We start from the raw sequence: 230,686 nt of genomic DNA on the forward strand, positions 1-230,686 counted from the left end.
ACCCGACGGAGTACTGGAATCTGCGAAGATGTAGTTCGCCGCCGCGTACTGATTGGTGAAGCCGAGAAATCCCGCCGCCGGGCGCGCCGCCACCACCGCCTCCGCCGCCGGGCGCGCCGCCACCGCCTCCGCCGCCCTAGATGCGCGCCGGCCGGTACATTCGGTCCGATGACCGCCAACGAGTGGAGCTTGGACGCCTCCGACGGTGAGCTGCTCGTGAAGACCGGCGTCGCGGGCAGGGCGGCCAAGATGGGCCACCGGTTGACGATCGCGATGACCGAATGGCAGGCCACGGTGCGGTGGAGCGGAGGCGAGCCCGTCGAGGCGGAGTTGACGGTCGAGGTGGGATCGCTTCAAGTGCGCAAGGGCGAGGGCGGTGTGAAGGGGCTGTCCGCGCCGGAGAAAGCGCTGGCGCGGTCGAACGCGTTGAATTCGCTTGATGCGCAACACTTCCCGCAGATCCGCTTTCACACCGATGACATCGACAAGTCGGATGATGGCTATCTGTTGACCGGCACGCTGGAGATCCACGGCGTGAGCAACGAACACGCGGTCAACCTGCGTGTCGATGATCTCGGCGAGACATGGCGACTGTCGTGTGAAGCCGACGTTGTGCAATCGGACTTCGACATCAAGCCCTACTCGATGCTGATGGGGTCTATGAAAGTCGTTGACTCCGTGACGGTGTCGTTCACCGCTGAGCGGGCGAAAGAGGGCTAGACCGCGACGTTGTCCAGCGCACGACGCGCGTAGATCTCGGCGAGGAATTGCTCGACGGCAACAGCTGCGTGCGCGGCGCGGGCCGAACCGAAAATATCGAAAGCATGCTGGGTGAACGGCAGTTCGGCGTACACGACCGGCGCTGTGCTGACTTCTCGCAGCCTTTCGACGAAGCCTCGCCCCTGCTCGACGGGAACAAGCGAGTCGTTTCGGCCGTGCAAGACGAAGAACGGCGGAGCGTCTGCGGAGACATAGGTCACCGGCGATGCGTCGACATAGGGCTGCCGGTTCGTCGTGAGCCGTTGTTTGACGACCATCTGCTCGAGCAGTTCGGGCATCGACGGATGCATCGCGTCCTCGAAGCGGGTGAAGTCGTAGACGCCGTAGAACGGGACTGCGGCCTGGACACGGGTGTCGGCGTCTTCGAACCCAGGCTGGAACCGCGGGTCGTTGGGCGTCAGCGCGGCCAGCGAGGACAGATGGCCACCGGCCGACCCACCGGTGATGGCGACGAAATCGGGGTCGCCGCCGTACTCGGCGATGTGTGTCTTCACCCATGCCAGGGCGCGCTTGACGTCGATGATGTGGTCGGGCCACGTGTTGCGTGGGCTGTGCCGGTAGTTGATCGCCACGCATACCCAGCCGAGTTCGGCAAGGTGGCTCATCAACGGATGCGCCTGTCCACGTTTGTTGCCGGTGGTCCACGCACCTCCGGGGATCTGGAACAGCACCGGCGCCTTGCCGTTTCGGTCGAGATCGGGCCGTCGCCAGATATCGAGATGATTGGCGCCGCCGTATTCGCCGTAGCTGATGTCGCCGTCGTGGGCGTAATCGCGAAAGATCCGCAGCATCCGCAGGGCGCCGGGCCTCTTGGCGGTGCCGTCGCCTGCCGGCCGACGCCACAAGCCTGCCGAGTCGGTGCGGCGATGAGTCCCAAGGCCGTTGTCCAATGCCATGGTCAGTGGGGCGGAGGCCTGGTGGCCGGCGCGGTTGAAGTTCAGCAGACCCAACGCGGACAGGCCAGCCACGATCCACGCCGTCCTTCGCACCGGATGCGTGAGGCGACGCGCGGTCAGTAGCAGTCCGGCGAGCTGGCTCACCAGTGTCTGCAGCGGGAACTCGGTTACTACGAGACCGAACGCCCACGAAAAGATCGACGGGTATCCCTTTCGCGCCAGTGGGCGATATCCGTTCAGGGTCGAAGCGGCGGTCAGTGCCGCGACAGCCAACGCCCCGACCTGCCGGGCGATGTGGGCGGCTCGGTTCTTCTGCATTCGGTCACGATACGAGGCGGCAATTGCATCCCGGATGGGGCTTCGCCCCTTCCCCGGCCGTGGTCGAGTTGCGATGTTTCGAAACACCGCCACCTCGTCGCGGGTTTTCGTTACGTTGGCCAGAGATGCTGCGAACGTGACTCATTTCGCACGGGGGTGTGGCAATGACAGAGCAGTCCTTTCTGCCAGTTCCGACCAAAGCCGAGCTTGCAATCTCGAAAGGATGGGTTCAGGGCGTCGCACTGGTCATGGTCTTCGGCTTCATGGTCATGGGCATACTGGCCGCCAGGACCTACACGGACTCGATGCCGCTGCCGCAGCGGGTGGTCGGCCCGGACGGTCAGACCCTGTTCACCGAGCAACAGGTCACCGCTGGACAGCAGATCTTCCTGCGCCGCGGCCTGCAGCAGTACGGCTCGATCATGGGCCACGGCGGCTACCTCGGTCCGGACTACACCGCGGAGTACCTGCGCTTGTCCGCCGACGACGTCGGCCAGCAGCTGCGCGACTCCGGATCGCCGGACCCGACGGCCGACCTCGTCACAATGATGCGGACCAACCGCTACGACAAGGACACCGGCACCCTGCAGTTCACCGCCGAGCAAGTGGCCGCCTTCGACAGGGTCCGTGCTCACTACGCCGACGTCTTCGGCACCGACTCGACCGAATACGGGCTGATCCCCCAGCTCATCACCGACCCCCAGGAAATCCACGATCTCACGGCGTTTTTCTGCTGGACGGCCTGGGCCGCCGCAGCCGAGCGTGAGGGTCACGCCTACTCCTACACCAACAACTGGCCACCCGAACAACGCGTCAACAACACCCCGACGGCCGACATCCTGGTCTGGTCGGCGATGTCGCTGATCGCCCTGCTGGCCGGGCTCGGCGCACTGTTCGCCCTCTACGGCCGGTGGAGCCGCAAAATCGGTTGGCACGCAACGGAAACCCCCTCGCTGGCCTTCCGCCAACCAGGCGAAGTGGAGATCACCCCGTCGCAGAAAGCCACCGCCTGGTTCTTCCTCGTCGTCGCGGTGCTCTTCCTCGGGCAGGCTGTGCTCGGCGGCGCCATCGAGCACTACCGCGCCGAGCTGAGCAACTTCTTCGGCTTCGACCTGGCCCAGATCCTGCCGTTCAACCTGGCGCGGACCTGGCACGTGCAACTGTCGCTGCTATGGACGGCGGCATCCTTCCTCGCCGCAGGCATCTTCCTCGCGCCCATCATCTCCGGCCGCGAACCACGGCGACAGTCGTGGCTGACGTACGGGCTGCTCGGTGCGCTGTTCGTCGTCGTGGCCGGCACCCTGGTGGGAACGGCGTTGAGCACCTTCGGCGTCGACTGGGCCAAGGGCTCCATCTTCTTCGACCAGCAGTGGGAATACCTCGACCTTCCGAGGTTCTGGCAGATCCTGTTGGTCGTCGGGCTGTTCTTGTGGATGGCGATCATCTTCCGGGCGATCCGCGCGCGTCTGAAGACCGAGAGCAAGCTCAACATGCCGTGGCTGTTCTTCTACGCCGGCCTGGCCATCCCCGCGTTCTACGCCGTCGGGATGCTCGCCGGTACCCAGACCCACCTGACCGTCGCCGAGTTCTGGCGCTTCTGGGTGGTGCACCTGTGGGTCGAGGACTTCCTCGAACTGTTCACGACGGTGATGGTCGCCTACATCTTCGTGATGCTCGGCGTGGTGCGCCGCCGGATCGCCATCCAGCTGATCTTCCTCGACGTCATCCTGTACTCGGTGGGCGGCGTGATCGGCACGATGCACCATCTGTACTTCTCCGGCACGCCAGTGGAACACATGGCCTTGGGCGCGTTCTTCTCCGCAATGGAAGTAATCCCGCTGACCTTCCTCACCGTCGAGGCGTGGACGTTCCTGCAATTGGGCTCGCGACAGCAGTCGCGCAGCAGCGCACCGTTCCCGCACCGCTGGGCGGTGATGTTCCTTGTCGCCGTGGGCTTCTGGAACTTCGTCGGTGCGGGCATCTTCGGCTTCCTGATCAACCTGCCCATCGTGTCCTACTACCAGATCGGGACGGCGCTGACCGCCAACCATGCCCACGGCGCGATGATGGGCGTCTACGGGATGCTCGCCGTCGGCCTGGCGCTGTTCGCGCTGCGCTACATCATCCCGTCGAAACGATGGCCGGACAAACTGGCCAAGCTGTCGTTCTGGTCGCTCAACATCGGCCTGGCGTGGATGGTCTTCGCCACCCTGCTGCCGCTGGGCGTGCTGCAGTTGTGGCACTCCGTCAACGACGGCTACTACGAGGCGCGCACTCTGGGCTACATCACCCAGTCGGGCAACGTCGTGCTCGAATGGTTGCGGATGCCCGGTGACTTTCTGTTCATCCTCGGTGGTGTGCTGCCGTTCGTCTGGATCGCCTGGCTCGGTGTGCGATACGGCATCAAGGCGACCACGCACACGATGCCCGCCGAGACCCTGTTCGTCGAGGAACACGCGCAGGCGGAGGAAGACCGCACCGGCCTGGCGGCGACGGGCGGCGGGTCGTCGCGCTATGCGTCGGATCGCCGGTTGCCTGACGACCACGACACCCTCGGAGGTAGTCCGTGACCGCGGGCATCGCGATCGAGACCTGGCTGTCGATCGGATACGCCGCCCTGCTCGTCGTGATCGCCTACGGCATCGACACGTTCGCGCGCCGCGCGGCGGCCAAGGTGGAACAACATCGGTCGGGCCCGTTCGTCTACCACGAGGACCACGACGCGTGGCTGTGCCCGCAGGATCAGTGGTTGTGGCCCAAGTCATTTGACCCCGACAACCGGGTCATGCGCTACCGGGGCAGCCCGACGGTGTGCAACGCCTGCCCGGTCAAGCACTCCTGCACCACCTCCAACGACGGTCGCGAGGTGAGCCGCGCGATCGACAGCTGGCCGGCCTCGGAGGCGGCACGCTTTCACCGCGGGATCGCCTGTGCCGTCAGCGCTATCGCCGTCATCTGGCCGCTGGCCATGGCGCTGGCGGCCGCCACCGTGCTGGAGACGGGGATGCTACTGGGGTGCGCCGTCGCGGTGGGTGTGCTTTCGCTGCCGCTGTGGTCGCACCTGCGCCGCACCCCGGCCGTCCCGCCGGGCGTGCTGTTCCAGTCACTCGACGACAACATCGAGGAGCGAAAGCGGTTGGCCGAAGCGGAAATCCGTCGTCGCACCTCCTACGCATCCGACCGCCGGGAGAAACGCTGATGAGTGGTCCGTTGACTGTCGCCGTCGTTGTCCTCGTCGCGCTGCTCGTCGCCGCGGTGTTCGCGTCCCTGCGCATCGTCAAGGAGTACGAACGCGGTGTGGCCTTCCGCCTCGGCCGGTTACGTGGATTGCTGGGTCCGGGAATCGTCGTCGTGCTGCCCGGCGTCGACAAGCTCGTGCGCGTCGACCTGCGCACGGTGACGCTGACCATCCCGCCCCAAGAGGTCATCACCCGCGACAACGTCACGGCGCGCGTCAATGCCGTCGTCCTGTTCCGGGTGACCGATCCGACGAAATCCGTGATGGCCGTGGAGAATTTCGCGGTCGCCACGTCTCAGATCGCCCAGACCACGCTGCGTTCGGTGGTCGGACGCGCCGACCTCGACACGCTGCTGGCCCACCGCGCCGATCTCAACGAGGACCTGGCCGCGTCCATCGCGAGCCAGACCGAACCCTGGGGGGTCAAGGTCGAGGTCGTCGAGATCAAGGACGTCGAGATCCCCGAGATGATGCAGCGGGCGATGGCCCGCGAGGCCGAGGCCGAGCGCGAGCGTCGCGCCAAGGTCATCAGCGCGCACGGCGAATTGCAGGCATCCGCGGAATTACGCGATGCCGCAATAACACTCAGTGAGAGTCCGGCGTCGCTGCAGTTACGCTATCTGCAGACCCTGCTGGAACTCGGCGCCGACCAGAACTCGACTGTCGTTTTCCCGATTCCGATGGATATCGTCCGCCCGTTCCTCGAGGGCGGCCGGACCAATTCGACGAACGACGCGAGCGGCGCCGACGCCGTCCCCCACATCAGGAGGGTGAGATCCGATGACTAGCGCAGCACCTGATCCTGGCATCACCGCGCCGGACGGTGACGACGTCGACGCTCCCGAGGTCGGCCGCCCCGTCGTCCTCGAACCCACGCCGCCGGGAATGTGGCGGGCGCTGCTGGGGATGGCGGTCGCCGTACTGGCGCCGATGTTGGGTTTCCTCGTCGGCGGCGTCTTCGGTGCCGGCACGATAGGCGAATCGGTCGATCCGATGTTCATCTCGCTGTTCGTCGGCATCGTGATCGGCGGGATCGGACTGCTGGTCGCGCTGTCCGGTGGGGCCCGGTTGTGGCGGCACTTCCATCGAGAGGATGAGGCCGAGTTCTGATCCGTCGGTCAGGCGCTGCGCTGCGCCGTGGATGTGGCCGATTCGTCGCTCAGGCGCCAACTTGTCGAATGTCACACCATTAGCTGATCGTTGACGCAGGCCACTATCTAGGGTGGTGCCACCTGATCGGGCGTGCTGAAGAATTCGCCGGTCTGGCCCTCGTGAACTGCGATTTCACGGGTAGGAGGGCGCAGCGGCGCATCTCGGCCATCAGGACGACGAGCGATCTGGGTGGTTGCTCAACGCGCTCGGGCGTGTCGGTAGGGTGCGCGTCCGATGGGAAGACACGCATTACCCAAAACGCGGCAACGGTCGCTGGCGTCCGTAGCTGTGGGCGCCGTCTCTGCCGCGACGTTGTTGGCTGTCGGGGCAGACAGTTATCCGCAGGTCAGTAGCGACGCCTCGTGCTTCAGAGAAGTCGCGACGTCGACACCGGCGCCGGTAGCGGTTCACCCGATCGGTCCCGAACCGGCCCGCTTGATCGTGTCGCCCACGTTGCCCCCCAGCGTTGCGCGGGAGACCGGACTCCAGGTCAAAACCATTTTGGCGGCACGTTCGGTCAGCGCAGAGTTTCCCGAGATTCTTGACATCGGCGGAGTCCGGTCGGATCCCTTGAAATGGCATCCGCACGGATTGGCGATCGACGTGATGATCCCCAACGCTCGCTCGGCAGCCGGGAAAGCGCTCGGGGACAGTGTGCTCGCGTACGTCCTGAAGAACGCAGAGCGCTTCGGCGTGAATCACGCCATCTGGAGGCAGACCATCTACCGGCCCAACGGCTCGAAAAGAGCGATGTCGGACGGCGGCTCGGACACGGCCAACCATTACGACCATGTTCACATCGCCACGGACGGCGGCGGGTATCCGCGGGATGGCCAGACCTACCTCCGCTGATACGCGGTCTGATCATTCACTCAGAGTGCTTGGCGATGTAGTCGTCGGCGTCCTTGTCGCGGTTGTCGACGTTGATCGTCGTCTCGCGTTCGGCATAGAACCGCAGCCACTGCATCGCCAACTCGTGGCGGAGCTCCAGGGAGGCGCTCTTGATGAAGTCCGGCATCGCCTCGCGCTCTTCCTCGTCGAGGTGTTCGCCGTTCTGCTTGCGGGCTTCGAAAACGGCGTCGAACCATTCCTCGGTTCCCGGCTTGTGTTGGCGTGAGCGACGAATCGCATCGCGGATCGCGTTGTGGTCGGTGATGGCGTCCTCGGTTTCGTCTTCCGGGTCGCCCTCGGGATTGCCGCGGTCCTCGCTACCGCCGTGCTTGAGCAGCGCCGGGTAGAACACGGCCTCCTCGGCTTCGGCGTGGACGTCGAGGCGGTCGCCGAGGGCGTCCCAGATCGCGGCGAGTTCGGCGTCGGACTTCGCGTCGTCCAGCAGGAAGAACTGACGACGAAACCAGTCGTGGTCGGCGTAGACGAGCTCGATGATGTCTGCCATGCAACAGCCTCCTCAGTCCGACGAGAGTGACACTAATTCGAACGTGCGCACCGCGCCCGGCACCGTGGCGCGGCACATGGACAGCAGCGGCTCCGACATCTTCTCCGCGAGAACGACATTCACCGAGCCCGAGTCTGTGCGGAGCGCGACGCGGATCTGGTGCTCCGCGTGCTCGACCTTCAGCGGTGACAGGGCGTGGATGCGGTCCTCGCCCAGGGACTCGCGGGCGAAGTACTGCGCGGCTTGCACCGGGTGGGGCAGGGATGTGCGTCCGCGTAGATATCTGTGGTCCAGCCGACCGTCGAGGTATTTGGCCACCAGGCCGGCGGAGTCGGTCGAGTCGACGCGCCCGTAGCACAGGCCCTCGGGCAGGATCAGCATGGTGGCGGCGAACCGGTCGCCGCCCAAATGCGAACATTCCCAGGTGAATTCGGGGTATTCGGCCGCGATGGCCGACGCCGCGCTGCGCCCGCGCACGGCGCAACACTGGTCGTGCTTGCCATGCGCGCAGACCGCGACAAGTGGGCCGTCGACGAGTTCGCCGTCCGAGCCGTCCAGGGCGATGTCGAGGTATCCGCGGGGGTCGTCGACCTCTCCGCCGTAGAGCGCCTCGCTGCCCTCCTCGCAATGCGCGATGAACCATCGCCAGCGCGGCGTCTCTGTCCGGCGTCCCGGCCGGCGTATCGCGGTGACCCGCAGGCCGTCGGTTTCGATGCGGCGGCAGACGCTGCGTCCCAGTTCGCGGTCGAGGAGCGAGGGAGAGTCGAGGAAGGCCGATGGCCCCCAGCCACCGGACAATTCGAGCATCGCCCAGGATCGTCCGGCGCCGGCCGTGCCGTAGATGGGGTCGTCACGCATCAGCGATTGGTCGCTGCACGGCGTGCGTTTGGGACTCATCCTTGAGTCGTACCATCCGCCACCACGACAGCCTCGCGCAACAACCGTCGAATGAGGACTTCTGAGTCGGCGTGGTCGAGGCCCGGCAGTGTTTCCGCGTCCGCGACGAGTCCGTGTTGCAGCGCCTCGAGCGCCGTAGCGCACGACTCCGGAAAGGTAATGGTCTTGTTTGGCAGTCGCAGGCGCACCTGGTCACCGAGGTGCTCGAGCGTGCCGATCAGCCCGTGGCGCCAGCGAACTCGCAGCGCACCGGCGGCGTCCATGGCGTCCAGGGTGGCCAGGGGCCGTACGGCGACGGGCCGGGTCCTTTGCGAGTGACGATCCGACAACTTCGCGGCCGTCTTGTCGCTGAGGTCGGCGGTCCGGTCCCGTACGGCGTCGGCGAGCTGTGCCATCACTTTGCTTGTCGTCGCAGCCATTTCACTGCGATCGGTGGCATCGATGCCCATGGGTAGAGATTTTCGGAACTCTTCGTCGTCGGCGAGCGTGTCGACGACGGCGCGTACCACGTCGAGGTACGTCAGCGCCGACACTCCGATCGTCAGGTGGATGGACGTGGTGTCCAGGGATCGGGCGGAATGCACCCACCCGCGGGGCAGATACAGTGCGTCGCCCGCCGACAGGACGGTGTCGATGATCGGGGCATCGGCGACGCGTGCGGTGATGGCGTCGCGGTGCTCGGTCCACGGCTGCGAGTCCAGTGGGTGCTGGTGCACGGGTTCGTGGACCGTCCAGCGTTTCTCGCCGGCGACCTGCAGGACGAAGACGTCGTGGACGTCGTAGTGGTGCTCGAATCCCTGGGCGTCCGGCGGGGTGATGTAGGCGTTGGCCTGGACGGGATGACCGAGGTCGTCGGTGAGGCCTCGGACGAAGTTGATCAGCGGGGGCCACAGCCGGTGCAGCCCCTGAAGGACGATCGTCGCGCCGGTCGCGAATTCGGCCAGCACCTTGGCCGAGTCGACCTGATCGGGCATCTCGGCGCCGAAGCCGGCCGATCCGGTGTAGCAGCTGCGGGCCAGCACGTCGCCGGTCTTGGCCATCCGGATGAAGGGCGCGCGTACCCCGCGCTCGGCGATCAGCTCGTCAACCGCAGTGGGTGACAGCAGATCGCTGAAGTCGCGGGGCAGCGCGGTGGCGCGGCTGAGCAGGGGTTTGCGGCCCCAGTATTCGGTGGCGAATGCACCGGTATCAGTTGCCACACACCGGCTCAGCATGCTGGCCTTAGGCGGTTCCGTCGGCACCGCCGTCGTGACCCTCGGGGTTGGAGCCGCCGTCGGCCGTGCCCTCGCCACTCTTTTCCTCGTCCGCGGTTCCGTCGGCGCCGCCGTCGTGGCCTTCGGGGTTGGAGCCGCCGTCGGCCGTACCTTCTCCGCCGCCGCCTGCTGTCGTCATATCGTCATCGTCGAGTGCCATGATCATTCCTTTCGTGGGCTGCAATCATGCTCTTCGGGTGTTCACCCGCCAAGCGCAGCCCAAACGCGGTAACGAGGGCAATTTCGCCGTCGATATCGGGCAGGCTAGATGGTGTCCCGCGCTTCGTCTGCGGCAGAAGTGTGAGTGAGCTGGCCATCAGGTTCGACGTGCACGGTGCCGTCCTCATGGGCCCCCGGCAGGTCCGGCATCTCATGACGATTACCTGTCGAGCGTCGGCGGAGGAACCACATCAGCACACCCGCCGACGTCGCCCCAGCCGCGATCACCGTCGGCCACGCCAAGGCCTGAGCGAGCCAGACGCGCCGCTGCACCTTGACGATCCGCTGTTCTGCATGCCGAAGCCGGTTCAGCTTGTTCATGCCTGCCGGGATGCCCAGGACGAACCCGCAGAAAACCAGCAGGGGTCGAGATCCGCAACGAGGGGTTGGGCGCTGCGACGCGGACCGGGGGCACTATCCGAGTTGCCAAGCTCACAGCGACTGTGTCGCTCAAGTACTACGGCTCGTCCCACCATTAGCGACTGTGTCGCTCTGAGCTTGGCAACTCGATAGTCGACCGGACTCCGCCAGCGCGGCCAGGTACCGGATGTCCGGAAGAGCAGATCGCCGCCCGGCTGTGGAAGCCGAAGTAGATACGGCAGCCGGGAATTCTCATCCGGATTGAGCGCGATGACCAACTCCGCCACACGTCGAGTGTGCCCGCCGACACCGCCTCCATGAGCTTGGCGTGCTCGTTGCGAAGTTCTCGCTGCGGAATGGTCCTGGCCATGGATTGAGTGTCGCTAAATGTGCTGGAGAGCGCTACGCATTTGCCAGTGCTGCCGTTGCAAGGTGGCTCTGGAGAGGACCGACTCACTGTCACTGGACGGCACGACATGATGAGAGCCATGGACGGAACACGGGTGAAGCGGACGATGCGTGCCCTCGGAGCAGTGCTCGGCGTGATCGCGGCATTGCTGATGTGCGGACCGACCGCAGGAGTTGCGCAGGCGGCCGTCGCGGCGCCGGCGGGGGATGCCATCGCGATCGGCGACCCGCACGCACTCGGGGTGGTCGATCTGTACGTGGATCCGATGTGCCCGTTCAGCGGGCAGATGGTCCAAGAGCAGGGCGACGAAATCAGTCAACGCATCGAGAACGGCATGCTTCGCGTCAACCTTCGATTCGTGAACTTCCTCGACAAGTACTCGGCCAGCAAGACTTACGACATTCGCGCGACCTATGCGACCTTCGTAGTGGCTGACCAATCGCGATTGAGCGACACCACGTGGCGCTTCGTGCAGCAGATCTTTTCGGCTGAGCAGCAGCCGCAAGAGGGAGGGCCGACGGATCTTGATAACAATCAGCTCGCCGAGCTGGCCAACCGCGTCGGGGCACCCCCACCGGCCCGAGATCTCATCAGGCTCGGCCTGCCGATCGGGTACGACGCCCGTGCCATCGCCGCCAACAACCTCGCGCTCCTGCGCGAGTTCCCCGAGCCCGGTGTCCCGACCGTCGTGATCGATGGCGCACCCATCGACGGGAATACGGACTGGCTCGACCAACTCCCGGGCTGAGACGCCCTGACCGCCACCTCGGGGTCCGCTTGTGGCCAGGCGCTGTGGACCGCCTTAAACCCCTTTTGCTGGAGTGATAGCGGGCTTAGTCAATCAGCTGCAATATGACGGCTTCACCCCGAGCGAGGCTCAGTACGGTGCTGAAGCGGCGTCCCGCTGACCAGGTTGGCGTTATTGGTCCTGGTTCATCACGTACACCAGTCGAACGGTTCTTCCGCCACCAGCATCCCCGGCCCGTGGATGGCCAATCCGTCACGACTAGACCGCAGTGTGTGCCGGTACCTTCGGGGTCTTTTTTTCCCATCTCTTGACGCAGTGAGGTGAACTCCGAGATGGTTCTGGTGGCGACGGTCGCGACGGGGCGGACGTTGCGACCGGTGGCCTCGGTCTTGGACACCATGACCACGCTGTCGATTCCGAGTTCGGTTGGCAATCAACCGGCACGGAGCGCGGCTGCGGTCATGGTAAGGGCCATTCGTGCACCGGGGCACCCGTGTGCGCGTGCTCGACATACCGCCGAGTCATCTCATGCAGCGCCCCGACCCGCTCGAGCCCGCGCTCCTGCAGACCGCGCACCGTTTCTATCTGCCAGGCGGCACCGGTACGGCCGCTGCGAACCCGCGCTTCGATGACTCCGAGGTACCGATCGCGGTCGTCGGTGTCCACGCCCCAGGCGTCCAGGCCGGCTGCGGCGGCCGGCAGCAGGACCTCGAGGGTGAGTCGATCGGCCGGGTGATCGGTGCCCCGCCAAAACAATTGCGCCGCCAAGCCGTCGCGGGCCGCGCGGTGCAGGTCCCGCTCGGCGACGTCGAACGACATCTGCTCCCACGGCGCGGGGTCGCTGTCGGCGACCGTGCGGACCAGCCCGTAATAGAACGCGGCGTTGGCGATCATGTCGACGGCGGTCGGCCCGCTGGGCAGGACCCGGTTTTCGATGCGCAGCTGCGGATGCCCGGCCTGCACGTCGTAGACCGGACGGTTCCAGCGCCACACCGTGCCGTTGTGCAGCCGGAGCTCCCGCAGCCCCGGGGTATGCCCGGCCGCGAGCGCGGCATCGGGATCCTCGGCCTCCAGTGTCGGGACCAGCGGCGCAAAGTCGCGGACGACTTCGTCGAACAGCTCTACCGGGTCGTCGATCCACCGGTCGCCCAGGCGAACCCGCGCCGGAGCGCCCGCGCGGACCTCTTTGGGACGGCGGGTGTCAAGCAGCTGCTCCAACAACGTGATTCGGGTTTCCTGCCACGCCTGGTACCCGAGCAGGTATGGCGCGTTGGCGCCCACCGCCACCTGAGCGCCGGCGATCGTCTGGGCGGCGTTGTAGTAGGCGGCGAACCGGTCCGGTGGCACCCGCAGGTGCAGCTGCAGGCTGGTGGTGGCGGCGTCGGGGGCGACGGAGTCGGTGCTGAACTCCACGGGCTCGCATCCGTCGTCGATGCGCACCGAGAAGGGACGGTGGCGAGCGGCGCGTATCCGGCGCGACAGCAGCTCGTAACGCGGGTTGTGTGAGATGCGCTCGACGGTCAGCTGGTCGGCGCTCAGGGTGGGCAGCATGCCGACGGCGATCATCCGAACGCCGAGCCCCTCGATCGCGGCCCTGCACCTGTCGAGCACGTCGGCGAGGGCGGATTCGGACTCGCGCAAGACCGTGCCCCGTAAGGGGAGGGGAGCCAGGTTCAGCTCGACGTTGAACTGGCCGAGCTCGTGCTGCATGTCCGCCCGGCCCAGGCGTGTCAGGACCGCGTCGTTGATCAGCCGCGGCCGGCCCAATGGGTCCACGAGATCGAACTCCACCTCCATGCCGATGGTGTCCTCGTGGGCGCTGAACCAACCGCCGTCGACCATGCGTCGCAACGCGGCGACACACTGCTCAAGCCGGCGCCGTACCGCGTGGTCGTCACCGACAGCAAGGGCGGATGGCTCGACCCGCTCACCCATGGCGCCCTCCCTTGCGGTACTCCTCGGCTGTCGTATCAGCGCCAACAGGCCGACACCACGCTGAGGTGAGCTTTCCGCCGATGGTCGCCAGCCGCAAGGGCGCGTACGCGGCGCCTCAGACCGCGGCGGGCACTTTGGCAGCCGACTTACGCATCTCCTGCTTGATCGACGTGAACTCCGAGATGGTCCTGGTGGCCACCGTCGCGACGGGGCGGACATTGCGACCGGTGGCCTCGGTCTTGGACACCATCACCACGCTGTCGATGTAGGGCTGGATCGTGGTGGCGTTCTGCACGGTCGCCACAATCACCAGCTGGAAGCCGAACTTCCGGAACGCCGACAGTGCCTGCTGGGCGAACTGCGGGTCCGACTTGGAGAACGCCTCGTCGAGCATCAGCTGCGCGAACACCGGTGTGTTGTCGGCACTTTCGGGGCTGGCCAGATTGAAGCTCAGCGCGCCTGCGAGGCAGAACGCCATCAGCTTCTCCTGCTCGCCGCCGGAGTTGTCACCCGCGTTGCTGTGCGTGCGGATGAGTTCGTCACCCGCCCACTCCGCGCAGTCGAACGTGAACCGGTTGCGCACGTCGAGCGCGTCGCGGGTCCAGGCTTTGTCCTCCGGCGCAGTGGACGCCAACCGGTTACGCAGCCGCAGGATGTCGGCGTACTGGTCGAGGATCGCCTGCTTGTCGCCCAGACCCACCTCGGCGATGCGCCGCGAGATGGATCGCACGACCTCGGTGAGCTCCGCGACCGCGGGCAGCTGCCGCGGAGTGGCGCGCAGCGTGAGCCGGGTGCCGCGGTTGAACTCCACTGCACCCAGTCCGGTGTTGACGCGGTCGATCTGCTCGGCGATGCGCCTCGCCTCCTGCTCGGCAACGCGATGCAGCGTGAGGATCGCGTCCGGCGCCTGCTCGGTGACGAGGCGCATCATCCGTTCGTAGGCCTCGGGCAGCTCGCGCTCGTCGATGTGGCGGCACAGCGCGACGTAGTCGTGCACCCGCTCGTCGAAATCCTCGCTGTCGTTGGGGATCGCGTCGGGGAACGACGTGTCGAACGTGTTGAGGATGCGGGCCAATTCATCGTAGGAGCGGCGCCGGCTCTCGCGCAGCTGCTCGCGTTCCTTCTTGATCGACGTGAACAGCGCGTCGCGGTGCGGCTCGGGGTCGAGCAGCTCCAGGCTGACCGGCAGCGCGGCGGCGTAGCGGTGCAGCAGCTCGGTCAGCGGCTCGGACACGAACGCCGGCGACAGCCGCTCGGCCAGCTCCATCAGCCGGGTGCGGCGGTCGTCGAGGCCGTCGCGCCGGGTCTGGATCGCGCCGCGGCGCGTCATGAATTTCTGGATCTGCGACCAGCATTCGTCGGCGCGGGCGTTCAGCGCATCGAGATCGGGGTTCTCGGCGAGTAGCAGTTCGTACTGTTCGCGCAGCCGGTCGGCGTGCCCGTCGGCGGTCTCGGTGTCGATCTGGCTCCACTGCGGGTACTGCTCGCAGATCGCTTTGCACGCCGCGGCGCGGTCGCGCCATTCCTGACGCTGGGCGGCGGTGTCGTCGGCTTTACGACGCGCGTGTTGGTAGGCCTCTTCCGCGGTGGCGAGTTCCAGTGTCAGCGCGTTGATCTTGGCGGTGACGTCACCCTGGTACAGGTACTCGGACTGCCTGATCGCGCCGCGGTCGTCTTTGATGGCGAGCCGGTCGGAGTCCTTGTACAGCCCCGTGTCGGTGACCGCGCGGCGGAAGCGGGCGAACACGTCGGGGGTGTCGACGCAGATGTGGTCGCCGGCGTTGGCAATGACATCGACCGCCTCGGCTGCGCACGGATGCTTGGGATCGACGGCGAACAGCTTGCCCGCCAACGTGTTCGGCTCCGGTTCTTCCGGCTCGGCGCCCAGGAACTTGACGCGGACATGGTGCAGCTGCAGCCGTCCGCGCATGTCGGTCTCGTTGACGAACCGCAGGACCTTTTCCCAGTGCTGGTCGGGCACGAGCAACCGCAGGCCCGCGCCTCTGAGGACCTTTTCGACGGCGGTGCGCCAGCGGGTCTGGTCGGGTTTGAGGTCGAGGAGCTCGGCGATGTAGGGCAGGTCGGTGGGGTCGAGTTTGAGCGCGGCGCAGATGTGGTCGCGCATCGCGATGGCGAACTCGGGCAGCGCCGAGCCGACGTGCTCGACGCGCTTGAGTTCCTTGGCGGCGGCGTCGCGGGCAATGCGGGCGGACTTCTGCGCGTACTCGGCGTCGGTCGACGCCTCGCGGTGGCGTTCGACCTTGGCGAGCAGGTCGGTGGCCTGGGTGAGCAGTTCCTCGCGCAGGTTCCAGAACTCGTCGGCGGTGTCGGGGACCTCGATGTCCTGGGCGGCCAGCAGATCGTCGTACGCGGCGCGGCGGCGCTCGATCTGCTCGGCTTCGGTTTCGGCGGCGGTCACCTGGGACTGCAGCGGGGCGAGGTTCGCACTGGAGCCGCTGATCTGGGCGTTGAGCGAATCCGCTTCGGCCTTGGCCAGATTCAGGCTGCGGGTGACGTCCTCGTATTCGTTCTCGAGCTGGTCGATGGTGCCGTCTAACGTGGTGATCTGGGTGGGGCATTGCGCGAGGCGGACGTGGTCGGTGAAGGCGCGCACCATGGGGGCGTCGACGAGGTCGATGATGCCGAGGTCTGAGGACTCGGAGGCGTAGCGGTGGTGGATCTGCTCGATGTCGCCGAGGATCTTGCGCTTCTTCTGTGCGACGGCCAGCAGTTCGCGGGCCTCGACCAGCGGGTCGATCTGCTTGAGCGCCTCTGGCAGCCGGGCGAGGCTGTCGGGTTCGTCGAGCATGAACTCGCGGACGAACTGTTCCAGTCCGCCAACGCTTTTCAGCGACTTGGCCTTGCCGAGCAGCTGCTGGGCGGCGTCGGACGCGCGGATACCGATGGTGGCGTACAGCTGGGCCAGGTACTGGGACTCGACCTTGGTGGAGAAGCGCCATTGGTCAGTGAAGACCTTGGCGTCGAAGCGGCCAGATGCCCATCGGTTGCAGACGTCTTCGATGTCGAGGTCGCCGTCGCCGAGGACGAAGCGGCTCGACGAGTCGTTGCGGGACTCGCCGGTGAGCCATTTGAGGACGAGGCCGGTGACGGTGCGCCCGGAGTCGCTGGCGTAGGTGACGGCGACGGCGGACCAGGCGGTGCCGTCGCCGCGCAGGTACATGACGCGGCTGGTGCCGCCGTCGCTGCGCTGCCCCCAGGCGCCGCGGACGTACTTGTCGACGGTGCGGCGGCCGGCGCTGGATCCGGCGGCGGTGTTGTCGCCGGAGGCGTTGAAGTTGCGGCGGTTGAACGGCAGGAAACCGAGCGAAATCGCGTCGAGCAGTGAGGATTTGCCGCTTCCGGAGGCGCCGGCGATGAGGGCGCCGCCGCTGCTGAACGGGATGGAGTGGTAGCCGTCGAAGACGCCCCAGTTGATGACCTGCAACCGGGACAGGTGGAACTGCTCAGTCATCCTCGTCCTCAACGTCGTCGTCGGCGGGTGCGTCGCCGTTGAGTAGCTGCTCGAACTGCTGCTGCAACTCGGTGATGACCGAGGCGGTCATGATGGCGGTGATGACGGGGGAGATGGTGTAGCTGTCCTCGTCGTCGCGGCTCTTGCGCAGGATCTCCAGACCGGTGAGCCGGGCGATGGCGCCGTCGATGCGGGCGGCAAAGGTGACGGCGTCGCGGTCGGTGTCGTTGAGGATGGCGGAGAACAGGCCGTGCATCTCCTCGCGGCTGATGAGCACGCTCTGTCCGGCGGCGGCGCGCATCATCTGGGCGAGGTGCAACGCGAGGATGGAGTCGTAGGTGCCGAGCGGCTCGCGGCGCAGAACCTTGATGCCCCTGGCAGATTCGTAGCGGGCTTGTTCGATGAACGCGATGTCGGTGCCATCGACGATGCGCAGGATCAGGTCGAGTTCGGAGAGCCGGACGGCAAGCTCCTTCCGATACTCGATGACCCAGCTGTAGACGTCGGCGTCGGCCTCGGCGCTGAGGTAGCGGCGGGTGAGCAGGTGCTGCAGGGCCCAGCAGGCGCGGTCGGGGAGTTCGGAGACGTCGCCGTCGAAGCGTGGACGGCGGATGCCGGGTGGGCGGGCGGTCTGTTGGTCGACCTGGGGGAGTTCGGAAAATGCGGCGAAGTCGGCGTCTTGCTCGGTCGTGGTCACCTGCGTTCCTCGCTCTGCAATTGGTCGGACGCCTCAACATAGGTCACGGGCCCGACATGTTCGGCGCGGGACGGCGTCGTGTCGGCGGAGAAATCTGGGAGGCGCGAGTTTGCCGACGTCAGCGTCGGCGTGCCGGGTTCGGGCGTCCTAGCCGCCGTATCGCCTCTCACCACGGGCGGTGGTTATGGGCGGAGTGGGCTCCACATGCCGGATGCCCCGGGGCCGCCCGGATCGCACCCATAGCGCGTACAACCCCGCGGCGATCAGTAAGGCCGCGCCGATGGAGATGATGGGCTCCCCGCGCGAGACATTGATCACGAGGGTGAAACTGACCGCGGCCGCGCCCGTCAAATTGATTGCAAGATAGCCGAACTGCCTCTGCTGCCAGGAAAACCGGCACATGGAGACTAGGCCGGCGTGGAAGGCCACAAACACCGCCGCGGCGTAGAAAAGCACGAGTTCCTGGTCGCGCCCGCGTGCTGCCAGGATGATCACGCCCGCAGCGAGCGTGAACACGGCGACGCCCCAGCGTGTATCGGCTGTTCGTGCGGCCCAACACCGCCGGCAGGATTCCGGTGCTGGTTCCGTCGATGTCTCGTTTCCGCGCAAGCGCTTTCAAGAGGCCGGGGCCGGCTTGGAAGGAGGAGCTGGCCGCCGACAGCAGCAGCAGCGCGGTGGCGAGCTGAAAGGCGGCGAACAACGGTGGGGCGGTGGCGACGCGGGCGAGTTCTGCGATCTGGGTCGAGTCGTCGGGCGGGACGCCGATGCGCAGATGCACAAGCTCTGCGGTCAGGCCCAGGGTGAGCGTGCCGACCACGAGCAGGGTGAGCCACAGCGTAATTCGGCCGAATTTGCGGCGGGCGGCATCATCGAGCTGCCCAAGCTGCGCGATCGCCGACGACGGAGCCTCGATGCCCGTGGCAAGCGCCATGGCTACCGGGAAAGCGAGTGCGACCGCCAAGGGTGGGGCGTGGCCTGCGGCGATCTCCGCGGGCGCACCTGTGCGCGGCGTGACAAAGAGTCCGCAGACGAGCACCACCACGGCCAAGACGACGAATGCAGCGGTCATGACGGCGAACACGGTCCGGCCCCGGTGGCCGAACCAGGTGCCGGCGGCGACCCCGGCGACCAGCAGCAGCGCAATGGGGGCTCGTAGGCCGGCGAGGCTGGGAAAGAACGCGATGATCGCAGAGGCGGCGGCCGCGGTGCTGATGGCGATGGTGAGGGCGAAGTCGACGATCAGTGCTGCGATGGGAATGAATGCGCTGGCTTCCCCGAATGCCTCCGCGGCCGCGGCGGGGGCGCCCCCACCTTGGGGATAGCGGCCGACCAACTGGTGATAGTTGACGACCAAGACGGCGATGATAGCGACGACAAGACCCATCGTGGGTAGCAGCAGCGCGATGTCTCCGCGCAATGCACGAAGAGCGGCTTCGATAGCGTAGGCGACCGAGGACACTGGGTCGGCCATCACTGCGAAGGAGAACGCGAATAGCAGCACGGCCCGGTTGGTCATGTTCCTGGCGGGGCTAGTGGGCCTGTTTTCACGTGGCGGCTCCGGCGAGGGCGGTGATGGGTTCGGTGAAGGTCAAACGGGGGACGGCGATTTCGCGGTCGCGGCCGTCGAGGGAGCGGAAGCGGACGGTGGTGGATTCGGCGTCCTGCGGGTTGGGCTGGGTGAGGGCCCAGGACCAGAGGACGATGACGTGGCCGAGGTAGGCGGTGTCGAGCATGGCGACGGCGTCGGGGAGATCGACGGGGCCGTTGCGGAGGGCGTGGTTGAGCATATCGGACATGGCGGGGGCGTCGACCTGGGTGGTGAGGGCGGCGAAGCTGGTGAGGTCGACGTCGCTCGCGGCGTGTTCGGCGGGCTTGGGGTTGGACAGGTCGCCGATCTTGAAGCTAAGCGCCCCAACGGAACTGATGGCGTGGCGGGTGAGCGGGACGTCGATGTCGAGGCGGGAGTCGGTGAAGCTCGACTTGAGCAGGGCGCGGGCGGCGCCGATGGCCTCGTTGAGCTGGCGAGCGACACCGCGGCTCTGCTCCATGGTGCCGAAGGCGGTGAATCGCTTGACGCGCTGAGCGCAGCGCTGCTGGATGCGTTCGACTTCGTCGATCTGGTGGCCGACGAGTTCGAAGAAGCCGGCCATGACCTTGCGCAGAGCGGGGTCGAGGGCGGGCAGGGCTTCGGCGACGGCGGCGACGTCGGCCTCGAACTCGGCGCGCTGGTCGGGGTCGTTGATCATGCGCAGGAAGGCGCGGTGGGAGTCGCGGCCCTGGGAGTCCCAGGCGGTCTGGTAGTCGGTGTACATCTGGCGCTGGCGGTCGCGGTACTGCGTGTTGGAGTCGATCGGTTCGTCGAGGGCGGCGGTGGCCTGTTCGATCATGGTGCCGTACTGGCCGATGTCGGTGATGAGGCGTTCCATCTGCAGGGCGATGGCGCGGGCCTCGTCGTAGCAGTCGGTCACGTCGGGTTGGGGTCGTTGGCCGGCATCGAGTTGATCGAGTTCCTCATGAAGGGCGGCGATTTCGGCTTCGATGTGCTTACGGATGCGGGCAGGGTCATTGTCGACCTTGACGGCGACTTGCTTGAGGCGGGAGGCGATGCCGGTGATGGAGCCGCCGGTGGCGATGGTGTCCCGGCGGCGCATGCCGCGCAGGAAGTCGAGGGCGCGACGGGTGTCCTGGGTGAGGTAGCAGACGTTCTGGTCGTGGCGTTCGTCGACGATGCGGTGGAGCCAGCCCTGGGCGGCCCAGGACTTGATGAGGGCGAGGCCGGGCTGGGGGTCGTCGAGTTCCTGCAGGTCGCGTTCGAGGCGGACGACGAGCTCGGTCTCGGGGAGGGTGCCGTCGCTGAGGTGGCGCTCCATCAAGGTCGCGTAGAGGCTGAGGTTGGTGGCGGCGAGCAGGCGGATGGCGCGGGAACCTTGCAGGTCGCGGTTGAGCTCGAGGAGGTCCGCTGCTCCTGCGTTGTTGTCCACCCATTCCTCTATCTAGTTGAGTTCGTCCGGAGGCCCCAACATAGGGCACGGGGGCGACATGTCCGGTGCGGCGACGGGCCGTGTCGACGAGGAAATTCGTCGCGCCGGCGTTTGCCGACGTCAGCGGAATCGCTTTGCGCTCAACGACTTGTGCTGTGTGTCGGCGCCCTGGTGCCAGTGTGAATCTTGTTGCTTGTGGTGCTCGCCGCGAGCCCTTCGACCACCGCCGAATACCTCTAACTGGATGGCACGACATGAAGGGAATCATGGACGGAATACGGGTAAGCCGAATGATGGGTGCCCTCGGAGCCGTCTTCGTGGCACTGCTGGTGTGGGGGCCGACCGCAGGGGTCGCCCGAGCGGCCGTTGCAGCGACGGCCGGGGACGTCATCGCGATCGGCGACCCGCACGCACTGGGGTGGTCGAGCTGTACCTAGACCCGATGTGCCCGTTCAGCGGGAAGATGGTCCGCGAGCAGGGCGACGAAATCGCCGAGCGCATCGAGGAGGCAGGCTTCGTGTCAACCTTAGATTCGTGAACATCCTCGACAAGTACTCGGCGAGTAAGACGTACGACATTCGAGCGATCTACGCGGCTTTCGTGGTTGCGGATCAGTCGCGGTCAAGCGACATCGCGTGGCGCTTCGTCCAGCAAATCTTCGACTGAGAATCAGCCGGAAGAGCAGGGGCCGACGGATCTCGACAACGATCAGCTCGCCGGGCTTGCCAATCGCGTCGGTGCACCCCCACCGGCCGAGAATCTCATCAGACTCGGCCTGCCGATTGCTTACGACGCCCGCGCTATCGCAGCCAACACCTCGCAGCCCTCCGCCAGTTTCCAGAGCCCGGTGTTCCGCTCGAGGTCATCGATGGCGGGCCCATTAAAGGAGAATCGGACTGACTCGACCAGCCGCTGGGCTGAGCGCTAGATCAGACGCCTTCGGCGGCGGCGACGCTGCGTGCTGAGGCTTGCTCGACGACTTTGCCCGGACGATGCGACAACCGTGCGTTACGTCTCCTCTGAGAGCACGTCGATTGGCCTCATGCACCGCGTCGTTGGTGGCAACTCAACGGACCCAGGCTCGCATTGTGCAGCGAGATCCCAAAGCTGATCGACAGTTTGAGCCAAAGCGCCGATTGCGGCAGCAGCCCTTGCGCCGCGCGAGTTTACTCCTGTGGCGGTCGACCGGCCTCCATCCGCCATCACTTCGGCGGCGGAAAGCGTTCGCCATCGGCTGTGTCCGGAGCTGTAGATGATGTTCGAGTGCCAGCCCGATGGTTGCGTCGTCCAGCTGGCCGGGCGCAGCTTGGGCTTCGGGCAACGCAGGCCAATGGATGATCACTATCGATCCCAAATTTCCGGGAAGAACGTGTTGGCTAGGTGGTGACTTTCGCCCACTGGCAAGTCGCGCAGTCGTCGCGACACTTCCGTCGTCTGTCCGACGTAAATGAGACCCCAACTTAGCCACACGCCGTAAACGACAGGCCCAACAGAGCCGCCGTGAGTTCCTGTCTCGGATACCAACCTCTGGCCAAGACGATAGGCGAATGCGTAACGACGCTCCCGCCATCGTCTCGCCTCGTCTGGCGAGTTGGTGAGCTCTTGCAAACTAGCTAACCAACGCGTATAGGCGAGTTCCTGATCATCGACAGCCACCTCAGTAACGCTAGCCAGCGCGCTTCCCTAATCTGGAGATTCTTCAATCTACGGAACATTGGACCTCAATGTCCCCGCGGCCACGACGCCCCTTAAAGTCTGGCGTCGCCTTCGAAGGACGTGTGGAGGGGGCATTGTCCCTCGACCATGTGAGCAGTCCGCTGGGATCAGCGATCTGACACAGCGTCGCTTTCGCGAAACTGTCGTCCGCTAGGGATATCGTGACGATGTGACCACGGCCCCGTCAGCAAAGTTGCGAAAAGCTCAGAGCTACGGCGTCAAGCTTGTACGAGGTCCGTTCGTCAATCTTCCGCCGCACCGCGAACACACCGAAGACTCGGCTGAGTTCCTGGCGTTCGCAGCTCGGATGAAATCCGATGGGGCGCGGCTAGCCGCTGACTTCTTTAGCGGCGCCGGCGGCTTGAGTTTGGGCTTGGAACGAGCCGGCTTCCGAGTCGTGCTGGGCGCCGATCATGAGCCTTTCGCGATCCGCACGCACGCCCATCATTTTGGAGGGCTGTCCGTTGATTGGGATCTGTCGGATCCCGAGGCGATAGCTCGCGTATCTGACCTCTGCACTCAAGCGGGCGTCGAATTAATCGCCGGAGGCCCCCCCTGCCAGCCGTTCTCGCGGGCCGGCCGTTCGATGATTAGGCACCGAGTTGAGACCGGGCTCCGCGAACCGCGCGACGAGCGTCGAGACTTGTGGCGCTCCTTTTTGGAGATAGTCCAGAACGTGCGCCCGAAGGCCGTCGTGATGGAAAACGTTCCCGATATGGCGCTGGACCGTGAGATGTTCATCCTTCGCAGCGTGGTGGAAGCGCTGGAGCAAGTCGACTACAGCGTTGAAGAACGCGTCGTTGATACTTGGCGTTACGGGGTCCCGCAGTTCCGTCAGCGCCTCGTGCTAATCGCGCTGCGGGACAATATCAAGTTCACATGGCCCGCGGAGTCAGCACGAAAGGTAACCGTCTGGAACGCTATTGGCGACCTTCCAGAAGTGGAGGGCGGCTGGAGACCAGAGGGCGGTGAACATGGTTGGGCCGATTATTCAGGCCCGATCACCGAGTATCAACGCGAAATGCGTTCGAAAGTGAGAAATTCCGACGCCGCCAAGGTGTTTGACCACATTACTCGACCCGTCAGAGAAGACGATCGGCAAGCATTCGAGCGGATGACTCACGCGACGAAGTACACCGACTTGGACCAAGAGCATCAGCGTTACCGAGGCGACATTTTCGACGACAAGTACAACCGGTTGAACGAGAATGACTTGTCGAGGACCATCACTGCCCACATCGCGAAAGATGGTTACTGGTACATCCATCCGCGCCAGAGCAGGACACTTACAGTGCGCGAAGCGGCACGGTTGCAGACGTTCCCAGATGACTTTCGTTTTGACGGACCTCCGTCGGCGGCGTTCCGTCAGATAGGAAATGCCGTTCCACCGCAGCTCGGATTTGTCCTTGGTCGTGCTGTGCTTGCTTCACTCGACTCAGGGCATCCTGCGAGCATAAGTACCCGCGAAACCGCGAAGCTACTTTCCAAGTGGATGGCTCGGCGGTCGAAGACTGTTTCGATGCCGTGGCTTCGGGCGAAGACACGGTGGGAGTCGATCATCGGCGAAATACTGCTGGATAGAGCGTCGCCGTCTGTTTCAAAAACGATGTGGCGCTTCCTTGAGAAAAACTGCGCGCATCCGGCAGCGCTGAACTCTAGCGCAGGCGGTGAGGTGGCTGAACAGCTGATTGACCTAGCGGCCGGTGTCGGCCGTCGAGCGCGCGCAGAGAAAGTAGTTGCTCTCGCCGAGCGACTGAATTTCGACACGAGGGCGCTCGCTGGCTCCGCTGAAGAGATCAAGAAAGCAACCGGACTGACTGACGGGGTCGCCGATCTTGCTGAGCTATCTGTGGAAGTCGACGCAACTGCTTCAGCCGACGATGAAATGATGTCGGGTGAGCCCGTTCTCGTCACGAAAGGCATCCTCCGTGTGGCCAGGCGGTTTCAAGCCAACACGGCGGACCGCAAGAACAAGATGACGGACGGCAGGCTAGCGGTCGCCCGCATGATTGGATTCGGCCCAATATCGCGCGAAGCACACCTCGCGCTGATAGAAATCGCGAACAGCATCTGCCGGCCAGAGATACCACTGTGCGATCAATGTCCGCTCGTCAAACACTGCGCACGCGACGGACTTAGCGATATTGAATTAGCAGGTGGCGAGGCCTAGATCCCCAGCGCTGTAGCAATATTCGGATCATCTTTCCGTAATATTTTGGCGATCTTCTTGAAGGCTGCGTATTCGTCGGCTTGAATCGCTGCCGCCTTCAACGCCAGTCCGAGCTCTGCGCTGGCCGTGATGTCACCTCCACCCCCACGGCCCTCCACAGGAGGCTTGCTGTTGGAGGACTTACGATAACGGTCATCCGCAGTGGCACACATCTCGTTGATGGGCCGCTCAATCATCTGTCGCAACTGCGCAGGCAACGCTACGCGCATCTTCGCGACATTGATGTTGAACGCGGCGTCCAAGTCGGTATCGAAATCGACACTCGCCCTTGCGAGCTTGGTGTGCTCATCGATGCCCCGGACCCCCGCCCACCCACCCCACTGAATTAGGCGGTGCGCTCGATACGTGTACAGCCCTTGCTGTCGATTCCACTTGAGTGGACCAGAAAGGCGCTCGAACGCGTTATGGGAACTGAATTGGTCGCGACCAGGTAGAACGAAACGACGTAGTCTAACTATGCCTGCGGCTTCGCCATGCTGAATCTCGAAAACTTCCTCCGAAAGTTCCAGTGTGGCTTTTTCGTTGCGGGCGAAGGGATCCCAAGGAAGAATTTTGGACCCGTTGACAGTGATCGCGACGGTCTCAGTGCCGGATTCGCCGGCGAGGAAACGGTGAAAGACCATTGCGAGGTGCTCGGCGGTCTTCTCAGCGAGGGTCTCAAAACGCCGCCGCGCCCATCCGCCGGTTGCGTTCTTGGCGGGTACGACTCGGTCGAGCTTCTCCCAGATGACGACTGTTCCCTGGCCGTCCTGGAGCAGATTCCGTGCTCGCTGGATCGTCGACGTACGTTCAGGGTCAATGATCAGCCAGTCGTCAAACTCAGCGACCAGATCCAAATCGAGTTGACGAGTTTGAATGACTTGTCTGCCAGTCGCTCGACGTGTGACAACTGTGAACGCTCGGCCCTGTGACAGCGATGCTGTCTTCAGGCCGAGGCCATACCTTCCCAAGTCGCCACGGCCGTAGCTCCGTCGGCTACCGAAGCGCATGGCCTCTGTAAGGCCATTTGTGGTCATCCCTTCGCCGTTGTCGGCTATGAACACACGCGAATCTTCGCCCTCGAATTCGATGAATATATCCACCTGGGTTGCACGGGCAGTGATGCTGTTATCGACTAAGTCCGCAATGGCGGAACTGAAGTCGTAGCCAATATCGCGAAGCGAGTCCGTCAGCCGCGCAGCGGACGGTGTTACGCAAGCCGTGCGTTGTGCCACCACAATCTCACTTTCGTCTCGATCACCATCTCACCTGCGTCCTGTCGATTGTCGGTGCCCCGCCGGTTGGTCGTTCCTCTCCCGCCATAGCGTCTTGATTGTCTCGGCAGACTCCACGGGATCCTCGTGCTCCCAGACGTGAACAGGAACCCATCCCAGATCCAGCAGTTTGTCGTCGTTTCGGCGGTCGCGAGCGACGTTCTCGTTCAACTTCGCCAGCCACCACTCGCCGTTGTTCTTTGGCGCGGTGCCGTGCAAAGGACACTTGTGCCAGAAGCACCCATCGACGAATACGGCGATACGCGCACGAGTAAGAACGACGTCCGGTCTTCCTGGTAGAGATCGGTCTTGGACGCGGAACCGTAGGCCGATGTGATGCAGCGCGCGCCTGAGCGCCAATTCGGTGCCCGTTCCCTGCGTGGGCATCGCGCTCATCTGACTGCGGACCACCTCATTCAGCGGTGCAGGGGTACGTCGTCCCGTTCGGCGGCGCGCAGCGTTACTCACGGTAGCGATCTTCCTAGAACCCTCTGACAGCGGCGTTAGCCGACGCGATGCGCCGCGCGAAATTGCAGGTCAACGAAGTATTCAACATAGTCGAGCCCAAGCAAGAAAACCTCATCTGATACGAAAGAGTCAAGCCTGTGTGCCTTCCTCAGACGACGCTTCAGCCAATACGTAGTAAGTTCCTCGGCGGACGCCGCGTCGTGCTAAGGCACCATCCCGTACCAAAGCCTGAAGCACATCTCGCGCCTCACCCGAGGTGATCGAAACCATCTCGCGAAGGTTCGTATTTGTGACACGACCTGTCGTTCGCGCAATCTGCAGAGCTTTCGCGGCTGCGCCTTCGAAATCTTGATCGACGACCGCGTCAGTGGCTGGCCTCGGCGGGAAGGCTATATCGCCAATCGTCACTCGTGGAATTCGCACGACGCCCTCGCTGGGCTCCAGCGCAACGAGCGGTGTCGTCCGCAGGGCGTCATCCTGCGCACGGTGTCGCCCGGCGGTCTCCGCTGGCTGGTCCGACAAGCCGGCCGCAGCTGCGTTGAAAATTTCCTCAATCGTCGAATTCAGCTCGTTGTCATCGAGCGCAGCAAAAGAGACCATGGGCGTAAGCCGGAGTAGCCGCTTCATGGCCTCACGCATTAATTGCATGCGGGATTCCGCCGCGCCGCGGTCGACCCGTGACAGGAACTCTCGGGCCACGCCGCGTGCTAGACGCAGGTCAGCGGCAATCGTAGGCCGCTCCATGATGTTGACCAGTTCGTCTTCTCCGAGCTGAGTAAGTTCTATCTCCGGTCCTAAAACTTCTGCACGCCACCACAAGCGTCGGAAAGTGTTGCGGTTGATGTTGCCGACAAAACGCCTGCGGTCCGCTTGGGCGCCGAACCGCCACACGGCGACATCGAGAAGCCAGCAACAGGTCAGATAGGTCCATACCTCCTCGTGCGAAGCCTCATTGGGACTGATATCCAAGCGTTGACGGAGTAAGCGGGCAGCGCGGCCTTCAAACTCCGACGGGTTCTGTATCGAGGACGGCATGCCGTATTCACGAGCCAACGCGAGGATCTCATCTCGCAGGGCGTGGAGCTCGCTGTCTGAGATTCTCGTGCCGCCGACGGGCGTATACGTCACCGATTGGCTCATGTCGGGCATCGCCGCAGCGAGTAGCCGGATATCTGAGACCGGCAAAGATGTGAGGAGCTGAAGCGCGGGCTCCCTGGCGAGGCGAGGAAGGACGATCATCTAACCGATTACTCCAAATCGCGCTTGCAACTCGGCGTTGAAGCGCGGAGATTCGTCGAGGCTACGCGAACGCAGCGTCGCCACTGGCACGCCCGGCCAACATGTCGCTATCAGGTCGGACAACATACGGCCGACGGAATCCTCTTCAAACGCGCCGGGACTCTCGACGAACCGGTCGTTGCCGAGAGCCCCCAGAACCAGAGCGCGGGCGACGTCGAACATCACAAACGAGCGCACGGCATGGGTCCGCGAATCCGCACTGCCGGATCGGAGGAGATCAGGAAGTACGTCATGACAGGAGTTGACGATCAAACGTAGGCCGCCCAGGACTGGGGCCTCAAGATCGTCAGGGTTCCAATCGAGCGCCCATGCTGCATTGTCGGGATAATGGAGAGTTTGCGAAAAGTCCACCGCGGTAATTGGAAATCGTGACGCACCACCTTCGAGCGCGACCTGCGAAGTTTCGACCCAGAGTATTGTTCCGGGCCGTCGCGGCGAAATCGGTGAGGCATCGTCGCCGGTACTTCGCAGTACAAGCCGAGTACCCAGATTGAGGCGGCCGCCAATCATGGCTCCCGGAATTGCAAGCTCCAAGGTGACCCGGACGGCCCCTTCCTCGGTCCCAAGTTCGACGACACGACCACTTCCGCCCAATCTCGTTGTGGTGCTGCTCCATGCCGCAGTGATCGCGAAAGATGCGTCCCTCCCGAGCGAACAGGCTTCGCGGACTACGTCCAAGTCAACCTCTACCGTCCGGATCAGTTCGAGATCTGTAAAGGGATCCCAGTGATCGAGTCGGTCGCCCACTTCTGACCCGTCGGAGGTGCACCAAGGGAGCCCGGCCATCGCCCCTTCCGGGGGAAGGAGGTATGGAGTCGCCGCGGGGGTCCTCATGCGGTCTCTACTTCGATGTTCAATTGCATCATCTCTTCGCGGAGCTCAACCTCCGCTGTCCAGAGCCCATCGACTCCCTCCGGACCTGCCATGATCTCCATCGTTGGATGACGCTCGCCCGCGGGATCGACCCAAGCCAGCACACTTGGTGCGATGTATCCCGCGGGTGCCTCGGATTCAACTTGGCCTCCGTCATTTGTCATGATCTCTACAGTTGCGGAGAGCCGGATACGGTTTCCCCGGGAACGCACCTCAAACGGGTACTTCACCACTGGTGTGCCATCCGGAGCGATTGCCGGTGAAGGGTCGCCACCAGGCCGAGTCTGAGGTGGTCGCTGAGAATGGGAAGCGCTTCCAGCGGCTACCTCGGATCCGTTGTCTCCTAGCCGCTTTCCTGATGCGGTGGGATTGTCCCTGCCATCAACCCAAGTCTCTGCAGCAACCTGATCTGCGTCGCGACTTCCCGGCGCACGTCGACGCCGGCGCTTCGGTTCAGGTCGTTTTCCGGCCGACGGTCGTCGAGCCCCGGGTCCCTCATGGCCTGGCATGAGAGCGGCGAGTGCATCAGCAAACTCGCCCAACGGGATACCGTCTGATTCATGAACAGTCTTCAGCGAGGTGTCGTATCCAGCGGCACTCCGGCAGTACGTCTGCACTCGTTCGAGTGCGATCTTTACGAATGACCGCCAACGCGGATCGTGTACGAACCGATAAATCCAGTCATCGTGGGTCGGTGGCTCGGCAGCCTTGAACATGTCATCAACATCGAGTGCGCATTTGAAAACGCCTGAATAACCGATCTTGCCAATAACCGGCGTCGCACCGGGCAGGTAGCGGACAACCAACTCTGGCGTTCGCATTAGTGCGATGTGATGGACGGAGGCGGCTGTGATCCGCGCACCCTGGGGAACAGGACGATCCGGCAAATCGGATGGGGCGACCGGACCCTTCTGGATCGTCAATCGTCCGAGTGTCTTCGCGGGCCGAAGTGCCTTGATTGGTTTGTCGATAATCAGTTCGTCCTCATCCCCGGGTTCAAGGCGCATTACGTCCATCGCCTCAACGAATCCGCGGAGTCGCGGATGGTGTCTGGGATTCGGAATCCGAACCGCTGCACCGTTATCGACGACCCCAAACTCCATCGAGCGCCGCGCACCACTCGGTGTGTCGATCATGCGTGGCCAGAAATTCCATGCCAATGCCTCTGCGATGAAGTCCATGGTGGCGTCGATACCGTCCGAACTTTGGACGGTGACTGCAGGGGCAACGACAACGACTGTGGTGCCCATTGAGTCAGCGCCATCGCGCTCGGGAAGACCAAGTTCGCGCGCAATCTGCGCGGCATCCTCGCCAAGGAGCGGTTCTGGCACACCTTCGCTGATGCGTCCCCACCAGTGACGCCCAGTGTACGGGCGGCCGTCGACGTCAAAAGTATCTCCGAGGCCGCACGCGAGCAATCGTCGCTCGAGTTCACCGCCCCCCGCGTCGCACAGCGTGTCAACAATGATTGTCTGTGCCCGACTCGCAATGTAGAACGCTGCTTTGCCGTAGCCGAATGAACCGCCACCAAATTCCTTATCGGGCGGTTGGCCGATGTTTCTGAGAAAGTCGACGAAATCGCGTGGTTCCCCGTGGCCATCTGCCCGGGTGGGCCCTCCTAGTCCGTGGGTTCCGAAGTCGGCGATGTAGAGCGTCTGCATGCCGTCCGCAAGTTCTTCTGCGAGGCGAAGACCTGGCGGCGGATCTACGAGGATCCGTTCCCGAAGAACGCGAACCTGCGCTGGGTCGAGGACGCGGCGTCCGATCTCGATTCGAATCTTGTTGACATCCGGGCGTTTCGCGTCCCAGCAGTTCTGAACTGCTTCTCGGACGAGAACCTCCAACGGCTCAGTGTCGGGCCTTCCCAGTTGGTTGAGTACTCCAACGGCAGCCAATCCGCCCGTGGCGTTGTACGGTTCGGAATACCTCTCCAGTGCGATCATTGTGCTCCACCCGATCCCATCACTTCGAGTAGGTCACTGTATTCTGCCGGCGTCAGGGCGTCGTTAACTCGGCTCTGGAGGTCGACAACGTAGCTCAGGTCGAGAACCCCTGATGGGCGTTTGCCTCCGACGAATGTCGTGGGCACGATGCGTGGCATATCATCGTCCACCCGGAAGGTAATTCGTTCTCGAACTTCGAAAGTGACATCAGCAGTGGCCGGTAGGTCAGTTGCGAGAATCTTCGCGTCGGCAAGAGCCTTGAATAGCTTCTGCGCTGAGATTCCCCTGCTGAGTAGATGATTGACCAACGATGCGACTGAATATCCACTGCCTGGAACATATTCGAGCCGCACGAGGTGCAGGAGAAGCCGCCCACCGTCCGGCGGCACCAGCTGATCCTCACCGTGAACTGTGATCCGGTAGCCGGTGTGAGACTTGGTTGTTTTGACTTCGATCGCGTCTGGGCCTTGCCTGAAATCATGCCGCGCGCCCGATGGCCCAACCCAAGAATTAAAAGCCGTTGCGCCACCGACATCGACCGCATCCGCGACAAGGAGCAATTCGCCTATCAGAGTCGCGATCTTGTCGTGGCTGGGTGGGCCTGGTGATGCGGTCAGGAATTGGCGCCACTCCTGCAGCACCGCCTCCACCGCTTCTGTGGGGCCTTCATCGAAGCGCTCTAATCTGTCAATGACGGCGACGATAAAGTAGTCGAAGACTTCGGCGAGGGAGGGGAATAGGCAAACAACATCGACAAGGTCGCGGCGGACGTTATTGATGATGAGGTTGCGTGTTGATACCGCTAGAGTGGCAATATCGGTCGTCGGCGGTGTGTCGTTCTCGTGGGTCAGAAGTAAGTGCTGGCGTGATTGCCCATCAAGTCCGACATAGACTCTCTCGGTCGCGAGGATCGGCAGTACGGCCAAACCCGTTCCCGGTGGGGGATTCTGGGAACGAAGTGCAGTGAAAGCGATTCTGATGTCGTCGATCATTGCGCCACCTGGATCTCGGGTTCATCCGGAACGTCGTTGTCGTCGGGCGCTTCGACCTCTACTCCAGTCATCGCAGCGACATCCGCAGTCACGTATTCGACATCAGCTCTGGCAGAGCCACTTTCGGGAAAGACGATTCCGACGCCAATTGCGTGCGTGACGGCCCCTAGGGCGGCGCGTGTACTCGCTGATCCGCGGACCGGTTTGCTGTCTTTCGAGACAGGGTAGAGCAGGAGGAGTCCGGATCCGTCACCGAAACCTCCGCCCTCTCCCCCTGGGGCATTGCGCAGCTGAACCAATCGGGCGTTCGAAGTCTTGTCCGTCAACTCACCCTCGGGCAGATCGAGATCGATTACTCGATCATTGCGGCTCATCAATGCCTTGATATCTGCGTATGTTTGGCCGCCCACTACATCAAGCCTGGCGCGATTGATACACCCGACTTTCTCTGGGAGTCCAAGGTCGACTTCACCGAGGTAGTCCGAGCCACTGGTGCGACCCATGATAACGATGTTGAACTTGTGCAATTCGTTCTCGTCTCGGCGGCTGAGGATGTATCGGCTGATTAGCTCACCGTCGAGATCGCGGCTGTTTTCGTGGAAATTGTATGCCGACAGAAAACTGATGACGTGCTGGCTGTCGACGCCGCGGAGTGTGATTATGCCGCCTCTAGTTTTGCGTTCGGCATCTTCGGCTGATCGCAGGAGTTGTTGTGCTGCTTCGATATTGGACGATAGCCAGTCCCGGTCTTTATGGTTAAATAGAATCGTCTGCAACCGTCGGCCGGCGTAGGACACCTGTGCGCGTCGTGCATGTTGCATTTTCGCCGCCGCGGTGATGGCGAGTTTGGGATGCGTTCGTATCCGAATTCCGAACTCCTCGGGCGTAAGGTGTTCGACCTCGAGACGTTCAATGTCGTATCGGATCTCTTGTTCAACGGTCGCGAGATGGTGGAACCACTCACGCATCTCGTCGGTCATCCATATGCGGGTTAGGTCCGCGTACCCATTTCGATAGCCGAACCACCTACCCATTTGCAGAAGTGTGTCGTACGCGGATGCGGTACGAACGAAGAAGGAGACGGCCAAGCCTTCGAGTGTCAGTCCTCGGGAGAGTGTGTTGCCACCGACAGCAATGATGACTCTCGGATTCTCGTCATCGAAGTTCAGGCGTTCAATGCTGCGGGAGTTGTCGGTGATGACCTCCGCCGCTTGGGCAACCGTTGGTAACACCTCATTAATGTCCGTCCAGTCAATCGGATCGACGCCGAAAGCATCCGCACGGACCAACTCGCATTCCGCGAGCCACTGTTGTTCGAGCGCACTTAACAGATCCGGATCGCGGCGCGCGAGACGTGTTGCCAACGCCCTGAGATAACCCTTGATCTGTTCGGCAGTTCGTTCGTGTACGTCGATGTGCTGCGATGAATGCACAAGGGCGGTCGCGTGGCGGTTGCCCTTGCGCCGGATCCGCCTAGCGGCGGTGCTCATAAGGAAATATCTGAGTGCCGCGTCCAAGCTCTCGGTTATCTGGGGTTCGAAAACGTGGCGTTTGGCGGCGCCTTTAGGTCGAAGGTCGTCGATCTCGTCTTCGGGCACCGACCGCACGAAGTTGTTGCCGTCGTCGCCGACGTCAATGTCGTCGAAGTTCAGTGGTTCGCGACCGAAGATCGCTTCCGGTCCTATATAAACTCCCGGACGGGGAAGATCAACTATGAAATCCCGCGGGTACAGGTCCTCGTAGTCTTTGGGGTCGATCAGCACGTTAGCGAAAGGTGTTGCGGTATAACCGACGTACGCGGATTTGGGTACCCCGTTGACAATTTTGCGTATCAAACCGTTGATACGGGTCGGTTGACGGTCGGGCTTGGAAGTGTTGACAGTCGCTTGGTCCGCCTCATCGTCGATTATCAGAACGGGACAGGCGGCGAGCACCTCAGGTCTCGCGGCGAAGAGCCAGTTCTTGAGGGCTCGAAGCCGCGGGCCATTCTTTTTCACTACTGCCAGCACCCTCTGATCGCGGGTTGACAGCAGTGCATCTACATTGTCTGTTGGTCGGAAATCTTGCTCGTTGGTCAAGCGATGCCACTTATCCGACAACGGCTCCCAGAGTTGTTCGTTAAGGCGGTCCTGGGTCTGCTGTCGTAGGGCATCGTGAATGCCCGAGAGCACGATGAACATCCGGTATCCGGCGTCGGCGGCCTTTGCGATGACTGCGGTGAAGTTGGTGGTCTTGCCGCTTTGGACGTATCCCAAGACGAGACCGCGGCACTGATACTCGCCTTCGCCGGCAGGATTAGGCAGGTTTGCCACGACCTTGGTAGATGACTGATTGAGGTCGTGAAGCATCTCGTCGTTCCACCCCTCGGTCCGAAGAATGTCGACCAGCGCAGACCAGTTTCGATCCTCTTCCCGGGGTCCTGGATACCAAGACTCGATATTGCCGGCGACGACGTTCGTCGGCGTCTGCGCCTGTTGAATCATTTCATTTAGTTCGCGGATCCGGGCCGCGGCCGCTTGGACCCTGGCGGGGTCGACGAGTTGAGACAACTCCGCGACGGCCTCATCGAGCGTCGAAGGCTGCCCGTCTCGCATGATCCGTGCGAGCTGGCGGACCACTGGGTCTTCGGCCGTCAGCTGGTCAAGATCAGTCACAGTGGCGCACTCCTCTAATCAACTGCCCATGTTGACGACCGCCCTGTGGCGGGCGCGGGTTCTTCTGGCTGGGCGGGCACAGGCCAGCACAGAGATTGAGCTGCGAATCGCTAATCATCTGACGAGGTCAGGAAATACCTCTCGGATGATTGCGAGCAGATCTTCAGCGCGCGATTTGTCCAGCTGAAGCACTTGGCTGGTTGTGCCGTCGGATGCATAGGTTTCCAGTTGAAGAATCCTTGGTTCATTCCCGGATCGGTCGTAGGTCCAACCGCACTCCACCTGCGTCCTGAAATGAACTGTTCGGTCGTTCCTGAAACGGAAGGCGGTGATCAAAGCCATCGATCCTTGAGCACCTTCCATGCGCGGTTGGTTGTTTGCTCGATATTAAGCGGGCTTAGCACCGTGCGTAGCGGAAGTCGGCAAAAGAGGAGCGGTTGTCGATGCACGTAGGAGGGTCGCGGAGATGCCGAGATACCTGAAAGTCCTCTATGCTCGCTAATTGTCGAAAGTGGATAGCGCCTCCGCATCATCCGGCGGGATTGACGTTGGCGATGCCGGTTACGCTGTCACAGGGTCTGGGTAACCTCGTCATATGGTTGCCAGCCGTCAAGCCGAAATGTCCGACTACGAGCAAAAGGCATGGGCTGCGCTTCTAGATGAGGTCATGGCCAAGGGGACGGGATCTGGCCGCTTCGCTAGGTTCACCGGCGAGGCGAAGACACAGGTCAAGGTAGGCGTCGCCAAGGCGCGGAATCATCTCGTCGATAACGTGCCCCGCGCCGATAAGGCTCTCGACGCCGTCGATGTGTCAATACAAAAAGCTCTGGCCGGTCTGCACGCAGCGTTCGTGGAGCGCGGTTTGAACTCGGTTAGCCCCGCGGTGATCTTCGCGACTTTTGCCGCGGACAGCGTGGACGTGAGTTCGTACGATGCGGTCCGCGAACTCGACCTCAGACTGTGTGACCGGTCAGTCCCAAGGCGCAAGGAGAAGTACATCGCCCTCGCGGCGGGGCAGGGCGCGGCGACCTCGTTAGCCGTCACGGGCGCGACTGTTTCTTCTACTGTCTCGGGCGGCACGACTCTGGGTGTCGCGGCCGGAGCGATCGTGGTCGACGTAACCGCTGTGATGGTCGGGATGGGGCGCATCGTCGCGCTGGTCGCCGCTCACTATGGGTATGAGGTCCGCGACCCAGAAGAACAAGTTTTCGCAACTGGTGTACTTAGCTACTCATCGGCCGGCAACGCGGCAGAGAAGGCGGCCTCGTTGGCCGCGCTTTCCCGTCTGACACAAGACATGATGCGTCGGGCCACTTGGAAGCAGCTTCAACGACACCAAATGGTCAACGTCATTCAGCGAGTGGTGACTTCACTTGGCTTCAACCTGACGAAAAAGAAATTGGCTCAGATTGTTCCGGTCGCGGGCGCGGTGATCAATGGAGGTCTGAACGCGCGTCTGGCACAGAACACATTCAACCGAGCCCAGTCCGCCTATCGCCTACGCTTCCTCACTGAGAAGTACAACCTCGATCCGAAGATGTGGGCACCCAATGTCGTTGATGCTGAGTTTACAGATATGCCATTGGTCGATGAGATACTCGAAGCTGAGCTCGCAGGGAGTCCAGACGTTGGCTCGGAGAAGCAAGAATAACCCGCGTACCGCGAATACCGCACCGGATGGAAATTGGTGGCCAGGATAGTATCGGCTGCGAACCACACCCTATAGAGCCGCAGCGCACGCCGCGGTCTCGCGGGCGCTGGCCCCGTCCGCCGGACAGGGATGCAAGGCCTTACTTAGCTCGGTCCTGAAAGGTGCCTCTGGTTACATAGCGGCGTAACACATTCAGAATCCTCCGAGCATGCGCGACATGCCAAGCTGATCCCGAGGCTCTACTCGTTAGTTTCGAACTGCGATCGTCCCGGAATCCAAACGGTGCCGTAATCATCGTCTGCGAGGTAGTCGTCGCCGTCCACCTCTAAGTCGTCGACTGGCCCGGGTCCGTCTCGTCCGAAGCATCTATGTAGTGGTAATCATTCCGCTTGACCCACGCATTGAACACAACCAACATTGCGCTGACCTATAGGCTTATTCGCTTGTACTGACACCGGTTCCGCCCATGAAAGCGCGCTCCGCTCTGCGTCGAAAACAATCCCGGATCCCCAGCGCGAACAGCGTAGGACTACTAGCGTGAATTCTCCGTAACAGCTGACGCTGGGAGGCGACGATGCGAGCCGAGTACGTGACCGACAGAAGTGGCCCACATCGATTGGCGGTCCTGTTTGCAGCAATCCTCATAGCGTTCCTGAGCATCGGGCTGCTCAATCCTGCGCCCGCTCACGCACAGGACGACGAGACCTACGTCATCGCCACCGATACCACGTTCGCGCCGTTCGAATTCCAGGACGAGGACGGCGAATTCGTTGGCATCGACATGGACCTTCTCCGCGACATCGCCAAGGACCAGGGCTTCCAGGTCGACATCAAGCCGCTGGGCTTCGACGCCGCACTGCAAGCGGTGCAGGCAAACCAGGTCGACGGCGTCATCGCGGGCATGTCCATCACCGACGAACGCAAGAAGGTCTTCGACTTCTCCGACCCGTACTTCGAGTCCGGCGTCCAAATGGCCGTGCTGGACACCAACAACGACATCAACGACTACGAAGACCTCCGGCGCCAGCGGGTGGCCGTGAAAAACGGCACCGAAGGCGCGACGTTCGCCGAATCCATCAAGGCCAAGTACGGCTTCGAGACCGTCTACTTCGCCGACTCCTCGTCGATGTACGACGAGGTGAAGACCGGCAACTCCGTCGCCGTCTTCGACGACTACCCCGTCCTCGCCTACGGCATCACCCAGGGCAACGGCCTCAAGACCGTGACACCCAAGGAGAAAGGGGCCAGCTACGGCTTCGCGGTCAACAAGGGCCAAAACGCCGAACTCCTGTCCAAGTTCAACGCCGGCCTGAAGAACCTCAAAGAGTCCGGCCGCTACCAGGAAGTGCTCGACACCTACCTCGGCGAAGATGCTGTCGCTGCGGACAACTCGTTCTTCGGCCTGCTGAAGAGCACCTTCCCGCTGTTAATGGAAGGCCTGAAGATGACCGTCATCCTGACGATCATCTCCATCGCGTGCGCGTTGGTGCTCGGCGTGATCTTCGGACTGATGCGGGTATCCCGGTCGATCTGGCTGCGCGCGATCGGCACCACCTTCGTCGACATCTTCCGCGGCACTCCGCTTCTCGTGCAGGCGTTCTTTATCTACTTCGGTATCCCCGCCGCGCTGGGCTTCGAGATGTCAGCCTTCACCGCGGGCATCATCACCCTCTCGCTCAACGCAGGCGCGTACATGACCGAGATCGTGCGCGGCGGCATCCTGTCCGTAGACAAGGGTCAGATGGAAGCCTCCCGCAGCTTGGGCGTCGGATATCTGCCGACGATGCGCAAAGTGATTCTGCCGCAGGCGGTCCGAACGATGATCCCGTCCTACATCAACCAATTCGTCATCACCTTGAAGGACACCTCGATCCTGTCGGTCATCGGGATCGCCGAGCTGACCCAGACGGGCCGGATCATCATCGCCCGCAACTTCCAGTCGTTCCAGATGTGGCTGATCATCGGCATCGTCTACTTCATCGTCATCATGGCGTTGACAAAGCTCTCGGATCGCGTCGAGAAGAGGATCAACAAATGAGCCAGCTCGTCCCGGAGGCTGCGGTCGCCGAACCCGAAGGGGCCGTGAAGGTCCGCATCGAGGGACTCAAGAAGTCCTTCGGCGATCTCGAGGTGCTCAAGGGCATCGACACGACGATCAGGAAGGGCGAGGTGGTCTGCGTCATCGGCCCGTCGGGATCGGGCAAGTCGACGTTCCTGCGGTGCCTGAACAAGCTGGAGGACATCACCGAGGGCACGGTCACGGTCGACGAGTACGACCTGACCGACAAGAAGGTCGACCTCGACAAGGTCCGTCAGCGCATCGGTATGGTGTTCCAGCACTTCAACCTCTTCCCGCACATGACGGTGATCGACAACGTGATGATGGCGCCGCTGCTGACCAAGAAGATGGACAAGGCCGCCGCGGAGAAGAAGGCGCTCGAACTTCTCGAGCAGGTGGGGCTCAAGGAGAAGGCTCATGTGAAGCCGTCGACGTTGTCGGGCGGTCAGAAGCAGCGCGTGGCGATCGCCAGAGCGTTGGCGATGAACCCGTCAATCATGTTGTTCGACGAAGCCACTAGTGCGCTGGACCCCGAGATGGTCGGTGACGTGCTCGAGGTGCTGCGTGAACTCGCCGCGGGCGGCATGACGATGGTCGTCGTCACCCACGAGATGGGATTCGCGCGGGAAGTCGCCTCACGGGTGCTGTTCATGGATGGCGGCAACATCGTCGAGGACGCCCCGCCGGCTGAACTCTTCGACAACCCCAAACATCCACGGCTGCAGGAGTTTCTGTCGAAGGTGTTGTAGGTGGGCACTGGGAGAGCGTAACGGTGCGCAACCTATGGAGTTAAGCGCTGCATGACGCATCCGGTCGCGGGTCGACCGGCCAGCTGTACAGGAGGTTTCGTGGGTCATTTCAATCAGCAGCCCGAGCCAGCTCTCTCTGAGACCAAGGTTTACTACTCCACGCCATTCGGCGACACCAACGACGGTAAACAGAAGTTGTTCTTGCTCGAGCGTGACGGTGTGCCGTACATGCCGGTTTTTCGGAGCGTGGAGTCGATGAAGCAGTTTTATGAGCGAATGAACCGCGCCGCGTACATGATTCTTGAAGGAGACGTCAAGCGCGTCCTGGATACGAATCGGTCAATTGAGCAGATGAAACGCGTCGGCATCGTGATTGAACCTCTGAGCGAAGATCCGGTTGCGATCATGCCGGACTCGGATGGAGGCTGAGCGCGCCCGCGCCGCCGCTACCAGACCCGTCCGCAGCCACCACCGACCCCACTTTGCCATCGCCTCAATCCGCTGATCGTCCGCTAGCGCAAACCTTCATGGATCATCTGCTCAATCTCGTCCATCGATTTCGATAGCAAGTGAGAAAATATCGTCGCGATTGACCTAGGTACTATGGCCGAACCAGTGGATCCGTGTAGCTCAACAGCACCTTCTCGTTCTGTCGGTATGATTTCAACGCCTGGCGCCGTACCTAGAGACTGAAGCTGTGCGCCAAGTGATTTCGCACCGATAGCACTACGCGTTATCGACGACCATCGCCAGACGAGGTACTTTTCTACTAGGTCGAATGTGGAAAATCTGGCCAAGTTATTACGCCGCTGATTGCGGTCATCGATCTTATCGACTACCCACCAGTCGCCCTCTTGTCGCAGGTGAAACGATTCGTTGTCCGATTGGAAGGCGATCTGGCAGTCTTCGCAGTCCTCGGAGACCGCGACACTGCCCATTTGGGCGAGACCTGTCCATTCAACCCAATTGGCGGACAGGCGCGAGAAATCCACCATTACTTACCTCCCCTTCTCAAGAAGCCCCACTCGACCAGTGCATCAACCGAAGCCTCGTCTCCGTCTGGTGCAATGATTCGGTATTGCGTTCCACCGCCGGGTTGGTGAAACCACGGCGCCGCTTGTGATTGTTCTATGCGCCATCCCGGCGGCAGTTTCGAGGGGTCGTCTACGACATATTGGTAATACGGCTTGAAAGCGCTGTCCGGCGGTAACGCGCGTTCGGCGAAGGGGACGCCCTCGGGCGACAAGTAGGCACCGCTGGGATAGCCGAAGCGGTCGATGACAGTACCTTGCGGTATCTGGGCGCTGTCGACGACCGTGCCGGGTATCGCATATGGCTTCTCGGGCAAGCTGTCGTCGGGATAGGTCAACCTGCCATCAGCATTCGTGAACTCCGGGCCTGGAGGTGTCGGGTCGTAGCCGTCGAACAGCGGAGAGTCTGGTGGTAGGGGAGGCGGTATGTCAGCCGCTGGTGCGTGGGCCTGCGGGCTACCCGGCGCGTCGCTGAGCGGGGAGGGGTGATCGATGTCCGGGGACGGCCCCGCATCGGGACCGTCGACGACGTCATGCGGAATGCCCGGCTGTACAACGTCATCGGTGTGGCGGCCCGCGGTGAAGGCGTCGAGTCCATATTGCAGCGCTTCGCCGAGCGGCTTGGCACCGGGTAGAGGCAGTGAGCCGGCGGTGTCGAGCACGGCTCCGAGCTGCTCGGCTCCGGAGTGCTCACCCCAGTTCGCGTACACATCGGCGATCTCAGCGACATCCGGCACGATTCCGAATGTCTTTTCGCTGATGTCGTGGCTGAACTCTGTGAGCCCTTCAGCGGCTTGCTCGGCCACGCTGGGCGGTGCGGGGAACGCTTGCACGTCGGCGTTGGGCGGAAGCGCAGGCACATCGACCCGCCGGCCCCCTGTTTCGGCTGCGGCCTCATTGAGGTTTTCGAGGATCTCGGTCTGCGTGGTCAGGTCAGCGCGAGCGTCGAACAGCGCCTGGGTCAACGGCTCGGTGACGTCGCGACCGGGACCAGCGCCGGGCCCCTGCATCACCGTCTGCGCGGCGGCGGCATCCAGATCGGCCTGGGCGGCGGCCACCGCTTGCTGGGCGGTCTCCACCCGCGCCAGCTGTTGATCCACGATCGCCGGGTCCGCCGCAGCGATCGGGCCTTCCAACGGGGACCGCATGTAGGGCGCGTCGGTGGGAGTCTTTTCCCCGCGTGCTTGGGCGGCCAGCCGATCCAGCACGCTCGGCGGCGTGGCGGCGCCGGGCCCGAACAGTGCCTCATCCACGTTGGCGGGTGTGTCAGGGTCGGCGCTCGATCCCTCTCCGGCCAACGCGTCCAGTGGGTTTGGCGGCCCGTCGTCGACGTGGTCGGCGTCCTCACCTGCGGCCGCGTCCGGCCCGCCCTTCGATCTCTCGGCGTCGGGGCCGTCTGGTTCTTCTGGTGGCAGCAGCATGTCTTGCCAGGTGCGGTCGCCGGATTGCTCCTCCTTCGTGCCTTCTGGGTTGTCCTCGGTATCGGTTCCGGTCTTGTTGTCCACCAGCTGGACTGAGCTGTCAGACCGGTCATCGCGTTCACCGTCGAACCGAATACCCTCCAGCTCAACAGCTTTGTCCTGCAGACGCTTACCGACGAACTCATCCGTTTGCGAAAGTCGCTCGGCGAACCAGCGGATGTCCTCGGCGTGCTCGCGCGCCGCCATCGTCCGCGCAGCGATCTCGGTCTCATCTACCTCGCGGGTATCGGTAACCGACAGATCTTCGCCGACCTCGAACCCGTCTGCCTCGGCCGCGGCGATAGCACCCAGAGCTTCCCGCTTGGCCGCCTGAATGTCGCGGCTCCCGTCCTCGGCGATCTGAGTGCCCGCACGTTGCACGGCGGTCTGGCTGGCGACCACGACGGCATCGGTGGTCACCCGGTTCAGCGCGGCGTCTTTGGCATCGCCCGCCCAGGCGGTGTTGACGATGTTCGCGCGATGCTGGGCGAAAGCTTCGTCGGACTGGGTCGCGGACGCGCGCCACCGTCCCGCCGCCGCATCGAGGTCGCGGGTCGACCATTCCTCGATCTCCGAACGTGACGGCACCCCGAGTGCCGCGCCGGCAGGACTCACACCGTCGCCGAAACTTCTTCCGCGTTAACGCTGTCGGTGTGGTCGTAGCGAGCCGCAGCCACCGTCAGGTCGTCGACTTGGCCCGACACCCGCGCGGACTGGCGAGCGCGCATCGCACTGATTGCGGCATCCAGGGCCGCAACGCCCGCAGCGCTGGACTGTGCGCCAGTCGGGCCGCCCACGGCCGCGCCCGCCAACGTCCCGGCCGCGGCGTCACTGCCGGCAGCTGCCGCCCGAAGATCGCCCGAATCCACTTCCAGTTCGTTCCCCACGTCAACCTCCCATCGGCCTCACACGCCGCAATCGAGACTAACTCAGCTGCGCTGTAGCTCTGCGCAGAAGTTTTCCGCGGTCTGCGCCGGGCTGGGTCCGGCGTCTCCCGAGCGGTGACTGCCGTCGACGGCCTGAGTTGTCAGTAGGTGCCGATAGCGTCGAATCAAGTCAACAGATGCCGCAGCCTCAGCCTGGCCCGGCATCTCACCTGCTGAGGGGAGCTCGTCATGATTCGACCCCACAACGCCACCGAAACCGTGGTCATCGTGCTCGGCGACGACGAAACCGTCCGCCGCTGTGAACAATTGACGGCTCGCGCCGCGCTGCGATCGACGACCGTCGTCGCGATGTTCGCATTCCCGGCGGGCGCGCCTGCCTCGCACGACGACTTGACCGAGGTCGAAGGAGTCGTCGCCGCACTGGCCCGGGCGATCTCGCTCCGGCTGCCGATATGGATGCCAGAGCCGATGGCGGACCTGAGGCGCGAGCAGCACTATCGCCGGCTGAGTCTGGTGCTGCAGCGGCATGGACTCGACCTGCTCGTGGGCCACGATCTCTGGCCGATGCCGGACACGGGCGGTATGAACGAAATTGACTACGCGTTGCGGCGTGAGGTGCAGACGGTCGACGACCTCGATCGCGCGGCCCTGGCCGCCGCCGGGGTGGACAGTCTTGAGAGGTTCGTCGAACAGGCAGCCAACGCTTCACTGGCGGCCGCTCACGAAAATGATTGGCCACCAGTGCTTCCGCAGGCGGGCTTGCAGTGGGCCCAGCGTAGCCAGGCCGTCCTAGGCTATGTGCGCTGGCTGGTAGACGGTTGCGGTGTGACTCGTGCGGCGGCCGCGAGGGTGCTGAACTCGTCGGGTCAACGCACCCCTGACGGCCGTGCATGGCAATCGCGAAACGTGTCGGCGTTGCTCGACGGATACTACGACCGACAAGCAGCGGCATAGCTCATGGCCCGGGGGCTTATGTGCTACATAAATGCTACAGTCGTAGCATGTCTACGGTCGCCTCCCGCGAACTGCGAAACGACACGGCCGGCGTGCTTCGTCGGGTCCAAGCCGGCGAAGAGGTGACGATCACGGTGAATGGGCGAGCCGTCGCGATGATCACCGCGGTGCAGCCCAGGCGTCGGCGGTGGGTGTCGAAGGGTGAATTGGTCAAGCGGCTCGAGACCAGCCAGGCGGATCCCGGTTTGCGCGACGACCTCGCGGAGCTCGCCGGTGAAACCACCGACGAACTCGACGAGTTGTGACGACCGATCAGCCCGCCGCCGGCATCCTCGACACCTCGGTCTTCATCGCCAACGAGAGCGGGCGCCAACTCGAGACATCGCTGCTTCCAGAGGAACTCGCCACGACTGTGGTGACCCTCGCCGAACTGAACGCGGGCGTGCTCGCGGCGCAGACCTCCGAGATCCGCGCACGTCGACTCCGCACGTTGGATGCCGTCGCCGACATGACCGCGTTACCGGTCGACGAGGATGCGGCTCAAATGCGGGCGCTGCTACGAGTCCACCTGGCCGAGGCCGGCCGGCGGGTCCGAGTCAATGACCTGTGGATCGCGGCAATCGCAGCCGCTAAGCAGCTGCCCGTCGTCACGCAGGATGGGGACTTCGACGCGCTCGAGGGTGTCGCGGGTCTCGCAATAGTCCACGTCTGATTCCGCCTACCATTGCGCGCTGACATTGGCGGCGATCTGGTCGGCGATCCTCACCGCCGAGTCGCCAGGGTTGGCGCTGCACGTGTTGATGTCGATGATGACGTTGTTCCGCAGCGCCAGTGCGCGTCCACAGGCCCAGCCGGGAGCACCGGCGTCGCGTTGCGCCGCAACGGTTCTCAGCGTGTCGTTCGCGACGGAGATCGGCCCGACCGACCACTGCGACCCGCTCTGCGTGTGGATGTACTCGCTGCAAACTTGCCACTGCTGGGCGGAGGCATCCAGGAACGCACGGGCCATTTCCACCGTGGGAAACAACACCACCGCCTGCTTGAGATAGTGCGTGAAGTCATCGCCGTTGTTGAGGCTCTGATCGCGCTCGGCCCGAAAGCCGCTCTCGGCATACACCGGCGCCTCCGCCGCGCCGTCGACGGCCAGGCATTCCGCAGGCGCCATGGTGGCGCTGTTGTCGGACATCGAGGTCTGGGTGTTAGTGATCGTCATCCCGACTGTGCCCATCGCGACGTTCACCTGTTCGGGGTGCAGCAGCAACTTGACCAACTCACGCTCGACGAGCGGACGCGGAATCATCGTTCGGGTGGTGGTCACCGACTCGGCGTTGCCGACATTGCTGACGCAGCCGGTGATCAGAACGGAGATGACTGCAACCGCCAGTGCGGCCGTGGGTCGGCGCATATGTTCCCTCCCGTCAAGGCGTGCGCAACCGATTCGTCGCGTGTCATCCCCCTATAACGCGCACTGAGGAAATGATGCAGCAGCACCGATGAGGCCTCAGCGAGGTCGATCGGTGTTTCCTGGTCACGATGAACAGTGCTTTTGATAACGGGTCGAGCACAGCGCGCAATAACACTCGAGGAGAGTCCGGTGACGCTGCAGTTGCGCAATCTGCAGAACGCGGCGCCCTAACCCTCCGCCGCCACCAGCGACCCCAACTTCACGTCGGGATTGTCCCGTTGGAACCCTTCCAGTCGCCACGGGGTGGAGAACAGCACGAGCATGACGCCGTCCGTGCGCGTCAGCACCTCCGCTGACACCTGCCGGTTCATGAACTCGGCGTCCGCTGGATCCACCACCCGCGCAACCTGATACGGCAGCGACTCCAACGAAATCGGCGCACCGATCTCCGTGGCCATCCGGTGGGTCGCCACCTCGAACTGCATCGGTCCGACCGCGGCCAGCACCGGTGCCTGCTCCCCGCGACGGTCCGAGCGCAGCACCTGAACGACACCCTCCTGCTCCAGCTGCTCGATCCCGCGCCGAAACTGCTTGTGCTTACTCGGATCTGCGCCGCGCGCCACCGCGAAATGCTCGGGCGAGAAGCTCGGTATCGGCGGATACTGCACGGGCACATCGACATACAGCGTGTCACCTGGCCGCAACGCAGCCGCGTTCGCCAACCCGATCACATCACCGGGCCACGCCGTGTCCAACGTCGCGCGCTGCTGACCGAACACCGACTGCGCGTACTTCGTCACGAACGGTTTCCCCGTCGCGGCATGCGTCAGCACATCCCCACGCTCGAACGTCCCCGACACCACCCGCGCGTACGCGATGCGATCGCGATGCGAGGAGTCCATCCCGGCCTGCACCTTGAAAACGAAAGCGCTGAAGGGAGATTCGACCTCGCGAAGCGCCCCGTCGACCGAAGCTGCCCCGCTCGGCGCCGGCGCCAGCTCGGCGAGCACATCGAGCAGCTGATTCACCCCGAAGTTCAACGCCGCCGAGGTGAATAGCGTCGGTGTCGACTCACCGCCCAAGAACGTCGAACGGTCGTAATCGGAGCCGTCCATCGACAGCAGTTCGGACTCCTCGACCGCTGTCTCCCAATCAACGCCGGCAGCAGCGAAAGCGTCGGCCGCCGCAATGTGTTCTTCCGGCGCCGCGGTCGCACCGCCGGCGGTACGGGTAAACCGGATAAAACCACCCGTGCGGCGGTCCAACACCCCCTTGAAATCTCCGGCGATGCCGACCGGCCACGTCAGGGGAGTGGGCCGCAAGCCGATCCGCGACTGGATCTCGTCGATCAATTCCAGCGCGTGGCGCCCGGGCCGGTCCCACTTGTTGATCACCGTGATGATCGGGATCCCTCGGTGCTTACACACCTGGAACAACTTCAACGTCTGCGGCTCGAGGCCCTTCGCCGCGTCGATGAGCATCACCGCGCAGTCCACCGCCGTCAGCACCCGGTAGGTGTCCTCGGAGAAATCCGCGTGGCCCGGGGTGTCGAGCAGATTGATGACGCACTCGCGATACGGGAACTGCAGCGCCGTCGAGGTGATCGAGATGCCCCTGGCCTTCTCCATGTCCATCCAGTCCGACACCGTCGAGCGGCGGCCCGCCTTACCGTGAACCGCGCCGGCTTCGGTGATCGCCCGGGCGTGCAGCGCCAGCGCCTCGGTCAGCGTGGACTTGCCGGCGTCGGGATGGCTGATGACCGCGAAGGTTCGCCGACGGCCGGCCTCTGCGGAGATGCGGCCGGCGGGCGGCGCGGCGGCCAGGGCGTTTTCGGTCATAGCACCCGCGATGGTATTGGCCCCGGAGGGCAAACCGTTAATCGAGCCAGGTCAGGCGAGGATCGATGCGAGCTCGGTGCGGGGTATCGAGACCGTTCGCGGGCCAGCGGCCGAGATGGTCCACTGCCCCTGGCTGAGGAAGAACAGCACCGCGTCATCGGTGAGTGCGAAGTTCTTGTACATCCGCGCGCCGATGGGGTTGTCACCGACGGTCACGCTCGGCAATTGCTTCTCCAAATCGGCCGCCACGAGACGGTCGAGCATCGCGACGGGGTCGGCTTCTGGTTTGAACAACTCGTCGAACGTGATCGGCGCCTTCTTGCCGAGGTCGTAATTGAGGGCGTCGTAGTTCGTCACCGGATGAGCGCCACCGAAGTTGACGTACTCCTCGAAGACCAGGCTTTCGGTGCCCGAGCCCGGCGCACCCGATCGGAATGTCCGCGACTTGATGTCGAGCGCCTTGGGCACATCGCGGGCTGGCTGCTCCTCGACCAAGTCGATGAACTCGTCGCGTTGGTCGGTCAGGACGTCCTCCACCGCGTCCTGGTCGGGGTAGTCGACGGGGAAGCTCATGTCGATCGTGTAGTCGGGCGTCTCGGTGTGGACCGTGCAGAGGCCGGCATCACCGACCGTTCCCTCGAGCTCGGTGCACGCGGAGGACCCCGCAGCCGTGGCGGTCGGCGCCGCGGACGTGGTGGCCGTCCCGGACGTCGAGGTTGTCGGCGGCGTCGTGACGGCCTCCGAGGGCGCCGGTTCGGTGGAGCTGTCGCACGCCGCCACAGTGAGGATCACCGCGACCGCAATCACCAGGTGCCGCTTCTTCATGTATGGAGCATGCCTCACTCGACATCAGCGGTCACTGCAATCACCAGGGTCAGCCGACGGCAGACGCCGACGGCGGGGCCGAACCACCCTCCGGCTCGCGGTCCGTCATCAACGCGACGATCTCGTCGCGGTCGGCCGCCGAGGGAAGGCCCATCCCGCGCGCATACCCGTAGACCTCATGCAGCGGGGTCGAGCCAGTCCGGCCCTGAAGGATGTCCACCGACTCCGTCCTGATCAGGCCGGGGTGCTCCACGCCGCAGGCCTCGGCCACCTTAACCAAATCACGGCGCAGCGTCTTGATGTAGTTCGCCATCCGCTCGGCCTTGACCTCCGGCACCACGCCGCGGGCCAGCCACGCGTTTTGAGTGGCGACGCCGGTGGGACACGTGTCGGTGTGGCACTTCTGCGCTTGAATGCAGCCGATCGCCAGCATGGCCTCCCGTGCGACATTGACCATGTCGCAGCCGAGCGCGAAGCCGATGATCGCGTTGTCGGGCAGGCCGAGCTTGCCGCCACCGATGAAGACGACCTGCTCATGCAGACCCCGCTCGGCGAAGATTTGGTACACCTGAGCGAAACCGAGTTGAAAGGGCAGCGAAACGGTGTCGGTGAAGATCATCGGCGCCGCGCCCGTGCCGCCCTCGCCGCCGTCGATGGTCACGAAGTCGACCCCGCGCCCGGTCTCGCGCATGAGATCGGTTAGCTCGCACCAGAATTCGAGATCCCCGACGGCCGACTTGATCCCGACCGGCAAACCCGTCTCGGCGGCGAGCAGTTCAACCCAGTCCAGCAAGCTGTCAGTGTCGCTGAACTCCGCATGTCGCGACGGGCTGATGCAGTCGCGGCCCTCCGGCACCCCGCGCGCCTCGGCGATCTCGGCCGACACCTTCGGCGCGGGCAGCAGCCCGCCGAGGCTCGGCTTGGCGCCCTGACTGAGCTTGATTTCGAGAGCACGGACCGGAGCGCCGGCCACCACGGCCTTGAGCTTGTCGAGATCGAAACGACCCTCGTCGTCCCGGCAGCCGAAATACGCTGTGCCGATCTGGAAGACGAGCTCGCCGCCGTGCCGGTGATATCGCGAAATGCCGCCCTCGCCGGTGTTGTGTAGACAGTCCGCCAGCGCCGCGCCGCGGTTCAGTGCCTCGACCGCGTTGCCTGACAGCGAGCCGAAACTCATTGCCGAAATGTTCACAATCGACTTGGGCCGGAATGCCTTGGGGCGGTTGCGTGCTGCGCCCATCACTTTGGCGCAGGGCACCTCGAGTTCGTGCCCGGCCTTGGGCGCCGACGGCGGGTCGGCTCTGCTGAACGTGCGGTGCTTGATCACCGGGTAGCCGGCGGTGTACTCGAGATCGTTGTCCGTGCCGAAGCCGAAGTAGTTGTTCTCCTTCTTCGCCGAGGCGTACACCCAGCGACGCTGATCGCGAGTGAACGGGCGCTCCTCGTCGTTGGCCGCCACGATGTACTGCCGAAGCTCGGGGCCGATCGCTTCGATCAGATAGCGAGCGTGTCCGAGCAGCGGATAGTTGCGCAGCAGCGCGTGCTTGCGCTGGAACAGGTCGCGCGCGACGACAGCCCCCACCGTCGAGGCGGCCGCGGCCGCGAGCGCGCGAACAGCCCTGCCCATGCGGGCAGTGTTTCCGCGCTGGCGGGGCGTAAACCCCGCTTCCCGTTTCTGCCCGCGGCGTGTCCACGCACCGTGCGATGATGCCCGCACGCCATACGCGAAGGAGATTCCGATGGGGTTCGAACGAATCGACGACCTACTCAACGGCGTAACGGCCGACGGGTCCCTGCACGGCATCGCCGCCACGGTCGTCTGCCGCGACGGCGTCCTCTACGAGGGCGCGGCCGGAGACGCCCGGCCCGACACCATCTTCCGCAACGCATCGATGACCAAGGCCGTGGCGACCACCGCGGCGCTGCAGCTCGTCGAGGAGGGCCGCCTCGACCTCGACGCGACGGTGGCCTCGATCGTCCCCGAGTTCGGCGAGCTCCAGGTGCTCGACGGGTTCGAGGACGGGCAACCGGTCCTTCGCGCGCCCAAGACCCAGGCCACCGTCCGCCAGCTGATGAACCACACGTCCGGCTGCGGCTACTTCTTCCTCAACGAGAAGCTCCACAAGTACTGCATGGACCACGGATTCCCCCACGTGCTCACCGGGCTCAAACAGAGCATCAGCTCGCCGCTGGTCCACGATCCCGGCACGGTCTGGGAGTACGGCGTCAGCACCGACTGGGTCGGCCAGGTCGTCGAGGCCGTCAGCGGCCAGACGCTGGGCGACTACCTCGCCGAGAATGTCTACGGCCCGCTCGGCATGACGGACTCGACGTTCACCCCCACCGACGAACAGCGCGCGCGCTTCCTGCCCGTCCTCACCCGGGCGGCGGACGGCAGCCTGGTGCCGACCGAGATCGACCTCGATGTCGAGCAGGAATGGCATTCAGGCGGCCACGGGTCCTACGGGACGATTCGCGACTACGGGCGGTTTGTCCGCGCGTGGGTCAACGGCGGCGAACTCGACGGCAGGCGCATCCTCAACGAGGCGACGGTGGAGCTCGCGCTGCGGGACCACCTCGACGGGGCACCGCTGCCGAAGAAACTGGAGCCGACTGTTCCCGAACTGGCCAACCCGGTCGAGCTGCTCGACGTCCCGCAGGGGTGGGGCCTGGGGTTCCACGTGTACTCGATCGATCTGCCCGGTATGCGCAGCGCCGGCTCCGGCGACTGGTCGGGCCTGTTCAACACCTACTTCTGGGTCGACCGCAAGGCAGGGATCGGCGCCGTCATCGCGACGCAACTGCTGCCGTTCTTCGACGCCAAGATGGTCGAGACCGCCCTCGGCTTCGAGGCCACCGTCTACGCCGAGCTCCGCGCGGCGGTGTCCTGAGCACTGGGCGCCGCGCGGCGCCGACCGCTGTGGGAAGATTCAACGCATTCGTATCGGCGTGATGATGCGATGCGCGGGGGTTCCGCCTGGTTCCACACCCTCGACAGGGTTGTCGGTCGGCGCATCTGTCACGTCTGGAAAAGCCCGGAAGATGTTTGGAGTTTCCATGTCCGCCCATAGGGTTTCTCAGCACGATCCTGCCCCGATTGTGGTGCTGATCGCCGCGATGCTGGCGTGGCTGGTGTCGGCCGTAGCCCTGACCGAGTCGACGACGTGGCCGACAGCGGCCGTCGTCGCCGTGACGGCAGGGTTCGGGCTGCTGGTTGGTGCGGTGAGCCGCGCGATCGCCTCCGGTGCGATTCGTCGGGGCGCCGGTGTCGCGGGTCGGGCTGCTGTCCTGATTGCCATCGGGCTCGTCGTCGGCGAACTCGCCGCTGTCGTCGTGTTCTCCGGATCGATTGATCGGCTGCTCGGCGAGCAGGCGGCGCGCACCGCCGAGTCCACCCCGGCCGCATCGCAAGCCGCGGCCGACCTCGACCGGAATCGCACGGCGCGCCGCGGGCTCGACGACGCGGTGGAGCAGGCCGTGCAACGCCGTCAGGAGGCCCTGGTGGTGGCCCGTTGTGAGTTCAACCCTCGGCCCGACTGCCCGCAAATCACCATCACCGGTGTGCCCGGTGCCGGCCCGGAAACCCGCACGGCGAACGACTTTCTCGCCGACGCCCAGCGCACGCTCGACGCCGCGTTGGCCGAGCGGGACCGTCAGGCACCCGTGCTTGATGCCCAGATCGCCGATGGCGAGCAGGCGCTGACGCAGGCCCGGCAGGCCGCGATCGCCGACACGGATCGCGGGCTGGGCGCTCGGTGGGTCGCGATGAACGATCACACGTTGGCCGATGCGGGTGCTCTCGTCATGCGACTGCTCGTCGACGGATTCTTCGTCCTGCTCAGCTTGCTGCCCCTGATCCTCAAGCTGTGGCGGGGCGAGACGTCGCAGGATCGCGTTGTTGCCGCCGATGTCGAGCGGGATACAGCGGAACTTCACGCCGACACCGCGATCGCGGTGAAGCGGGCCGAGGTACGCGCAGCCATCGACACCATGTGGGCCGAACAGCAACTGGCCAGTGCCCGCATGGCCGTCGAGGCCCAGCTCGAGATCGATCGCGAGGAGCAACGCCGCCGGGTGATCGAGGCGACCGAGCCGGCGGTGACCGCACGATCTGAGCGCATACCTCAGGCCGCGATTGAGGATGTGTTCCTGCCGATCGCCGCCGAGGCCGAAGCGGCCAGCCTCTTACCGGCCGAGTTGCCCGCGGTGGTGGACGACGCATCGGAGGACGACGACCGCTCGGTGGAGCGGTCCGGGCGTCCGCTGATCCCGGCCATTCCGGACGTCACCCGGGCCGCTGCGCGCTGGATTCGTCCCCTGGTGCCGCCGATCCTCGCCAACGCGATCGACACCACCACCAAGCCGCTGCGGGGCATGCGGCAGATCTTCGAGGAGACCGAAGAGATCCACATCTCGATGCGACGCACCCACAGGGTGAGTTCTCACATCGAGGAGGCCGAGGAGGCTGGGCAAGCCACCGAGCATGTGTCACCCGCAGTGTCGAGGGGCGACGATCAGGCCGAACTTGCCGGGAGCAGCGCGCGTGAACTGCGCGGGCAGCGCGGCCCCCGGGAACTCCCTCCGGGGCGCTAGCGCTTCACCGCATAGCGCAGATGTGCCACACCCGGCGCATGCAGGACGCGCACCAGTTCCAGCTCGGGGACGCCGGCCTCGAAGCCGTCGAACAAGCGCTCGCCCGAGCCGAGGATCACCGGCGACACCTGCAGGTCGATCTCGTCGACAAGGCCGGCCTTGATCGCCTGCCGCGCGCACGAAGCACCGCCGGCGATGGAGATGTCGCGGTCGCCGGCGGCGGCCCGGGCTTGTGCGTAGGCGGCTTCGATGCCGTCGGTCACGAAATGGAAGGTGGTTCCCCCCTCCATCTCGATGGGCTCGTGCGGGTAGTGCGTGAGGACAAACACCGGGCAGTGATACGGCGGGGTGTCGCCCCACCAGCCTTTCCAGTCCGAATCGGCCCAGTCGCCGCGGATGGGGCCGAACATGTTGCGGCCCATGATGGTTGCGCCCATGCCGTCGAGCATCTCCGATATCACCTGCTGGTTGACCGGATGCTCACTGGCCGGCCCGATATGCCAGCCATGCACATTGATCCCACCCACGCCGAGAGGATTCTCCTCACTTTGGTCGGGTCCGGCGACGTAGCCGTCCGCTGACATCGACATCGACAGGTTGGTTCGCGTCATGCCCAAGGAGACCACCCGGCCCCCCAAACCTCATCGCCGGGCGGGCGAATCGGGCGCGCAAACCCACCGTTTACGGTGCGTCAGCGCGCCGAATTCGTTTCAGCTGTCCACGCCGAGGGTAAGAAGTGCCGGCATGGCGAGCGTCAAGGGTGCGGTCAACGAAGCCACCCAGACGCGCGTCGTCGAATGGATCGCGCGGGCGGGCTATCCGGTCAGCGGGGTACTGCATCTGCTCATCGCGTACCTGATCGTCCGGGTCGCGCTGGGCTTCGGTGGTGACGCCGACCAGACCGGCGCGCTGGCGACGCTTGCCCGCAGTGGTGGCGGCGCGCTGCCGCTGTGGATCGTCGCCGCCGGACTCATCGCACTGGCGATGTGGCGGTTCGCGGAAGCGGTACTGGGCCTGCATCCTGGCGAAAGCACCCACGCCCACCACCGCGATTCGCCAATCAGCGACCGGCTCAGGGCCTTCGGACTGGGTCTCCTCTACTGCGCCGTCGCATTCACCGCCATCCAGTTCGCGCTGAACGTGTCGCGCTGGGGCAAGGACGCGACCGAAGGACTGAGCGCACGGTTGATGCAGTCCGGCGGCGGCAAGACCGTACTGGTCATCGTCGGATTCGTCGTCGCCGCAATCGGCGCCTATTACGTGCACAAAGGAGCGACCCGGAAATTCCTCAACGACCTGACGGTTCCGGGCGGCCGGCTGATCACGGTGCTCGGCATCTGCGGTCATGTCGGGGAAGGGTTCGTGCTGTTCTCGGCGGGCTTGTCCGTCATCGCGGCGACATACATGAGCGATCCGGCCAAGGCGACCGGTCTGGACGCAGCGGTCAAATCGCTGGGGCACGCGCAGTTCGGAACGGCGATCTTGATCGCTGCCGCAACGGGTTTCGCGGCATACGGCTTGTACAGCTTTGCGTTGGCACGCTACTCGCGGATGTGAGCAGCCGCTCTTGGCCTTCTCGTGTAGCGCGATAGCTCTGCAGATACCGGTCGATCTGCTCACGCCGCAGTGGCCGCGCCCAGATGTTCGAACCCTCGATCTCGATGCCGCTGTCGTTGGACGCCGCGCGCTTGCGGGCACCGACGCGGAACCCTGCGACCGTCACGACCATCAAGACGACCAATCCGGCGCCGATGATCCCGGCCAGCGGACTCCTGGCCGCCAGCGAGTAGACGAACGTCCCGAGTGCGACGAACGTCAAAAGGAACAACACATACGCCACATTCGTCGGAGAAATTCGTCCCAGTACCTTTCTCATCCCTCTCACCTCTACCGTCTATCAAAACGCTACGCGTATCGTAGCGCTACGCCTAGTGTAGCGTTTGGTCGGCTCCGGGTATTCCCGGTGAGAAGAAGGGGGAGTCGATGGCGCAACGGCCAACCACCGACGAACGCATCGCCGACGCCACCCTGGCGTTGCTGCGCACCAAAGGTGCCGGCGCGGTGACGGTCGAAGCGGTGGCGGCGCGCTCGGGTATAGCCAAGACGACGATCTATCGACGGCACCGCGACCGCCGCGCCATGCTCTCCGCCGCGTTGACGGGAATCGCCAATCCGGAACCGCTCGCAGACGACGCGACGGCGCCCGATCGGTTGCGGTGGGTCATCCAGGAAGCCGTCAAGGCCATCGACGACGGAATCGGCTTCGGTGGCCTGGCGTCGCTGCTCACCGATGACGACCCCGACTTCACGAAGCTCTTCCGCCGTATCCTCGCCCGCCAGCGAGCGAAACTGGAGTCAGTGATCGACGACGCCAAAGGCGACGGGTCCTTTCGCGCCGATGTCGACGGCGCGACCTTGATCGACGCGATCGTCGGTGCGCACATCGCCGAACGTTCCCGCACCGGTCGGATCACAGCGGCATGGGAGCGACGGCTGTTCGACCTCTTCCGGCCCAGCGTGCTCACACGAGTGCAAAGCTGTTCATCGTGAGTGGTGCAGTGTCGACGTGTACGGAGTGTGGAACGCATGCAGGTCCCGCGGAGGGAGTCTGTGAGAACTGCGGTGCCGCGTTGACGGCGATCCGACAGCTCGCGGTGCCCAGGTCAGCTCCGGACCCCGATGGCCAGGAGCCGGATCGCGATGAGAATCAGATCGGCGCGATCGTGCTGATCACCGACCGCGGTATCGAGCACGCGCGCAACGAAGACGCCGGCGCAGCGGGAATCGTGGTCAACAGCGCGGGGGACCGGCCGCGTGCGATCGCCGCCGTGGTCTGCGACGGCGTCTCCACCTCCGCTGACGCACAGGAAGCGTCGAGGGCCGCGTCGGCGGCAGGCCTCGACGCAATGCTGAAGGCACTGGCCGCATCCCGCGACATCCCGTCGGTGATGGTGGCCGGACTCGCTGATGGGGCAAAGGCGGCCGCGGAATCCACGTCGCCCGAAGGATTCAGCGCTGCGTCGTGCACCTACACAGCTGCGGTCGTCGTTCCGGCCGAGGGCGGACAGGTGCAGATCGCGATCGCCAACGTGGGGGACAGCAGGGTGTACTGGCTGCCCGAGCCGCCCGCGCAGCCGCAACGGCTGACCGTCGACGACACCGTTGCGCAGCAACTGATCTCCGCGGGCATACCGGCGGACTCGCCCGCCGTGCTGCGAGGGGAGCACACTCTGACCCGGTGGTTCGGTCGCGATGCCGATCGGGAGTGGGACGAATCAAGCGTCCATACGATGACCACCGCCGACCGAGGCGTCCTGGTGTTGTGCTCGGACGGACTGCACAACTACCTGCCCGAGGCCGCCGACATCGCTCGGTTCTGCACCGGAACCGCACCGGACGAGGCCGCTCGCGCGCTGGTCGATCATGCATTGCGTGCCGGCGGTCACGACAACATCACCGTGATCGTCATTCCGATCGGGCCTCACGAGTTTGGTTGAGCGGCGGCGACTTTGCCAGTGACGGAGGTCTCTCGGTCTCACTGACCAATATGACTGTGTGCCAACCTCACAGCGACTTTGTCGCTCAACTACTACCGCAACACCAATGTCAGCGACTTTGTCGCTGAGAGCTTGGCACCAACCACATATGGTCCCGCTGAACCGCGAAGTCCTCGACACAAGAGTCAGGCGGTCGTCATCGCCTTGTCGTGCTCCATCACTTCGACCGCCGCACGCTCACCCGAGCGCACCGCACCATCGATGAACCCGTACATGCGCGCCGAGCTCTCCGTGCCCGCCCAGTGGATCCGCCCGCACGGCTCCCGAAGCGCCGGCCCGAACTCCGTCAACACCCCCGGCGGAGTGTGCGCGATCATGCCGCCGCCCGAATACCGCTCGAGCGTCCAGTTCTGCTCGACGTAGTCGATCGGCGTCAGCGCCTTGTCGCCGAACCGCTCGGCCACCGCCGCGAGCACCGCTTGCCGACGTTCTACCTCACTGAGTTTCGTCATCTCGCGTGCGACGGGTCCTTCGGTGATGACCGTCAGGCTGCCGGGTGTCCCCTTGTCCGTGCAGGAGTCGATCGTCAGGTTGGCCATCGACCCGGGCGCGAACGACTGACCCGACAGGCCATCGGCCCGCCAGAACGGTTGGTCGTAGATCAACGCGATCTTGTACACCGCGCCCGACGGCATCCGCTGCTGCAGGAACGCTCGATCCACGGGAAGCATTGGCTCGAAGAGGATTTGGGACACGATGCTCACCGGCACGGCCACGATCGCTCGGCGCGCCCGGACCACCATGTCGTCGGACCGGACCGTGACGCCGCGGTCGTCCTGGGTGACACTGCGCACCGGCTGCGACAGATGGATCACGTCACCCAGCTCGGCAGCGATCGCGCGATGGATCGCCCCCATCCCGCCGACCGGGCGCTCGTCCTCGGCCGCATCCTTGACGCCGAGCACAAAGCTCGGCCCACCGGCCGAGGCCATCTGATACAGCACGAACAGCAGCGAAATCTCCGATGCCGCAGAGGTATACAGCCCGGAGACCGAGTAGTCGAGTAACTGGTGAGCGGGCTTGGACAGCGTATTGCGGTCCAGCCACTCCGCCCATGTGGTCTGATCCCACTTCTTCGCCTTCGGCGCATCCCACGGGGCCTCCGGCGGAATCGACTTGCACATCGAGGTGAGCTCGAGGAAGACCTTGCCGATGTTCGCCACCGCCCACGGGCTCATCGACAACGGGATCGTGCCCTTGTACTTGTACGCCTTCCCGTCGACGAACATCATCGCCTCGCCGTCGGTGTACTGCTTGTAGCTCGGGATGCCGAACTCCTTCATCAGCGCATAGATGGCGTCCTGGCCCGGCCCGATCCACGCGCCGCCCCGATCGATCCACAACCCGTCGTCCCGAGTCTCGGTCCACGTGCGACCGCCCACCCGGTCGCGCGCCTCCAGCAGCGCGACCGAATGCCCCGCCTGCTTCAAGCGCAACGCCGCGGTCAGTCCGCCGAACCCGGCACCCACCACGCAGTAATCAACATCCATGGCACACCCCCAGTTGTCCGTTGCGCCGGCCCGAACCAACGCGCCTCGACTATTAGACATACGCCTAATTAGACGCGGTGTCAATAGTCCTGCGCAGACCGACAGCAAATTCAGAGCAACGACCGTCAATAGATACAAACACGTGTTGACGTGCTAGTTAGTACGAAGACGGCCTAGTAATTGCGAAGTGCAGTAACTACCGCGCCGGCACGACTGCCGGCACCGCCGCGACGCCTGGGACCGCACCCGGCACCGCAGGCAACGGCGCCGGCGGTGGGGGAGGCGGGGTGTTGATGATGCGCAGGATGTCCGGCTTCATCTGCTGCAGCTGCGCACCCCAATAGCCCCAGCTGTGCGTGCCGTTCGGCGGGAAGTTGAACACCGCATTGCGGCCGCCCGCGGCCTGGTACTTCTCCTGGAACTCCTTGTTCGTGCTCAGCGTGATGTTCTCCAGGTACGACGCGCTGAACTGCGTTCCGAAACCACCACCGCCGGCGTCCAGGTCGGAGCTCGTGCCGTTGCCGCAGTACACCCAAATGGCCGTGCGGTTGGCCACCAGTCGATTGATGTTGAGCATCGGGTCATTTCGCTGCCACGCCGGATTGTTCGGCGGCCCCCACATGTCGGCAGCCTTGAACCCGCCGGCGTCCATCATCGCGAAGCCAATCAGCGTCGGCCACATACCCTTCGACGGGTTCAGGTATCCCGACAGCGACGCGGCGAAGAAGAACTGCTGCGGATGCCACGCCGCCAGCGTCAGCGCCGCTCCACCGGACATCGACAGTCCCACAACCGCATTGCCGCGTGGATCCTGTCCCTTGTTGGCCATCAGCCAGCTCGGCAGCTCGTTGGTCAGGAACGTCTCCCACTTGTAGGTGACCGTTCCGTTGAAGCCTCGCGCCGGCGCGTACCAGTCGCTGTAGAAACTCGACTGGCCGCCGACGGGCATCACGACCGACACGCCGGACTCGTAGAACCACTCGAACGCCGCGGTGTTGATGTCCCAGCCGTTGAAGTCCTCCTGCGCGCGAAGGCCGTCGAGCAGATACACCGAATGCGGCCCACCGCCCTGGAACTGGACCTTGATGTCGCGGCCCATCGACGGCGACGGCACCATGAGCGTCTCGACCGGCAGGCCCTCCCGCGAGTAGGCCGAGGCCTGCGGCGACGGAACAACCACCACAGCCGCAGCCATCATCAGGGCACAGACGACCAGCCTGCCGACACCACGCGCGATTCCCTCCACCACGGCGCGAAACTAACAACGCCGGTGCATACTCTTGCGCTCCCGCGCTCGGCAGTGACCAGTCTGTTATCGGGATGAGATCCGTCGTGACACTTCGCCGTAGCGCTCGATGCGCTCGGGGTCGGCCAACGCGTTGTACAACACGATGCGCGTCGCGAGCTCTCCATACTTCGAGACCAGGGCGTCGGCCAACCCCTCCCACGTCGACTCCGTCGCGAACTGAGCGATGTGCTCGTCGGTGATCTGCGCGGCCATGCCCTTGTAATCGCCGGCCTTCTGCTTCTCGCGGATCCGTGCCGTCGTGCCCTCGAACCCGGCCTCGTCCCAGATGAACGCGTAGTTCGGTGTGCTCCCATAGAAGCTCATGCTCGTGCGGACCAGTTCGCGCTCGCGGTCCCGTTCCTCGTCGCTGTCCCCGACGATCGTCATGACCGGCACGATGACCGCGACATCCGATGCCGACCGGCCCGACTTCGTCGCTCCCTCAGCGATATTCGGCACCACATGCCGCGTGATGTAGCCCGGCTCGCCCAGCGGATGCACGTGCACCCCGTCGGCGACCTCGCCGGCCATGCGCAGCATCCACGGATTGACCGCCGCGATGTCGACTTTCGGATCCGGCGCGTCGATCGGGCCCGCGCTCCACTGCGGGGTGATGAAGTCCATGTCGTAGAAGTCGCCGTGATGATCCAGCCTGCCCGTCCGGAATGCCTTGAAGCACGCCTTGACGGCCCGGACGTAATCGCGCAGCCGCGGACCCGGGCGCTCGAAGTCCACGCCGTAGCGCCGCACCACATGCGTGCGCACCTGCGTGCCGAGGCCGAGCCGGAACTTGCCGTCCGTCGCCTCCTGCAGTTCCCACGCCGCCGCCGCCGTGACGAAGGGACTGCGCGGGAACGCCACCGCCACACCCGTCGACAGGTCGAGGCCCGGCGCGGCCTGCGAAGCGACGGCCGCATTCAGGTACGCGGTCCGGCCGGTCTCGGTGAACAACAGTCCAGAGAACCCCGCCGCTGCTGTCCGGGCCGCGAGCGCCCCGATCGTCTTCAACGGCTGCGGCGTGATCATCGCGTCGACATACACAGGGGCACGGTACGCCCGACGTGTCGTACGCTGAGTCGATGGAGCTACTACGCGACGTAGTTGTACTGCTGCACATCGTCGGCTTCGCCGTCACCTTCGGCGCGTGGGTCACCGAGGCAGTCGCCAAGCGGTTCACCTTCACCCGCGTCATGGACTACGGGCTGCTGCTCTCGTTACTCACCGGCTTGGCGTTGGCCGCGCCGTGGCCCGCGGGCATCGAATTGAACTACCCGAAGATCGGCATCAAGCTCGTCATCCTCATCGTGATCGGCGGCGTGCTCGGTATGGGCAGTGCTCGGCAGAAGCGCACCGGAGTGCCCGTGCCGCGTGCGCTGTTCGTCACCGTCGGAGTCTTGTCCTTCGTCGCGGCCGCCATCGCCGTGCTGTGGTAGCTGAGGATTCACCGCACAGCCGCGATAGCGGCTAGCAGGAATTACGACCGGCCGGGTGGGCCCCCGACGGCCACCCGATGGCAAACGCTCTACCGCCGGTTCCTGGCGCTGGTGGTACGGCCGACCGCGCCGCCGCTCTGGCTCGGCGTGCTCGTGGTGTCCGCCGGCTGGGGCTTCGGCCTTGCCGTCGCGGAGCTGGCGCGCGGTCTCGGCGTCGAGCACGTGACGCTCGTGGGCTACGAGGAGGACGGCGTCGGCATCGTGCTCGCCACCCGTGACAGCCCGGACCGCGCGGCAATGACTGTGGGCGAACGGTTTCCGCTCGACGGGCACAGCCTGAGCGCGCAGATCGTCGACACCGGCGCAGCGGCGCGCATCGACGACTACAGCACCGCGGAAGGTCCTATCGCCGACCGGATGCGCGGACTGAACGTGTGCTCCGGTGTTGGTGCTCCCGTGTTGGTCGACGGCGAGGTGCGCGCCGCCCTGATGGTGGGTTCGATTGTCGCGCAATCATTACCGACTGGAACCGAAGACCAGGTGTCCGACTTCGCCGATCTGATCGCGACGGCGATCTACAACGCGGAGAACACGCATCGTCAGACGATGTCGAGCTTCGGATGACGATCAGTGACGACGGCGTCGGAGGAGCGACCACCGGCGGCGGGTCGGGGTTGATCGGACTGAAGGACCGGGTCGAGGCGGTGTCGGGCCGGTTGGAGATCGTCAGTGCCGCAGGGGCGGGCACGACGTTGCAGGTGACGATCCCGCTGAACGGTTGACGGTCGCGGGGGGCTTTTGGCGTCGTAGCGCGTCTTCAGCGACCAGATCGTCGATCGAAATACTCTCTCCGCGGCAATGCGACTTCCACGTCTTGGCGATCACGATCATGAATGCACCGGCGACGATGAGCAGTGCCACTGCCGTGACTACCATCAAAATAATTGCGTTGGTTGCGATGTCGACCCCTTGGTTCGCTAGCGCCAGACGGCGCCTCTCATCGCGAGTAGGCTCTCAGTAGACGCCTGATCAGCACCGATGTCAACAGCGCCTGGCCTAGACGTCAGAGGCGAGGCGGAAAATGATTGCGCCCCAAATAAATTAAGAGCGTATGCTGGGGGGATCGGCGGTACTTCGTCATATGGTCGTTCAAGATCGTGTCGTCGTCGATTCGCAGTATCTGGCCGATTCACGGTCAAGACGGGAGCGTCGTAATGACGCTGAACCAACCTTCCTCCACCGATACCAATAGTGCGCCTCGCTCTTCTCCGGAACACACGCCTCGATTGCGCCTGAAGCCCAAGGGCCGCATAAGCGGATCTGTAGACGGCGCGTGGTGGCCGCACAGTGACGACCTCGCCACACAGCTGCCTGATCTGCTGGCAGTGCTCTCCGTTCGGCTCGGCCCCATTGACCGCGTGTTGTTCAACGTCAATGAATGGGCGACGCCGCCCAGGAAACTCTCCACCGGCGGGCGAGCGGTTCGACTAGACGGCTACCAACGTCAGCCGGTCCACACGATCGAAGTTCTCGGCTTCAGCGGCGGGGGCAGAATTGCCTTACTCGTCGTGCCCGCGGACTCCGACCCGGACGAGGCGCACGCCACGTTGATGGCCGCCGCGACACCGCACGACACCTCCACCGTCGACGGGCTTCTCCTCATGACCGCGCGTCATGCAGAACAGACAAGGAAGATGTGATGACTTCACCGATAATGTTTCGCACGCCCTACGACATTCGTGTCGACCTCGTCAAAGACACCATCATGGCTCGCGCCAAGCTCGACGACAAAGATGCCGCTGACCTGGCTGTCGACATCCTCAAGGCGTTGACCTCGATTCCCGAGAAGATGCGCTGACGCAGGCCGTTTCTGGGGGTGAGCACCGCAGCGGTCGATCCGACGGACAGGTGTACCGTCGAGGGCGTTGGGAACCCAGCCACTCCGGAATGGGACGGCCGTCATCCGCTGATCTCACCGAGCAATCGCTCACGCCCGGCTACACAGTTACCAACCGCACGTCTGGATCAACTTGAAACTCTTACCGATTCTTCCTTCTTTGACCAATTCCGTTGTCGAGCGATCACTTTCCGATCCGGCGCGCTTCGGAATCCTCACTACGTATCCCCCGACTGCGTGCGGACTCGCTACCTTCAGCGCCGCACTGGCCAAAGGATTGACCGCCGATGGCGCAGAGGTCAGCGTGGTGCGAGTGGCCGATGGGTCGTCGTCCTCGAGCGCCCGCGTCGTCGGGGAGCTCATCGCCGACTCACCGGCATCTGTTTCCGCGGCTTCGGAATTGCTCAACCAAAGCGACGTCGCGATCATTCAGCATGAGTACGGCATCTACGGCGGTGTCGACGGTGACGATGTCGTCGATGTCATCGAGGGACTGCGCGTGCCGTCGATCGTGGTCGCTCACACTGTCCTGAAAGAGCCTACGGCACACCAGCGTTCGGTTCTCGAGGCCGTCACGGCGGCAGCGGATCGCGTGGTGGTGATGTCGGAGGCGGCCAGTGAACGACTGTGCCTGACCTTCAACGTCGACCGGCGGAAGATCGTCACCATTCCGCACGGCGCGGCTGTCCCGAACACCGCTGCGGTGAAGCAGGCGGGTAGACCCACCTTGCTGACCTGGGGTCTCTTGGGTCCGGGTAAGGGTATCGAGAGGGTGATCGGCGCTATGGCTTCGCTTGCGCACCTTTCCGGTCGCCCGCGGTACCTCGTCGCCGGGCAGACGCATCCCAAAGTGCTTGTCGCACAGGGCGAGGCGTACCGCAACGGCTGTATCGAGCAGGCGCGTCGCAGCGGTCTGGCCGACTCCGTCTTCTTCGACCCCGATTATCGCGACGTCGCGTCCCTGAGCGCTCTCGCTCAGTCCGCAAGCGTGGTGGTCCTTCCGTACGACTCCACCGATCAGGTCACGTCCGGCGTACTGGTGGACGCCATCGCCAGTGGCCGGCCGGTCGTCGCCACGGCCTTCCCGCACGCCAACGAGCTGCTGGCCAGCGGGGCGGGCATCGTTGTCGACCACAGTGATCCCGAGGCCCTCGCGCTGGCGCTTCGCCAGGTCATCACCGACCCGCGTGTGGCGGGCTCCATGGCCGCCGAGGCCCGCCGACTCGCGCCGACGATGTCGTGGCGAGTGGTGGCCGATGCGTATCTGCGCCTGGCGCACCGCGTGATGGGCGAACGGCCGGCATTCGTATGACCGCCGCCATCCCCACCCCGGTGTTCGACCACCTGCAGCGAATGACAGACCATCGCGGCACGTTCGAGCACGCGCGGTTGACCGAGCCCGACCCGGAGCACGGCTACTGCACCGACGACGTGGCGCGGGTGCTGGTGGTCACGACGCGACAGCCCGGACTGGATCGCACCCTCAACGGTGTCGCCGGAACAGCACTGCGGTTTCTCGGCGAAGCGCAGGCTCTCACCGGCGCCTGCCGCAACCGGATGGACAGCAAGGGCAAGTGGACCGACGAGCCCGCCGTGGAGGACGCCTGGGGACGCTGCCTGTGGGGTCTGGGAACCGCAGCCGCGCACAGTGACGTCGCCTGGGCCCGACAATCGGCGATCATGCAGTTCGAGCGCGGCGCGCAGGAGCGGTCGCCGTGGCCGCGGGCAATGGCGTTCGCGGCGCTGGGCGCCGCCGAGATGCTTGCGTTCGATCCCGAGAATCGGGCGGCGCGGCTACTGATCATCGACTACGCGGCCTCGCTCGCCGAACCGAACGGTGACCCGGCGTGGCCGTGGCCCGAGCCGCGACTCACCTACGCGAACGCGGTCCTGCCGGAGGCGATGATCGCCGCGGGCGCCGTGCTCGAGGACGGGTCACTGCGACAACGCGGCCTGGATCTGTTGGCCTGGCTTCTCGACGTGGAGACGACAGACGGTCAGCTCTCGGTCACCCCGGCGACAGGCAGAGGGCCCGGTGAGAAAGGGCCCGCGTTCGATCAGCAACCGATCGAGGTGTCCACGCTCGCCGATGCCTGCGCCCGCGCGGCCACCGTCGACGACGACGCGATGTGGCCGGATGCCCTCCGTACCGCGGCGGCATGGTTCCAGGGTGCCAACGACGCAGGACAGCTGATGTGGGACCCGGCCACGGGTGGCGGGTTCGACGGCTTGCACGCCGACTCGGTGAATTGCAACCAGGGCGCGGAGTCGACGCTTGCCGTGCTTTCGACGCTGCAACACGCGCAACGCTTTTCTGCAGTGCCGCAATGACTTCGGTGAAGGCCGGGCTCGTCACACGCAGCCCGCTCCGACTCGCCGCCGATTCCTCGCGGGTCATCACCCGATTGTTCGTCCCAGGGCAGGAGGGTTTCGAGCATGAGGACTCCCGCGCGGGCGCGGTGCTGCAGCGCATCCTGGCGCTGGACGAGAACGACGTCCGCGTGTCGCTGGACGATATCGTCACGCGCTTCGGTTGGCGGCACCGCGACCTGATCGGCGTATTTCATGCGCATGCTCGTGAACTTGCCGACCGGCTGGACGCGGGACGCGAACTGTCCGAAGCACGAATGATGTTGCTGGGCGCGACGTTCACAAGCGAGTACGCCATCGAAGGGGCGGCCCTGTGCAATCCCAGCATGGTGGCACACCCGGACCAGGCGGGCACACCGGCCGGCAGCCTGAGATTCGTGATGAGCGTGCGCGGCATCGGGGAGGGGCACGTATCGTCGATCGGTTTCCGTACCGGCCTCATCGATGCCACAGGTGCGGTGACGATCGATGCTGCGACTCCGTTCGCCACCGCGGGCAAGGCGGTGCAGACGCTGCTGGACGCTGCGGTCCTGCGTACTGAGCTCTCTCGTCTGCACGATGCCGGAGAAGGCGCTGATTACGTCCTCAACGCGCTCGGCGACCGGTTCACGCGGAACGACCTCGAAGAGCAGCTCGACAGGCTTCAGAAGCATCGGAGGACGCGTGGTCATGCGTCCGAGACGATTTCGCGGATTCGGACGATCGCCGACCGCACCTACGGCATCGAATTCGCCGAGGGCATTCCGCTCGGCGAGCGGATTCTGTGGCCCGCAATGGGTGCAGAGGCCGGCGGTATGGAGGACGCGCGCTTCGTCCGGTTCGTTGATGACGACGGGTCGGTCACCTTCTACGCGAGCTACACGGCGTACAGCGGAACGGAGATCAGCCAGCAGTTGCTCGCGACGAAGGATTTCGCATCGTTCACCACCTCGCCATTGGTCGGCTGTGCCGCCGCCAACAAGGGTCTGGCGTTGTTCCCCCGCCGCTTCCGTGGTCAATTCGCTGCCATGTCGAGGTCTGACCGCGAATCGAATTCGTTTGCGTACTCGGACTCCCCGCTCATCTGGACCGAAGCCGTGCCCTGTCAGCACCCGACTCGGCCGTGGGAGGCCCTGCAGCTCGGAAACTGCGGGCCGCCCATCGAAACCGACGCGGGGTGGTTGGTGCTCACGCACGGTGTCGGACCGATGCGGACATACCGGATCGGAGCGATACTGCTCGATCTGGAGAATCCCTCGCGCATAGTCGCTTCGCTGCAAGATCCGCTGGTGAGTCCGAGTGCCGACGAGCAGGACGGCTACGTTCCGAATGTCGTCTACTCGTGTGGCGCGCTTGTGCACGCCGGAATCCTGGTCGTGCCCTACGGAATCGGGGATGCAGCTATCGGTTTCGCGACCGTCCCGCTGTCAGAACTTCTCCACGAAATGGAGATGGCTCGACACTGAGGTCACTCACCTCAACTGCGCGACGAGTGCCTCGGTCACCTCGACCGTCGACGCGCTGCCGCCCAGATCGCCGGTCCGGGTCTCCGGCTTCGCCAGCGTCGCCTCGATCGCCGCCATCACATCAGCGGCCGCGTCCATATGTCCCAAATGCTCGAGCATCAACGCCGCCGACCACACCGCGCCGACGGGGTTGGCGATCCCGCGGCCCGCGATGTCGGGGGCCGAACCGTGCACCGGTTCGAACATCGACGGGTACTCCTTGGTCGGATCCAGATTGCCCGACGGCGCAATCCCGATCGACCCGGCGACGGCTGCAGCGAGGTCAGACAGGATGTCGCCGAACAGGTTTGATCCCACCACGACGTCGAAGCGTTGCGGCTGCAACACGAACTTCGCGGCCAACGCGTCGATGTGCTCGCTGTCCATCCGAACGTCCGGAAACTGCGCCGCGCGCTCGGCGACCACCTCATCCCAGAACGGCAGCGTGTGCACGATCCCGTTCGACTTCGTCGCCGACGTGACGTATCCGCGCCGCGACCGCGCCAACTCGAAGGCATAGTCGGCGATCCGGCTGACCCCGAGACGCGTGAAAACCGATTCCTGGACAGCCATCTCCTCGGGGAAACCGCGGTTGAGCCGTCCGCCGATCTCGCTGTACTCGCCCTCGACGTTCTCCCGCACCACCACGAAGTCGACGTCACCCGGTGCCCGCAGCGGACTTTCGACGCCGTCGAACACCTTGATCGGGCGCAGGTTGACGTACTGGCGGAACGCCCGCCGGATCGGGATCAGCAGGCCCCACAGCGACACGTGGTCCGGTACTCCCGGCCAGCCGACCGCGCCGAGCAGGATAGCGTCGAAGCCGCGCAGCGTGTCGATGGCATCCTCGGGCATCATCGCCCCGGTCTGGGTGTAGCGCTCACATGACCAGTCGAAGTCCGTGTAGGACAGCTCGATTCCGTGCTTGGTACCGACAGCGTCGAGCACCGCGCGGGCCGACGTGATGACCTCGGGTCCGATTCCGTCGCCCGGGATCACGGCGACGGTGTGCATGGCCGGCTCGGCCGGCGTGGTCATCCGCCGAGTCCCAGCAGGCCGACCATGATCGGTAACAGGATGATGATGAGGATCGCGCCCGCGATGTCGAATGTGATGCCGGATCTGATCATCGTGGTGATCTTCACGACGCCGGAGCCGTAGACGATCGCATTCTGCGGCGTCGACACCGGCAGCATGAACCCGAACGACGCTGCGAACGTCGCCGCCAACGCAGGCACGAACGGGTTCACGCCCGCGGCGATCGCCACCGGGATGATGATCGGCACCACCACCGCAGCCGACGCCGTGTTGCTCGTCGTCTCGGACACGATGATCGCCAGAATCACCGCGAAGATAGTGATCGGGACGATGCTCGACAGGCCCAGCGCGTCGTTGACCGAGTTGCCGATGGTCTCGGCCAGTCCGGTCGAGCTGATCAGCGACCCGAAGATGATGCCGCAGCCGAAGAGAATGATGGTGCCCCAGTCGATTTCGGCGGCATCGCTCCAGCGCAGCGTGAACTCGCGGTCTTTCCAGTCGGTGGGCAGCAGGAACAGCAGCGCGGCGCCGAACACGGCGACCACGCCCTCGTCGAGACGGTCGCTGATGAACTCGTAGGCACTGGAGTCGGTGCCGGTGATCAGTGCGACGATGCCGGGCAGTATCCACAGGGTGACGGTGATGCCGAACGCGATGAGCGTGTTCTTCTCCGCGCGCGACAACGAACCCAGCTTCTCGCGCTCTTCTGCGACGTACTCGGCCACGCCGTCGATCCGCTTGATCTCGGGCTTGTTCAGCCGCAACAAGATGAGCGCCAGCAGCGCGAACATGATCAGGCAGATCGGTACGGCCATCACTATCCACTGCGCGAAGCTGATCCGCTCCCCGGTGGCCTCCTCGATCAAGCCGCGCCCGATCAGGTTGGGTGGGCTGCCGACCGGGGTCAACAAGCCGCCGACACTGGCGCCGTAGGCGAGCATGAGCATGATCGCCGCGCCGACCCGCAGCCGTTGCGGATCGAAGTCGGGTTCGACGTCACCGCGCTTCTGCAGAAGTTTGGCGATGACCGCGAGGATGCCGATGGCCGTCGGCAGCAACATCGCCACGGTCGCGGTGTTGGACACGAAAGCCGACAGCAGGCAGGTGATCGCGCCGAACGCGAGGATTACGCCGGTGGTGGAGCGACCGACACCCGGCAGCGACAGAATCCGGAACGCGAACCGCCGGGCGAGACCGTGTTTGAGCATTGCCTGCGCCAGGATGAACGCGCCGATGAAGGTGAAGATTGTCGACGACCCGAACGGGCCGAGGACGTCGTCGACCGGGGCCACGCCGAGGAACACGGCGACGGCGACGCCGAGCAGACCGCCGACGGGAATCGGGATCGCTTCGCTGATCCACAGGGCGATGACCCCCAGCAACACCGCCCCGAGAACCTGCTGCTCGCGCGGGATATCGATGGGGAGAACGAGAAAACCGACCGTCAGCAGCGGAGCAAGAAAAAGGCCGACGGTCCGTCGACCCTTCTCGAACCGTTCCTCCTTGGGGGAGAGTTTCTGCTCACCGAGGCTTCGATACGTTGCGCTGCCGAGGAGCGCTTTGTCGACATCGGTCTGTTTGGCCGGGCTGTCCGTGGTCATGGGGCGGCTCCATCGCTGCAGCTGTGTTCTACACCACACTCGTGACGGGGGGTGTTCCTGTAAACCGCGCACCTTAAACATGCCGGGGCCGGACACGGTCGTCGGCGACCGCGTAATTCGCCGCCCGCGGCCGCTCCGGCCATCCCTCTGACCTGCGATGTCGTCGAGGAATGCCGAATCATCGCCGGTCACGGTGTAGCGTCGAGGTGTTGGGAGCCCAGCCAGTCCGGGAATGTTTCAGCCGATCCTCGCTGATCCGCCGAGCAGACCGCTCACGCCGGACATGCCGGTACTGACCGCAAAGTCTGGACTGCCCTTGACTGCTCTACCCGACTACGAGCCGATCCTTCCTTACGCTGCGCCGCAACAGATCTCGCGCACCGTCCGATTCGGTATCTTCGACACCCACACGCCCCCACCGTGCGGCCTTGCGCGGTTCGCCGCCGGTCTAGCCGCCGCCCTGAGCACCGATGGAACCAGCGCCAGCTGGGTGGCTGACGGCACGCTCCAGGGTCAGGTCGACGTCGCGATCCTGCAGTACCAAGACGGCACGACTCACGATGTGGTCGACATCGTCGACGCCCTGCGCGTCCCGTCGATCGTCGTCATCCACACGGTTCCGAAAGCCCCCACTTCGCAACAACGTTCGGTGCTCGAGGCGATCACCGCCGCCGCGGACCACGTGGTCGTGATGTCCGAAGCGGCGCGACAGCGGCTCAGTCTCGTATATGCGGTCGACCGCCAAAAGGTCAGCATGATCCCGCACGGCGCGACCTTGCCGACTGCCCCCCGGGTCAAGCGCCCGAGTAGACCCACCATCCTGACGTGGGGACTCCTGGGTCCGGGCAAGGGCGTCGAAAGGGTCATCGACGCCATGCCGTCGCTGGGCGATGTCCCCGGCCGGCCGCGTTATGTCATCGCCGGCCCCCTGGATCCCGGCGTCCCGGAGACCGAAGCCGAGGCATATCGGGCTGCGCGCATCGAGCAGGCCAGGCGGCTGGGTGTGGCCGATTCGGTGTCGTTCGACCCCCGCTATTACGACAAGTCGAGCCTGGCCGAACTGATTCAGCAGGCCTCGGTGGTCGTGTTGCCCTACGACTCCACGGAACAGGTGAGCTCGGGTGTGCTCGTCGACGCGGTCGCGAATGGCAGACCCATTGTGGCGACGGCGTTTCCGCATGCGATCGAGCTGCTGAGCAGCGGGGCGGGCATCGTCGTGGAGCACAACGACGGCGTCGCACTCGCGGCGGCGCTGCGCCAGATCATCACGCAGCCGCGGCTCGCCGGTGCCATGGCGGCCGAGGTTCGTCAACGGGCGCCGGAGGTGGCGTGGCCGGTGGTCGCCGCCGCCTATCTGAAACTGGCGCTACGACTCACGGCCGGATCACCCGTGTTGGCCTGACCGCCCATCACGTCGCGGCGCGGGCTTCGCGTATCGCGTGCGGATAGGTGTCGCAGCGGTGCTGGAACGACAGAATCGCGGGGTTGAGGACGACACCGTCGCGGATTTCGATCGCGCGAGCGATCGTCGGAGACTCCTCCCACGCCGCCGGCCCTGCCAGCAACGCGTCGAGGTGAGGCAACAACGCCTCGCTGATCTCCCAGGTCGCCGAGTTCCACAGATACGACGGGCTGTGGTCGACGGCGTAATAGTGGATGCGGTTCGCCACCTCGATCATCGGCTCGGCGAACGACGTGGGCTGTGCCCAGCTGAAACCCATGCCCACGTCGCAGGAGACGTCGACGATGAGACTGCCCGCAGTGAAGGAAGCCAGGTCCTCCTCGGTGACGAAGACCAGGGGTGCGTTGGGATCCTGGAGGACACAGTTGACGACGATGTCGTTGTCGGCCAGCAGTTCGGTCACCGGCACGAGCCCCTCCGGCGTGTCCGCGAGTATCTGATCGGGTGCGTCCGGATCGGGCCCCATCTGGATGATCTGGGTGGAGTGGATCGGCGATCCGACGGCGGCGACGTCCCGGTTGGTCAACACGCGCACGTCGTCGACACCGTGGGAGTTCAGCGCGGTGACGGCGCCGCGGGCGGTGGCGCCGAACCCGATGACGGTTGCGCGCAGCCGCCGGCCGTAGATGCCGGTGACCCCCACGGATTGCATCGCGTGCAGGACCGAGCAGTAGCCCGCCAGCTCGTTGTTCTTGTGAAAGACGTGCAGCCCGAACCCGCCGTCGGATTGCCAGTGGTTCATTGCTTCGAAGGCGATCAGCGTCAACCGCGAATCGATGGCGATCTGAGTAGCCTCCGCGTCCTGCACACAGTGCGGCCAGCCCCAAACAACTTGGCCCGGACGGAATTCGGCGAGGTCCTGTGCCTGAACTTTGGGCAGCAGAATGACGTCGCAATCGGCGATCAGTTTCTCGCGGGGTCCAACCCCGCCGACGAGAGCGCCCAGCTCGTCGTCCGTGGCGCCGAAATCGGAGCCATAGCCGTGCTCCAGAAAGATGCGCTGCGCCAGCGGGCGATCTATCCGGTCGAAATGTGCCGGGTGAATCGGCAGTCGGCGCTCGTTCGGTTTACGCGAGCGAGCGAAAATGCCAATCGAAAGCGGTTGACCTTCAGCGCTTCTTGTCATGGAACAGGGCCTCGGCAGACGAGGCCTTGGCCGCCGCCTTCTGGTGCTTTGCCGCGCGCTTCTCTTTCAATGACTTGCCGGACTTCTTTGCCATGGCTTGTCGAGGAGATTTATCAGACATCGATGGCCCCTTGATTGTGGGGGCCTGATTGGTCCCGATCTCCCTGACCTTACCCCTTGAACGCCGCGATTACCCGACCTCCCGACGGGGTAGGCTGTCAGTACGCCGACGCGCAACCGCCGTCCTTTTTCGATCACGACCGCTCGTCCGCTTTATCTTCGGGTTCGCTCAGGAGCCCAGACCTGACACACCACCGGCTCCACGGGGACTCTCAAATGGCCATTGCCGATGTTGCCGCGTTCGCGCACCTAAGCGACGCGGATGTCGAGGCGCTCGGTCGCGAGCTCGACGCCATCCGCAGCGACGTCGAGGAGTCCCTCGGCGAGCGCGACGCGGCCTACATCCGGCGCACCATCAAATTCCAACGGACGCTGGACGTCGCCGCGCGCCTGATCATCGCCTGCTCGCGGTCCAGGGCGGGTTGGCTGCTGGGCACCGCATCGCTGGCTTTCGCGAAGAGCGTCGAGAACATGGAGATCGCCCACAACGTCGGCCATGGTCAATGGGATTGGATGAATGACCCGGAGATCCACTCGAGCACGTGGGAGTGGGACATGGTCGGCGTGTCGTCGCAGTGGAGGTACTCGCACAACTACCGCCACCACGTGTTCAGCAATGTCGTCGGGGTGGACGACGACCTCGGCTTCGGCGTGATACGGATGACCCGCGACCAGCCCTGGAAACGCGAACATCTCGTGCAGCCACTTCGTAATCTGTTGCTGGCCAGTATCTTCGAGTGGGGGATCGGGCTGCACGGTATCCACTCTGAGCGCGATCGTCTGGCCCCGGACGCCGCCAGGGTCGGTGCGGCCAGGCGCGCATTCGCCGGCAAGATCGCCCGGCAATCACTCAAGGACTACGTTTTCTTCCCGGCATTGAGCCGGTCCCGCTGGCGCCGAACCTTGGCTGCCAACACGACGGCCAACCTACTGCGCAATCTGTGGGCGTATGTGGTGATCTTCTGCGGTCACTTTCCTGATGGCGCGGAGAAATTCACCGCCGACGTACTGGACAAGGAAACCAAGGGCGAGTGGTACCTGCGGCAGATGCTGGGTGCCGCGAATTTCAGGGCCGGCCCGCTGCTTGCCTTCTCGAGCGGGAATCTGTGCTACCAGATCGAGCACCATCTGTTCCCCGACCTGCCCAGCAACCGCCTTGCACAAATCGCGGTGCGCGTGCAGGGACTGTGCCAAAAGTACGATTTGCCCTACACCACCGGATCCATTGTGCGCCAGTATTTTCAGGTGCTACGTACGATTCACACGCTGGCGTTCCCCGACCGACTTCCGCGGACCGCTGCCGGCGACGCGTCCGCCTACGGCGACCCCGCTGCTTGCACGATTTCCTCTGGAGAGGACGCTGGAGATATGACGACCTCGCCACGATCCGCGGGCAACACTGTCGCCCCGCACCGGTTCGGCTAGATGTGGCGATTCAGGATCAGTTGCTCGCCGCGATTGACGGTCGCCGCGGGACCGATGCCGCCGACCGACTGTGTGAGGCGTGCGTAGTGCTCTTCGACGTCGATGCGGCGGCGATCTCGCTGGTGTTCGACGGCGCCAACAATGGAACCCTCGGCTGCAGCGGTGAGCCCGCGCGGACATACGACGAGCTTCAGTTTCTCATCGGTGAGGGGCCTTGCCTCGACTCGGTCAGCAGCCGTGCGCCCGTCGAGGTCATCGATCTCGCCGATCCCGACGAAGGACGCTGGCCGCTCTACGGCCCCGCGATGCTCGATCTACACGTCCGCGGGGTATTCGCGATGCCCGTCTTGGTCGCCGGCGAATACGTCGGCGCACTCGACCTGTTCCGCGTTCAGCCCGGCCAGCTGGACCGCGAGCAGTTGTCGGGTGCCGTCGTCGCCGCAGAACTGGCAGGCGCTCCCGTGCTGGACCTCCTGGACGGAGACCTTTCCGCGGCCGCTTCCGACCCGCTCAGCAACGCCTGGGCGGAACTGAACTCACTGTCGCGCGCCGAGGTCAGCCAGGCGACCGGCATGCTGGTCGCCCAACTCGACGTCGAGCCTGCCGAGGCTCTGGTCCGCCTGCGCGCGCACGCCTACGCGACGGGACGCACCTCGACCGAGGTCGCCCGGGACATCCTGGAACGTCGACTGCGCCTCGAGGCCGACTGATGCATACCGAGGAAAGGAGTGTGGCATGACCGAAGCCTCCCGCGAGACCCGTGTCCTGGACGCGGTCGTATCCCTCGTCGACACCCTCCTGGAGGACTTCGACGTGGTCGATCTGCTGACCGAACTGACCGAGCGCTGCGCCCAGCTGCTCGACGTCGAGGCCGCCGGCTTCCTGCTCGTCGACCCGCTCAACCAACTGCGACTGTTGGCCGCCACCACCGAGCAAGCCCACGAACTGGAGCTCTTCCAACTGCAGGCCGACGAAGGCCCCTGCGTCGACTGCTACTCCACCGGCCAACCCGTGTCGGTCGCTGACCTGACCGTCGCGGCCGAGCGCTGGCCCCGGTTCGTACCGGCCGCGCTCGACGCCGGCTTCGCCTCCGTGCACGCCGTGCCGATGCGCGCGGCAGGCATCGTGCTGGGCGCACTCGGGCTGTTCGGCTCCGGCTCGGGCGAACTCAACGACGCGGACCGCCTCGTCGCGCAGACGCTCGCGCACATCGCCTGCGTGGCGATCTTGCAGGAGCACGCGCCAACGCCATCGACAGTGATCCCGCAGCTGCGCTCCGCGCTCGCGAGCCGCGTCATCGTCGAGCAGGCCAAGGGATATCTGCGCGAGGCTCTCGACGTCTCCGTCGAGGAGGCCTTCAGACTGGTGCGCGCCTACGCCCGCGCCAATGGTGAGCATCTGACCGAAGTCGCGCAGCGCCTGATGACCGACCGGCACGCGCGTCCGGTGCTGGTCTCCGCCATCGGCGAATTCGTCACGCCGGCAACGTAACTCACTCGCGCTGGCGGGCCTTGGCGCGTCGTACCGCTTCTTCGACCAGCCGCTCCGCCACGACGTGGAGCTTCATGTTTTCGGTCTGGCTCATTCGAACGAGCCGATCGAACGCCACCTGGGCGCCGACCCCCGAGCGGGCACGGATGATTCCGATCGCCTGGTCGATCGTCGCGCGGGTGCCCAGCGCGCTCTGCAACTGCCTCGTGCGGGCCTGGGCATGGTCGAGCAGTTGGGCATTGAGGACCGACACCGCCGCAGGTCCGGCGAACTGCGAGCCCAACTCCACCGCGTGGTCGCCGAATGCATCGCGGCTTTTGGCATAGGTGTTGATCGCACCGACCAATTGATCGCCGACCATCATCGGCAACGCCAGCGCGGAATGCACACCCATCCGCGCCACACGTCCGCCGAAATGCGGCCACCGGCTGTCGCTCCCCAGCGACCCGCTGACCGTGGACCGGCGCGTGTCCATACACGTGACGCACGGCCCCTCTTTGATTTCGGCGTACTGCAGCCTGTCGATGTCTTCGACGAACGCCACGGTGACCGCCCAGGCTTTGACCCCCCCGCACACATCGATCAAGGTGACGCCCGCGCCGTCGACACCGGGAATGGCACGAGCCGCGAACTCTGCCACGTCGCGCAGGAGGTCGGTGACCCCGCGCCCCCCGGCCACCAGTCCCGCCACGCCTCGCAGGCCGGCATACAGGTCGACGTCGTCCGCCTCGCGCTGGGCGGCAGACAGATCGGGCTCCGGAGCCGATGATCGGCCGGGCTGTGGGTCGTAATCAGCCATGTGCCTAAGCAATGTACCCGCAGTTGCGGGCCAGATAACCCGTCCCGTCAGTCCACGAGTGACAGCGCGTGCGCGCGACGCAACTTGCCCGACGGTGTCTTCGGAATCATCCCGGGTTCGAGTACCACCACGTTGCGCGGGCGGACATCCACCTCGGCGAACACCTCGTGGGCGACCTGTCGCTCGACCCGGCGCACCTGCTCGGGATCGGCGAAATCCTTGCACTCCACCGCGACGGCGAAGGTCTCCCGAGACAGCCCCGCGTCGAGTCGGACCGCGACGGCGCAGCCTGGCCGCACGCCGTTGACCCGGCTGGCCGCACGTTCGATGTCGGTCGGATAGATGTTGCGCCCGGCCATGATGATCACGTCCTTGATGCGCCCACACACGACCACCTCACCGGTCTCGGTGAGATAGCCCAGATCACCGGTGTCGTACCAGCCGCGCTCGTCCTGGGCCGGGATGAATCCGGCCACCGTGGTGTAGCCCCTCGTCACCGGCTCGCCGCGGACCTCGATGACACCGACGCCCCGTGGGGCCAGCACGCTGCCGTCTTCGTCGACGATGCGGACCTCCAGGCCCTCCAGCGGCTTGCCCAGCGATACCAGCCGCCGGGTGTTCCCCCTGGTCGCCGGGACCGCGCGGTGCAGGACCGAGAGCAGATCCGCGTCGATCTCGTCGACGACCATGCCTCCGCCGCACTCGGAGAAGGAGACGGCCACCGTGGTCTCGGCCATGCCGTACGCGGGGATGATGGCCTCGGGCTTGAGCCCGAAGGGTGCGCCCGCATCGCAGAGATCCTCGACGTCGAGTGGGTCGACCTGCTCGGCGCCGGACAGCGCCCACCGCAGCGAGGACAGGTCGAATTCTCCGGGCGTCGCCTGCCTGCGCAATCGCTTGGCGAACAGGTTGTAGGCAAAGTTCGGCGCGGCGGTCATCGTGCCCTTGTACTTGTCGATGAGCTTGGCCCACAACAACGTATCGCTGAGAAAGTCCATCGGCGTCACCTTGACCAGCTCGGCTCCGATGTACATCGGCACCGTCAGGTAACCCGTCATGCCCATGTCGTGGAAGCACGGCAGCCAGCTCACGATCACATCCGTGTCGAGATCGAAGTCGCAGCCCACGACCATCGCCTCGGCATTGGCGACGATGTTGGCGTGGGTGATCTGGACGGCCTTCGGCGAGCCCGTCGAGCCCGACGTCAGCTGCATCAGGGCCACATCGTGGTCGAAGGTCTCCAGCGGCTCGATGGGGTCATTGGCCAGCAGCGATTCGATCGTCACCACCGTCATCCCGAGTCCCTCGAGCACCGGCGCCGCGGCCATGAACGGGTCGGAGATGACGACGGCTTTCGCCGAGATCATCTCGATCACGGCGGTGGTCTCTTCGGCCCATCGCACCAGGTCGGTGCGGGGAGTGGGCTGGTGAACCATGGTCGCGCTGGCACCGCGCATCCAGATGCCCTGAGCGGTCGGCGCGATCTCGACCGGGGCGCCGGCGAGAACGGCGACGGCGTCACCAGGGCCGATGCCCGTTTTTGCCAGGCCACCCGCCACGCGGCGGGCCCGTTCGTGCACCTGAGCCCAGGTATGGCGCACAGGTGCGCCGGGCTCCCCGGTGACCATGCCCTTGCGACTCGACTGGGCGTTGCTGTACATCGTCTCGGTGAATCGGCTCACGACAATCCCTTTGGCCTTGGCGCGCAACGACGCCGCGTATTGGCTGTTTTGGTAGACCTGGCGCGAAATTGCTGATGCGCCAGGTGATGTGGAAGCCGCTGGGGTTCGGCCGTCGCCCAGCCCGGTTCAGGGCCGACGATGACTGTGGAGGTGCGTGTCTCCTCTGTGTTCAACCCAGATGGTTCGCCGCACCGGTCGGAGCGACGTGCCTTGCATGTCGGACGCACTGACGATACAGACCCAGCCGTTGCGGGGCACCTTCGCACGCCGACACCGCCCCGAGTCGTTATCAACTCTGTACCTTCAGGCAACCAAGCCCCCCGGCCCGATCGTTCGCACCAATGATTTTTCGGCTGACGTCCGAGGTCAGGGACCTGATCGGCGGGGAGGAGAAGTCGCCGCCGAGACGTTTCCGTAAGGCTGGGCAATCAACCTGCACAAACTGTAGCGCGTCGATCGGCCAGATTCACAAATACGACGCTGACTTTGCGGGCCGCTATCCGGCGGGACGCGGCCTACCCAGTCGCTGCACGCGGGCGACGATTTTGGTCACCGCGGACGGCTTGGCGGCCGGTGGCCGGCGAGAAACATACGGCCACGGGTTGTTGCGCTCCGGAACGGCGTCGGTCCGTGCCTGCTTCAACTCCATCCGAAGGTGCCGGCGCAGGTCGTCGAGATCGGGGTCGTCCCACCGGTTGACGGCCTCGGTCGGGTCGACGGTGAGGTCGTAGAGCTCCCACTGATCATCCAGCGGCGACGTCCGATACGCCTCTCCGCCAAGCCCGTTGGCCGCGAGGTGCCGTACCCCGGGCTCTGTCCAGGTCGCCGGATCGTCGAACGTGCGCACCAGCTTCCACAAGTGGTCGTCGACTCGCACGACCAGTCCTTCGAAATTGGATCCGACATGCGCGGGTATCTGAATGCGCAGCGGCATAGGGGGATTGACCGTCAGCTTCAATTGACGCGCCACGCCCGACGCGCCGGTGTCGCCTTCGAGCATGTTGTCGCGCGTCATCAAGTACACCGGACGTGACTCGTCGGCAGGCGCACCGTCGACGACGGGCATCAGATCGCGGCCCGGCAGGTCGTGCACCTCGGAGAACGAATCACGTAGCGCCGCCGCCACCGCCGCGACGTCGATACCGGCCGCACCCAACAGCGTCGGCACCAGATCGACGTGCGACGTCGGCGCCGTCACCGTGCGGGCGGATGTTGCGCCCGCGCCGGTGCGTGCGACGACGAACGGAACGCGGGTGGCCTCGTCGTACAGGTTGAACCATTTCTGATGCAGGCCGCCGTGTGCACCCAGCAGATCGCCGTGGTCGGAGGTGCGCACCAGCACCGCGTTGTCCGAGCCGTCGGTGACCATTCGACGCACCCGGTCGAGGGGCCCGTCGACCTCGGCATGCAACCGGTAGTAGAGGTCGCGATAGCGCTGGGCGTTGCGGTTGTAGGTCCGGTTCACCGCGGGCGCCACGCCGTAGCCGGTGTAGTACGCCTCGCGGAACGCGATCTGCGCGGCGGGCTTGGTCGACAGGTCCTCGTCCGCGGTCGGAGGGGCGGGCACGTGCGGCGGATCCAGCGGCGACGGCTGCAGCGGACTCCTGCGCGACCACGCCGGGAACAGCACGATGTCATGCGGATTCACGAAGCTGGCCACCAGTAGGAACGGTGTCAGTGCGTCCGCGTCACCCGCGCGCCGCCGGGCATACCGGTCGTCGAGCCAGGCGACGACGCGGTCGGCGATCAGCCCGTCGCGCCGAACTCCGGCGTTCGCCAGCAGCGCGCCGTGCGGTTCGGGGCCCACCCAACCCGAAAACCCGAACGGCGCAAGGGGATCGGCGTCGAGGTAGGCCTGCACCGCGTCGTGGTCGACCACGCCGTCGTCGTCGTTGGTCGCGAGCGGCTTGCCGGTGGCCGGGTCGGTGAGATCCGCGTGGGTGATGTGCCATTTGCCGTCGTAATGGGTGTCGTATCCGGCGGCGCGAAACCAATTTCCAAGCGTGGGCACCTCGCCCTGACGCAGCCAGCGCATGCGGGAGTCGTTGTACACCTTGCCGATGCCGTCGGTCTGTGTGACGCCGTGCAGGTCGGGATACTGGCCGGTGAAAATCGTTGGGCGACTTGGCACGCAGGCCAGCGAGCCGGTGTAGTGGCGGCCGAAGCTGACCCCGTGCTCGTCGAACCACTTGCGGCCGGCAAGCGTGTGGTCACGCCAGGCGAGCACCTCGGGTGACTCGTAGGGCGGTATCGCGCGTTCCTCGTCGGTCATCAGGATGACGATGTCGGGACGCTCAGACAGCTCAGACACGTGTGTTCTCCAATCGCTTGGCCAGCCCATCGAGCAGGCCGTCGGACTCTCGGGTCATCAGACGGCACACGGCGCGTTCGGCGAGCTTCCGTATTCGGCCGGAACCGACCTCGACGGTGCTTGTCAGGGTGACGACGGTCGACTGCCCCGACGGCCGTAACGTCCAGCGGTTGTTGACCCTGTCGAGCTGCTTGGGCAGGCCCTCGATGTCGTAGGCGAGCGCGTGCGGCGGGTCGAACTCGACAATGCGCTCGACAAGGGTCTGGCGCCCCAGCTGAACCCGTCGCGTCGTGCCGATGGGACCGTCGGCGCCGTGCACCAGGATGCAGGAGTGGTCGACGCGGTCGACCCACGTACTGAGCGCGCCGAAATTCGCAAGAACTTCCCAGACGTCCTGCGGGGCAGCTGCGATGGTGCGCGAGCGGTCGATCCGGGCCACCGCCCCACGCTACGCGTTTCGGCTCGCCTGATCCGTGCAAGTGCCACGATGGGAGCATGTCCGACGACGCAATGGCCGAAGAACGCGAATTCAACAAGCGCAACATCGACGAGTTCCGCCGCAACGGCGGAAAGGTCGGCGGGCAGTTCGAAGGCTTTCCGCTGCTGATTCTGACCTCCTCGGGCGCCAAGAGCGGCGCTGAGCGGGTCAATCTCATCGCCTACTTCGACATCGACGACAAGATCTACGTCGTCGGTTCCGCGGCGGGCCGCGAGGAGAGTCCGGCCTGGGTGTTCAACTTGCGCGCCCACGCTCACGTCCAGGTCGAGATCGGCGCGGAACCCAAACGCCCGGTGGTCGCCCGAGAACTGACGCGGGAGGACCGCGACCGCATCTACCAGATCATCGTGGAGCGGGCGCCGGGGTTCGCCGAGTACGAGAAGCGGACCGACCGCGTGATTCCTGTTTTCGAGCTGGTGCGCGACAACTGAGTCGTCAGGCGCGGAGTCGTTGTGCCAGGCCCGACGCTCGGACCGCCCGCCGCTGCACCGCGGCGCGCACCGAATCCTCCGATCCGATGACGCGGATCTTCTCCTTGGCCCGCGTCACCGCCGTGTAGAACAGCTCGCGGGTCAGCAACCGCGAATCCTCGGGCGGCATCAGCACGGTCACCTCGTCGGCCTGGCTGCCCTGCGACTTGTGGATCGTCATGGCGTGCATGGTCTCGACATCGGAGAGCCGGCTGGTCGCGAACTCCACCTCATCGGAGCCCGCGATGGCCACCCGCATCGCGCCGTCGCGCAGCAGCGTCACACCGGCGTCACCGTTGTAGAGGCCCAGTCCGTAGTCGTTGGCCGTCACCAACACCGGACGCCCCGGATACCACTCCGACCAGATCGGGTCGCCGGTGATCTCCGCCAGCCATCGCTCGATCTGGTGGTTCCAGTACCGCACGCCATACGGGCCCCGGCGATGCGCACACAACAGCCGATGCTCGTCGAGTGATGCCAAGGCTGCATTCCGATTGTCGAGCACGGCTGCCTGGCGCAGCGCATTCGCCTGCGGCAGAACGACTCTCCGCAGATGCCCGGCCGGCTCTTCGGTGTCGATCCACTCGATGTGCTTGCCGCCCGCGCGCAGCACCTCGATGACCTGATCGGCATCGCCGGTCCGGATGGCCGACGCCAGCTTGCCGATCGACTCGCCGAACCGGTGCGATGTCGTCAACTCGGCGATGCGAGCACCGCCCAGTCCGTCGACGAGATCCGCGAGCACCGCACCTGCCTCCACCGACGCCAACTGGTCCGGATCACCGACCAGGATCAAACGCGCGTCGGGACGGACCGCCTCGAGCAATCGCGCCATCATCGTCATCGACACCATGGACGTCTCGTCGACAACGATCACGTCATGAGGTAACCGGTTGGCCCGGTTGTGCCGGAACCTCGCCGAGGTGTCCGGCTTGCTGCCGAGCAGGCGATGCAACGTCGTCGAGTGCAGGCCCGACAGCGCCTCCCGGTCCGTGGCATCCTCCAGCTTGTCGACCTGGAGTTGCACCGCCTCCTGCAGTCGGGCGGCGGCCTTGCCTGTCGGTGCCGCCAGCGCGATCCGCAGCTGTGTCCCGCTGGCCAGCAGCGCGAGCAGTCGCGCCACCGTCGTCGTCTTGCCTGTGCCCGGGCCGCCGGTGAGCACCGTCAACCCTTGTGCCAGAGCCACTTCCGCGGCGGCGCGCTGCTCCTCGAAGCCCCTCGGGAAGAGGCGGTCGATGTCGGTGGTGGCCTTTGCCGGTTTGGTGGCGATCAGGGTGAGGATGTCGTCGCACACCTGCTGCTCTTCGAGCCAGTACCGGTCGAGGTACAGCAGGTTGCCTTCGACCCGGAGCACAGGTGGCTGCCCGCTCAGCGGACTCTCCCGAATCGCCGCCAGCCAGGCGTCCACAGCAGGCCACGGCAGCCCCTCGACGCTGACCTGCTCCTCGACCGAGCGCACATCGAGGCACACCGATCCGTTCCGCAGCGCGCGCACCACCAGCGCCAGGGCAAGTGCCACCACGTCGTTGGTCTCGGACGCCATCGCGCTGAGGCGCTGTGCCACATGCACATCCGATGCATCGATGACCTCGGCATCGGAGAACGTCTGCAAGAGTCCGGTCGCGCTGACCGCCCGTCGCCACTCCACGCTCGTCATGCCACCACCCCGCCCGCGTCGAGAAGGTCGGACATCGAGGTGATGAGTGACGTGGGCGGCTGCCAACTGAACACCCCCGCCGGGTGTCCGTCGACCACCGGGGTGTCCGGTCCGCACATGCCGCGCAGGAACAGGTACATCACGCCGCCCAGATGTGTGTCCGGCAGGTATCGCGGCAACCGCCATCGCAGGAATCTGTGCAGCACAACGCTGTACAGCAGGGCCTGCAACGGGTAGTCGGAATGCAGCATCGCCTCGGTCAGCCTGGGGCGCGCGTAGTCCGCGGCAGTGAGCGGATGCTGATTCTGGTCGCCCAGCCAGTTGGTCTTGTAGTCGACGACGATGTACCGCTCACCGATCCGTAGCACCGCGTCGACCGAACCCGACAGATAGCCCTTGAGGGACTGCCCGCCCAGTGTCGCCCCCTTCAGTCGGTCCGCATACGGCGCGAGCGGGTCGTCCGTGGCGAGGTACTGCCCCACGAGCTCGCCGACGTCGGCGAGTCGGATCTGCGGTGCCGATCCCCGCAGATCCCCTCCCGCGAGCGGGAACTCGAAGTCCATCTCCCGCATCCGGTCGTGCAGACCAATCTGTCGCAGCGTCTGGCCGGCGGCGAGCGGACCCAGGGGAGTGTCGTGCATGGGCAGCATCGCGGCGGCCAGGTCGGCCGCCGCGACGTCGACCGGCCACCAGAGCGCGTGTTCGCGGATCTGCGCTTCCAACTCCGCCGCGAGATCGGGCGCGAACGGATCCGCGGTCTCCAGCACGGCGTGCACCAAGGTGCCGAACTTCGCGCCGCTCGGCAGGTCAGCCATCGGGGACGGCACATCCGTCCCCACCGCGGCGGTCACCAGTGGGATCTCGGCGGCCTCGTCGTCCAGCTCGACCACCTCGGGTTCACTACTCACCGGCGTCGACTCGCTCGCCCGGATCAGGCCGCTGTAGGAGGTGCGCCGCCACGCGGTGTCGATCGACCGGTGAAAGTGCCGGGCCTGCAGGGTGATCGACGTGTCATCCGACGGTGGCGACGGCAGGGGCTGCACGATCGACTCCTCGATCGCCGGCCCGTTGACCGCCTCCCACTCCTTGAATCTCGCCATCGCCTGGTCATCGGTGACCTTCACCGGCGAAACGATGTCCGGTATGACGGGCTCGCCGGGTGCACGGCCGCGGAGCAGACGCGACAGCCCGCCGGTGGGTTCGTCTCTCGACGGTGCCCACCACGCGACCACCTGCGCCTGCGCCCGTGTCATCGCCACGTACATCAGGCGGCTGTCGTCGCTGGCGTCTTCTTCGCGGCCCTGTTTCGCGACGGCGTTGAAGTCCGAGCTGTCCGGCCCACCGACATGCAGGCATCTGGTGTCACCCTCGTGGTACAGCACCAATTCGGGCTCGAACACGTTGTTGTTGAACGCGAACGGCAGATACACGACCGGGAACTGCAGGCCCTTCGCGACGAAGACCGTCATGACCTGGACGGCGGCCGCGTCGTTGTCGAGGCGGCGGGCGCGTTCGGCCGCACCGGTGCGATCCTCCCGCTGCGCGCGCAACCAGTCCCTCAGGGCCGGGAGCGTGAAGTGTTCGCGATGGGCGGCTTCCTGCAACAGCTGGGTCATGTGTGCGAGATCGGTCATCATCCTGTCGCCGTTCTGCCACGACAGCACCCGGTCGCCCATACCGTTGAGTTGGGCGGCTTCGAAGATCGCCGAGACACCGCGTTCGCGTGCATGACTTGCCCACTCCCGCAACGTCTCCGCGATGCGGTCGGTCAAACCGTCGCCGCCCCCGACGAGCGATTCGGCCGTTTCGCCGAAGAACATGGTCGCCGCGGCGGCCCGGACGATGCCGGGGCGGTGCGGCTGGTCGAAGGCTTCCAGCAGCGCCAGCCAGTCCTCGGCGGCGTCGGAGGTGAAGACGTCGGAGTCGCCGGTGTAGACCGCGGGGATGCCCGCCTCGCACAACGCGTGGTAGCAGACCCGGGCGTCGCGGTGCTTCTCCACGATCACCGCGATGTCGCCCGCGTGCAGCTTCTCACCGCCGAAAGTCGCGCCCGAGTCGAGCAGGACACCGATGTCGGCGGCCAGGTCCTTGGCGATGTGGTCGCGCAGTTGGTCGATGAGGATGACGTTGGTTCCGCTGCGGCCGAACGCATCCCGGCGCACCACCCGCAGCCGGAAGGGATCGGGGTTGGGCGCACCTGCCAGTCGGGTGCCCTGATGGTGGGCGGCGACGTCGTGCACGACGATCCGCTCGTGTCCGAGTTGGGCACCGCGCAGCACCGCCTGGAGACGATCGACCAGCGCGGCGTCGCTACGCCAGTTCGTGCCGAGCGTCATCTGCGTACCCGCGGTCGCGGATGCGGACAGGTAGGTGACGATGTCGCCGCCGCGGAACGCGTAGATGGCCTGTTTGGGATCGCCGATCAGGATCAGCGTGGATTGGCCGCTGAATGCCCGATCGATGACCTGCCACTGCACCGGATCGGTGTCCTGGAATTCGTCGACCATGACGATCGGCCAGCGGTTACGCATTCGCGAGCGGGCCGCCGAATCGCTGTCCTCCAGTGCGTCGGCGAGCCGGGTGAGCAGATCGTCGTACCCGAGAATTCCCCGCTGCCGCTTCCGCTTCTCGAGCTCGGCCTGGACGTCCGCGGCGAACCGGAGACACACGGCGGCCCGTGAATCGGGGTCGGGATCCTTCGGGCGCAGTTCGGTCGCCGGATGATTGACCACCTCACGGGCCAGTCGCAGGGCGTCGGGGTGAGCCAGCAGCGGGTTGTCCTTCTCGCGGCCGAAGTGCCGGAGGTAGAGGTCATCGGCGATCTCGGTGATCAACTCGTCGAGGCTTTCCACCAGTGTCACACCGCTGTCGGTGTCACCGGCCACGCCGAGCGATTTGAGCACCAGCTGGCAGAACTGATGTGTGGTCGCAATGGTCGCGGCGTCGAAAGCGGCAAGCGCGTCGCGCAGGCGACGCTGCCGCTCCTTTCGCTCGTCAGCGCTCGCGTCGAGCAGGTGCGCGATCACCTCGTTGTTGCCGGTCACCTCATGATCGTCGAAAGCGCGTACTGCGTCGACGATTTGACGGCGCACGCGGTCGCGCAGCTCCTGCGTTGCTGCGCGGCTGAACGTGATCAGCAGCATCTGGTCCAGCGTCGCCACGCCCTCGGCGATGTACCGAGTGACCAGACCCGCCAGTGCGAACGTCTTCCCCGTCCCCGCGCTGGCCTCCAGCACAGTGGTCGACCGCCGGGCGGGTAGATCCCCGACGTGATCGAACGGTTGCATGGTCATTCCAGCGCTCCGAGCATCGGTAGCCACAGCCGGCAGGCGTAGGCGTCGAGGCCGCGCTCGACGAGGTGCTTCAGCCACGTGCCTTTCCCGAAGGCCAACTGGTAGGCGGGCTCGTCCTCCTCACCCGGGTACCTCCCCGAACGCCACTTGAAGCCGGCCCGCTGTTCGGGATCTCGGTGGCCGTGTTTGGCCTCCGCCCACGCATAAGAGGTCTTGACGGGCAACGGCAGCGGTGCGCGGCGACCCTCGTCATACATCGCGACGAGATCGGCCAATAGCTCCACCGCGGGTCGCTCTGCCTTGGACAAGATCTCCACGCGCGGTGTGGTTCCCCTTGGCGGTCGTCCGATCGTGATGGCGCGCCACTCGCGTTGGGGTCGGTGAGCGATCAACGCCAGCAACGGAATCCACGGCTGAAGCAGATGGCGACCGTCGAGCTTGGAATAGGTCACCGACACGAGGCGGTCACCGTAGACCGGCGAGACGGTGCCGGTGAGCCTGCGCCCGCGGCCCAGGTCGATGTCAACGTCGACGGCGTCGGGTTGGGCGTCACGGTAGGGCCTGGCGGCGTCGGCGATCTCGGTGACCTGGTCGCGTATCTCGTTGGCCTTGCGCCACCCCAGGTTTCCCGGCGGAAGGGTGCCTCGACGCCATTCGGCCTGGCGCGCCTGGTCGGCATCCATGCCGCGCAACATGTCCTGAAGCATGCGGTCGCCGACGGTCCACTCCTCGAGGGCGTTGATGTCGACGGGCATTGCGTCCTCGACGCCGTCGACCTCCCAGGGCAGCGTGTAGTCCAGCGCGCGGAAGAACCCCTTGACCGGATCGCGGAAGAACGCAACGAGATCGGCGAGGACGACATCCTCGGCCGGGGGAGCGGGCAGCAGACCGGAGATGAACAACGGCCGTTCGGCGCGCTCGCCCGCGCGGGCCAGTGCGGCACGTTTCACGGTGGAGTCGAAGGTGAATGGTTCGCGGGGTATCAGCTTGCCGGGGATGACATTTCGAGTGTCGAAGGGCTGCAGCGGATGTTTGACGACAACCTCGCGTTCCTTGGTCTCGGTGGTCAGGTCGAGGGCGTCGAGGAGTTCGGCGAGCGGGACCGCGGGTGGACGCTCTTGGCCGGAGTATTCGTTGGCGCCGGTGTAGGTGATCACGAGCGATTCCGTGGCGGCGCCGATCGCGTCGAGCAGCAATTGCCGGTCCTCGGAACGGATATCGCGCTCACCGGTCATCGGAGCGCGGGCCAGGACGTCGTCGCCGTCGACCACTCCGAGCCTGGGGAACACCCCGTCGTCGAGTCCGACCAGGCACACCACCCGATGCGGTACGGACCGCATCGGCACCATCGTGCACACCGTCAGCGTGCCGGTGCGGAAGTTTGCGCGCGTCGGCCTGCCGGCGAGGTGGCGGTCGAGCAGCGCCTTGATGTCGGGGAGTCGCATGAGGCTGTCGGCGCGGGCGCCGGCGGTGGAGAGCACGTCGCCGAACTCGCGTTGCAGCTGGCTGGTCTGCCAGGCGTCATCGTCGCCGACCTTGGCGAGCAGATCGATGCCGTCGGCCAGTGACGTCAGCCAGTCACTGAGTGGCCTTGCACCGGTGAGTGATTCGACAGCGCGGTGTAACCGGTCGACGTACTCGGCGAGCTGTCCGGCGAGCTCGACGCGGTTGCTGCTGACGTCGTCGAGCGGGAGGGTGGTGTCGATCCAGGCGTGTGAGTCGTCGGACATCGCGACACCGGCGAGGACGCGGTCGACGCCGAAGCGCCAGGTGTTCTGGATGAAGTCGACACCGTAGGGCTTGCGGTGTTCGGTGTCGAAGCCCCAGCGGATGTTCGCCTGGCGGACCCAGCGGGTGATGTCCTCGAGGTTGTCGTCGGTGAAGCCGAAGCGGGCACGCACCGGCGCGGTCTGGGCGAGGTTGAGCACCTCGCTCGCGGTCGCCCGCCCCCCTGCGAGGGTGAGCAACTGCGACGCGACGCCGAGCAGTGGGTTGGTCTGCACGAGCGACCGGTCGGCCAGTCGCACCCGCAGTTGGTGGGCGGGGTGCACGCCCTTGATCATGTCGCCGAGGCCGAAGCCCGCGACGATCAGCGGCGCGTACGTCTCGATGTCCGGGCACATGACGAGGATGTCGCGTGGTTCGAGGGTCTGGTCGTCGGCGAGCAGGCCGAGCAGCACTTCGCGCAGGACATCGATCTGGCGGGCCGGGCCGTGACAGCTGTGCACCTGCACCGAGAGGTCGTCGGACCTCAGCGTGCGGCCCTGCGGGCGAACGGCGTTGGCGGTGATGTCGGATTGCAGCCAACCGAGCAGTGTCTCGGGATGGGCAGCGCCGCCGAGATATTCGTCGGTCCGCGGATCGGCGGGCAGGCTGCGCTGCAGCTCGCGCAGATCGCGTCCGAGCGTCGCCAGCAGCGGGTGGTGGACGCTTCGGTGGGTGGTGTCGTCACGACGGGGGATGGCTCCGTGGTCGCCGGCGAGCGATGTCCACAGGTCGTCGCTGGGGTGCGGCAGCCACAGGTGCAGGTCGTGGTGGGTGGCCAGCGCGTCGAGCAGTTCGATCTCGGTGCTCGGCAACCGCGTGTGGCCGAACAGGGAGATGCGCTGTGGCAGGTCGGTGGGGGACTCCCGCAGTGCGGCAAGGGTTTTGGCGTGACGGACGTGGGGCGGGTCGGCGTCGATGCGGTTCACCAGGGCGCGCCAGAGGGGCGGCTGCCACAGCAGGTCGTCATCGATGCCGCCGTCCGCACCGTTCTCCCAGTCGATGAGCAGGTGCGGACGTTGGCGGGCGTAGGACGCGAAGAGTCCGGCGAGCCGTCGCGCGACCGAGTAGCGCCTGCCCTGCCGAAGTTCGCGTTCGTCACCCGATTCGAAGTGGCCGAGGTGGGTCGACAGAGTCTTGCACCAGGGCTGATCGCAGCTTTCGTCGATGACGTCCAACAGCGGCCAGACCATCGCGTCGGGCGTCCACGGATCGTCGCGGTCGGTGCCGCTGATCTCGGCGATCAACGAGTAGGGGTTGCGGAACGCGATGCCTGCGCACACGCCGTCGGCGCCGCTGCCGCGACCGAGGACGTGCGAGAGCCGCTGGCTGAGCCAGCGTTCGACGCCCTTGGCGGGGACGATGACGACTTCCTGGGCGAACGGGTCGGGCAGGGGGTTCGAGAGCAGGGCGCCGAGACCGTCGGCCAGCAGATCGGTGCGCTCAGCACGGTGCAGGTGCAGTGCCATCAGCGTCCACTGTAGGAGGCTGCGGACACTCTCAGGTGCTGTTGCGCCCGATGATCAAATCCTTGAGTTCGGCGATGTGTTCTTCGACCGTGCGGAAGCCGACGCGTGTCTCCTGTCGGAGGTCGGCGAGCCCGGACTCGACCGCTGTCAGCCGTGTCTCAACCGAGGTCAATCGCTGCGAGTGCTCCCGCTGATTCGCCCCAAGGGCGTTGACGGCCGACAACACCGCGCGGTAGTCGGCCTGCGAAGCCTCGAGAGCCGCTACTCGCGCCTCAAGATCCTCCAGAGTGGCCACTGCAACATCCTATGGCGGCGACGACGAACCGGCCTTCGGAAGCGTCGAGGCTGTGGACAACTCAGACGAGCATGATTCGGTCGCCGCCTTCGACCAGGCGCTTCAACTCGTCGACGACGCGCCCGAGTTCGTCGACCATCCAGCTGTCCAGACCGCGCTTGCGGTACGCGTCGAGCAGTCCGCCGTAGTACCAGAGGTGATCGCGCGGGTCCTTCACGGTGAAGCGCTCCCACAGCTTGGGGCCGTGTACGTGGTAATCCCGCAGCATTGACCGGGCGTTGTCGAGCTTGTCGGCGACCGAAACCAGCAGCGTGTCCGTGCCGACCTGTGCAAGGTGCTCGACATAGGCCGTCTTGCGTTCGCGCCACGGCGGTTTCGGCTCGACGTCGGTGTCACTGCACTCCTTGACGATGGTGGCGACGCCGTCACCGAAGTTCTTCCGGATCTCATCCAGCGTCGGCGGGCCGCCGGCGTCCTCGACACAGTCGTGCAGCAGCGCCGCGATGGCCTGATCTTCGGAGCCGTCGTCGTTGATCACCAGACCGGCCACCGACAGCAGGTGCCCGAGGTAGGGGATGTTCCCGCCCTTGCGGACCTGGTTGTGATGCTTCAGCTCGGCGTACACGAGGGCCTTGGAGAACTGGCCGGTCAGCTTGGGTGTCGAGGTCTGTTCACTCACGTCAACCGCGGGTGATCTTGTTGGAGTCGGTGGTGTTGATCTGCGGATCGCCCGAGAGATAGACGATTTCGTTGTCGAAGCCCGAGGCGCTGATCGCGTTGGCGCTGTCGACGGTGATCTTGTTCTCGACGCCGGACACCGAGACGGTGCCGCAGTTACCGGTCAGCGTGACCGTGTTGTTGACGCCGCTGATGTTCACGTCGCCGTTTTGGCAGACGACCGTTTTCGTCTCGTCGATCCCCGAGACACTCGCCGGGGCGTCGGCCGTCGCGGTCTGTTCGGTGTCCTCGCTCGGCAGGCCCGTGATGTCCGGGAAGCTCGGGAAGGTGATCGTCGGCGGGACGAACGTCCGCGTGTTGTCCGGGTTGTCGACCGATCCGCCGCCGCCCGCCACGCCCGACTCCTCGATCGTCGACGACATCAGCGACACCACCACGCCGATGCCGGCGAGGATGACGAACACGAGCGCGATGAGCCCGATGACGACTCCGACCGGAACGCCGGCTTTCTTCTGGATCGGTGTGTAGTGCGTGCCGAACGGCGGCTGGTACGGATCGCCGTAGGGCTGCTGACCATAGTTCGGCTGGCCGTAAGGCTGTTGACCATAGGACGGCGGGCTTCCGTACGCCGGCGGCGGTAAGCCATAGGCCGGTGGCGGCAGCTGCGACGATGGGTTCACCCCTTCGCCGTATTGGGGCTGCTCGGTGCCCAGTTCCCGCGCCCCGTATGCGGCCGCTGACTGCTCGAGCTGCCGAATGCGTTCCTCGGGGTCGTCCGGGGAGGTCATGGGCAGATCCTGACATATCGGGATGACGTGCGGGCGGCGAAGCAACCACGCCGGGTAACTTCATTCCCATGTCGCCGAGCCTCAAGGAACGTATGCAGGCATCGAGGTGGATCACGATCGCGTTCGCCGTGCTCGCGGTGGCGCTGCTCGGCGCCGCGGTGGTCCTCGTCATCAAGCCCCGGCTGTCGGGAACGTCGACAGCGCCATCCACCGAGGCCTCGGCGCCCAGCTCGCCGGCGCCCACCTCGCCGGTCGCGCCGCCCTGCGGCGAGGCCGAAGGCTTGGTCAACTCCATGTCCACCCGCGACAAGCTCGCCCAGCTGCTGATGGTCGGGGTGACCGGCGCCGAGGACGCCCGCGCCGTCGCCGCCGACCACCGCATCGGCGGCATCATGATCGGAAGCTGGACCGACCTGTCGATGCTGCAGGACGGATCCCTGCCCGCGATCGCCGCCTCGACGGGTCCGCTGCCGCTGGCCGTCAGCGTCGACGAGGAAGGTGGCCGCGTGTCACGGCTGGCGACGATCATCGGCGAGCAGCCGTCGCCGCGCGTCCTGGCCGCCACCACTTCGCCCGACGAGGTGTACGCCATCGCCTTCGAGCGGGGCGCCGCGATGAAACAGCTCGGCATCACAGTCGATTTCGCCCCGGTGGTCGACGTGACCGACGCCCCCGACGACACCGTCATCGGGGACCGTTCCTTCGGCTCCGACGCCGAAACCGTCACCGCCTACGCCGGTGCGTACGCGCGCGGACTGCGCGACGCCGGAGTGCTTCCGGTGCTCAAGCATTTCCCCGGGCACGGCCACGGCTCGGGTGATTCACACACCGGCGGCGTGACCGTCCCGCCGATCGAGCAACTGCAGACCGACGACCTGATCCCGTACCGGGCGCTGACGACGCAGCATCCGGTCGCCGTGATGCTCGGTCACGTGCAGGTGCCGGGCCTGACGGGCACCGATCAGGCCAGCCTGTCCAAGCCGGCATACGACCTGCTGCGATCCGGGGGCTACGGCGGCCCGCCGTTCACCGGCCTGGTGTACACCGACGACCTGTCCAGCATGGCTGCGATCAACGAGCAGTACGGTGTGCCGGAGGCGGTGCTGCGCGCGTTGCAGGCCGGCGCCGACGTCGCGCTGTGGATCACCACCGACGAGGTGCCCGCGGTATTGGATTCGCTTGAACAGGCGGTCAATTCGGGACAGCTGAGCATGGACCGCGTCAACGAGGCGGCGACGCGGGTGGCTGCGTCGAAGAGTTCGACGCCAAACTGCGGGGGCTGACTTTCGTTTGCCGTGTCGCGAGACCGGCAACCCATGCTTCATGGTCGGAAAGCTGCGCTCCACCGTCATCGACTGCCGGGAGCCGCATCAGCTGGCTACCTTCTACGCGGGCGTTCTCGGCGGCAGCCTCCATGAGGAGGACGACACCTGGGTGGTGCTGACAGACCCAACGGGGCGTCGGCTGGCCTTTCAGCTATCGCCAGAGCACGATCCCCCGCGGTTCCCGGACCCACATGGTTCCCAACAGTTCCACCTGGACATAGCCGTCGATGACGTCGATGCCGCCGAGCGTGAAGTCCTTGGGCTGGGCGCGACTCGGGTGGGCGACGCCGTCGAGGACGACCAGTTTCGGGTGTACCGCGACCCTGCCGGTCACCCGTTCTGTCTGGTGTGGGGAGTGACCGATTAGCAAAAGTGACAAAAGCCTGACGAGCGGCGTTTCGCACCGCGGAAAGGTGTACTCAGGAGATGTGGTGACACCGGGTTTCATCGCCATCGGGAGCGGTCCCGCGGGGGTGAGCGCGGCGGAGACGTTCCGCAGCAAGCACCCCGGCATTCCGGTGCGCATCCTGACCGTCGAATCTGCGCTTCCCTACGCCAAGCCGCCACTGAGCAAGGGCTATCTCTGCGGCCGTGAGGACCGCCGCGAGTTGCACAGCGCCGGCTGGTTCGACCGCAACAACGTCGACCTCATTCGCGGCGTCACCGTCGACCACATCGACACCGACTGCCAAGAGGTGGTTACTGCGGGCGGGCAGCGCTACCCGTACTGGCATCTCGTCGTCGCGTCGGGTGCGAGGCCGATCAGGCTGACGATCCCCGGCGCCGAGTCCGCGCTCACGCTGCGGTCGTTCAGCGATGCGGTTGCGCTGAAGATGGCGGCCCGATACGCAGACTCGGCAGTCGTCATCGGCGGCGGCCTGATCGGCTGCGAAGCCGCCGCCGCGCTGGCGACCGGGGGTGTGAAAACCGCGCTGGTGGCCCCGGAAACCGTTCCCCTGCAACGACGGTTCGGTGTCGAGGTCGGCGAGCGTGTGGTGAAGATTCTCGCCGACAACGGGGTCGGCTTCGTCGGTGGGACCAAAGTCGCCGAAATCGACGGCTCGGGCGTGGTGCTCGACGACGGCACGGCGGTCCAGGCCGACCTCGTCGTCTCCGCCAATGGTGTGCGGCCCGACATCCGGCTGGCCGAATCCGCCGGATTGGAGACCCGCGACGGGCGCATCGTGGTCGACGAGCACATGCACGCGTCGGCGCGCAACGTCTACGCCGCGGGTGACGTCGCCCTTGCCCACAATGTCACCGCAGGGCGCCGCATCCCCGCCGAGCACTGGCGCGATGCCGCGCAGGAGGGGCTCGTCGCGGGACTCACGGCCGCCGGCTTCTCAGCCGCCTGGGATCAAGTTCCCGGATTTACGTCCATCATCGGCGATTCGGTGTTCAAGTACCGCGGCTGGGGCAGCTACGAAACGTGTCGGCTTGTCGACCACCACGACGGGTTCACGGTCTGGTACGAGTCCGACGGCGAGGTCGTCGGGGTGCTGACGCTCAACGCGGACGAGGACCTCCGTCACGCGGAAGAACTGCTGCGCGCGTAGCGATTACAGCCAGTCCCGGGATCAGCATGGGCACTCGCTGCCGGTACTCGGCGTAGCGTGCTCCCAGCGCCGCCGTCAGATCGTGCTCTTCGAGCTGCAGGGCGAGCAGGATGTATCCCGTCATCACCGCCGCGAACAGCAGATGACCCGCAGACATCGTCGGGGCCGCCCAGAACGCGATGAGGAAGCCCAGCATCAACGGATGGCGCACCACCCGGTACAACAGCGTCACCCGGAAACCGGTCTCCGCGGATGGCCGCGCCCGCCAGGCCGTGAACACCTGTTTCAGCCCGAACAGCTCGAAGTGGTTGATCATGAAGGTCGACGCCAGCACCATCGCCCAGCCCAGCCAGAACATCGTCCACACCGCGAGACGCGCGGGCTGCCACGTCACGTCCCAGACAACCGCGGGCAGTTCGCGCCACTGCCAAAACATCAGGACGAGAACGAGACTCGCGATCAGCACGTAGGTGCTGCGTTCGATGGGCGCCGGCACGATGCGCGTCCACCATCGCTTGAACGCCGGACGGGCCATGACGCTGTGCTGCACCGCGAACAGCGTCACGAGGACGATGTCGATCGGTACCGCCCAGCCAGCAGCGGCGACGAGAGCGTTGTCGACACTGCGTGGCACGGCGAGGCCACCGACGAAACCGATCAGGTACAGGAAGACGACGAGAAACAGGGTGTAGCAGAGTGTGCCGTAGACGACGGCGATGGTTCGTTTCATGGTTCGACTCTTCGCCGCAGGGCTGCGCAGGCGCGTGAGGCGGATGCCTCAACTTTCAGCGACCAGACCGTGCTCGAGGGCATACATGCTGGCGCCGATCCGGTTCGAGACGCCGATCTTGGTGTACGTGCGTTCCACGTGATTGCGGACCGTCTTCTCGCTGAGGACCAGTTTGGCCGCGATCTCCCTGTTGCTGACCCCTTGCGCGACGAGCCTCAGCACCTCGACCTCCCGCGCTGTGAGCCCGTGCGGGCGCGCTTTCGGCTTCGCCGGCGCGTGACCGGAGGCGTAAAGCACGGCGTCGGCGGCCACCGAGTCCAGTTCCCCGTCGCGGACCCGTTCACGCAGGCGGCGTGCCGCACCGGCGGGCCCGAGCGCCTCGCGGTAGGGCCGCGGTTCCAGTGCGCTCTGATAGCTCACCGCACACGCCAACAACCGGTCGGGCATCGTCAACTGTCGCGCGGCCAGCCCACGCGGATACCCGGAGCCGTCGAGGCATTCGTGATGGTTGGTGGCGACGGCCGCGACGTCCTTCAGGCCGGGTACCCGGGACAGGATGCGCTCGGACAGATAGGGGTGCAGCCGCATGCGCTCGAACTCCGCCATGGTCAAATCGCTTGACTTGGACCAGATCTGATTGGACACGCCGATGCGGCCGATGTCGTGTACCCAGGCGGCGCGTCGGGTCAACGTCACGGCGTCCTCGTCCAATCCCGCGGCGACGGCGGCATCGGCCGCAAGCTGTGCGACCGCGCGTGAATGCCCGAGGGTGAACGGGCATTTGAGGTCGACGAAATCGCCGAGCGCCATCAGCAGCGAGTCCAGCGAGGGCCCGTCGAGGCGGGTGTTGCGGTCGGGCGCATGCTGCAGCGCGGTGGCCCATACGTCACCCGCCGACGGTACGGCGAGCACTCCCGACGGGTCGGCGACGAACGCGTCGACGACTGCGGGATCGAACTGCCCACCGCGCCGGCTGCGTGCCATCGCGACCGCCCCGTCGGTGCCGTATTCGCGTTGATGCACCTCGACCATGTCGGCGAGCTGGGCGACACGCATTTCGATCGGGATGGCTTCGCCTGCAGAGCCGGTCGGCAGCCCGCCGCCGTCGAATCGCTCGAAGGTGAACCGCAGCGCGGTCTGCACGTCGTCGGCCAGCCCGATCCGCTGGGCCAGCAGCGCCGCCGAGGTGCAATGCGAGTGGATGAGTTGCGAAATGTGGCCCCGCGCATTGGCGTACAGGGTCGCAGCGGTCTTCAGTCGCGACAGCAGGGATTCACCACGGCCGACGTTGGTGAGCAGGAATCGTTGATACGGCAGGCCCGACCAGTCGACGAGATACGAGCCGCGGCGCACCGCGATGTCGTCGCCGAACCACCGCGCATACTCGTGCGAGTCGGCGTGACAGCCGATCCACATGATCAGCGTCGCGTAGTAGATGCAATCGCGCTGGGCGGCAGTGAGTCCCAGACGGTCGGCGATCCGCGTCGCGATGAGCGCCGACCGCAGCATGTGCTCGGCGGGCTGCCCCAACCCGAGGTCGATGGCCACCGACAGCGCCGCCACCACTTCCGCGCGGGTCGGAAGGGCTGGCGACGACTGCCGAGGGGGCATGTGCCGATTCTGCGCTGTCGTCATCGCTTGGTCAGCTGGAAAGGTCAAGACGGTCGCCGTCGCGATGCCGGGCGACGTCGAACGCCTCGAAACGGCCCTGCGCGACGACGCAGATACCGCGCTGGGGTAATTGGAAGTCGGCCAGGTTGCCCTGGACGGGGTGGGGTCCGACGGGTCCGAGGTCCTCGCCCTTGACGACGGCGCTGGAGTCGGCGACCGCCCACACCCGTCGCGGAGCGATGCGGAATTCCTGGCCGTTGGGCAGGTGGCCGGTGAGCTTGATGCGGCCGATGCCCAGCAGCGGGCCGACGATCGGGCTCATCGCGGCGAGCACTGTGCGGCTGCGCGCCATCGTCGCGGGCAGCGTCGAGCCGACGGCGCTCATCAGTCGTGTCGCGGGTGTGGTCGTGATGTCGACGCGCCAATCCAGCACGCCGTCAATGGAAATCGCCAGCGACCACGGGGTGACCCAGCGCGACGTGATGTCGCTGACGACCGGGTCGACTGGGGTCGCCGAGCTGAAGTAGCGCGAGCAGCTCTGCGGGCCGGGTGTGGTCGCGTAGAACGTCCACACGCCGTCCGGGGTGCGATGCCACACCGACAGGTAGGCGGGGGAGAAGGACGTCTCGGGGAAGTCGCGGAAGGCGAGATAGTGCCCGTTGGCGAAGGGCAGGCCCATGACGCCGAAGCCGACGACGCGTTCCTCGTCTCCGTCGGGCAGGGGCATGGTCTTGGAGGCGGTCGCGGCCGCTTCAGGTGTGGTGGTCATGACTGTCATCATTTGTTGGCAGCGGGGGCAGCCACATGGGGCAATTGCCCCAAGTTCATCCCCGCGAGCAGACGCGAGAACCCCCAAATTAGGCGCCAGCAGGGGGTGTATGCGTCTGCTCGCCGGGCTGACCTCAGCCGCGAAAGCCCTCCAGGGACACTTGTCGAGCAGCCAAGCTACGAGCGACGATCGGCCAAATCACCAAGCGGGGCAGGCAAATAATGCTAGGTATTGCGGATGAGCGATTCACCGCAGTCGGTGGTCCGTAGATTCTTCGCTGCGTGGGCGAAGCCCGGTGCTGACGAATTGGCCAGCTTCTTTCACGACGCCGCCGAATGGCACGACGGTCCGCAGGGCGTACGCCCCGGCGCATCGGCGATCGGGGCCGAGCTCTACTCCCAACTCTCGGCAGTCGGTGGTGTGCGTGTTGACGTCAAGACGCTGGTCAGCGACGGCCGGACCGTCATGGTCGAACAGTTCAGCAACTCGACTGTCAACGGCAAGCCCGTGGCTGCGGTGGTCATGGCGGTATTCGAGTTCGACGGAGACGGCCGAATCATGCAGTGGCGTGAGGCCTATGACCTCGAGTCTGTGCTGAAGCAGATCACCGACGCGACGGCGCGACAGTAATCGGCGCCACCTAGCCCCGGAAACCCGCCAACACCGCGCCCACGCCCAGCTTCCAGCGCCGCTCGACTGACGGCCCCGTCGGCCCTAGCCAGCGGCCCAGCTCCTGCACCGCCAAACCCTGCGCCAACGCGAGCAGCACGTGCGCGATGTCGGTGACATCTCCCGACAGCAGTCCCGCATCTGCGCAGCGCTGGATCCGGCCGATGAACACCTCGCGCACCGACGCGCCTGCCGCCAGCTCGTCGGGTCCGGGTTCGAAGTCCATGAACGGTCGCGAGAACATCACCTGCGCCAGCCGCGGGTACGCCCGGCAGAAGAGCCGGAACACCGGCACCAGCCGTTCCAGGTCGGCCAGCGGGTCGTCGCTCACCGGGACCTTGGCCAGCTCGGCCCCGAGCAGCCGAAACCCCTCGAAGAACATCGCCCGCACCAGGCCGGCCTTGTCGACGAACAACTCGTAGACCGCAGGGACCGACGTCCCGGCCCGCTCGGCGACCCGGCGCGTGGTGAAGCCGGTGAAGCCGTCCTCGGCGAGCGTCGCGATCGCGACCTCGAGCAGATGCTCGCGAAGTTCCGGCGTGCGTTGCTTGGCCCTCGGCATCTCAGCCTCCTAGCCGAGACTGAATTCCGTTGCCAATCCGTCGATTCCGGCCCGGATCGCCTGCAGCGCCGATTCGCGCGCCTTCAGTTTGGTCGCCACGTGGGAGCCGGTGTGCAACTGCGCCGCCGCAGCGGCGGCTTCCTGCGCCCTGGCGAGAACCTGGTCTTTCTCGACGATCTCGTCCAGCCAGCCCGCCGTGATCGTCTCGTCGCCGACGTAGATCGACGCCAGCGCCGCGCCGCGATGGAACGCCGCCGGCGTCAACCGCATCCGCATGATCTCGATCGCGGAGATCGGAATCGTCATCCCGATCGCCACCTCGATCGCCTGACACTTGGTCTTCGGCTGCCCGACGCGATGGTCGCCCGACAGCAGCAGGAAGGATCCCATCGCGATGGCCGAACCCGTCGCGGCCATGATCACCGGCGCGGGGAACGTCAGGCACCGCACCGACAACTCGAAGCCGCCGGCGAGCATGTCATGCGCGGCCTTCGCGTCGCCGGACTGGAACACCGCGAGGTCGAACCCGCCGCTGAACACCCGATCGTTGCCCGCCAGTACTACGGCCTTCGCGGCGTCCTTCTCCGCGCGGTCCAGGGCCTCGTTGATCGCGGCCTGCATGTCCGGACCCAGGACGTTGACCTTGCCGTCGTCCATGGTGATCGTCGCGACTGAATCATTGATTTCGTAGCCAACTGGGCTGGTCATCGCCTCTCCTTTGAGTACGTCAAGAATTTGGATCGATGTTACGTAACAGTGTTACGAAATCCAACCCGGGCACCGGCGAGTGGAGTAGTCGATTACGCACGACGCCCGACGGCCACCGTTGTAGGTTTGTTTCAGCCCGGCAGCGTAGGGGGCGGTACCGGGCTCCTAAAGCTTCAGTCGCACAGGCCCGCGCTAGCCGAGATCGCGTCGGTGCCTCGGCCGTCCGTTGATCACCTGGGTGTGCGCCTCATCGTCGTCATAGTTCGCATCGTCGTTGTGGACGACGTCCTGGGGAACCGGCCCATTGAACTGCGCTTCGCGCGGGGGCGTGATGAACGGCACCTCCTGCGGGCCGGTGCTGAACGGCACCTGACGCGGCGGCGTGTTGAACGGGATTTCGCGCGGGGGCGCGGGGCGCGGTGGCTGCGGCGCCGGTTGTTCAGTAGGGGATTTCACCTTGGCGGTCGTGAGGCGCTCGCGCATCTTGTCGGCCGCGGTGCGGACCCTGTTGATCTCGCTGCGCAGCACCTCTTCGCGGCTCTCGCTGGTGGCGTAGTGGTAGTAGGTCAACAGGTTTCGCAGCAGCTCGAGCTTCTGCTTCTCCTGTCGCGCGAGATCATGCGTCGTCAGCAGCTCCAGGCGTTCGACGGGATGCAGTGTGGCCCAGTCCAATACGGCTGCGGACCGGAACTGGCGACCGGCGCGCTTGGATCCCTTGGTCGTCGGCTGATCGGAGTAGGTGACCGCACCGTCGAACCGCGACGCAATGGTCTCTCCGAGCTCGCGGCGGTCCAGCGCCGAATCCCACACAATGCGAAATTCCTGCGACGGCGCCAGATACGGGATCTCCGCGGGCAGATTGAGCGGGACGATGTCGACGTAGCGATCCTCGTAGACGTTCTCGTACTTGCCGACGGTGGGAGGGTGGGCCCACTCGAATCGGATGCCGTACGCCGGTGTCTGACCGAAGTTCCTGACGACGAGTTCGACGAGGTGCCAGTCGTGGGCGGCGGGCTCCATGAACATCGCCACGTTCGGCTGCATGAGCTCTTCGGCGTGTGCTCTGGCCCGCTGGTATGCCCGCCACGCGTAGATCAACGCCGCGACGAGCACCATGACGGCCACCCAGGCGGCCAGTGCAATCCACCCGTGGGCCGAGACGTCGGTCACCTGCAGTGCCCGGAGGTCGGTTTCCACGTCCCGGTGTATATCACGGTCCGCGCGCCGCTACCGCATCAGAGAAATTTGCATCAACGTCATTTGCTGGAAAACCCCAGGAAGGTGGGTAAGCAGAGACGGGAGTGCTTATAGAGGCTTACGGCTACCTTGCCAGCTACGGCAACGGAACCTGGATGCCGGGACCGCCCGGCTCGCCGTGCAGCTCGATGAATTCGGGCACACAAGATGGGCGTCGACGGAAGGGGCGGGACGTCCGATTCGTTCGGTGCTGCCGGCGCGCGGTGTTCGGTCCACTGATCGCCTTCCCAATAGCGTTGGCAGTCACCGCCGTCGGGATCGGGTACCAGCCTGCGGACGTGGGGTCGTCATCGCGTCAGACGGGGTTAACCGCCCATCAACATGCGCCACTGATCCAGATTGCTAGCCCGGTATACATAATTCGTGCGCTTGACCTCCGACAGGGCCGCGCTGGGCTCCTGCGAATACCAGTGGCCAGGAAAGACTGTCGGATCGCCAGAAAGCTGTGCCAGCGCCTGCAGACTGCGGAACATCTCGTCGACGTCGCCGCCCGGGAAGTCGGTGCGCCCGCAGCCCTCCAGGAACAGTGTGTCGCCCGCGACGAGTCGGCCGTCGAGCAGGAAGCACTGGCTGCCGGGGGTGTGGCCGGGAGTATGCAGAAGCTCGATGTCGATGTCTCCGACCTTGACCACATCACCGTGCTGATGGTCCGTCAGCTCGCTGCGGGCGATGCCCGTGACACGTGAAACCCATTCAGCCTCAACACTATTGACGTGGACGGGTACGCTGACCCGCTCCAACAGCTCGGCGAGACCTTTCAGTTCGAAGCCCATCATCGAGCCGCCGACGTGGTCGGGGTGGTGATGGCTGACCAGTACGCCGGACAGGTGCATGCCGTCGGCCTCCAGCGCGTCGACCAGATCACCGGCGGCATACGCCGGATCGACGACGACGCAGTCGCCGGTCTCGCGGTCGCCGATCAGGTAGGCGAAGTTGCGCATCTGCTCGGCGATCATGTCGCCGGCGGCGAAATCCCTGCCGGACAGCAGCTGGCGGAAGTACAGGCGGTCGGTCATGCCGTAAGACTATTCAGTCGTTGCCGCGCAGCCGCACCATGCGGGTGGTGCTGCTTTCGTCGAGCTCGGCCACCTCGGCGCGGGAGCGCAGGAAATCGCTGAACGAGCGGAATCCCAGCGACTTCTCCGAGAACGACGGATCCATCCGCTTCATCTGCGCCTTGACCGCGGAGTTGTGCAGCCAGTCGGCGTCGTCCTTCTCGTGACCGATCCGCAGCGCCCGTTCAAGCAAAGCGGTCGCGGCGGCCTGCGGATCGGGTGCATCTGGCTCGGTCTCACCTTCGGCCGCCTTCTTGCGGGGCTTCTTCTTGGGCGGCTCGGTCACCGGCACACCCGGCAGCGCGTCGTAGGTGACGAACTCATCGCAGGCGGCGGTCAGCGACTTGCTGATCGAACCGGTGATCCCAATGCCGACGACGTAGCGGCCCAGGCGCTTGCAGCGTTGGGCCAGCGGGATGTAGTCGGAGTCCCCGGCCACGATGACGACGTGGGTGAGGTCGGGCAGCCGGAACATGTCCTCAACCGCGTCGACCGCCAGCCGGATGTCGGCACCGTTCTTGGCGTAAGCGGCGGCGGGAAACAGCTGAACCAGGTCGACGGCGCGGCCGACGAGTTGGCCCTGGTATTCGGCGTTGACGTCGGCCGACCAGTCCGCGTAGGCGCGCGTCAACACCAGCGTGCCGAACGAGGACGCGAAGTCGATGATCGCGCTGACGTCGACGGTCGCCTCGGTGAGCCGGCCGGGTTTGGTGTGAAATCCGGCGGCTTTGTCCTTCTGGAACGAGCTTCGACCGTGTATCTGGTCGTAGCGGGAGATGACGATGTTGTCGAAGTCGAGGTAGACGGCCACGCGCGGGGCGCCGGGTTCGGTCACTTGTACGTCCTATCACCACCAGCGGTTTGGCGAGCGTATCGCGGAGAATGTACCCTCTTTAAGGCCCACGACGAGACTGTCGGGGCAGGCCCCCTTAGCTCAGTCGGTAGAGCGTTTCCATGGTAAGGAAAAGGTCAACGGTTCGATTCCGTTAGGGGGCTCGGTGGACGGACCGGTTCGCCGGACTGGACTATCGGGGCGGTGTAGCTCAGCTGGTTAGAGCGCACGACTCATAATCGTGAGGTCGGGGGATCGAGTCCCCCCACCGCTACAAGACGTTAGAACCGCAAGACGAAGGACAAGAAGTGGCCTCCAGTACTGACGTACGGCCCAAGATCACCTTGGCGTGCGAGGTGTGCAAGCACCGCAACTACATCACGAAGAAGAACCGTCGCAACGATCCCGACCGGCTCGAGATCAAGAAGTTCTGCCCGAACTGCGGCAAGCACCAGGCGCACAAGGAATCGCGCTAGCGATCCCTAATCCGTGGGCGCTCGCCCCGGGTGACGGATAGGTCCACTGTGGCGCTGTCAGAGCAGATCGTCGGGATGCACTACCGCTATCCCGACCACTACGTCGTCGGGCGAGAGAAGCTGCGCGAGTACGCCGTCGCGGTGAAGAACGAGCACCCCGCGCACCACGACGAAGACGTCGCTGCGCAGCTTGGCCACTCCGCGATTCCGGCGCCGTTGACGTTCATCTCGGTGTTCGGCTACATGGCGCAGTTGGCATTCTTCGAAAACGCCAACATCGGCATCAGCGACATGAAGATCGTGCAGGTCGACCAGACGTTGAAGTTCCGCAAGCCGATTCATGCCGGCGACACGCTCTTCTGCGACGTCTACGTGGACTCCGTCCGGCAGGCGCACGGCGCCGACATCATCGTGACCAAGAACGTCGTCACCGACGACAAAGGCGAAATTGTCCAGGAGTCGTACACGACCCTGGCGGGGCGAACCGGGGAAGAAGGAGAAGAGGGTTTCAGCGATGGCACTGCGTGAGTTCGATTCGGTGAAGGTGGGCGACCTGCTTCCCGAAAAGACGATTCCCCTGACCCGAGGTGACCTGGTGAATTACGCCGGAGTGTCCGGCGATCTGAACCCCATCCACTGGGACGACGAGATCGCCAAGCAGGTCGGTCTGGACACCGCGATCGCGCACGGCATGCTCACCATGGGACTCGGCGGCGGATACGTCACCTCCTGGGTCGGCGACCCGGCGGCGGTCACCGAATACAACGTGCGTTTCACCGCGGTGGTGCCGGTTCCCAACGACGGCGTCGGCGCTGAAATCGTGTTCAATGGAAGGGTGAAATCCGTTGAGCCCGAAACGAAGTCGGTAACGATTGCGTTAACTGCCACCGCTGGCGGTAAGAAGATCTTCGGTCGCGCCGTCGCCACCGCGAAGCTGGCATGACCGATGGCGCTTAAGACAGACATCCGGGGGATGGTCTGGGAATACCCCGACACCTTTGTGGTGGGCCGGGAGCAGGTCCGCCAGTACGCCAAGGCGGTGAAGTCGGCCGCACCCGCCACCGTCGACGAGGTCGCGGCAGCGGAGCTCGGGCACGACGCCCTCATCGCGCCGCTGACCTTCGCGTCGATCTTCGCGGTGATGATCCAGAACCATTTCTTCCAGCACGTGGACGTCGGCCTGGAGACCATGCAGATCGTTCAGGTCGACCAGAAGTTCTTCTTTCACCGGCCGATCAAGGTCGGGGACGAGCTGAGGGGAACCATGCACATCGAGTCGGTGGTCGAGAAGTTCGGCGCCGACATCGTCACCACCCGCAACGTCTGCGCAGAGCTGGACGGCACGATCGTGATGGAGGCGTTCACCACCCTGATGGGCCATGAGGGCGACAACTCGATCTCGGTGAAATGGGACCCGGAGACGGGGCAGGTCGTCCGCACAGCTGGCAGCGAGAACGGCCACGTAGCGGATTAGTACCTCACGTGGGTGGCGCGCTACACTCGCTACTCGGGGTTTCCCCAGTCCAGCGCGCTGTCCGTCGGTTTCAGATCGACCGAACGGGGAGCGCGCGGTTTGTGTGAGCCCCGGAAACCGGCGATATCGCAGCGCCAGCGGTGTCAAGGTAAAGGGGCGTAGCTCAACTGGCAGAGCAGCGGTCTCCAAAACCGCAGGTTGCAGGTTCAAGTCCTGTCGCCCCTGCTCAACTGAATACTCGACACGGCGTGGACACTGGAAGGTGTCCACACAACTAGACGACCAGAACAAGGAAGGCATGCGGTGAGCGACGAGCGTGATCGTGACGGCTCCGCAGGGTCCGACGACACCGGCGGCAGCGGCGCGGTCGTAACCCGGCCTACTCGGCCCAGCGGCAAGCGGTCGCGCCGCGTAGCCAGCGGCGAGAACGTCAGCAGCGCCGTCGACCTGGAAACCGGCACCGAGGCGTCGCCGACCAAGAACGGCTCGGGCACGGCTAAGAAGACGGCCAAGAAGCGCGGCGACGGCTCCTCGAGCAACCCGTTCCTGTATGTCTGGAACTACCTGAAGCAGGTCGTCGCCGAGCTGCGCAAGGTCATCTGGCCGAACCGCAAGCAGATGGTCAGCTACACCATCGTGGTGCTGGTCTTCCTGGCGTTCATGGTGGCGCTGATCGGCGGAGTCGATTTGGGCGTCGGCAAGATCGTCATGTGGGTGTTCGGCTGACGTGGAAGTACTGAGAGGACTGACAAGTGACTAGCTTCGAGGGCGATACGCCTTCGGCCGTTTCCGAGGCAATCGCCGAAGCGGCAGATCCGGCGACCGTGATCGCAGACGAGGCGGCCGAGCGTCTGGAAGACAGCACGGCGGCCGAAGCCGTCGAAGACGCGGCACCAGTTGAGGTTGCCGAGCCCGAGGCCGCCCCCGAGGCGGCTCCGGAAGAAGACGAGGACGAGGACCCTGCGGTCGCGCTGAAGAAGGATCTGCGCCTGCGGCCCGGTGACTGGTACGTCATCCACAGCTACGCCGGCTACGAGAACAAGGTGAAGGCCAACCTCGAGACCCGCGTGCAGAACCTCGATGTCGGCGACTACATCTTCCAGGTCGAGGTGCCCACCGAAGAGGTCACCGAGATCAAGAACGGCCAGCGCAAGCAGGTCAACCGCAAGGTGCTACCCGGTTACATCCTGGTCCGCATGGAACTCAACGACGAGTCGTGGGGCGCGGTGCGCAACACGCCCGGCGTGACGGGCTTCGTGGGGGCGACGTCGCGGCCGTCGCCGCTCAGCCTCGACGACGTGGTGAAGTTCCTGCTTCCGCCGGCGTCGGCGAAGAAGCCGGCCAAGAGCACGGCGGGCGCCGCTGCGTCCTCCGAGGCCTCGTTGGAGCGTCCGGAGATCCTCGTCGACTTCGAGGTCGGCGAGTCGGTCACGGTCATGGACGGCCCGTTCGCGACGCTGCCCGCATCCATCAGCGAGGTCAACGCCGAGCAGCAGAAGCTCAAGGTGCTGGTGTCGATCTTCGGTCGCGAGACACCTGTCGAACTGACCTTTACTCAGGTCGCCAAGATCTAAAGACAAGTAAGAAAGAAAAGGAACCGAACACTCATGGCCCCGAAGAAGAAGGTCACTGGGCTGATCAAGCTGCAGATCCAGGCCGGAGCGGCCAACCCCGCCCCGCCAGTGGGTCCGGCGCTCGGCCAGCACGGCGTCAACATCATGGAGTTCTGCAAGGCGTACAACGCCGCGACGGAAAGCCAGCGCGGCAACGTCATCCCCGTGGAGATCACCGTCTACGAGGACCGCAGCTTCACGTTCGCGCTGAAGACCCCGCCCGCCGCCAAGCTGCTGCTGAAGGCCGCAGGCGTGCAGAAGGGTTCCGGCACCCCGCACACCACCAAGGTCGCCAAGGTGACCTGGGATCAGGTGCGCGAGATCGCCGAGACCAAGAAGGAAGACCTGAACGCCAACGACATCGACGCGGCGTCCAAGATCATCGCCGGCACCGCCCGGTCGATGGGGATCACGGTCGAATAGTTCGGCCGGTCCCGTGGGAGAGCTGGCATCGGCTCGCCAACCACACCTCTGAAACACAAGGAGATAGCAATGAGCAAGAACAGCAAGGCATATCGCGAAGCCGCGGAGAAGATCGACAAGGACAACCTGTACTCCCCGATCGAGGCTGTGCGCCTGGCCAAGGAGACGTCTTCGAAGAAGCAGGACGCGACCGTCGAGGTGGCGATCCGGCTGGGTGTCGATCCTCGCAAGGCCGACCAGATGGTGCGCGGCACCGTCAACCTGCCCAACGGCACCGGTAAGACGGCGCGCGTCGTGGTGTTCGCCGTGGGTGACAAGGCCGAGGCGGCGCTTGCTGCAGGCGCCGACGAGGTGGGCAGTGACGACCTGATCGAGAAGATTCAGGGCGGCTTCCTGGACTTCGACGCCGCGATCGCGACGCCGGACCAGATGGCCAAGGTGGGCAAGATCGCCCGTGTGCTGGGTCCGCGTGGCCTGATGCCGAACCCGAAGACCGGCACCGTGACTCCCGATGTCGCGAAGGCGGTTTCGGACATCAAGGGCGGAAAGATCAACTTCCGTGTCGACAAGCAGGCCAACCTGCACTTCGTGATCGGCAAGGCCTCCTTCGACGAGACGAAGCTGGCCGAGAACTACGGCGCCGCGCTCGACGAGGTCCTGCGCGCCAAGCCGTCGTCGTCGAAGGGTCGTTACCTAAAGAAGGTTGTCGTGTCGACGACGACCGGTCCCGGCATCCCCGTGGACCCAGCGGTGACGCGCAACTTCACCGAGGCGTAGCCGCGAGACGGCGGCAATCGGTTGATCCAGCAACACGATGCCGGCGCTGCTTTTGGAGTGTGACTAGCACCCGCGTCCCAATCACTACCAGCCCGGGGACGACAACTTCGCAAGGACAACAGGCCTCGGCCAATTTTCGCTGGGCAAATTTGCGATTCGGCCGATCCGCGCCCTTGCGTTATGTGATCGTTGTCGCATGCGTAAGGCCGGTCGGGTTGTCGTCCTGTTCCTCTTGAGCTTGCTGAGCACCGCCGTCCTCGGCGCAATGACAGCGCTGATGGCGGCGGTCAGTCTGGCCGCGACGGCGCTGATCGTGCCAGGGACCGGGACGCCCGACGCAAACAAAGTCGAGTTCTACATGGAGAACTTCCGCGATTACTACATGCAGACACCGTGTGAGCCCGACGGTTGCGCGGACGACCAGTTGTATGGCATCAACTACGACGCATCGTTCTGGCCGATACCTTTGCCGGGCTGGTGCGACCCCGGCCGCTGCGAGAAGTTCGACGTGTCGGTTGCGGGAGGTGTGGAGAACCTCCGCAACACACTCGGAGCCATCTCGACACTCGACCCCGACTTCGACGGGAGCGTCGTGATCGCCGGCTATTCGCAGGGCGGCCGCGTCGTCAGCATTGCGAAGACGAAAATCGCCAACGGCGAGTGGAACGACGTGCTCGACGAAATCGATTCCATCAAGTTCGTGTTCATCGGCAACCCGAACCGTCCGAACGGCGGCATCCTTTCGCGATTCGGCATTCTAGGGACCATCCCGATCTTGGATGTGACGACCGGACAACCCACGCCGACGGACACCACTTTTGAGACCGAAGATTGGGCCATCCGGTGGGAGGGCATCGCGGACTTCCCGCAGTATCTGCTGAATCCGTTGGCGGTGGTCAACTCAATTCTCGGCTTCACGTATGACCACGGCACCTACCTGGCGATCAACGAGGACAGCGATCCCGGTGAATTGCCCGCCGGATACTCCGTTGCCGAATGGCGGGAGCTCACCACGAACCCCGAGCTCTATCCCCAGAATGTCCAAATCCAGAAGCTGCCCGACAGCGACACCACCTACTACACCATTACGCCGAAGGTGTTGCCGCTCGTCCTTCCGCTGCACTCCATCCCGATCATCGGCAAGCCGATCGCGGACCTCTTCGAGCCTGCCCTGCGCGTGATCATCGAGGAGACCGGATATAACCGCAACATTCCGTTCGGCCAGCCCACGCGGATCGGGCTGTTCCCGATCTTCAACCCGTTCACGCTCGTCCTCAAGCTGATCCCCGCAATCTTCCAGGGCATCAACAACTTCCTCGCGAACTTCGGATTGGCGACGGAGATACCGCTGACCCCGCCGATACCGGTTCCCGAGGAGGACGAGGAGCAAGACGAAAATCTCGAGCAGTTCTCGTTGCTAAATAACTTTGACGATATGTCCGGAGCTAGATCAGGACTGTCGCTGGTGCAGGACACTGGTGGCGTCGAGCAGCAGCTTGACGGCGACGAGAAGACTGCTTCCCTCGGTCCCGACAGCGAAGAAGAGGTCACGCTTCCCGAAATCGTCGAGACGCCCAACGCCGACACGGCCGGACTCGAAGGCGCCGGGCTCCAGCAGGTCCCCGCGGACAATCTGGATGGACTGAACGAAGAAGACAACAACCCCGACCAGGGCGACCCCAACCAGCTCGACCCCAACGAGGGCACCCAAATAGTCATCAAGGATCCGGAAGAGAACCAGGATCTGGATGGCAACAAGTTCGACGCAAACGGTGGCAGCGTGTCGTTGAACTTCTCACCGAACAAGCCCGAGGGCGCACCGGCCGGTGGCGAGGACGCCGATCCGCTCAACCCGGTCGATCCCGAGGGCGTCGAGGGCGTCGAGGGCGCGGAAGGCGCAGAGGGTGCGGAGGGCACAGAGCCGGCGGCTGCCTGACTAGTCGCCAGCCGTTATATCCGCGACAGCCAGCTGCCCGCCACACTCGCCGTAGCGCCTGCGCAGGAACTGCCGGGCCGGGTCCGAACCGGCTCGGTCCAACGCCTGCAGATACCACTGCTGCGCCTCCACATGTCGACCCGCCCGTCGCAGCAGGTCGGCGCGAATCGATGCCACGGTGTTCATGCGGGCCAGCCGCGGATCGGCGGCGACGTCGTCCAGCGCTACCAGGCCCGCATCGAACCCATCGAGAAACCCGACCGCGAGGGCGCGGTTCGCCTTGGCAACCGGAGAGTTGGTGATTGCGATCAGCCGGTCATACGCAAGACGGATTCCTGCCCAGTCGGTGTCCTCCCATCGCGGCGCTGTCGCATGCAGCGCTGCGATCACCGCCTGCGGCAGGTAGGGCCCGGTCGAGCCCTCAGCACATCGAAGGCGATCCAGGCCACGAGCGATCTTCTCCCGATCCCATCGGTTGCGTTCCTGCTCGTCCAGCGGCACCAGCGCGCCGCCGGCGTCAACACGGTTCTGTCGTCGGGAGTCGTGTAACAGCAGCAGCGCGGCCAGCGCGTGCCCGTCGCGCTCGCCGGGCATCAAGGAACAGACCTCGCCCGCCAATCGGACCGCTTCATCGCACAGCTCGTCGCGGATCGCCGACGGTCCCGCCGTCGACCAGTAGCCCTCGGTGAACACCGAGTAGATGCAGGCCAGCACATGCGGTGTGCGCTGCGGCAGCAACTCGGGCGGCGGCACCCGCAGCGGGATATTGGCATGCCGAATCTTGTTCTTGGCCCTGGTAATTCGCTGCCCAACGGCCGCCTCGGACTGTAGCAGCGCGCGGCTTATCTCGCGGACCGTGAGCCCGGAGATCAATCGCAGCGTCAGGGCCAACTGCGACTGCGAACCCAGTGCCGGATGAGCGCAGGTGAACATCATCCGCAGTTCGTCGTCGCGAATGCGGTGCGGTACGCCCGTGCGATCGGTGCGGGCGGATATGTCGTCGATCACCGCAGCGAGTTCCTTTCCGGGCCTGACGGATTCACGGCGCAGCCGATCCAGCGCACGGTTGCGCGCGACTGTGACGATCCATCCGCCGGGATTGTCGGGCACGCCGTCGCGGGGCCAGGAGCGTAGCGCGTCGGCGAATGCCTCCTGGACAGCGTCTTCCGCGACGGTGAGATCACCGGACCAGCGCGCCAGTGCCGCCACCGCCGAACCCCACTCGCGTCGAAAGACGCCGTCCAGGTTGGTCATTCGGCTACTACAGGCCAGAGACGCCCATGAGCTGACGGAGTTCGATGGTGGTCGCCGGAATCATCACCGCAGTCTTGATGGCCTCGTCCCGGTCGGCAACGTTGAGAATGTGGTAGCCGTTGGCTACCTCGGCGCCCTCGATGTACGGTCCGTCGGTCAGCACCAGCTCGCCGTCACGCATTCGCACCGTCGTCGCCGTCGATGGCAGGTGCAGCGGCGCACCGCCGTTGGCGCGATCGCCCACCTGTGCGGCGAACTTCCCGTGTTGTCCGGCGATTTCGTTCCACTCGGGGGTACCCGGCGCGAGAACGGAGTCAGCGGGCTCGAGCAGCAGCGCGATCCAGTTGTTGTCGAGCGGTTTGGTGGGCGGCATGTACTCCACCATCGGCCACACCTCGACGGCGCCGTTCTGGCAGGCGGGAATGGCCGCTGCGATGGCCAACGCCTCGTCGAGATTCTCAGCCTCGAAGACGTAATAGCCGCCGGCCACCTGGGCTGCCTCGGCGAACGGTCCGTCGGTGATCACAGGCGCGTCGGCGCCGCCGGTGATCCGGGCACCCGTGGCTGATGGGACGAGGGCGTCGCCGGCGCGGATCGCGGAGCCGTAATCGGCGTGAAAGGTCTCATAGGCCGAGATGATCTCGGCTTGGGTGGCGGCGTCGGGCTCGTCGGTGGACTCGGGTCCCAGCAGTAGGGCGAAGTAGTACATGGCGTCACCTTCCGGATGCGAGCAGAACCCTGTGTTCCACTCTCTACCAAGACGACGAACCACGCCGCGGGGATCCGACAACCCGCAGAGAGGACTACTCGGTAGGTCGCATAACTACGCGGCTACGGCGCCCGGCTTCAGATAGGTGACCAGGCTGACATCGATCGACTCGTCGATGAAGTAGTACTGCGCGCCCAACAGATACCGCATGTAGCGGTGGTAGTTCTCCTCGTCAGTGGCGGCGATCGCCGCTTCCTTGTTGCGCTCCAGCCGGTCGGCCCAGATGCCGAGGGTCTTGATGTAGTGGTTGCGCAGCGACTTCGGCTCGGGCACCACGAAGCCGGCCTTCTCGCCGTGCTCGACCATCATCTGCGTGGTCGGCAAGCGACCGCCCGGGAAGATCTCGGTGATGATGAACTTGACGAACCGGGCCAATTCGAACGTCAGCTTCTTGCCGCGCTCGGCCAAGTCGTAGGGGTGGTAACCGACGCTGCTCTGGACGGTCATGCGGCCGTCATCGGGCAGGATGTCGAAGCAGGTTTTGAAATAGTCGTCGTACCGCTCGAAGCCGAAGTGCTCAAAAGCCTCGATCGAGACGATCCGGTCGACGGGGGAGTGGAACTGCTCCCAACCCTCCAGCCGCACGTCGAACGTGCGCTCGCTGTCCACGTTGGCCAGCAGCTGGTCGCAGTAGGCCTTCTGGTTCTTCGAAAGCGTCAGGCCGATGACGTTGACGTCGTACTTCTCCATCGCCCGCTGCAGGGTCAGGCCCCAGCCGCAGCCGACCTCGAGCAGGGTCATGCCGGGCTTGAGGTCCAGCGCGTCGAGGTGCTGGTCGACGTTGGCGATCTGCGCCTCGGACAGCGTCACGTGGGGGCTGGTGAAGAACGCGCAGCTGTACTTGCGCGTCGGGTCCTGGAACACGCCGAAGAAGTCGTCCGACAGGTCGTAGTGATGCTGGATGTCCTCGAAGTGAGGAGTCATATCCTTGGTGCCGGTGGAGTTGTCAGACATGATTCGCTAGTTGGCCTTCCTGGTGACGTCTACGGATTCGTCACTGTGATCTGGTCGTACACCCTAGCGTTTGACGCGGGTCAGGCCCTAATTCGACTCCTGTTTGGCGAGCGTGAATTGGTTGACGTCGATATAGCCCATCCGAAAGCCCCTGGCGCAGCCCGTTAGGTAGTGCATATAGCGGTCGTAGACCTCCTCAGACTGCACGGCGATCGCGTCGTCCCTGTGCGCCTCGAGCGCGGCGGACCAGGTTTCCAGCGTGCGCGCATAGTGCAGCTGCAGCGATTGGCGGCGGGTCAGCGTGAATCCGGCCGGGGTCGCGTGCTGGGAGACCTTCTCGATCGACGGCAGCCGCCCACCGGGGAAGATCTCGGTGAGAATGAATTTAACGAACCGCGCCACCTCGAACGTCAGCGGAATCTTGCGCTCCGCCATCTGCGGCAGCGTCAACGCGGTGATGGTGTGCAGCAGCAACACACCGTCGTCGGGCAGCGCCCGATAGGCCATCGCGAAGAAATCGTCGTAGCGGTCGAACCCGAAGTGCTCGAACGCTCCGATGCTCACAATGCGGTCGACGGGCTCGTCGAACTGCTCCCAGCCCTGCAGCAAAACCCGCTTCTCGCGTGGACTGTCCGAATTCGCGAAAACCTTTTCCACATGGGCCTTTTGGTTCTCGCTCAAGGTCAGCCCGACCACGTTGACGTCGTAGCGCTCGAGCGCGCGCAGCATGGTCGAACCCCAGCCGCAACCGACGTCGAGCAACGTCATGCCGGGCTGCAGCCCCAACTTGCCCAGTGCGAGGTCGATCTTGGCGAGCTGGGCTTCTTCCAGCGTCATGTCGTCACGCTCGAAATAGGCGCAGCTGTAGGTCTGGCTGGGATCCAGCCACAGGCGGAAAAACTCGTCGGACAGGTCGTAATGCGCCTGTACGTCGTCGAAATGCGGTTCTAACTTGCGGGCAACAGCCATCGGTTCGGTGCCTTTCTGGGGCGGATCAGCAGCCCTACCGTCATCGCCGTTGACAGCTCGCAAAGCCCTGAAGCACTCGGCGTCGAATCTAGACCTGATCGTTCGCGGCCACTAATTGCGAGTGAAAGATCACACCGCTTACACAGCTGGAAACCACTACGCTGCCGAAAAATTCGTCTTCAGTTCACCGACGATGTCGTCCCACAGTTCGCGCGGCAACTCGTGTCCCATGCCGTCGAAGAGCACCAGTCGCGCACCCTTGATCGCGCGGGCCACCGCACGTCCGCCGAACGGGCGCATCAGCTTGTCGGCCTTGCCGTGGAGGACGACGGTGGGCGCGGTGATCTGGCGGTTGTAGTGCAGCAGGCTGCCGCTGCCCATGATCGCCGCGAACTGGCGACCGATGCCCGCCGGGTAGTAGGCGCGGTCGTAACCCTCGATCGCCTCGGCGCGGACACGCTCGTGAGGCGCGGGATAGCCGGGACTGCCGATGATCTTGCTGACGCGGATCGCGTTCTCGATGATCGCCTCGCGGGTCGTGCCCTTGGGTCGCTGCAGAATGGCCAGCAGTTGTTTGGGGCCGGGCGGCGGCAGCACCGCCTGGTTGTTACTCGAGAAGATGATGGCCAGCGTCTTCGTGCGCACCTTGTGCCGGGCGGCGAAGACCTGCGCGATCATGCCGCCCATCGACGCGCCGACGATATGGGCCGCGTCGATCTTCAGGTGGTCGAGCAGGGCGGCGGCGTCATCAGCGACGTCCTCGAGCGTGTACACGGCCGGGCTCTTGAGCCCGAGGAAGGACCGCACCATCCGTGGCGCGAGCGCCGCGCCGGAGTGCTGTCCCGTCACCTTGGACGACAGCCCGACATCGCGGTTGTCGTAGCGGATGACGCGCAAACCCTGATTGACGAGCATCTCGCAGAACTCCGTGCGCCACAACAACAATTGCGCACCGAGGCCCATGATGAGCAGCACCGCTGGGTCGTTCGGGTCGCCCATGTCCTCGTAGTAGATGTCGAGCTCGCCCGATCTGGCGGTACCGGTACGAACGTGCAACTCAGGCCTCGACTTCTTCCGTGTGCTCCCTACTGACCTCGACCATGAAGTTGGCGAAGTACCCCGTCAACTGCGGGTCGGTCATCATCTGCCACTTGGGCGCGAGCAGCTTCATGTAGCGCTCCACGTAGAGGAACTGCTTGCCGATCAGCACCAGCTCGCGCGGCAGCTTCACGTCGTACGCGTCGGCCAGAGTCGAAAGTTGTTTCCCGATCTCGGCGTAGCTCATATCGCCCAGCGACGACATGGTCAGCGGAGTCGCGAACTTCTCCAGATCCTTGGCGGCCTGGGCTTCGGGCTTCATGGTGCCGACCGCGCCCATCAGGACGACGATCTTGCCCGCCGCGGCGTGATCCTTCTTCACCAGCAGCGCGTACACGAGCTCTCTGAGGAGCCACCGCGTGCGAGGGTCGATGCGGCCCATGATGCCGAAGTCGAGGAACACGATCTTGCCGTCGGGGTCGACGAACAAGTTGCCCGCGTGCAGGTCGCCGTGGAACAGGCCGTGCCGCAATCCGCCCTCGAAGACGCTGAACAGCAACGCCTTCACGAGTTCGGTGCCGTCGAAACCGGCCTTGCGAATCGCCGCGACGTCGTCGATACGGACACCGGTGACGCGCTCCATGGTGAGCACCCGCGCGCTCGTCAGATCCCAATAGACCTGCGGCACACGAATGTTCTTGCCCAACGGCGAGGAGTGCATGTGCGACACCCACGCGTCCATCGACTGCGCTTCGAGCCGGAAATCCAGCTCCTCGGCGAGATTGTCGGCGAAATCGGCGACGACGTCCTGAGCCGACAGCCGCTGCCCGAGCTTGGCGAACTCCACAAGACGCGCACCACGTTTGAGGATCTGTAGGTCGGCGGCGACGCGGCGACGGATGCCGGGTCGCTGGATCTTGACGACGACTTCTTCGCCGCTGTGCAACGTCGCATAGTGCACCTGGGCGATCGATGCCGACGCGAACGGTTTCTCGTCGAACTTCGCGAACAGGTTGGTCGGCTCGTCGCCGAGCTCCTCCTGGAACAGCTTGTGCACTTCGTCTTCGTCGGCGGGCGGGACCGCGTCGAGCAGGCTGCGGAACTCACGGCTCATCTGCTCGCCAAAAGCGCCCGGGCTGGAGGCGATGATCTGGCCGAACTTGACGTAGGTGGGGCCGAGGTCGGCGAACGTCTGCGGAATCTGCTGGATGATCTTCTGCTGCAGCGAGCCCTTGCCGGTGAGCGTGCTGAGGACTCGCGCGCCTGTGCGGGTGATCTGCCAGCCGGTCGCGCCGACGCGGGCTGCCTCGATCGGCAGCGGTACGCGGTCCAGCTTCGCCACCTCGCGGGGTTTCGAGGTACTCATAGGGGTCAGTGTCTCAAAATCGGCGATGAGCCGCGAAAACGTGTGGAACGGGTCACAGTCGCTACGCGAAGCTGTGCTCCACCTCTTCGCGGGAGAGCACCGGATCGTCGCCGAGCGTGTACTCCGGCAGCGTGTGCTTGACCGTCGTCCCGGATTTGACCCTGGCCTGGGCCTGCCGGAATTCCGGTGCCGGGCCGGCCGCGACGTGTAGGCCGTTGATGATGCTCCACACGACGGCGCGCCTGGCCGTGCGTTCGACGATGTTGGGATCGCGATGCTGGATCAGCTGCTTGGCCCACTTCGGCATGGTGTCGCGGATGGCCCAATCGATCGCACTGTGCGGCATCGGGAGATTGGACCCGGTGGACATCGCCATACCGTGGGTGACCGCAAGCCGGGGCAGGTACGACTTCAGGCACTCCAGGGTCTCGGCCTTGGTGGTGGGCAGGTCGGTGCCGCCGAGTGCATGTCCGACGCGAACGAACTCGCCGTAATAGTCGTCGATCTTCTTACCGCGCAGCGGGTTCGGGTGATACAGCTCGTGTGCGGTGGCCAGGCCCCAGACGACCGTCGCATAGTTCCAGCGCAGCCATTCGGGATCGTCGGCGTCGTAGGTAGCGCCGTCGGGTCGGGTGCCCTTGATGGTGTGGTGCATCGAGCGCACCGACTTGGCCAGTCGCTCGGCGGTCTCGCTCGAGCCGTACGCCGTCCCGATGAAGAACGCCACGGAGTGACCGAGTCGCACCGAGGCGCCCTGGGGATCGATCTCGGGGACGGCCGTTCCGTTCTCGTCGCGTTTGACCAGTCGCGAATGGTGCATGCCCATCCAGTAGATCGACGGGTCCAGTCGCTCGAGGTACGCCGCGCACTGGAGGCCGAAGATGAGCGCGTGCATGTGTGAATGCACGTGCCAGACGGCGCTGCCGGGTCCGAACCAGCCGGGATCGGCGACGGGTGCGGCGAACTCCATGCCGCGGAAGAAGTGCTTGCGTACACCCTCGTCGAAGCGCTGGTTGACGAACTGCCCGACCATTTGGTGCGGCAGGTACACGGTGGTTCCCTTCGAAGTTCTGGTCACAGCTGTAGCCAGAATACTATTTGGACACGGATGTGACCAGAGTTGGCGGGTTCGGCCTACCCTGTGTTGGTGTCCAGTCCGACCCGATGGGCCGGCGTGCCGCTGACCGACCGGCGCGCCGAACGTCGAGCGCAGTTGATCGACGCGGCGTTCCGTCTGTTCGGCGACGGGGGTGAGGCCGCGATCGCCGTGCGTTCGGTGTGTCGCGAGTGTGGGCTGAACACGCGCTATTTCTACGAGAGTTTCGCGGACACCGACGATCTGCTCGGCGCGGTCTACGACCAGGTCAGTGCTCAGCTCGGAGCGGTGGTGGAGGCGGCGATCGCAGGGTCGGGCGATTCGCTTCGGGACCGGACACGAGCCGGGATCGCTGCGGTGCTCGGGTTCAGCTCGGCCGACCCGCGTCGCGGACGGATCCTGTTCACCGACGCGCGCGCCAATCCGGTGCTCGCCGCGCGCCGGACGGCGACCCAGGATCTGCTTCGCGAGGGCGTGCTGACCGAGGGTTGGCGGTTGAATCCGGGCTCGGATCCTGTTGCGGCGCAAGTAGGTGCGGCGTTGTACACCGGCGCGATGGCCGAGCTTGCTCAGCAGTGGCTGGCCGGGAACCTGGGCGACGATCTCGACTCGGTGGTCGAGTACGCGGTGCAGACGGTCCTGCGCTGAGCGTCGAACATATGTTCTAATTGGGCCATGTCCCTAGATACTCTGGCACCCGAAGCGCAGTCCACCTATTTCGACACGCCGGCTCCCGTCGCCGAAGAGGCCGTCGAGGAGAAGCCGAAGAAGGCCCCGGCCAAGAAGCCGGCTGCGAAGAAGCCGAAGACGCTGGAGCTGACGTTGACGGTCACCGGTACGGCCGATGGAGAATGGCGGGCCGAACTGAAGCAGGGGACCACCTATCGAGCGCGGAATCTCGCGGTCGCGGCCGCGGCCGTCTCACGCGCCGCGAAGGAATTGCATGAGGATCTCTCGGCCCCGATCGACGAACTGATCGAGGAGGCACGCACCCAGCAGGCCGCCAAGGTCGCCGCCCTCGAAGCCGAACTGGAAGCCGCCCGCAAGGCCCTCGCCGAGCTGGAGTGACGTCTGTCCGGGGAGTATGTCGTAGTGACAAGCTCTGAGCGACAGAGTCGCTGATGTTGGTGGTGGCGGTAGTAATTGAGCGACAAAGTCGCTGCGAGGTTGGCGCACAGGCATATTGGTCCGGGAGGGAGGGCGGCCGGGAGACCAGGGGTCTGGCGTGCACCGCTCTCGCACTCCACCGCGCTGAGATGGCGCCGAGAACGTGAGGTCCCTCTAGGGAAGTATGTCGTGGCGCCAAGCTCTGAGCGACATAGTCGCTGATGTTGGTCGCCGCGGTAGTAGTTGAGCGACAAAGTCGCTGTGAGGTTGGCAAGAAGGCATATTGGGCCGGGAGACCGGAGCGGTATCCCCAATGAGCCGTCCATGCACAGACGACCCGCGTGGGCCTGCCGTAACGACGCAGATGTCCGGCTCGACTGCCATCGTTGTGCCGTGGACGCTCGGTATTCGCGACGCCGAAAAGTGCTGCAGGGCATCGAGCTTCGCTATATGCTCACGGTGAACCTCGACATTCACGGTCCGGCGTCGATCTTCGAGATGATCGAGCTTCTCGAGTACCAGGGCTTTACGATCCCCGGACGGCCATCCAAATCAGTGTCGGACGCCCTGCGATGGGAAATGCGCCGCGGCCGGGTCCGTCGGCTCCGGCGCGGCGTCTACGGACCCGGGCTGATGCCGCGCTCCACCGAGCACCACATCCACAAACGGGCTGCCGCGCTCCGTGACGAGGCCGATCGAAGCATGGGTCGTGACGACGACGCCTTCTGGGCCGCCACGCCCGACTATTCCTAAGGCGCCCCAACCGCGAAGTTCTCCGTCAACGCTTCGGCGACCGGACGCCAAACCGGCTCTGGCAGATCGTGTCCCATGCCGTCGACGACAACATAGCGAGCACCTTCGATGATGCGCGCCAGGTTGCGCCCGTTGCGTGGCCGAACCATCGGATCTTCCGAGCCGTGGATCACCACCGTGGGCGCGACGATGCTGCGGGTGTACCGAATCAGGCTCCCCGTGCCTAGAATCGCATCGAACTGCCGCAACATGCCCTGGGGGTAATCGCTGCGCGCCCGCAGATCCTCGACCCGCCGCCGCAGTTGTTCAACGGGCGGAAGGAAATTCGGGCCGTTGATGATCGAAATGTTGCGTACCTCCGACGCCAGCCTGTCCTCCCACGGCGCGTCCTTGCCCGGTCCGCCGAACGCCAGCTTGATCACCTGCCACCGCGGCAGCGCCGAGAACGCCTTGCCCGAACTCGACATGACGATGCCCAGCGACCCCACCCGGTCGCGGTGATTGCCCGCGAGCACCTGCGCGATCATCCCGCCCATCGACGCCCCGACCACGTGAGCGCGCTCGATCTGCAGAAAATCCAGTAGCGCCTTCGCGTCGTCGGCCATATCGACCAGCGTGTACGGGACCGCACTACCCCGGCCAACCGCATAACGGGCCACCCGCCGGTACACGGATCCCTCGGCGCGGTGGCCGGTCATCTTGGTGGACAGCCCGATGTCGCGGTGGTCGTACCGGATGACCCGATAGCCGCGCCTGACCAACTGCGCGCAGAAGCCGTCGGGCCACATCGGCAGCTGCGCACCCACGCCCATGATCAGCAGAACAGGCGGAGCTGCGGAGTCGCCGAGATCCTCGTAATAGAGCTCGACTTCCCCGCAGACCGCCGTCCCACTGCGCGTTTGCATTACTCGAGACTATGTTGCGGCGTCCTGCCGAGGCCGCCACCGCTTGATGAAGTCGGTCTCCGGCCACCCCTCGTTGGCTGCCATCAGCTCGTACATCGTTGCGTTGTCGATGCTTTCGCGAATGATGTCGGCATGCCCAGCGTGGCGCGCCAGCTCCTCGATGAGATGCATGGCCACCCAGCGCACCGACCAGTTGTCGATGTCGTGGGGAAACCACGGCACTTCGTGCGGGACGGGCACCGGCGTGTCGAGGTCGGCTTGGCCGAAGACGCGTAGCGTTTCGGCATTCTGCGTGGCCAGCGCGCCGAGCAGGTCGGCAAGAGTTTCGTCTTCGCGCATCACGTATTGATCGGCGTACTCCGCCATGAGTTCTTCGATTGGGCGATCGTCGCGCGGTGGCATCTCGGGCGCCGCCGACGCTCGGTCTACCCAACCCTTCTGAACGTTCGCGGCGTGCTTGATCAGTCCGCCGATCGACAGCGCGCTGACCGACGGCGTCGATCGCGCCTGCTCATCGGTCAAGCCGTAGGCCGCCGAGAAGAATGCCTCCTGATTGAAACGCAGGAACTCGATCAAAGTCTGTCGTTCGTCGGCGGCAGGTGGGGGCATTCCCGGCATGGCTACTTTCCCTTCTCGGTGGTGTGGACGTAAAGATCTCGGATACAAGCAATTTCGGCGCCGTGGTGGATGGCCTCGCGGTTGATGTGCAGAATAAGCGTGGCCATCGGATAGTCGGCGTACGGCCCCTCCGCAGGACCACACGGCCGCCATAGCTCATCCTCGGAGAGCCCGCGCACACCTTCGGTCCATACTCGATACTGCTCGTCGAGCTGACCAAGCGCCGTTGCGGCGTCGGTAGCGTACGACCAGGTCTCGTAGCTCGCCTCAGGCGCGCCGAAATGGCTGTGATTGCGGACCGCGAAGACGCCGACGATCACGTGCGCGAGCCGCCACGCGATCGTCGTGAACGGCGCCGGCTCGGGTGCGGGATACGCGAAGTCCACGCCGCCATCCGGGTGCACGGTCCAGCAGTCCGGCACCGGCTGCCAGAAGTACTCGTCATCGGTCAGCCCTTCCAACCGCGGACGCAGTGCTTGCGTCCAGTGGAAGTCGAGCTGGAACGCCAACTCCGTGGTCATGTTCGTCGTCATGTTCATATGACTACCCTGAATCGCATATAGGACAGTTTCGGTCCTATAACTACGGCAGAGTCGACGACATGGCGGAAACGACCGGCAGGGTGCTGCAGCTTCTGGGGCTGCTGCAGTCGCGCCGGGTATGGACCGGCGAAGAACTCGCCGAGCGACTCGGCGTGACGACCCGCAGTGTCCGCCGCGACGTCGACCGACTCCGCGACCTGGGCTATCCGGTGCACGCCAGCAAGGGCCACGGCGGGGGCTATCAGTTGGGCGCGGGCGCCGCATTGCCTCCGTTGCTGCTCGATCCCGACGAGGCCGTCGCGATGGCCGTATGCCTGCGGCTCGCGGCGGGCGGCACGGTCGCCGGCGTCGGCGAGTCCGCCCTGCGGGCGCTGAGCAAGCTCGATCAGGTGATGCCGTCGCGGCTGCGGTCCCAGGTGGCCGCGGTGCACGACGCCACCGTCACGCTGACCTCGCCATCCTCCACCGAGGCCGTCGAACCCGACGTCTTGATGACGCTGGCGCGCGCGTGCCGCGACCGAGAGCACGTGAGCTGCGGCTACGTCGACCTTCGCGGCAATGCCACCCAACGACGCCTGGAGCCGTACCAACTGGTGACCACCGGCAGGCGCTGGTACCTGCTGGCCTACGACCGCGACAAGCAGGACTGGCGCAGTCTGCGACTGGACCGCATGGCCGACGTCCGCGCGCTCGGCAGCACGTTCCTCGCCCGCGACGCACCGGATGCCGCAGCCTATGTTCAGAAGTCGATCAGCAGCTCGCCGTACCGCTACGTGGCGCGGGTTCGCTTCCACGCACCAGAAGATGCCCTGGCGCAACACTTTTCACCGGCATCGGTGAGCATCGAAGCCGACGGTCCCGACGCCTGCATCGTCACCACGGGCGCCGACGACCCCGAACGGATGGTCTTCTACTTCGCCACCGTCGGCCACGACTTCGAAGTGCTCGAACCGCCGGAGGTGGTGCGCGCGGTCGTTGCGGTTGCCGATCGGCTGCAGCGGTCACTGTCCCCGCGCGAGTTGGGCCCATACCGCGAGCAGACGTGAAACCCCCCATTTCGTACCGCAATAGGGGGAGTTCACGTCTGTTCGCCGGCTGACGCGTGGGCCCTGTCGCCAGCTGACGCGTGGGCCGACGCGAGATGTCGGAGCCTGTCGCCAGTATTGCGGGCATGAGCCGACGCAACCGCGAGAAGCGAGCAGCCAAGCAGAAGAAGATTCGCCGCCGGATCGTCAACGAACGAGTGCGCCCGGATTTCGACGCCCCGCTCGACGGAGTGGTCCCGCAGGAACTCCTCGTCTCCGCTTTATGTCGCGCCGCGAGGTGTCCCGACCATGGTGCAGAACAGCACGCCGCGGACCTTCTGGTGGAGCTCCCCGCTTCGGCGCGAGACCTTGATCTGGCGGCCGACACCGCGACGGCCGTGGCCGTCCGGGCAGCGTGGGAGGCGGGCTGGGCACCGTCCGATCTCCACGAGATCGCCCGCCGCAAGCTCGAACCGTCGGGCGTCGAATACCTCACGGCCGCCGTCGTTCTCGAGTCCAAGCGATACCCGGCGGCGACACTGCACCCGCGATGGCGCGCCGACCTCGCGGCCATCTCAGCCGGGGTAAGCCCCGATACAACGGCACCGCTGATGGAGCACTGGGTCGATGTGAACGGCCTGGGCCGCCGCGCCGCGCTAACCGTGGTGCTGCAGGTGCTGTCGTTGCTCAGCAGGCTTCCCGTCTTGGAACCGCTGCTACCCCTGCCGGGCGCATGTCGACACCCCCTCGCCGTCGCAGGTGAGGTCGACCAGAAGGCACTGGGGAGGGTGCGCGCGCTGCTGGCCAAAGCCGAGGCCACCAAATTTCCCGAAGAGGCCGAGGCGCTGTCCGCCAAAGCGCAGGAGCTGATGAGTCGGTACTCGCTGCACCAGGCCGTCGCCGCCAGCGACCGCGGCCAAACACCGGCGGCCGCCGCGCGGCGGATATGGATCGATACCCCCTACCCGGGCCCCAAGGCGATACTGGTGCAAGCGGTGGCGACTGCCAATCGTTGTCGCGCGGTGTGGACGGCGAACCTCGGGTTCGTCACGGTCGTCGGCTCCGAAACTGACCTCGATCTCGTCGAACTGCTCGCCACTTCGCTTCTGGTGCAAGCCAACCGGGCGATGTTGGCGGCGGGACGCCAGACCAGCGGCGGGGGCTACACCCGGACGAGATCGTTTCGCCAGTCGTTCCTCATCGCATACGCCACCCGAATTGGCGAGCGGCTCGATACGACCAACGCCGGCGTCACGGCCCAGGTCCAGGACAGTCGACTTCTCCCAGTGCTCGCGGCGGCCAACCGGGCGGCCGACGAGCTCACGGATCGACTCTTCCCCGGCGTCGTGCATCGCCGGGTATCGGTGTCCAACGGAGCGGGCTGGAGTGCCGGGCGCGCAGCGGCCGACCTGGCTCAGTTCGACGTTCACCGCCCGATCGCCGGCTGACGACGCCTCGGCCGGGCTTGACTCTCTCCCCACGGGAGACCCCACCGTTGAGGCATGACAGTAGACAAGCAACAGATACCGACGTCGTGGGACGAGTTGCCTGCGACCATCACCACCTACCTGACCGCCCACGAAGGGCGAGACGTGACGACGGCCATCAGCACCTTCACCGCTGACGCGGTCGTGACCGACGAGGGCCAGACCTACCGCGGCATCGACGAGATCCGCGGCTGGCTGAACAGCGCGGGAACCGAGTACACCTTCACCACCGATTTCGTCGGAGCCACCGTGCTGGATCCGGCGCGCATCGACGTCGTCCAACACCTCGAAGGCAACTTTCCGGGCGGCGTCGCCGACCTGCATTTCCGGTTCACCACGGACGGTGCACTGATCAGTCGACTGGTGATCGAGCCCTGATGTCGAAGACATGGTTCGTCACCGGCGGCACCCCGGGCGGGTTCGGCATGGCCTTCGCCGAAGCCGCGCTCGAGATCGGCGACAAAGTCGTGCTCACCGCACGCCGGCCTGACGAATTGCGTTCGTGGACCCAGAAGTACGGGGAACGCGCATTCGTCGTGCCGCTCGACGTGACCGATGCCGGGCAGGTTCAGGAGGCAGTACGCGCGGCCGAGACACACTTCGGCGGCATCGACGTGCTGGTCAACAGCGCAGGCCGCGGCTGGTACGGATCGATCGAAGGCATGGACGAGGCCGCCGTGCGGGCGATGTTCGACCTGAACTTCTTCGGCATGCTCTCGGTCATCCGGGCGGTTCTGCCGGGTATGCGCGCCCGCGGCAGCGGGTGGATCGTCAACATATCGTCGGTGGCGGGTCTGCTTGGGGCGATCGGGTTCGGCTACTACAGCGCCACCAAGTTCGCCGTCGAAGCTGTCACCGAAGTACTTCGGGAAGAGGTTGCGCCGCAGGGCATTAACGTGATGGCCGTCGAACCCGGGGCATTTCGCACGCGGGCCTATGCCGGCTTCGTCGACGAACCGATCACCGAAACCATCGCCGAGTACCGGCCCATGTTGGAGCAGGTGCGCCAAGAGTTCATCGACCAGGACGGCGCGCAGCCGGGCGACCCGATCCGTGGAGCACGTGCGGTGATCGCCGCGATGGCCCAGAAACAGCCGCCCCGGCGGCTGGTGCTCGGCAGCGACGCGTTCGACGGCGTGGTGGCCTCGTTGGAGCAGAATCTGGCGGATATCCGGTCGAGCGAAACACGCTCGCGCGGTGCCGATTTCCCCCGCTAGCTCTGGGCCAGCCGGAACACCGGCCAGCCGATCTCGGTACGCCACTGTGCCGGGTCCGCGGTATCACGTGGCGCCACCGTGTAGACCTCGTGAATGGGGCCGTCCACCGCCAGCGCGTGCGTGACCACCCACGTCCCGAGGCGCCCGTAGGTGACATTGATGTCGTCGTGCGGACCCGGATGAACAGTGACAGCGAGTTCGGCGGCGGGCAGTTCGACGACTCCGATCCGGCCGGATGGGCGGGGTGCTCGAACCGGCCGGTAGACGGTCATCTCACCGGCGCCGTCGGTGAACAGTTCGTTGGCATAATGCCCGCCGGGCGGTCCCGTCCGCTCCGCGGATGAAAACTCCGCATCCAATTCGGCCATCGCGGAGTCGTACCATTCCAACGAATCATCCAGCTGCACATGACCGTTGATGGCGACGACGGTGCGCGCTGGCGCAGACTTCAGCTCGACGTCGAATTCGTCGGCATCGGGGCGCAGCAACCGGCGCAGGGACACCACGGCCGCCTGGGTACGGTCCAGCTCGGCTTCGAGGCGGCGCAGATGACCCGCGATCACCTCGGCGCGCTGCTGCGGATCGCCTGCGGAAAGGATGGACTCGACCTCGGCAAGCGGCACGTCGAGTTGCCGCAGCTGGTAGATCACCTGCGCGGTCGGGATCTGCTCGGGCGTGTAGTACCGGTAGCCCGTCGACGGGTCGACGGTGTCCGGCTCGAGGAGTCCGGCCGCGTGGTAGCGCCGCAACGTCCGCACGCTCAAGCGCGTCAACGTGGCGAAGTCCCCGATGGTCAGGCCGGAGCGCATGTGAGTGAACTTAGCCTGGGCCACCGTCAAGCCGTGAGTTCGAGGCGGTCGGCAAGAAACAGGAAGGCCGATGCGAAGTCGTTGTCCTTCGTCGCGATTCGCAAACGGTCCCAGTCGAGCTGTTCGCGGACCGCGCGCACGCCAGGCAACAACGCCGCGAAATCGCAGTTGTGCTCGTTCAGGGCGTTGAGCTTCTCGGTCAACACATGCGTCGGCGGGAGCACCCGCATCCGGACCGCCAACACATCGTGCTCCTCCGCGTCCTCGATCGCCTGCGGCTCGACGGGCACACCGTTGAGACGGTGCAGCACGTCGATGACGAAATCGTCGCCGACGCACGCCTTGAACAGCCAGTCCTCAGGCGTTCGCTCGATGTTGAAGCCGGCGTCCTTCAGCGTCGCGGCCGCCTTCTCGATGTCCAGCTCAGCGACGACGAAGTCCACGTCGTGCACAGGTTCGGGTCCGCCGAACACCCACAGCGCGTAGCTGCCTGCCAGCGCGAAATCGGGGCCCTGGGCACGCAGGGCCGATGCGGCACGTTTCAGTGCGTCGCGCAGGTCGTCATTTCGTGCGGGCACGTTTCTCCTGATCGGCAAGGGACCATTGTGGGTACTGGAGTACCCATGCGGATGGCCACCTTCAACATCCTGCACGGACGCAGCGTTCACGACGGGCTGGTGCACCGTGACCGGCTCGTCGACGCGATCCGGGAAATCGATCCCGACATCCTGGCCTTGCAAGAGGTCGACCTCGACCAGCCCCGCTCTGGAATGGCCGATCTGACCGCCGTCGCCGCCATGGCCATGGAGGCGTCGAGCCATCGCTTCGTCGCCGCGATCGCCGGTACGCCCGGCGCGACGTGGATGGCCGCGACGGGTCGTGAGCAGCCCGGCACCGCCGCCTACGGCATCGCGCTGCTGTCGCGCTATCCCGCCGACGCCTGGCAGGTGGTTCGGTTGCCGCGGATCCCGATGAAGTTCCCGATGTACCTGCGGGGACCCAATCGTGTGCAGGTCGTCAAAGAGGAGCCCAGGGCGGCGGTCCTCGCCCGGCTCGACACCCCCGTCGGCCCCCTCACCGTCGCCAACACCCACCTGTCGTTCGTCCCCGGCTGGAATCGGCGACAGCTGCGCCTACTCATGCGCGATTTGCACGGCTTCCCGGGGCCGCACGTGCTGATGGGCGATCTGAACATGGTGCCGGAAAAAGTCGGGCGGTTGAGCCAGCTGCGTGCGCTCGGCGAAGCGCCGACGTTCCCGGCCGACGCGCCCGAGACACAGCTCGACCACATCCTGACCGACGACGACGGGCTGCGCGTCGAGCGCTGCGTTGCACCGAGGCTGTCGATCTCGGATCACCGTGCGCTCGTCATCGACATATCGAGGCGCTGACGCCGTAGGGTTTTGGGGTGCACGTGATCTCCGCGGAGTCGACGGAGCTTTTCACAGGGCCGTCGCATGCGCCGCAGCAACTGGTGCGGGTTGCCTACAGCGACGGCGGCGGGAACGTACGCATCGAAGGCGACGGTTTGACCGGGCGCGCGCAGGCCGGTCCCGGCGACGGCATCAGTGAGGTTCCCGTCGTGGTGACCAATCCGACGGTCGGCGAGCAGCGCGACGCGCGGGTGATCGCGGGGGACAGCATCACCGGGTTCGTGTTCACCGTCGCCGAGCCCGGCTGGACGATGCACATGATCAGCCACTTCCATTACGACCCGGTGTGGTGGAACACCCAGGCGGCGTATACCAGCGTGTGGACCGAAGACCCGCCCGGGCGCTGCCGACAGACCAACGGCTTCGACCTCGTACGTGCCCATCTCGAGATGGCACGCCGTGAACCCGAATACAAGTTCGTGCTCGCCGAGGTCGATTACCTCAAGCCGTTCTGGGACACCCACCCCGAGGAGCGTGCCGACCTGCGCAGGTTCATCGCCGACGGCCGGGTCGAGATCATGGGTGGCACCTACAACGAACCCAACACGAATCTGACCGGTCCCGAAACCACCATCCGCAACTTCGTGCACGGCATCGGTTTTCAGCGCGACATACTCGGCGCCGACCCGGCCACCGCGTGGCAGCTCGACGCTTTCGGACACGATCCTCAGTTTCCGGGCATGGCCGCCGACGCCGGGCTGACCTCCAGTTCGTGGGCGCGCGGGCCGCACCACCAGTGGGGCCCGATGGCAGGCGGCGGCGACCCCGAGCGCATGCAGTTCAACAGCGAGTTCGAGTGGATCGCTCCTTCGGGGCGCGGACTGCTCACCCACTACATGCCCGCGCATTACGCCGCCGGGTGGTGGATGGATTCGGCGGCGACGCTCGAGGAGGCTGAGGCCGCAACGTACGAACTGTTCACCGGTCTGAAGAAGGTGGCGCTTACGCGCAACGTGCTGCTGCCCGTCGGCACCGACTACACGCCGCCGAACAAGTGGGTCACCGAGATCCACCGGGACTGGAATGCGCGCTACACGTGGCCGAAGTTCGTGTGCGCGTTGCCCAACGAGTTCTTCGCCGCAGTGCGCAACGAGCTCACGGAGCGCGGGGTCGACGCGTCACCGCAGACGCGGGACATGAACCCGATCTACACCGGCTGCCACGTCTCCTACATCGACACCAAACAGGCCAACCGGGCGACTGAGGAGGCGGTGCTCGACGCCGAGAAGTTCGCGGTGTTCGCCGGTCTGCTCGGCGGTGCGACGTACCCGGACGCAACCCTGGCCAAGGCGTGGGTGCAGCTCGTCTACGGCGCACACCACGATGCGATCACCGGCTCGGAATCCGATCAGGTCTATCTCGACCTGCTGACAGGGTGGCGCGACGCGTGGGACCTCGGTACGACGGTCCGCGACAACGCGCTGGCCCTGCTGTCACGCGCCGTTGACGGAAGCGTGGTCGTCTGGAACGCGTTGGCGCACAATCGCAGTGACATCGTGACGGCCCGGTTCGACGAGCCTGTCGGTCCCGGTGTTGAGGTGCTCGACTCCGATGGCGCCGAGCTGCCCGTCCACGTCGAACACGGGGGAAGGGTGGTCCGCTGGCTCGCGCGCGACGTGCCGTCGCTGGGCTGGCAGTCCTACCGGGTGACACCGGGATCGGGCTCCGACGACTGGAAGCCGTTGGACGGGAACGAGATCAGCAACGGCCACTATCGTCTTCGCGTCGACCCCGAGCGTGGCGGTGGGGTGATCTCGCTGATCGAGGCCGCCTCCGAACGTGAGTTGATCGCCAACGGGAAAATCGGCAATGAACTCGCGGTCTACGACGAATACCCCGCGCATCCGCAGGCCGGCGAAGGCCCATGGCATCTGCTCCCGAAGGGGCCCGTCGTCTCCTCGTCGGCGGGCCGAGCCGAGGTTGAGGCGTACCGCGGTCCTCTCGGTGAGCGGCTGATTGTCCGTGGCCGTATCACGAATCTCTTGCGCTACAAGCAGACTCTGACGCTGTGGCGCGATGTCGCGCGGGTCGAGTGCAGCACCACCGTCGACGAGTTCACCGGTGAGGACCGCCTGCTGCGGCTGCGCTGGCCGTGTCCGGTGCCAGGCGCGCTACCGGTCAGCGAGGTCGGAGATGCGGTGATCGGGCGCGGGTTCGGCCTGCTGCACGACAGGGGCGAGGAGTCGGCCGTCGACGCCGCTGTGCATCCGTGGACTCTGGACAACCCGGCGTACAGCTGGTTCGGCCTGTCGTCTGCCGTGCGGATCCGGGTCGGTGACGGTGTGCACGCGATATCGGTGGCCGAGGTCGTGTCCCCGACGGAGTCGGCGTCCTCATCGCTGGCCCGCCCGCTGATGGTCGCGCTCGCACGTGCCGGTGTCACCGCGACGTGCAGCGGTGCCGACCGCCCGCGCTACGGCGACCTCGGCGTGGACTCCAACCTGCCGGATGCCCGCATCGCGCTCGGCGGACCTGACGAGAATGCCTTCACCGCAGCGGTTTTGGCCGATGCCAACGCGGTCTACCGCGAAGAGCTGGAGCGCCAGTTGCAGGCGAACGGCCGGGCCAGAGTCTGGGTGCCCGCCACCGCGCCGCTTGCCGACCATTGGGTGCCGGGCGCGGATCTCCGTCCGGTGCGGGCGCTGCCGGTGCTCGTCGTCGCCGGAGCGGAACTCGAAGTTGCCGTGGAGTCGGTCGTCGAGGACCTCGCCGAGTTCGAGATCGCCGTCGACCAGAACGCGCCCGCCGGCCTGCAACCGTTCGAGGCGCGTACCGTCGCGGTGCTCAACCGCGGAATACCGGGATTCGCCGTCGATTCGGACGGCACGCTGCACACGTCGCTGATGCGCTCGTGCTCCGGTTGGCCGTCGGGAACCTGGATCGACCCGCCGCGGCGCACCGCACCCGACGGGTCCAACTTCCAGCTCCAGCACTGGACGCACACGTTCGAATACGCGGTGGTCTCCGGTGACGGTGACTGGCGCGACGCCGCGATCCCGGCCCGCAGTGCAGAGTTCTCCCGTCCACCGCTGGCGGTTACCGAGAACACCAGCGCCGCTGGAGGTTTGCCGCCGTGGGGCTCGTTGTTGGAGATCGAGCCAGCGGGCGTCGTGCAGCTCGGCGCATTGAAGGCGGCAGGCAACCCGGTGGCGGCGGGCAGCGGCAGGCAGGTCCATCCCACCGACGGTGTCGCGGTACGTCTGGTCGAAACCTCCGGTGCAGCAACCCAGGTGGAAGTGCGTTCGGGCCTGCGCCGCGTCTCGGCGGCCGCCCGTGTCGACCTTCTCGAACAGCCCAGGGTCCAGCAGCTGTCTTCGGAGGGACTCGCCCTGCACGGATTCGAGATCGCCACCATCCTGACCCGGCTGAACCTGTCGAAGGTGCTGGACGCCGACCACACGGTTCTGGGGCCCGACGCCGAGGCTGCGCAACCGCTGTACGCCCGGTACTGGCTGCACAACCGTGGGCCCGCGCCGCTCGGCGGCCTGCCCGCCGTCGCACACCTGCATCCGCAGCGCATTGCCGTCGAGCCGAATTCCGATGGGCAGCTGCGACTTACGATCGCCAGCGACTGCAGCGATACGGTGCTGCACGGCCACGTGCGGTTGCTGTGCCCGGACGGCTGGACGACCGATCCACACGAGCTGCCGTTCATGCTGCCGCCCGGTGAGCACCTCGCAACCGATGTGGTCGTGAGCGCGCCGCCCGCCGTGCAACCGGGCCTGTATCCGATCAGGGCGGAACTCACACTCACCGGTAACCATGTATCGATGCCGCCGTCGTGGCGCCAGATGGTCGAGGACGTGTGCGTCGTTTCCGTGGCCGCACCGACCGAGGACCGACTGCTGCGGATCGTGGCCGACCCGCAGCCCGTCGACATCAAGGCCGGCGAACGCGCCACGCTGACCGTCGGGGTCGCCACCGACGCCTATGCAGACCTTGCCGTCGAAGCGCATTTGATCAGCCCGTGGGGCACGTGGGAGTGGATCGGGCCCGGCGCGACGGGCGTCGAAGTGGCGGCCCGGGGCACGGTCGAACTCAACTTCGACGTGGCGCCACCGGTGTGGGTGGAACCCGGCGAGTGGTGGGCGCTGATCCGGGTCGCGGCCGCCGGTCAGCTGCTGTACTCGCCCGCGGTGAAGGTGACGGTCCGATGACCGCCGCGATCGTCGGTGGGGTGCCGGTGCCGGTGCATGACGTGGACGCACGCGAGGCGCAGCTGCGTTCGTCACGTACGGCGTCGTCGCTGCCGCGGCCCGGCACCAGCGAGGGACGGCAGCTAAGACGTTGGCTGACACAGCTTCTCGTGACCGAACGCGTGGTGGCTGCTGAGGCCGATGCTCGGGGGCTCGGCGCCGACGGTGCACCGACCGAGGACGATCTGCTGCCGGACATGACCGCGCGACTCGAGATGGGCAGCGTGGCGGCGTCTGTCCTCGGCGACCCGTTGGCGCGCGCACTGTTCGTGAGCATCACCGAATCCGTCGACGTGACCGACGAGGCCGTCGCGGCATACGAAGCGCGGAACCCGGCACGTTTCCCCGACACCGCACACGTCGCCGAACACCTGCGCGCGGCGGCGCGGCGTCGCGCGTTCCGGCTGTGGCTGGATGCCCGGTGCGCCGAACTCGTCGAGTTGGCGCCCGGCTACGAACATCCCGGCGATCCCCGCCAGCCCGACAACACCCACCGGCACTGATGGCCCGACCGACACTCGCAATCGACATCGGCGGCACGAAGATCGCCGCCGGTCTGGTCGACGACGACGGCACTCTGGTCCACCATGCGAAGCGCCCGACGCCCGACGGCGACCCCGAGGCGATCTGGGCGGTGGTGGAATCGCTTGTCGCCGAGGCACTGTCGACGGCGGGCGGCGCGGTGGGTGGCGTCGGCATCGCATCCGCCGGCCCGATCGATGTCCCGGCCGGCACCGTCAGCCCGATCAACATCACCGAGTGGCAACACTTTCCGATCGTCGACCGGGTGGCCGCGATGGTCGACGCACCCGTGCGACTGGGTGGCGACGGGCTGTGTATGGCGATGGGGGAACGCTGGCGTGGCGCGGGCCGCGACGCCGAGTTCTTGCTCGGCATGGTGGTGTCCACCGGGGTCGGCGGTGGGTTGGTACTCGACGGCGCGCCCTACGACGGTCGCACAGGCAACGCCGGACACGTCGGCCATGTCGTCGTCGATCCCGAAGGTCGACCGTGCACGTGCGGCGGTCGCGGGTGCGTCGAGACGATCGCCGGCGGCCCACGGATGGCGCAGTGGGCCAGGGAGCAGGGGTGGAATGCGCCCGCCGACGCCGACGCCAAGGAACTGGCCGACGCCGCGGCCGCGGGGGATGCCGTGGCCTTGCAAGCGTTCACCCGGGGTGCGACGGCCGTCGCCGCGATGATCGCGTCCGTCGGCGCGGTTTGCGACCTCGACCTCGTCGTCATCGGCGGCGGCGTCGCAAAAGCCGGTCCACTGCTGTTCGACCCCTTGCGCGCGGCGCTCGACACCTACGCGGGGCTGGACTTCATCCGCGATCTACGCGTCATGCCCGCCGAACTCGGTGGCGACGCCGGGCTGGTCGGCGCAGCGGCCCTGGTGATTTCGGCGCGCTGACGCACCGCTGCGGTCGGTTTGCGCGCCCGATCCGCACTGGTTGTATAAGGGCATGCGTGTCGGAGTGGTGTTCCCCCAAACCGAACTGGGCGGCGACGTCGGTGCCGTCCGCGCTTATGGGCAGGGAGTCGAGGCGCTTGGCTTCGACCATTTGCTCGCATACGACCACGTCGTAGGGGCCGACCCGGCCGTGCACAAAGGGTGGAGCGGGTACTACGACGTCGACACCACATTCCACGAGCCGTTCGTGATGTTCGGATACCTCGCGGCGGCCACCACGACTCTCGAATTCGTCACCGGCGTCATCATTCTCCCGCAGCGCCAGACCGCACTGGTCGCCAAGCAGGCCGCCGAAGTCGACCTGCTGTCCCAGGGCAGGTTCCGGCTCGGTATCGGAATCGGTTGGAACGCCGTCGAATACGACGCACTGGGTGAGGACTTCAGCGTCCGCGGTGCGCGCTCGGAGGAGCAGATCGAACTCATGCGACGGTTGTGGACCGAGCGCAGCGTCACGTTCGAGGGCAGATTCGACACGGTCACCGGTGCCGGCCTGTCACCGCGTCCGGTGCAGCGGCCGATCCCCGTATGGATCGGCGCCGCGTCGGCGAAGGGCTTCGACCGGATCGGACGCCTGGCCGACGGGTGGTTCCCGATGACCGGTCCGGGGCCACAGCTCGACGAAGCCCGCGCGGCGGTTCGGGACGCGGCAGTCGCCGCGGGACGCGATCCCGCTGCGCTGGGGCTGCAGGGCCAGGTGAGGAGTTCGATCGAGCCGGACGCGGTGGCTGCCGAACTGGCCGCGTGGGGCGACGCCGGCGCGACCCACGTGGCCGTCAGCACGATGGGCCACGGCCTGGCCACCGTCGACGACCACCTGGCCACCCTGGGGGCGATCGCCGAGGTGACTTCTTCGCGCTCGTAGCCGGTGAGCGACCGCAAAATGTACGCAAACTGCGGCGTGTCTCTGTGCAGACACGCGCGCTCGCCGGAAAAAGGTTGAGCGGCGATCGCCGGCCGTTTTGGCTGATCGGCGCGCCGTCGGCTATTCTTGGCGGCGTTCTACCGAAGACCGTTGGTCACCGAGAAATCGGTTGAAGGTCCGGCTTTGCCGGCGGCCCACGCAGGAGGACGAGGCTAATGCAGTTTTTGCGCGCCCCGACCTGTCTGCGTCGGGGCGTTCGTCATTTCCGGACGTGATCCCTTCTCGGCTGCCGCGGTCCCCATCTACGAGGAGGCATGCATGGCCAAGGCTGAAAAGGCCACCGCGGTTGCCGACATCGCTGAGCAGTTCAAGGACTCGACGGCGACGCTCGTCACCGAGTACCGCGGGCTGACGGTTGCCAACCTCAAAGACCTGCGCCGTTCGCTCGGTGAATCCGCCACCTACACAGTCGCCAAGAACACGCTGGTCAAGCGTGCCGCGGCGGAGGCGGGCATCGAGGGCCTCGACGAGCTTTTCGTCGGGCCCACCGCGATCGCGTTCGTCAAGGGTGAAGCCGTCGATGCCGCCAAGGCGATCAAGAAGTTCGCCAAGGACAACAAGGCGCTCGTGATCAAGGGCGGCTACATGGATGGCCGCGCCCTGAGCGTTTCCGAGGTCGAAAAGATCGCCGACCTGGAATCGCGCGAGGTTCTGCTGGCCAAGCTGGCCGGCGCGATGAAGGCGAATCTGTCCAAGGCCGCTGGCCTGTTCACCGCACAGCAGTCGCAGGCAGCCCGGTTGTTCGCGGCGCTGCAAGAGAAGAAGGCCGCCGAGGCACCCGCCGAGGCGCCATCCGAAAGCCCGGCAGCGTCCGACGACGCCGCCGAATAACCCACACCAATCCAGTACCTAGGTAAGTAAGAAAGGGACCATCATGGCCAAGCTGTCCACCGACGACCTGCTCGACGCGTTCAAGGAACTGACGCTGCTCGAGCTCTCTGAGTTCGTCAAGAAGTTCGAGGAGACCTTCGACGTCACCGCCGCCGCTCCGGTCGCCGTCGCGGCCGCCGGCCCCGCCGCCGGTGGTGCACCGGCCGAGGCCGCCGAGGAGCAGTCGGAGTTCGACGTCATCCTCGAGGGTGCCGGCGACAAGAAGATCGGCGTCATCAAGGTCGTCCGCGAGATCGTCTCCGGCCTGGGCCTCAAGGAGGCCAAGGACCTCGTCGACAGCGCTCCCAAGCCGCTGCTCGAGAAGGTCGCCAAGGAGGCCGCCGAGGAAGCCAAGACCAAGCTCGAGGCTGCCGGCGCGACGGTCACCGTCAAGTAGTTCAAAAGCGTACGAACCGCCCGGGATCAGCACGATCCCGGGCGGTTTGTCGTAGGTGCAGTCGCTGGCCAGGTCTACGAAGCCGGCCGTACCACTGTCGTAAGCGTCAATTGCGCTTATCGTGAGTCCGTGATTGTCGCCGTGTCGCGTACCGCGGTCGCCGCCATTGCGGTACCGATGTTGTCCTTGACCGCGTGCAACTTCTCGTTTTCCGCGGGCGGTCCCGATTACGACAAGCTGGAAACATCCATCTCCGACGAGCTCAAAGGCACCTATTCGGAGATCACTCCGGATGCTCCGAAAGTGACATGCCCGCGAGACCAGCCGGACCCCGAGAAGGGTGACACCTTCATCTGCACCGCAGACGTTCAAGGGGAACCGGTTCGGGTCGAGGTCAAGGTGGCCGACGACGATGGCAACGTCGACTTCACCACGCTGGACGTGGTCTACGACATGGCCCGCACAGGGCGGCTGCTGGGCGACGAGATCGAATCGAACATGGGATTCCCGGTCACAGTGCAATGCGGCAGCGGTGTGAAAATTGTCCCAATCGGCGACAGTTTCACCTGCACGGCGGTCGACGAGAATTCCGTCGAGAAAACCGTCGAGGTGACAGCCGTCGAAATCGGAAAGGACAACTGGCGGATCATCGACTAGCGGGCGGTGAATCCCTCAGCCTGGCGGCCAGCTATTGCTCATCACGCACAAGACCCCAGGAGAGAAGGGTTGTGGCACTGATTGCGCAAACGCCCCTACGAATCGCTTGCGGGCGCTTTGCGCCCCGTCGTCCCGGCCTTCGACGCCGAGAGAACGACGCCGACGGAAATTCCAATCCGGAGCATCGGTGGTATCGGACGTGACACATCGCCAGTGCTCGGTAACGGCGTGCGCTACAGTGACTCAAGCCACAGGCGGGAGCCCTGTGGCCTGCGACATTGGCGGAAGGATCCCCGCGTGGGCATTGGAATTCAGGTCGAGGGGCTTACCAAGTCCTTCGGGCCCCAGCGAATCTGGGAAGACGTCACGTTGGAGGTTCCGGCGGGCGAGGTCAGCGTTCTGCTGGGCCCGTCCGGTACCGGCAAGTCGGTGTTCCTGAAGTCGCTGATCGGGCTGCTGCGCCCCGAGCGCGGCAAGATCATCGTCGACGGCACGAACATCATCGAGTGCACGGCCAAGGAGCTCTACGAGATCCGCACCCTGTTCGGTGTGATGTTCCAGGACGGCGCCCTGTTCGGCTCGATGAGCCTGTACGACAACACCGCTTTCCCCTTGCGTGAGCACACCAAGAAAAAGGAAAGCGAAATCCGCAACATCGTCATGGAGAAGCTCGACCTCGTTGGTCTGGGCGGGGACGAGACGAAGTTCCCCGGTGAGATCTCCGGCGGTATGCGCAAGCGTGCGGGGTTGGCCCGCTCGCTGGTGCTGGATCCGCAGATCATCCTCTGCGACGAGCCGGACTCCGGTCTGGACCCGGTGCGTACGGCGTATCTGTCGCAGTTGTTGATCGACATCAATGCCCAGATCGACTGCACGATCCTGATCGTGACGCACAACATCAACATCGCGCGCACGGTGCCCGACAACATGGGCATGTTGTTCCGTAAGAAGCTGGTGATGTTCGGTCCGCGTGAGGTGTTGTTGACCTCCGATGAGCCGGTGGTGCGGCAGTTCCTCAACGGTCGTCGTATCGGGCCGATCGGCATGTCGGAGGAGAAGGACGAGTCGACGATGGCCGAGGAGCAGGCCATGGTCGATGCCGGTCACCACGACGGCGGCACCGATGAGATCGAGGGGGTGCCGCCGCAGATCATGGCGACCCCCGGTATGCCGGAACGTCAGGCCGTTGGCCGTCGTCAGGCTCGGGTTCGCGAAATCCTGCACACGCTGCCGCCGGCCGCGCAGGAGGCGATCCGCGATGATCTCGAAGGCACCCACAAGTACCAGGCGCACCAGTTCGCGACTCAGGAAGCCTCGCCGCGTGGTCGCCATGATGACGACGCTCCGACGGGCGTCATCCCGACCGTCGACAGCCCGACGGTCGAGACCAGGACCGTCGAGAGGTAGTCCCTCGTGAACGTCGGAAGATGAGCACCGAGCACAAGGCTGGCGTTCAGAAAACCACGTTCTGCCGGATCTGCGAGCCGTTGTGCGGCATGATCGCGACCGTCGAGGATGGCCGCCTCACCGCGTTGCGTCCCGATAAGGACCATCCGCTTTCGGCGGGTTTCGCGTGCCAGAAGGGTGTCGCGTTCACCGAGGTCGTCAACGATCCCGATCGAGTCACCGAACCGCTGCGTCGCACCGGCAGCGGCGAATGGGAACCCGTCAGCTGGGACGAGGCGATGTCCGACATCGCCGCCCGGCTGATCGACATCCATCGCAGGCACGGATCCGGTGCCGTCGGCTGGTACTTCGGCAACCCGGGCGCTTTCAGTTACAGCCACACGCTGAGCCTGACCAGCCTCATGCTCGGCTTCGGACCGAAGATGCACGTGTTCACCGCCGGCAGCCAGGACGTCAACAACCGGTTCGTCGCCAGTCAACTGTTGTACGGCTCGCCGCTGGCGCTGCCGGTGCCCGACGTCCTCCGCACCGATCTTCTCGTCGTGATTGGCGCCAATCCCGTTGTGTCCCACGGCAGTGTGCTCACCGTGCCGCGGATCAAGGACCGCATGCACGACATCGTCAAGCGCGGTGGCCGCGTCCTCGTCGTCGACCCACGCAAGACCGAAACCGCCGCACAGTTCGAATGGCTGGGCATCATTCCCGACGGCGATGCCTACCTGCTGCTGTCGCTGCTGCAGGTGATGTTCGGTGAGAACCTCGTCGACCGGAGCCGGCTCGCCCGCCAAGTCGACGGCGGCGTCTGGCTCGAGCAGCTCGCCCGCCCGTTCAGCCCCGAGGCCACCGCGGTGCGCACCGGCATCGACCCGGACACCGTGCGCACCCTGGCCCGCGACCTGGTCCGCACCGAACGTGCTGCGGTGTACGGACGCGTCGGCACCAGCATCGGCGAAAACGGCACGCTCACAACGTATTTGCTCGATGCGGTCAACTTGGTGGCGGGCAATCTCGACGTCGCGGGCGGTAGCATGTTCGGCCGCATCGGGCTGCCCGGCGAGCGTTGGCTGGGCATGGCGGGTGGTGCGCTGTTGCGCACGGTCTACTCCCGCAGGCGCTCGCGCATCGGCGGATTCCCGTCGGTGCTCGGATCCGAGCCCGCCGGGGTGATGGCCAAGGAGATCACCACGCCGGGACGCGGACAGGTAAAGGCGTTGCTCGTCAGCGCCGGCAACCCGGTGCTCTCGGTCCCCAACGGCGACGAGTTGGAAGCGGCGCTGAAGTCCTTGGACCTGATGGTCGGCATCGATCTGTACGTCAACGAGACACTTGCGCATTGCGACTACGTGCTGCCCGCCGCGTCGATGTACGAGCGCGACGACTTTCCGCTGCCGTTTCAGACCTTGCAGCCGACACCTTTCCGTCAGGCCACCGAGCCCGTGATCGCCCCGATGGGACAGGCGCGCCCTGAGTGGGAGATCATCGACGATCTCTCTTCGCGGCTGGGGCGCCGAACGCCCGGGTTCGCGTTGCTGACCGGCGCTCGAAAGATGTTGTCGCTGTTCGGTGTTCGACTGACTCCGCGCGCGCTGGTCGACGTCGTCATCCGGCTGGGGGAGGCCGGCGACCGGTTCGGGCTGCGACGCGGTGGATTGTCGTTCGCCCGGCTGACCGCAGAACATCCCCACGGTTTCGTGCTGGCGCCGAACCTGCGCGAGGGCGTGCTCGGGGACACCGTCGCGTACCGCGGCAGGCGGGTCAGGCTGCGGCACGACGAGATCGCCGCCGAGGTCGCCAAGCTCGGGCGCCGCGAAGCCCCCGAGGCTTATCCGATGCGGCTGATCGGAATGCGCGAGGCGCGCTCCGAGAACTCCTGGCTGCACAACGCGCCGCTGCTGATGCGCGGCGAACGCATCCAGCATGCCCGCATTCACGTCGACGACGCGGCGGCAGCCGACATCGCCGACGGCGACGTCGTGCGCATCGCGTCGCAGCACGGCGAGATCGAGGTGCCCGTCATCGTCACCAAGGACATCGTCGCCGGGGTCGTCGCGGTGCCGCACGGATGGGGACACAAGGGCACCGCCGGTTGGCGACTGGCCAACCGTGCCGGCGGGGCGAACGTCAACGCACTGATGTCCAGCAACCCCGAGGACATCGAGGCGCTGGCCGGCATGGCGCGCCTGACCGGCGTGCCGATCCGTGTCGAGCGGGCCTCCTCTTAGCCCGGCTGCCAGCAGCGGAGCAAACTCCTATATATTGACGGGATCGTGGAAACGGCCGTGCACGCTGACAATGCGCGCTATCTTTCACGCGATCAGCGAACAGGAGAAGTCATGGTCGACCGGTTCTGGGTGTGGTTGGGCACGGGTGTCATCACCGCAGGAATTTCAGCGGCGCTGCTGGCGGGGGCGGGTGTCGCGACAGCAACGGATGGCGACTCCGCCGACGGTGGCGGCACGAAGACCTCAGAATCGGCGGATCCCGACGGAAACCAGAACGACCCGGGCGCGGGAGTGACCCCGGGGAGCGGTCTGAAGGACGACGGGGACAAGACGGGCGACGTCCCTGCGGGCCAGCAGCCGAACGTCGGCGACGTCGAAACCGACGACAACATCACGGACGAGCTCACGGACGAGCTCAAGGACGAGTTCGAGGACGAGGACCTCAAGGACGAGGACGTCAAGGACGAGACGATCGGCGACGAGCTGATCGACGAGAACCTCACCGACGCAGACGGAGACGCCGGCGCAATCGTCGACACCGTCGAGCAGCCTGATCTCGGCAACGCCGGGCGTTCGAACGACGGCCAGGACGAATCACAATCGCCGAGCCTGGACCAGACGTTGGTCGACGATCTTGACGTTTCGTTGAATCCCGAACTCGACAATGTCGAGAGAAACGCCTTGTTCGGCACCAACTCCCAGTCGGGCGAGGAACACGCACTCGTCCCGTTGAGGTCCGAATTCGAAGAACTGACCAAGCAGACGGAGACCCCTGAGTTCGCTCCGGTCGCGTTCTCGGCCCCTGCCGTCGCGGAGATCAACTCCCTCGCCACCGCACGACCGTTGAACATCGTGCTGGACGTGATCGGCACGATCGTCTTCGGTCTGTACGGGTTCGTCACTCGGTTGATCGGCGGCCCGCCGGTTCTTCCGCCCAACAGCACCGTGACGGTGTACAGCTCGAGGCTGCGGATCGACTGCGGATGCGCACCCGGCGAGGGGGAAGAAGTCCCCGTGGACTGGTACATCCCGGAGAACGCTGATCCCGACCGCATCATCTACCTGCAGCATGGATTCCTGGCGGCCGCTCCTTGGTACAGCTACACCGCCGCGGCGCTGGCGGAACAGACGAACAGCATCGTCGTCGCACCGTCGATCACGTCGAACTTCCTGGCGTACGACCAGTGCTGGCTCGGTGGGGCGCCGATGCACCAGGCCATGGCCGGCCTGTTCGACCCCGACAACACAGCGCTCGCCGACAGCCTCGGTGCGACCCCCTATGAAGGGGAGCTCGAGTGGGAGCAGGTGGTGTTGATGGGCCACTCAGCCGGCGGCGGCGCCGTCTCGGGCATCGCCCGCTACATGACCGAGAACGGAGACGCTGATCGGCTGGCGGGCGTGGTGCTGCTCGACGGCGTCGGTATGGGCGGCACGATGGCCGAAGACCTCTCGATGGTTCCCGACGAGATCCCGGTCTACCAACTCGCTGCGCCCAAGTACATGTGGAACATGTTCGGCAGCGGCACTGACGCGCTGATTGAGGCACGGCCCGACGCCCCCTTCTACGGCGTGACGCTGGCCGGTGGCTCCCACGTCGACACGATGCGGGGCGGCAACTTCCTGATCCAATTCTCGCAGCAACTGGTGTCTGGCTTCTCGAAGCCCCAGAACGTGGCCGCGGCCGAGATTGTGATGGTCGGGTGGGTGAACGACATGTTCGACGGCGATCAGTCCGAAGGCATCTACCTCGACACCGGTGAGACGCGCACGATCGATACGCCGGCGGGCCAGGCAACATTGGTCGACCTGCCGAACTCGCTGCGCAGGCCGTATCTGCTCAACTTCCTGGAACCGTTCATAGCGGGCAGCACAGGCCTCTTCACCCTCCAGCCGGGCTGTCTGCGCGAGTCGACCGGAACGGCCGCCGGCTGCGCGGGATCCGTGGCCGCCTGACGTTGATATCGATGCGCCGCAAACCGAGCCCCAACGCAAAACTCCACACCAAACACCGCGTTATCTCTTGACGGAAACGCTCCGAGGGGTCAATCTGTTGGGCAGAATGTGTGTGAGGGTTCAGGACGCCAGCCAGCGCCCAGTGGCTTTTGCATGCCGATGTTGAGGAATACGCCGTCCTGCGGTACTGTTGGACGTTGCGCTGGCTGCATCCTGCCCTCCTAAACCTGGCTCTTGACGCCTCCTAGCCTGAGTTCGCTCAGTGATCTAGTCGTGTGTCCTGCGTTCGGGGGCTTTGGGCTTGATAAAGCCAGCCGAACCGACGCAGATATCGCGATTACGAAGGAATCGGCGCTCAAGCCCCTTTGAGGCCATCCGGACGGTCGCATGAGGTGCTGGAAGGATGCATCTTGGCAGGGTCCCGCCAATCCAAGTCAGCAGTAGACACCAACTCCGTACCAGGAGCACCAAACAGAATTTCCTTTGCAAAGCTCCGTGAGCCGCTCGAGGTTCCGGGGCTACTTGACGTACAGACCGATTCCTTCGAGTGGCTGATCGGCTCGGAGCGTTGGAAGGAAAACGCCAAGGCTCGCGGCGACGCCGTCGACCCGGTTGGCGGCCTCGAAGAGGTGCTCACCGAGCTCTCGCCGATCGAGGACTTCTCGGGTTCCATGTCGCTGTCCTTCTCGGACCCGCGCTTCGACGAAGTCAAGGCGCCGGTCGACGAGTGCAAAGACAAGGACATGACGTACGCGGCCCCACTGTTCGTCACGGCCGAGTTCATCAACAACAACACCGGTGAGATCAAGAGCCAGACGGTCTTCATGGGTGACTTCCCGATGATGACCGAAAAGGGCACCTTCATCATCAACGGCACCGAGCGTGTCGTGGTGTCCCAGCTCGTCCGGTCGCCGGGCGTGTACTTCGACGAGAGCATCGACAAGTCCACCGAGAAGACGCTGCACAGCGTCAAGGTGATCCCGGGCCGTGGCGCCTGGCTCGAGTTCGATGTCGACAAGCGCGACACCGTCGGTGTGCGCATCGACCGCAAGCGTCGTCAGCCGGTCACCGTGCTGCTGAAGGCGCTCGGCTGGACCAACGAGCAGATCGTGGAGCGCTTCGGCTTCTCCGAGATCATGATGGGCACGCTGGAGAAGGACAACACCGCAGGCACCGACGAGGCGTTGTTGGACATCTACCGCAAGCTGCGCCCGGGCGAGCCGCCGACCAAGGAGTCCGCGCAGACCCTGCTGGAGAACCTGTTCTTCAAGGAGAAGCGCTACGACCTGGCCCGCGTCGGCCGCTACAAGGTGAACAAGAAGCTGGGCCTCAATGTCGGCCAGCCGATCACCAGCTCGACGCTGACCGAAGAGGACGTCGTCGCCACCATCGAGTACCTGGTCCGCCTGCATCAGGGCGACCAGACGATGACGGCGCCCGGCGGCTCCGAGGTGCCCGTGGAGGTCGACGACATCGACCACTTCGGCAACCGTCGCCTGCGTACCGTCGGCGAGCTGATCCAGAACCAGATCCGGGTGGGCCTGTCCCGCATGGAGCGCGTGGTCCGCGAGCGGATGACGACTCAGGACGTCGAGGCGATCACGCCGCAGACCCTGATCAACATCCGTCCCGTCGTGGCGGCCATCAAGGAGTTCTTCGGCACCAGCCAGCTCTCCCAGTTCATGGACCAGAACAACCCGCTTTCCGGTTTGACCCACAAGCGCCGCCTGTCGGCGCTGGGCCCCGGCGGTCTGTCCCGTGAGCGCGCTGGCCTCGAGGTCCGCGACGTGCACTCGAGCCACTACGGCCGCATGTGTCCGATCGAGACGCCGGAAGGACCCAACATCGGTCTGATCGGCTCGCTGTCGGTGTATGCGCGGGTGAACCCGTTCGGCTTCATCGAGACGCCGTACCGCAAGGTCAACGATGGTGTCGTCTCCGATGACATCGAGTACCTGACCGCCGACGAGGAGGACCGCCACGTCGTGGCGCAGGCCAACTCGTCCATCGACGACAAGGGGCGGTTCATCGAAGACCGCATCCTGGTTCGCCGGAAGGGTGGCGAGGTCGAGTTCGTGTCGGCGACCGAGGTCGACTACATGGATGTCTCGCCGCGGCAGATGGTGTCGGTCGCGACGGCCATGATCCCGTTCCTCGAGCACGACGACGCCAACCGCGCCCTGATGGGTGCCAACATGCAGCGCCAGGCGGTTCCGCTGGTGCGCAGCGAGGCACCGCTGGTCGGCACGGGTATGGAGCTGCGTGCCGCGATCGACGCCGGTGACGTCGTCGTCTCGGACAAGGCAGGCGTGGTCGAAGAGGTCTCCGCCGACTACATCACCGTGATGGCCGACGACGGCACCCGGCACACCTACCGGATGCGCAAGTTCGCCCGCTCCAACCACGGCACCTGCGCCAACCAGCGCCCGATCGTCGACGCCGGCGACCGGGTGGAAGCCGGCCAGGTGGTCGCCGACGGTCCGTGCACCGAGAACGGCGAGATGGCGCTCGGCAAGAACCTGCTCGTGGCGATCATGCCGTGGGAAGGCCACAACTACGAGGACGCGATCATCCTCTCCAACCGCCTGGTTGAGGAGGACGTGCTCACCTCGATCCACATCGAGGAACACGAGATCGATGCCCGCGACACCAAGCTGGGCGCCGAGGAGATCACCCGGGACATCCCGAACGTCTCCGATGAGGTGCTGGCAGATCTCGACGAGCGCGGCATCGTCCGCATCGGCGCCGAGGTCCGCGACGGCGACATCCTGGTCGGCAAGGTGACCCCGAAGGGTGAGACCGAGCTGACCCCGGAAGAGCGGCTGCTGCGCGCGATCTTCGGTGAGAAGGCGCGCGAGGTCCGCGACACGTCGCTCAAGGTGCCGCACGGCGAGTCCGGCAAGGTCATCGGCATCCGCGTGTTCTCACGCGAGGATGACGACGAGCTGCCCGCCGGTGTCAACGAACTGGTCCGCGTCTACGTCGCGCAGAAGCGCAAGATCTCCGACGGCGACAAGCTGGCCGGACGCCACGGCAACAAGGGCGTCATCGGCAAGATCCTGCCCGTCGAGGACATGCCCTTCCTGCCCGACGGCACGCCCGTCGACATCATCCTGAACACGCACGGTGTGCCGCGACGGATGAACATCGGCCAGATCCTGGAAACCCACCTGGGGTGGGTGGCCAAGGCCGGCTGGAAGATCGACGGATCGCCGGACTGGGCGGCCAACCTGCCAGAGGAGATGCTGGAGGCCGAGCCGGGAAGCATTGTCTCGACACCGGTCTTCGACGGTGCGCGGGAGGACGAGCTGCAGGGACTGCTGAGCTCGACGCTGCCGAACCGCGACGGCGTCACGCTCGTCGACTCCGACGGCAAGGCTGAGCTGTTCGACGGCCGCAGTGGTGAACCGTTCCCGTACCCGGTGACGGTCGGCTACATGTACATCCTGAAGCTGCACCACTTGGTGGACGACAAGATCCACGCCCGCTCCACCGGTCCGTACTCGATGATCACCCAGCAGCCGCTGGGTGGTAAGGCGCAGTTCGGTGGTCAGCGGTTCGGCGAGATGGAGTGCTGGGCCATGCAGGCCTACGGCGCGGCGTACACGCTGCAGGAGCTCTTGACGATCAAGTCCGACGACACCGTCGGCCGCGTCAAGGTCTACGAGGCGATCGTCAAGGGCGAGAACATCCCCGAGCCGGGGATCCCCGAGTCGTTCAAGGTGCTGCTCAAGGAGCTTCAGTCGCTGTGCCTCAACGTCGAGGTGCTGTCGAGTGACGGTGCTGCGATCGAGATGCGTGACGGTGACGACGAGGACCTGGAGCGCGCTGCGGCGAACCTGGGAATCAACCTGTCTCGCAACGAATCCGCCTCTGTTGAGGATTTGGCCTAAATATCTAGTCCCGCAAGGGGAAAGGGAGTTACGTGCTAGACGTCAACTTCTTCGATGAACTCCGCATCGGTCTTGCCACCGCGGACGACATCCGCAACTGGTCCTTCGGCGAGGTCAAGAAGCCGGAGACCATCAACTACCGCACGCTCAAGCCAGAGAAGGACGGGCTGTTCTGCGAGAAGATCTTCGGACCGACTCGCGACTGGGAGTGCTACTGCGGCAAGTACAAGCGCGTCCGCTTCAAGGGCATCATCTGCGAGCGCTGCGGCGTCGAGGTCACTCGCGCCAAGGTGCGCCGTGAGCGGATGGGCCACATCGAGCTGGCCGCGCCCGTCACGCACATCTGGTACTTCAAGGGTGTGCCGAGCCGGCTCGGCTATCTGCTCGACCTGGCGCCCAAGGATCTCGAGAAGATCATCTACTTCGCGGCCTACGTGATCACGGCGGTCGACGACGAGATGCGGCACAACGAGCTTTCCACGCTCGAGGCCGAGATGGTCGTCGAGAAGAAGGCCGTCGAGGATCAGCGCGACGCCGACCTGGAGGCCCGGGCCCAGAAGCTCGAGGCCGACATGAAGGAGCTCGAGGACGAGGGCGCCAAGTCCGACGTCAAGCGCAAGGTACGGGACGGTGGCGAGCGCGAGATGCGTCAGCTCCGCGACCGTGCCCAGCGTGAGTTGGACCGGCTCGACGAGATCTGGACCACCTTCACCAAGCTGGCTCCCAAGCAGCTCATCGTCGATGAGGTGCTCTACCGCGAGCTCATCGATCGCTACGGCGAGTACTTCACCGGCGCCATGGGCGCGGAGGCGATCAAGAAGCTCATCGAGACCTTCGACATCGACGCCGAGGCCGAGGAGCTGCGCGAGGTCATCCGTAGTGGCAAGGGCCAGAAGAAGCTTCGCGCGTTGAAGCGTCTCAAGGTCGTCGCGGCGTTCCAGTCCAACAGCAATTCGCCGTTGGGCATGGTGCTCGACGCGGTTCCGGTGATCCCGCCGGAGCTGCGCCCCATGGTGCAGCTGGACGGTGGCCGCTTCGCCACGTCGGACCTCAACGACCTGTACCGCCGCGTCATCAACCGCAACAACCGGTTGAAGCGACTCATCGACCTCGGCGCACCCGAGATCATCGTCAACAACGAGAAGCGCATGCTTCAGGAGTCGGTGGACGCGCTGTTCGACAACGGCCGCCGCGGCCGTCCGGTCACCGGGCCGGGCAACCGTCCGCTCAAGTCGCTGTCCGATCTGCTCAAGGGCAAGCAGGGCCGGTTCCGTCAGAACCTGCTCGGCAAGCGTGTCGACTACTCGGGCCGTTCGGTCATCGTGGTGGGCCCGCAGCTGAAGCTGCATCAGTGTGGTCTGCCGAAGCTGATGGCACTCGAGCTGTTCAAGCCGTTCGTGATGAAGCGTCTGGTCGACCTGAACCACGCGCAGAACATCAAGAGCGCCAAGCGCATGGTCGAGCGTCAGCGTCCCCAGGTGTGGGATGTCCTTGAAGAGGTCATCGGCGAGCATCCGGTGCTGCTGAACCGCGCACCGACGCTGCACCGCCTCGGCATCCAGGCTTTCGAGCCGCAGCTGGTGGAGGGCAAGGCAATTCAGCTGCACCCGCTGGTGTGTGAGGCGTTCAACGCCGACTTCGACGGTGACCAGATGGCCGTGCACCTTCCGCTGTCCGCGGAGGCGCAGGCCGAGGCGCGCATCCTGATGCTGTCGTCGAACAACATCCTGTCGCCGGCGTCGGGCCGCCCCCTGGCCATGCCGCGTCTGGACATGGTGACGGGTCTGTACTTCCTGACCACCATGATCGAAGGCGACACCGGCGAGTACGTGGCCGCCGCCAAGGACAAGCCGGAGTCGGGTGTGTACAGCTCACCCGCCGAGGCGATCATGGCGATGGACCGCGGTTCGCTGAGCGTTCGTGCCAACATCCGCGTGCGGCTGACCCAGCTGCGTCCGCCGGCCGACATCGAAGCCGAACTCTTCGAGGATGGTTGGAAGCCGGGCGACGCCTGGATGGCCGACACCACGCTGGGTCGGGTGCTGTTCAACGAGTTGCTCCCGACTGCGTATCCGTTCGTCAACGAGCAGATGCACAAGAAGGTGCAGGCGCGGATCGTCAACGATCTGGCCGAGCGCTACCCGATGATCGTCGTCGCGCAGACGGTGGACAAGCTCAAGGACGCCGGCTTCTACTGGGCCACCCGTTCGGGTGTCACCGTCTCGATGGCCGACGTGCTGGTGCCGCCGCAGAAGCAGGAGATCCTGGAGCGTCACGAGCACGAGGCCGACCGGATCGAGAAGCAGTACCAGCGCGGCGCGCTCAACCACGACGAGCGCAACGAAGCGTTGGTGAAGATCTGGCAGGACGCCACCGAAGAGGTCGGTAAGGCTCTGGAGGCCTACTACCCCGAGGACAATCCGATCATCACGATCGTGAAGTCGGGCGCCACGGGCAACCTGACCCAGACCCGCACACTGGCGGGCATGAAGGGTCTGGTGACCAATCCGAAGGGTGAGTTCATCCCGCGGCCGATCAAGTCCTCGTTCCGTGAGGGTCTGACGGTGCTGGAGTACTTCATCAACACCCACGGTGCCCGAAAGGGTCTGGCGGACACCGCTCTTCGTACCGCCGACTCGGGTTACCTGACCCGTCGTCTGGTCGACGTGTCGCAGGACGTCATCGTGCGCGAGACGGACTGCGAGACCGAGCGTGGCGTCAACATCACGCTGGCCGAGATGCAGGACAAGACGCTGGTTCGCGATCAGCACATCGAGACGTCCGCCTACGCGCGGACGCTGGCCACCGACGCCGTCGACGCCAAGGGCAACGTGATCGTCGAGCGCGGTCACGACCTGGGCGACCCGGCGATCGAGGCTCTGCTGGCCGCGGGTGTCACCGAGGTGAAGGTCCGCTCCGTGCTGACCTGTGCGACGGGCACCGGCGTGTGTGCGATGTGCTACGGCCGCTCGATGGCGACGGGCAAGCTGGTCGACATCGGCGAGGCAGTCGGCATCGTGGCCGCGCAGTCCATCGGTGAACCCGGCACGCAGCTGACCATGCGTACGTTCCACCAGGGCGGCGTCTCCGGCGGCAGCGACATCGTCGGTGGTCTGCCTCGTGTGCAGGAGCTGTTCGAGGCCCGCATCCCGCGTGACAAGGCGCCGATTGCCGACGTCACCGGGCGCGTGCAACTCGAAGAGGGCGAGCGCTTCTACAAGATCACCATCATCCCGGATGACGGTGGCGAGGAAGTGGTGTACGACAAGCTGTCTCGTCGTCAGCGCCTGAAGGTCTTCAAGCACGACGACGGCACCGAGCGGTTGCTGTCCGACGGCGACCACGTCGAGGTGGGCCAGCAGCTGATGGAAGGCTCCGCCGACCCGCACGAGGTGCTTCGTGTCCAGGGCCCCCGCGAGGTGCAGATCCACCTCGTCAAGGAGGTCCAGGAGGTCTACCGCGCTCAGGGCGTGTCGATCCACGACAAGCACATCGAGGTCATCGTCCGGCAGATGCTGCGTCGCGTCACGATCATCGATTCGGGTGCGACGGAGTTCCTGCCCGGCTCGCTGACCGAGCGTGGCGAGTTCGAGACCGAAAACCGTCGGGTCGTCGCCGAGGGTGGCGAGCCCGCGGCGGGTCGTCCAGTGCTGATGGGTATCACGAAGGCATCGCTGGCCACGGATTCGTGGCTGTCGGCGGCGTCGTTCCAGGAGACCACGCGCGTGCTCACCGATGCGGCGATCAACTGCCGCAGCGACAAGCTGCAGGGTCTGAAGGAGAACGTGATCATCGGCAAGCTGATCCCGGCCGGTACCGGCATCAACCGGTACCGCAACATCCAGGTGCAGCCGACCGAGGAAGCTCGGGCCGCGGCGTACACGATCCCGTCCTACGAGGATCAGTACTACAGCCCGGACTTCGGTCAGGCGACCGGTGCCGCAGTGCCGTTGGACGACTACGGCTACAGCGACTACCGGTAGTTAGTTCCTGCGCGAGAAGACGCGGAAACCCCCAAAATCACGCGATTTTGGGGGTTTTCGCGTCTGTTCGTCTGGTTGTCCACAGGCAGAGGTCACGCCCGCTTCCGCTGAGGGCCGGCGGAGGTCAGCATCCTTGCATGTCACATGAGGCTGTCGAAAGCATCTTCGCTGCGAATGGAGGTGTGGCGACCACGAGGCAGCTCCTCGCCGTCTTGTCCCCTAAGACACTGGAGTGTGCCGTCCGAATCGGCAATTTGATCCGCGTTCGACGCGGTGTCTACTCGTTGACGCCACCAGATGTATCCGTCAGGCTGGCCGCGCTTGATCTCGCGTGTGACGTGCGGGTCGTTGCCTGCATGCAGACCGCTGCTGAAATGTACGGGTTCGATACCGAACCCGACGATCGACTGCACATTCTCGACCCAGGTACCCGCGTGCGGCCTTCCCGGGAAGTGATGGTCCACCAACGACTTGGTGCGCCGCTGAAAGATGTGCGTGGTCGGCTGGTGACGGCTCCCGCGTGGACAGCGGTAGAAATCGCAAGGACCCTGCGTCGACCACGTGCGCTTGCCGTCCTCGACGCCGCACTGCATTCGGGGTGCTGTACGCAACTCGAGTTGGCCGCAGCGGTTGATGCGCAGAAGGGGCGACGCGGCATAGTCGAGGTCCGTGGAGTCGTCAACTTTGCCGACGCACGCGCCGAATCGCCGATGGAAAGCGAAGCGCGCCTGGTGTTCATCGATGGCGGTCTGCCGTCGCCCGAATTGCAGTACACAATCGTCGACCTGCACGGCCGAGTGTGGCGAGTGGATTTCGCGTGGCCTCGCGCCAAAGTTGTCGCCGAGTACGACAGCGTGGAATGGCACGCCAACCCGGACGGGTGGAAACACGACCGCATGAAATCCGCCCGGTTGGCCGAGTGCGGGTGGACGACCATCCCGATGGTTGTCGACGATGTCCGCAAGTATCCAAACGAGTTGGTGCGACGGATCTTCGGTCACCTCCAGCGGGCACCACTCGCTGGCTGAGCAGACGCATACACCCCCAATTTTGGGCGGAAACGGGGGTGTATGCGTCTGCTCAGCTTGCGCGTGGGCCCAGCTCACCACACAGACGTCAGCGTCGCGATACCGGGCCCGTCGAGCTCGCGGGCAGCCACCGTCCGCCCGGACACCGTCAGCAACAGCGCCAGCGCGGGTCCGGCCACCTCGGGGCCGTCGCCGATGATGACATCCGCGTCCGTCGCGACCAGCCGCACACCGGCGACCAACTCCTTGGCGCCGCCGAAAGCCGTTGAGGTACGGACCTGTTGGCGCAGCGACCGGACAACCGCGTGCTGCGCATAGGTGTGGGTGATGCCCAGCGGCCGACGGATGTCCTCGCCGTGCACAACCTCTTCGACCAGACGGGTGTCGAGTGGTGCGAGAGGGGTCGACGTCCGTGTCGCCGCCTCGCGCAACCGCTGCAACGTCTCTTGAGGTGTACCGCCGCGTGCGCGCTGGATGCCACGGGTGTTCTGCCGGTCGAAGTCGAACCCCGCGCGAACCATGTCGACGGCGAAGCCGAGCCGGGTCGAGCGGGCGACGTCGACCAGATGGGCCACCACGTCGTGCACCGTCCACCCGGCGCACAGCGAGGGCTGCTCCCACGCGGTGTCGTCGAGGCGAGCGAGATCGTCGATCATGGCCGCACGTTCAGCATGCACCAGCGGCCAGACGTCATTGCGCATAACCGGGTAGACCACAGGCGCGCACGGAACTCATCGGCCACACTCGACGGATGACGACATGGTTCCGGCTGCCGCTGATTGCGCGCGCCGCGGCCATCGGCGTCGGCTGGCTCGCCTACTTCGGCCTCATCCTGCGTCTCCTTCCGGCGGACAGCGCAGTTCGGATAAGCGTGCCCGTCGGTATTGCGTGCATCGTGGGATCGGTCGTCACCACGGTCGCGGATCACCGCATCCACAGCAAGTTCGGCACCGTCGAATGTCTGGCGGAGTACCGCCGCGCACTTCGGACCGGCAAGCTTCCCAGGGGCGCCGACGTCGACGAGTGGGCGCGCTGGCTGCACGGCAGCGAGATGGCCAACGGCGCGGCGGCGCTGTGCGTCCTGCCATTCGTGGTGCTCGGCTTGTTCACCAGCGTGGGCAGCGAGTCGCCGTACCGCGGGCTGCCCGTGGCGGTGTTCACCCTGCTCCTGGGATGGGGCGTCGTCGTGGTGGTGCGTAGGGGCGCGGGGATCAAACAACTGAACGCCGCCATCGAACGCCGCGGCGAGCTGACCGCCCCACCGGCCGCCCCCAGGACGTTGATGACGGAGGGCGTGTTCGGGTCCTCGCCGGCGGGCCGGCTGGCGTCGGGCTTTCTCATGTGGTTCGCCGGCGCGTTTCTGGTGCTGCTGGTCGTCGACCTCGGCACCCTCGCCTTCGGCGGGCCGTGGATCATCCCCCTTCCGGTCGCCGCCGGTGTGGCGGCGCTGGTGGGCCTGGCGTGGGCGCTGCTCGGTGAGAACCGCGACCTGCGCCGCGATTTCGCGTCGTACGACGAATACGTCGAATACCACCGGACGCTGAGGACCAGTGAGATGCCGGCCGCCATCGAGCCGGAATTGTGGCGCAGGCGGCTGGCGAGTTCACGCAGGGAGAACTGGGTCAGGGTGGTACTCGCCGCCTTCTTCGTCGTGCTCGGGATCGCGGCCATCGTGGCAGGCCGAAACGGCTATCACTGGGTGATCGCGTCGCTGTGCCAGCTGTTGGCGATCTGGCTGTTGATCAATTGGTGGGGTGCGCGCGAGCGGCTCAGACGGTTGGGGCAGGCGGTCCATCGGCAAGCGATCCGCCAGACGTGGGGGTGAGTCGCGGAGCCGCCCCGGCGGCGACATGAGTCGCGGAGCCGCCCCGGCGGCGACATGAGTCGCGGAGCCGCCCCGGCGGCGACATCAGTCGCAGTGTCGGCCCACGCGCCTAAACTCGTGGCGTGCTTATAGGTTCGCATGTTCACGGAGACGACCCCCTGGCCGACGCGGCGGCCGACGGTGCTGACGTGGTGCAGTTCTTCCTCGGCAATCCGCAGAGCTGGAAGAAGCCCAAACCCCGTGAGGACGCCGACGTGCTCAAGGCGGCCAGCATGCCGCTGTACGTCCACGCGCCGTACTTGATCAACGTGGCTTCGGCCAACAACCGGGTGCGCATCCCGTCGCGCAAGATCCTGCAGGACACGTGCGATGCCGCATCGGAGATCAATGCGACGGCGGTGATCGTGCACGGTGGCCACGCCGACGACAAGGACTACGAAGCGGGCTTCGAACGCTGGGTCAAGGCGCTGGACTACCTCGAGACCGATATCCCGGTCTACCTGGAAAACACCGCGGGCGGTGAACACGCGATGGCCCGGCACTTCGACGTCATCGGACGGCTGTGGGACCGCATCGGCGACACCGGCATCGGGTTCTGTCTGGACACCTGCCACGCCTGGGCGGCGGGCGAAGAGCTGATCGACGCCGTCGCCCGCATTAAGGCGCTCACCGGCCGCATCGACCTGGTGCACTGCAACGACTCCCGTGACGCCGCAGGGTCGGGCGCCGACCGGCACGCCAATTTCGGCACCGGTCAGATCGACCCGCAGTTGCTTGTCGCGGTGGTCGGCGCCGCCGACGCCCCGGTCATCTGTGAGACTTCCGACGCCGGGCGCAAGGACGACATCGCGTTCCTGCGCGAACACCTGGGCTGACCAGCGCCGCGAGACCCGACGGGGGTGGTCCGGGCGGCACGGTGGCATAACGAAAACGTGATTCAAATTTCGGGTGGACGGCTAGTTAACTAGGCTCTCGACGAAACAGGCGGTACCGATCGCCGACCGGCATGCGAGGGGCTGTTTGTGTCCGCCATTGACGAGTCGTCAATTGCGCCGCCGCGCGCGTTGGACACGGTCGAGCCCACTCCCGGGCCGGATCGATCCCGATGGCTGCGGATCACGCGCTGGGTCGCTGTCGCCATCTGGGCGGCGGCCGTCATCTATCGCACGGCAACCGACGGCTTCGCGTTCAACCGCGAACTTGTGCTGCTCTACGTGTGCACGGGCCTGGCGGCGGCCAGCATCGGTCAGGGCCGCCGGATGCTCTACATCATCCGGGACTGGCTGCCATTCGCCCTGGTGCTCATCGCCTACGACCTGAGCAGGGGAGCGGCCGACATGATCGGCCGGCCGACGCTGTGGGAGTGGCCCGCCGACGTCGACCGCTGGCTGTTCGCCGGGACGATGCCGACGGTATGGCTGCAGGAGCAGCTGAAGCTCCCCGAGCCGCCCTGGTGGGAAGTCGTCATCAGCAGCGTCTACATGTCGTTCTTCATCCTTCCCTACGTGGTCGCGGCGGTGCTGTGGCTGCGTGATCGTGAGGAATGGAAGTCATTCGTCAAGCTGTTCGTCGGGCTCAATGTCGTGGGGCTGGCGATCTATGCGACGCTGCCTGCCGCACCGCCGTGGGCAGCCGCCCGCTGCACCTCGGCGGATGTCGCCGGCGGCCCCGCCAACCCGCGGTGCATGTTCAGATCGGCGCGCGGTGTGTCCGACGGTGGCGTGCTCGGGGCAATGCAGTCCACGCAGGACGGCGCGAACAACTGGATCGAACGGATCGTCGGCCGGGGTTGGGGCAACCTGAACCTGCACTCGGCGACGGCGCTGCTGGACCAGGGTCAGGCCAGCGTCAACCTCGTCGCGGCCATTCCATCGCTGCATGCCGGTATGACCGCCGCGGTGGCGATGTTCCTGTGGAACCGGGTGCACCGCGGGTGGCGGCCGGTGCTGGTGATCTATCCGCTGATCATGGCATTCACGCTGGTGTACACCGCCGAGCACTACGTCATCGACATCCTGCTGGGTTGGGTGCTCGCAGTGGTGGTGATCCTTCTGCTCAACCGTCACGAGGCGCGACGTGCGCGACGAAGGCTGACCGTGGAGAGTCTGCCGAGCCCGGTGCTCGAGCGCTGACCGGCAGATATTACGACTCTTGTTCGGCTGTCGGAAAAGTGTAATATCAGCGGCATGTCAGACACGCACGTCGTCACCAATCAGGTTCCGCCGCTTGAGGACTACAACCCAGCCACCTCCCCGGTGCTCACCGAGGCGCTGATCCGAGAAGGCGGCGAGTGGGGCCTCGATGAGGTGACCGATCTCGGTGCGCTCTCGGGTTCGAAGCAGGCGCAGCGCGCCGGTGAGCTCGCCGACCGCAACCAGCCGATCCTGCGCACGCACGACCGGTACGGCCACCGGGTCGACGAGGTCGAGTACGACCCCGCCTACCACGAACTGATGACCACGGCGATCGGCCACGGTCTGCATGCCGCACCTTGGGCCGACGACCGTCGCGGTGCCCACGTCGTGCGCGCGGCCAAGACGTCGGTGTGGACGCCCGAACCCGGCCACATCTGCCCGATCTCGATGACGTACGCCGTCGTGCCCGCGCTGCGCCACAACGCCGAACTCGCCAAGCTCTACGAGCCGCTGCTGACCAGCCGCGCGTACGACCCCGAACTGAAGGTGCCTGCGACGAAAGCCGGTATCACCGCAGGCATGTCGATGACCGAGAAGCAGGGCGGTTCCGATGTGCGCGCGGGCACGACGCAGGCGACACCGAACGCCGACGGAAGTTACAGCCTGATCGGCCACAAGTGGTTCACCTCGGCGCCGATGTGCGACATCTTCCTCGTTCTCGCGCAAGCGCCGAAGGGCCTGTCCTGCTTCTTCCTGCCGCGGATTTTGCCCGACGGCAGTCGCAACCGGATGTTGCTGCAGCGGCTCAAGGACAAGCTCGGCAACCACGCAAACGCCTCCAGTGAAGTCGAATACGACGGCGCCACCGCGTGGCTGGTCGGCGAGGAAGGCCGCGGCGTTCCCACCATCATCGAGATGGTCAACCTCACCCGGCTGGACTGCACACTGGGCAGCGCGACGAGTATGCGCAGTGGCCTGGCCCGCGCGATCCACCACGCGCAGCACCGAAAGGCCTTCGGCGAGTATCTGATCGACCAGCCGCTGATGCGCAACGTGCTGGCCGACCTTGCGGTCGAGGCTGAGGCGGCGACCATCCTTGCGATGCGCATGGCCGGTGCCACCGATGCCGCGGTGCGCGGTGACGAGCGCGAGACGCTGCTGCGCCGCATCGGCCTGGCGGCGGGCAAGTACTGGCTGTGCAAGCGGGCCACTCCGCACGCCGCCGAAGCGATGGAATGCCTCGGCGGCAACGGCTACGTGGAGGAGTCCGGGATGCCCAGGCTGTACCGCGAAGCCCCGCTGATGGGAATCTGGGAGGGGTCGGGCAACGTCAGCGCGCTGGATACGTTGCGCGCCATGGTAACCCGGCCGGAGTGTGTCGACGTCCTGTTCGACGAGCTGTCCCGGACCGCAGGGCAGGACCCGCGCCTTGAAGCCCACGTCGACCGGCTACGGCCCGAGCTGGGAGATCTCGAGACCATCCAGTACCGCGCCCGCAGGGTCGCCGAGGACATCAGTCTGGCGCTGCAGGGATCACTGCTGGTGCGCCATGGTCACCCCGCTGTCGCCGAGGCATTCCTGGCGACGCGGCTCGGCGGGCAGTGGGGCGGCGCCTTCGGGACCATGCCCACCGGACTGGATCTCGCGCCGATCCTCGAGCGTGCTTTGGTGAAGGGATGACGCACGCGATTCGGCCCGTGGACTTCGACAACCTGAAGACGATGACCTATGAGGTCACCGATCGGGTTGCCCGCATCACGTTCAACCGCCCCGAGAAGGGCAACGCGATTGTCGCGGACACACCGTTGGAACTGTCGGCGCTCGTCGAGCGCGCTGACCTCGACCCCAACGTGCACGTGATCCTGGTTTCCGGTCGCGGCGAAGGGTTTTGCGCGGGTTTCGACCTGTCCGCATACGCCGAGGGTTCCTCGTCGGCGGGCGGCGGCAGTCCCTACAAAGACACCGTGCTGTCGGGTAAGACACAGGCGATCAATCATCTTCCCGATCAGCCGTGGGATCCGATGATCGACTACCAGATGATGAGCCGCTTCGTTCGCGGTTTCTCCAGCCTGCTGCACGCGGACAAGCCGACGGTCGCCAAAATTCACGGCTACTGCGTCGCGGGCGGCACCGACATCGCGCTGCACGCCGATCAGGTGATCGCAGCCGCGGATGCCAAGATCGGTTATCCGCCCACCCGGGTCTGGGGTGTGCCCGCCGCCGGGATGTGGGCGCACCGCCTCGGCGACCAGCGCGCCAAACGCCTTCTGCTGACCGGTGATTCCATCACCGGAGCCCAAGCCGCCGAATGGGGACTCGCGATCGAGGCACCCGCACCGGAGGACCTCGACGAACGCACGGAGCGGCTGGTCGAACGCATCGCCGCCGTCCCGATCAACCAGCTGATCATGGTGAAGCTCGCGATGAACTCCGCGTTGCTCAGCCAGGGCACCGCGAACAGCGCGATGGTGTCGACGATCTTCGACGGTATCGCGCGGCACACTCCGGAAGGGCATGCGTTCGTCGCCCAGTCCCGCGAACACGGTTTCCGGGAGGCGGTGCGCCAGCGCGACGAGCCGTTCGGCGATCATGGCCGGAAGGCGTCCGGGGTCTGACCATGCCACTGCCCTCGCGGATGACGGCCCGCTCGGTCGTGCTGAGCGTGCTCCTCGGGGCGCATCCGGCGTGGGCCACCGCGAGTGAACTCATCAGGCTCACGGCCGATTTCGACATCAAAGAGCCGACCGTGCGGGTGGCGCTGACGAGAATGGTGAGCGCCGGCGACCTGGTGCGATCCGAAGACGGTTACCGGCTGTCCGACCGGCTGCTGGTCAGGCAACGTCGCCAAGACGACGCGATCAACCCGGCGCTGCGAACGTGGGACGGCACCTGGACGACCCTGGTGATCACCAGGGTCGGCACCGATGCCCGAACGCGGGCCGTGCTACGAAATACTTTGCAGAACAACAGGTTCGGTGAGCTTCGCGAGGGAGTGTGGTTGCGACCCGACAACCTCGACACCGTACTTCCGGCCGAGGTCCTGCAAAAGGGGAGGGAGCTGCGCTGCCGCGACGACGACCCCGTCGAGCTCGCCGCCCGGCTGTGGGATCTGCCCGGGTGGGCACGGATTGGCCACGAGTTGCTGGGCGAAATGAACGCGGCCGCTGATGTTCCCGGCCGTTTCGTCGTCGCGGCGGCCATGGTGCGGCACCTGCTCACCGATCCGGTGCTGCCGCCCGAGCTGCTGCCCGATGGGTGGCCGGGCGCGGCATTGCGTGACGCGTACCACGAATTCGCCGCGGAGCTGATTTCGCGGCGTGACAACGAACTGATGGAGGCGACATGAGTGGTGGCGTGCGGGTCCAGAAGAACGGTCCGGTGACGACGGTGATCATGGATCGGCCGAAGGCGCGCAACGCGGTCAACGGACCGGCGGCTGCCGAACTGTACGCGGCGTTCGACGAATTCGACAGGGACGACTCGGCGGCTGTCGCGGTGCTGTGGGGAGACAATGGAACCTTCTGTGCGGGAGCCGATCTCAAGGCCTTCGGAACCCCGGACGCCAACCCCGTGCACCGCAGCGGCCCCGGGCCGATGGGGCCGAGCCGGATGGTGCTCTCGAAGCCGGTGATCGCCGCGGTCAGTGGCTACGCCGTCGCGGGTGGTCTGGAACTGGCGCTGTGGTGCGACATGCGAGTGGTCGAACAGGACGCCATCATGGGTGTCTTCTGTCGCCGCTGGGGTGTGCCCTTGATCGACGGCGGCACCGTGCGACTGCCGCGGATCGTCGGCCACAGTCGGGCCATGGATCTCATACTCACCGGACGCGCGGTCGCCGCCGACGAGGCGTTCGCCATCGGCCTGGCGAACCGCGTCGTGCCGAAAGGTGAAGCGCGCCAACGGGCCGAGGAGCTCGCAGCCGAACTCGCCGCACTACCTCAGCAGTGCATGCGCGCGGATCGGCTGTCGATGCTCCATCAGTGGGGGGAGGCGGAAGCCGACGCGATGGACTTCGAGTTCGGCAGCATGTCGAAGGTGGCCGCCGAATCGCTCGAGGGCGCCGCGCGATTCGCCGCGGGAGCAGGCCGGCACGGCGCGAACGCCTAGGCCGCCTGTCGAATAATCAGCCCTTGCCGATCTTGTTGTTCGAGCCGGTGTCGTTGATCTTCGGATCGCCGTCCTTGTAGGTCACGGTGTTGTTCAGGCCGACGACGCTGATCTCTTTGTCGATGCGGTCGAAGGTGACCTTGTTGTCGGCGCCGCCGATGTTCACGTTGGCGCAGGTGCCCTTGACGGTCAACGTGTTGTTGGAACCGCCGATGTTGAGCGACTTGCCATCTGCGCAGTCGATGTCGGCGGTGGTGCCGAACGACCCGTAGTTGATGGTGTTGCCGACCTCGACCTGTGCACCGGAAGTGCCGGCGGTCGCGGACGGTGTCGTGGTGTCCGAGCTCTCCGAGCCGCAGCCCGCGAGCACCAAGGCGGCCGCAGCAACGGCGACGGCCAGTGCCGATGCGCGCCTCATCCGACCAGCCTGTTCACGTTGTTCGTCATGCCCAGTTCGCGGCCGCGATCCCAGATTTTCGGTGCACCGTTCTTGTAGAGAACGGTCTGATCCCAGCCGTAGACCGTCACGTCGTTGATGATGTTGTCCGCGACGACCAGGTTGCCGTTGCCCTGCACGGTCACCGCCCAGCAGGTGCCCAGCGCGGTGATCTCGTTGCCGCCGCCGTTCACCAGCAGGGTGCGGTTGTTGCAGTCGATCGTCTGTTTGATGCCGCTACCGGTGATGTGGGTGTCGCCCTGGACGTCGTCACCGACGACGACGTTGCCGGCGCACTGACGCAGATATGGATTGCACACCCCGGGCGGTTGAGCATTCGCGCCGGACACTCCGACAGTCATCGCTACGGGCAGGGCAATGAGACATGCCGGCACGGCCCGGACCACAAGACTCCAGATCATGGGGAGAGAGTACGGGCTGGAGTCCAGGTCCAGGCAAGGTTCGTCCAAGTCGCCAACGGCGACGGCGCTGGGTAGCGTGTCAGGTGCGATGCGTTGGCGTGTCAATCAGGTTGCTGTCACGGCGGTCACAGTGGCGGCGATCGTTGCAGGATGTTCTTCGACCGTCGGCGGTACCGCGCTACGGGCGCATCCCGCCGCACCCGATCCCACCCGTAGCTATGGCTATGCCGAGGATCGCTGCGGACTGCTGCTCGACGGCACCGTTCAAGAATCGCTGGGCGCGGATCATGTGGTTCGTCCCTACAGCGGTGCGGTGTGTCAGTACGTGCTGGCGCGCGGCGACATGACGATCGACGTGACGTTCTCCTGGTACGAATCCGGCAGCCTCGAGCGTGAGCGGGAGCTGGCCACCGAACGAGGCGCGACGATCACCGATGCCGACATCGAACGGCACGAGGCCTTCCTGGCAACGCGCAACACCACCGGTGCGGCGTGCTCGGCCACGGCCGCGGCAGGCACCGGCGTGTTGAGCTGGTGGGTGCAGTTCCGCGGCGACGCCCCTGGCGCCGATCCGTGCCCGGATGCCGAGAAGTTGCTTTCGGCGACCCTGCGATCGGACATGTAATGACTGCGCGGCAAGCGGTTCGGTGGGCGGTGGCGGCGATCGCGGTGGCGACGGCACTTTCCGGCTGCGGCCCGTCGGACTCGTCGGAGCAGAGTTCGGCGCCGTCGGCCCCGGCAGCGGGCGCGGCCGGCGCGGGCTTTCAAAGCGGCGACTGCAACGGCGTCACCGACGCGGACATCACCGCCGCCGTCGGGCAGGGCAAGTTCACCAAATCCGTCGTCAGTGACGCCGGCTGTTTCTGGCAGGAGAATTCGGTCTTCGGCACCGTCGGCGCGGGGATGGGGATCTCGACGTGGTGGTACCGCGGCAGCGATATGGACACCGAGCGGTCGCTGGAACAAACCGCCGGACGCACGCTGACCGAACTGTCGCTGGATGGCAACAAGGGCTTCAAGGCCTACGACGGCAACGCCTGCAGCATCTACGTGGCCAAAGGCGGCGATGTCATCACCTGGTCGATCCAGACGCTGAACCCGGCGATGCTGCCCGATCTGTGTGCCGTCACCGAACAGCTCGCTCAGCTGAGTCAGGACCGGGTCAACTGACGTCAACGGGGCTCCCACCGACAGGGAACCGACCAGGACAAACTAGAGGTGTTAGTTTTGCCCGGTCCGAAGCGCGAAATTCACACCGGAGGAGGCGACGCACATGGCAGCTCAGCCGACGAGTACCTCCGGCCGGCGCCCGGCGAGGTTGAGTCGCGACTCCATCGTCAACGCCGCCCTGACGTTCCTGGACCGCGAGGGCTGGGATGCACTCACGATCAACGCGTTGGCGACCCAGCTCGGCACCAAGGGTCCATCGCTCTACAACCACGTGCACAGCCTGGAAGACCTGCGCCGGACAGTGCGAATGCGGGTGGTGGCGGACATCATCGGGATGCTCAACACCGTCGGCCAGGGGCGCACCCGAGACGACGCGGTGACAGCGATGGCGTCGGCGTACCGCAGTTATGCCCACCATCATCCGGGGCGGTATTCGGCGTTCACGCGGATGCCGCTCGGCGGCGATGACCCGGAGTTCACCGAGGCGACCCGCGCCGCTGCCGCGCCGGTGATCTCGGTTCTGGGCTCCTACGGACTCGACGGTGAGAACGCGTTCTACGCCGCGCTGGAATTCTGGTCGGCCATGCACGGATTCGTGCTGCTGGAGATGACCGGGGCGATGAACGGCATCGACGCGGACGCGGTGTACAGCGACATGGTCGTGCGCCTGGCGTCCGGAATGGAGCGGCGCTGACCGCATATGCGTGACCGCTAGCGCTGACCTGCGGTTAGGCGGTTCGGCGCAGGTTTGGACGGTGCGCGCCACCCTGGTATTGTGGACGATCGTGCCTGGCAGATAAGGCGCATTGCGGACCGGGCCTTCGGGAAATGTCAGCAAGCATGCCTGCACGCCGGGCCAATTCGCGTGTCCACGAAGCCTAGAGGAAATCCTCGCGGCGGGCGCATGCGACACACCCGATCGCGGGGTACGTGAGCGGGACATAACTGCAGTACAGAGACTTTGAGCAAGACCCAGAGATAGACAAGCAACACAGAAAGCCGGTAGATGCCAACCATTCAGCAGCTGGTCCGCAAGGGTCGCCGCGACAAGATCGCCAAGGTCAAGACCGCGGCCCTCAAGGGCAGCCCGCAGCGCCGCGGCGTGTGCACCCGCGTGTACACCACCACCCCGAAGAAGCCGAACTCGGCGCTTCGGAAGGTGGCGCGCGTCAAGCTGACGAGCGCGGTTGAGGTCACCGCGTACATCCCCGGTGAAGGCCACAACCTGCAGGAGCACTCGATGGTGCTCGTGCGTGGCGGTCGTGTGAAGGACCTGCCGGGTGTGCGCTACAAGATCATCCGCGGTTCGCTCGACACCCAGGGTGTGAAGAACCGCAAGCAAGCGCGCAGCCGCTACGGCGCCAAGAAGGAGAAGAGCTAATGCCGCGCAAGGGGCCTGCACCCAAGCGTCCGTTGGTCAACGATCCGGTCTACGGGTCGCAGCTGGTCACCCAGTTGGTCAACAAGGTTCTGCTGGACGGGAAGAAATCGCTGGCCGAACGCATTGTTTATGGTGCGCTCGAGCAGGCCCGCGACAAGACGGGCACCGATCCGGTGGTCACCCTGAAGCGCGCTCTCGACAACGTCAAGCCGGCCCTCGAGGTCCGCAGCCGACGCGTTGGTGGCGCCACCTACCAGGTTCCCGTAGAGGTCCGACCGGATCGTTCGGTCACCCTGGCTCTGCGCTGGCTGGTCAGCTTCTCCAAGGCCCGCCGCGAAAAGACCATGATCGAGCGCCTGGCGAACGAGATCCTCGACGCCAGCAATGGCCTGGGTGCCGCCGTCAAGCGACGTGAGGACACCCACAAGATGGCTGAGGCGAACCGAGCCTTCGCGCACTACCGCTGGTGATTCAAGCGCCGTCGTGCCGGAGCCGCTGGCGGCGACATTAGGCAGCGTGGCCGAGGTCCGAAGAACTAGAGCAACTAACAAGCGAGAGAGAAGACTTCTGTGGCACAGAAGGACGTGCTGACCGACCTGACCAAGGTCCGCAACATCGGCATCATGGCCCACATCGATGCCGGTAAGACGACGACCACCGAGCGCATCCTCTACTACACCGGTATCAGCTACAAGATCGGTGAGGTGCACGACGGCGCCGCCACCATGGACTGGATGGAGCAGGAGCAGGAGCGGGGTATCACCATCACCTCCGCCGCCACCACCTGCTTCTGGAACGACAACCAGATCAACATCATCGACACCCCCGGGCACGTCGACTTCACCGTCGAGGTGGAGCGCAGCCTGCGCGTCCTCGATGGCGCCGTTGCCGTGTTCGACGGCAAGGAAGGTGTCGAGCCGCAGTCCGAGCAGGTTTGGCGCCAGGCCGACAAGTACGACGTTCCCCGCATCTGCTTCGTCAACAAGATGGACAAGATCGGCGCGGACTTCTACTTCTCGGTGCGCACGATGGAAGAGCGCTTGGGCGCCAACGTCATCCCGATCCAGCTGCCCGTCGGCTCCGAAGGCGACTTCGAGGGCATCGTCGACCTGGTCGAGATGAATGCCAAGGTGTGGCGGGGCGAGACCAAGCTCGGTGAGACCTACGAAACCATCGACATCCCAGCCGATTTGACTGAGAAGGCCGACGAGTATCGCACCAAGCTGCTCGAGGCGGTCGCCGAGACCGACGAGTCGCTGCTCGAGAAGTACTTCGGTGGCGAGGAGCTGTCGGTCGAGGAGATCAAGGGTGCGCTGCGCAAGCTCACCATCAACTCCGACGCCTACCTGGTGCTGTGCGGCAGCGCGTTCAAGAACAAGGGTGTTCAGCCCATGCTCGACGCGGTGATCGACTATCTGCCTTCGCCGCTTGATGTCGAGTCCGTTTCCGGACACGCGCCGGGCAAGGAAGACGAGATCCTCATCCGCAAGCCGTCGACCGACGAGCCGTTCTCGGCGCTTGCGTTCAAGGTCGCCACGCACCCGTTCTTCGGCAAGCTGACCTACGTCCGCGTCTACTCCGGCACCGTCGAGTCCGGTTCGCAGGTCATCAACGCCACCAAGGGCAAGAAGGAGCGGCTGGGCAAGCTGTTCCAGATGCACTCCAACAAGGAGAACCCGGTCGAGCGGGCCTCCGCGGGGCACATCTATGCCGTCATCGGCCTCAAGGACACCACCACCGGCGACACGTTGTCGGATCCGAACCAGCAGGTCGTGCTGGAGTCGATGACCTTCCCCGATCCGGTGATCGAGGTGGCCATCGAGCCCAAGACCAAGAGCGACCAGGAAAAGCTCGGCACGGCGATCCAGAAGCTGGCTGAAGAGGATCCGACGTTCAAGGTGCACCTGGATCAGGAGACCGGCCAGACCGTCATCGGCGGTATGGGCGAGCTGCACCTCGACATCCTCGTGGACCGCATGAAGCGCGAGTTCAAGGTCGAGGCCAACGTCGGTAAGCCGCAGGTCGCCTACAAGGAAACCATCAAGCGCACGGTCGACAAGGTCGAGTTCACCCACAAGAAGCAGACGGGTGGTTCGGGCCAGTTCGCGAAGGTGCTCATCTCCATCGAGCCGTTCACGGGCGAGGACGGTGCCACCTACGAGTTCGAGAACAAGGTCACCGGTGGCCGCATCCCCCGCGAGTACATCCCGTCGGTGGATGCCGGTGCGCAGGACGCCATGCAGTACGGCGTGCTCGCCGGCTATCCACTGGTGAACCTGAAGGTCATCCTGCTCGACGGTGCCTACCACGAGGTCGACTCGTCGGAAATGGCATTCAAGGTCGCCGGCTCCCAGGTACTGAAAAAGGCTGCCGCACAGGCGCAGCCGGTCATCCTGGAACCGGTGATGGCCGTCGAGGTCACCACACCCGAGGAGTACATGGGTGAAGTGATCGGCGACCTGAACTCCCGCCGTGGTCAGATTCAGGCCATGGAGGAGCGGGCAGGTGCACGCGTCGTCAAGGCGCACGTGCCGCTGTCGGAGATGTTCGGTTACGTCGGAGACCTTCGGTCGAAGACCCAGGGCCGGGCGAACTACTCCATGGTTTTCGACTCGTACGCTGAAGTTCCGGCGAACGTGTCGAAGGAGATCATCGCGAAGGCGACGGGTCAGTAACTCGACCCGTTGGTTTCGCGGGACCGCACAACTGCAAAGATCAAGCATTGCTTCACATCAGTCAGTAGAAGCACCAACAAGTCCAGGAGGACACAGAAGTGGCGAAGGCGAAGTTCGAGCGGACGAAGCCGCACGTCAACATCGGGACCATTGGTCACGTTGACCACGGCAAGACCACGCTGACCGCAGCAATCACCAAGGTTCTGCACGACAAGTATCCCGAGTTGAATGAGTCGCGCGCGTTCGACCAGATCGACAATGCGCCTGAAGAGCGTCAGCGCGGCATCACGATCAACATCTCCCACGTGGAGTACCAGACCGAGAAGCGTCACTATGCGCACGTCGACGCCCCCGGCCACGCTGACTACATCAAGAACATGATCACCGGTGCGGCCCAGATGGACGGTGCCATTCTCGTGGTCGCCGCCACCGACGGCCCGATGCCGCAGACCCGCGAGCACGTGCTGCTGGCGCGTCAGGTCGGTGTGCCCTACATCCTGGTCGCGCTGAACAAGGCCGACATGGTCGACGACGAGGAGCTCATCGAGCTCGTCGAGATGGAGGTCCGCGAGCTGCTGGCCGCCCAGGAGTTCGACGAGGATGCCCCGGTCATCAAGGTGTCGGCGCTCAAGGCGCTCGAGGGCGATCCCGAGTGGGTCAAGTCCGTCGAGGATCTGATGGACGCCGTTGACGAGTCGATCCCGGACCCGGTCCGCGAGACCGACAAGCCGTTCCTGATGCCCGTCGAGGACGTCTTCACGATCACCGGCCGCGGCACCGTCGTCACCGGTCGCGTCGAGCGTGGCGTGATCAACGTCAACGAAGAGGTCGAGATCGTCGGCATCAAGCCGACCGTCACCAAGACCACGGTCACCGGTGTCGAGATGTTCCGCAAGCTGCTGGATCAGGGTATGGCGGGCGACAACGTCGGTCTGCTGGTCCGTGGCATCAAGCGCGAGGACGTGGAGCGCGGCCAGGTTGTGGTCAAGCCCGGCACGACCACCCCGCACACCGAGTTCGACGGCAGCGTCTACATCCTGTCGAAGGACGAGGGCGGCCGTCACACGCCGTTCTTCAACAACTACCGCCCGCAGTTCTACTTCCGGACCACGGACGTGACCGGCGTGGTGACCCTCCCCGAGGGCACCGAGATGGTGATGCCCGGTGACAACACCGACATCTCCGTCAAGCTGATCCAGCCCGTCGCCATGGACGAGGGCCTGCGGTTCGCGATCCGTGAGGGTGGCCGCACCGTCGGCGCCGGCCGGGTCACCAAGATCCACAAGTAAAGATCTGATCCAGAACGCCGAAGTGGCGCTCACCCGAAAGGGTGGGCGCCACTTTGCATTTGGGCCTAGGTCATGGTGAGCACCATGCGGAACCGGGCATCGCCGCTCATCATCTTGTCGAAGGCGGCCTGAGCCTGCGACAGCGGCATGGTCTCTATCATCGGTCGCACGCCGGTGATCGCCGAAAAGCGCAGCGTGTCTTCCGAATCCTGCGATGTGCCGGACGCATGGCCCTGCACTGCCGCCGATTTGAAGATCAACGGCGCCAATGGCGTCTCCATCGGTTCGGACGGTGCACCGACGACGACCAGCTGACCGCGGGCCTTGAGGCCGCCGATCGTCGCCGCCATCGCGTCGGCCACGGTGACCGTGGCGAGGATGACCTGCGCGCCACCGAGCTTGTTCAGTTCCTCGGCGACATCGACGGCTTTGGAGTCGATGTAATGATGCGCGCCAAGCTCTTTGGCCAGCGGCTCCTTGTCCGTGCCGCGCGCAATGGCAGCCACTTCGAAGCCCATCTTCGCCGCGAACTGGATACCGAGGTGCCCGAGACCGCCGACGCCCAGCACCGCGACAAGGTCGCCCGGTCGCGCCACCGATTCGCGCAGCGCGTTGAACGTCGTGATACCGGCGCACAGCAGCGGCGCGGCATCCACGTCGGCAAGGTCGTCGGGGACGCGGGCCAGGGCTTCGGCGGGCGCCACCATGTACTCGGCGTAACCGCCGTCGTATGAGATGCCGGGAATCTGCGCGTTCTCGCACGAGATGAAGTCGCCGCGCCGACAGGCCTCACAGGTGAAATCGCAACCGCCGAACCAGCCGACGCCGACGCGGTCTCCGACCGCCCAGGACGTGACGCCGTCCCCGACCGCATCGACGACGCCGGCGACCTCGTGGCCCGGCGCGCGCGGGAACGAATTGCCCATCATGCCGATCACGGTCAGGACGTCGGAGTGGCAGACGCCGCAGGCGTGGACCTTTACTCGGACTTGCCGCGGACCTGGTTCTGGGATCTCGACGTCGGTGATTTCGAACTTCGCATTCGCCGCGGGGATGCGGGCGATCTTCATCGTGGCCACGTCGCGGACATTACCTCGGGCGATGCGGTTGTACCTCTCGGATGGAAACCATGTAACACCTTCGGCGGACGAGGCGATGTACTTCGCGTATGCCCTGGTCGGGGCTCAAGAAGGGTATGGATTCCATGTTCCGTCGCGTCGCCACACTCGCGTGTGCCGCCTTCGCCGGTGCCGCACTCGTCGGTCTGTCAGGGCTCTCCCTGGGTACCGCCTCAGCGCAGACCGCCTGCCCCGATGTGCATTGGATCGGCGCCGCAGGCTCCGGCGAGCGCACGCCCGCCGAGGTGGCGCAGAACGACGGAATGGGCCGCGTGGTCTACCAGTCCCTGCAGGAGTTGTCCGACCAGGTGCAGCAGGACGGTCGCACCATGACCGCCGAAGCAGTCGAGTATCCCGCCGTCGAGGCGCCGGGTGAAGACGGCGGTGTCGGTGAGTGGCTGGGTTTCATCGGAAGTGTGGATGCCGGAGCGGCGGCGCTGGGAAAGCAATACGAGGGGTTTGTCCAGCGCTGTCCGGCAACCAAGGTGGTGCTCGCCGGCTATTCGCAGGGTGCGATGGTCGTGCACCGCAATCTGCAGGCGCTCGAAGCCAGCCCTAATCTCGCCGCGGTGCTGCTGGTCGCCGACGGTGACCGCCTGCCCGAGGACCCGACCCTGAATTTGGGGACGGCCAGTGGCATTCCCGAGCGCGGGAAGGGGGCCGCGCAGGATTGGCCGATCCTGGCGCATGCACCCGGCCCGATGTCGCCGGCCATCGGCGCGCGCACGATCAGTGTTTGTGATCTCGGCGATGCCGTCTGCGATTACAACCCCGACGACGAAGAATCCTCGGTGTCGTACGCACGGGGCGTGGCGATTCACACCAGTTACGCCTCGACGGGGGGCCTGGACTGGACGGCGCCGCTGTACTTCCTGCTCGGCGGTCCCGACGCACAGGCACCCGCGCCGCAGGCGCCCGAGGCCCAGCCAATCGTCCCGCTCAGCGCGAGCGCACCGACGCCGTAGGCGCGCGGGCGATCCACAGGACCAGCGCACTGGCGATGACCAGCAGTGCCGCCAGCACCCCGAGGATGGTGTCGATCGCGCTCGCCGTCGACTGACCGCCGCGCTCAAGCATCTCCAGCACCGTTCCCGACACCGCGACACCGACTCCGGCGAGTGTCACCAACGCCGTCAGCGTCACGCCCGCCGCCTCGCCGGCCCGTTCGGGGCGTACGACGGTCTGGGTTGCGACAGTGGTGAACGCGTACACCAACCCCAAGGTGAACCCGCACGCCGACAACGCGGGCAGATAGACCATCCATTCGCCCGATGCCGCCAGGGCGGCCAACGAGATTGCGGCCGCCCCACTTGTCAGCCCCATCACGAGCAATGGCGGCCGGTTGGCGGCGAGGCGTCCAGACAGCACGCCGCCCAGCGCGGCACCGGCCGAAGGGCCGAGGAAGACGAGACCCGCCATCAGGGGGTCCAGTCCCCGTACCTGCTGCAGGTTCAGCGTCGACAGGAAGATCGCCACTGCGTAGGCGATGTTCGCGATGGCGCCGGCGATCACGAGCACCGCGAAGCGGGCGTTGCGCACCAGCGACAGATTGACCAACGGCCATGGCACCCGGTTCTCGACGACGACGAAGAGCGAGAGCGCGGCCAGCGCCCCCGCGAATGCGACGACGGTGGGCACCGAGACCCACCCCCAGTGCGGCGCTCGGTCAAATGTCAACGTGAACAAGCCGATTCCGGCAGTGATCAGTGCCAGCCCCATGATGTCGAGACGACGCGGGACGGTCTCATCAGAGGACTCGCCGATGCTCCACGCGCCGAGCGCGAGTGAGACCACCGTCAGTGGAACGTTGAGCCAGAAGATCCACCGCCAGCCGGCGGTGTCGGTCAGCAGCCCGCCGATCAGCGGGCCCGCGGCGTTGCCCAATCCCGCTATGCCGTAAGCCAACCCGATGGCATGGCTGGCCTTGACCGCGGGAAAGGCGTTGGTGAGCACACTCACCGAAACCGGGAAGATCAGCGCGGCACCGAGTCCCTGCAGCGCGCGGAAGGCCACGATCAGCGGCACGGACGGGGCGACCGCGCACAGTGCCGACGCCAGACCGAACAAAGCGATGCCGGCTATCAAGGCCTTGCGGCGCCCGAAGATATCGCCGATCCGCCCCGCCGGAACCATGAAGGCGCCCAACGTGAGCATGTACACGCTGATCACCCATTGCAGGTCCGACGGAGTGCTGTTGAGATCGGATGCCATCCGCGGCAGCGCGAGATTGGCCGCGAAATAGTCGATTTGCACGCAGAACAATGCCATCGAGACGGCCGCCAGGACCCACCGGGCTTTCACAGGTTTCGCCGACTCTGACCCCGCGACCACCGCCCGACTGTAAGTCTCGCAACGGCTCAAAACCCCGGAATTCGGGCTAATCTGACACGCGACGCGACGACCACTTTCAATAGGAGCTTGGCCTTATGTCCACTTTCTGGCGGTACGTCAAGATTCAGGCGTTTGTGCTGTTGTGCGGCATCGTCGGCCCGATCTTTTTGGCGATCTACTTCGCGTCCGGGGCGCAACCGATCATGAAGTGGATGTTCTGGGCGGGTCTGGCCATCACCGTCCTCGACGTCCTGATCGCCCTGGGTATCACCAGCATGGGCGCTAACAGGGCCGCCAAGACGCAGGCCCTGGAACAGACCGGTGTGCTGGCGCTGGCGCAGGTCGTCGGGATTCACGAGACCGGGACGCGGATCAACGAGCAGCCCCTGGTGAAGATCGACCTGCAGATCTCCGGGCCCGGTATCGCGCCGTTCGCCAGCCAGGATCGGGTGATCGCGTCGATTTCGCGACTGCCGATGATCACGAGCCGCAAACTTGTCGCACTGGTCGACCCCACTACGAACGAATATCAAATCGACTGGGAAAGAAGCAGTTTGGTCAGCGGCATGATGCCTGCGACCTTCACCATCGCCGAGGACAACAGGACCTACGATCTGTCCGGTCAGGTCGGGCCGCTGATGGAGATCCTGCAAATCCTCAAGGCCAACAACATCGGCCTGAACAACATGATCGATCTGCGCGCCAATCCGGCTGCCCGCCAACAGGTGCAGGCAGTCGTGCGGCGGGCTGCGGCAGCACAAGCCCCCGCAGCGCCTGCGCAGGCGGCAGCGCCCTCGGCGGCCCAGTTCGGGTCCGCGCCTGCCGAACCGTCGACCGCGCAACGTCTGCAGGAGCTGGAGACCCTGCGCGCGACCGGTGCGATCTCAGACGACGAATACACGGCCAAGCGTCAACAGATCTTGGCTGACTTGTAGTCAACCGGGAACACTGCGCTACTCGCGCTGATAGCGTCTGAGCCGTGTCGCGGGCGGGACAACGGAGCGCACGGTGACCGCAGAATCGGCGGAACCGGAGGCGATTCGGTCACCGTCGCTCACTGATGCGGTGGTGCCACTGGTCGTGCTCGCGGTGCTGATCGCCGGCGCTCTGACCTTGTTCGGTCTCGACGCACTCGATGGGCCCATCCAGGTCGCGTTGGTGGTGTGCTGCGCTGTCGCCGCCCTGATCGCGCTGAAGAACGGACACAGTTGGGCCGCGGTGCAGGAATCCGGCCAGGGTGCGTTGTCCTCCATCACCAGTGCGCTGTTCATCCTGCTGGCGGTCGGCGCACTTATCGGGACGTGGAATATGTCGGGCACCATTCCGACGCTGGTGTACTACGGAATCCAAGTGTTGGCGCCGGGCTACTTCTACATTGCGGCCGCGGTCATCTGCGGTGTGGTGGCGCTGTCCATCGGCAGCTCGTGGACAACGGCAGGAACGATCGGCGTCGGGCTGGTCGGAATCGCGACCATGCTCGGGGTGTCCGCGCCGATCACTGCTGGTGCGGTGATCTCCGGGGCATACCTCGGTGACAAGCTATCACCGCTGTCCGAGACGACGATTCTGACCGCGCAGATGGTGAAGGTGGACCTGTACACCCACATCCGCAGTCAGGCCTGGACGTCGGTTCCGGCGTTCATTCTGGCCGCGGTGGTGTTCGCCGTCCTTGGCGTGGCGGGTCCGACACCGAATGACACGGTGCCCGAGGAGATCGAACTCGGCAAGCTCGGCGAGATCTACTGGATCACCCCGCTGAATCTTCTCCCGTTGGTGCTGCTGGTCTACCTGTCGGTCCGAAAGGCTCCGGCCTCGTTGGCATTATTGGCCTCCGCACTGTTCGCTGGTGTGCAGGCGACAATCCTGCAACGCGATGTCGTCACGGCCTTCGTCGCTGAGATCCATGGCAGCTCGAACGCGGTAGTTGGTGCGGTGCAGGCGATCTGGAAGGCACTGGCCAATGGATTCACCATGAACTCGGGCATCGGTGAGATCGATCGGCTGCTGTCACGCGGCGGCATGGACAGCATGCTGCTGACGATATGGCTGATCATCGGCGCGGTGACGTTCGGAGCGCTGCTCGAGCAGTTCGGTCTCATCGACCGGCTGATCAACCCGATGATCGAATCGGCTAAGACCACCGGGCGGCTGTACCTGTCGGTCTTCGCCTCGGGAGTCGGCCTCAATATCGTCGCCGGTGATCAATACATCGCATTGGTATTGCCCGCCAGGATGTTCCGGATGGAGTTCGAACGCCGAGGGTTGGCCCCACAGAACCTTTCTCGGCTCGCCGCTGACGGCGGTACCGTCACCTCACCGCTGGTTCCTTGGAACTCGTGCGGGGCATTCATGGGCGCCGTGCTCGGGGTGGCGACGCTTTCCTATCTACCGTTCGCACTGTTCTGCATTTTCAGTCCGGTGCTCAGTGTCATATACGGATTCACCGGATTCAAGGTCGTAAAGGTCCCGCCCACCCAGGAAGCTGGAGTCGAGCCATGACAGATACCGAGACGACCGCGGAGAAGCCCGACCAGAAGGTCAGTCTGCCAACGCTGACCGCGATGGTCGTCGGGTCGATGATCGGGTCCGGCGTCTTCCTCCTGCCGCGTAGGTTCGGCACCGAGACGGGTGTGCTCGGAGCGATCATCGCCTGGACGATCGCAGGATTCGGAATGCTGATGCTGGCGTTCGTGTTTCAGCGTCTCGCGACTCGCAAACCCCAACTTGACGCGGGCATATTCGCATACGCCAAGGCCGGCTTCGGTGACTACGTCGGTTTCAATTCGGCGATCGGGTACTGGGCGTCGGCATGTGCCGGTAACACTTCGTACTGGGTGCTCATCACAGCGACGATGAGTGCGGTGGTGCCCGCATTCGGCGCGGGGGACACCGTGCTCGCGGTGGTGGTGTCGGCGATCGGTGTGTGGCTGTTCGCGTCGCTGGTGATGCGCGGGGTCAAAGATGCGGCCGTGATCAACTACATCGTCACGGTGGCCAAGGTGCTGCCGATCCTGACCTTCATCGTGATCGCGGCCATTGCGTTCAAGGCCGACGTCTTCGCCGACAACTTCTGGGGTGGCGAAGAAGGATATTCGTTGTCGGCGATCTGGGACCAGGCCACCGGCACGATGTTGATCACCGTATTCGTCTTCCTGGGCATCGAGGGCGCGAGCGTCTACTCGCGTATGGCACGCAAACGCGAAGACGTCGGACGAGCCACCATCATCGGATTCCTCAGTGTCCTCAGCGTTTTCGCGCTTGTAACGTTGGTGTCCTACGGCGTCATGCCCCAGGGGGAGCTGGCGGGCGTCAGTCAGCCGTCGATGGCGGCAGTCTTGGAGTCGGTGGTCGGTCCCTGGGGATCCATATTCATTCGCGTCGGCGTGATCGTCTCGGTGCTCGGCGCGTATCTTGCGTGGACGCTCATGGCCGCCGAGGTGCTCTACATACCGGCCAAATCCGAGGACATGCCGAAGTTCCTGGCGCGCACCAACAGCCACGGCGCACCGGTTACCGCGCTCGTCATGGCCGCCGGGCTGACCACGCTGCTGCTCGTGGCGTTGTTGTTCGCCGCGGATGCGCTGGATTTCATGCTGGATCTGACCGCAGCGTTGTCCTTGATTCCCTATCTGCTCGCGGCGGCGTATGCATTGAAGCTGACCGCTACCCGCGAGACCTACGGCAACGGCAAGTCGCTCGTCGGCGACATGGTGATAGCGGGCCTGGCGACGGTGTACACCCTGTTCCTGATCTACGCCGCGGGTCCGGACAAGCTTCTGCTGTCATGCATCCTGTACGCCCCGGCGGCGGCGCTCTACTTCAAAGCACGACGCGAACGTGGTCTTCGCATCTTCCGGCCCGCCGAGGCGGTCCTGTTCGGGGTGATTCTCCTCGGCGCCGTCGCGGGTGTGGTGTCCTTGGCAACTGGAGCGATCGAAATCTAGCGGCCACCGGTTGAGAGGAACTGAAGTGACGAATCCTTCTGCGAACTACGGCGTTCACTCCGAGGTCGGCAAGCTGCGCAAGGTGCTGGTGTGCTCGCCGGGTCTGGCCCACGAGCGACTCACGCCCACCAACTGCGATGACCTGCTGTTCGACGACGTGCTGTGGGTGCAGAACGCTCGTCGCGACCACTTCGACTTCATCGACAAAATGCGCGAGCGCGACGTCGAGGTGGTCGAACTGCACGACCTCCTCGCCGAGACGATGGACATTCCCGAGGCCAAAGAGTGGCTGCTGGACCGCAAGATCGTGCCGAACGAAGTCGGCCTCGGACTCGTCGACGACACGCGTGGCTTCCTGGATTCGTTGAAACCCCAGCGACTGACGGAGCTGCTGATCGGCGGCATGTCGACCCGAGACCTGCCGTCTGAGATCCAGTCCGGGTACCGTTCCCTGGCCCGTGAGGCGACCGGTGTCACCGAGTACCTCATGCCGCCACTGCCGAACACGCTCTACACCCGCGACACGACCTGCTGGATCTATCACGGCCTTACGCTCAATCCGCTGTTCTGGCCCGCGCGACACGACGAAACATTGTTAATGAAGGCCATTTACGAGTTCCATCCCGACTTCGTCGGCTCCACGGTGTGGTGGGGCGATCCGGAGGAGTCGTGGGGGATGTCGACGATCGAGGGTGGCGACGTCCTGGTGCCCGGCAACGGTGTCGTCATCATCGGGATGAGCGAGCGAACCTCACGTCAGGCGATCACGCAGGTGGCCGCCAAGCTGTTCGCCGAGAAGGCGGCGACCAAGGTCATCGTCGCCGGAATGCCGAAGCTACGGGCGGCCATGCACCTGGACACGGTGTTCACGTTCGCCGACCGCGACGTGGTCACGCTCTATCCCGACATCGTCGATTCGATCCAGACGTTCGTGCTGCATCCCAGCGACGCCGACCCGGGTGTGGAGGTGGAGGAGGCGACGAAACCCTTCGTCGAAGTGGTGGCCGCCGCGCTGGGACTGGACGCCCTGCGCGTCGTGGAAACCGGTGGCACGAAGTACGACTCGGAACGCCAGCAGTGGGACAGCGGCAACAACTTGGTCGCCGTCGAGCCCGGCGTGGTGTTCGCCTACGACCGCAACACCCACACCAACACCCTGCTGCGCAGGGCGGGTATCGAGGTGATCACCATCGTCGGTGCCGAGCTGGGCCGTGGCCGCGGCGGCGGGCACTGCATGACCTGCCCGATCATCCGCGACGGTCTCGACTGACCGGTCACTAGAACACGTTCCAGTTCGGCTGTTAGCCTGGTCCGCAGCTTCACGAAAGGAGCAGCGGTGACGGCGACTGACGGGCCCCTGGAAGGGCGAGTGGCATTCGTAACGGGGGCCGCGCGCGGCCAGGGTCGGGCGCACGCGATCCGGTTGGCCGGCGAGGGCGCCGACATCATCGCCATCGATGTCTGCGGACCCGTCTCCGACACGATCACCTACCCGCTGGGTAGCTCGGAGGAACTCGCCGAGACCGTACGCGCGGTGGAAGCCACGGGTCGCAAGGTGCTGTCCCGTGAGGTCGACGTGCGTGATCTGGCCGCACTGCAGCAGGTGGTCGCCGACGGGATCGAGCAGTTCGGTCGGCTGGACATCCTGGTGGCCAACGCGGGCGTGCTGAGCTGGGGCCGTCTCTTCGAGATGTCCGAGGAACAGTGGAACGCCGTCATCGACGTGAACTTGAACGGCACGTGGAAGACGATCCGCGCCGCCGTTCCGGCGATGATCGAGGCGGGCAACGGCGGCTCGATCATCATCGTGAGCTCGTCGGCGGGACTGAAGGCCACTCCGGGCAACGGCCACTACGCGGCGTCCAAGCACGGCCTGACCTCCTTGACCAACTCGCTCGCATTGGAGGTGGGCGAGTACGGGATTCGGGTGAATTCGATCCATCCGTACTCCATCGACACGCCGATGGTGGAGAAGGAAGCGATGATGGAGCTCTTCGGAAAGTTCCCGAGCTTCATCCACAGCTTCAAGCCCTTCCCGTACCGCCCTGTGAGTCAGGAAGGCGCGTCGAGTCTGCAGGACTTCATGACCGCTGAAGAGGTTTCCGACGTGGTGGCGTGGTTGGCCGGCGACGGGTCGATGACGATCTCGGGCAGCCAGATCAACGTCGACCGCGGCACCATGAAGTACTAGCCCCACCTCTTACCGCGAGCAGACGTGAAAACCCCCTATTCGAGGCAAATTAGGGGGTTTTCGCGTCTGTTCGCGAGGTGTGGATAGCCGCGCACTAGCCCGGCAGTACCAAGACCGGTACCGGGCTGTGCCGCAAGATCTTTGATCCGCGCGAACCGAGAAACACGCGGGCGATTCCACCCGACGGTTTCGTGCCGATGGCGAGTAGGTCGCCGTCCTGCCAGTCGGCGGCATCGATCGCCTGATCCCAACCGTTGCCGGTGGCGACCCGCAGCTCGACGTCGTCGCCGACCACGCCCTTGGATTTCAACTCGGCCAACGTCTCTCGGGCCTGGGCTGCCCACGCTTCGAGTAACGAGTCCTCGGCGTGCAACCCGACCTCGGGCGGATACATGGTGCGGCCCCTGACGGCGAAGGTGATGACCCGCATCGGGACACCCAGTCGTTGGGCAAGGGCCGCAACGCGTTCGACCACGAACACACACTCCGGTGTGCCCGGATACGCGCACGTGATGCGGGTCAATCCGCCGGCCTTCGTGCCGCGGTAGCCGCGCGGGCTGATGGACAGCGGCACCGATGACGAGTGCAGCAGCCGATCCGCCGTCGAACCGATGACGACTTGCCCGAGCTTTCCATCGGCCGCCGAACCCAGCACCAGCGCTTCGGATTCGAGTTTGTCGACGGCTTCGAGTAGGCCACCGGAAGCCGACCGGTGCGCGACCTTGTGGAAGTCCACCTTGATGCCGGTGCCGATCGACGCCAGGCACTCCTGCGCCTCTTTCGCCGAGTCCGCGGCCAGCTGGTCGGCGTACTGGGCGTATTCGGCATCGATGCGGGCTATCGAGGGTGTCATCCACGGCCGTGGCACCACGGTCACCACGGTCAGCGACGTCTTCAGCGTCCTGGCGGCTTCGGCCGCAAGGTAGAGCGGCGACCGGCCGCTCTTGCCGGCCAGGTAGCCGACTGCGACGCTCATTGAGGATCCTTCGGCGGAAGTAACACCTCGTCCTCCTGCGCCGCGGCGGCCGGTATGAGACCGTCACCGCCGTCGTTCAGCGCGCTGTGACGGCGACTCCACAGGAAGTAGAAGGCCAGAACCGCCGCCACCCAGATGCCGAACCACAGCCAGGTGTTCGGGGGCAGTCCGTACAGGATCCACACGCAGGCGGCGATGGACAGGATCGGTGTCACCGGATAACCGGGCACCCTGAAGCCACGGGGCAGGTCTGGTTCGCGGCGTCGCAGGATGATCACGCCGACCGAGACCGTGATGAAGGCGACGAGGGTGCCGATCGACACCAGGTCCCACAGGTAGTCGATGGGTACGAAGCCCGCCAGAAGCCCCGTGATGACGGCCACGATGATGGTGTTGTTCACCGGTGTCATGCTCTTAGGGTTGACCTTGGCGAACATCGATGGAAGCAACCCGTCGCGGCCCATGGCGAACAAGATGCGGGTCTGCCCGTACATCACCACGAGCGTCACCGAGAAGATCGAGATCACCGCACCGAGGGCGAGGATCGTGCTGGCCCAGGTCGAGCCCCCGAGAACATTCTCGAGGATGACCGAAAGCCCTGCCTCGGACTGTTCTTCGGATCCGAATGCTTCGGCGTCCTGAGTGCCCAGGCCGGCGAACGCCACCAGGATGTAGATGGTGGTGACCGCGATCAGCGCGGCGATGATCGCGCGCGGCATGGTCTTCTGTGGATTCTTGACCTCGTCGCCGGCAGTGGAAACCGCATCGAGTCCGATGAAAGTGAAGAAGATGGTGGCCGCACCCGCGGTGATTCCGGCAAAGCCGGCATTCCAGAATCCGGCGAAATGGTCGGTGGTGAACGCGGTGAAAGCGATCGCGACGAACAGCGCCAGCACACCCAGTTTGATGATCACCATGACGGTGTTGACCGTGGCGGACTCGCTGGCACCGCGAATCAGCAGCAGCGCACACATGACGATCAAGAGCATGGCGGGAAGGTTGACGATGCCCGGTGTCTCAGCGAACGGAGAAGCGCTCAGCGAATGCGGCAGCGTGAATCCGAACAAGTTGTCCAGCAGCTTGTTCAGATAACCGCTCCATCCGACTGCCGTCGCCGACATCGAGACCCCGTATTCGAGAAGCAGGCATGCGGCCACGCCCATCGCGACGAATTCGCCCATCGTCGTGTAGGCGTAGGAATAGGTTGATCCGGAAACCGGTACGGCCGACGCCATCTCCGCGTAGCAGATAGCCGATAGGCCCGCGGCGATGCCCGCGATCACGAACGAGATCAGCACCGCTGGACCGGCCTTTGGCACCGCCTCCTGGAGCACGATGAAGATTCCGGTGCCAACGGTCGCGCCGACGCCGAACATCGTCAGCTGAAAAACGCCGATACTTCGTTTGAGGTGGTCGGAGGCGCCATGTGCGACCGGCGCACCGATCACCGGTCGGCGCCGCAACATCTGAGCGGAGAGGCTTGGCGATGGGGCGGTCATAGTGCCTCCTATGAGCTATAACGCAGTACCGGACAAGTGTGAACCCGGATCGGCCAAAACTTGGGCGAATTGGTCAATCGCCCAGTCGATCTCCGCGGCGGTGATCACCAGCGGTGGTGCGAAGCGCAACGTCGAACCGTGCGTGTCCTTAACCAGCACACCACGTTCGGCCAGCCTGACGGTGATCTGCTTTCCCGTGCCGAGCGCCGGATCGATGTCCACGCCGGCCCACAGCCCCATTCCGCGAACCGCGACCACGCCGGACCCGATGAGCGCGCGCAGCCGAGCATGTAGATGATCTCCGAGTTCTGCTGAGCGCGATTGGAATTCACCGCGCCGCAACATCGCCACGACCGTCGTCCCGATGGCCGCCGCAAGCGGATTGCCGCCGAACGTGGAACCGTGCTCGCCGGGATGCAGCACCCCGAGGACATCGCGGTCGGCGACTACGGCGGACAACGGCACCACACCGCCGCCCAGGGCTTTGCCGAGCAGATAGATGTCGGGCACCACCCCGAAGTGGTCGCATGCGAATGTGCGACCGGTGCGCGCCAGCCCCGACTGAATCTCGTCGGCGATCATGAGCACGTTGCGTTCGGTGCACAGTGCGCGGACCCGGGGCAGGAAATCGCGGGGCGGAACGACGATCCCCGCCTCACCCTGGATCGGTTCGAGCAAGACGGCAACGGTGTTGTCGTCGATCGCGGCCGCCAGTGCGTCGGCGTCACCGAACGCCACCGAGCGGAATCCGGGGGTGTACGGCCCGAAACCCCGTCGGGCCGTCTCGTCGTCGGAGAAACTGATGATCGTGGTGGTGCGGCCGTGGAAGTTGTTGTGCGCCACCACAATGTTGCTCTGACCCGCGGGTACGCCCTTGACGTCGGTGCCCCACTTCCGTGCAACCTTGATACCGCTCTCCACCGCTTCCGCGCCGCTGTTCATCGGCAGGACCATGTCCTTGCCGCAGAGTTCGGCCAGCGCCTGGCAGAACGGGCCGAGCCGGTCGGAGTGGAACGCGCGGCTCACCAGAGTCAGGCTGTCCAGCTGTGCGTGGGCCACCGCGGTGATCTCCGGATTGCGATGACCGAAGTTGACGGCGGAGTAGGCCGCCAGACAATCGAGATAGCGACGACCCTCGACATCGGTCACCCAGACGCCGTCGGCACTGGTGGCGACCACCGGCAGCGGCGAGTAGTTGTGCGCGACGTGGCGGCCGTCCACCGCGATCGCCGCTTCGGTGCTGCTCATGGTGTCGACAACGGTCACGGATGTACCTCCAATGTGCAGCATTTGACGGATCCGCCGCCCTTGAGCAGCTCTGACAGATCGATTCCGATTGGCCGGAAGCCGGCGGTGCGCAGTTGTTCGGCGAAGCCGGTCGCCGGGGCGGGCAACACCACGTTGAGACCGTCGGACACCGCGTTGAGGCCAAGGACGTAGGCATCGGCGCTGCCCACCTCGATGGCGTCGGGGAAGAGTTCGAGCAGTTTCGTCCTGGACGGGTCGCTGAATGCGGGTGGGTAGTACGCGATCGTGGTGGCGTCGAGCACGGCGAGCGCGGTGTCGAGGTGATAGAAGCGCGGATCGACGAGTTCGAGGCTGACGACAGGCATCTGCAAGATAGCGGCGATTTCGTCGTGTGCCTGCCGCTGCGTGCGGAAGCCGTAACCCGCCAACATGATCGAACCGACGACGAGCAGGTCCCCCTGGCCTTCGTTTGTGTGCCGGGTGTCGGCGGGGCTATAGCCGTGCCGGGTCATCCATTCGGCGTACGCGGCGGACTCGCCGGCGCGCTGCGGATAAGCGAATCGAGCGGTGACGGCCTTGCCGTTCACCATCATTCCGCCGTTGGCGGCGTAGACCATGTCGGGAAGCCCGACGATGGGTTCGATCAACTCGACGGTGTGGCCGAGTTCCTTATATGTCTGCCGCAGCGATTCCCACTGGTTGAACGCGAGATGGGTGTCGACAGCCACCGACGTGTCCATCCACGGGTTGATCGCGTACTCGACGGTGAAGAACGTCGGCGCCGTCATGGCGTAGCGCCGTATCGAGGGCGCACGCTCGGGGGTTCTGTCGGCGCCGGGGCGCCTCCGTGGGGTCGCGGCGACTTCGGATACCGGAGCCGCGGCGGCGGCGACATCTGCAATCGTCATAAATCAACGATATGACCCAGAATTTTTGCAAGCAATCACCGTCTCTTGCGTATTAGCACATGATTCATTGTCCCAGGTCTAGAATATCGGTGATTTGTTGCGTGGAGGTGATGATGGACCGTCTGGACCAGACAGACGAGCGCATTCTGGCCGAGCTCGCCAACGATGCGCGTGCCACGTACGCCGAGATCGGCGAACGGGTGAACCTGTCGGCGCCTGCCGTGAAACGCAGGGTCGATCGACTGCTCGACAACGGCGTCATCCGGGGCTTCACCACGGTGGTGGACCGCAGCGCGCTCGGTTGGAACACCGAGGCGTACGTGCAGGTGTTCCGCCACGGCACGATTACGCCAGAACGGTTGCGCGCGGCCTGGATTGACATCCCCGAGGTGATCGGCGCGGCCACCGTCACCGGGACGGCCGACGCGATCCTGCACGTGCTCGCACGAGACATGCGGCATCTGGAAGAAGCACTGGAGCGTATTCGCTCGGCCGCCGACGTCGAACGCAGCGAAAGCATCGTCGTGCTGACCAACATCATCGATCGGGACCGCAGCTGACGGGGTGGCGGACAAATCGCGGGAGCCATCGTGCAAAATCTGCGCATGTCCACCACTGGGGGAGTAGTCATCGTCGGCGGCGGCCTGGCCGCTGCCCGCACCGCTGAACAGCTCCGACGCTCCGAGTACGCCGGACCGCTCACCATCGTCAGCGACGAGGATCATCTGCCGTACGACCGCCCGCCGCTGTCGAAGGAAGTGCTGCGCGCCGAGACCGACGACGTCACGCTGAAGCCTGCCGAGTTCTACGAAGAGAACGACATCACCGTGTTGCTCGGCAACGGAGCCCGGTCGGTCGACACCGCGGCCAAGTCGCTGACACTCGCCGATGGCACCGAGATGCCTTACGACGAACTGATCATCGCCACCGGCCTGGTGCCCAAGCGCATCCCCTCGTTCCCGGACCTCAAAGGGATCCACGTCCTCCGCAACTTCGATGAAAGCCTTGCGTTGCGCGCGGAGGCGGGTTCGGCGACACGAGCCGTCGTGGTCGGTGCGGGTTTCATCGGGTGCGAGGTCGCGGCGAGCCTGCGCGGCATGGGTGTCGACGTCGTCCTGGTGGAGCCGCAGCCGTCGCCGCTGGCGTCGGTGCTCGGCGGACAGATCGGCGAGTTGGTCGCCCGGCTGCACCGCGCCGAGGGCGTCGACGTGCGATGCGGCGTCGGGGTTTCGGAGGTCAGCGGATCCGAGCGGGTCGAGAGGGTGGTCCTGGGCGACGGCACCCAACTCGAGGCTGATCTCGTCGTGGTCGGTATCGGTTCGCATCCGGCCACCGAGTGGCTCGACGGCAGCGGCCTGGAGATCGACAACGGGATCGTCTGTGACGACCGTGGCCGGTCGAGCGCACCTCATGTGTGGGCGATCGGCGATGTCGCGTCCTGGCGCCATGCCCTTGGTCACCAAGTGCGCGTGGAACATTGGAGCAACGTCGCCGATCAGGCGAGAGGCATGGTGGCCGCCATACTCGGCAAGGACTTGCCGGCCACCGTCACCGTGCCGTACTTCTGGAGCGACCAGTACGACGTCAAGATCCAGTGCCTCGGCGAGCCCGAGGCCGACGACGTCGTGCACGTCGTCGAGGACGATGGCCGCAAGTTCCTGGCGTACTACGAGCGCGACGGCATCGTCGCCGGCGTGGTCGGCGGCGGCATGCCGGGAAAGGTCATGAAGGCCCGCTCCAAGATCGCGGCCGGCGCACCTATCGCCGACGTCCTCGGGTAATCGACAATCTGTCAGAACTGGCCGAGATAGAACCGCGTGCCCTGGTCGTCGGTGCACTGTGCCGATTGGCCGTACGCCTGCGTCGACGGCTCCTCGATCACGGTGCCCCCGGCCTCGCGTACCCTCGCCACCGCCGCGTCGACGTCGGCGACGGTCCACATCGGCACCGTGACCGACTGCGCGCTGCCGCCGGCGACGCCGGCCATCGGGTGGGTGTGCTGAATCTGCCAGCCGTCGTCGATGCGACCCGGCTCGAACGACCAGAACAGCAGCCCGCTGTAGAACGCCCGGAACGCGCCCGAGTCCGGCACCTCGTAGGTGATGTACGAAAGCTCGCCTGGCCCAGAGCCATTGAGCTCCGGCCGCGCGATGCCCGGTGCAGGCTCGAACACCGCGAAGGCCGCGCCTGACGGGTCGGTGGCGTCCAGCACCGAGCCGAAGTCGAAGTCGCGCACTTCGCCTGCTGTCCCGCCGGCGGCCACGATCGCTTGTCGTGCTGCTGCGAGATCGTTTACGGCATAGCTGCACAGCATGCCTTGTCGGCTGTCGACGCTGTAGATGCCGATGCGCTGCTTTGTGTTGGTGACCTGACCGGTGGCGCGGTCGAATTCCCAGCCCAGGACGTGACCGTAGAAGGCCGCCGCTTGCTCGGCGTCGGGCGCCCACACCGAGACGTAACCGACGTCACCGTGCTGGATGGTCACCGCCGCGCCGGTGGTCGGGCCATTGAGCGACCAGCAATGCCCGAACGGGTCGATGATCGCGGCGTTGCGCGAACCGTGAGCCTCGCGGGTTTCCTGACGTACGGTGGCACCGCGGTCGCGGGCCCGCTCTACCGCGATGTCGGTATCGGCGACAGCAATCACGAGCATGACTGAAATAGCCTGCGGAGCCGGGGCTTTCATGCCGATCTCCGGATATTCGTCGGCGAGATAGAACATGCCGCCGCCAAGTGCCAGCTCGGCATGACCGATGCGGCCGTCGTCCATCACGATCGGTTCGCCGACCACGGTGGCGCCCAGCACGTCGACGTACCAGTCGATGGCTTCGCGCGCGTTGGCCACTGAGAGATATGGCAGTGCCGCCGATCGGGGCACGGCGGAGGACGCGGTGGGTTCGGTCAGTTCGGCGATCGCGGTATCGGTGCCGCTCATGTCAACTCCTCGGGTTCGATTGGGCAGGTTCAGCGCGCTTTCCAGGCGTGCGCGCAGCCGCGCCGCGAACGCCGGATCTGGTTGGGCGACAAGCTCATCACCGTGCAGCACGGTCAGCGGATCGTGGCTGTTGTTGATGCCGTCGTTCACGACTTCCCTCCTTCCGGCTCCGGATAGTGGGCTCTGAAGGCTCGTCGCGCCCGCACCAGCAACGCCTCGGTGGCGTGCACGGTCCGTCCGATCAACTCCGCGCACTCGGGCACGGAACAGTCATCCATGTACCGCAACGCCAGCACGGTGCGATGGTGCTCGGGCAGCTTGGCCATGACGGCCTCCGCGACGATGCGGTCGAGCTCGGCATCCCAGTCGTCGCCCGGGTCGACAGTCTCGGGCAGTTCGGCGACCGGGATGCTGAACCGGTCGTGGCGACGGCGGTAGTGATCCGCCAGCTTGTGGCGCGCCACTCCGAGCAGCCATGGCAACGTCATCGGCGGGGGCACGTCCTTGCGAGCGGCATCCATCGCCGCCAGGAACGTGTCCGACGTCAGGTCTTCTGCCGTTCCGCGGTCGCTGCAGCGCCGGACGAAATACCCGTACACGACCGGCATCGATTCGTCGTACATCGCCAGTAGCTTGCGCGGAGCGTCAGCGACGATGTTGCCATCCGGTTCGGCGCTCACACCCTTATCGTCGCCGCGGAGGCCCGAACTCCGACGCCCGAATCGGAAATCTTTTCAGCGGCCGGGATCGTCCAGCGCCTTCAGTCCGGCGCTGACGGTGTCGAAGGCGTCGCCGAGCGCCTGCGCAAGCGAGACAGACTCGTCGTCCAGCCAGTGTTGATACGCCGACAGCGCCGCGCCCAGCATGGTCCAGGCGACCGTTTGCGGCACGACGTCGCCTTCCTTCATGCCCAGCCGGCGCGCGACGAACGCTACGACGACTGCGCGCCAGCCCGCGTACATGGTCATCGAGTACGCCTGAAGCTCGGCGGTCTGCAGGATGACCCGCATGCGCTGCCGGTGCCGTGCGGTCTCCGCGTCGTCAAATGTGTTGAACGCCAACAACGCCGTGCGTAGTGCGGCATCGATCCCCACGTCGGGGTCGAGATCTGACAGCAGGTCCCGCATCCGCGCCAGATGCGCCTCGAAGTCACCCCAGGGCAGCGCGTTCTTGGACGGGTAGTAGCGGAACAGCGTGCGCCGTGCGATGCCGGCGGCCTCGGCGACGTCGTCGACGCTGACCTCGTCGAACCCGCGGGCGGCGAACAGATCGATCGCCACATTGCTGATGTGTTCCCAGCTCGTCGACCGCCGGCGGCCAACGCGGTGCTGGGATTCCGGTTGCACGTCAGCTCCTTTTTCCGGGGGTCGGCTTTCATTCTGGCACTCGATGCCATATTATTGCGATCTCGATCACAGTTTGTCGAGATCCTGTCAAGGAAAGGTGCGGATAGTGGAGCCGAATCAGACAGCGGAAACTTCGGGCGACGAGCTCGTCACCGAGACCTTGGTCGAAGAGGTGTCGATCGACGGGATGTGCGGGGTCTACTGACCGTGGCCTCGTCAGCAGCTGAGACCGGGACCGACATCGCGTTCGATCCCGACCTCAGTTGGCGGCTCCACCCACAGGTGGCCGTACGGCCCGAGTCGTTCGGTGCGCTGCTGTATCACTTCGGTACGCGCAAGCTGTCGTTCCTGAAGAACCGGACGATCGTCGAGGTGGTCAACACATTGGCCGACCACCCCGACGTCCGGTCCGCCTGCCGCGCCGCCGGCGTCGACGATGCGCAGCAGGCCCCCTACCTTCACGCCCTTCGCGTGCTCGCTCAATCGAAGATGTTGGTGCCGCAATGACAACAATGGAATCGCCTGCCGCCCAGCCCGTTCCACGGCTCATCGAGCAGTTCGAGCACGGTCTGGATGCGCCTATCTGCCTGACGTGGGAACTCACCTACGCCTGCAATCTGGCCTGCGTGCACTGCCTGTCGTCCTCGGGCAAGCGCGACCCGCGCGAGTTGACGACCCAGCAGTGCAAGGACATCATCGACGAACTCGAACGTATGCAGGTGTTCTACGTGAACATCGGTGGCGGGGAACCGACTGTGCGGTCGGACTTTTGGGAGCTCGTCGACTACGCCACCGAACACCACGTCGGGGTGAAGTTCTCCACCAACGGCGTGCGCATCACGCCCGAGGTGGCAGCGCGGCTGGCGGCCAGTGACTACGTCGACGTGCAGATCTCACTGGACGGTGCGACGGCCGAGGTCAACGACGCCGTCCGGGGAGCGGGCTCGTTCGCGATGGCCATCCGGGCGTTGGAGAACCTCGCCGCTGCGGGCTTCAAGGACGCGAAGATCTCCGTCGTCGTGACCCGCGAGAACGTCGACCAGCTCGACGATTTCGCCGCCCTGGCAGCGCGTTACGGTGCCACGCTGCGGATCACCCGGCTGCGGCCGTCCGGCCGCGGGGCCGACGTGTGGGATGAACTACACCCCACCGCGGAGCAGCAGGTTCAGCTCTACGACTGGCTGGTGGCCAAGGGCGACGGTGTCCTCACCGGTGATTCGTTCTTCCACCTGTCGGGTCTGGGCGAGCCGGGCGCGCTGGCGGGTCTGAACCTGTGCGGAGCGGGCCGGGTGGTGTGCCTCATCGACCCGGTCGGCGACGTGTATGCGTGCCCGTTCGCCATCCACGACCGCTTTCTTGCAGGAAACATCCTGGCGGATAACGGTTTTGACAACGTGTGGAAGAACGCTCCGTTGTTCCGCGAGCTGCGCGAGCCGCAGTCGGCAGGAGCGTGCGGGAGCTGCGGTCACTACGACAGCTGCCGCGGCGGATGCATGGCCGCCAAGTTCTTCACCGGATTGCCGATGGACGGTCCGGACCCCGAGTGTGTAGAGGGTTACGGTGCGCCGGCGTTGGCCGCCGACCGCGTCAAGCCCAAGTCCAGTGTCGACCACTCGCGTAGCGGTCCGGTCATGCTCAAGCTGCTGACCAAGCCTCCTGCCCGACTCTGTAACGAAAGCCCGGTGTAACTGATGGCCGACATCTGGTTCGAGACTGTCGCGGCCGCCCAAGAGCGGGCCAAGCGACGGCTACCCAAGCCGGTGTACTCGGCGCTGCTCGCGGCCAGCGAGCGCGGCGTCACCGTCGCCGACAACGTCGACGCATTCGCCGAGCTGGGCTTCGCGCCGCACGTCATCGGCGCTACCGAGAAGCGCGACCTCGCGACAACCGTGATGGGCCAGGATATTTCGATGCCGGTGGTGATATCGCCGACCGGTGTGCAGGCCGTCCACCCAGATGGTGAGACCGCTGTCGCGCGGGCCGCGGCCGCACGAGGGACCGCGATGGGTCTGTCGTCGTTTGCGAGCAAGCCGATCGAAGAGGTGATCGTCGCCAATCCCAAGCTCTTCTTCCAGGTGTACTGGCTCGGCGGCCGGGACGCGATCGCGGCGCGGGTCGAGCGCGCGCGCCAGGCGGGCGCCGTCGGCCTCATCGTCACCACCGACTGGAGCTTCTCGCACGGCCGGGACTGGGGGAGCCCCACGATCCCCGAGGAGATGAACCTGCGCACCACGGTGCGGATGCTGCCGACGGGGCTCAGCAGGCCGGGCTGGATGTGGCAATGGGGTAAGACCTTGCGGCCGCCGAACCTGCGGGTGCCCAATCAGGCTGCGCGCGGCGAGGCGGGTCCGCCGTTCTTCGCGGCGTACGGCGAGTGGATGGGTACCCCGCCGCCGACCTGGGAGGACATCGCCTGGCTGCGTGAGCTGTGGGGCGGCCCGTTCATGCTCAAGGGCGTGATGCGGGTCGACGACGCCAAACGTGCTGTTGACGCTGGTGTTTCGGCTATCTCGGTGTCCAACCACGGCGGTAACAACCTCGACGGCACGCCTGCGTCGATTCGGGCGTTGCCTGCGATCGCCGCCGCCGTCGGAAACGACGTCGAGGTGCTGCTCGATGGCGGCATCCGACGGGGCAGCGACGTGGTGAAGGCCGTCGCTCTTGGCGCGCGCGCGGTCATGATCGGGCGGGCGTATCTCTGGGGCCTGGCCGCCAATGGGCAGGCGGGTGTCGAGAACGTGCTCGACGTTCTGCGGGGCGGTATCGACTCGGCGTTGATGGGACTCGGCCATGCGTCGGTGCACGACCTCCGCCCCGACGACGTGCTGGTGCCCGACGGGTTCGCTCGGGCCCTCGGGATTCCGGCCACCCCCACCGCCTGAGCGGGCTGTCGCCTTCACCCAGAGTTTCCTGGTACAGGCGTGGCTCAGGGGGCTGACGTGAATGCCTCGTTGTCGCAAGCGCAAATTTCTGGAAATCAATTGCTGCGCATGCGCCAACAATTGGCGCACACCAGGTGAATTCGGCCTACCATCGGCCTGTGCCCTATGGAAGCGAGCTCGCGAACGCAACGTCGCGGCAGCTGCAGAGCACGTCACCAGCATTGATCATTCCCGTCGGTTCCACCGAACAGCACGGGCCCCACCTGCCGCTCGACACCGACACGCGCATTGCGACCGCCGTGGCGCGTGCCCTGGCCGTCCAGCTCGCGCCGGCGAATGAATCGAAATGGATGGTTGCTCCGGCGATCGAATACGGCGCCAGTGGTGAGCATGAGGAGTTCAGCGGCACCGTGTCGATCGGCACGTCCGCCCTGCGTTTGATGCTGGTGGAGTTCGGCCGGTCCGCGTCGCGCTGGGCGTCGCGCCTCGTCTTCGTCAACGGGCACGGGGGCAACGTGGAAGCGCTGGCCACTGCGGCGGCATTGCTGCGGTACGAGGGCCGCGACGTGGGCTGGTGTCCCTGCAGTGCGGAGAACGCCGACGCGCATGCCGGTCATACCGAAACCTCTGTATTGCTACATATTTCGCCTGCCGACGTCTGGATCGACGAGCGGGTTCCCGGCAACAGCGCCCCGCTGGGACAGTTGATGCCCGCGATGCGTCAAGGAGGGATGGCCGCGGTCAGTGAAGTGGGTATCCTCGGTGACCCCACCACCGCTACCGCAGAGGAAGGCGCGCGCATCTTCGCCGAGATGGTCGACGGATGCTTGCGGCGTGTGACTCGATGGACGCCTGACCGGAACGGAATGCTGACATGACCGGACCACGGCTGCCCGACGGGTTCGCCGTCCAGGTAGATCGCCGGGTGAGGGTCCTCGGCGAGGGGTCCGCGTTGCTCGGCGGGTCGCCTACCCGGTTGCTGCGATTGGCGCCCGCAGCGCAGACGATGCTCACCGGCGGCCGGCTCGAGGTGCACGACGCGGTCAGCGCACAGCTCGCGCGTACGCTGCTCGACGCGACAGTGGCGCATCCGCGACCCGCGACCGGACCGTCGCATCGGGACGTCACAGTCGTTATTCCTGTGCGGGACAACATCTCTGGCCTCCGCCGCCTGGTCGCAGCCCTTCGTGGCATGCGAATCATCGTGGTCGACGACGGGTCCGCCACCCCGGTACAGCAGGCCGACTTCGCCCAGATGTACAGCGATGTCCAGATCCTTCGACACGATCGCAGCAAGGGGCCCGCGGCCGCCCGCAACACCGGCATGGCGGCGTGCCACACCGACTACATCGCATTCCTCGACTCCGACGTGGTGCCGCGGCGCGGGTGGCTCGAGGCGCTACTCGGGCATTTCTGCGACCCTGCGGTGGCGCTCGTCGCACCGCGGATCATCGGCCTGCGCGAGCCGGAAAACCTGGTGGCCCGCTACGAGGCCGTCAGGTCCTCTCTCGACCTCGGTATGCGCGAAGCGCCCGTCGTACCCTTCGGGACCGTCGCCTATGTGCCAAGCGCCGCGATCATCTGCCGAAGTGCCGTGCTCAAGGAATTGGGCGGTTTCGACGAGACGCTCAGGTCCGGCGAAGACGTCGACCTGTGCTGGAGGTTGATCGAGGCAGGCGCTCGGCTGCGCTACGAACCTGTCGCTCTGGTCGGTCACGACCATCGCACGCAACTGCGAGAGTGGCTCTCGCGCAAGTCTTTCTACGGAGAATCCGCCGCACCGCTGTCGGTCCGGCACCCCGGGAAGACGGCACCGCTCGTCATCTCGGGCTGGACGCTGGTCGCGTGGATGCTGATGGCGATGGGTTCGGGAATCGGCTACGTCGCGTCGATGGTGGTCGCCACGATCACCGGGCGCCGTATCGCACGGTCGCTGTCCACCGTGGAGACCGAGCCCAGGGAAGTGGCCGTGGTGGCAGCCCACGGATTGTGGTCCGCGGCGCTGCAGCTGGCGTCAGCCATCTGCCGCCACTACTGGCCCGTCGCGTTCGTCGCGGCACTGCTGTCTCGACGATGCCGTCAAGTGGTGTTGGTGGCGGCCATCGTCGACGGAGTGGTGGACTGGATCACCCGCAACGGCAACAGTGAGGACGACACGAAACCGGTCGGTCTGCTCACCTACATCCTGCTCAAGCGGCTCGATGACATGGCGTACGGCGCCGGACTGTGGACCGGCGTCGTGCGCGAGCGTCACGTCGGCGCACTCAAGCCGCAGATTCGGACCTGAAGCCCCGTCTTGCACTGCGATGTGTTGATCGTCGGCGCCGGAAGCGCCGGATCTGTATTAGCGGAGCGACTTTCGGCTGACTCAAGTCGCCGCGTCACGGTCATCGAAGCCGGGCCGGCCCCCTCCGATCCTTCCGTTCTGACACAGATCACCGACGGCTTGCGGTTGCCGATCGGCGCCGCCAGCTCAGTGGTGCGGCGCTATCCGACGACCCTGACCGACGACCCCGAGCGGCACGCACAGATCATGAGGGGTGCAGTCGTCGGCGGATCGGGTGCGGTCAACGGCGGCTATTTCTGCCGTGGACTGCCGTCGGACTTCGACGGCTGGGGGCTGCCCGGATGGGCGTGGTCCGACGTGCTGCCGCATTTCCTGGCCATCGAGACCGACCTCGACTTCGGCGGTCCTCTGCATGGTCGCGACGGTCCTATTCAGGTGCAGCGGGTCGCCGAATTCGACGGCTGTACCGCGACTTTCGTCAACGCCGCGGAAACGGCAGGGTATCGGCGGGTGGACGATCTGAACGGCTCCGCGCCGGAAGCCCCGCTGCCTTCGGGAGTCGGCCCGGTGCCATTGAACATCAACGGTGGTACGCGGGTCGGTCCCGGTGGCGCCTTCCTCAAGCCCGCCATGGGTCGCGCCGGTCTCACCGTCCTGACCGATACCAGGGCGACACGCATCCGGATCGTCGGCGGTCGCGCGGTGGGCGTGCAATGCGTCGGCCCCGACGGACTTGTCGATGTGACCGCTGACCGAATCGTTTTGTCGGCCGGTGCGATCGGATCCGCGCATCTGCTGATGCTGTCGGGTATCGGCCCGCAGCGGGTGCTGAGCGCCGCGGGAGTACCCGTGGTCGCCGACCTCCCGGTGGGTGCCGCAACCGCGGACCATCCGGAGTGGGTGCTTCCGGTGGACTGGACCGAGACGCACGGTCTGCCACCGCTGGAGGCGGTGCTGACCACCGATGACGGGCTCGAAATCAGGCCGTATACCGCGGGTTTCGGCGCGATGGTGAGCGGTCGGCGCGACGACCCGGCCGACCACCCACACATCGGGGTCGCCCTCATGCAACCTCGATCGCGCGGCAGGGTCCGGTTGGTGTCAGCGAACCCCGACGTCGGCCCCGTCATCGAGCACCGGTACGACAGTGAACCCGCAGACGTCGCGGCGCTGCGTGCCGGTGCCGAGTTGGCGCGCGAACTCGCCGGTGCGCATGCGCAATCCGAGAAGACGTCGTGGTCGACGTCCCAACATCTGTGCGGGACCGCGCGGATGGGACGCGAGGACGACACCACGGCAGTGGTCGACGCGCGGTGTCGAGTGCGCGGCGTCGACGCCCTATGGGTGGTCGACGGCTCGGTGCTTCCCCGCATCACCAGCCGAGGCCCGCACGCCACCACCGTCATGCTCGGCCACCGGGCCGCCGAGTTCGTCCTCTGAATTGCCGGCGCGGCCGGGGACCGCCGTCAGCGCAGCGAGTACCGGATGGGCAGGTGCTTGAGCCCGCCGACGAAAGTGGTCGCCGCCAACTCCGGTTCGCCCGCGAGTTCGATGGACTCCAGCCGCGGGATCAATTCGGTGAACAGGCTGTTCATCTCCATGCGTGCCAGCGCGGCCCCAAGGCAGAAGTGCACGCCGTATCCGAATGCGACGTGCTTGTTCGGGTCGCGGCCGACGTCGAATCTGAAGGGCTCGTCGAAGACTTCCTCGTCCCGGTTGCCGGAAACATAGGCCAGGTAGACGGATTCGCCTTTGGCGATGGGAACGCCGCGGATCTCGGTGTCCTTGGCTGCGGTGCGCATGAATTCTTTGACCGGCGTCGTCCAGCGGATCATCTCCTCGACCGCGGTGCCCATCAGTCCGGGATCCTTGCGCAGACGCTCCAGCTGGTCGGGGTTTTCGATCAGCGCGAGCAACCCGCCGGAAATCGCGTCCTTGGTGGTGTCGTGGCCCGCGCTCGCGACGATCACGTAGTAGGAGGCGGTATCGACCTCGGAGAGCGGTTCACCGTCGATGCGGCCATTGGCGATCGCCGATGCCAGGTCGTCGGTCGGATTCTCACGACGCGATGCGGTCAGCTGCGCGAAATACGTGAAGAAGTCGACCAGGATCGCGAGCTGCTCCTCCGGGGTCTTACCGCGCTGGTTGTATTCCTCGTCGTCGCCGCCGAACAGCTCCTGGGTGAGCTGGTGCATGCGCGGGAAGTCTTCTTCGGGCAAGCCGAGCAGCGACATGATGACGTACAGCGGAAAGTTGACCGCGATCTCGGTGACGAAGTCGCATTCTGGGCCGATGTCGCGCATCTTGTCGACGTAGCGCTTCGCCAGCGCGTCGACGTTCACCTTCAGATCGCGCATTGCCTTGGGGCGGAACCAGTCCGCGCCGATCGCACGGACCTTGCGGTGGTGCGGATCGTCCATGTGGATGAGGGTGCGCAGGCCCGTTCCCGCTTCGAGCTGTTGCTTGCCCAGATCGTCGGCCGCGGCGGTGGCCAGCAGCGGCCGCGGTTCGGACAGGAACAGGTTGTTGTCCCGCTCGATGGCCATGATGTCGGCGTGCTTGGTGATCGCCCAGAACGGACGGTAGGGAGCTTTGTCGACCCATGCCACCGGGTTGTTCGCCCGCAGATGGGTCAGTGCCGCATGCAGCCGAGCGTCGTCGGCATACGCCGTCGGGTCGGCGAAAACTTGCGCGGCATCATCCATCGTCGGCGTGCTCATACGGGCTCCTCATTTCCGGGGCTGACGGAACTTGACGGGTGTCAAGTTCGGAGTCTATGTGACCGAGGCCACGCAAGGGAAGAGTGGTCCCTTAGTAGTGTCGGGACCGATGTCTGTTGCAACGCTCCGCCGCCGAGGACTCGTCATCGCGGCGGTGTTGATCGTCGTGGCCGCGCTCGCTGGGTGCTCACGCGGCCATTCGGCCACCATCGACGTACCGGACGATCCGGGAGTGGTGCAGACAGAGTCAGGTGCGCTGCGCGGACTGGTTTCCCAAGACCACCGCCTTTTCGCCGGAATTCCTTATGCCGCACCACCGGTGGGGGCGTTGCGGTGGCGACCGCCCGCGCCAGCGGCCGGGTGGACCGGGTTCCTTGATGCCACCCGGCCCGGCCCGCGATGCATTCAGGACGTCAGCAATGACGTTGACCAACGCGAAACCAGCGAAGACTGCCTGACTCTCAACGTGTGGACGCCACCGCCGTCCGCGGAGAAGAGGCCGGTGATGGTGTGGATTCACGGCGGCAGCTTCACCAATGGCAGCGGCGACGTCTACGACTCGCGCCGACTGGCGAGCCGCGGTGACGTCGTCGTCGTCACGATCAACTACCGGTTGGGCACGCTCGGCTTCCTCGCGCACCCGGCACTCGGCCCGGCCGGCGACGTCGGCAACTACGGCCTGGCCGACCAGCAGGCCGCGCTGCGCTGGGTGCACGACAACATCGCTGCATTCGGAGGCGATCCGGACAAGGTGACGATAGCGGGGGAGTCGGCCGGGGGGATGTCAGTGTGCGACCACCTCGTTGCACCCGACTCGGCGGGACTTTTCAGTGCCGCGATCATCCAAAGTGGCCCGTGTCAGGCGCAATACGATCTGGCTGCCGCGGAGCGGACCAGCGAGCAGTACGCCGCGGAGGTGGGTTGCGGCGATAGCGTCGCTGCGGCGGCCTGTCTTCGCGCGCTACCGGCCGAGCGGCTGCAGCGGCCAGTGCTCTACGGACGGATCGGCAGCGAACGCTTGAGTGGACCCGTGACGGGAACCAAGCTTCTGCCGGTCGATCCGATGAACGGTGCAGCGCAGGGGCGGGCGGCCGAGGTGCCCGTGATGATCGGGACGACAGCCGACGAGTACACCCTGTTCACCGCGTTGCAGTACATCCGCGGGCGGGCGTTCGGCGCGACCGACTATCTCGGGCTGCTTTCGGAGGCATACGGCGGCGCCAATGCCGGGGTCGTCGCGCAGCAGTATCCGCCGGAGCAGTTCGGCGGCAGTGTGCCGCTGGCATATTCGGCCGCAGTGACCGACGGCATCTTCGCCTGTGTGGCGGACCGTCTCGCCGACTCGTTGTCATCAGAAAAGCCGGTGTACTTCTCCGAATTCGACGACCCTGGTGCGCCGGCACCGGAGCCGCTGCGGGCGGCGCCGTTCCCCGTCGGCGCCGGGCATTCGCTGGAATTGCGGTACCTCTTCGACGTGGGCGGAGCGCCGGCGCTGAGCCCCGACCAGGAGCGGCTGTCGGACGAGATGATCGACTACTGGAGTCGGTTCGTCGCGACGGGCTCACCCGGTTCGGGCTGGCCGGCGTACGACGAGGGCGACGCGGGTGAGCGAATGTCGTTGCAGCCCAGAGGGAACCGCGTCACCACCGATTTCGACCAATCGCACAAGTGCGGCTTCTGGGCGGGACTAAAGGACTGAGGCATGCCGACTCCCGACGCGAAGACGTTCTCCCAGAGCTGGGTTGACGCATGGAACGCCCACGACATCGAGGCGGTGCTCGAGCACTTCCGCGACGACGTGGCATTTACGTCACCGGTCGCAGCGCGCGTCCTGCCGGAAACCGGGGGAGTGGTCGCGGGAAAGGATGCGTTGCGGCACTACTGGACGTCGGCGTTGAAGTCGTTGCCGGATCTGCACTTCGGGATCGTCGGCGTCTACCGTGGCGAATCCACGCTGGTAATCAACTACCGCAATCACCTCGGTGGCCTGGTCAACGAGGTCCTCACCTTCGATAACGACGGTCTGGTTCGCGAAGGCCACGGCACGTATCTCGACTAGACGCGGCGTCGAGATCGACGTCTTGCAGACGTCTTCTCGCACTTTTCCTAGCGAAACGTGCATTTCGACGATCAGGCCGGCGTCACCCAGCAGGTGATGTCCGCGTGCACCATCGCCCGACGATGATCAAAACGACCTGTACGAATGCCGCCGCTGGCACCATCAAAGCTCGTGGAAAGCGACTCAACTCGTCCGCGCTTGGCCGGACTGCATCATTTTGGGATTTCGGTGGCCAACCTCGAGCGCAGCATTCTTTTCTATTGCGACGTGCTCGGCGCTGATGTCTTGATGGCGGATACCCCCGAGGGTGAGGACCTCCGTCGTTTCCCCGGGCGCGCGGCGATTCTGAGCCTGGGCGGCCAGGTGTTCGACCTCTGCGAGCATTCAAGCAACGCAGGTGAACGGTTCGACCCTGTGCGCACCGGTCTGGATCATTTCGCGCTCGAGGCCGAGTCTGTGGATGACCTCCGGGCATGGGCGAGTTGGCTCGATACCTCTGGTGTTGCGCGATCGGAGATCAGGAAAGTCGCCGGGGACCTGGGAACAATGTTCGACTTCGTCGATCCTGACGGGATCCAGATAGAGTTCGCCCACTACAACGTCGGTTGAGTGAGTCGGTCGCTTTCCATGCGCACCACCGGCGGCCCGGGCTATCTTACTCCGGAGTAAGATAGCTTCCGCGGCGGACCGGCCGTGCCAGCGGGTTTCCCATGGCCAGGGATTTGGAGCAGGCCCAGATCTAGGGCATACTGTTCGGGTTGCCTTGAGCCGGGACGGACCCCTTTCGGGACTGCCTGGCACGGGGCATACGACCTGCGCCCCCAGGGGCGCGTCCGGTCCCAACCTCGATCGCGACGGATTTCCGACGCGGGCGAGCGTGCGCTAGGGCGACACACCCGAGCGCGGGGGTCGGTGGACCACAGACAGGTAAACAGCGGCGGCATAGCCGCGCGACCGGGGTTCCTCGGCGTGTGGCAGCAGACCAGGCCCGAGTATGGGCCCGTTAGTAGTGAGGTAGGAGAAGCGTGGCGGGACAGAAGATCCGCATCAGGCTCAAGGCCTACGACCACGAGGCAATTGACGCCTCGGCGCGCAAGATCGTTGAGACGGTCACACGTACGGGCGCCAGCGTGGTCGGCCCAGTGCCGCTGCCGACCGAGAAGAACGTGTATTGCGTCATCCGGTCCCCGCATAAGTACAAGGACTCGCGGGAGCACTTCGAGATGCGCACCCACAAGCGGCTGATCGACATCCTCGACCCAACGCCGAAGACCGTTGACGCCCTTATGCGCATCGATCTGCCGGCCAGCGTCGACGTCAACATCCAGTAGGAGACCCAAGAGAAATGGCTAGAAAGAGCATTCTGGGCACCAAGCTGGGCATGACGCAGGTGTTCGACGAGAACAACAAGGTCGTGCCGGTGACGGTCGTCAAGGCCGGGCCCAACGTCGTCACGATGATCCGCACGCCGGAGCGCGACGGCTACAGCGCAGTGCAACTTGCGTACGGCGAGATCAGCCCGCGCAAGGTCAACAAGCCTCTTACGGGGCAGTATTCGGCTGCAGGTGTGAACCCGCGCCGCCACATCGCTGAGTTCCGGCTCGACGACGAGGCCGCTGCCGCGGAGTACGAGCTCGGTCAGGAACTGACCGCCGAGATCTTCACCGACGGCGCCTATGTCGACGTGACGGGAACGTCTAAGGGTAAGGGCTTCGCGGGCACCATGAAGCGCCACGGCTTCAAGGGCCAGGGCGCCAGTCACGGTGCCCAAGCGGTGCACCGTCGTCCGGGTTCCATCGGCGGTTGCGCCACTCCCGGCCGCGTGTTCAAGGGCACCCGCATGTCGGGCCGCATGGGTAGCGACCGCGTCACGACGCAGAACCTGTTGGTGCACAAGGTCGATGCCGAGAACGGCGTGCTGTTGATCAAGGGAGCTATCCCCGGTCGCAATGGCGGACTGGTGACAGTGCGCAGTGCAATCAAGCGAGGCGAGAAGTAATGGCCGACAAGACTTTGAAGATCGACGTTCACACCCCGGCGGGTAAGAAGGACGGCTCAGTGGAGCTGCCCGCCGCACTGTTCGACGCCGAGGCCAACATCGCGCTGATGCACCAGGTCGTCGAGGCGCAGTTGGCGGCCAAGCGTCAGGGCACGCACTCGACCAAGACCCGTGGCGAGGTGCGTGGCGGCGGCAAGAAGCCGTACCGGCAGAAGGGCACCGGCCGCGCCCGTCAGGGTTCGACGCGCGCCCCGCAGTTCACCGGTGGCGGTGTCGTACACGGACCGCAGCCGCGCGACTACAGCCAGCGGACCCCGAAGAAGATGATCGCCGCCGCACTGCGCGGGGCGCTCTCGGACCGGGCACGCAATGGCCGCATCCACGCGGTGACCGAGCTCGTCGAGGGGCAGGCTCCGTCGACGAAGGCGGCCAAGACGTTCCTGGCGACGCTTCTCACCGAGAACACGGCCCAGAACAGCAAGGTGCTGATCGTGATCGGCCGTACCGATGAGACCGGTGCCAAGAGCGTTCGCAATCTGCCCGGCGTGCACGTGCTTTCGCCGGATCAGTTGAACACCTACGACGTGCTCAAGGCAGACGACGTGGTGTTCAGCGTGGAGGCGCTGGACGCCTACATCGCCGCTCACACGAACAAGGACGAGGAGGTGTCGGCCTGATGGCTACCGTCACCGATCCCCGCGACATCATCTTGGCGCCGGTGATCTCGGAGAAGTCGTACGGGCTCATCGAAGAGAACGTGTACACGTTCGTCGTGCACCCCGACTCGAACAAGACCCAGATCAAGATTGCGATCGAGAAGATCTTCAAAGTCAAGGTCGACTCGGTCAACACCCTCAACCGGCAGGGCAAGCGCAAGCGCACCCGCGCCGGTTACGGCAAGCGCAAGGACACCAAGCGCGCCATCGTCACGCTGGCCGCTGGAAGCAAGCCGATCGACCTGTTCGGAGCACCGGCCTAGCCGGCGGATAGCAGAGAGACTTTAAGAAACATGGGAATTCGCAAGTACAAGCCGACGACCCCGGGTCGTCGCGGTGCCAGCGTCTCCGATTTCGCCGAGATCACTCGCGACCATCCGGAGAAGTCGCTGGTGCGCCCATTGCACGGCAAGGGCGGCCGCAACGCACACGGTCGGATCACCACGCGTCACAAGGGCGGCGGGCACAAGCGCGCCTACCGCGTGATCGACTTCCGTCGCAACGACAAGGACGGTGTCAACGCCAAGGTCGCACACATCGAGTACGACCCGAACCGCACCGCCAACATCGCACTGCTTCATTTCCTGGACGGCGAGAAGCGCTACATCATTGCGCCGCAGGGACTCTCGCAGGGCGACGTCGTGGAGTCCGGCGCCAATGCCGACATCAAGCCCGGCAACAATCTGCCGCTGCGCAACATCCCGGCGGGCACGCTCATCCACGCAGTGGAGCTGCGGCCCGGTGGCGGAGCCAAGTTGGCGCGCTCGGCCGGTGCGAGCATCCAGCTGCTGGGTAAGGAAGGCACCTACGCCTCGCTGCGTATGCCATCCGGTGAGATCCGTCGCGTCGACGTGCGCTGCCGCGCCACCGTCGGCGAGGTCGGCAATGCCGAGCAGGCGAACATCAACTGGGGTAAGGCCGGCCGTATGCGGTGGAAGGGCAAGCGCCCGACCGTCCGTGGTGTCGTGATGAACCCGGTCGACCACCCGCACGGCGGCGGTGAGGGTAAGACCTCCGGCGGCCGTCACCCGGTCAGCCCGTGGGGTAAGCCCGAAGGCCGTACCCGCAAGTCCCACAAGCCGAGCGACAAGCTGATCGTTCGTCGCCGACGCACCGGCAAGAAGCACCGGTAGGAGTAAACGATGCCACGCAGCCTCAAGAAGGGCCCGTTCGTCGACGGCCATCTGCTCAAGAAGGTCGACGTACAGAACGAGAAGAACACCAAGCAGGTCATCAAGACCTGGTCGCGTCGATCGACGATCATCCCCGACTTCATCGGGCACACCTTCGCGGTGCACGACGGCCGCAAGCACGTCCCGGTGTTCGTCACCGAGGCGATGGTCGGGCACAAGCTCGGCGAGTTCGCACCGACCCGCACGTTCAAGGGTCACATCAAGGACGACCGGAAGGCTAAGCGCCGGTAATGACTACGACGACTGAATATCCGTCCGCCACCGCGGTGGCGCGCTTCGTGCGCATCTCGCCGACCAAGGCACGCCGGGTTATCGACCTGGTGCGCGGCAAGTCGGTGACCGAGGCGCTCGACATTCTGCGGTGGGCGCCGCAGTCCGCCAGCGAGCCGGTTGCCAAGGTCATCGCGAGTGCTGCCGCCAACGCGCAGAACAACGAGGGTCTGGATCCGACCACCCTCGTGGTCGCCACCGTCTATGCGGACGAGGGCCCGACCGCCAAGCGCATCCGTCCGCGCGCACAGGGCCGTGCGTTCCGGATTCGCAAGCGCACCAGCCACATCACGGTGATTGTCGAGAGCAGGCCCAGCCGCGACGGTGGACGGGGCGGTGCTTCCGCACAGTCCGCCAGCGCAGCACGCTCGCGTCGTGCGCAGGGCAGTAAGGCCGCTGCGGCGAAGAAGACGCCGGCCACCAAGGCGCCCGGAGCCGCCCCGGCGGCGACATCGGACGCAGCCGAGGCGACCACCGAGACAGTGACTGTGGAGACGGCGCCTGCCAAGAAGGCCGCCGCGAAGAAGGCTCCGGCCAAGAAGGCCGCCCCCAAGAAGGCGGACGCCGAAAAAGCCGACGCGAAAAAGACCACAGAAGCTTCTGACGAAGCGAAGGAGGGCTCGGAGTAGTGGGCCAGAAAATCAATCCCCACGGCTTCCGGCTCGGTATCACCACCGACTGGAAGTCCCGGTGGTATGCCGACAAGCAGTACAAGGACTACGTCAAGGAAGACGTGGCGATCCGTCGTCTGCTTGCCACCGGTCTGGAGCGCGCCGGCATTGCCGACGTGGAGATCGAGCGCACCCGCGACCGGGTCCGCGTCGATATCCACACCGCGCGTCCCGGCATCGTCATCGGCCGCCGCGGCACCGAGGCTGACCGCATTCGCGCCGACCTCGAAAAGCTGACCGGCAAGCAGGTTCAGCTGAACATCCTCGAGGTGAAAAACCCCGAGTCGCAGGCTCAGTTGGTGGCTCAGGGTGTTGCCGAGCAGTTGAGCAACCGCGTCGCGTTCCGTCGCGCCATGCGCAAGGCAATCCAGTCCGCGATGCGCCAGCCGAACGTCAAGGGCATTCGGGTGCAGTGCTCGGGACGTCTCGGCGGCGCCGAGATGAGCCGCTCGGAGTTCTATCGCGAAGGCCGGGTGCCGCTGCACACGTTGCGTGCCGACATCGATTACGGGCTCTACGAAGCGAAGACGACCTTCGGTCGTATCGGTGTGAAGGTCTGGATTTACAAGGGCGACATCGTCGGCGGCAAGCGCGAGCTCACCGCCGCGGCGCCGGCAGGCGCGGATCGTCCGCGTCGCGAGCGTCCGTCGGGCACCCGTCCGCGTCGCAGTGGCGCATCGGGTACCACCGCGACGAGCACTGAGGCCGGTCGCGCCGCATCGGGTACCGAAGAGGCACCGGCCGCCGCGGAGGCGACGGCAGGCACCGAGGCCGCTGCCGGCGAGGCCGTGTCCTCTCAGCCCACGGAAACCACGGAGAGCTAGCCATGTTGATTCCCCGTAAAGTCAAGCACCGCAAGCAACATCACCCGAGGCAGCGCGGTATCGCCAGCGGCGGCACCTCGGTGAGCTTCGGTGACTACGGCATTCAGGCGCTGGAACACGCATACATCACCAACCGGCAGATCGAGTCCGCTCGTATCGCCATCAACCGGCACATCAAGCGTGGCGGCAAGGTGTGGATCAACATCTTCCCCGACCGTCCGCTGACCAAGAAGCCCGCCGAAACCCGCATGGGTTCGGGTAAGGGTTCGCCGGAGTGGTGGGTGGCCAACGTCAAGCCGGGTCGCGTGCTCTTCGAGCTGAGCTACCCGGATGAGAAGACCGCGCGCGAGGCGCTGACCCGCGCGATCCACAAGCTGCCGATCAAGGCACGCATCGTCACCCGAGAGGAGCACTTCTGATGGCTGTGGGAGTGACGCCGGGCGAACTTCGCGAACTGACCGACGATGAGTTGAAGGAGAAGCTGCGCGAGTCGAAGGAAGAGCTGTTCAACCTGCGCTTCCAGATGGCGACCGGACAGCTGGCCAACAACCGTCGCCTTCGCACGGTGCGCCAGGAAATCGCGCGGGTGTACACCGTGCTGCGTGAACGTGAGTTGGGCCTGGCATCCGGGCCTGTAGGTGAGGAAGCGTAATGGCTGAGACTAAAGATCAGGCAAAGGGCAAAGGCCCTAAGCACACTCCTCGTGCCGAGGAGAATCGCGGCCGCCGCAAGACGGTCATCGGCTACGTGGTGAGCGACAAGATGCAGAAGACCATCGTGGTCGAACTGGAATCTCGCAAGAGCCATCCGCTCTACGGCAAGATCATCCGGACCACCACCAAGGTCAAGGCGCACGACGAGAATGGCGACGCCGGCATCGGCGACCGCGTCTCGCTGATGGAGACGCGCCCGCTGTCGGCGACCAAGCGCTGGCGGCTCGTCGAGGTCCTCGAGAAGGCGAAGTAGTCCCGAACGCGAAAGGTCCCCGCGCCCCTGTGGTGCCGGGGGCTTTTCGGTATTCGGACGTAAGCAAACTCCGAGCTCAACAGCGGTGCGTTTGAAGAGTGCGACGGTTTGGCTAAACTGCCCCCGGATGAGGCTGGGAACTGAATTCTTCAAGCGCGCCATAGCCATCGGTGTGACCGCCGTCGCTTTCCAAGCGGTCAATATGGGCACACCCGTCGTACACGCCGCACCCGGCGATGCCGGACAGGTGGCGGATGCGCCGACGTTGAGTTTGACGACGCTGGGCGCTGACACCGACATCGCGCTGTACGGCCTGCAGGGAATACAAACCGTCACCGTGCCGGTGCCGAAAGGCCTGACGCCCGGGGCGTTGACCGCGGACGTCGAGTTGCCGCCGTACGTTCGGGGTGGAACCCTCATCGTCACCCAGGATCGCCGCACGCTCTCACGTATCGAACTGCTGGCCGCCGAAAACACGCCGCTGTCGATTCCGTTGACAGGAGCACGCGTTGTCGACGACACCGTGACGTTCACCGTGCGCAGCCGGATGCTGCCCGAAGAGGGCGACTGCCTCTACGACCCGACGATTCCGCTGCAGCTTTCCGATGCGGCGATCGACTACACCGGCAAGGAGACGGCGCCGACCATGGTCGCCGACTTCCTGCCGACCGTGCTGGAAAGGATGACGATCTTCGTCCCGACGCAGCCGACAGCCGCGGAATCCGATGCGGCCGTTCAGATGACGACGGCCGTGGTCAATCGATACGGCACACAGAACACCGAAATCGACGTCGCGCCGCTGGACGATGGCGAGGCGGTGCCGCCGTCGGATCCGCTGGAACGCAACGTCGTCATCGGAGAGGGATCGGAGTCGGCTGTTTCGTTGCAAACCGGGGACGGAGGGGTGCCCGCTCTGCAGATCACGGGGAAGGCGGAGGATCTGACCAACCAGGTCCGGCTGCTCAGCAGTGACCTCTCGGAGCTGGCGCTGTCGGCGAAAGTGGTTACCGGGCAGATCAACTCGGCACATGAGCCGCCCGCCGGCCCCACCACGATGAAGGACCTCGGCCAGTCCGGGGTGAGTGCAACGGCATTCAAACCGCAGGTAGTGGTCGGCCTCGACCAGACCCGCCTGGGACAGGCCATACATGACCTGCGCGTCCAGTTGAAGGGGTCGTACACACCACTGCCGTCCACGGTAGGTGGGCAGGTGCTGGTTTCGATCGACGGTGAACCGATCGATCAATGGGCGGCCGACTCCACCGGTACGATCGACCGCTCGATCAGCATTCCGCAGTCCCAACTGCGGCGCGACACCAAGCTTTCGGTCGCTGTAGACATCGCAGGCGATGTCGGACGGTGCGGTGACTTCCAACCCGTCACGTTGAAGGTCGACGACGACACCACCATCGAGAGCACTCCCGCGGATCCCCCCGATCCCGCCGGTTTCCAGTCGATCCCTCAAGCGCTGATGCCCAAGGTTCAGGTGGGCGTCGAACCGGAGTCGTTTGAGGACACCGCGCGTGCCGTCTCGATCATGGAAGGGCTGCAGCGACTCAGCGGGCCACGCCTCGACAGCGAGGTGGTGCCATTGGACAGCGCGATCGACAGCCGGTCACCGGCCATCCTGATCTCGGCAGACGGCTGGGACAACGACAAGGTCGTTCCGCCGGTGCGCAGTTCGACGGATGGGACACTCGAAGTCCAACGCGTCGGCGGGGGAGACCCGGCGACCCTGAAACTTGATCCGTCGACGCCATTCGCATCTCTCCAAGTCGGCCGCAACGGCGACCGGACCGTACTGTTCGCGACGTCGGACGGCGCGCCGGAGCAACTGGATTCGCTACTCGACTGGCTGGATGGCGATACGCGTCGGTGGGCGGGACTCGACGGGACTGCGGCCATCTCACTTCCCGACCGCGAGCCGGTGACCGTCGACACCGAGGCGGCGGCACCACCAGTCGCTTCCGAAGACACCGGCTCCAGTGTGTACTGGTGGATCGCCGCGTGTGCGGGGTTGGCAATCGGCGGGGGCGGTGTCGCGATGGCGATGCTCCGCAGGCGGCGCGGCTGAGCCGACTCAACCCTTGATCAAGCCGGACTCGAGATAGCCGCGTTCGGTGTTCACCTGCCATGGATCGACGTTCGCGCCGAAGTACTGAGCCACACTGCGCAGGGCACTGAGCATGGCGTGGTCCTGGTTGTCGTAGTGGTGCATCCCATTTCGTCCCATGGGGTGTAGAGACGGATGGATGCGACGCAGGTAGTCACGGATCGTGGCGACGCTCTGATCGCGTGCCGGATCGTTGATCGGATAGGCGAACTGTGAGCGGACGAACATGCAGTGATCGAGGGCGGAACCCTCGACACCGAGCGTACGGAGGTCCTGTTCGACTATGTCGCCGAGGCTTTCGTTGCTCACCACCCACAGATCGTCGCCGGGCTGGGTGTAGTACTCGAGGCCGAGGTAGGTGCCGTTCCAGTTCTTCGGAGCCAGCGCGCTCGACCACCGTCGGTAGTTCTGGATCCGACCCACGCGAAACTCTTCACCCGGCGTGTACACCCAGTTGTAGGGAATGTCGTGATGCTCTGTCAGAGCGACGGCTACGGTGATCACTGATCGGTGCTTGAGCGATGCGGCGATCTCCCGAATGCGTTTCGGCGGTGCGGGTTCCAGGCTTTCGATGAGCAACCGCAACGGCATGCTGGAGAACACCGTATCTCCGGACGCGGTCTCGCCGTTCTGTAGCTCGACCGTCCAGGTTCTGCCGACGTGGCGGACGCTGGTGACGTACGAGTTGAGTGAGGGAACCACGCCGAACCCCGCCAAGGCCGCCGCAGCGGCTTCCCAGAGCTGGCCGGGTCCGTACTTCGGGTAGCGGAAGGCGTCCTCGGGCCTGGGAATCTCTTCACGCGGTGTGCGCCACGAGATCGGCTTGATTCTCTGATTCGCCCAGTCGCTTGCCAGAGTGCCGGGATCGGCGAGCCACGTCTTACGGACATACCCATCGAAGAAGAGCTCGTACCAGTGACGGCCGAATTGTTCTGTGCCCCATTCCCGGAAACTCGACAACGCGTCCGTCGAACGTACCCGGCTTCGCAGCCTGGACCACAAGAAGTTTGTGAGGCCGCGCATACCGCTCCGGAACCCCAGCTGCGAGATCAGATCACGGCCGACAAGTGGGTACCGCACATACCGGCCGTCGACAAGCATGGCGGAACGCCGATGGACCGAGATCCACTGATCCTCGGGAAGCAAAGACCGCCACAGGTCGGCGATCTCTTCGCTCCTGGTGAAGAACCGATGACCGCCCGGGTCGACGCGCCAATCACCTTCGGTGGGCGTGCGCGCCAGGCCGCCGACGTGTGCCGACGCCTCGAAGATGCGAGGTGTCACCCCTCTCTTCACCAGTTCGAGAGCGGCGGTGAGGCCCGCAGGCCCGGCGCCGATGATCAACGGGTTCCGTTTGGACTCCATCGGATAACTACAGGCCCCGCAGCTGCGGAAGACGCCGATAGGCAGCGATGAGACCGTCGACGTCCTGTTCGGTCAGCTCGTTGAGGGGGGTCGACAAGAAGACCAGCTGGGCGTACTGGCTCTGAAGTGGCAGAAAGCCACTGAGCAGCGGTTCCGGGGTGGTCCGGATGATCAAGTCGACGTCGTCGATGTCGAGGGCGGTATTGATTTCGCAGCCTTCGCGCTCAGCGCGATGGTGCGCGGTGCGCAACTCGTCGTAGGCGTCGTATGCGGCGAGGATATTGATGTGAAAATCGCTGCCTTTCATCGCGCGTTCGAGATCTTCTGCGGCAGTGACGTATTCGTGCGGCAGCGCACTTCGATCGCCATGCAGCCGAAAACTGCATTTGGTGCGATCGAAATGACTGGGAAGCAGCGTGGAGAAGAAATATATCGACGCCGCATACACCGACTCCAGCTCGGCGTCGGCGCGCGCGAGGTTTCCGCGACTGAGGTTGTACACCGTCGCGGTTTGCACACCGCGCCGCTGCAGCGCCAACAGAATCTCGGTGACCTTCTCCGCGCCGCGGCGGTACGCATCGAACAAAGTGGTGCCGTTGATGTTCGCCCACCGCCGCAAGCCGTCCGGAATCAGGCCTACATGTTCTGGTGCGTGACTCACCGAATATCCCCCAAACAGGCAAAGCCCCCGATTGCGAAATGTAGCCCAAACTCCACTTGTTGCACAGGCAACTGAGAAAACGCCATCTTGGACGCCTCAGCAAAGGGATATACAATGGCGCCCGCGTCCAAACGCGGCAGCCGAGGTCAATCCTCGGTGGGGCGCAGCACCGCCAGCACCGTGAGGAGCAAGATCTTGAAGTCCAGCAGCAGCGACCAGTTCTGGATGTAGTAGTTGTCCCATTCGGCTCGATCGGCGATCGAGGTCTGTCCGCGAAGTCCGTGCACCTGGGCCCAGCCCGTGATGCCGGCCTTCACCCGGTGCCGCTCGCCGTAGCGCCGGATGTGCATCTCGAACAGTTCGACGAACTCCGGTCGCTCAGGACGTGGACCGACCATGCTCATGTCACCGCGCAGCACGTTGAGCAGTTGGGGCAGCTCATCCAGGGAGGTCTTGCGCATGAACTTACCGATTCGGGTGCGCCGATCTTCACCCTCCACGCCGCCTGGCGCCGCGCCTTCCTGCAGTTCGAAGTTCGTACCTGCCGGATCCGCGGGACGCATGCTGCGAAACTTCAGACAGCCGAAGACCTTGCCGTCGCGCCCGATTCGTTCCTGACTGAAGAAGATCGGCCCCGGCGAACTGAGCTTGACCGCGAGCATCAGGGTGATGAACAGCGGGGAGATGAGCACGAGGCCGAGTAGGGCCGCGGAGCGGTCCACCGCGTGCTTGACCGCGAATTGCCACCCCTTCGGATTGACGCGCGACAGCACCATCAGCGGGACGCCGCCCATGTGCTCGATCCTGGTGTTGCTGCCGACGGCATCCATCAATCGGGGCACCACGCGGACCCGCATTCCGAGTTCCTGCGCCTGATGGGCGATCCGCCCCAGCTTCTCGTCGGGCAATGTCGACGGCGCGATGATGAGATCTTCGGCGCGAGTAGCACGCTGGGCGCTTTCGAGATTGTCTGCGGTGCCCAGATACGGCACCCCCAGCATCCCGGTGATCTCCGCTTCGTTCGGCCGGGCATCGTCGAGCAGCCCTTCCGGCCACAGACCGTATTCCGGCACCTGCTGCATCCGTGAGATGAGCTGATGGGCCACCGGTCCCGAGCCCACGACCAGTGCCGGAGCCCCCACGTGAAACTTCCTCCGCAGCCAGCGGTTCACGACCGACCGGAGCAGGCGCACCGCGGGGATGAGGATCGCCGCACACACCCAGATCCGCAGAATCAATTCGCTTGGGCGGATGTAGGGCGCGACGACGCCGCCCACCTCGAGCCGAGGGACGAGCAACAGCATGATGGTCAAGGTCGCCAGCGCCGCCACCGCAATGGACGTCTCCACCGGTTCGAACTCGTCGAGAAACCCCTGTCCCAACTTCTGTCGGTACAACCGGCGAGTGGAAAGGACGACGATCACGATCGGTACGAACAGCCACGAAGAGAGGGCGATGCCGCGCTCGTGGACCAAATCGCCGATCCACCACTGGGCCAAAAGTACTGAGATGGCGGCATAGAGGGCGTCGACCGCGAGGGTGATCACCGAATACCACGGGTCAGAGCGAATGCGTTCGACAAAGCGCGGCGGTCCCGTCGCCGCAATCCTTCGAGTCGGCGCCGACGCGGTCGGCAATCGCGGCGTCGTGGGTCTGGTGCTAGGTGTGTGGGTCGTCACCCCGTTACACCTAGCTGCATCAGTCATCCCCCCGACGTACCGTTGGCAACCGATTTTAGGTGCGCTGCACCTCCCCACGCGGTGGAATGAGCGGGCAACTCAATAATAAAGCAATTTGCGCACAATAATTACGGTTACGCCCACGTAAGTTTTGGCATCCTGGTTTGCTGCTTCAGTGCGGCTTGGAGCCGAAAATGCGCTCCACCGCGAGCGCGGCCAGATCCGTGAGCACTTGAACGTGGCCGGTTCCCCAGAGTCGCGGTTTGTCGTCGAACACACAAAGTGTGCCGATCGCATGGCCTTCGTGATCGACCAAAGGTATGCCGAGGTACGCCACGATCGCGCCACTGCGGATCGCCGGATGGTTCTTGAACACCGGATCGGCCCGCGCGTCTTCGAGTATCAAAGGAGTGCCGTCCGCCACCGCGTACTGACAAATCGAGTACTCGAGTGTCGTCTCGCGGTTTTCGGGCACCGACATGTCGCCCATGCCGACGGTGCTCTTGAAGAATTGGCGGTTCGCATCGATGAGTGAGATCGTTGAGAACGGGGCATCCAGGGCGTCGGCGGCCGCCCGCGTGATCCGGTCGTAAACCGCTTCCACGGGCGAATCGAGCAACCCGGTCTCGCGCAGTGCGGCCAGCCGATCGGGGTCGGTGACGACCGCCGAGACGTCTGGCATCGAATCGCTGTCGAGTACCCCGGTCTCGGAGAGATGTTCCAGTAGGTCCTTCGTCGAAGGCTTCTCCGCGCGCACCTGGTCGGCGACCATCTGAGCGGCCACGGCGCGCATGACGTAGGTGTTGACGTCCTCGCCCGCTTCGCGCGCAGTCTCTTCGAGCGAGCGGTTGAGCCAGTCATCGAACCCTGGCACCGAGTTGGTCACGAAATTAACGTTAGCTGAAAAGAACTCGACTGCGCACGTCCGAGCAAATATCCGAGCATCGTCAGACTCGGTGCTCCGGTTCGGCCGGCGGCTCATCACCCGGCGGATTCCCGGCGGTGCGTCGTCTGCGTGACCACAGGATTGCCGCGACTACAGCGACCGCCGCGAGCACAGCGATCCCGACGGCGACGGGGATCCATTGATCCAGCGACTTCGGCAGGGCCGGCGTCGGCGCCGGTTCGAAAATGTTGCCACTGTCCCGGATGGCGACGTTGGTCGGGACGCGCGCCTCGCCGGCGGCGAGAACGTCCCCGGTGAGCGCTGACCAGCCACCGTCCAAGCCGTCGATGTAATCGAAGAGCGGGTCCACCAGCGACCACGAAGCGGTCGAGGTGACAAGGACCACCGACCGGTTGCGGGGCTGGTCGGCGAAGGCCTGAATGGATCCGAGACCGTCCTCGATGTTGGCGCGAAGCTCGGTGGGCAGCGCGACATCGACGGCTGTGCCGTCGCCGCCCACGGGTGGATTCAGCGTCGTCTGCTCGATCGCTTTCGAGTTGGCCACTATCAGCGCGCCGGTGTCGGAATCGGCGGCGGTCTGCAGATCGACAACCTCTGGCGTCAGCTGCGTGCTGGTGAGACGAGCGATCGCGCCGACCACACGGGCGGCGTACGAGAGCTGATCGGGGCCACTGCCGTCCAGCGCGACCATGAAGCGGGGGCTGAACTCCGAGGGAAAGGCGCCAAACCCGTTGAGCGGGGGCCCTCCCCGCTGCATGGTCAACGTTGATCGCGGATCGACCTGAAAGCTGATGGGCGCCGTCAACGGTCCACATGCTTCGTGTGGCGAGTAGGTGAACGCGAAGTCGAGGTTGACCCCCTGACCGAACGCCGGGCGCTCCAGGTCAAAGCTCGCATCGAGAACACCGCTGTTGTCCAGCGCGGTCCGGTAAACGACGATTCCGTTGGATCGGATGACGACACTCGCGGCGTCGTCCTTGGGCACCGGGGTGTAGTCGGCGAGCAAATGAACCTGCACGCCGTCGACCCGGCCCAAGCCCAACGCCGAGCGGTCGACACCGATCGTGAGGCTGCCGGTTCGAAGAACGTCGGTCTTGCCGCTCAAGTTCAACTGGCTGAACGTCAATGTGTCGCCGCTCAGCGGAGTTTCCGATCCCGCTTGGTCGATCCGGGACGCACGTGTCTGCGCCAGCGATTGGAGCTGATTGACGAGCAGCGAGGCCTGGGCCGACAGCTCGTCACCGCTGCCGGAGATCCGCAGGTACGCGTCCGGGTTCCCGGCCCGTTCGACTGTCAGACCTGCGGGGCCGCCCGCCTCGACGACGACTGCGCGCGCCAACTGGGCCGCGGGCGGCGGGGCCGCGCCGCGCGGTTGGGGGACGACCGTGATCGACATCGGCTGGATGTTGTACAGGCGCGCGAGAGTGGTGACCAGCGTCAGCGCCGACTGCTGTTCGGCGGCGTCGGCGTTGGCGGGCGCAAAAATGGTGACCCTCTCCAGCACCGGCGGGAAGAAGTTCGCGATCGTGGTTGCCGGAGCCTCGGTACCGGCGAACACCGTCGCCAGGTCGCTGAGCGACAGCTGCTGCAGGGGACCGCAGAATCCAGCGGCATTGTCCAGCGGACGCACGGTGAACGAAAGGTCGATGCTCGACGATCGGACCCGGGCCCCCGAGATGTCGACATCGAAGGGCGTCACTGCCTGAGCAGCCGCCTCGGGTGGCAGGCCGACTGACCCCAGAAATCTTCCGTCTCCATCGCTGATCTCGAGGAACCCGGTATCGATGTTCATGGGAGCGTGGATGACGCCCTGCACTCGGGTCGGAGAAAGCCCAGGGGGCACCGGCACCGCGAAATTAGTTGTGGCGTCGGCGCTGAGATACACCTCCGGTTTCAATCCGAGCGCGGACCAGTCCAACCTGACCGTCGCCGGGGCGGGGGAATCGGCATTGTCGTCGGGTTGCGCAACCGCTGTGCCGGCCAGTGAAATCGCGAGCATCGACGATAGAACGAGCAATGCCGAAATCAGCGCGCGCGCCCCGCAGCTGCGACCGACAACAGCGGCGACCGGGCCCACGGCTCTACCCCCAATTGTTCGAGCTTCGTAATCCCAACAGGGGTTGGACTATACCGGCGGACATCGCAGGCGGATGCGTTATTGGAGGCCCGGAGAAGCCATTCACGAGTTAGCCACGTTCTACGATTATCGCCGTCAAGGCGATTCATTCTGGGATAGCGTGTTACGACTTGCGCGCGCCTCATGAGCTCGGGCGGGAGCGGCGAACGGGAGGGTGGCAGCCGGTGAAGGGTCGCATTTGACTGTTGGAGAGTTCGCCAAAATTCTGCGTGCCCGGTGGAAGTTAATCTGCGGCACAATTGCCGTCGTTGTATTGGCTGCGGTCGGATACTCGCTACTGGCAATTCCGCAATACCAGGCCTCGGTGCGACTCTTTGTCTCCACGCCGTCCGACGGAACGAACACTCAGACATACGACGGCGGTCTCTTCGCGGAACGCCGCGTGCTCTCGTACACCGAGTTGTTGACCGGTGACATCGCGGCTCAGCGCACCATCGACAAGCTCGGCCTCGACATGACCCCGGCCCAACTCCAAGAGAAAGTCGAAGCCGTCGTGCCGGCCGAAACCGTCTTGATCGACGTGACGGTGACCGATTCCTCGCCGACGCGAGCCCGCGATATCGCCAACGCACTGGCCGATGAGTTCGTCGTCATGGCGGCCCGATTGGAGACCCCCGAACTGGGGCAGCCACCCAACGCGCGAGTCGTCGTGCAGCAGCGTGCCGAGTTACCAAGCAGCCCGGTGAATTCGAAGACGAAACGAATGCTGGCGATCGCCGCCGTGATGGGTGCACTGCTAGGTGTCGTCGTTGCTGTCATACGTGACCGGATGGATGATTCGGTCAAGAGTTCAGACGCGCTGGAACGGGCCACCGGCGTCGGCCTGCTCGCCGACATTCCGTTCGACGCGCAGCGCAGAACCACACCGCTGATCTTGTTCGAGAGCGATCGCTCGGCATTCGCCAACGCGTTTCGTGAGCTGCGGATCAATCTGCGATTCCTGCAGATCGCCGAGGGACCCCGCGTGCTTGTCATCACGAGCTGCGTTCCTACTCAGGGCACGACGATGACGGCCGTCAATCTGTCGCTCGCGTTGGCGGACGCCGGCCACAACGTCGTGATCGTCGACGGTGACCTGCGGCGGCCCGGGGTGGCGACGAGTTTCGACCTTGCCGGAGACGCCGCCGGTCTGAGCGACGTACTCAGCGGTGCGGCGCCCCTGCGGGATTCGTTGCAGGAGACGGGCTTCGCCCATCTGACCGCGCTCACGTCCGGAGCCATCCCGGGTGATCCGACCGACCTGCTGGAGTCTCGAGCGACCGCGGACGTCTTGGGACAACTAGGTGGCCAATTCGACTATGTGGTCGTCGATTCGCCGTCTCTACTCGTCAAGGATGCCGCGATTCTGTCGACGAGTGCTCAGGGGGTGCTGATCGTCGCGCGGTCGGGCCAGACCACGCGCAAGCAACTGGGCGATGCGATTCACACGCTCAGACGGGCCGGTGCGCCATTGCTCGGCTCCGTGCTGTCGATGACGCGTGCGAAAAAGCGGTCGAAGGGTGACGACTACTACCGCACTGCTGATCCCGGGCAGGGCGCGCAAAAGCGCCGCGGCACCCACCAGAAGTGATTGGGCCCGCCCCATCATGGACCGACCACCGCGCGACGGAATCCCCGCCACGTTCGTAGCGTCGGTTCCGAGACACGCGAGCGCCGCCGCGACGCCGCCCGTGCGGTCATTCGGCACATTCGTTGCGGCGCTTCCGCGCGTGTTCCACACGAGGGCAACGGATTTCCGGCGTCCTGAGTGCGCGTTTGCGTTGCTGATCGTCACGGCCATCGGGCTGGTCGTCGTGCCCGACTTGATCACGTACCTGACCGTCGAGCACGAACCGATCCTGCCGCCGGGAGAGGCCACCACCTCAGCGGATCTTCCGATCGCCCAACTTGCCAGTCTGGGTGGTTCGGCGCTGCTGCTTGGGCTGAGCACCGCTGTCGCCTTCATGCGCGGCGCCCCGAACCGCGATATCACCGGTGTCCTCCTGCTGCTGCTCGCGGTGAATCTGCCCTATCTCGTGAGCCCGAAACTCCCTCCGGTAGTTGACTTTCCAAAGATCATTCTCGCCAATGTCTTCATCCTGGCGCTATGGAAAGTGGGGGCGCCCGTCGCGGGGCTGAAATGGCTTCCGATGACCGTCGCGGTGATCGCGGGCTACTCGCTCATCGCCGGACTGCTCATTCCGGAATACGCGATGTACAACCCCAACTCCGAGAAAGCCATCATTCCGGGCTGGGAGCTGGCGGGACCTTTCGGCCACGCGAACGTCCTTGGCCTGTACTGCGCACTCGCCTTTGCACTCACACCCCTCATCGTCGACCGGAGATGGCGCCTTCTCGTCGGATCGATTCTGTTCGTGACGATGGTGGCCGCAGCGTCGAGAACCGCGCTGATCGCCGCCGGTCTGGTCGCGTTGTGGTGGGTGATCTGCTGGTTCAAATCGTTCATTTCGATCCGGCTGGCGGGGACGATCCTTGTCAGCGTCACCGCAACCGCAATGTTCGTGTTTCCGTTCGTGCATTGGGATCCACGGGCTTTCACTGGGCGTGCTCTCGTGTGGGCAGAAAGTGTGCGAGTCTGGCAGCAATCGCCTGCGGTCGGCATGGGCGTCAACTGGTTCCTGGACGACGCACAGGCGATGGGCAACGTCGCCAAGTGGGCGTTCGTGGGGACTGGACACAACTTGGTCATGGACACCCTGGTGAAATCCGGTCTCCTCGGGATTGTCGTACTGCTGCCTCTCTTCATTGCGGCCGTGGCATCGACTCGTGCGTTGCCTGTCACCAGTCAGCAGGTCGCCTGCTTCGGATTTCTGATGGCGTTTTTCCTGGGCGCGACAACCGAGGCCAATTGGGCGCTGCTCCCGAATTTGCAACTGTTTCCGATCAGTGGCCTGGTTTTCGCTGTGCTCATCGTGACCAGGCATGGCCATCCGACCGTGGAAGGACCGCCGTGGCAATTGAACGAACGATAAGTGTCGTGATCCCGACCATCGGCCGGGCCAGCCTGCGCACGGCGGTGGAGTCGGCGTTACGCCAAACGCCACCTCCGATGGAGGTGATCGTCGTGCTGGACGCCGATTGCGAGCCCGATCTGCCGCCGTCGTCCGCCGTTCGGGTGCTGAAAACCTCCGGGGGAGTGGGGCCGAGCGCCGCCAAGCACCTTGGTATCGAATCCGCAGGCGGCGACATCATCGCGCTGCTCGACGATGACGACTCATGGCGCGACAACAAGCTCGAGGTTCAGTTGGCCGCGGCGCCGCCGGGAGACGAGTGGATAGTCTCCTCCCGCTTCTACATTCACGCGCCCGGAAGCGAGCCGATCATCGGGCCGCGCACCTTGATCCGCCGTGACGAGGCGATCGCCGCCTACCTGTTCGAGATCCGCGTGCCACGAGCGTTCAACATGGTTCCGACGCCGACGATGATCTTTCCGCGAGCCCTTGCGCAGGCGGTCCCGATGTCGGTGGCGGTCGGGTCCATCCACGATGATCCGAAATGGCTCATGGAAGTTCGGCGGGCGTTCCCGAACCTTCCGATCATTCAAGTCCCCGAGCCGCTCGTCGACATCAATTGGTCGCCGGTCTCCATATCTCGACCGCAGGCCGACCGGAGCAAGGCCCTGATCGAGTGGGGTATTCGCGAACTCGCCGATGAATCACCTCGCACGCGCGGGGACTACATGCTGACGTCTCCAGTCGGTTCGGCACTGTCGACGGGCTCGTTCAGCGGTGTCACCGCGTCGCTTTCGGCCGGAGTACGGTTCGGGCGGCCGGGTCCTCTGGCATGGGCCAGCATCGCGAAGTCGATGGCGAAACTGATGGCTGGGCGGATGAAGAACGCGATGCGCGGTTCGGCCACACGGCCATGAGCGACCAGCGCTGATGTCGCCATCATTTCTGCGAAACACGATCCTCGGCTTCTCCTCCGGCGCCGCCGTGGCGCTCGCCGGTTTCATCGGCAACGCGATCACCGCCCGACTGCTCGGGCCCGACAATCTGGGCATCCTCGCGTACGTCGTCTTTTGTGTCACGATCGCTTCGATGGTCGCCGGCCTGGGCATCGGCATCGTTCAGCAGCGTTACATTCCCAATCTGCGCGCCGAGGCGAGGAACGACGAAGCGGACGGCCTGATCGGCGCCACCACACGATGGTCGATGTTGGCCGCGATCGTCGGCGGCATTCTGCTATTCGCCTATCTGTACTGGCCCGGTAGGGGTGTCACCGACAAGCTTTCGGAGACATCGCGAAATGTGGTGATCGCCGTTGCGCTGATCTGGTTTCTCTGCTGGCGAATGGCAGAGGTCTACCAGTTCTATCTGAGGGGTGAGCAGCGGTTCGGTGAACTAGCGCGCCTTTCGGCAATCTCAGCGGTCATCAAGTTGGCGGTGATTGCGCTGGGCGCGTGGCTGTTCGGCATTCCCGGCGCCCTGGCCGGTTACATTGCCGGAAATCTTCTGCCAGCTGCCCGAATCGGCCGGCTGCGGCGAGTCAAGCCCATGCTCCGTCAAGACCTGAGACGTGAAGTGACCCGGTTCGCCTTCACGAGCTGGGTGACCGCGGTGATCGGTGGCTTCGTGTTCGGGCGAACGGAGATTCTATTCCTCGAGCACTTCACCGGCATCGGTGCCGTGGGCTTGTTCACAGCGGCGGTGACGGTGGCGGAAATGGCGGTTCAGCTTCCACCCCTTCTGCTTTCGGCGCTGCTACCTCGATTCAGCGAACAGCACGGCCTTGGCGCCCAGGACGACATGCAGCGCCTGTACCGCACCATGACGGCACTCATCGCAATGCTGATCGTCCCGCTCTGCGCAGGACTTGCTGCAATAGCGCCAGTGCTGGTGCCACTGCTGTTCGGTGATGAGTTCCGAGGAGCGGCTTCCGTTGCCTCGGTGCTGCTCATCGCGGCGGCCATCAGCAGCCTGGGCGTCACGACCCTGTATCTGCTCCAGAGCATCGGCAAGACCGGGTTCCTGCTGATGTCGAACGGAGTGGGTCTGATCGGCACCGTTGTGCTCGGGTTCGTCCTGGTGCCTCACTTCGGATTGATTGGAGCTGCGTGGTCCCGAGGCCTGGTCCAGGTATCGGTGGTCCTCATCGAAACGTGGTATGTGACAAGGAAATTAGGGATCTCGCCACCCTACCGGGCGCTGGGTTCCATAGCTCTCGCCTCGGCAGCACAAGCCGCCGTCGCCTATGTTCTCTGCCTGGAATTCGGCGGCCTGGCCGCGCTGTTGATGGCCATACCGGCAGCGATGATCACCTATCTGGTCGCTTTGCGCATTCTCGCGGTGACAAGGATCGTGGACCCGGGGCTGCGTGATCGGCTCATCGCCAACGCACCTCAGCGGATGCGGCCGGTGATATCCCGAATCTTCTGACGGTGCTCAGTGCGACGCCAGATCCACCAGCGCATCCGCGGACGGTTTGAGGCTCAGATCGTGGCGGAGCACGCCGAAGTTCTGCTCGGCGTCCGTGGGATCGGTTCCGCCGTCGACCAATTCATAGTAGATGAGTGGTCCTCCCCAATCCCATTGCTGGACCTGCCGACGTGCCTGAAGCAGCGTCGTGGCTTGCGCGCCGTCGGACACCGCGTACGGGCCGGTTCCGGTCGGCGCACCGAACTCCGTGATCCAGATCTTCTTCTGGCCGTCCCCGTGGCGTTCCATGACGGCTCGCAATGCGGGCAGGTCCTTGAACCCGCCGACTGCTCGCTGGGGTGTGTCCATCGGAAGCGCCGGATACGTGTAGGGATGGACCGCGATGCCGTCGGCGAGCCGTGTCGCGCCGTTCGCGTACAGCTGCTCGAGATATGCCGTCGGCGCAATCTCGGAGTCTGGAACATGAAACTTCGGGGCCAGCCCGCCGATGAGGATCGTGGCCCGCTCATCGACGTCGCGTATCGCTTCTGCGGCCACCCAGAACAGCGTGCCGTATTCGTTGACATCGGGTCGGGGCGGCCAGAACTTCTGTGTGTTGGGCTCGTTCCATATCTCCCAGGTGTGTACGCCGCGGGCCGCGTACCGTTCGGTGACCAGGCGCGCGAAATCCGCCCAATCCGACATTTGTTCGGGCCGGGCGTGGTGGGCGGTCGCCGGATCACCCTCGGTTGTCGGACGGGCCCACTCCGGGGTGTACGCGAGCACGCCAAGAACCTTCATGCCATGGGCCGCAGCCTCGGCCACGATCGCGTCGGGGTATTCCCAATTGAATTGGCCGCGTTGATTTTCTGCCACCGACCAATCGAAGTCCACTCTGACCCACGCCACGTTCATGGCGGCCATCAGATCAAACTGCTGCGCGATGGTGGCGGCATCGGCGCCCCTCGAATGCATCGTCATCCCGATCTCGACGGGTGGTACCGACGCTTGGCAGGACAACGGGATACCCGCGATCAGGACCAGCGATAGGAGACGCGCCACCCGGACGCGTCGGCCGGTCATCGTAGGATCGCTTGATTGTCGGCGTTGCGGGTGAACGGTCTGCCCAGCACCCCCTCGGTGCGGCCGACGAGCAGGGCGAAGGAGTCACGCAAACCGAACTTCTTGGGGTTGCGTACCGGCATCAGAGCCGCAGCCACCAGGTGAGCGCACCGGTACCAAAGCGGATAGTGCCATATGCGAAGCACATAACCGTGTCCGCGTCCGTAGTTCCGTTGCTTGCGGCGGCGTTCCCGCGGCGGCAGGTGGGCGAATTCGGTTTGCGCATGGACGTAGATGTCGGGAATCCACTCGACCGAGAAGCCGTCAAGAGCTGACATCCGTAGCAGCAGGTCTGGGCCCTCTCCTGACTGCCACGGAGAATCCGCACCCGAACCCAGAGTCGGGTTGAATCCGCCGGCCGCGACGAACTGGTCACATCGGACGATGGTCGCGGGCTCCATGGCTCCCCAGACGGTGCGCTTGGTGAATTTCGTGCCGGGTGCCGGGAGTGGATGTCGAGGGCCTTCACGATCGATCATCTGGACCGCGCATACGGTAGTCGGAGCCACACAGTGATGGGCGACGCGTTCCAGAAAGTCGGCATCGACCCGGTTCGTGTCATTGGGGAACCACAGCCACTCGACCTCATCGCCGAGCGCCGCGGCGGCGGCGTTGCGCCCGTTCGAGATACCGCGCGCGCTCATGACGGATTTGATGTCAAGCGTGTCGGCAAAGGAGCCGATCAGTCCTTCCAGGTCCGCGGAACCCGCATGGTCGTGGTGGGCAATCGCGACCGCGGTCGGTCGGCACGTCTGGGCGGCCAAGTCGCCGAGTAGGTTTCGCAGCTCGTCCCATCGGCCCACCGTGGTGATGGCGACTCCGGTTCGCACGTGGTGCTCGGGGTTCGGCACCTTACGTCAACCGTCCGTCGAGGGCCGGCAGGAATTCCGGATTCGCCCATGTCCGCTGCAAGGTCTGGTCCAGCTGGTATGCGGGTTGCCAGCCGAAGACCTCACCGATGTGCGAGATGTCGGCGCCCAGGAACGGGCGGTCGACGGCTCGCATGCGCGAGGGATCCTGGCGGACCTCGAAATTCAGGCCCAGGACGGACCGCATCCGGTCAAGTATCTCGTCCACCGAATACTGGCGCCCGCTACCGAGATTGACGATCTCGCAGTCGGCGCCGTCGCCGTTGGTATCAAGCGCGACAGCAGCGAAACCACCGGCAGCGTCCAGTACATCGATGTAATCGCGCTTGGGCCAGGTGTTTCCGAGGTTGATCGACGCCAATCCTTCGCGCAGCTGGGCGACGATCGCAGGAAGCAGGTGCGGGTTCGTCTCGCCGGGGCCGATCACGTTGAACAGCCGCACGATAGCGGCCTTGATGCCACGCTCGGCGGCGAAGATCTGCACGTATTGCTCGCCCTGCAGCTTGGTGATGCCGTAGATGTCCGCTGGGCCCAGCGCTGACTCTAACTCGCGGTGATCCGCGTCATCCGGTTTGTAGACGGCTCCACTGCTCGCGAAGACGAACCGCGTACCTGGTCGGCAGCTCGTCAACAGATTGACCGTGCCGGTGACGTTGGTCGCCACGGCGTTCGAGGGATCGCCATCGCATTCCGGGATGTAGTGGATCGCCGCCAAATGCACGATGACGTCGGGCCGGAAGTCCTCGACGACTGCGCACGTGGCATCCGCGTCGCGGATATCCAGGCGCTGAAATCCGAAGGCCGCGTCCTCACGTGTCAGCCAGTCCGGGGTGCCGTAACGCAGTAGATCCGCGACCAGAACCTCGGCCTTCTCGCTGAGCATGGCGACGAGCTCCCTACCGACGAAGCCGGCACCACCTGTCACCATGATCCGCACGCGCGTCCCCCCGCTCTCGCCGCCACGTCACCGGCTTGTTCCAATGACCTCTTTCGCCCTCGTCTCGAGCTCCTGGGCGATGCCCGACCAGTCCAATGATTGCGCACCGGACCGCCCCGCTTGGGAAAACGTGTCCCATTGCGCCTGCGCGGTGAGTAGCGCGTCGGCGAAATCTGCCGGCTCGGTGCCGCACACCACGCCCACGCCGTACTGCGCCACGACCTCCTTGGCGCCGTTCTCTGCGTACTTGGGCGTGACGACGGGCAGGCCACTCGCCATCGCCTCGGCGATCACCCGTGGAAAGCCCTCGCGTTGGCTGGGCATACCCAGGACCGCGGCACTCGAAAGGAGATCGATCTTCTGCTCCTCGGTCACCGAGCCCAGTACCCGTATCCGCGAGGCAAGCGGCGACCGCCGTGCGTGATCCTCGATGTCCGCGCGCGCAGGCCCGTCTCCGGCGATGACCAGGTCGCCACTGAATCCGCGTGCGGCGGCGAGCGCGAAGGCGTCGATGAGCAGCGGCAGGTTCTTGTGGGGGAACAGCCGCCCGACGTAGAGCGCCCCCATGCGTTCGGTGCGGCCCACGGGCCGGTACTGCGTGGTCACGATGCCGCTGGGTAACACCGAGCAATCCCGTCCAGACTGCTCGGTAATGGCCTCGGCCACAGCGGTGCTCACCGCGAAGTTCGAGCCGACCAACCGCGGTAACCGTTTCTGCGCCTGGCCGACGATCTGGTCATCGCGAATCTCACACCAGTGAATGCCGGTACGCGCCCGGATATATCGCGGGAGGGCCAGCACATGCAGAAGTGGCCACTGGTTCAGGAGGTGGAAGTCGTATTGCTGCCCAGGCACGTGGCGCCGCACCCAGGCGCTGTAATTGGCAATGGCCGGCCAGTTCCGTCGAAGGGCGCGGACGGGCGGGTCGATGTAGCGATCGGTAAGCGGATGGCGGCGGATGTGCACTCCGTTGACCATCACATCGCGATCGAGGCCGGTGTCGTGACCGATGCAGTACACGTCCACCGAATGGCCACGCAGCACCATGGCTTCGGCAAGCTCTTTGAAGAACACCTCTTGCCCACCGACATGCGGAGGGTAGAGCTCGGTGAGAAACGCGAACCGCATCGACCCTCCTTAGGCCGTCCGCCTGCGACTGGGCATATAGCGGCCCCGGTCGGTGCCCGCTCAGTGTGCCATCCCCACGCGAGCGGCCGTTCGACGTGGAGTTTCAGTCGAGGCGTTTACCGAGCTTGGCCAGGATCGTGTCGGCCGCGGCACCGGTCGAAATTTCCGCTTGGCGCTGGGTCACGTGCGTCCAGCCCCTCGCCGCCAGGTCGGCTCTGGCCTGGTCGTCGAGGCAATAGGCGCGGATCAAACCGGCAAGCTCTGTGTGATCGTTCGGATCGAAGAAGTCAGCGCCGTCGCCGCAGGTTTCCCGCAGTGCCGGGATGCTCGAGCTGAGGACGGCGGTATGGGACGCCATCGCCTCGAGCGGCGGGAGTCCGGCGCCCTCGTTGAGGGACGGCATCACCAGCAGGTCCGCCGCCGCGACGAGCGAGCGCAGTTCGCCGAACTTCAGTCGGCCGATCATCTCCACGCGGTCTCCGAGGGCGGCGGCCTGCGCGTGGATGCGCTCGTCGAGGACCTTGACCGAGGCACCGCTGCCCGCGATCACGAGCTTTTGCGGAATCGCTTGGTGTACTTGGGTATACGCGGTGAGCAACGCGGAAAGATTCTTGTGTCGTTTGACGTTGCCGAGATACAGAATGAAGCGGTCCCGCACCGGCGACAATCGAGGATCGGCGGGTTCGAACCATGACTCACTCACCGGAATCGGCGTCACGACAAACCGTGCGGCGGGAACGTACTTCGCCAGGGCGTCGGCGGCCGCCTGCGACGGGGTGAAGATCGCCGCTGACCTTTGGGCGACGATCGCCAGCATCGTGCGTGCGTACATTCGCCGCGCCCGGCCATTGCCGCTGATGTTCTCCGGCAACAGGTGGCTGTCGTCGTGCACCGTGCTGAAGAAATCGATTCGACGGTTGGCAGGTCGAAAGAGCGTGAACGGAAACGGATAGTGGGGCACCCACATGGCCTTCGGCCGAGCCTCCCGTACTGCGTGATTCCATGCGCGCTGTTCGGCGACCGAGTACATCGGCGCGCCCGACGGCTCTGAGATGACGACTGTGGTGCTCTCGGCAACGGGAGGAACGTTGTCGCGGTCCGCCAACACGGCGAGAGTGCGGCCCTGCCGAGCAAAAGCCTCTTCGAGTCGGGGGATGTACACGCCGATGTACGTTCCGATACCGCTCTGGTCGATGTGTCGGACATCGAACAACAGATCAATGGCTCCGTTGCCCCGTGCCGGCGTCATCGTGCCCCCCTTTGCGTTGCGTGCCAGACGTGATCGCACACCACCCCGAGATCGTCGTAGTCAGTCGTCGTCGCCGTTATTGTTCTCGCGCCATGCCCGCTCGAACGGCAACCGCCACGCATTGGGCGCGATCAGCTGATGGATCGCGTTGGGGCCCCACGTGCCCTGCGGGTATGACTTCACCGACGGCGGGTCGTTGAGGAGCGGCTCCGAGCGCTCCCACAGTGATTCGATGCCCTCGGCAGTGGTGAAGAGTGTGTGATCGCCGCGCATGGCGTCGAGGATGAGGCGCTCGTATGCCTCGAGCACGTCGCCGACGGTGTCGATCTCCTGGGTCGAGAACTGCATCGACATCTTGTCGAGCTTCATGCCGGGCCCGGGTCGCTTGCCGTAGAACGACAATGACACCTTCGAGTTATCGGCCAGGTCGAAGGTCAGATGGTCGGGGCCCTGCGCGCCGACGCCGGATCCCGCCGGGAACATCGATCGCGGCGCCTCCTTGAACGCGATCGAGATGATGCGGATGCCTTCGGCCATCCGCTTGCCCGTGCGCAGGTAGACGGGGACGCCGGCCCACCGCCAGTTGTCGATTGCCACCTTCATCGCAATGAAGGTTTCCGTATCGGAATCCTTTGCGACGCCTTCCGAATCGCGATAACCGGCGAACTGACCGCGCACCACGTCGGAGCAGTTGATCGGCAGCATCGACCGGAAGACCTTGTTCTTCTCTTCGCTGATCGCACGCGGTTCCAGTGCCGTCGGTGGTTCCATCACGACGAACGCCATCACCTGGAGCAGATGGGTGACCACCATGTCCTTGAATGCGCCGGTGCTCTCGTAGAAGTTGGCCCGCTCATCCAGGCCGAGCGCCTCGGGGATGTCGATTTGTATGTGATCGATGAAGTTGCGGTTCCAGATCGGTTCGAACAGACCGTTGGCGAAGCGGAACGCGAGAATGTTCTGTGCCGCCTCTTTACCGAGGAAATGGTCGATCCGGAAGATCTGACTCTCGTCGAACGTCTCGTGGACGAAGCCGTTGAGTTCGACGGCGCTGGCCAGATCGGTACCGAACGGCTTCTCCATCACGACCCGCGAACGGTCAACCAGGTTGGCGTCCTTGAGCATCGTGATCACCGCACGTGCCGCCTTCGGTGGCACCGACAGATAGTGCAGCCGCCGGACTTCGGGGCCGAGTTTTTCTTCGGCGGCCGCGACCGCGGCGGCCAGTGCTTCGGGCCCCGCGCCCTGAGGCACATAGGTGACGGTTTCGGCGAACCGCATCCACTGTTCCGTGCTCAGCTTGTGGGTGCCGAATTCGTCGATCGCCTCGTTGGCGATCTCGAGGAAATCCTCGGTGGAGATGTCCTCGAGCGAGGTGGCGACGATCTGAATGTGGGGTGCCAGTTCGGATTGATCCAGATAGGCCAGGCCGGGAATCAGCTTGCGCCTCGCGAGATCGCCGGTGGCGCCGAACAGGACGACCACGTGCGGGTCGACCGCGTAGTCGTCGTGCCGGCCGGGACGCGAGCCGGGATGTGGATAGGAAATGGTCTGCGGTTTGCTTGTCGCCACTCTCGGCATACTGTCACCGGGGCGGCTTTCCTGCATGGCTACCGGTGTTGCCGCTACCCCGACGTCACAAACCGGACGGCAGACGTCAACCGTCCGCTCCGATCCTGGCTGCCACGCCGTCGAGCAACTGCCGTAGGCCCGAGTGGAAATCAGCGAGGTGATCCTCGTCGGCCGCATCGAACACACCGGCCTCCACGGCGGCGGCGAGTGCGGGAAATCGTTGGACGTCTACGAGCCGGCGGAGCAGATCGGGGTAGTGCGGGCCCTCAACGTGTGCCGCCTCGATGTGCAGCGCCGCCGCGCCGCGGACATAATGCAGCACGGCCATCACCGCGGCCAGCTTGTCGCGTTCGGACAGGCCGGTCTCCCCGAGTGCCGCCAGCCCGGCGTTCAGCCACGCCAACTGGCCGGGGTCGGCGGGCGGGCCGGCCGCCGCAGCCGACAGCACCCACGGGTGCCGGTGGTATACGTCCCATAGCCCGGAAGCCCAATCCGTCAGGGCGCCAAGCCAATCCGCCGCGTCACCGATAGGCGGCGGACCCGGTGCCGTCGAGAGCATGAACGTCACCAACTCGTCCTTGTTGGCGATGTGCCGGTACAGCGACATCGTGCCGCAGCCGAGCCGTTCGGCCAATCGGGCCATCGACAGCGCGGCGAGGCCGTCGGCGTCGGCCAGTGCCACGGCCGCCTCGACGATGCGCTCGCGGCTCAGCCCTCGCGATCGCGTGGATGGGCTCGGCTCATGCCACAGGATCTCCAGAGCGCGGGGCAGGGAATCGCTCATTTGTTGCCAGCATAAACGATTGCGCACCACGTTGCGTATGCCGTACGCTTTGCGCGTATGACATACGCATCTGGGTCGAGGGCGAAATGGCTGACCCCGGCTCTCGCCGTGATCGTCTCGGCATTTCTGCTGTTCTCGCTGCCGCCGTACTTCACCGGCGGCACCAGGGTGCCTTCGACGTTCGGGCTGCACTATCCGCTGCTGGTGGGTCACGTGATGTTCGGCAGCGTCGCGATGATCACCGCCGTCGCCCAGATCTGGCCTCGGCTGCGCAGCCGGCACCCGGTGCTGCACCGTCGGACCGGGCGCGTGTACGTCAGTGCGGCGATCCCCGCAGCGGCATTCGCGATGGTGATCGGGGCCGCCACCCCGTTCGGCCCGTTGCTGGCGGCCAGCAATGTGCTGCTGGGCGCGGTGTGGCTGTGGTTCACCATCAACGGGTTCGCGGCGGCACGACATCAGCGATTCGCCGACCATCGCAGGCACATGGTGCGCAGCGCCACGGTCGCGCTCTCGACGATCACCAACCGGATCTGGACGCCCGTGCTTTTCCTTTCCCTGCAGCCGTTGCGGGACAGTGTCTTTGACGGCAACGACGAGCACTATCTGTGGTTCGTGGCCGGGCTGGGCGCTTGGCTGGGCTGGACTATCCCGCTGGCCACCGTCCAGTGGTGGCTCATGCGGAAACCGCAGGCGCCGTCGTCGCCGGTTTCTCAGTCTGAGCTCATATCACCGGGGTAATCTCCCCGCCCATGGCGACCGAATTCAACGGCAGAATCGAACTCGACATCCGGGATTCGGAACCGGACTGGGGCCCCTACGCGGCGCCGACGGCGCCCGAGGATGCGCCCAACGTCCTCTACCTCGTGTGGGACGACACCGGCATCGCGACGTGGGACTGCTTCGGCGGTCTGGTCCAGATGCCGACCATGAGCCGCATCGCCGAGCGCGGAGTCCGGCTTTCGCAGTTTCACACCACCGCGCTGTGCTCACCGACGCGGGCCTCGCTGCTGACGGGACGCCACGCCACCACTGTCGGCATGGCGACCATCGAGGAGTTCACCGACGGCTTCCCCGGCTGCAACGGGCGCATCCCGAACGACACCGCGCTGCTGTCGGAAGTTCTCGCCGAGAAGGGCTACAACACCTACTGCATCGGTAAGTGGCACCTGACGCCGCTGGAGGAGTCCAATCTCGCCTCCACCAAACGACATTGGCCGCTGTCGCGCGGATTCGAACGGTTCTACGGCTTCATGGGCGGCGAGACCGACCAGTGGTATCCCGAACTCGTATACGACAACCACCCCGTCGCACCACCGGGACTGCCGGAGGACGGCTACCACCTGTCGAAGGACATCGCCGACAAGACAATCGAATTCATCCGCGATGCCAAGGTGATCGCCCCCGACAAGCCGTGGTTCTCCTATGTCTGTCCCGGTGCCGGGCACGCGCCGCACCACGTCTTCAGAGAGTGGGCCGACCGCTACGCGGGCACCTTCGACATGGGTTACGAGCGCTACCGCGAGATCGTGCTGGAGAACCAGAAGCGTCTCGGCATCGTTCCGCCCGATACCGAACTCTCGCCGATCAACCCGTACTCGGATGTCAAGGGACCCAACGGCGAACCGTGGCCCGCTGGGGACACCGTGCGGCCGTGGGACTCACTGGGGGATGACGACAAGCGGCTGTTCTGCCGCATGGCCGAGGTGTTCGCCGGATTCCTGAGCTACACCGACGACCAAATCGGGCGGATCCTCGACTATTTGGAGGAGTCCGGCCAACTCGACAACACCATCATCGTGGTCATCTCCGACAACGGTGCCAGCGGTGAAGGCGGACCGAACGGATCCGTGAACGAGGTCAAGTTCTTCAACGGCTACGTCGACACCGTGGAAGAAGGTCTGCGGCTCATGGACAACCTGGGCGGGCCGGAGACCTATAACCACTATCCGATCGGCTGGGCGATGGCGTTCAACACGCCGTACAAGTTGTACAAGCGGTACGCGTCGCACGAGGGCGGCATCGCCGACACGGCCATCATCTCCTGGCCGAAGGGCATCGCCGCGCACGGTGAGATTCGCGACAACTACGTCAACGTCTGCGACATCACCCCGACGGTGTACGACCTGCTCGAGATCGATCCACCTCTGGTGGTCAAGGGCATCAACCAGAAGCCACTGGACGGCGTGAGTTTCAAAGTGTCCCTTGATGACCCGGATGCACCGACGGGTAAGGAGTCGCAGTTCTACGCGATGCTGGGCACGCGCGGGATCTGGCACGACGGCTGGTTCGCCAACGCCGTGCACGCCGCGTCGCCTGCCGGCTGGTCGCACTTCGACAAGGACCGGTGGGAGCTGTTCCACATCGAGGCCGACCGCAGCCAATGCCACGACCTCGCCGCCGAGCACCCGGACAAGCTCGAGGAACTCAAGGCGCTGTGGTTCAGCGAGGCGCAGAAGTACAACGGGCTGCCGCTCTCGGATCTGAACATCCTCGAGACGCTGGGACGGTGGCGGCCCTACCTGACCGGCACCAGAGAGTCGTACTTCTACTATCCGGGCACCGCCGACGTCGGGGTGGGAGCGGCCGCGGAGATCCAGGGCCGAACTTTCGCGGTCATCGCCGAGGTGACGATCGACAGCACAGGCGCGGAGGGCGTGTTGTTCAAGCACGGCGGCGCGCATGGCGGCCACGTCCTGTTCATCCAGGACGGGCGACTGCACTACATCTACAACTTCCTCGGCGAGGAGGAGCAGGTGTTGTCGTCGCCCGGACCGGTGCCGCTGGGGACGCACACGTTCGGGGCCGCGTACACGCGCACCGGAACGGTCGAGGGCAGCCACACCCCGCTCGGCGACGCCGCGCTGTACATCGACGACACCGAGGTGGCGTCGAGAACGGGCGTGCGAGTCCACCCCGGCACCTTCGGTCTCGCCGGAGCCACCCTGAGCGTCGGTCGCAATACCGGATCACCCGTGTCGCGGGCTTACCAGGCGCCGTTCGCGTTCACAGGTGGCACCATCGCCCAGGTGAACGTTGATGTGTCCGGTCAGCCCTATGTGGATCTGGAGCGCGAGTTCGCCCGCGCTTTCGCCAAGGACTGACGAGACCGATGAGAACTCGATCGGCGGTACTCGCCGCGCTGTGCACGGCGGCCCTGGTGGTGTCGGCCTGCGGTAAGACCAGTGAAGGTGAGCCTGTCGCCGAGGGCGGGGAGACGGTCGCCGAAACGGCGGCGTCGGTCACGATGACGTCGACGCAGACCACGCGGGCCATCCCCACGCCGGAGGCCGACCTCACCGAACCCGGTGTCGTGCCCACCACCCGCACCTCGGTCACGCCGAACTCGGTCACCTGCCAAGGGCCCGATCCTGCGCAGGAGGGGGTGACTGCAGCCGTCGCGGATCCCGGGGCGCCCAGGATCACGGTCGTGCTGCCGCAGGGCTGGTCGACGGAGCAGGCCGAAGGCGACGTCGGAGCGAAGCTGACCGGCCCCGACGGGACGTGGGCCACGGTCACGATCGCCAAGACGACGCTGGACCCGGCGGCGGCCTTCAAGCAGTACGCAGACGATGCGATGGCGGCTTCGCCGGTCAGCAGCGTCAGCGTGCTCCCCGCTGACCTGTGCGGGTACAGCGGTCAGAAGTTGCTCGGCTCGTGGGCGGATACCCCTGAGCAGGCCGTGGAATTCGGCGATCGCGTCGCGCACGTCTGGACGAACTCAGGCGACTACCTGGTGGCGGTGCATGTACAGGGACCATCCGGTGCGGGTTTCGACCCGTTCACCTCGCCGATGATGGACGATTTCGCGATCGAAATACCCTGATGCTCTGCCGGGTGATCACAATGTCAGTCTGAGAGCGATGCCGTGCACATATCGCCGCGACGGCGCTGTCAGCGCGACATTGCGTCGGCGACCAGCGGCGATTTGGTTCCTCGCAGGTCGTCACCTAGAATCAACGGGTTGCCTTGGGCAGACCTCGGATCTCCTTGACGGAAATCCCCGCGTGCTCTTCGGTGACAGCAAGACCGCGTACGTCAGGTCGGTATCTGGCGTGCATACAACCCAGGTCGAGGAGATCTAGTGATTCAGCAGGAATCGCGGCTGAAGGTCGCCGACAACACGGGTGCCAAGGAGATCTTGTGCATCCGCGTGCTCGGCGGATCGGGGCGGCGTTACGCCGGCATCGGCGACATCATCGTGGCGACCGTCAAGGACGCGATCCCGGGCGGCAACGTCAAGCGCGGCGAGGTCGTCAAAGCCGTCATCGTGCGCACCGTGAAAGAGCGTCGTCGCGCCGACGGCAGCTACATCAAGTTCGACGAGAACGCGGCCGTGATCATCAAAGCCGACAACGACCCGCGCGGCACGCGCATCTTCGGCCCCGTCGGCCGCGAACTGCGCGAGAAGCGCTTCATGAAGATCGTCTCGCTTGCCCCGGAGGTGCTGTAGATGAAGGTCCACAAGGGCGACACCGTTCTGGTCGTCTCCGGTAAAGACAAGGGCGCCAAAGGCAAGGTGCTGCAGGCGTATCCGGACCGGGACAAGATCCTCGTCGAGGGCGTCAACCGGATCAAGAAGCACACCGCGATCTCGCGCAACGAGCGCGGCGCGCAGTCGGGCGGCATCGTCACGCAGGAGGCGGCCATCCACGTCTCGAACGTGATGGTCGTCGACTCCGACGGCAAGCCCACCCGCATCGGATACCGCACGGACGAAGAGACCGGCAAGAAGGTCCGTATCGCCAAGACCAACGGCAAGGACATCTGAGATGACCTCCACTGAAGAAAAGACCGTTCCCCGTCTCAAGCAGCGCTACCGCGAGGAGATCAAGGACGCGCTGCTGAAGGAATTCGGCTACGCCAACGTCATGCAGATCCCCGGCGTGGTCAAGGTCGTCGTGAACATGGGTGTCGGTGACGCTGCCCGCGACGCCAAGCTGATCAACGGTGCGGTCAACGACCTGGCGCTGATCACCGGGCAGAAGCCCGAGATTCGCAAGGCCCGCAAGTCCATCGCACAGTTCAAGCTGCGTGAAGGCATGCCGATCGGTGCGCGGGTGACGCTGCGCGGCGACCGGATGTGGGAGTTCCTCGACCGGTTGACCTCGATCGCGCTGCCGCGTATCCGCGACTTCCGCGGACTCAGCCCCAAGCAATTCGACGGCACCGGCAACTACACCTTCGGGCTCAACGAGCAGTCGATGTTCCACGAGATCAACATCGACGACATCGATCGCCCCCGGGGTATGGACATCACCGTCGTCACGTCGGCGACGAACGACGACGAAGGCCGCGCGCTGCTGCGTGCACTTGGCTTCCCGTTCAAGGAGAACTGAGCAAATGGCAAAGAAGGCTCTGGTCAACAAGGCCAACAAGAAGCCCAAGTTCAAGGTCCGCGGCTACACCCGGTGCAACAGGTGCGGTCGCCCGCACGCGGTTTACCGCAAGTTCGGGCTCTGCCGGATCTGCCTGCGCGAGATGGCGCATGCCGGCGAACTGCCCGGCGTCCAGAAGTCCAGCTGGTAACAGCCCTACAACTACAAACCACATCAAAAGGTTGCGGTAGGCCCCCAAGAGCTTTCGGGGGGAACCGCCGCGAGGAAGGTGAACCGGCTGTCATGACCATGACGGATCCGATCGCAGACTTCTTGACACGTCTGCGCAACGCCAATTCGGCGTACCACGACGAGGTGTCGCTGCCACACTCGAAGATCAAGGCCAACATCGCCGAGATCCTCAAGAGCGAGGGCTACATCTCCGATTACCACACCGAGGATGCCCGGGTGGGCAAGTCGCTTGTGGTGCAACTGAAATACGGCCCGAGCCGTGAACGCAGCATCGCGGGACTGCGCCGGGTGAGCAAGCCCGGTCTGCGCGTCTACGCGAAGTCCACCAATCTGCCGCGCGTGCTCGGCGGTCTGGGCGTGGCGATCATCTCCACGTCGTCGGGTCTGCGAACCGACCGTCAGGCCGCCCGAGAGGGCGTCGGCGGCGAAGTCCTCGCGTACGTGTGGTAGTGGGGATAGGAGCCTAAAGACCATGTCACGAATTGGAAAGCAACCGGTTCCGGTTCCCGCCGGAGTCGATGTCACGATCAACGGCCAGAACGTGTCGGTCAAGGGTCCCAAGGGAACTCTTGAGCTGGCGGTGGCCGAACCGATCCGGGTCGCGCGCGACGACGATGGCGCCATCGTGGTGACCCGTCCGAACGACGAGCGGGAAAACCGCTCGCTGCACGGGTTGTCCCGCACGCTGATCGCCAACCTGGTCACCGGTGTGACCGAGGGCTACACCACCAAGATGGAGATCTTCGGCGTCGGTTACCGCGTGGTGGCCAAGGGCAGCAACCTCGAGTTCGCCCTGGGTTACAGCCATCCGGTGCTGATCAACGCCCCCGAAGGCGTGTCGTTCGCAGTGGAGACACCGACGAAGTTCTCGATCTCCGGAATCGACAAGCAGAAGGTCGGCCAGATCGCGGCGAACATCCGCCGCCTGCGCAAGAGCGATCCCTATAAGGGCAAGGGCATTCGCTACGAGGGTGAGCAGATCCGCCGCAAGGTCGGAAAGACAGGTAAGTAGAAATGGCTTCTTCTAAGACTGAGGCGTCGTCGCGTAAGCCGGTGGGGCAGAGCGTGTCCGAGGCCCGGCGTGTCTCGCGGCTGCGTCGGCACGCCCGACTGCGCAAGAAGATCGAAGGCACGGCCGAGGTGCCGCGCCTGATGGTAAACCGCTCGGCGCGGCACATCCACGTGCAGCTGATCAACGACCTCGACGGCACCACAGTGGCCGCCGCATCGTCGATCGAGGCGGACGTGCGTGCGGTCGAGGGCGACAAAAAGGCCCACAGCGTGCGGGTCGGTCAGCTGATCGCCGAGCGCGCGAAGGCTGCGGGTATCGAGGCGGTGGTGTTCGACCGCGGTGGCTACACCTACGGCGGGCGCATCGCGGCACTGGCTGACGCAGCGCGCGAAGGCGGGCTGAAGTTCTAATGACTGATTACGGAAGGACTGCATGATGGCCGAGCAGGCTGGCGCCGCTCCGGCGCAGGACAACCGCGGAGGCGGTCGTGGTGACCGCGACGGCCGTGGTCGTCGCGACGACCGCGGCGGTGGCCGTGGCGGTCGCGACGGCGGCGAGAAGAGCAACTACATCGAACGCGTCGTCACGATCAACCGCGTCTCCAAGGTGGTCAAGGGTGGCCGGCGGTTCAGCTTCACCGCGCTGGTCATCGTCGGCGACGGCAAGGGCATGGTCGGTGTCGGCTACGGCAAGGCCAAAGAGGTCCCGGCCGCCATCGCCAAGGGTGTCGAGGAGGCGCGTAAGGGCTTCTTCCGCGTACCGCTGATCGGTGGCACCGTCACCCATCCCGTGCAGGGCGAGGCCGCCGCGGGTGTCGTCATGCTACGTCCGGCCAGCCCCGGTACCGGTGTGATCGCCGGTGGCGCTTGCCGCGCAGTGCTGGAATGCGCCGGGGTGCACGACGTCCTGGCCAAGTCGCTGGGCAGCGACAACGCGATCAACGTGGTGCACGCCACCGTTGCCGCACTCAAGCTGCTGCAGCGTCCGGAAGAGGTGGCGGCCCGACGTGGCCTGACCATCGAGGAGGTGGCGCCGGCAGGCATGCTGCGGGCGCGGCGTGAAGCCGAGGCGCTGGCCGCGTCGGCCGCGCGTGAGGGAACGGCGTAACCATGGCAGAGCTCAAGATCACTCAGGTGCGCAGCACCATCGGTGCGCGGTGGAAGCAACGCGAGAGCCTGCGGACCCTCGGACTGCGCAAGATCCGGCAGTCCGTGGTACGTGAGGACAACGACCAGACCCGTGGACTCATCAAGACCGTCCACCACCTCGTTGAGGTAGAAGAGGTTTAGCAATGACTATCAAACTGCACGACCTGCGCCCGGCGCCGGGGTCGAAGACCGCCAAGACCCGCGTGGGTCGCGGTGAGGGCTCCAAAGGCAAGACCGCCGGTCGTGGCACCAAGGGCACCAAGGCACGTAAGAACGTCCCGGCGACGTTCGAGGGTGGCCAGATGCCCATCCACATGCGGCTGCCGAAGCTCAAGGGCTTCCGCAACCGGTTCCGGACCGAGTACGAGGTCGTCAACGTCGGCGACATCAACAAGCTGTTCCCCAAGGGCGGCGATGTGGGTGTCGACGAACTGGTGGCTTCCGGTGCGGTGCGCAAGAACACGTTGGTCAAGGTGCTCGGCGACGGCAAGCTGACCGTGAAGGTCAACGTCACCGCTCACAAGTTCAGCGGCAGCGCACGCGAAAAGATCACCTCTGCGGGCGGATCCGCGACCGAGCTGTAGGTCCAGTTGTCGACAAGAGCCCCTGCCGTTACGGTGGGGGCTCTTGCGATTCATCGAATGCGGTAACGCATCGGGTCACGGGTGCGATCTACATTGCGCGTGCCGAAAGTTCAGGAGCAGACATGACCACTGTCCGTCGTGCCATCGCTGTTGCGATGGTCAGCGCCGGCCTCGCGGTCTTCGGCAGCGCCGCGTCCGCGCACGCTCAGGACGCCGACGAGCAGTTCGAGAAGGCAGTGAGCTCCCTGGGTATCACCGTGGGCCCCGAAACCGATATCCCGGCGTTGGGCCGAGGGGTCTGCGACACGATGACCCGGGAGATGGCGCGCAATCCCAACCCGCCACCGTTGGTCCGAGGCATCCTCCAGTCCTTGGTCAACAGCAATCTCACCAAGGAACAGGCCGTGGGCTTCATGCGGGCCTCGGTGAACATCTACTGCCCACAGTTCTCGCGGTACCTGGGCCGCTGATTGCGGAAGGCCGGCGCCGATTTCGCGTCGGTAGGCTCACAGAATGTTCGCATTTCTGCCCGGCATCCCTGGAATCGACGACGTACGTGCGCTCGGCAGGCGGGTGGACACGGCCCGCCATCACGGCGTACCCGGCGGGTGTGTGCTCGAGCTCGATCTGATGGCAGCGCCACCGGAAACCGGTGGATTCGACCCGCTGGCGATGATCAACGTCGGCACTCGGCCGATGGTGCTGCGCGATGCTGTCGCCGCCATCCACCGCGCCGCCGACGATTCGCGCGTGGCCGGGCTGATCGCGCGCGTCCAGCTCAGTGCAGCCGCGCCGGGTCCGGTGCAGGAGTTGCGCCATGCGATCTCGACGTTCAGCGAGGCGAAGCCGTCGCTCGTGTGGGCCGAGACCTATCCGGGCACGTTGTCGTACTACCTCGCTTCGGCGTTCCGCGAGGTGTGGATGCAGCCCTCAGGCACGGTCGGGTTGGTCGGTTTCGCCACCGGTGCGACGTTTTTGCGCGACGCGCTCGACAAGGCGGGCATCGAGCCTCAGTACATCGCGCGTGGCGAATACAAGTCAGCCCCAAACCGTTTCACCCAGAACAGCTATACCGATGCCCACCGTGAGGCTGACACCAGACTGATCGAAAGCCTGCTTGCCCAGGTGCGGCAGGCGGTCTCCGAGTCGCGCGGTATCGAAGCAGCCGAAGTCGACGCGCTCGCGGACAGAGCACCACTGTTACGCGACGATGCTGTCACCGGCCGCTTGGTCGATCGAATCGGGTTCCGCGATGAGGCGTATGACCGAATCGCCGAACTCGTTGGCGCGTCTGACGATGCGCCGCCCCGGCTGTACCTGTCGCGGTACGCGAAAGCCACCGCTTCGCGGCCCTCGTCACCGCTGCCGCCGGTTCCGGGTCGCAAACGTAAGCCGGCTATCGCCGTCGTCACCCTGCACGGCCTGATCGTCAGCGGCCGGGGCGGACCGCAGGTGCTGCCGTTCGGCGATTCGAGCGCCGGCGGTGACACCATCGCCGCGGCCTTGCGCGAGGCGGCGGCCGACGATTCCGTTTCCGCGATCGTCTTGCGCGTGGACAGTCGCGGCGGAATGGCCACCGCGTCGGAAACCGTCTGGCGTGAGGTGAAGAAGGCGCGGGACAGCGGCAAACCCGTCGTCGCGTCGATGGGTGCGGTCGCGGCATCGGGTGGCTACTACGTCTCGATGGCCGCAGATGCGATCGTCGCCAACCCAGGAACCATCACCGGCTCGATCGGTGTCGTGACCGGCAAGCTGGTCGCCCGGGAACTCAAGGAGCGTCTCGGGGTCGGCTCGGAGTCGTTGCGCACCAACCCCAACGCCGACGCCTGGTCGATCAACCAGCCCTTCACCGACGCGCAGCACGCGCTGGTCGAGGCGGAGGCGGATCTCTCCTATTCCGACTTCGTCGAGCGTGTCGCCGAGGGTCGCAAGATGACCGTCGAGGCGGTTGATGCTGTTGCCCGCGGTCGCGTGTGGACCGGGGCCGACGCGTTGGAGCACGGCCTCATCGACGAACTCGGCGGGCTCCGCACCGCCATCAACCGCGCCAAGGTGCTGGCCGGCCTCGATCCCGACGACGACGTCCGCCTGATCGACTACCCCGGCTCGTCGCTGATGGACATGCTGAGGCCGAAGTCGTCTTCGCAGCCCGCGGCCGCGTCGGTGCCCGAGGCCCTGGCTGTCCTCGTCGGCCGCTCGGTGGCCGGGGTGCTGAGCCAGGCCGAGCGGTCGCTGACCGGCGTCAGTGCCCTTTGGTGGGGCGATTACCGCTTCTGAGCAAGCGCCGCACTCGCGGGTGGACCTCAGTTGGAGCGTAGGTAGCCGTAAACCATGGCGAAGTTGTTGTTCACCTCGTCGGGAATGGGTATCGGCCCGCCAAGAGCCCTTGCGCCCCAGGCGATCTGCGCGGTGCGCTCCACCAGTGCGGTGACATGCAGCACCTTGTCGGGGCGCTGGCCGACCGCCACCAGCCCGTGGTTGGCGATCAGCGCTGCCGCCCTGTCCTGCAACGCTTTCACTGCGTTGTCGCCGACATCGGGACTTCCTGAAGCCGCGTACTCCGCACACCGGATCTCGCCGCCGCAGTACACGGCGAACTCGTCGACGCAGGCCGGAATCGACTGACGGGCGACCGCGAACATCGTGGCCCACACCGGATGACTGTGGATCACGCTGCCGATGTCGTCGAATGCGCGATAGCACGCCAGGTGCAGGGCCATCTCCGTCGATGGGC

221 protein-coding genes, 3 tRNA genes and 2 pseudogenes (1 of these 226 cut by a window edge) are annotated in these 230,686 nt (G+C 65.2%); 135 read left to right on the forward strand and 91 right to left on the reverse strand.

Features of this window, described 5'->3' with window-relative positions:
- The first annotated feature begins 168 nt into the window (after positions 1-168).
- Positions 169-720 carry a YceI family protein gene (locus BST47_RS05905; protein WP_083124318.1) on the forward strand — a complete coding sequence of 184 codons (552 nt, stop codon included), beginning with the start codon at positions 169-171 and terminating at the stop codon, positions 718-720.
- Here the strand turns inward: BST47_RS05905 and BST47_RS05910 are convergent.
- Positions 717-1,994 carry an alpha/beta hydrolase gene (locus tag BST47_RS05910; protein ID WP_083124319.1) on the reverse strand — a complete coding sequence of 426 codons (1,278 nt, stop codon included), beginning with the start codon at positions 1,992-1,994 and terminating at the stop codon, positions 717-719. The two genes, BST47_RS05905 and BST47_RS05910, sit on opposite strands and share 4 nt — an antisense overlap.
- Before the next feature lie 164 nt (positions 1,995-2,158).
- Between BST47_RS05910 and BST47_RS05915 the strand changes: the two genes are divergently transcribed.
- The 5 genes from BST47_RS05915 to BST47_RS30885 all read left to right on the forward strand — a co-directional run bounded on the left by BST47_RS05915 (position 2,159) and on the right by BST47_RS30885 (position 7,236).
- Positions 2,159-4,564 carry a nitric-oxide reductase large subunit gene (locus BST47_RS05915; RefSeq protein ID WP_083124320.1) on the forward strand — a complete coding sequence of 802 codons (2,406 nt, stop codon included), beginning with the start codon at positions 2,159-2,161 and terminating at the stop codon, positions 4,562-4,564.
- Positions 4,561-5,193 carry a hypothetical protein gene (locus BST47_RS05920; RefSeq protein ID WP_083124321.1) on the forward strand — a complete coding sequence of 211 codons (633 nt, stop codon included), beginning with the start codon at positions 4,561-4,563 and terminating at the stop codon, positions 5,191-5,193. The genes BST47_RS05915 and BST47_RS05920 overlap by 4 nt, the downstream gene beginning before the upstream one ends.
- Positions 5,193-6,020, forward strand: a complete 828-nt coding sequence (locus BST47_RS05925) for a slipin family protein (RefSeq protein WP_107528879.1) — start codon at positions 5,193-5,195, stop codon at positions 6,018-6,020. Before BST47_RS05920 ends, BST47_RS05925 begins: the two co-directional genes overlap by 1 nt.
- Positions 6,013-6,342 (forward strand): hypothetical protein, encoded by a 330-nt coding sequence (locus tag BST47_RS05930; protein ID WP_083124322.1) that lies wholly within the window; start codon positions 6,013-6,015, stop codon positions 6,340-6,342. The genes BST47_RS05925 and BST47_RS05930 overlap by 8 nt, the downstream gene beginning before the upstream one ends.
- A gap of 276 nt (positions 6,343-6,618) precedes the next feature.
- Entirely contained in the window at positions 6,619-7,236 is a 618-nt protein-coding gene (locus BST47_RS30885) for a VldE C-terminal domain-containing protein (RefSeq protein ID WP_207568546.1), read from the forward strand.
- 16 nt (positions 7,237-7,252) lie between these two features.
- Here BST47_RS30885 and BST47_RS05940 read toward each other — a convergent pair whose 3' ends face one another.
- From BST47_RS05940 to BST47_RS31740, 6 genes and pseudogenes are all read right to left on the reverse strand, one after another.
- A complete protein-coding gene (locus BST47_RS05940) occupies positions 7,253-7,780 on the reverse strand; it encodes a hemerythrin domain-containing protein (RefSeq protein WP_083124323.1) in 528 nt (175 codons plus the stop codon).
- Positions 7,781-7,792: 12 nt separating this feature from the next.
- Positions 7,793-8,677: a ferredoxin family protein gene (locus BST47_RS05945; protein ID WP_083124324.1), complete on the reverse strand. Its 885-nt coding sequence runs from the start codon at positions 8,675-8,677 to the stop codon at positions 7,793-7,795.
- Positions 8,674-9,891 carry a cupin domain-containing protein gene (locus BST47_RS05950; protein WP_083124326.1) on the reverse strand — a complete coding sequence of 406 codons (1,218 nt, stop codon included), beginning with the start codon at positions 9,889-9,891 and terminating at the stop codon, positions 8,674-8,676. The genes BST47_RS05945 and BST47_RS05950 overlap by 4 nt, the downstream gene beginning before the upstream one ends.
- 7 nt (positions 9,892-9,898) lie before the next feature.
- Complete coding sequence (locus tag BST47_RS05955; RefSeq protein ID WP_083125074.1) at positions 9,899-10,090, reverse strand: hypothetical protein; 192 nt, start codon at positions 10,088-10,090, stop codon at positions 9,899-9,901.
- A gap of 104 nt (positions 10,091-10,194) precedes the next feature.
- Positions 10,195-10,470 carry a hypothetical protein gene (locus BST47_RS05960; protein WP_083124328.1) on the reverse strand — a complete coding sequence of 92 codons (276 nt, stop codon included), beginning with the start codon at positions 10,468-10,470 and terminating at the stop codon, positions 10,195-10,197.
- Positions 10,471-10,670: 200 nt separating this feature from the next.
- Positions 10,671-10,796 (reverse strand): annotated as a pseudogene (locus BST47_RS31740) (ERCC4 domain-containing protein); the annotation flags it as partial.
- 201 nt (positions 10,797-10,997) lie between these two features.
- Here BST47_RS31740 and BST47_RS05970 point away from each other — a divergent pair.
- Positions 10,998-11,666, forward strand: a complete 669-nt coding sequence (locus tag BST47_RS05970; RefSeq protein ID WP_165799746.1) for a DsbA family protein — start codon at positions 10,998-11,000, stop codon at positions 11,664-11,666.
- A 459-nt stretch (positions 11,667-12,125) separates the two neighbouring features.
- Here the strand turns inward: BST47_RS05970 and BST47_RS05975 are convergent, their stop codons facing one another.
- From BST47_RS05975 to BST47_RS05995, 5 genes are all read right to left on the reverse strand, one after another.
- On the reverse strand, positions 12,126-13,601 hold the full coding sequence (locus BST47_RS05975) for a glutamate-cysteine ligase family protein (protein ID WP_083124333.1): 1,476 nt from the start codon (positions 13,599-13,601) through the stop codon (positions 12,126-12,128).
- A 115-nt stretch (positions 13,602-13,716) separates the two neighbouring features.
- Entirely contained in the window at positions 13,717-17,073 is a 3,357-nt protein-coding gene (locus tag BST47_RS05980; RefSeq protein WP_083124335.1) for an ATP-binding protein, read from the reverse strand.
- Entirely contained in the window at positions 17,066-17,770 is a 705-nt protein-coding gene (locus BST47_RS05985; RefSeq protein WP_083124337.1) for a DUF4194 domain-containing protein, read from the reverse strand. Before BST47_RS05985 ends, BST47_RS05980 begins: the two co-directional genes overlap by 8 nt.
- A gap of 166 nt (positions 17,771-17,936) precedes the next feature.
- Entirely contained in the window at positions 17,937-19,286 is a 1,350-nt protein-coding gene (locus BST47_RS05990; protein ID WP_234809592.1) for an amino acid permease, read from the reverse strand.
- Between the two features lie 28 nt (positions 19,287-19,314).
- Positions 19,315-20,751 carry a DUF3375 domain-containing protein gene (locus BST47_RS05995; protein WP_083124339.1) on the reverse strand — a complete coding sequence of 479 codons (1,437 nt, stop codon included), beginning with the start codon at positions 20,749-20,751 and terminating at the stop codon, positions 19,315-19,317.
- Positions 20,752-21,026: 275 nt separating this feature from the next.
- Here BST47_RS05995 and BST47_RS06000 point away from each other — a divergent pair.
- Both BST47_RS06000 and dcm read left to right on the forward strand, forming a co-directional pair.
- Positions 21,027-21,651: pseudogene (locus tag BST47_RS06000) on the forward strand (DsbA family protein).
- A 985-nt stretch (positions 21,652-22,636) separates the two neighbouring features.
- Complete coding sequence (gene dcm / locus BST47_RS06005) at positions 22,637-24,637, forward strand: DNA cytosine methyltransferase (RefSeq protein ID WP_083124340.1); 2,001 nt, start codon at positions 22,637-22,639, stop codon at positions 24,635-24,637.
- Here the strand turns inward: dcm and BST47_RS06010 are convergent.
- From BST47_RS06010 to BST47_RS06040, 7 genes are all read right to left on the reverse strand, one after another.
- Positions 24,634-25,914 carry an ATP-binding protein gene (locus BST47_RS06010; RefSeq protein ID WP_083124342.1) on the reverse strand — a complete coding sequence of 427 codons (1,281 nt, stop codon included), beginning with the start codon at positions 25,912-25,914 and terminating at the stop codon, positions 24,634-24,636. The genes dcm and BST47_RS06010 overlap by 4 nt on opposite strands.
- Before the next feature lie 27 nt (positions 25,915-25,941).
- On the reverse strand, positions 25,942-26,346 hold the full coding sequence (locus BST47_RS06015) for a very short patch repair endonuclease (RefSeq protein WP_083125075.1): 405 nt from the start codon (positions 26,344-26,346) through the stop codon (positions 25,942-25,944).
- A gap of 201 nt (positions 26,347-26,547) precedes the next feature.
- Entirely contained in the window at positions 26,548-27,657 is a 1,110-nt protein-coding gene (locus BST47_RS06020; protein ID WP_083124344.1) for a DUF6339 family protein, read from the reverse strand.
- Positions 27,658-28,464, reverse strand: a complete 807-nt coding sequence (locus tag BST47_RS30995) for a hypothetical protein (protein WP_234809593.1) — start codon at positions 28,462-28,464, stop codon at positions 27,658-27,660.
- An 83-nt stretch (positions 28,465-28,547) separates the two neighbouring features.
- Positions 28,548-30,533 carry a hypothetical protein gene (locus BST47_RS06030; protein WP_083124346.1) on the reverse strand — a complete coding sequence of 662 codons (1,986 nt, stop codon included), beginning with the start codon at positions 30,531-30,533 and terminating at the stop codon, positions 28,548-28,550.
- On the reverse strand, positions 30,530-31,525 hold the full coding sequence (locus BST47_RS06035) for a PD-(D/E)XK motif protein (protein ID WP_083124347.1): 996 nt from the start codon (positions 31,523-31,525) through the stop codon (positions 30,530-30,532). The genes BST47_RS06030 and BST47_RS06035 overlap by 4 nt, the downstream gene beginning before the upstream one ends.
- On the reverse strand, positions 31,522-34,179 hold the full coding sequence (locus BST47_RS06040) for a Z1 domain-containing protein (protein ID WP_234809594.1): 2,658 nt from the start codon (positions 34,177-34,179) through the stop codon (positions 31,522-31,524). Before BST47_RS06040 ends, BST47_RS06035 begins: the two co-directional genes overlap by 4 nt.
- 595 nt (positions 34,180-34,774) lie before the next feature.
- On the opposite strand from BST47_RS06040, the gene BST47_RS06050 reads away from it, so the two are divergent.
- From BST47_RS06050 to BST47_RS30615, 4 genes are all read left to right on the forward strand, one after another.
- Positions 34,775-35,830 carry an EcsC family protein gene (locus BST47_RS06050; protein ID WP_083124349.1) on the forward strand — a complete coding sequence of 352 codons (1,056 nt, stop codon included), beginning with the start codon at positions 34,775-34,777 and terminating at the stop codon, positions 35,828-35,830.
- 574 nt (positions 35,831-36,404) lie between these two features.
- Positions 36,405-37,868: an amino acid ABC transporter substrate-binding protein/permease gene (locus BST47_RS06055; protein WP_083124351.1), complete on the forward strand. Its 1,464-nt coding sequence runs from the start codon at positions 36,405-36,407 to the stop codon at positions 37,866-37,868.
- Entirely contained in the window at positions 37,865-38,638 is a 774-nt protein-coding gene (locus tag BST47_RS06060) for an amino acid ABC transporter ATP-binding protein (protein ID WP_083124352.1), read from the forward strand. The genes BST47_RS06055 and BST47_RS06060 overlap by 4 nt, the downstream gene beginning before the upstream one ends.
- A gap of 99 nt (positions 38,639-38,737) precedes the next feature.
- Positions 38,738-39,067 (forward strand): hypothetical protein, encoded by a 330-nt coding sequence (locus BST47_RS30615; RefSeq protein ID WP_165799747.1) that lies wholly within the window; start codon positions 38,738-38,740, stop codon positions 39,065-39,067.
- Positions 39,068-39,150: 83 nt separating this feature from the next.
- On the opposite strand, the gene BST47_RS06070 is transcribed toward BST47_RS30615, so the two are convergent.
- Genes BST47_RS06070 through BST47_RS06085 form a run of 3 tightly spaced genes read right to left on the reverse strand, consistent with a single transcriptional unit; the run spans position 39,151 to position 42,016 of the window.
- Entirely contained in the window at positions 39,151-39,633 is a 483-nt protein-coding gene (locus BST47_RS06070) for an Imm61 family immunity protein (protein ID WP_083124354.1), read from the reverse strand.
- A complete protein-coding gene (locus tag BST47_RS31000; RefSeq protein WP_234809595.1) occupies positions 39,633-41,744 on the reverse strand; it encodes a TNT domain-containing protein in 2,112 nt (703 codons plus the stop codon). Before BST47_RS31000 ends, BST47_RS06070 begins: the two co-directional genes overlap by 1 nt.
- Complete coding sequence (locus BST47_RS06085; protein WP_083124356.1) at positions 41,741-42,016, reverse strand: hypothetical protein; 276 nt, start codon at positions 42,014-42,016, stop codon at positions 41,741-41,743. Before BST47_RS06085 ends, BST47_RS31000 begins: the two co-directional genes overlap by 4 nt.
- 228 nt (positions 42,017-42,244) lie before the next feature.
- Between BST47_RS06085 and BST47_RS06090 the strand changes: the two genes are divergently transcribed.
- From BST47_RS06090 to BST47_RS06100, 3 genes are read left to right on the forward strand one after another with little or no spacing between them, the layout of a single operon-like run.
- The gene (locus BST47_RS06090) at positions 42,245-42,970 is read left to right on the forward strand and encodes a hypothetical protein (RefSeq protein ID WP_083124358.1); all 726 of its coding nucleotides are present in this window, start codon (positions 42,245-42,247) and stop codon (positions 42,968-42,970) included.
- 47 nt (positions 42,971-43,017) lie between these two features.
- Positions 43,018-43,275: a type II toxin-antitoxin system Phd/YefM family antitoxin gene (locus BST47_RS06095; RefSeq protein ID WP_083124360.1), complete on the forward strand. Its 258-nt coding sequence runs from the start codon at positions 43,018-43,020 to the stop codon at positions 43,273-43,275.
- Positions 43,272-43,682 carry a type II toxin-antitoxin system VapC family toxin gene (locus BST47_RS06100; RefSeq protein ID WP_107528880.1) on the forward strand — a complete coding sequence of 137 codons (411 nt, stop codon included), beginning with the start codon at positions 43,272-43,274 and terminating at the stop codon, positions 43,680-43,682. The genes BST47_RS06095 and BST47_RS06100 overlap by 4 nt, the downstream gene beginning before the upstream one ends.
- 6 nt (positions 43,683-43,688) lie before the next feature.
- Here BST47_RS06100 and BST47_RS06105 read toward each other — a convergent pair whose 3' ends face one another.
- From BST47_RS06105 to BST47_RS06120, 4 genes are all read right to left on the reverse strand, one after another.
- Positions 43,689-44,375, reverse strand: coding sequence for a sensor domain-containing protein (locus BST47_RS06105; protein WP_083124362.1), 687 nt, complete (start codon positions 44,373-44,375; stop codon positions 43,689-43,691).
- A 227-nt stretch (positions 44,376-44,602) separates the two neighbouring features.
- The gene (locus tag BST47_RS06110; RefSeq protein ID WP_083124364.1) at positions 44,603-46,213 is read right to left on the reverse strand and encodes a peptide chain release factor 3; all 1,611 of its coding nucleotides are present in this window, start codon (positions 46,211-46,213) and stop codon (positions 44,603-44,605) included.
- 51 nt (positions 46,214-46,264) lie between these two features.
- Entirely contained in the window at positions 46,265-47,038 is a 774-nt protein-coding gene (locus BST47_RS06115) for an esterase (protein ID WP_083124366.1), read from the reverse strand.
- Between the two features lie 49 nt (positions 47,039-47,087).
- The gene (locus BST47_RS06120) at positions 47,088-48,665 is read right to left on the reverse strand and encodes an FMN-binding glutamate synthase family protein (RefSeq protein ID WP_083124368.1); all 1,578 of its coding nucleotides are present in this window, start codon (positions 48,663-48,665) and stop codon (positions 47,088-47,090) included.
- A 112-nt stretch (positions 48,666-48,777) separates the two neighbouring features.
- Between BST47_RS06120 and BST47_RS06125 the strand changes: the two genes are divergently transcribed.
- Positions 48,778-49,929: a serine hydrolase domain-containing protein gene (locus BST47_RS06125; RefSeq protein ID WP_083124370.1), complete on the forward strand. Its 1,152-nt coding sequence runs from the start codon at positions 48,778-48,780 to the stop codon at positions 49,927-49,929.
- A 166-nt stretch (positions 49,930-50,095) separates the two neighbouring features.
- A complete protein-coding gene (locus BST47_RS06130) occupies positions 50,096-51,631 on the forward strand; it encodes a DUF4407 domain-containing protein (RefSeq protein ID WP_083124372.1) in 1,536 nt (511 codons plus the stop codon).
- Here BST47_RS06130 and BST47_RS06135 read toward each other — a convergent pair.
- Complete coding sequence (locus BST47_RS06135) at positions 51,628-52,242, reverse strand: dihydrofolate reductase family protein (RefSeq protein WP_083125082.1); 615 nt, start codon at positions 52,240-52,242, stop codon at positions 51,628-51,630. The two genes, BST47_RS06130 and BST47_RS06135, sit on opposite strands and share 4 nt — an antisense overlap.
- 133 nt (positions 52,243-52,375) lie before the next feature.
- Between BST47_RS06135 and BST47_RS06140 the strand changes: the two genes are divergently transcribed.
- From BST47_RS06140 to BST47_RS06155, 4 genes are all read left to right on the forward strand, one after another.
- Positions 52,376-53,188 carry a DUF1206 domain-containing protein gene (locus BST47_RS06140; protein ID WP_083124374.1) on the forward strand — a complete coding sequence of 271 codons (813 nt, stop codon included), beginning with the start codon at positions 52,376-52,378 and terminating at the stop codon, positions 53,186-53,188.
- 83 nt (positions 53,189-53,271) lie between these two features.
- Positions 53,272-53,421 (forward strand): hypothetical protein, encoded by a 150-nt coding sequence (locus tag BST47_RS30620; protein ID WP_165799748.1) that lies wholly within the window; start codon positions 53,272-53,274, stop codon positions 53,419-53,421.
- A 193-nt stretch (positions 53,422-53,614) separates the two neighbouring features.
- Positions 53,615-54,181 (forward strand): TetR/AcrR family transcriptional regulator, encoded by a 567-nt coding sequence (locus tag BST47_RS06150; RefSeq protein ID WP_083124376.1) that lies wholly within the window; start codon positions 53,615-53,617, stop codon positions 54,179-54,181.
- Between the two features lie 80 nt (positions 54,182-54,261).
- Entirely contained in the window at positions 54,262-55,128 is an 867-nt protein-coding gene (locus BST47_RS06155; protein ID WP_234809596.1) for a PP2C family protein-serine/threonine phosphatase, read from the forward strand.
- Positions 55,129-55,313: 185 nt separating this feature from the next.
- Here the strand turns inward: BST47_RS06155 and BST47_RS06160 are convergent, their stop codons facing one another.
- The 3 genes from BST47_RS06160 to BST47_RS06170 all read right to left on the reverse strand — a co-directional run bounded on the left by BST47_RS06160 (position 55,314) and on the right by BST47_RS06170 (position 59,007).
- Positions 55,314-56,678 carry a flavin monoamine oxidase family protein gene (locus BST47_RS06160; RefSeq protein WP_083124380.1) on the reverse strand — a complete coding sequence of 455 codons (1,365 nt, stop codon included), beginning with the start codon at positions 56,676-56,678 and terminating at the stop codon, positions 55,314-55,316.
- A gap of 196 nt (positions 56,679-56,874) precedes the next feature.
- Positions 56,875-57,876 (reverse strand): esterase family protein, encoded by a 1,002-nt coding sequence (locus tag BST47_RS06165; RefSeq protein WP_107528897.1) that lies wholly within the window; start codon positions 57,874-57,876, stop codon positions 56,875-56,877.
- Between the two features lie 114 nt (positions 57,877-57,990).
- Positions 57,991-59,007, reverse strand: coding sequence for a TIGR03617 family F420-dependent LLM class oxidoreductase (locus BST47_RS06170; protein WP_083124384.1), 1,017 nt, complete (start codon positions 59,005-59,007; stop codon positions 57,991-57,993).
- 38 nt (positions 59,008-59,045) lie between these two features.
- Between BST47_RS06170 and BST47_RS06175 the strand changes: the two genes are divergently transcribed.
- From BST47_RS06175 to BST47_RS06200, 8 genes are all read left to right on the forward strand, one after another.
- The gene (locus BST47_RS06175) at positions 59,046-59,399 is read left to right on the forward strand and encodes a Fe-S protein (protein ID WP_083125083.1); all 354 of its coding nucleotides are present in this window, start codon (positions 59,046-59,048) and stop codon (positions 59,397-59,399) included.
- Between the two features lie 111 nt (positions 59,400-59,510).
- A complete protein-coding gene (locus BST47_RS06180) occupies positions 59,511-60,023 on the forward strand; it encodes a GAF domain-containing protein (protein WP_165799750.1) in 513 nt (170 codons plus the stop codon).
- A complete protein-coding gene (locus tag BST47_RS30625; protein ID WP_165799751.1) occupies positions 60,020-60,181 on the forward strand; it encodes a hypothetical protein in 162 nt (53 codons plus the stop codon). Before BST47_RS06180 ends, BST47_RS30625 begins: the two co-directional genes overlap by 4 nt.
- A gap of 432 nt (positions 60,182-60,613) precedes the next feature.
- Positions 60,614-61,099, forward strand: a complete 486-nt coding sequence (locus BST47_RS06185; RefSeq protein WP_083124387.1) for a DUF5994 family protein — start codon at positions 60,614-60,616, stop codon at positions 61,097-61,099.
- Entirely contained in the window at positions 61,099-61,257 is a 159-nt protein-coding gene (locus BST47_RS30630) for a DUF6307 family protein (protein ID WP_165799752.1), read from the forward strand. The genes BST47_RS06185 and BST47_RS30630 overlap by 1 nt, the downstream gene beginning before the upstream one ends.
- Before the next feature lie 199 nt (positions 61,258-61,456).
- Positions 61,457-62,608 (forward strand): glycosyltransferase, encoded by a 1,152-nt coding sequence (locus BST47_RS06190; protein WP_234809597.1) that lies wholly within the window; start codon positions 61,457-61,459, stop codon positions 62,606-62,608.
- Entirely contained in the window at positions 62,605-63,627 is a 1,023-nt protein-coding gene (locus BST47_RS06195; protein ID WP_083124390.1) for a glycosyltransferase, read from the forward strand. The genes BST47_RS06190 and BST47_RS06195 overlap by 4 nt, the downstream gene beginning before the upstream one ends.
- Positions 63,624-65,111, forward strand: a complete 1,488-nt coding sequence (locus tag BST47_RS06200) for a glycoside hydrolase family 130 protein (RefSeq protein WP_083124392.1) — start codon at positions 63,624-63,626, stop codon at positions 65,109-65,111. The genes BST47_RS06195 and BST47_RS06200 overlap by 4 nt, the downstream gene beginning before the upstream one ends.
- 6 nt (positions 65,112-65,117) lie before the next feature.
- Here BST47_RS06200 and BST47_RS06205 read toward each other — a convergent pair whose 3' ends face one another.
- Together BST47_RS06205 and BST47_RS06210 are read right to left on the reverse strand one after the other, a co-directional pair.
- The gene (locus tag BST47_RS06205; protein ID WP_083124394.1) at positions 65,118-66,188 is read right to left on the reverse strand and encodes a tartrate dehydrogenase; all 1,071 of its coding nucleotides are present in this window, start codon (positions 66,186-66,188) and stop codon (positions 65,118-65,120) included.
- Positions 66,185-67,789, reverse strand: coding sequence for an SLC13 family permease (locus tag BST47_RS06210; RefSeq protein WP_083124396.1), 1,605 nt, complete (start codon positions 67,787-67,789; stop codon positions 66,185-66,187). Before BST47_RS06210 ends, BST47_RS06205 begins: the two co-directional genes overlap by 4 nt.
- Positions 67,790-68,021: 232 nt before the next feature.
- On the opposite strand from BST47_RS06210, the gene BST47_RS06215 reads away from it, so the two are divergent.
- Positions 68,022-69,191, forward strand: coding sequence for a glycosyltransferase (locus BST47_RS06215; RefSeq protein ID WP_234809598.1), 1,170 nt, complete (start codon positions 68,022-68,024; stop codon positions 69,189-69,191).
- Positions 69,192-69,198: 7 nt separating this feature from the next.
- Here BST47_RS06215 and BST47_RS06220 read toward each other — a convergent pair whose 3' ends face one another.
- Both BST47_RS06220 and BST47_RS30635 read right to left on the reverse strand, forming a co-directional pair.
- Positions 69,199-70,377, reverse strand: coding sequence for a N(5)-(carboxyethyl)ornithine synthase (locus BST47_RS06220; RefSeq protein ID WP_083124398.1), 1,179 nt, complete (start codon positions 70,375-70,377; stop codon positions 69,199-69,201).
- Positions 70,361-70,498 (reverse strand): hypothetical protein, encoded by a 138-nt coding sequence (locus BST47_RS30635; RefSeq protein WP_165799753.1) that lies wholly within the window; start codon positions 70,496-70,498, stop codon positions 70,361-70,363. Before BST47_RS30635 ends, BST47_RS06220 begins: the two co-directional genes overlap by 17 nt.
- A gap of 215 nt (positions 70,499-70,713) precedes the next feature.
- On the opposite strand from BST47_RS30635, the gene BST47_RS06225 reads away from it, so the two are divergent.
- The 3 genes from BST47_RS06225 to BST47_RS06235 are packed head-to-tail and all read left to right on the forward strand — an operon-like array spanning position 70,714 to position 73,413.
- The gene (locus BST47_RS06225) at positions 70,714-71,922 is read left to right on the forward strand and encodes a fatty acid desaturase family protein (protein ID WP_083124400.1); all 1,209 of its coding nucleotides are present in this window, start codon (positions 70,714-70,716) and stop codon (positions 71,920-71,922) included.
- Between the two features lie 2 nt (positions 71,923-71,924).
- Complete coding sequence (locus BST47_RS06230) at positions 71,925-72,632, forward strand: GAF and ANTAR domain-containing protein (RefSeq protein WP_083124402.1); 708 nt, start codon at positions 71,925-71,927, stop codon at positions 72,630-72,632.
- 25 nt (positions 72,633-72,657) lie between these two features.
- Entirely contained in the window at positions 72,658-73,413 is a 756-nt protein-coding gene (locus BST47_RS06235; RefSeq protein ID WP_083124404.1) for a GAF and ANTAR domain-containing protein, read from the forward strand.
- 1 nt (position 73,414) lies between these two features.
- On the opposite strand, the gene BST47_RS06240 is transcribed toward BST47_RS06235, so the two are convergent.
- The 4 genes from BST47_RS06240 to BST47_RS06255 all read right to left on the reverse strand — a co-directional run bounded on the left by BST47_RS06240 (position 73,415) and on the right by BST47_RS06255 (position 78,644).
- Entirely contained in the window at positions 73,415-74,212 is a 798-nt protein-coding gene (locus tag BST47_RS06240; protein ID WP_083124406.1) for a GAF and ANTAR domain-containing protein, read from the reverse strand.
- A gap of 47 nt (positions 74,213-74,259) precedes the next feature.
- Positions 74,260-75,894 (reverse strand): fatty acyl-AMP ligase, encoded by a 1,635-nt coding sequence (locus BST47_RS06245; RefSeq protein ID WP_083124408.1) that lies wholly within the window; start codon positions 75,892-75,894, stop codon positions 74,260-74,262.
- A 496-nt stretch (positions 75,895-76,390) separates the two neighbouring features.
- Positions 76,391-78,196, reverse strand: coding sequence for a sulfatase-like hydrolase/transferase (locus BST47_RS06250; protein WP_083125085.1), 1,806 nt, complete (start codon positions 78,194-78,196; stop codon positions 76,391-76,393).
- 1 nt (position 78,197) lies between these two features.
- Entirely contained in the window at positions 78,198-78,644 is a 447-nt protein-coding gene (locus BST47_RS06255; protein WP_083124410.1) for an SRPBCC family protein, read from the reverse strand.
- 56 nt (positions 78,645-78,700) lie between these two features.
- Here BST47_RS06255 and BST47_RS06260 point away from each other — a divergent pair, with 56 nt between their 5' ends.
- Entirely contained in the window at positions 78,701-79,135 is a 435-nt protein-coding gene (locus BST47_RS06260; RefSeq protein ID WP_083124412.1) for a nitroreductase family deazaflavin-dependent oxidoreductase, read from the forward strand.
- A gap of 4 nt (positions 79,136-79,139) precedes the next feature.
- Here the strand turns inward: BST47_RS06260 and recD are convergent, their stop codons facing one another.
- From recD to BST47_RS06290, 6 genes are all read right to left on the reverse strand, one after another.
- Complete coding sequence (gene recD, locus BST47_RS06265; RefSeq protein WP_083124413.1) at positions 79,140-80,831, reverse strand: exodeoxyribonuclease V subunit alpha; 1,692 nt, start codon at positions 80,829-80,831, stop codon at positions 79,140-79,142.
- Complete coding sequence (gene recB / locus BST47_RS30890) at positions 80,828-84,118, reverse strand: exodeoxyribonuclease V subunit beta (RefSeq protein ID WP_083125086.1); 3,291 nt, start codon at positions 84,116-84,118, stop codon at positions 80,828-80,830. The genes recD and recB overlap by 4 nt, the downstream gene beginning before the upstream one ends.
- 2 nt (positions 84,119-84,120) lie before the next feature.
- Positions 84,121-87,357, reverse strand: coding sequence for an exodeoxyribonuclease V subunit gamma (gene recC, locus BST47_RS06275; protein ID WP_083124415.1), 3,237 nt, complete (start codon positions 87,355-87,357; stop codon positions 84,121-84,123).
- Between the two features lie 31 nt (positions 87,358-87,388).
- Positions 87,389-87,652: a hypothetical protein gene (locus BST47_RS06280; RefSeq protein ID WP_083124417.1), complete on the reverse strand. Its 264-nt coding sequence runs from the start codon at positions 87,650-87,652 to the stop codon at positions 87,389-87,391.
- Positions 87,653-87,713: 61 nt separating this feature from the next.
- Positions 87,714-88,331: an HD domain-containing protein gene (locus BST47_RS06285; protein ID WP_083124419.1), complete on the reverse strand. Its 618-nt coding sequence runs from the start codon at positions 88,329-88,331 to the stop codon at positions 87,714-87,716.
- A gap of 1 nt (position 88,332) precedes the next feature.
- Positions 88,333-89,118, reverse strand: coding sequence for a DUF3060 domain-containing protein (locus tag BST47_RS06290; RefSeq protein ID WP_083124421.1), 786 nt, complete (start codon positions 89,116-89,118; stop codon positions 88,333-88,335).
- Positions 89,119-89,210: 92 nt separating this feature from the next.
- Here BST47_RS06290 and BST47_RS06295 point away from each other — a divergent pair, with 92 nt between their 5' ends.
- From BST47_RS06295 to BST47_RS06305, 3 genes are all read left to right on the forward strand, one after another.
- Positions 89,211-90,401 (forward strand): glycoside hydrolase family 3 N-terminal domain-containing protein, encoded by a 1,191-nt coding sequence (locus tag BST47_RS06295; RefSeq protein WP_083124423.1) that lies wholly within the window; start codon positions 89,211-89,213, stop codon positions 90,399-90,401.
- A gap of 40 nt (positions 90,402-90,441) precedes the next feature.
- Complete coding sequence (locus BST47_RS06300) at positions 90,442-90,810, forward strand: VOC family protein (RefSeq protein WP_083124424.1); 369 nt, start codon at positions 90,442-90,444, stop codon at positions 90,808-90,810.
- Between the two features lie 61 nt (positions 90,811-90,871).
- A complete protein-coding gene (locus tag BST47_RS06305; protein ID WP_107528884.1) occupies positions 90,872-91,999 on the forward strand; it encodes an NAD(P)/FAD-dependent oxidoreductase in 1,128 nt (375 codons plus the stop codon).
- Here the strand turns inward: BST47_RS06305 and mddA are convergent.
- The 3 genes from mddA to BST47_RS06320 are packed head-to-tail and all read right to left on the reverse strand — an operon-like array spanning position 91,950 to position 95,109.
- Positions 91,950-92,729: a methanethiol S-methyltransferase gene (mddA, locus tag BST47_RS06310; RefSeq protein WP_083124428.1), complete on the reverse strand. Its 780-nt coding sequence runs from the start codon at positions 92,727-92,729 to the stop codon at positions 91,950-91,952. The two genes, BST47_RS06305 and mddA, sit on opposite strands and share 50 nt — an antisense overlap.
- Positions 92,730-92,777: 48 nt before the next feature.
- Positions 92,778-94,364 (reverse strand): HD domain-containing phosphohydrolase, encoded by a 1,587-nt coding sequence (locus BST47_RS06315; RefSeq protein ID WP_083124430.1) that lies wholly within the window; start codon positions 94,362-94,364, stop codon positions 92,778-92,780.
- Between the two features lie 7 nt (positions 94,365-94,371).
- Positions 94,372-95,109: a hypothetical protein gene (locus tag BST47_RS06320; RefSeq protein WP_083125087.1), complete on the reverse strand. Its 738-nt coding sequence runs from the start codon at positions 95,107-95,109 to the stop codon at positions 94,372-94,374.
- A 237-nt stretch (positions 95,110-95,346) separates the two neighbouring features.
- Here BST47_RS06320 and BST47_RS06325 point away from each other — a divergent pair, with 237 nt between their 5' ends.
- Positions 95,347-95,739 carry a nuclear transport factor 2 family protein gene (locus tag BST47_RS06325; RefSeq protein WP_083124432.1) on the forward strand — a complete coding sequence of 131 codons (393 nt, stop codon included), beginning with the start codon at positions 95,347-95,349 and terminating at the stop codon, positions 95,737-95,739.
- 10 nt (positions 95,740-95,749) lie between these two features.
- On the opposite strand, the gene BST47_RS06330 is transcribed toward BST47_RS06325, so the two are convergent.
- The 6 genes from BST47_RS06330 to BST47_RS06355 all read right to left on the reverse strand — a co-directional run bounded on the left by BST47_RS06330 (position 95,750) and on the right by BST47_RS06355 (position 100,195).
- Complete coding sequence (locus tag BST47_RS06330; RefSeq protein WP_083124434.1) at positions 95,750-96,340, reverse strand: TetR/AcrR family transcriptional regulator; 591 nt, start codon at positions 96,338-96,340, stop codon at positions 95,750-95,752.
- 9 nt (positions 96,341-96,349) lie between these two features.
- Positions 96,350-97,048, reverse strand: coding sequence for a crotonase/enoyl-CoA hydratase family protein (locus tag BST47_RS06335; protein ID WP_083124436.1), 699 nt, complete (start codon positions 97,046-97,048; stop codon positions 96,350-96,352).
- Positions 97,049-97,240: 192 nt separating this feature from the next.
- Positions 97,241-98,245, reverse strand: coding sequence for a DUF8453 domain-containing protein (locus tag BST47_RS06340; protein ID WP_083124438.1), 1,005 nt, complete (start codon positions 98,243-98,245; stop codon positions 97,241-97,243).
- Positions 98,246-98,304: 59 nt separating this feature from the next.
- Complete coding sequence (locus tag BST47_RS06345) at positions 98,305-98,574, reverse strand: DUF2510 domain-containing protein (protein WP_083125088.1); 270 nt, start codon at positions 98,572-98,574, stop codon at positions 98,305-98,307.
- 36 nt (positions 98,575-98,610) lie between these two features.
- Positions 98,611-99,321, reverse strand: a complete 711-nt coding sequence (locus BST47_RS06350; RefSeq protein ID WP_083124440.1) for an MBL fold metallo-hydrolase — start codon at positions 99,319-99,321, stop codon at positions 98,611-98,613.
- A gap of 13 nt (positions 99,322-99,334) precedes the next feature.
- Positions 99,335-100,195, reverse strand: coding sequence for an NYN domain-containing protein (locus BST47_RS06355; RefSeq protein ID WP_083124442.1), 861 nt, complete (start codon positions 100,193-100,195; stop codon positions 99,335-99,337).
- An 88-nt stretch (positions 100,196-100,283) separates the two neighbouring features.
- On the opposite strand from BST47_RS06355, the gene BST47_RS06360 reads away from it, so the two are divergent.
- The 12 genes from BST47_RS06360 to BST47_RS06415 all read left to right on the forward strand — a co-directional run bounded on the left by BST47_RS06360 (position 100,284) and on the right by BST47_RS06415 (position 106,891).
- Positions 100,284-100,356: transfer RNA gene (locus BST47_RS06360), tRNA-Thr, on the forward strand.
- 36 nt (positions 100,357-100,392) lie between these two features.
- A tRNA-Met gene (locus tag BST47_RS06365) sits at positions 100,393-100,466 on the forward strand.
- A gap of 34 nt (positions 100,467-100,500) precedes the next feature.
- Positions 100,501-100,668 carry a 50S ribosomal protein L33 gene (gene rpmG, locus BST47_RS06370; protein ID WP_003929651.1) on the forward strand — a complete coding sequence of 56 codons (168 nt, stop codon included), beginning with the start codon at positions 100,501-100,503 and terminating at the stop codon, positions 100,666-100,668.
- A gap of 48 nt (positions 100,669-100,716) precedes the next feature.
- Complete coding sequence (gene hadA / locus BST47_RS06375) at positions 100,717-101,196, forward strand: (3R)-hydroxyacyl-ACP dehydratase subunit HadA (RefSeq protein WP_083124444.1); 480 nt, start codon at positions 100,717-100,719, stop codon at positions 101,194-101,196.
- The gene (gene hadB, locus BST47_RS06380) at positions 101,183-101,611 is read left to right on the forward strand and encodes a (3R)-hydroxyacyl-ACP dehydratase subunit HadB (RefSeq protein ID WP_083124446.1); all 429 of its coding nucleotides are present in this window, start codon (positions 101,183-101,185) and stop codon (positions 101,609-101,611) included. Before hadA ends, hadB begins: the two co-directional genes overlap by 14 nt.
- Positions 101,612-101,614: 3 nt before the next feature.
- Positions 101,615-102,142 (forward strand): (3R)-hydroxyacyl-ACP dehydratase subunit HadC, encoded by a 528-nt coding sequence (gene hadC / locus BST47_RS06385; protein ID WP_083124448.1) that lies wholly within the window; start codon positions 101,615-101,617, stop codon positions 102,140-102,142.
- 152 nt (positions 102,143-102,294) lie between these two features.
- A tRNA-Trp gene (locus tag BST47_RS06390) sits at positions 102,295-102,367 on the forward strand.
- Positions 102,368-102,445: 78 nt separating this feature from the next.
- Positions 102,446-102,868 carry a preprotein translocase subunit SecE gene (gene secE / locus BST47_RS06395; protein ID WP_083124450.1) on the forward strand — a complete coding sequence of 141 codons (423 nt, stop codon included), beginning with the start codon at positions 102,446-102,448 and terminating at the stop codon, positions 102,866-102,868.
- Between the two features lie 26 nt (positions 102,869-102,894).
- On the forward strand, positions 102,895-103,716 hold the full coding sequence (gene nusG / locus BST47_RS06400) for a transcription termination/antitermination protein NusG (protein WP_083124452.1): 822 nt from the start codon (positions 102,895-102,897) through the stop codon (positions 103,714-103,716).
- Positions 103,717-103,749: 33 nt separating this feature from the next.
- A complete protein-coding gene (gene rplK / locus BST47_RS06405; protein WP_083124454.1) occupies positions 103,750-104,178 on the forward strand; it encodes a 50S ribosomal protein L11 in 429 nt (142 codons plus the stop codon).
- Positions 104,179-104,247: 69 nt separating this feature from the next.
- Positions 104,248-104,955 (forward strand): 50S ribosomal protein L1, encoded by a 708-nt coding sequence (gene rplA / locus BST47_RS06410; protein WP_083124456.1) that lies wholly within the window; start codon positions 104,248-104,250, stop codon positions 104,953-104,955.
- A gap of 196 nt (positions 104,956-105,151) precedes the next feature.
- Complete coding sequence (locus tag BST47_RS06415; protein WP_083124458.1) at positions 105,152-106,891, forward strand: PE-PPE domain-containing protein; 1,740 nt, start codon at positions 105,152-105,154, stop codon at positions 106,889-106,891.
- Here BST47_RS06415 and BST47_RS06420 read toward each other — a convergent pair whose 3' ends face one another.
- The 7 genes from BST47_RS06420 to BST47_RS06450 form a co-directional block, all read right to left on the reverse strand.
- Positions 106,892-108,145, reverse strand: coding sequence for an RNA polymerase sigma factor (locus BST47_RS06420; protein ID WP_083124460.1), 1,254 nt, complete (start codon positions 108,143-108,145; stop codon positions 106,892-106,894). It lies immediately after the preceding gene.
- A gap of 7 nt (positions 108,146-108,152) precedes the next feature.
- Positions 108,153-108,854, reverse strand: a complete 702-nt coding sequence (locus BST47_RS06425) for a YciI family protein (RefSeq protein WP_083124462.1) — start codon at positions 108,852-108,854, stop codon at positions 108,153-108,155.
- 114 nt (positions 108,855-108,968) lie between these two features.
- Positions 108,969-109,868: a cyclopropane mycolic acid synthase family methyltransferase gene (locus BST47_RS06430; RefSeq protein ID WP_083124464.1), complete on the reverse strand. Its 900-nt coding sequence runs from the start codon at positions 109,866-109,868 to the stop codon at positions 108,969-108,971.
- A gap of 87 nt (positions 109,869-109,955) precedes the next feature.
- On the reverse strand, positions 109,956-110,837 hold the full coding sequence (locus BST47_RS06435) for a cyclopropane mycolic acid synthase family methyltransferase (protein WP_083125089.1): 882 nt from the start codon (positions 110,835-110,837) through the stop codon (positions 109,956-109,958).
- A 156-nt stretch (positions 110,838-110,993) separates the two neighbouring features.
- Positions 110,994-111,893 (reverse strand): alpha/beta fold hydrolase, encoded by a 900-nt coding sequence (locus BST47_RS06440; protein WP_083124466.1) that lies wholly within the window; start codon positions 111,891-111,893, stop codon positions 110,994-110,996.
- A gap of 1 nt (position 111,894) precedes the next feature.
- On the reverse strand, positions 111,895-113,241 hold the full coding sequence (locus BST47_RS06445) for an ABC1 kinase family protein (protein WP_083124468.1): 1,347 nt from the start codon (positions 113,239-113,241) through the stop codon (positions 111,895-111,897).
- A gap of 61 nt (positions 113,242-113,302) precedes the next feature.
- Complete coding sequence (locus tag BST47_RS06450) at positions 113,303-114,292, reverse strand: oxygenase MpaB family protein (protein ID WP_083124470.1); 990 nt, start codon at positions 114,290-114,292, stop codon at positions 113,303-113,305.
- Between the two features lie 96 nt (positions 114,293-114,388).
- Here BST47_RS06450 and BST47_RS06455 point away from each other — a divergent pair, with 96 nt between their 5' ends.
- The 3 genes from BST47_RS06455 (at position 114,389) to BST47_RS06465 (ending at position 116,197) form a co-directional block, all read left to right on the forward strand.
- Positions 114,389-114,985, forward strand: coding sequence for a TetR/AcrR family transcriptional regulator (locus BST47_RS06455; protein ID WP_083125090.1), 597 nt, complete (start codon positions 114,389-114,391; stop codon positions 114,983-114,985).
- A 27-nt stretch (positions 114,986-115,012) separates the two neighbouring features.
- On the forward strand, positions 115,013-115,405 hold the full coding sequence (locus tag BST47_RS06460) for a DUF6319 family protein (RefSeq protein WP_083124472.1): 393 nt from the start codon (positions 115,013-115,015) through the stop codon (positions 115,403-115,405).
- 489 nt (positions 115,406-115,894) lie between these two features.
- Positions 115,895-116,197 carry a hypothetical protein gene (locus BST47_RS06465; RefSeq protein WP_083125091.1) on the forward strand — a complete coding sequence of 101 codons (303 nt, stop codon included), beginning with the start codon at positions 115,895-115,897 and terminating at the stop codon, positions 116,195-116,197.
- Here BST47_RS06465 and BST47_RS06470 read toward each other — a convergent pair.
- From BST47_RS06470 to BST47_RS06480, 3 genes are read right to left on the reverse strand one after another with little or no spacing between them, the layout of a single operon-like run.
- Positions 116,194-117,102 (reverse strand): alpha/beta fold hydrolase, encoded by a 909-nt coding sequence (locus BST47_RS06470; RefSeq protein ID WP_083124474.1) that lies wholly within the window; start codon positions 117,100-117,102, stop codon positions 116,194-116,196. The genes BST47_RS06465 and BST47_RS06470 overlap by 4 nt on opposite strands.
- Positions 117,103-117,111: 9 nt before the next feature.
- Positions 117,112-117,720, reverse strand: coding sequence for a DinB family protein (locus tag BST47_RS06475; RefSeq protein WP_083124477.1), 609 nt, complete (start codon positions 117,718-117,720; stop codon positions 117,112-117,114).
- A 2-nt stretch (positions 117,721-117,722) separates the two neighbouring features.
- Positions 117,723-118,259 (reverse strand): DinB family protein, encoded by a 537-nt coding sequence (locus tag BST47_RS06480; protein WP_207568547.1) that lies wholly within the window; start codon positions 118,257-118,259, stop codon positions 117,723-117,725.
- A 62-nt stretch (positions 118,260-118,321) separates the two neighbouring features.
- Here BST47_RS06480 and BST47_RS06485 point away from each other — a divergent pair, with 62 nt between their 5' ends.
- From BST47_RS06485 to BST47_RS06500, 4 genes are all read left to right on the forward strand, one after another.
- On the forward strand, positions 118,322-119,308 hold the full coding sequence (locus BST47_RS06485; protein ID WP_083124480.1) for a helix-turn-helix transcriptional regulator: 987 nt from the start codon (positions 118,322-118,324) through the stop codon (positions 119,306-119,308).
- A 125-nt stretch (positions 119,309-119,433) separates the two neighbouring features.
- Positions 119,434-120,735 (forward strand): DUF2786 domain-containing protein, encoded by a 1,302-nt coding sequence (locus tag BST47_RS06490; RefSeq protein ID WP_083125093.1) that lies wholly within the window; start codon positions 119,434-119,436, stop codon positions 120,733-120,735.
- A gap of 54 nt (positions 120,736-120,789) precedes the next feature.
- The gene (locus tag BST47_RS06495; RefSeq protein ID WP_083124482.1) at positions 120,790-121,152 is read left to right on the forward strand and encodes a nuclear transport factor 2 family protein; all 363 of its coding nucleotides are present in this window, start codon (positions 120,790-120,792) and stop codon (positions 121,150-121,152) included.
- Complete coding sequence (locus tag BST47_RS06500) at positions 121,152-121,991, forward strand: SDR family NAD(P)-dependent oxidoreductase (RefSeq protein ID WP_083124484.1); 840 nt, start codon at positions 121,152-121,154, stop codon at positions 121,989-121,991. Before BST47_RS06495 ends, BST47_RS06500 begins: the two co-directional genes overlap by 1 nt.
- Here BST47_RS06500 and BST47_RS06505 read toward each other — a convergent pair.
- Both BST47_RS06505 and BST47_RS06510 read right to left on the reverse strand, forming a co-directional pair.
- Entirely contained in the window at positions 121,988-122,800 is an 813-nt protein-coding gene (locus BST47_RS06505; RefSeq protein WP_083124486.1) for a MerR family transcriptional regulator, read from the reverse strand. The genes BST47_RS06500 and BST47_RS06505 overlap by 4 nt on opposite strands.
- Positions 122,801-122,826: 26 nt before the next feature.
- Positions 122,827-123,378, reverse strand: a complete 552-nt coding sequence (locus tag BST47_RS06510; RefSeq protein ID WP_083124494.1) for a hypothetical protein — start codon at positions 123,376-123,378, stop codon at positions 122,827-122,829.
- A 45-nt stretch (positions 123,379-123,423) separates the two neighbouring features.
- Here BST47_RS06510 and BST47_RS06515 point away from each other — a divergent pair, with 45 nt between their 5' ends.
- From BST47_RS06515 to BST47_RS06580, 14 genes are all read left to right on the forward strand, one after another.
- Positions 123,424-124,191, forward strand: a complete 768-nt coding sequence (locus BST47_RS06515; RefSeq protein ID WP_083124495.1) for an endonuclease/exonuclease/phosphatase family protein — start codon at positions 123,424-123,426, stop codon at positions 124,189-124,191.
- 17 nt (positions 124,192-124,208) lie between these two features.
- Positions 124,209-128,390, forward strand: coding sequence for a glycoside hydrolase family 38 N-terminal domain-containing protein (locus BST47_RS06520; protein WP_083124497.1), 4,182 nt, complete (start codon positions 124,209-124,211; stop codon positions 128,388-128,390).
- Positions 128,387-128,932 (forward strand): DUF7158 domain-containing protein, encoded by a 546-nt coding sequence (locus tag BST47_RS06525; RefSeq protein WP_083125094.1) that lies wholly within the window; start codon positions 128,387-128,389, stop codon positions 128,930-128,932. The genes BST47_RS06520 and BST47_RS06525 overlap by 4 nt, the downstream gene beginning before the upstream one ends.
- Entirely contained in the window at positions 128,932-129,843 is a 912-nt protein-coding gene (locus tag BST47_RS06530; protein ID WP_083124500.1) for an ROK family protein, read from the forward strand. The genes BST47_RS06525 and BST47_RS06530 overlap by 1 nt, the downstream gene beginning before the upstream one ends.
- A 52-nt stretch (positions 129,844-129,895) precedes the next feature.
- A complete protein-coding gene (locus BST47_RS06535) occupies positions 129,896-130,765 on the forward strand; it encodes an LLM class F420-dependent oxidoreductase (protein ID WP_083124502.1) in 870 nt (289 codons plus the stop codon).
- Positions 130,766-131,083: 318 nt separating this feature from the next.
- Complete coding sequence (gene rplJ, locus BST47_RS06540) at positions 131,084-131,656, forward strand: 50S ribosomal protein L10 (RefSeq protein ID WP_083124504.1); 573 nt, start codon at positions 131,084-131,086, stop codon at positions 131,654-131,656.
- A gap of 43 nt (positions 131,657-131,699) precedes the next feature.
- Positions 131,700-132,092 (forward strand): 50S ribosomal protein L7/L12, encoded by a 393-nt coding sequence (rplL, locus tag BST47_RS06545; protein ID WP_083124506.1) that lies wholly within the window; start codon positions 131,700-131,702, stop codon positions 132,090-132,092.
- 129 nt (positions 132,093-132,221) lie between these two features.
- Positions 132,222-132,749, forward strand: a complete 528-nt coding sequence (locus BST47_RS06550; RefSeq protein ID WP_234809600.1) for a DUF4333 domain-containing protein — start codon at positions 132,222-132,224, stop codon at positions 132,747-132,749.
- Positions 132,750-133,046: 297 nt separating this feature from the next.
- Positions 133,047-134,156, forward strand: coding sequence for an ABC transporter ATP-binding protein (locus BST47_RS06555; RefSeq protein WP_083124508.1), 1,110 nt, complete (start codon positions 133,047-133,049; stop codon positions 134,154-134,156).
- A gap of 20 nt (positions 134,157-134,176) precedes the next feature.
- Positions 134,177-136,378, forward strand: coding sequence for a molybdopterin-dependent oxidoreductase (locus tag BST47_RS06560; protein WP_083124510.1), 2,202 nt, complete (start codon positions 134,177-134,179; stop codon positions 136,376-136,378).
- Between the two features lie 111 nt (positions 136,379-136,489).
- On the forward strand, positions 136,490-138,331 hold the full coding sequence (locus BST47_RS06565) for an alpha/beta hydrolase family protein (protein WP_107528901.1): 1,842 nt from the start codon (positions 136,490-136,492) through the stop codon (positions 138,329-138,331).
- 392 nt (positions 138,332-138,723) lie between these two features.
- On the forward strand, positions 138,724-142,224 hold the full coding sequence (gene rpoB / locus BST47_RS06570; RefSeq protein WP_083124512.1) for a DNA-directed RNA polymerase subunit beta: 3,501 nt from the start codon (positions 138,724-138,726) through the stop codon (positions 142,222-142,224).
- A 32-nt stretch (positions 142,225-142,256) separates the two neighbouring features.
- Positions 142,257-146,207: a DNA-directed RNA polymerase subunit beta' gene (locus BST47_RS06575; RefSeq protein ID WP_083124514.1), complete on the forward strand. Its 3,951-nt coding sequence runs from the start codon at positions 142,257-142,259 to the stop codon at positions 146,205-146,207.
- 137 nt (positions 146,208-146,344) lie between these two features.
- A complete protein-coding gene (locus BST47_RS06580; protein WP_083124516.1) occupies positions 146,345-147,235 on the forward strand; it encodes a type IV toxin-antitoxin system AbiEi family antitoxin domain-containing protein in 891 nt (296 codons plus the stop codon).
- Positions 147,236-147,309: 74 nt separating this feature from the next.
- Here BST47_RS06580 and BST47_RS06585 read toward each other — a convergent pair whose 3' ends face one another.
- Positions 147,310-147,936: a maleylpyruvate isomerase family mycothiol-dependent enzyme gene (locus BST47_RS06585; RefSeq protein WP_083125096.1), complete on the reverse strand. Its 627-nt coding sequence runs from the start codon at positions 147,934-147,936 to the stop codon at positions 147,310-147,312.
- Positions 147,937-147,986: 50 nt separating this feature from the next.
- On the opposite strand from BST47_RS06585, the gene BST47_RS06590 reads away from it, so the two are divergent.
- The 7 genes from BST47_RS06590 to BST47_RS06620 all read left to right on the forward strand — a co-directional run bounded on the left by BST47_RS06590 (position 147,987) and on the right by BST47_RS06620 (position 155,302).
- Positions 147,987-149,060, forward strand: coding sequence for a hypothetical protein (locus BST47_RS06590; RefSeq protein WP_083124518.1), 1,074 nt, complete (start codon positions 147,987-147,989; stop codon positions 149,058-149,060).
- Positions 149,061-149,182: 122 nt separating this feature from the next.
- Positions 149,183-149,935, forward strand: a complete 753-nt coding sequence (locus BST47_RS06595; protein ID WP_083124520.1) for a deoxyribonuclease IV — start codon at positions 149,183-149,185, stop codon at positions 149,933-149,935.
- A gap of 147 nt (positions 149,936-150,082) precedes the next feature.
- On the forward strand, positions 150,083-151,192 hold the full coding sequence (locus BST47_RS06600) for a phosphatase PAP2 family protein (RefSeq protein ID WP_083124521.1): 1,110 nt from the start codon (positions 150,083-150,085) through the stop codon (positions 151,190-151,192).
- Positions 151,193-151,246: 54 nt separating this feature from the next.
- A complete protein-coding gene (locus BST47_RS06605; RefSeq protein WP_083124522.1) occupies positions 151,247-152,875 on the forward strand; it encodes an acyl-CoA dehydrogenase family protein in 1,629 nt (542 codons plus the stop codon).
- Positions 152,872-153,810 carry a crotonase/enoyl-CoA hydratase family protein gene (locus BST47_RS06610; protein WP_083124523.1) on the forward strand — a complete coding sequence of 313 codons (939 nt, stop codon included), beginning with the start codon at positions 152,872-152,874 and terminating at the stop codon, positions 153,808-153,810. The genes BST47_RS06605 and BST47_RS06610 overlap by 4 nt, the downstream gene beginning before the upstream one ends.
- A 2-nt stretch (positions 153,811-153,812) precedes the next feature.
- Positions 153,813-154,541 carry a PaaX family transcriptional regulator C-terminal domain-containing protein gene (locus tag BST47_RS06615; protein WP_083124524.1) on the forward strand — a complete coding sequence of 243 codons (729 nt, stop codon included), beginning with the start codon at positions 153,813-153,815 and terminating at the stop codon, positions 154,539-154,541.
- Complete coding sequence (locus BST47_RS06620; RefSeq protein ID WP_083124525.1) at positions 154,538-155,302, forward strand: crotonase/enoyl-CoA hydratase family protein; 765 nt, start codon at positions 154,538-154,540, stop codon at positions 155,300-155,302. Before BST47_RS06615 ends, BST47_RS06620 begins: the two co-directional genes overlap by 4 nt.
- A 16-nt stretch (positions 155,303-155,318) precedes the next feature.
- Here BST47_RS06620 and BST47_RS06625 read toward each other — a convergent pair whose 3' ends face one another.
- Both BST47_RS06625 and BST47_RS06630 read right to left on the reverse strand, forming a co-directional pair.
- Positions 155,319-155,720 (reverse strand): DUF3060 domain-containing protein, encoded by a 402-nt coding sequence (locus tag BST47_RS06625; protein WP_083124527.1) that lies wholly within the window; start codon positions 155,718-155,720, stop codon positions 155,319-155,321.
- On the reverse strand, positions 155,717-156,160 hold the full coding sequence (locus tag BST47_RS06630; protein ID WP_083124529.1) for a DUF3060 domain-containing protein: 444 nt from the start codon (positions 156,158-156,160) through the stop codon (positions 155,717-155,719). The genes BST47_RS06625 and BST47_RS06630 overlap by 4 nt, the downstream gene beginning before the upstream one ends.
- Positions 156,161-156,248: 88 nt before the next feature.
- Between BST47_RS06630 and BST47_RS06635 the strand changes: the two genes are divergently transcribed.
- The 7 genes from BST47_RS06635 (at position 156,249) to tuf (ending at position 162,675) form a co-directional block, all read left to right on the forward strand.
- On the forward strand, positions 156,249-156,785 hold the full coding sequence (locus BST47_RS06635) for a DUF3558 domain-containing protein (RefSeq protein WP_083124530.1): 537 nt from the start codon (positions 156,249-156,251) through the stop codon (positions 156,783-156,785).
- Positions 156,785-157,330, forward strand: coding sequence for a DUF3558 domain-containing protein (locus BST47_RS06640; RefSeq protein WP_083124532.1), 546 nt, complete (start codon positions 156,785-156,787; stop codon positions 157,328-157,330). The genes BST47_RS06635 and BST47_RS06640 overlap by 1 nt, the downstream gene beginning before the upstream one ends.
- A 103-nt stretch (positions 157,331-157,433) precedes the next feature.
- The gene (locus BST47_RS06645; protein WP_083124552.1) at positions 157,434-158,024 is read left to right on the forward strand and encodes a TetR/AcrR family transcriptional regulator; all 591 of its coding nucleotides are present in this window, start codon (positions 157,434-157,436) and stop codon (positions 158,022-158,024) included.
- 312 nt (positions 158,025-158,336) lie between these two features.
- The gene (rpsL, locus tag BST47_RS06650; RefSeq protein ID WP_014209181.1) at positions 158,337-158,711 is read left to right on the forward strand and encodes a 30S ribosomal protein S12; all 375 of its coding nucleotides are present in this window, start codon (positions 158,337-158,339) and stop codon (positions 158,709-158,711) included.
- The gene (gene rpsG, locus BST47_RS06655) at positions 158,711-159,181 is read left to right on the forward strand and encodes a 30S ribosomal protein S7 (protein ID WP_014209180.1); all 471 of its coding nucleotides are present in this window, start codon (positions 158,711-158,713) and stop codon (positions 159,179-159,181) included. The genes rpsL and rpsG overlap by 1 nt, the downstream gene beginning before the upstream one ends.
- Before the next feature lie 99 nt (positions 159,182-159,280).
- Positions 159,281-161,386 (forward strand): elongation factor G, encoded by a 2,106-nt coding sequence (fusA, locus tag BST47_RS06660; RefSeq protein WP_083124560.1) that lies wholly within the window; start codon positions 159,281-159,283, stop codon positions 161,384-161,386.
- Between the two features lie 98 nt (positions 161,387-161,484).
- The gene (gene tuf / locus BST47_RS06665) at positions 161,485-162,675 is read left to right on the forward strand and encodes an elongation factor Tu (RefSeq protein WP_083124562.1); all 1,191 of its coding nucleotides are present in this window, start codon (positions 161,485-161,487) and stop codon (positions 162,673-162,675) included.
- 65 nt (positions 162,676-162,740) lie between these two features.
- Here the strand turns inward: tuf and BST47_RS06670 are convergent, their stop codons facing one another.
- On the reverse strand, positions 162,741-163,745 hold the full coding sequence (locus BST47_RS06670) for an alcohol dehydrogenase (RefSeq protein WP_083125097.1): 1,005 nt from the start codon (positions 163,743-163,745) through the stop codon (positions 162,741-162,743).
- Positions 163,746-163,879: 134 nt separating this feature from the next.
- Between BST47_RS06670 and BST47_RS06675 the strand changes: the two genes are divergently transcribed.
- Positions 163,880-164,758, forward strand: coding sequence for a cutinase family protein (locus BST47_RS06675; RefSeq protein WP_083125098.1), 879 nt, complete (start codon positions 163,880-163,882; stop codon positions 164,756-164,758).
- Here the strand turns inward: BST47_RS06675 and BST47_RS06680 are convergent.
- Positions 164,733-166,124: an MFS transporter gene (locus BST47_RS06680; RefSeq protein ID WP_234809601.1), complete on the reverse strand. Its 1,392-nt coding sequence runs from the start codon at positions 166,122-166,124 to the stop codon at positions 164,733-164,735. The two genes, BST47_RS06675 and BST47_RS06680, sit on opposite strands and share 26 nt — an antisense overlap.
- A gap of 95 nt (positions 166,125-166,219) precedes the next feature.
- Between BST47_RS06680 and BST47_RS06685 the strand changes: the two genes are divergently transcribed.
- The 5 genes from BST47_RS06685 (at position 166,220) to BST47_RS06705 (ending at position 172,259) form a co-directional block, all read left to right on the forward strand.
- Positions 166,220-167,059, forward strand: a complete 840-nt coding sequence (locus BST47_RS06685) for an SHOCT domain-containing protein (RefSeq protein ID WP_083124564.1) — start codon at positions 166,220-166,222, stop codon at positions 167,057-167,059.
- Between the two features lie 73 nt (positions 167,060-167,132).
- Complete coding sequence (gene nhaC, locus BST47_RS06690) at positions 167,133-168,623, forward strand: Na+/H+ antiporter NhaC (protein WP_083124566.1); 1,491 nt, start codon at positions 167,133-167,135, stop codon at positions 168,621-168,623.
- The gene (locus tag BST47_RS06695; RefSeq protein WP_083124568.1) at positions 168,620-170,068 is read left to right on the forward strand and encodes a basic amino acid/polyamine antiporter; all 1,449 of its coding nucleotides are present in this window, start codon (positions 168,620-168,622) and stop codon (positions 170,066-170,068) included. Before nhaC ends, BST47_RS06695 begins: the two co-directional genes overlap by 4 nt.
- Before the next feature lie 25 nt (positions 170,069-170,093).
- Positions 170,094-171,338: an arginine deiminase gene (gene arcA, locus BST47_RS06700; RefSeq protein ID WP_083124569.1), complete on the forward strand. Its 1,245-nt coding sequence runs from the start codon at positions 170,094-170,096 to the stop codon at positions 171,336-171,338.
- A 66-nt stretch (positions 171,339-171,404) separates the two neighbouring features.
- Positions 171,405-172,259: a mycofactocin-coupled SDR family oxidoreductase gene (locus BST47_RS06705; RefSeq protein WP_107528885.1), complete on the forward strand. Its 855-nt coding sequence runs from the start codon at positions 171,405-171,407 to the stop codon at positions 172,257-172,259.
- Positions 172,260-172,353: 94 nt separating this feature from the next.
- On the opposite strand, the gene BST47_RS06710 is transcribed toward BST47_RS06705, so the two are convergent.
- The 4 genes from BST47_RS06710 to ddaH are packed head-to-tail and all read right to left on the reverse strand — an operon-like array spanning position 172,354 to position 176,890.
- Positions 172,354-173,235, reverse strand: a complete 882-nt coding sequence (locus tag BST47_RS06710) for a universal stress protein (RefSeq protein WP_083124571.1) — start codon at positions 173,233-173,235, stop codon at positions 172,354-172,356.
- Positions 173,232-174,734, reverse strand: coding sequence for an amino acid permease (locus BST47_RS06715; protein WP_083124573.1), 1,503 nt, complete (start codon positions 174,732-174,734; stop codon positions 173,232-173,234). The genes BST47_RS06710 and BST47_RS06715 overlap by 4 nt, the downstream gene beginning before the upstream one ends.
- 15 nt (positions 174,735-174,749) lie before the next feature.
- Complete coding sequence (rocD, locus tag BST47_RS06720; protein ID WP_207568567.1) at positions 174,750-175,982, reverse strand: ornithine--oxo-acid transaminase; 1,233 nt, start codon at positions 175,980-175,982, stop codon at positions 174,750-174,752.
- Between the two features lie 14 nt (positions 175,983-175,996).
- On the reverse strand, positions 175,997-176,890 hold the full coding sequence (ddaH, locus tag BST47_RS06725) for a dimethylargininase (protein WP_083124586.1): 894 nt from the start codon (positions 176,888-176,890) through the stop codon (positions 175,997-175,999).
- 113 nt (positions 176,891-177,003) lie between these two features.
- Here ddaH and BST47_RS06730 point away from each other — a divergent pair, with 113 nt between their 5' ends.
- On the forward strand, positions 177,004-177,450 hold the full coding sequence (locus BST47_RS06730) for an Rv2324 family transcriptional regulator (protein ID WP_083125101.1): 447 nt from the start codon (positions 177,004-177,006) through the stop codon (positions 177,448-177,450).
- Between the two features lie 45 nt (positions 177,451-177,495).
- Complete coding sequence (locus BST47_RS06735) at positions 177,496-178,671, forward strand: FAD-dependent oxidoreductase (protein ID WP_207568548.1); 1,176 nt, start codon at positions 177,496-177,498, stop codon at positions 178,669-178,671.
- Between the two features lie 11 nt (positions 178,672-178,682).
- On the opposite strand, the gene BST47_RS06740 is transcribed toward BST47_RS06735, so the two are convergent.
- Genes BST47_RS06740 through mftR form a run of 3 tightly spaced genes read right to left on the reverse strand, consistent with a single transcriptional unit; the run spans position 178,683 to position 181,171 of the window.
- The gene (locus tag BST47_RS06740) at positions 178,683-179,963 is read right to left on the reverse strand and encodes a VOC family protein (RefSeq protein ID WP_083125102.1); all 1,281 of its coding nucleotides are present in this window, start codon (positions 179,961-179,963) and stop codon (positions 178,683-178,685) included.
- A gap of 8 nt (positions 179,964-179,971) precedes the next feature.
- Positions 179,972-180,505: an RNA polymerase sigma factor gene (locus tag BST47_RS06745; RefSeq protein ID WP_207568549.1), complete on the reverse strand. Its 534-nt coding sequence runs from the start codon at positions 180,503-180,505 to the stop codon at positions 179,972-179,974.
- Positions 180,506-180,559: 54 nt separating this feature from the next.
- Complete coding sequence (gene mftR / locus BST47_RS06750) at positions 180,560-181,171, reverse strand: mycofactocin system transcriptional regulator MftR (RefSeq protein ID WP_083124590.1); 612 nt, start codon at positions 181,169-181,171, stop codon at positions 180,560-180,562.
- 106 nt (positions 181,172-181,277) lie between these two features.
- Between mftR and mftA the strand changes: the two genes are divergently transcribed.
- The 7 genes from mftA to mftG all read left to right on the forward strand — a co-directional run bounded on the left by mftA (position 181,278) and on the right by mftG (position 187,780).
- A complete protein-coding gene (gene mftA, locus BST47_RS06755; protein WP_083124592.1) occupies positions 181,278-181,376 on the forward strand; it encodes a mycofactocin precursor MftA in 99 nt (32 codons plus the stop codon).
- Positions 181,361-181,678, forward strand: a complete 318-nt coding sequence (gene mftB / locus BST47_RS06760; RefSeq protein ID WP_207568550.1) for a mycofactocin biosynthesis chaperone MftB — start codon at positions 181,361-181,363, stop codon at positions 181,676-181,678. The genes mftA and mftB overlap by 16 nt, the downstream gene beginning before the upstream one ends.
- Positions 181,675-182,859: a mycofactocin radical SAM maturase gene (mftC, locus tag BST47_RS06765; protein WP_207568551.1), complete on the forward strand. Its 1,185-nt coding sequence runs from the start codon at positions 181,675-181,677 to the stop codon at positions 182,857-182,859. Before mftB ends, mftC begins: the two co-directional genes overlap by 4 nt.
- Positions 182,860-182,862: 3 nt before the next feature.
- Complete coding sequence (gene mftD, locus BST47_RS06770) at positions 182,863-184,053, forward strand: pre-mycofactocin synthase MftD (protein ID WP_083124599.1); 1,191 nt, start codon at positions 182,863-182,865, stop codon at positions 184,051-184,053.
- 134 nt (positions 184,054-184,187) lie between these two features.
- Positions 184,188-184,931 carry a mycofactocin biosynthesis peptidyl-dipeptidase MftE gene (gene mftE, locus BST47_RS06775; RefSeq protein ID WP_083124601.1) on the forward strand — a complete coding sequence of 248 codons (744 nt, stop codon included), beginning with the start codon at positions 184,188-184,190 and terminating at the stop codon, positions 184,929-184,931.
- A complete protein-coding gene (gene mftF, locus BST47_RS06780) occupies positions 184,928-186,340 on the forward strand; it encodes a mycofactocin biosynthesis glycosyltransferase MftF (protein WP_083124603.1) in 1,413 nt (470 codons plus the stop codon). The genes mftE and mftF overlap by 4 nt, the downstream gene beginning before the upstream one ends.
- Positions 186,341-186,349: 9 nt before the next feature.
- On the forward strand, positions 186,350-187,780 hold the full coding sequence (mftG, locus tag BST47_RS06785; protein ID WP_083124605.1) for a mycofactocin dehydrogenase MftG: 1,431 nt from the start codon (positions 186,350-186,352) through the stop codon (positions 187,778-187,780).
- Between the two features lie 26 nt (positions 187,781-187,806).
- Here the strand turns inward: mftG and BST47_RS06790 are convergent, their stop codons facing one another.
- On the reverse strand, positions 187,807-189,060 hold the full coding sequence (locus BST47_RS06790) for a cytochrome P450 (RefSeq protein WP_083124607.1): 1,254 nt from the start codon (positions 189,058-189,060) through the stop codon (positions 187,807-187,809).
- A gap of 109 nt (positions 189,061-189,169) precedes the next feature.
- Here BST47_RS06790 and BST47_RS06795 point away from each other — a divergent pair, with 109 nt between their 5' ends.
- The 15 genes from BST47_RS06795 to BST47_RS06865 all read left to right on the forward strand — a co-directional run bounded on the left by BST47_RS06795 (position 189,170) and on the right by BST47_RS06865 (position 199,832).
- On the forward strand, positions 189,170-190,759 hold the full coding sequence (locus tag BST47_RS06795; RefSeq protein WP_083124609.1) for a carboxylesterase/lipase family protein: 1,590 nt from the start codon (positions 189,170-189,172) through the stop codon (positions 190,757-190,759).
- Between the two features lie 3 nt (positions 190,760-190,762).
- Entirely contained in the window at positions 190,763-191,119 is a 357-nt protein-coding gene (locus tag BST47_RS06800; RefSeq protein ID WP_083124611.1) for a nuclear transport factor 2 family protein, read from the forward strand.
- A 171-nt stretch (positions 191,120-191,290) separates the two neighbouring features.
- Positions 191,291-191,728, forward strand: coding sequence for a VOC family protein (locus BST47_RS06805; protein WP_165799755.1), 438 nt, complete (start codon positions 191,291-191,293; stop codon positions 191,726-191,728).
- Positions 191,729-192,144: 416 nt separating this feature from the next.
- Positions 192,145-192,450, forward strand: coding sequence for a 30S ribosomal protein S10 (rpsJ, locus tag BST47_RS06810; protein ID WP_003883485.1), 306 nt, complete (start codon positions 192,145-192,147; stop codon positions 192,448-192,450).
- 14 nt (positions 192,451-192,464) lie between these two features.
- A complete protein-coding gene (gene rplC, locus BST47_RS06815; RefSeq protein ID WP_083124615.1) occupies positions 192,465-193,118 on the forward strand; it encodes a 50S ribosomal protein L3 in 654 nt (217 codons plus the stop codon).
- The gene (rplD, locus tag BST47_RS06820; RefSeq protein ID WP_083124617.1) at positions 193,118-193,795 is read left to right on the forward strand and encodes a 50S ribosomal protein L4; all 678 of its coding nucleotides are present in this window, start codon (positions 193,118-193,120) and stop codon (positions 193,793-193,795) included. Before rplC ends, rplD begins: the two co-directional genes overlap by 1 nt.
- Positions 193,795-194,097, forward strand: coding sequence for a 50S ribosomal protein L23 (gene rplW, locus BST47_RS06825; protein ID WP_014209146.1), 303 nt, complete (start codon positions 193,795-193,797; stop codon positions 194,095-194,097). Before rplD ends, rplW begins: the two co-directional genes overlap by 1 nt.
- Positions 194,098-194,127: 30 nt before the next feature.
- Positions 194,128-194,967, forward strand: a complete 840-nt coding sequence (gene rplB, locus BST47_RS06830) for a 50S ribosomal protein L2 (protein WP_083124619.1) — start codon at positions 194,128-194,130, stop codon at positions 194,965-194,967.
- Between the two features lie 9 nt (positions 194,968-194,976).
- Positions 194,977-195,258: a 30S ribosomal protein S19 gene (rpsS, locus tag BST47_RS06835; protein WP_066907363.1), complete on the forward strand. Its 282-nt coding sequence runs from the start codon at positions 194,977-194,979 to the stop codon at positions 195,256-195,258.
- Positions 195,258-195,926: a 50S ribosomal protein L22 gene (gene rplV, locus BST47_RS06840; protein ID WP_083124620.1), complete on the forward strand. Its 669-nt coding sequence runs from the start codon at positions 195,258-195,260 to the stop codon at positions 195,924-195,926. Before rpsS ends, rplV begins: the two co-directional genes overlap by 1 nt.
- Positions 195,926-196,792: a 30S ribosomal protein S3 gene (rpsC, locus tag BST47_RS06845; RefSeq protein WP_083124622.1), complete on the forward strand. Its 867-nt coding sequence runs from the start codon at positions 195,926-195,928 to the stop codon at positions 196,790-196,792. The genes rplV and rpsC overlap by 1 nt, the downstream gene beginning before the upstream one ends.
- Before the next feature lie 2 nt (positions 196,793-196,794).
- Positions 196,795-197,211: a 50S ribosomal protein L16 gene (gene rplP / locus BST47_RS06850; RefSeq protein ID WP_006245113.1), complete on the forward strand. Its 417-nt coding sequence runs from the start codon at positions 196,795-196,797 to the stop codon at positions 197,209-197,211.
- A complete protein-coding gene (rpmC, locus tag BST47_RS06855; protein WP_083124624.1) occupies positions 197,211-197,444 on the forward strand; it encodes a 50S ribosomal protein L29 in 234 nt (77 codons plus the stop codon). Before rplP ends, rpmC begins: the two co-directional genes overlap by 1 nt.
- The gene (rpsQ, locus tag BST47_RS06860) at positions 197,444-197,758 is read left to right on the forward strand and encodes a 30S ribosomal protein S17 (protein ID WP_083124626.1); all 315 of its coding nucleotides are present in this window, start codon (positions 197,444-197,446) and stop codon (positions 197,756-197,758) included. Before rpmC ends, rpsQ begins: the two co-directional genes overlap by 1 nt.
- 127 nt (positions 197,759-197,885) lie before the next feature.
- The gene (locus tag BST47_RS06865) at positions 197,886-199,832 is read left to right on the forward strand and encodes a hypothetical protein (RefSeq protein WP_107528887.1); all 1,947 of its coding nucleotides are present in this window, start codon (positions 197,886-197,888) and stop codon (positions 199,830-199,832) included.
- A 6-nt stretch (positions 199,833-199,838) separates the two neighbouring features.
- On the opposite strand, the gene BST47_RS06870 is transcribed toward BST47_RS06865, so the two are convergent.
- The 5 genes from BST47_RS06870 to BST47_RS06890 form a co-directional block, all read right to left on the reverse strand.
- Complete coding sequence (locus BST47_RS06870; protein WP_083124628.1) at positions 199,839-201,236, reverse strand: FAD-dependent oxidoreductase; 1,398 nt, start codon at positions 201,234-201,236, stop codon at positions 199,839-199,841.
- A 7-nt stretch (positions 201,237-201,243) separates the two neighbouring features.
- Positions 201,244-201,897 carry an undecaprenyl diphosphate synthase family protein gene (locus BST47_RS06875; RefSeq protein WP_083124630.1) on the reverse strand — a complete coding sequence of 218 codons (654 nt, stop codon included), beginning with the start codon at positions 201,895-201,897 and terminating at the stop codon, positions 201,244-201,246.
- A gap of 146 nt (positions 201,898-202,043) precedes the next feature.
- Entirely contained in the window at positions 202,044-203,576 is a 1,533-nt protein-coding gene (locus BST47_RS06880) for a sugar transferase (RefSeq protein WP_420094022.1), read from the reverse strand.
- A 172-nt stretch (positions 203,577-203,748) separates the two neighbouring features.
- Positions 203,749-204,462 (reverse strand): GAF domain-containing protein, encoded by a 714-nt coding sequence (locus tag BST47_RS06885; protein ID WP_234809602.1) that lies wholly within the window; start codon positions 204,460-204,462, stop codon positions 203,749-203,751.
- 61 nt (positions 204,463-204,523) lie between these two features.
- A complete protein-coding gene (locus tag BST47_RS06890) occupies positions 204,524-206,560 on the reverse strand; it encodes a hypothetical protein (RefSeq protein ID WP_234809603.1) in 2,037 nt (678 codons plus the stop codon).
- Between the two features lie 214 nt (positions 206,561-206,774).
- Between BST47_RS06890 and BST47_RS06895 the strand changes: the two genes are divergently transcribed.
- The 4 genes from BST47_RS06895 to BST47_RS06910 are packed head-to-tail and all read left to right on the forward strand — an operon-like array spanning position 206,775 to position 211,998.
- Positions 206,775-208,190 (forward strand): tyrosine-protein kinase domain-containing protein, encoded by a 1,416-nt coding sequence (locus BST47_RS06895; protein ID WP_107528888.1) that lies wholly within the window; start codon positions 206,775-206,777, stop codon positions 208,188-208,190.
- Entirely contained in the window at positions 208,120-209,592 is a 1,473-nt protein-coding gene (locus tag BST47_RS06900; protein WP_234809604.1) for an O-antigen ligase family protein, read from the forward strand. Before BST47_RS06895 ends, BST47_RS06900 begins: the two co-directional genes overlap by 71 nt.
- On the forward strand, positions 209,571-210,488 hold the full coding sequence (locus BST47_RS06905) for a glycosyltransferase (protein ID WP_165799756.1): 918 nt from the start codon (positions 209,571-209,573) through the stop codon (positions 210,486-210,488). Before BST47_RS06900 ends, BST47_RS06905 begins: the two co-directional genes overlap by 22 nt.
- Before the next feature lie 13 nt (positions 210,489-210,501).
- A complete protein-coding gene (locus BST47_RS06910) occupies positions 210,502-211,998 on the forward strand; it encodes a lipopolysaccharide biosynthesis protein (RefSeq protein WP_083124642.1) in 1,497 nt (498 codons plus the stop codon).
- A gap of 6 nt (positions 211,999-212,004) precedes the next feature.
- On the opposite strand, the gene BST47_RS06915 is transcribed toward BST47_RS06910, so the two are convergent.
- From BST47_RS06915 to BST47_RS06945, 7 genes are all read right to left on the reverse strand, one after another.
- Positions 212,005-213,060, reverse strand: coding sequence for a cellulase family glycosylhydrolase (locus tag BST47_RS06915; RefSeq protein ID WP_083124644.1), 1,056 nt, complete (start codon positions 213,058-213,060; stop codon positions 212,005-212,007).
- Positions 213,057-213,950, reverse strand: coding sequence for a glycosyltransferase family 2 protein (locus BST47_RS06920; protein WP_083124646.1), 894 nt, complete (start codon positions 213,948-213,950; stop codon positions 213,057-213,059). The genes BST47_RS06915 and BST47_RS06920 overlap by 4 nt, the downstream gene beginning before the upstream one ends.
- 1 nt (position 213,951) lies before the next feature.
- Entirely contained in the window at positions 213,952-214,896 is a 945-nt protein-coding gene (locus BST47_RS06925; RefSeq protein WP_234809619.1) for an NAD-dependent epimerase/dehydratase family protein, read from the reverse strand.
- A gap of 36 nt (positions 214,897-214,932) precedes the next feature.
- On the reverse strand, positions 214,933-216,033 hold the full coding sequence (locus BST47_RS06930; protein ID WP_083124649.1) for a glycosyltransferase family 4 protein: 1,101 nt from the start codon (positions 216,031-216,033) through the stop codon (positions 214,933-214,935).
- A gap of 103 nt (positions 216,034-216,136) precedes the next feature.
- Positions 216,137-217,282, reverse strand: coding sequence for a glycosyltransferase family 4 protein (locus BST47_RS06935; RefSeq protein ID WP_083124651.1), 1,146 nt, complete (start codon positions 217,280-217,282; stop codon positions 216,137-216,139).
- Positions 217,283-217,342: 60 nt separating this feature from the next.
- Positions 217,343-218,854, reverse strand: coding sequence for a glucose-6-phosphate dehydrogenase (zwf, locus tag BST47_RS06940; protein WP_083124653.1), 1,512 nt, complete (start codon positions 218,852-218,854; stop codon positions 217,343-217,345).
- An 85-nt stretch (positions 218,855-218,939) separates the two neighbouring features.
- Positions 218,940-219,638: a TetR/AcrR family transcriptional regulator gene (locus BST47_RS06945; RefSeq protein WP_083124655.1), complete on the reverse strand. Its 699-nt coding sequence runs from the start codon at positions 219,636-219,638 to the stop codon at positions 218,940-218,942.
- Positions 219,639-219,695: 57 nt separating this feature from the next.
- Between BST47_RS06945 and BST47_RS06950 the strand changes: the two genes are divergently transcribed.
- The 15 genes from BST47_RS06950 to sppA all read left to right on the forward strand — a co-directional run bounded on the left by BST47_RS06950 (position 219,696) and on the right by sppA (position 230,229).
- On the forward strand, positions 219,696-220,379 hold the full coding sequence (locus tag BST47_RS06950) for a DUF2306 domain-containing protein (protein ID WP_083124657.1): 684 nt from the start codon (positions 219,696-219,698) through the stop codon (positions 220,377-220,379).
- Between the two features lie 11 nt (positions 220,380-220,390).
- Positions 220,391-222,742 (forward strand): arylsulfatase, encoded by a 2,352-nt coding sequence (locus BST47_RS06955; RefSeq protein ID WP_083124659.1) that lies wholly within the window; start codon positions 220,391-220,393, stop codon positions 222,740-222,742.
- A gap of 8 nt (positions 222,743-222,750) precedes the next feature.
- Positions 222,751-223,464, forward strand: coding sequence for a hypothetical protein (locus BST47_RS06960; protein ID WP_083124661.1), 714 nt, complete (start codon positions 222,751-222,753; stop codon positions 223,462-223,464).
- A gap of 258 nt (positions 223,465-223,722) precedes the next feature.
- Complete coding sequence (rplN, locus tag BST47_RS06965) at positions 223,723-224,091, forward strand: 50S ribosomal protein L14 (protein WP_083124662.1); 369 nt, start codon at positions 223,723-223,725, stop codon at positions 224,089-224,091.
- Positions 224,092-224,409, forward strand: a complete 318-nt coding sequence (gene rplX / locus BST47_RS06970; RefSeq protein ID WP_083124664.1) for a 50S ribosomal protein L24 — start codon at positions 224,092-224,094, stop codon at positions 224,407-224,409.
- 1 nt (position 224,410) lies between these two features.
- Entirely contained in the window at positions 224,411-224,977 is a 567-nt protein-coding gene (rplE, locus tag BST47_RS06975; RefSeq protein WP_083124666.1) for a 50S ribosomal protein L5, read from the forward strand.
- A 4-nt stretch (positions 224,978-224,981) separates the two neighbouring features.
- Positions 224,982-225,167, forward strand: coding sequence for a type Z 30S ribosomal protein S14 (locus tag BST47_RS06980; protein WP_006245130.1), 186 nt, complete (start codon positions 224,982-224,984; stop codon positions 225,165-225,167).
- Positions 225,168-225,259: 92 nt separating this feature from the next.
- Positions 225,260-225,658 carry a 30S ribosomal protein S8 gene (gene rpsH, locus BST47_RS06985; protein ID WP_014209124.1) on the forward strand — a complete coding sequence of 133 codons (399 nt, stop codon included), beginning with the start codon at positions 225,260-225,262 and terminating at the stop codon, positions 225,656-225,658.
- A gap of 22 nt (positions 225,659-225,680) precedes the next feature.
- Positions 225,681-226,220 carry a 50S ribosomal protein L6 gene (gene rplF, locus BST47_RS06990; protein WP_083124668.1) on the forward strand — a complete coding sequence of 180 codons (540 nt, stop codon included), beginning with the start codon at positions 225,681-225,683 and terminating at the stop codon, positions 226,218-226,220.
- Between the two features lie 2 nt (positions 226,221-226,222).
- Positions 226,223-226,630: a 50S ribosomal protein L18 gene (rplR, locus tag BST47_RS06995; protein ID WP_083124670.1), complete on the forward strand. Its 408-nt coding sequence runs from the start codon at positions 226,223-226,225 to the stop codon at positions 226,628-226,630.
- Between the two features lie 25 nt (positions 226,631-226,655).
- The gene (gene rpsE / locus BST47_RS07000) at positions 226,656-227,327 is read left to right on the forward strand and encodes a 30S ribosomal protein S5 (RefSeq protein ID WP_207568553.1); all 672 of its coding nucleotides are present in this window, start codon (positions 226,656-226,658) and stop codon (positions 227,325-227,327) included.
- Between the two features lie 2 nt (positions 227,328-227,329).
- Positions 227,330-227,509: a 50S ribosomal protein L30 gene (rpmD, locus tag BST47_RS07005; RefSeq protein WP_083124674.1), complete on the forward strand. Its 180-nt coding sequence runs from the start codon at positions 227,330-227,332 to the stop codon at positions 227,507-227,509.
- Positions 227,510-227,511: 2 nt separating this feature from the next.
- Positions 227,512-227,952, forward strand: a complete 441-nt coding sequence (rplO, locus tag BST47_RS07010; RefSeq protein WP_083124676.1) for a 50S ribosomal protein L15 — start codon at positions 227,512-227,514, stop codon at positions 227,950-227,952.
- A gap of 122 nt (positions 227,953-228,074) precedes the next feature.
- Positions 228,075-228,422 (forward strand): DUF732 domain-containing protein, encoded by a 348-nt coding sequence (locus BST47_RS07015; protein WP_083124678.1) that lies wholly within the window; start codon positions 228,075-228,077, stop codon positions 228,420-228,422.
- Positions 228,423-228,465: 43 nt separating this feature from the next.
- Positions 228,466-230,229 (forward strand): signal peptide peptidase SppA, encoded by a 1,764-nt coding sequence (gene sppA / locus BST47_RS07020; protein WP_083124679.1) that lies wholly within the window; start codon positions 228,466-228,468, stop codon positions 230,227-230,229.
- 26 nt (positions 230,230-230,255) lie between these two features.
- On the opposite strand, the gene BST47_RS07025 is transcribed toward sppA, so the two are convergent.
- A protein-coding gene (locus BST47_RS07025; protein ID WP_420094023.1) for an L-fuculose-phosphate aldolase crosses the window boundary here: on the reverse strand, positions 230,256-230,686 show its 3' portion. Its footprint extends 223 nt past the window's final position; the window shows 431 of its 654 coding nt (coding positions 224-654); its start codon lies beyond the right edge, outside the window; it ends in the stop codon at positions 230,256-230,258.

It is taken from the genome of Mycolicibacterium tusciae (assembly GCF_002086795.1).
In the GTDB taxonomy this organism is placed as follows: Bacteria; Actinomycetota; Actinomycetes; order Mycobacteriales; family Mycobacteriaceae; genus Mycobacterium; species Mycobacterium tusciae.

Bases quoted from the DNA above. Each gene is read 5' to 3' on its own strand.
- BST47_RS06935 (WP_083124651.1), bottom strand. From the start codon at position 217,282: ATGACGCCGGCACGGGGCAACGGAGCCATTGATCTGTTGTTCGATGTC.
- BST47_RS06930 (WP_083124649.1), bottom strand. From the start codon at position 216,033: ATGCGGTTCGCGTTTCTCACCGAGCTCTACCCTCCGCATGTCGGTGGG.
- BST47_RS06460 (WP_083124472.1), top strand. From the start codon at position 115,013: ATGTCCCTAGATACTCTGGCACCCGAAGCGCAGTCCACCTATTTCGAC.
- BST47_RS06125 (WP_083124370.1), top strand. From the start codon at position 48,778: ATGGGGTTCGAACGAATCGACGACCTACTCAACGGCGTAACGGCCGAC.
- BST47_RS06620 (WP_083124525.1), top strand. From the start codon at position 154,538: ATGAGTGGTGGCGTGCGGGTCCAGAAGAACGGTCCGGTGACGACGGTG.
- BST47_RS06220 (WP_083124398.1), bottom strand. From the start codon at position 70,377: ATGACAAGAAGCGCTGAAGGTCAACCGCTTTCGATTGGCATTTTCGCT.
- recC (WP_083124415.1), bottom strand. From the start codon at position 87,357: ATGGCACTGCACCTGCACCGTGCTGAGCGCACCGATCTGCTGGCCGAC.
- BST47_RS06035 (WP_083124347.1), bottom strand. From the start codon at position 31,525: ATGATCGACGACATCAGAATCGCTTTCACTGCACTTCGTTCCCAGAAT.
- BST47_RS06295 (WP_083124423.1), top strand. From the start codon at position 89,211: ATGCAGGCATCGAGGTGGATCACGATCGCGTTCGCCGTGCTCGCGGTG.
- BST47_RS06435 (WP_083125089.1), bottom strand. From the start codon at position 110,837: ATGGCTGTTGCCCGCAAGTTAGAACCGCATTTCGACGACGTACAGGCG.
- BST47_RS06865 (WP_107528887.1), top strand. From the start codon at position 197,886: ATGAGGCTGGGAACTGAATTCTTCAAGCGCGCCATAGCCATCGGTGTG.
- BST47_RS30635 (WP_165799753.1), bottom strand. From the start codon at position 70,498: ATGTCTGATAAATCTCCTCGACAAGCCATGGCAAAGAAGTCCGGCAAG.
- BST47_RS05970 (WP_165799746.1), top strand. From the start codon at position 10,998: ATGGACGGAACACGGGTGAAGCGGACGATGCGTGCCCTCGGAGCAGTG.
- BST47_RS05930 (WP_083124322.1), top strand. From the start codon at position 6,013: ATGACTAGCGCAGCACCTGATCCTGGCATCACCGCGCCGGACGGTGAC.
- rplV (WP_083124620.1), top strand. From the start codon at position 195,258: ATGACTACGACGACTGAATATCCGTCCGCCACCGCGGTGGCGCGCTTC.
- hadB (WP_083124446.1), top strand. From the start codon at position 101,183: ATGGCACTGCGTGAGTTCGATTCGGTGAAGGTGGGCGACCTGCTTCCC.
- rocD (WP_207568567.1), bottom strand. From the start codon at position 175,982: ATGAGCAGCACCGAAGCGGCGATCGCGGTGGACGGCCGCCACGTCGCG.
- BST47_RS06790 (WP_083124607.1), bottom strand. From the start codon at position 189,060: ATGAGCACGCCGACGATGGATGATGCCGCGCAAGTTTTCGCCGACCCG.
- BST47_RS06120 (WP_083124368.1), bottom strand. From the start codon at position 48,665: ATGGGCAGGGCTGTTCGCGCGCTCGCGGCCGCGGCCGCCTCGACGGTG.
- BST47_RS06415 (WP_083124458.1), top strand. From the start codon at position 105,152: ATGCGTAAGGCCGGTCGGGTTGTCGTCCTGTTCCTCTTGAGCTTGCTG.
- BST47_RS06800 (WP_083124611.1), top strand. From the start codon at position 190,763: ATGCCGACTCCCGACGCGAAGACGTTCTCCCAGAGCTGGGTTGACGCA.
- BST47_RS05975 (WP_083124333.1), bottom strand. From the start codon at position 13,601: ATGGGTGAGCGGGTCGAGCCATCCGCCCTTGCTGTCGGTGACGACCAC.
- rpsQ (WP_083124626.1), top strand. From the start codon at position 197,444: ATGGCTGAGACTAAAGATCAGGCAAAGGGCAAAGGCCCTAAGCACACT.
- BST47_RS06980 (WP_006245130.1), top strand. From the start codon at position 224,982: ATGGCAAAGAAGGCTCTGGTCAACAAGGCCAACAAGAAGCCCAAGTTC.
- BST47_RS05925 (WP_107528879.1), top strand. From the start codon at position 5,193: ATGAGTGGTCCGTTGACTGTCGCCGTCGTTGTCCTCGTCGCGCTGCTC.
- BST47_RS06525 (WP_083125094.1), top strand. From the start codon at position 128,387: ATGACCGCCGCGATCGTCGGTGGGGTGCCGGTGCCGGTGCATGACGTG.
- BST47_RS06165 (WP_107528897.1), bottom strand. From the start codon at position 57,876: ATGATGGCTGCGGCTGTGGTGGTTGTTCCGTCGCCGCAGGCCTCGGCC.
- BST47_RS05960 (WP_083124328.1), bottom strand. From the start codon at position 10,470: ATGAACAAGCTGAACCGGCTTCGGCATGCAGAACAGCGGATCGTCAAG.
- mftD (WP_083124599.1), top strand. From the start codon at position 182,863: ATGGCCGACATCTGGTTCGAGACTGTCGCGGCCGCCCAAGAGCGGGCC.
- BST47_RS06735 (WP_207568548.1), top strand. From the start codon at position 177,496: ATGTCCACCACTGGGGGAGTAGTCATCGTCGGCGGCGGCCTGGCCGCT.
- rpsG (WP_014209180.1), top strand. From the start codon at position 158,711: ATGCCGCGCAAGGGGCCTGCACCCAAGCGTCCGTTGGTCAACGATCCG.
- BST47_RS06330 (WP_083124434.1), bottom strand. From the start codon at position 96,340: ATGCCGAGGGCCAAGCAACGCACGCCGGAACTTCGCGAGCATCTGCTC.
- BST47_RS06500 (WP_083124484.1), top strand. From the start codon at position 121,152: ATGTCGAAGACATGGTTCGTCACCGGCGGCACCCCGGGCGGGTTCGGC.
- BST47_RS06205 (WP_083124394.1), bottom strand. From the start codon at position 66,188: ATGACCACGCCGGCCGAGCCGGCCATGCACACCGTCGCCGTGATCCCG.
- BST47_RS06625 (WP_083124527.1), bottom strand. From the start codon at position 155,720: ATGAGGCGCGCATCGGCACTGGCCGTCGCCGTTGCTGCGGCCGCCTTG.
- BST47_RS06105 (WP_083124362.1), bottom strand. From the start codon at position 44,375: ATGCGCCGACCCACGGCCGCACTGGCGGTTGCAGTCATCTCCGTTCTG.
- BST47_RS06225 (WP_083124400.1), top strand. From the start codon at position 70,714: ATGGCCATTGCCGATGTTGCCGCGTTCGCGCACCTAAGCGACGCGGAT.
- BST47_RS06130 (WP_083124372.1), top strand. From the start codon at position 50,096: ATGTCCGCCCATAGGGTTTCTCAGCACGATCCTGCCCCGATTGTGGTG.
- BST47_RS06185 (WP_083124387.1), top strand. From the start codon at position 60,614: ATGACGCTGAACCAACCTTCCTCCACCGATACCAATAGTGCGCCTCGC.
- mftF (WP_083124603.1), top strand. From the start codon at position 184,928: ATGACCGGACCACGGCTGCCCGACGGGTTCGCCGTCCAGGTAGATCGC.
- BST47_RS06060 (WP_083124352.1), top strand. From the start codon at position 37,865: ATGAGCCAGCTCGTCCCGGAGGCTGCGGTCGCCGAACCCGAAGGGGCC.
- BST47_RS06795 (WP_083124609.1), top strand. From the start codon at position 189,170: ATGTCTGTTGCAACGCTCCGCCGCCGAGGACTCGTCATCGCGGCGGTG.
- BST47_RS06150 (WP_083124376.1), top strand. From the start codon at position 53,615: ATGGCGCAACGGCCAACCACCGACGAACGCATCGCCGACGCCACCCTG.
- recB (WP_083125086.1), bottom strand. From the start codon at position 84,118: ATGCAACCGTTCGATCACGTCGGGGATCTACCCGCCCGGCGGTCGACC.
- rplP (WP_006245113.1), top strand. From the start codon at position 196,795: ATGTTGATTCCCCGTAAAGTCAAGCACCGCAAGCAACATCACCCGAGG.
- BST47_RS06910 (WP_083124642.1), top strand. From the start codon at position 210,502: ATGTCGCCATCATTTCTGCGAAACACGATCCTCGGCTTCTCCTCCGGC.
- recD (WP_083124413.1), bottom strand. From the start codon at position 80,831: ATGACGAGCGTGGAGTGGCGACGGGCGGTCAGCGCGACCGGACTCTTG.
- BST47_RS06200 (WP_083124392.1), top strand. From the start codon at position 63,624: ATGACTTCGGTGAAGGCCGGGCTCGTCACACGCAGCCCGCTCCGACTC.
- BST47_RS06565 (WP_107528901.1), top strand. From the start codon at position 136,490: ATGGTCGACCGGTTCTGGGTGTGGTTGGGCACGGGTGTCATCACCGCA.
- BST47_RS06070 (WP_083124354.1), bottom strand. From the start codon at position 39,633: ATGGTGGATTTCTCGCGCCTGTCCGCCAATTGGGTTGAATGGACAGGT.
- rpsE (WP_207568553.1), top strand. From the start codon at position 226,656: ATGGCCGAGCAGGCTGGCGCCGCTCCGGCGCAGGACAACCGCGGAGGC.
- BST47_RS06290 (WP_083124421.1), bottom strand. From the start codon at position 89,118: ATGACCTCCCCGGACGACCCCGAGGAACGCATTCGGCAGCTCGAGCAG.
- BST47_RS06210 (WP_083124396.1), bottom strand. From the start codon at position 67,789: ATGACCACGGACAGCCCGGCCAAACAGACCGATGTCGACAAAGCGCTC.
- BST47_RS06115 (WP_083124366.1), bottom strand. From the start codon at position 47,038: ATGAAGAAGCGGCACCTGGTGATTGCGGTCGCGGTGATCCTCACTGTG.
- BST47_RS06175 (WP_083125083.1), top strand. From the start codon at position 59,046: ATGGAGCTACTACGCGACGTAGTTGTACTGCTGCACATCGTCGGCTTC.
- BST47_RS06495 (WP_083124482.1), top strand. From the start codon at position 120,790: ATGACAGTAGACAAGCAACAGATACCGACGTCGTGGGACGAGTTGCCT.
- BST47_RS06235 (WP_083124404.1), top strand. From the start codon at position 72,658: ATGACCGAAGCCTCCCGCGAGACCCGTGTCCTGGACGCGGTCGTATCC.
- BST47_RS06590 (WP_083124518.1), top strand. From the start codon at position 147,987: ATGACGACATGGTTCCGGCTGCCGCTGATTGCGCGCGCCGCGGCCATC.
- rplW (WP_014209146.1), top strand. From the start codon at position 193,795: ATGGCTACCGTCACCGATCCCCGCGACATCATCTTGGCGCCGGTGATC.
- BST47_RS05980 (WP_083124335.1), bottom strand. From the start codon at position 17,073: ATGACTGAGCAGTTCCACCTGTCCCGGTTGCAGGTCATCAACTGGGGC.
- BST47_RS06020 (WP_083124344.1), bottom strand. From the start codon at position 27,657: ATGATCGTCCTTCCTCGCCTCGCCAGGGAGCCCGCGCTTCAGCTCCTC.
- BST47_RS06515 (WP_083124495.1), top strand. From the start codon at position 123,424: ATGCGGATGGCCACCTTCAACATCCTGCACGGACGCAGCGTTCACGAC.
- BST47_RS06015 (WP_083125075.1), bottom strand. From the start codon at position 26,346: ATGAGCGCGATGCCCACGCAGGGAACGGGCACCGAATTGGCGCTCAGG.
- BST47_RS06315 (WP_083124430.1), bottom strand. From the start codon at position 94,364: ATGACGACAGCGCAGAATCGGCACATGCCCCCTCGGCAGTCGTCGCCA.
- rplE (WP_083124666.1), top strand. From the start codon at position 224,411: ATGACCTCCACTGAAGAAAAGACCGTTCCCCGTCTCAAGCAGCGCTAC.
- BST47_RS05955 (WP_083125074.1), bottom strand. From the start codon at position 10,090: ATGGCACTCGACGATGACGATATGACGACAGCAGGCGGCGGCGGAGAA.
- BST47_RS06675 (WP_083125098.1), top strand. From the start codon at position 163,880: ATGTTCCGTCGCGTCGCCACACTCGCGTGTGCCGCCTTCGCCGGTGCC.
- BST47_RS06095 (WP_083124360.1), top strand. From the start codon at position 43,018: ATGTCTACGGTCGCCTCCCGCGAACTGCGAAACGACACGGCCGGCGTG.
- BST47_RS30630 (WP_165799752.1), top strand. From the start codon at position 61,099: ATGACTTCACCGATAATGTTTCGCACGCCCTACGACATTCGTGTCGAC.
- rplB (WP_083124619.1), top strand. From the start codon at position 194,128: ATGGGAATTCGCAAGTACAAGCCGACGACCCCGGGTCGTCGCGGTGCC.
- BST47_RS06925 (WP_234809619.1), bottom strand. From the start codon at position 214,896: ATGGTGACAGGTGGTGCCGGCTTCGTCGGTAGGGAGCTCGTCGCCATG.
- BST47_RS06430 (WP_083124464.1), bottom strand. From the start codon at position 109,868: ATGTCTGACAACTCCACCGGCACCAAGGATATGACTCCTCACTTCGAG.
- rplC (WP_083124615.1), top strand. From the start codon at position 192,465: ATGGCTAGAAAGAGCATTCTGGGCACCAAGCTGGGCATGACGCAGGTG.
- BST47_RS06055 (WP_083124351.1), top strand. From the start codon at position 36,405: ATGCGAGCCGAGTACGTGACCGACAGAAGTGGCCCACATCGATTGGCG.
- rplR (WP_083124670.1), top strand. From the start codon at position 226,223: ATGGCTTCTTCTAAGACTGAGGCGTCGTCGCGTAAGCCGGTGGGGCAG.
- BST47_RS06350 (WP_083124440.1), bottom strand. From the start codon at position 99,321: ATGACCGACCGCCTGTACTTCCGCCAGCTGCTGTCCGGCAGGGATTTC.
- BST47_RS06605 (WP_083124522.1), top strand. From the start codon at position 151,247: ATGTCAGACACGCACGTCGTCACCAATCAGGTTCCGCCGCTTGAGGAC.
- BST47_RS05915 (WP_083124320.1), top strand. From the start codon at position 2,159: ATGACAGAGCAGTCCTTTCTGCCAGTTCCGACCAAAGCCGAGCTTGCA.
- BST47_RS06610 (WP_083124523.1), top strand. From the start codon at position 152,872: ATGACGCACGCGATTCGGCCCGTGGACTTCGACAACCTGAAGACGATG.
- BST47_RS06240 (WP_083124406.1), bottom strand. From the start codon at position 74,212: ATGGCTGATTACGACCCACAGCCCGGCCGATCATCGGCTCCGGAGCCC.
- BST47_RS06135 (WP_083125082.1), bottom strand. From the start codon at position 52,242: ATGACGCGAACCAACCTGTCGATGTCGATGTCAGCGGACGGCTACGTC.
- BST47_RS05950 (WP_083124326.1), bottom strand. From the start codon at position 9,891: ATGCTGAGCCGGTGTGTGGCAACTGATACCGGTGCATTCGCCACCGAA.
- BST47_RS06485 (WP_083124480.1), top strand. From the start codon at position 118,322: ATGGCGGAAACGACCGGCAGGGTGCTGCAGCTTCTGGGGCTGCTGCAG.
- BST47_RS05905 (WP_083124318.1), top strand. From the start codon at position 169: ATGACCGCCAACGAGTGGAGCTTGGACGCCTCCGACGGTGAGCTGCTC.
- BST47_RS06685 (WP_083124564.1), top strand. From the start codon at position 166,220: ATGTCCACTTTCTGGCGGTACGTCAAGATTCAGGCGTTTGTGCTGTTG.
- BST47_RS06505 (WP_083124486.1), bottom strand. From the start codon at position 122,800: ATGCGCTCCGGCCTGACCATCGGGGACTTCGCCACGTTGACGCGCTTG.
- rplX (WP_083124664.1), top strand. From the start codon at position 224,092: ATGAAGGTCCACAAGGGCGACACCGTTCTGGTCGTCTCCGGTAAAGAC.
- rpsL (WP_014209181.1), top strand. From the start codon at position 158,337: ATGCCAACCATTCAGCAGCTGGTCCGCAAGGGTCGCCGCGACAAGATC.
- BST47_RS06615 (WP_083124524.1), top strand. From the start codon at position 153,813: ATGCCACTGCCCTCGCGGATGACGGCCCGCTCGGTCGTGCTGAGCGTG.
- BST47_RS06215 (WP_234809598.1), top strand. From the start codon at position 68,022: ATGTTTCAGCCGATCCTCGCTGATCCGCCGAGCAGACCGCTCACGCCG.
- BST47_RS06560 (WP_083124510.1), top strand. From the start codon at position 134,177: ATGAGCACCGAGCACAAGGCTGGCGTTCAGAAAACCACGTTCTGCCGG.
- BST47_RS05910 (WP_083124319.1), bottom strand. From the start codon at position 1,994: ATGCAGAAGAACCGAGCCGCCCACATCGCCCGGCAGGTCGGGGCGTTG.
- BST47_RS06640 (WP_083124532.1), top strand. From the start codon at position 156,785: ATGACTGCGCGGCAAGCGGTTCGGTGGGCGGTGGCGGCGATCGCGGTG.
- rpsH (WP_014209124.1), top strand. From the start codon at position 225,260: ATGACCATGACGGATCCGATCGCAGACTTCTTGACACGTCTGCGCAAC.
- rplL (WP_083124506.1), top strand. From the start codon at position 131,700: ATGGCCAAGCTGTCCACCGACGACCTGCTCGACGCGTTCAAGGAACTG.
- BST47_RS06630 (WP_083124529.1), bottom strand. From the start codon at position 156,160: ATGATCTGGAGTCTTGTGGTCCGGGCCGTGCCGGCATGTCTCATTGCC.
- rplJ (WP_083124504.1), top strand. From the start codon at position 131,084: ATGGCCAAGGCTGAAAAGGCCACCGCGGTTGCCGACATCGCTGAGCAG.
- BST47_RS30620 (WP_165799748.1), top strand. From the start codon at position 53,272: ATGTTCGAACCCTCGATCTCGATGCCGCTGTCGTTGGACGCCGCGCGC.
- BST47_RS05990 (WP_234809592.1), bottom strand. From the start codon at position 19,286: ATGACCAACCGGGCCGTGCTGCTATTCGCGTTCTCCTTCGCAGTGATG.
- BST47_RS06645 (WP_083124552.1), top strand. From the start codon at position 157,434: ATGGCAGCTCAGCCGACGAGTACCTCCGGCCGGCGCCCGGCGAGGTTG.
- sppA (WP_083124679.1), top strand. From the start codon at position 228,466: ATGTTCGCATTTCTGCCCGGCATCCCTGGAATCGACGACGTACGTGCG.
- BST47_RS06870 (WP_083124628.1), bottom strand. From the start codon at position 201,236: ATGGAGTCCAAACGGAACCCGTTGATCATCGGCGCCGGGCCTGCGGGC.
- BST47_RS06335 (WP_083124436.1), bottom strand. From the start codon at position 97,048: ATGACCAGCCCAGTTGGCTACGAAATCAATGATTCAGTCGCGACGATC.
- BST47_RS06260 (WP_083124412.1), top strand. From the start codon at position 78,701: ATGTCCGACGACGCAATGGCCGAAGAACGCGAATTCAACAAGCGCAAC.
- BST47_RS06950 (WP_083124657.1), top strand. From the start codon at position 219,696: ATGACATACGCATCTGGGTCGAGGGCGAAATGGCTGACCCCGGCTCTC.
- BST47_RS05940 (WP_083124323.1), bottom strand. From the start codon at position 7,780: ATGGCAGACATCATCGAGCTCGTCTACGCCGACCACGACTGGTTTCGT.
- BST47_RS06585 (WP_083125096.1), bottom strand. From the start codon at position 147,936: ATGCGCAATGACGTCTGGCCGCTGGTGCATGCTGAACGTGCGGCCATG.
- rpmD (WP_083124674.1), top strand. From the start codon at position 227,330: ATGGCAGAGCTCAAGATCACTCAGGTGCGCAGCACCATCGGTGCGCGG.
- BST47_RS06320 (WP_083125087.1), bottom strand. From the start codon at position 95,109: ATGACCACCACACCTGAAGCGGCCGCGACCGCCTCCAAGACCATGCCC.
- BST47_RS06110 (WP_083124364.1), bottom strand. From the start codon at position 46,213: ATGACCGAAAACGCCCTGGCCGCCGCGCCGCCCGCCGGCCGCATCTCC.
- BST47_RS06960 (WP_083124661.1), top strand. From the start codon at position 222,751: ATGAGAACTCGATCGGCGGTACTCGCCGCGCTGTGCACGGCGGCCCTG.
- rplF (WP_083124668.1), top strand. From the start codon at position 225,681: ATGTCACGAATTGGAAAGCAACCGGTTCCGGTTCCCGCCGGAGTCGAT.
- BST47_RS06535 (WP_083124502.1), top strand. From the start codon at position 129,896: ATGCGTGTCGGAGTGGTGTTCCCCCAAACCGAACTGGGCGGCGACGTC.
- BST47_RS06470 (WP_083124474.1), bottom strand. From the start codon at position 117,102: ATGCAAACGCGCAGTGGGACGGCGGTCTGCGGGGAAGTCGAGCTCTAT.
- rpsS (WP_066907363.1), top strand. From the start codon at position 194,977: ATGCCACGCAGCCTCAAGAAGGGCCCGTTCGTCGACGGCCATCTGCTC.
- hadC (WP_083124448.1), top strand. From the start codon at position 101,615: ATGGCGCTTAAGACAGACATCCGGGGGATGGTCTGGGAATACCCCGAC.
- BST47_RS06050 (WP_083124349.1), top strand. From the start codon at position 34,775: ATGGTTGCCAGCCGTCAAGCCGAAATGTCCGACTACGAGCAAAAGGCA.
- rplA (WP_083124456.1), top strand. From the start codon at position 104,248: ATGAGCAAGAACAGCAAGGCATATCGCGAAGCCGCGGAGAAGATCGAC.
- BST47_RS06955 (WP_083124659.1), top strand. From the start codon at position 220,391: ATGGCGACCGAATTCAACGGCAGAATCGAACTCGACATCCGGGATTCG.
- BST47_RS06475 (WP_083124477.1), bottom strand. From the start codon at position 117,720: ATGCCGGGAATGCCCCCACCTGCCGCCGACGAACGACAGACTTTGATC.
- BST47_RS06160 (WP_083124380.1), bottom strand. From the start codon at position 56,678: ATGGATGTTGATTACTGCGTGGTGGGTGCCGGGTTCGGCGGACTGACC.
- BST47_RS06580 (WP_083124516.1), top strand. From the start codon at position 146,345: ATGTCACATGAGGCTGTCGAAAGCATCTTCGCTGCGAATGGAGGTGTG.
- ddaH (WP_083124586.1), bottom strand. From the start codon at position 176,890: ATGACGATTGCAGATGTCGCCGCCGCCGCGGCTCCGGTATCCGAAGTC.
- BST47_RS06425 (WP_083124462.1), bottom strand. From the start codon at position 108,854: ATGTACTACTTCGCCCTACTGCTGGGACCCGAGTCCACCGACGAGCCC.
- BST47_RS06695 (WP_083124568.1), top strand. From the start codon at position 168,620: ATGACAGATACCGAGACGACCGCGGAGAAGCCCGACCAGAAGGTCAGT.
- BST47_RS06480 (WP_207568547.1), bottom strand. From the start codon at position 118,259: ATGAACATGACGACGAACATGACCACGGAGTTGGCGTTCCAGCTCGAC.
- BST47_RS05945 (WP_083124324.1), bottom strand. From the start codon at position 8,677: ATGAGTCCCAAACGCACGCCGTGCAGCGACCAATCGCTGATGCGTGAC.
- BST47_RS06445 (WP_083124468.1), bottom strand. From the start codon at position 113,241: ATGAGTACCTCGAAACCCCGCGAGGTGGCGAAGCTGGACCGCGTACCG.
- mddA (WP_083124428.1), bottom strand. From the start codon at position 92,729: ATGAAACGAACCATCGCCGTCGTCTACGGCACACTCTGCTACACCCTG.
- BST47_RS30625 (WP_165799751.1), top strand. From the start codon at position 60,020: ATGACGATCAGTGACGACGGCGTCGGAGGAGCGACCACCGGCGGCGGG.
- BST47_RS06030 (WP_083124346.1), bottom strand. From the start codon at position 30,533: ATGATCGCACTGGAGAGGTATTCCGAACCGTACAACGCCACGGGCGGA.
- rplK (WP_083124454.1), top strand. From the start codon at position 103,750: ATGGCCCCGAAGAAGAAGGTCACTGGGCTGATCAAGCTGCAGATCCAG.
- BST47_RS06195 (WP_083124390.1), top strand. From the start codon at position 62,605: ATGACCGCCGCCATCCCCACCCCGGTGTTCGACCACCTGCAGCGAATG.
- BST47_RS06465 (WP_083125091.1), top strand. From the start codon at position 115,895: ATGCTCACGGTGAACCTCGACATTCACGGTCCGGCGTCGATCTTCGAG.
- BST47_RS06915 (WP_083124644.1), bottom strand. From the start codon at position 213,060: ATGACCGGCCGACGCGTCCGGGTGGCGCGTCTCCTATCGCTGGTCCTG.
- BST47_RS06140 (WP_083124374.1), top strand. From the start codon at position 52,376: ATGGCGAGCGTCAAGGGTGCGGTCAACGAAGCCACCCAGACGCGCGTC.
- rplD (WP_083124617.1), top strand. From the start codon at position 193,118: ATGGCCGACAAGACTTTGAAGATCGACGTTCACACCCCGGCGGGTAAG.
- BST47_RS06090 (WP_083124358.1), top strand. From the start codon at position 42,245: ATGATTCGACCCCACAACGCCACCGAAACCGTGGTCATCGTGCTCGGC.
- BST47_RS06710 (WP_083124571.1), bottom strand. From the start codon at position 173,235: ATGAGCGTCGCAGTCGGCTACCTGGCCGGCAAGAGCGGCCGGTCGCCG.
- BST47_RS06490 (WP_083125093.1), top strand. From the start codon at position 119,434: ATGAGCCGACGCAACCGCGAGAAGCGAGCAGCCAAGCAGAAGAAGATT.
- BST47_RS06635 (WP_083124530.1), top strand. From the start codon at position 156,249: ATGCGTTGGCGTGTCAATCAGGTTGCTGTCACGGCGGTCACAGTGGCG.
- BST47_RS07015 (WP_083124678.1), top strand. From the start codon at position 228,075: ATGACCACTGTCCGTCGTGCCATCGCTGTTGCGATGGTCAGCGCCGGC.
- BST47_RS06325 (WP_083124432.1), top strand. From the start codon at position 95,347: ATGAGCGATTCACCGCAGTCGGTGGTCCGTAGATTCTTCGCTGCGTGG.
- BST47_RS06530 (WP_083124500.1), top strand. From the start codon at position 128,932: ATGGCCCGACCGACACTCGCAATCGACATCGGCGGCACGAAGATCGCC.
- BST47_RS06715 (WP_083124573.1), bottom strand. From the start codon at position 174,734: ATGACCGCCCCATCGCCAAGCCTCTCCGCTCAGATGTTGCGGCGCCGA.
- BST47_RS06730 (WP_083125101.1), top strand. From the start codon at position 177,004: ATGGACCGTCTGGACCAGACAGACGAGCGCATTCTGGCCGAGCTCGCC.
- BST47_RS06670 (WP_083125097.1), bottom strand. From the start codon at position 163,745: ATGAAGATCGCCCGCATCCCCGCGGCGAATGCGAAGTTCGAAATCACC.
- rpmC (WP_083124624.1), top strand. From the start codon at position 197,211: ATGGCTGTGGGAGTGACGCCGGGCGAACTTCGCGAACTGACCGACGAT.
- mftC (WP_207568551.1), top strand. From the start codon at position 181,675: ATGACAACAATGGAATCGCCTGCCGCCCAGCCCGTTCCACGGCTCATC.
- BST47_RS06945 (WP_083124655.1), bottom strand. From the start codon at position 219,638: ATGAGCGATTCCCTGCCCCGCGCTCTGGAGATCCTGTGGCATGAGCCG.
- rplO (WP_083124676.1), top strand. From the start codon at position 227,512: ATGACTATCAAACTGCACGACCTGCGCCCGGCGCCGGGGTCGAAGACC.
- BST47_RS06420 (WP_083124460.1), bottom strand. From the start codon at position 108,145: ATGACCAACCTGGACGGCGTCTTTCGACGCGAGTGGGGTTCGGCGGTG.
- BST47_RS06300 (WP_083124424.1), top strand. From the start codon at position 90,442: ATGGTCGGAAAGCTGCGCTCCACCGTCATCGACTGCCGGGAGCCGCAT.
- BST47_RS30885 (WP_207568546.1), top strand. From the start codon at position 6,619: ATGGGAAGACACGCATTACCCAAAACGCGGCAACGGTCGCTGGCGTCC.